This window comes from Janibacter sp. RAF52 (assembly GCF_052114035.1).
In the GTDB taxonomy this organism is placed as follows: Bacteria; Actinomycetota; Actinomycetes; order Actinomycetales; family Dermatophilaceae; genus Janibacter; species Janibacter hoylei.
The window spans coordinates 1-225801 of record NZ_JBFRDY010000003.1 but is presented as its reverse complement, the minus strand read 5'-3'; the positions used below and the strand labels follow the sequence as shown (position 1 = coordinate 225801).

The following is a 225801-nucleotide window of genomic DNA, read 5'->3' as shown; positions in this document are numbered from 1 at the left end:
GACCCGGCGGACTCGAGTCGGTGGCCCGGCTCGGCGAGCTCCAGGGTCGAGTTGTGCACCGCCCGGCCCACGCGTGCCCAGAGGAGGACCCAGGCGATCATGAGGAGGTCGGCGACGACCTGACCAAGACGTCGGGCCGGGAGATCCGCATACAGCTTCATGAGCCCATTAGACTCCTCGCCGTGGTCGCGACCACCCGTGGGCACAATGGGGTGCCCACGGCACGACCCCGACCCGAGAGAGGCCGACACCGACGGTGAGCCGCCCGACCCCCCTCCAGCGGGCCGTGCGCACCTGGCTCACCCAGCTCGACGTCGAGCGCGGGGTCTCCACCCACACGCTGAGCGCCTACGCGCGAGACGCCGGTCGCTATCTCGACCACCTTGCAGCGGCTGGTGTCACCGACCCGGGTGAGGTGACCGAGCAGCACGTCTCCGCCTTCCTCGCCGCACTGCGCACCGGCGACGCCGACCACCCGCCGCTCGCGGCCAGTTCCGCGGCTCGCACCCTCGTCGCCGTCCGCGGCCTGCACAAGTTCCTCGCGCTCGAGGGCCTCACCGACCACAACCCGGCCGAGGACGTGGCGCCGCCGTCACCCCCTTCGCGTCTGCCCAAGGCGATCCGACTCGACGAGGTGACCCGGCTCATCGACGCGGCCGGAGTCGGGGACGGCCCGGTACCCCTGCGGGACCGGGCGCTCCTCGAGCTGCTCTACGGCACCGGAGCTCGCATCTCCGAGGTCGTGGGCCTGGACATCGACGACCTCGACCTCGAGGTGGGCGCTGCGCGACTGCTCGGCAAGGGCGGCAAGGAGCGCATCGTCCCCATCGGCAGCTACGCCGTCGAGGCCGTCCAGGCCTGGCTGGTGCGAGGCCGCCCCGAGCTGGCGAGCGCCGGCCGCGCCGGCCCCGCCGTCTTCCTCAACCGCCGGGGCGCCCGGCTGTCCCGGCAGAGCGCGTGGGCCGTCATCACGACGGCGGCAGATCGGGCCGGGCTCTCCGGGCACGTCTCGCCACACACCCTGAGGCACTCCTTCGCCACCCACCTGCTGGAGGGCGGCGCCGACGTGCGCGTCGTGCAGGAGCTGCTCGGGCACGCCTCGGTGACGACGACGCAGATCTACACGATGGTCACCGTGCAGCAGCTGCGCGAGGTCTACGCGCAGGCCCACCCCCGAGCCCGCTGATAGGGTCATCGCTGATCAGCGAGAGGCTGACCGACCCACGACGATGGAGTGATCCGACTGTGGCATCAGAGGTGACGCCGCCGCTCGACCTCGAGCACGACCTGACCCAGTACGGTCCGACCGGCCGACCCATGCCCTCCTTCCCGGAGCCCGAGCCCCTGGCATCGCACGGCCCCGCCCGCATCATCGCGATGTGCAACCAGAAGGGCGGCGTCGGCAAGACGACGACCACCATCAACCTCGGCGCCGCTCTCGCGGAGGCCGGTCGACGGGTCCTGCTCGTCGACTTCGACCCGCAGGGTGCCCTCTCCGTGGGGCTGGGCGTGCCGACGCACACCCTCGACACGACGATCTACGACCTGCTCGTCTCCCGCGGCCACGAGATCACCGAGATCATCCAGCACACCTCCGTGCCGGGGCTCGACGTCGCCCCGGCCAACATCGACCTGTCCGCGGCCGAGGTCCAGCTCGTCGGCGAGGTCGCCCGAGAGCAGATCCTCGCCCGCGTGCTCCGGCCCGTCGTCGACGACTACGACGTCGTCCTCATCGACTGCCAGCCCTCTCTCGGCCTGCTGACCGTCAACGCCCTCACGGCCGCCCACGGCGTGATCATCCCGCTCGAGACCGAGTACTTCGCCATGCGAGGTGTCGCGCTGCTCGTCGAGACCATCGACAAGATCACCGATCGGCTCAACCCCGGCCTGACCGTCGACGGCATCCTCGCGACGATGTACGACGGCCGTACCCTGCACAGCCGCGAGGTCGTCGGCTCGGTCGTCGACCACTTCGGGGACAAGGTCTTCCACACCGTCATCTCCCGCACGGTGAAGTTCCCCGACGCCACGCTCGCGGCCGAGCCGATCACCACCTACGCCACCGGTCACTCGGGGGCCAACGCCTACCGGCAGCTGGCCCGCGAGCTGATCTCGCGCGGCGGCGCTCCCTGATACCCGTGGAGGCCCCACCGGCCACCACGGCCCCCGAGGCCACCGAGTCCCACGCGCCGGATCCCGACGTCGCCGTCCCCGGCGGTGTCATCACCAAGCGGGGTGCGGAGCAGGCCTTCACCGTCCACCTCGACAACTTCGAGGGGCCCTTCGACCTGCTCCTGGGACTGATCAGCAAGCACCAGCTGGACATCACCGAGATCGCGTTGGCCAAGGTCACCGACGAGTTCATGGTGCACCTGCGCGCGCTTCAGGCCAGCGAGCCGTCATGGGACCTGGGTCAGACGAGCGAGTTCCTCCTCGTCGCGGCCACGCTGCTCGACATCAAGGCATCGCGCCTGCTGCCCAACACGGGTGATGGTGACGAGGAGGACCTCGAGCTCATCGAGGCCCGTGACCTGCTTTTCGCCCGCCTGCTGCAGTACCGCGCCTTCAAGGACGTGGCCGCGCGCTTCGGCGAGACGCTCGCGACGACCGGCCGGATGACGCCACGCCAGGCCGGTCTCGAGCCCCACCTCGCCTCGCTCCTCCCGGAGCTGGTCATGAGCGTGACGCCCGAGCAGCTGGCCATGGTCGCCGCCCGGACGCTCGCCCCCAAGGAGCCCGAGACCGTCGGCCTGACCCACCTGCACGCACCCGCCGTCAGCGTCCGCGAGCAGGCGGCCCTCGTCGTCGACCGGCTGCGGTCGGAGGGCACGCTCTCCTTCCGCACGCTCGTGCAGGACGCGGACTCGACGCTCGTCGTCGTGGCCCGCTTCCTCGCGCTGCTCGAGCTCTTCCGCGACAAGCAGGTCGCGCTCGACCAGCCCGAGGCCCTCGGCGACCTCGAGGTCAGCTGGACCGGTAGCCAGGAGGGCACCGTGGACGTCGGTGCCGAGTTCGACGAAGGGGAGGCACCGCCCCCTTCGTCCGAGGAGGAGATGCCCGATGAGTGAGCCGACACCCTCACCCCCCGCCGCAACCGCCCCACCGGCGGGCGTGCCGGAGGGGGACGACGTGCAGGTCGCCTTCGACGTCGGAGACCTGCCCGGCGGCGCCCGCGGCGCCATCGAGGCCGTGCTGATGATCGTCGAGGAGCCCGTCACCGACCACGCGCTGTCGTCGGCTCTCGAGCTGCCCGTCGAGGAGATCCGAGCGCACCTCGGCGCCCTCGAGGAGGCCTACGCCGACGGCCGGCACGGCTTCACCGTGCGCAACGTGGGGGGAGGATGGCGCTTCTACAGCCACCACGCCTATGCCCCGGTCGTCGAGCGCTTCGTCCTGGACGGTCAGCAGTCCCGCCTGACAACCGCCTCCCTCGAGACCCTCGCCGTCATCGCCTACCGGCAGCCGATCTCGCGGGCGCGCATCGGCGCGATCCGCGGGGTCAACGTCGACGGTGTCGTGCGCACCCTCCTCACCCGCGGCCTCATCGTCGAGGTCACCAAGGACGAGGAGTCCAATGCGACGCTCTACGGGACGACCCCGTACTTCCTCGAGCGGATGGGTCTGAACACGCTCGACGACCTCCCGCCGATCGCCCCCTACCTGCCCGATGCCGCCGTGCTCGACGAACTCGTGAATGAGGCCCGCCCATGACTCCGCCCCAGAACCGTCGCCCCGGAGGACCGCAGGGTGCACCCCGCGGCAAGGGACCCAAGAAGCCGCCGCGACCCGGCCGACGCCCGCAGCCCGACCGCGGCACGAGCGGCCGCAGCCGGCAGGGACAGCCGCAGCTGGCCCCCGAGCCCCCGCAGGCACCCACGATCGACGTCCACGACCCCCAGGGCACCCGCCTGCAGAAGGTGCTCGCCGCGGCGGGCATCGGCTCCCGCCGCGCCTGCGAGCTGCTCATCAGCGAGGGGCGCGTCGAGGTCGACGGACAGATCGTGCGTGAGCTCGGCGTGCGCGTCGACCCGCTGCGCCAGACCGTCCACGTCGACGGCGAGCGGGTGCACCTCGACGAGTCGCGCGTCTACCTCGCCTTCAACAAGCCCACCGGTGTGGTCACGACCATGTCCGACGAGCTGGGCCGGGTGAGCATCGGCGACTACGTCGCCGGGCGACCCGAGCGGCTCTTCCACGTCGGGCGGCTGGACGCCGACACCGAGGGCCTGCTCATCCTCACCAACGACGGCGACCTCGCGCACCGCCTCCAGCACCCCGCCCACGGCGTGCTCAAGACCTACATCGCGGAGATCCCCGGCCCCGTGCCCAAGGACCTCGGCAAGCGGCTGCGCGACGGGGTCGAGCTCGAGGACGGCCCGGTGCGGGTCGACTCCTTCAAGGTCGTCGACTCCCGGCCGGGCAAGGCGATCGTCGAGGTCATCCTCCACGAGGGGCGCAAGCACATCGTCCGCCGCATGCTCGACCACGTGGGCCACCCGGTCCTCTCGCTCGTGCGGACCCAGGTCGGCCCGATCACGCTCGGCACGACGAAGTCGGGCCGGTGGCGCAACCTCAGCCGGCAGGAGATCAGCGACCTGTACAAGGCTGCCGGGCTGTGACCACGGCCGACGAGGCGAAGGGGGCAGCCACAGCACTCCCTCCGGTGCACGTCATCGGCACCGGGCTCATCGGGACGAGCATCGGGCTCGCCCTGACCGCGGTCGGGGTCGACGTCAGCCTCGAGGACCAGTCGGAGACCTCCGCCGCCCTGGCCCGCGACCTCGGCGCCGGCCGGATCAGCGGGGAGGTGGCCCCGGGGGTCGTGGTCGTCGCCGCGCCACCCGACGTCTCCCCGCGGCTGGTGCTCCGTGCCCTCGAGCGCTGGCCCGAAGCCGTGGTCACCGACGTCGCCTCGGTCAAGCAGGTGGTCCTCGCCGACGTCTCCCGTGCCGGCGTGCCCATCGACCGCTACGTCGGCAGCCACCCCATGGCCGGCCGCGAGCGCTCGGGGGCCATCAGCGCCCGCGGTGACCTCTTCACCGGGCGCGCCTGGGTGCTCTGCCCGCACCCGGGCAGCGACCCCGCCGCGACCGAGCTCGTCGCTGCGGTGGCCCGCGCGACGGGTGCCGCGGTCACGACGCTCAGCCCGGCCGAGCACGACGCTGCCGTGGCCGCGGTCTCCCACGTGCCCCAGGTGGCGGCGTCTCTCGTCGCCGCCCGCCTCGAGCACCTGAGTGACGAAGCCGTCGGCCTCGCCGGTCAGGGCGTGCGTGACGTCACGCGCATCGCGGCCAGCGACCCCGGGCTGTGGACCCAGATCCTCTCCGGCAATGCACTCGCGGTCGCCGACGTCCTGCGCTCCGTGCGGGACGACCTCGGTGAGCTCGTCGCCGCGCTCGAGGCCCTCGGCGCCGACGAGGACGACGTGGCCGATGCCCCGGGGGCGCGGGCCGTGTTGGCCCGCGCCATCGCCGACGGCAATGCCGGTCACGCCCGCATCCCCGGCAAGCACGGTGCGCCGCCCGCCACCTACGCCGTCGTCAGCGTGGTCGTCGACGACCGCCCCGGCGAGGTCGCCCGACTCCTCACCGACATCGGTGACGCGGGGGTCAACATGGAGGACCTGCGCCTCGACCACGGGCTGGGCCTGCCCTTCGGTCTGGCGGAGGTCTCCGTGCTCCCGGCCGCAGCCGGTCCGCTCACCGAGGCCCTCACGACGCGAGGGTGGCAGCTGCACTCCTGACGGGCGACTAGGCTGGGCCCTCGTGACCAGCCAGCCCGCCCCCTTCGTCATCGCCATCGACGGCCCCTCGGGCTCCGGCAAGTCCAGCGTCTCCCGTGCGGTCGCGACGCGGCTCGGTGCCGGCTACCTCGACACCGGCGCCATGTACCGGGCCCTCACGTGGTGGTGCCGGCACACCGAGGTCGACCTCGGTGACGCTGCGGCCATCACCGCAGCCGCCGTCGCTCTGCCGCTCGACATCGGTGACGACCCGCAGGCACCCAGCGTCACCGTCGACGGCACGGACGTCGCAGCGGACATCCGCACGAGCGAGATCTCCTCGCTGGTCTCGACCGTCGCCACGGTCCCGGACGTGCGCGTGGAGATGCAGCGTCGGCAGCGTGCGCTCATCGACGACATCGCCGCCCGGCACGGGGCCTGCGTCGCCGAAGGGCGGGACGTCACGACGGTCATCGCCCCGGAAGCCTCCGTGCGGATCCTGCTCACCGCCAGCGAGGAGGCGCGCCTGCGCCGTCGCTCGCTCGAGGTGCACGGCGCCACCGACGAGGCAGCCATCGCCGCGACCCGCGACCAGGTCGTCCGTCGCGACCGTGACGACTCGACCGTCTCGCAGTTCACCGAGGCGGCCGACGGCGTGACCGTCGTCGACACCTCGGACCTCGACTTCGCAGGATCGATCGACGCGGTGATGTCGCTCGTCGATGCCGCGCGCGGTCGCTGACCCGCCCCGACCACCAGCCGCCACCGGCCGGTGGCTGCGACAATGGGCGACACCACCAACTCCAGGAGCACCGTTGAACACCACCCCTGAACCCGCCGACCCCACCGGGACGGATGACGCGGCGCACGCCGAGGGCGTCGAGCGGGTGCTGCGTGCCGGGCTCGAGGACTTCGAGCTGACGGCTGAGGACCGGGCGATCATCGACGGCTTCCAGCCGGAGGCCGACGAGGTCGCGGCCGGACCGCTGCCGGTCGTCGCCATCGTCGGACGGCCCAATGTCGGCAAGTCGACCTTCGTCAACCGTGTGCTGCGCCGTCGTGAGGCCGTCGTCGAGGACACGCCCGGCGTGACCCGCGACCGGGTCGCCTACGACGCGGAGTGGTCGGGCCGCCGATTCACCCTGCTCGACACCGGTGGCTGGGAGATCGGCGCCCAAGGCATCCACCTGCGTGTCGCCGAGCAGGCCGAGGTCGCCATCGACATGGCCGACGTCGTCGTCTTCGTCGTCGACGCGGTCGTCGGTGCCACGGACGACGACGAGGCCGTCGTCAAGCTGCTGCGCGCGTCCGGCAAGCCGGTCGTGCTCGTCGCCAACAAGGTGGACGACCAGCGCTTCGAGCCGGACGCGGCCGCGCTGTGGAACCTCGGGCTCGGCGAGCCCCATCCGGTCTCCGCGCTGCACGGCCGGGGGAGCGGGGACGCGCTCGACGCCGTCCTCGACGTGCTGCCCGTGGTCTCCGCTCGTGGTGGCGCGGTGCCCGAAGGGGGTCCCCGCCGGGTCGCGCTCATCGGCCGCCCCAATGTCGGCAAGTCCAGCCTGCTCAACAAGCTTGCGGGCGAGGAGCGGGTCGTGGTGGACAACGTCGCCGGGACAACCCGCGACCCGGTCGACGAGCTCGTCGAGGTCGGTGGTCGGCAGTGGCGCTTCGTCGACACCGCCGGTATCCGTCGGCGGGTCCACCAGACCCGAGGCGCCGACTTCTACGCCTCGCTCCGCACGCAGGCCGCGCTCGAGAAGGCCGAGGTCGCCGTCGTGCTCATCGACACGCACGAGCCGATCACGGAGCAGGACCTGCGCATCATCAGCCAGGTCGTCGAGGCCGGTCGGGCGCTCGTCATCGGGTACAACAAGTGGGACCTGCTCGACGAGGAGCGACGCTTCTACCTCGAGCGCGAGATCGAGCGCGATCTCGTGCAGGTCACGTGGGCCCCGCGCGTGAACCTCTCGGCCCAGACCGGCCGCCACGTCGACCGGCTGACCCCCGCGCTCGACACGGCGCTGGAGTCGTGGGACCGCCGCGTGCCCACGTCGCGGCTCAACGCGGTGCTCGGCGAGATCGCCTCGTCGCACCCGCACCCGGTGCGCGGCGGCAAGCAGCCCCGCATCCTCTTCGCCACCCAGGCGTCCACCCGTCCGCCGCGCTTCGTCATCTTCGCCTCGGGCTTCATCGAGGCTGGCTACCGGCGCTTCCTCGAGCGGCGGCTGCGTGAGGAGTTCGGCCTCGAGGGCACGCCCATCGAGATCAGCGTGCGGGTGCGCGAGCGACGCGGCCGGCGCCGCTGAGGTGGTCGCGACGCCGCCTCGGCGGAGTCGTCAGACCGCACTGACCGGCAGCTGACGGCGGGCGCCCGCGCCGACCTTCTGCCGGGCCAGCGGCGCCCACGCCTGAACGGCGCAGAAGGGTGCGCACTGCTCTCCCTTCGTCCCCCGGGTGCCGACGTGGACACAGCACTGCGTCAGCCGCTCCTCGATCATCGTGTTGATGTCCATGAAGGGCTTGACGCTGATCCGCTTGACCCGCTCGCCCATGAGACGACGCAGTCGCTCGTGCTGACCCGGCAGTCGTGACGTGACGAGCGTCGTCAGGGTCGACAGGCCGAGGTCGCAGGTCTGGCAGACGGCCTTCCACAGGTCGCCGACCTGCGGGTGGGAGAGAGAGGTCTGCTCGCTCAGCAGGCCGAGCACGGCGTCCTTGACGACCGCGCGCATCTGCTCGGGGATGGCCTGGTCGGTGATCCGGTTGGCGAAGCTCTCCGGCGCGAGGTCGAGCCACTGCTTGAGCTGGTCGTGCCCGACGATGGCGGTGAGCGATCGCCAGGTGTCGGAGTCGTCCCGCAGCAGATAGCCGACCGACGCGCAGTGCGGGTGACTGCACGGCAGTGCCGTGAGGTCGCGCCACGTCACTAGTCCCTCCGTCTGGGGCCCCATCCGGGCCAGGACACCGGTGTGCGTCAGCCGGTCGGTGGCGTCGATCGCACCGGATCGGCCGGAGCCGAAGATCGGCTGGATCGAGACCCCGCAGACGAAGGGGGTCTCCAGCGAGCGGGTGATGACGTGCCCGATCTCGTCGTCGTTGACCCCGAGCTCGGCGGTCATCGTCAGGGTGGTGAAGACCCCGGCCTCGCTCAGGCGGGAGATCGCACGGTGCTTGTGGGCCCGCAGATCGCCGCCACGGTGGTGCAGCGAGGCCTCGGCGCTCGATCCGTCGTACTGGAGGTAGATCTCGACGCGCTGCCGGTGCCGGCGCAGCAGCGCGACGAGGGCGTCGTCGCGGGCGACGGTCAGACCGTTGGTGTTGATGAGGATCCGCACCACGGGCCGCGCGACGAGCTCGTCGAGGAGCCGCTCGAGGTCGGGGTAGAGCGTGGGCTCACCACCGGAGAGCATGAGCACGTCGAGCCGGCCGTCCTCCCGGGCGAGGCGGGCGTCGACATTGGCCAGCACCTCCTCGACGCTCGCGACGCCGGTGAGCGCAGGAGCGGAGTCGGCGAAGCACGTCGGGCAACGCAGGTTGCAGTGCTCGGTGACGTCCTCGAGGAGGATGCACGTGTGCTGGGTCTGCATCTCGGGCAGGCCGTCGAGGTAGGCCGCCGGTACCGGGTCGAAGTTGCCGGAGAGGTCGGGGACGTGCGACTTGGTGGGGGCGGTCCACTCCTCGAGGTAGGACAGGATCTGCGGGTCCTCGTCGTAGAGGGTGCGCACGAGCCCGTGGTCGGGGCAGCCCCGCTCAAGCCAGATGCGCCCGTCGCGCTCGGCGAGCCAGCCGCTGAGCCGGCGTACCTCGGTCAGGTCGGCGTCGGGCGACTCCTCGTGGCAGGTGGGGCAGAAGGCGTTGACGTAGCGATGGATCCGGTCGCCGCGCAGAGGACGACCCGGTCCGGCATCGGGCTGCGCGGCGGGGCGAGGCGTCACAGCAGGACCCCGCTCGAGTCGTTCTGGTACATCTGGGCGAAGCCGAAGACCAGGGCGGTGCAGACGCCGGCGCTCGAGATGAGCCACAGGCCGCCGGCCACCAGGCAGGCCACGCCCCAGCCGCGCAGGCGGTCCGGGATCATCAGCACGCAGCCAGCCAGGAGCAGGATCACCGGGGTGGCGATGACACCGAGGACCACCAGCCAGGCTCCGTCCCCGGCGGGCCCGGGCACGACGCTGCTGACACCCCAGGTGAGCAGCGCGATGACGACGGGTCCGAGGAGGCCGACGAGCGCGCCGATGCCGGCGCCCGCGCCCATGCCGAGCCCGGTGCGTGGGGGAGCGGGGTAGGGGCTACCCGATGGCGGGGGCTGGACCATGCTCGACTCCTTGGGGTTGACGGCGCACCGCGACGGCGCTGCGCCAGATGAGGAGGGGGAGGGTGGCCGCGAGGAAGAGCTGGGGCCGGGTCAGGCCCAGCCACGCCACCTCGTTGCCACGGACGGCCTCGACACCGAAGCGGAAGAGTGCGTACCCCGTGATGTAGAGGGTGAAGAGATCGGCCGCGTCGGCGAGCCGGTCCCGGCAGATCCAGATGGCGAGCAGAGCCAGCAGGTGGAAGGCGATCTCGTAGGCGAAGGACGGGTGGAGCCGGGTGCCGAGAGGGACACCCCAGGCTGCGGCGTCGGCGGTGGAGGTGACCGGGACCGCCCACGGCACGTCCGTGGCGGTCCCGGGTGGCTCGGTGAGCAGGCACCCCACGCGACCCACGGCCATGCCCGCAGCCACGGCGGGCGCGAAGAGGGCGCCCGTGCGCCACTGCATCCGCAGCAGCCGCTTGCCGACGAGCACCGCGACGTACGCGAAGGCGAGCCCGCCGAGGATGCTCCGGTTGCCGTAGAGCCAGTGCACCGCGAGCGGGTCGTTGGCGCTGGGCTGGAGGTGCTGGAGCCACGTGCCGAGGCGGGCGCCGACGGCGCCGAAGCCGACCGCGAGGGCGACGAGCGCCCAGATCCGCTCGTCGGACACCCCCCGGCGCCATTTCTCCAGGGCGAGGACTCCGCCGGCGGTCAGGACTCCGATACCGACCCACAGGTCGTGCGTCATGGACGGCGTCCACGACGTCGGGAGGCTCGGGTCCATGCCTCCTGATCCTGCCAGTTGACGTGGTGTGGTGGGCCGGAGCGAAGGGAGCGACCCGCCGGTGGACCCGATTCGGCCACGGCCGTGGGAGTGGGTTAAAGTGACGTTCGCTCCTGCGGGAGCGGCCACGGGCTGTGGCGCAGTTTGGTAGCGCACTTGACTGGGGGTCAAGGGGTCGCAGGTTCAAATCCTGTCAGCCCGACCAGCGGAAACGTTGGCATGAAGACGATCTCGGGCAACCGAGATCGTCTTCGGTTGTGCTGGAGTGTTGCCGTCCGCGTGTCGTCCTGCAGCTCACCCGGCCGAAGGGAGCACACCCCCCGGTTGCCGGGAGTCAGCCTCGGCGCCGACACCGAGCTTCAGGACGACACTCCGTCGGTGCGAGACAGAGCTGGTCATGTTGCCCGGAGACCGGGCAAGATGACCGCGCCCGCCGCAACTCCGAGGAGGATCGATGACCGTGAACCGCTTCGTCGTGGCGCTGACCGCCGCGAGCGTGACCTTGACCCTCCCCTTGGGCAGCGCGCAGGCGGCGAACGTGCAGGACCTGCCACAGCACTACAGCACCCCCGGGGCGCACCTGCGGGGCGGCCAGACGACGCTCGTCTCCAGATTCTGGGGATGGGGGCCCAGCGGGTCCTCGGACGTGGTGTACGTGGTCGGGGACAGCATGGCCGGCCAGATCGCCCACCCGGTACACCTGGCCTTTCCCTCGGTGAGGGTCAAGCCTCGAACGAAGGCCTCGACGCCCTTCCGTCTCCCCGCGACCGACGACAGCGAGTGGGCACGCTACTCGCGTGCCGTCCTGGACCAGATGGTGGCGGACGAGCGGGAGGGCAAGGACGTCGTCGCAGTGTTGTCGATGCAGAAGGGGACCGCCGCGCAGCGACGGACGACGATCCGCAAGCTCACGGCCTACGGCATCGAGGTCCGGCAGGTGACGTCCACGCCTCTGCCGACCGACGGCACGCGGCCCGGGCAGGACTGGACGATGAAGAGCACCGGTTCAGGCCGGTGGTGGACCGTGACCGCAGGGCGGGCGACGGGCACGACAACCGTGGACCTGCGCGGGATCGTCGCCAGACCGGCCACGGGCGGGCGCTACAAGGGGGTCGTCAACGGCTCGCCCGTCTACCGGGAGGGCAGCCACGTGACGGTCGCCTTCGCCGACCGCACGCTGACCTGGCATCTGGCGAGGAAGCTCGGCCTCTGACGTCGTCCCGGCGGAGCGTCAGGGCACGAGGTAGTCGCTGTCGCGTGCGTCGGTGATGGCCATCATCCCGGGCGCGTGCCCGATGGCGAAGGGGGGACGAGACTCCATGATCGCGGCCTGCGGGGTGACTCCGCAGGCCCAGAAGACCGGCACCTCCCCGTCGCGGGCGGGCACCGGCTCACCGAAGTCCGGCGCGGCCAGGTCGCGGATGCCGAGCGCGGCCGGGTCGCCGACGTGGACCGGCGCACCGTGGACGGCGGGGTATCGCGAGGTCACCCGGACCGCGGTCGCCACCTGGTCGGCCGGCATCGGCCGCATCGACACCACGAGCGGCCCGCCGATCGAGCCGGCGGAGCGGCACTCGCGGGTCGTGGCGTACATCGGGACGTTGCTGCCGACCTCGATGTGGCGCACCGGCGCACCGGCCTCGAGCAGGGCCGCCTCGAAGGTGAAGCTGCACCCGACGAGGAAGGCGACGAGGTCCTCCCGCCACACGTCGCGCACGTCGGTCACCTCGGCGACGAGCTCGCCGTGCTCGTAGACCCGGTACCCCGGCAGGTCCGTGCGCAGGTCGCCGTCGAAGATCGAGCAGCTCACCTCGCCGGGCTCGGTGACGTCGAGGACGGGGCACGGCTTGGGGTTGCGCTGGGCGAAGAGGAGCACGTCGTAGGCCTGCTCGCGGGGGACCGCGATGAGGTTGGCCTGCGTCCAGCCGGCGCTCCAGCCGGAGGTCGGGACGGACAGCCCTGCGCGAAACCGGGCGCGGGCCTCCTCGGGGGTCAGGGTTGCCGGGTCGAGGTCAGCCATGGTGGGTGCTCCCTTCGAGGACGAAGCGCAGGTGCTGCCCGGGTTGTGCCTGCGCGGCACGCCCGATATCGGCGGTGACGACGACCCCGATGACTGGATAGCCGCCCGTCACCGGGTGGTCGGCGAGGAAGAGGGTCGGCTGACCGGTGGGCGGCACCTGCAGGGCGCCGGGCACCATCCCTTCGCTCTTGAGCTCGCCCTCACGGGCCCGCTCCAGCCGCGGTCCGGACAGTCGCATGCCGACGCGGTCGCTCTCGGAGGTGACCTCGTAGGTGCCGCCGAGTAGGGCCTCCACGGCGCCGGGGGCGAACCAGTCGTCGCGGGGTCCGCGCACGATCCGCAGCCGCACCTCGCCGGTGGTCGGCGCCGCGACGGGCGCCACGTCGACGAGCGGCACGCCGGAGGGTGCCCCTCCCACGGGCAGCACGGTGCCGGGCAAGGGCACGGCCGGGCCCAGCCCGGCGAGGGTGTCGGTGGATCGTGAGCGCAGCACCGGCTCCACATCGATGCCACCGCGCACGGCGACGTAGCTGCGCAGGCCGGCCGTCGCCGCCCCCAGCCGAAGGGAGGCCCCGTCCGGGAGCCAGGTGACGGCTGCGTGTCCGACGGGCCGCCCGTCGATGGTCATGGGCGTCGTGGCACCGGTGACGACGACCCACATGCCCCCGCGCGCCCGCACCTCCAGCCCGCCGAAGGTCACCTCGAGGGCGGCCGTCGCCTCCGGGTTGCCCAGCAACCGGTTGGCGAGGCGCAGCGAGCCCGGGTCCGCGGCCCCGGAGCGGCCCACGCCGAGCCCGGCGAGCCCGACCCGGCCCAGGTCCTGGACCGTCGTCTGCGGCCCGGTCGCGACGACCTCCAGCGCCCGCGGGGCGCTCACGACGTCACCTCGACGTAGCGCACGGTGGTGCCGGGCACGAGCAGCGCGGGCGGCTCGCGCCCGATGTCCCACACCTCGAGCGCCGTGCGACCGATGAGCTGCCAGCCCCCCGGGGACTCCCGGGGGTAGACGCTGGCGAACTCGCCGGCGATGGCCACCGAGCCCGCCGGGACCCGGGTGCGCGGGTTGTCGCGGCGGGGGACCCGCAGCCGATCGTCGCCGCCGACCATGTAGCCGAAGCCCGGCGCGAAGCCGCAGAAGGCGACCGTCCACGGCGTTGCAGTGTGCGCCTCGACGACGCCTCGCTCACCCAGCCCGGTCAGGCGACCGACGTCGGCCAGGTCCTCCCCGTCGTAGACGACAGGGATCTCGACCTCACCGGCGGCGGCCCGGCTGTGGGTGCCCACGGTCAGGGTGGACACGGTGCGGGACAGACGCTCGACGTCGGTACGGGCCGGGTCGAGCGTCAGCAGGAGGGTCGCGGCGGCCGGCACCATGTCGACGACCCCGTCGGGCAGGTCCTCGTCGAGCTGGGCGTAGAGCGAGAGGACCTCCTCGAGGACACCTAGCTCGACGAGCAGCGCGGTGTCGCCGGCGGGCAGCAGCTTCATGCGGCCTCCCCGACGAAGGGGGTGAGCCGCACCCCGGCCTCCTCGAGACCGGCACGCACGCGCCGGGCGATCTCGACGGCACCGGGGCTGTCGCCGTGCACGCACAGCGACCCGGCTGGGGCCGGGACCACCGTCCCGTCGACGGCGACGACCTCTCCCTTCGTCGCGAGGCGGACGCACCGCTGCGCGATCTCGTCGGGGTCGTGGAGCACGGCGTGGGCCTCGCGCCGCGAGACCAGGGTGCCCTCGGGGGTGTAGGCCCGGTCGGCGAAGGCCTCGCCGACGGTCGTCAGACCGGCCTCGCCGGCGAGTCGCAACCAGGCCGAGCCGGGCAGGCCGAGGACCGGCAGCGTCGGGTCGTACTGCACGACGGCCGCGACGACCGCGGCGGCCTGCTCCTCGTGGTGGACGATGGCGTTGTAGAGCGCGCCGTGGGGCTTGACGTAGCGCACCCGCGTCCCGGCGACCTTGGCGAAGGCCTCGAGCGCGCCGATCTGGTAGAGCACGTCATCGGTCAGCTCGGCCGGCGCGATGTCGATGAAGCGCCGGCCGAAGCCGGCCAGGTCGCGGTAGCCGACCTGGGCCCCGATCGCGACGCCCCGCGCCGCCGCCCCCTCGCAGCTGTGCCGCAGGACGGTGGGGTCGCCGGCGTGGAAGCCGCACGCGACGTTGGCGCTCGTCACGACGTCGAGCATCGCGTCGTCGTCGCCGAGGGTCCAGCTGCCGAAGCTCTCGCCGAGGTCGGCATTGAGGTCGATCTGCATCATCTGCTCCTGTCGTCGTACGTCTCGGCCGGTCCTGCGGCTCACTGCTCCCAGAGGTCGAGGATCCCGCTGAAGGACTCGTAGCCGAGGTAGATCGTCAGCAGCCACACGGCGAGCCCGACGTAGGCCAGGACCTTGGGGTAGCGGTAACCGCCGAGCAGGCCGCGGCGCATGAGCGCCACCCAGATGAGGATGCCTACCTCGCGCACAACACGGTGATCGTCGACCATCTCGAGGCCGGGCGCCACGATGCGGCGGAGCAGGCCCTGGGCGAGTACCTCGACCAGGCCGAGGCCCAGCTGCTCAGCGCGCTGAGGGCCTCGGTCTGATCCAGCTCGTCAGCTGGCGGTGGCCCCCGCTGCGTGCGCGGCGCGACTGCGAACGGCGAGGAGACCACCCCCGACGAGCGCCGAGACGAGCGAACCCAGCAGCACGCCGATCTTGACGTGCTCGTCGGCGACGCTGGCCGCGCCGTAGGCGAGCTCGCCGACGAGGAGCGAGACGGTGAAGCCCACGCCGGCGACGAAACCCATGCCGATGATGTCCGGCCAGCGCAGGCTCTCGTCGAGCTCGAAGGCCGGCAGGCGACTCAGCGCGAAGGACGTCAAAGTGATGCCGACCGGCTTGCCGATGAAGAGGCCCGCGATGATGCCGAGGGTGATCGGGTCCTGCATGGCCGTGCGGAAGCCCTCGAGCCCGCCGACGGTGACGCCGGCCGAGAAGAAGGCGAAGACCGGCACGGCGACGAGGGTCGTGAAGACCCCCCACTGGTCGGCCAAGTAGGCCGTCAGGCCGTCGTAGACCGGCGTCCCGTCCTCGTCGGTCGAGCTCTGCACCCGAGCCCGCTGGGTGGCGACGACGGGGACGGTGAAACCGAGCAGCACGCCGGCGACCGTGGCGTGGATCCCCGATGCGTGGACGAGCGCCCAGGTCAGCACGCCGAGCGGCGCGAGCAGCCACCACGTGATGACGCCGCGCTGCACGAGCACCGCGAAGACCGCGAGGGGCACGAGGGCGAGCAGCAGCCACTGCAGGTGCAGGCCCTGCGTGTAGACCACGGCGATGATCGTGATGGCGATGAGGTCGTCGACGATCGCGAGGGTGAGCAGGAAGACGCGTAGCGCTGGGGGCAGGTAGCGCCCGACCACGGCCAGGACCGCGACCGCGAAGGCGATGTCGGTCGCGGTCGGGATGGCCCACCCGCGCATCGCGCCCTCCGAGTCGGACGAGACCGCGATGCCGGCGAAGATCAGGGCCGGCACGGCGACACCGCCGAAGGCAGCGGCGATGGGCAGGGCCGCCTGCCGCGGGTCGCGCAGCTTGCCCGCGACGAACTCCTCCTTGAGCTCCAGCCCGACGACGAAGAAGAAGATCGCGAGCAACCCGTCGGCGGCCCACTCGCCGATCGTCAGGTCGAGGTGCAGGGCGTGGGGGCCGATGGTGAAGTCACGGACCGAGGTGTAGAGGTCGGTGGCGGGGGAGTTGGCCAGGAGCAGGGCCACGACGGTGGCGGCGAGCAGGAGCGCGCCGCCGACGGCATCGCTCTGGGCGGTGGCGTGCACGCCGCGCCACAGCTCGTGGGGAGCCAGACGGCTCGTGGATCGGGGGGACTGGGACATGGGTGGGACCTGTCTGGTGGAGGAGAGGTGGGCTGCCTGTCGGCGCCCGTCGTCGCAGGGCGCCTCAGCCGCTCGGCGGAGGGCAGCCAGCGATCTCCCCGTGGGCATTGGTGCCCCACGTGCTGATCCAGCCGTTGGTCCCGGGGTGGCGCACCGTGCGCATGTGCGCACGCATCCGGGCCGCCTGGGCCAGCAGGCGGGGGCGCGTAGCGTCGCGCGACTCGGGACCGGTCACGGGGTGAGTCTATAGAGCGACGAAGGGAGGTGAGCGGCGGACTCGCCGCGGTCACCTCCCTTCGTGCTCGTGCCTCCGGTCAGCGACCGCAGGCGTCCAGCGCCGCGGACTCCTCGGCGATTGCCTCGGAGCCGTAGTCCTCCGGCTCCGACTCCGGGATGTCGCGCCCGTGCAGGGAGGCACCGGCGGTCTCCTTGACGAAGAGCATCGCGATCATGCCGATGACGCAGGCGCCCATCATGTAGGCCGCAGGGAACTCGAGGAAGCCGGTGCCCTCGACGGCGGCCTCGTTGACCGACGCCGCCGTGCCACCGAAGGCGGCCGTGAAGACGTTGTAGGTCACGGCGAAGCCGGCGAAGCGCACGTGCGCGGGGAACATCGCGGGGAAGGTCGCCGAGATCGTCGACAGCTGGGGGATGTACAGCAGACCCAGCACCGCGAAGCCGACCATCGCCCCGACGAAGCCGGTGCCCATGAGGAAGTACATCGGCAGCGCGAAGACGAAGAGGCCGATGAGCGAGAACCACCACATGGGGCGGCGTCCGACGATGTCGGAGAAGTGCCCGGCGAAGGGGATGACCATCATCATCAGCACCTCGCCGACGATGATGACGACGAGCGACTCGGTCTCACCCATACCGATCTTCGTGCCGAGGTAGGTCGGCATGTACGTCAGCAGCGTGTAGTTGACGACGTTGAGCGGGATGACCAGGCCGGCCATCGTCAGCATCGGCTTCCAGTACTCGACCATGAGGTCGCGCAGACCCCTGGTCGCGGAGTCCTCGCTCTCGCCGGCCTCGTCGAGCTCCTCGTAGACCGGGGTCTCGTCGAGCTTGGAGCGCAGGTAGAGGCCGATGGCACCGAGCGGGCCGGCGACGAAGAAGGGCAGACGCCAGCCCCAGTCCTCCATGGCGGCCTCACCGAGGACGAGCTGGAGGACGAGCACGATGCCGGCACCGAGGGCGAAGCCACCGAGCGTGCCGAACTCGAGGAAGCTGCCGTAGAGGCCGCGTCGCTTGTCCGGGGCGTACTCGGCCATGAAGGTCGCGGCGCCGCCGTACTCACCACCGGTCGAGAAGCCCTGGATCAGGCGCAGGATGATCAGCAGGATCGGCGCGCCGATGCCGATCGTCTCGTAGGTGGGCAGCAGACCGATGCAGAAGGTCGCGGCCGACATCATGATGATCGTCATCGCGAGGACGCCCTTGCGACCGAGCCGGTCTCCGAGCGGGCCCCAGAAGAAGCCGCCGAAGGGACGGGCGATGAAGGAGACGGCCAGCGTGGCGAGGGTCAGCAGCGTCTCGTGCTCGCCGGGGAAGAAGTGGTGCCCGATGTACGTCGCGACGACGGCGTAGGCGCCGTAGTCGTACCACTCGGTGGCATTGCCCATCGCGGAGGCGGCGACGGCCTTGCGGATCGTGGGACGGTCGGGCAGGTCCTCGAAGGCCACGCCCCCCGCGCCTTCGGACGCGGGGTCACCCGCGGTGTTCTGCGTGCTCATGGATCTCCTAGGGTTGATCTTTTTCCGCGCAGGCGCGGCTTGGCACGTTGCTCGACGTTACGGAGATCCACTTCCTGCCGCCATCCGAAACGCCGTGACCAGCGGGTGGAAGCGGTGTCTCAGGTTCCGGATTGCGGGTCCTTGCGACGCCACCTGAAGACCCGGCGGTGGATCGCGATCGGCGCGACGAGCGCGGTCGTCGTGGCGGTCGCGAGGGGGACGAGCACGAGGTAGAGGCCGCGCTGGAAGGAGTCCCGGCACCCGGCGAGTGCAGGATCCTCGAAGAAGGCCCTCCTGCAGGTCGACGGCGCGCACGGCCGTGCGCTCGAGGGGTGCCTGCCACGGAGCGTGGTCGGCGTGCGGTCCGGCTGTAGAGTCGTCCATGCTGCCCATCTACCCCATCGCAGGTGGATCATGCCGCCCGGTGCATGTCACGCGGGGCGGGGGTAGGAGCGTCTGACGTGACCACGAGAGGAGCACACCATGCCCGAGCGGACACCAGGCCCGAGCGTCAAGGACGACGAGCTCTACGAGGAGCTGCGCGACGACGGAGCGAGCAAGGAGAAGGCCGCCAGGATCGCCAACGCCGCGGCCAACAGCTCACGCTCCGAGGTCGGGCGCCGCGGCGGAGAGTCCGGGTCGTACGACGACTGGAGCGTCGACGAGCTGCGCGAGCGCGCCAGAGAGCTCGAGATCGAGGGGCGGTCGTCGATGGACAAGGCCGAACTCATCAACGCTCTGCGTCACCACTGATCCCGTCCTCGTCGGGAGAGCGCGAAGGGGGGCGGACCGCACCGGGTCCGCCCCCCTTCGCCCGGCCGTTGCCGGGGGAGTGCTCAGTCCTCGGTGAGGACCGGGTACACGCCGTTTTCGTCGTGGACCTCACGACCGGTGACCGGCGGGTTGAAGACGCACGCGCAGTGGATGTCCTCCTCGACGGTCACGGTGTGCTTGTCCGCGTCGTCGAGCATGTACATGACACCCGGCTCGAGGATGTACTCCTCGCCGGTGTCGCGGTCGAGGAGCGTGCCCTTGCCCTGGTAGACGTAGACCGCCTCGACGTGGTTGGCGTACCAGAACTCCGAGGACGTCCCGGCCTTGAGGATCGTGATGTGGAAGCTGAAGCCGACCTTGTCCTTGGCCAGCACCATCCGGCGGCTCTGCCAGTTGCCGTGAGTGACGTCGTACTCGGTGCCGTCCAGATCGTTGACGTTGAGGACCTTCATGCGGATCTCCTTGTCTCGTGGTGCAGTTCGGTGGGGCGAAGGGGGGTCAGGCGCCGGTGCGAGCCGGCGCGCCGAGGACCTCGCGGGCCGCGTCCTCGAGCTGGTCGAGACCCGCAGCCATCTCCTCCTCGGTGATGGTCAGCGGTGGCATGACCTTGACGACCTCGCTGGACGGACCGGAGGTCTCGACGAGCAGCTTGTGGGCGAAGGCCGCCTTGGCGATCTTCTCGGCGACCTCCTTGTCGGCGAAGGCGACACCGGAGAGGAGGCCGCGACCACGCAGCTCGCTGCCCTCGGCAAGGCCCGCGAGGACCTCGAGGCGCTCGCGCAGCTGGGCCGTGCGCTCGGCGACGTTGCGCTGCAGCGTGTCGTCGGTCCAGTAGGTGCGCAGCGCCGTGGTCGCGGTGACGAAGGCCGGGTTGTGGCCGCGGAAGGTGCCGTTGTGCTCGCCGGGCTCCCAGTCGTCGACCTCGGGCTTCATGAGCGTGAGCGCCATCGGCAGGCCGTAGCCGGAGATCGACTTGCTCAGCGTGATGATGTCGGGGTCGAGGCCGAAGGGCTCGAAGGAGAAGAAGGTGCCGGTACGGCCGCAGCCGGCCTGGACGTCGTCGATGATGAGCAGGACGCCGTGCTCCTTGCACAGGCCCTCGAGCTCCTTGAGCCACTCGCCCCGGGCCGCGTTGAGGCCGCCCTCGCCCTGGACGGTCTCGACGATGACCGCGGCGGGCAGGTTGTGACCAGAGCCGCTGTCGGCCCAGATGCGCTTGAGCCAGGCGAAGTCGGAGGTCTCGCCGACGATGTAGTCGTCGTAGGGGGCCGAGGTCGCGTGGTAGAGCGGCGTGCCGGCACCGGCCCGCTTGAAGGCATTGCCCGTCACGGCGAGCGAACCGAGCGTCATGCCGTGGAAGGCATTGGTGAAGGAGACGATCTCCTCGCGCCCGGTCACCTTGCGCGCGGTCTTCAGCGCCGTCTCGACGGCATTGGTGCCGGTCGGGCCGGGGAACTGGATCTTGTGGGTCATGCCGCGCGGCTCGAGGATGACCTCGGTGAAGGTCTCGAGGAAGTCGCGCTTGGCCTTGGTGTGCATGTCCATCGAGTGCGTCACGCCGTCACGGGTGACGTAGTCGAGGAGAGCCTGCTTGAGCACATCGTTGTTGTGCCCGTAGTTGAGTGCGCCTGCACCAGAGAAGAAGTCGGTGTAGACCTCGCCGTCCTCGGTGGTCTGGTGCACGCCCTTGGCCGTGTCGAAGATGACCGGCCAGTTGCGGCAGTAGGAGCGCACCTCGGACTCGCGCTGGGTGAAGATCTCGGTGGCGGGGTTGGTCATGTCAGGGATCCTTCCTCGAAGGGAGTGTGTGGGGAGCTGTCGTGGCGGCCGGGTCAGAACGGTCCGATGCGGTGCAGCACCTCCGGGTCGTGCCCTTCGTCGGGGAAGTGGGCCTTCACGAAGAGGTCGGTCTCCTCGTGCTGTGCGTCACGAATGCGGGCGAAGCGGGCGAAGAGGGCCCGGGAGGCCGCGTTGTCGTCCGTGATGGTCGTCTCGAGCATCGTCACGTCGGGGACCTGCTCGGCCAGGTGGTCGAGCATGCGGCCGGCCAGCCCGTGGCCTCGCTGGTCGGCGTCGACGGCGACCTGCCAGACCATGAGCGTCTCGGGGGAGTCGGGCCGGACGTAGCCGCTGACGAAGCCGACGACGGCACCGTCGCGCTCGGCGACGACGCTGGTCGCGGCGAAGTCGCGGGCCCACAGCAGGTAGGCGTACGACGAATTGAGGTCGAGCGTCTGCGAGTCACGGGCGACGCGCCACATGGCACCACCGTCCTCGACGGTCGGCCGTCGCAGGACGAAGGGGGAGTCGGTCGAGTGCGGGTCTGGGTCAGCGGTCACCTGTTGCAACCTAACGTGACCAGCCCACAGATCAAGTCAGCATGCCCCAAGGTGGGCGAATTCGCTTGTGCCACAAGAGGGTTCGTCGATTCGTGATCCCGACCACCCGGGACGAAGGGGGGAGTGGCCCCCGTCACCCGGTGGCCGCGGCGACCCGATCGACGGCCTCGGTGAGCAGCTCGGGAGAGGTCGCGAAGTTCAGCCGGGCGTGGCCCTCGCCGGCTCCGAAGGGGAGGCCCGACATGAGGGCGACCTTCGCCGTCGTCGCCAGGTGACGCGCCGGGTCCGGCCCGAGGTCGAGGGCCCGCAGGTCGAGCCAGGCGAGGTAGGTCGCCTCGACGGGTCGCCAAGTGGCTGCCGGCAGGCGCTCGGCGAGGAGGCGGGCGAGCAGGGCCCGGTTGGCATCGAGGTCGGCGATGAGGTCCGCGAGCCAGTCGCGGTCCTGCTCGAGGGCGACGGTGTGCAGGCGCACGGCCAGGTGGCTCGTGCCGTAGGGCAGCCCGTCCGGCAGGGCGGCGACGACGTCCCCGGCGGCGGACCCACTGACGATGCCGGCCGCCTTGACCCCGAGGAGATTCCACCCCTTCGCCGCGGAGAAGACGGCGAGCCACGACTGGGTCTCGGGCAGGGCCAGCGCAGGAGTCCAGGTCGCCCCCGGCAGGACGAGCGGAGCGTGCACCTCGTCGCACACGACTCCCACGCCGTGCCGGTCGGCGACCTGGGCCACCGCGCGGAGCTCATCCGGCGTCGGGACCGTGCCGGTGGGGTTGTGGGGGTTGGCGAGGAGGAGCGCGCCCCGCCCTTCGCGCCCCATCGCCTCGTCGAGCGCTGCAGGGTCGAGCCGGCCCGTCGGGCCGAGGGGCACGGTCACGAGGCGACGCTGCGACTCGAGCACGGTCGAGTGGAAGGGCGGGTATACGGGGACGGTGATGTACACGGGGTCGCCCGGTCTCGTCAGCGCGCACATGGCCGCCCGCATGCCCGTCATGACGTCGGCGACCGGGCGGGTCAGCGCCGGGTCGACCGCGGCCCCGTACTCGGTGTAGAAGGCGGCGACTGCCTCCATGTACGCGGCGTTGACGGGGTAACCGGTGTCACCGTCACGGGCGATCCGGCTCAGCTCCTCGACGACCGCGGGGGAGGGCATGACATCCATCTCGGCGATCCACAGCGGCAGCACGTCGGGGGCGTACTGCCGCCACTTGATGCTCGTGCGCCGGCGCAGGGTGGTCTCGTCGAGGGTGAGCAGGCGTGGTCCCATGCCTCCACTCTGGCACCCGGTGCACCGCCTACGCTGGACCGGAGGCCCGTGGCCGTCGACATGATCGGAAGGAGTGACACGTGCGCCCAGACCTACCCGACGAGGCACCGGAGACGCGGGTGGACTCCGACGACCTCGGCGAGGGCGAGGACGAGTACGCCGACGCATCCGGTGTCGCTCACCCGCCGCCACGCCGAGACGCCTCCATGACCCTGCTCACGTCGATGCTCGAGCGTCCACTCGACCCCGGGTACCAGGCCGCCGCCGACCGACGGGTCGCACGTGGGCTGCCGGCGAGCGCCGGGAGCAGGCGGTGGGTGCTCTTCAGCTGGCTCCTCGTCATCGGTCTGGTCGTCGGCATCAGCACGGCCGAGCTGCGCGGGCGCGACGGGGCACGCGCTGCTGCACGGGCGGACCTGATCCGCCAGATCGAGGACCGTCAGGCCAGCGTCGAGACCCGCGACACCCGTGCGCGAGCCCTCCAGCAGGAGGTCGACACGGCGACGGCCCAGCTCGACCCGGACCTCGTCGGGACCCAGCGCGAGGAGCTCGACGCCCTGCGGGTGGAGAGCGGCCTGGCCGCGGTGCAGGGGCCCGGTCTGCGGATCACCCTCGACGACGCCCCCGGCGCCCAGCGCAGCGCTGACGGCGACCCGCGGACGGGTACCGATGCCGAAGGGAGGGTCCAGTCCCGCGACATGCAGATCATCACCAACGGTCTCTGGGCCTCGGGGGCGGAGGCGATCACCGTCAACGGGCAGCGACTGACCTCCAGGACGGCCATCCGGTTCGCCGGCGAGGCGATCCTCGTCAACTTCCGACCGCTGACGCGGCCGTACACCATCGAGGCGATCGGCGACCCCACGCAGATGCAGACCCGCTTCGCCGAGGGCAGCGCCGGCTCGTACCTCACCGGCCTGCGCAACAACTACGGCATCCAGACCTCGCTGACCGCGCAGCAGGAGCTGGACCTGCCGAGCGCCGTCAACGTCAGCACCCGGCTGGCCGACGTCATCCCGCGCGGTGGCACGGTGCCCGAGGAGACCCCACTGAAGAAGGAGACCAAGTGATCCCCGCCCTGGGACTCGTGGCCGGGATCATCCTCGGTCTCGTCCTGCAGCCCGACGTGCCGATCTGGATGCAGCCCTATCTCCCGATCGCCGTCATCGCTGCGCTCGATGCCGTCTTCGGTGCCGTCCGGGCCACGCTCGACGGGATCTTCGACGACAAGGTCTTCGTCATCAGCTTCCTGTCCAATGTCGTCGTGGCTGCCTTCATCGTCTTCCTCGGTGACCAGCTGGGCGTCGGGTCGCAGCTGTCGACCGGCGTGGTCGTCGTCCTCGGTGTCCGGATCTTCTCCAACGTCGCCTCCATCCGGCGACACCTCTTCAAGGCATGACGGGCTCGCGGGACGAGGCCGACGAGTCGGCCCCGGAGCAGCTGTCGGTGAGCGCGTGGCGGCGGGTCTACCTCATGGCGCGGCCCCGAGCGACCCGGGCCAATGCCTTCGCCCTCCTGCTCGCCTGCCTGCTGGGATTCGCCATCGCCACGCAGGTCCGCCAGACGCAGGCCCAGGGGTTGGAGGACCTGCGCCAGGACGAGCTCGTGCGCATCCTCGACGACGTGACCCAGAACGGCGCACGGCTCGACGACGAGATCGCCGAGCTCGAGGCGACCCGTGACGGCTTGGCCGACAGCGACGCCACCTCGCCGGAGGCGATCGCCGCGGCACAGGAGCGTGCCGACACGCTCGGGATCCTTGCGGGCACCGAGCGCGCCACGGGTCCGGGGATCCGTCTGCACATCGAGGACGGCGACGGGCAGGTCGACGCGGCGGTCCTGCTCGACACCATCCAGGAGCTACGCGATGCCGGCGCCGAGGCCATGCAGATCGGTGACGTGCGCATCGTCGCCAGCACCTGGTTCAGGGACGCCGACGGTGGCGTCGAGGTCGACGGCACCACCGTGACCGGCCCCTTCGACATCATCGTCATCGGGGACCCGCAGACGATGAGCTCGGCGATGGAGATCCCGGGCGGCGTCTCGGAGTCGGTCCGCAGCAAGGGCGGCGACGTGACGATCACCGAGTACCAGTCGATCAACGTTGAGGCGTTGCACACCGATTCGTCACCTCGTTACGCTCAGCCCGTCCCGGAGCCGACCGACGGCTCGAACTGATCCGGGCTCGATGAGGAGAGAGATGAGCGACGCGACCTACCCCGAGGACCTGAGGTACACGAGCGACCACGAGTGGGTGCGCGACGCGGGGGAGGGCACGGTCCGGGTAGGCATCACCCACTACGCCCAAGAGGCACTGGGTGACGTCGTCTACGTGAGCCTCCCGGCGGTCGGCGACACGATCGAGCCCGGCGACTCCTGCGGTGAGGTCGAGTCGACGAAGTCGGTGAGCGACCTGTACGCACCGCTCGGCGGCACGGTGACGGCCGTCAACGAGGCGCTCGACGCGACGCCCGAGCTGGTCAACTCCGACCCCTACGAGCAGGGGTGGATGTACGAGCTCAAGCTCGCCGAGGGTGCGGACACCTCCGGTCTGCTCGACGCGGCCGGCTACCGGGCCGAGATCGGCTGACGTCTTTTGCACGACCGTGACCGGCCCGATGTCGGGCCGGTCACGTACGCTTGATCACGCACACGACAGGAGGAGCGCTGGATGAGCGGCAACGAGGCCAACAGGCCCGCACGGCAGGACCCGGCGACGCAGCAGTTCACGGGCGTCGACAGCGGACTGCCGGCGGAGATCCCCGACTCCGACTACCACCTCACGCGTGAGGAGCAGGCGACCGTCGACGCCCTGCACCCGGGCACCGCGCTCCTGATCGTCCTGCGCGGCCCCAACACCGGCGCGCGCTTCCTCCTCGACGACACCGAGGTGACGACCGGTCGCGGCCCAGAGAGCGACATCTTCCTCGACGACGTCACCGTCTCGCGCAAGCACGCGGTCTTCTCCCGCGAGGACCAGGGCTTCGGCGTGCGTGACGTGGGCTCGCTCAACGGCACCTACGTCAACAAGGAGCGCATCGACCAGACGAGTCTGCGCACCGGTGACGAGGTCCAGATCGGCAAGTTCCGCCTCGTGTACTACGCCAGCGCCGCCAGCTGACCGTTGACCGACGAGCGGCTCGGGATCGGTGCGCTCATCGCCCGGCTCCAGGGCGAGTTCCCCGACGTCACGATCAGCAAGGTGCGCTACCTCGAGAGCGAGGGCCTGCTCTCGCCGGAGCGGACCCCCTCGGGCTATCGCAAGTACACGGTGGCCGACGTCGAACGTCTCCGCTTCGTGCTGTCCGCACAGCGCGACCGCTTCTGGCCGCTGAAGGTCATCCGCGAGCGTTTGGACGCTCTCGACCGCGGTCTGGAGGTCGGGCACGACGGTGACGTCGCCCCGCCGCCACGTCCTCAGGCCGAGCGCCCCGACCGGCTGGCGGCACGCGCTGGGCAGCGGCCCCTGCGGTTGACCGCGATCGAGCTGCAGCACGCCGCGGACATCGACACCGGGACCTTCCGCGAGCTCGTCTCGTACGGCCTGCTCCCCAAGGGACGCGACCACTTCGACGCCGACGACCTCGGAGTGGCCCGGGCCTGCGGGTCCCTGGTCGCCGCAGGCGTCGACGTCCGACACCTGCGGCCCTTCAAGAGCGCCGCCGAGCGCGAGGTCAGCCTCGCCGACCACGTCCTCGGCCAGCAGGCCCTGCGCGACCGGGGTGCGGCGGCGGCGGGTCTCGACGACGCGACGGTCCGCCGGCAGGTCCTCGAGGACTGTCTGGAGCTGCACGTCGCCCTGGTGCGTCGAGGCCTTGACTCCACCCCGTGACCGGAGGGATACGGTAGGAGGGTGAAGCCGCTCGACGTCCTCGGTGTCCGGGTGGAGATGCCCACCTCCCAGCCGATCGTGCTCCTGCGGGAGCGCGACGGAGGTCGACACGTGCCGATCTGGATCGGCGCGGCGGAGGCCACCGCGATCGCCTACGCGCAGGAGGGCATCGAGCCGCCACGACCCCTGACCCACGACCTGCTCGTCGACGTCATCGCCGCGGTCGGTCGCGAGCTGACGACGGTGCGGATCGACGCGGTGCTGGAGGGCGTCTTCCACGCGACCCTCGTGCTCGACGACGGGACCGAGATCTCCTCCCGTACCTCCGACGGCGTGGCCCTGGCCCTGCGGACTGGCGCGCAGATCGTCGCCACGGACGCCGTCCTCGACGAGGTGGGCATCGAGTCCTCCGACGAGGAGGAGGACGAGGTCGCGAAGTTCAAGGAGTTCCTCGATGAGGTCTCACCCGAGGACTTCGAGGCACCCGACGAGGACCCTCCGGCGACCTGAGCGGACCGGGCCGCGACGAGATCGTTACCGACACGCGGGCGCCCCGCACGGCGCGGATGTTTGACGCCTCACGCCCCCCGCCGTAGCGTCGAAGACACACCGGTACGACACCGGTGTCATTCCCAACCGTCATCGGCTGGGACCGACGGCTAGGTGGGAGGGCGCAGTGGACGCCACGAGTGACGAGAGCAGGACCCCGGTCCGCGCCCAGGGCGTGCTCTTCGACGACGACCTGCCCGAGCTGTCCGAGGACATCGGCTACCGCGGGCCGGCTGCGTGCAGCGCCGCGGGCATCACGTACCGCCAGCTCGACTACTGGGCCCGGACCGGCCTCGTCGAGCCCTCCGTGCGAGGTGCGGCAGGCTCGGGGAGCCAGCGGCTCTACGGCTTCCGCGACATCCTCGTCCTCAAGGTCGTCAAGCGACTGCTCGACACGGGCGTCTCCCTCCAGCAGATCCGGGTGGCCATCAAGCACCTGCGCGAGCGCGGGGTCGAGGACCTCGCCCAGATCACCCTGATGAGCGACGGCGCGAGCGTCTACGAGTGCACCTCCGCTGACGAGGTCATCGACCTCGTCCAGGGAGGGCAGGGCGTCTTCGGCATCGCCGTCGGTCGCGTGTGGCGTGAGGTCGAGGGATCCCTGCTCGAGATCCCGAGCGAGCGCATGGGCGGCGACGACGCCGCCGACTCCGGCCCCACGGAGATCCCCGGCGACGAGCTGTCCGCCCGTCGCCGCGCCAAGCTCGCCTAGAGCGCGACGACCGGCGGCACGCTGATAGCCTGAGCGCGCTGCTCACCCCACGGGGGAGAGTCCTCGCGGATCACCGCGGGGCGCCGAAGGGGCAAACTCCCCGGAACCTCTCAGGCGCCAGGACCTCGTGGATCAGGCACCTCTGGAGCGTGCGCGACAGATGGGGAGGCTGACCATTGCACACCTGCGTCCAAGGGAGCCTCATGAGCGCCTCATCCCCCCTGTCCGAGTTCGTCGGCCGCCATGTCGGCCCGCGTGATGCCGATGTCACGCAGATGCTCGGACTGCTCGGCCAGCCCAGCCTCGACGCCCTCTGCGACGCGGCCGTGCCCGGGGCCATCCGCCAGACCCGCTCGCTGGACATCGAGGCCTCGCCGAGCGAACTCGCCGTCCTCGAGGAGCTGCGAGACCTCGCGGCGAAGAACTCGGTGCTCACGTCGATGATCGGTCTCGGCTACTACGGCACGATCACCCCGTCGGTGATCCAGCGCAATGTGCTCGAGAACCCCGCCTGGTACACCGCCTACACGCCGTACCAGCCGGAGATCAGCCAGGGCCGTCTCGAGGCCCTCCTCAACTTCCAGACGATGGTCGCCGACCTGACCGGTCTGCAGACGTCGGGGTCCTCCCTCCTCGACGAGGCCACCGCGGCTGCCGAGGCGATGACCGTCATGCGTCGCTCAAGCAAGGTCGCCAAGGACGCCGTGCTCGTCGTGGACACCAACACCTTCCCCCAGACGCAGGCCGTCATCACCACCCGCGCCCAGCCCCTTGGTCTGGATGTCGTGATCGCCGACCTCACGGCGGTGACCAGCGCCGACGCGCTGCGCGCTACGGCCGGTGACCGCGAGGTCTTCGGAGTCCTCGTGCAGTACCCCGGCGCCGACGGTCGGATCACCGACTGGCGTGCTCTGGCGGACGCCGCACACGAGGTGGGTGCACTCGTCACCGCCGCGGCCGACCTGCTTGCGCTCACCCTGCTCACCCCGCCGGGGGAGTGGGGCGCCGACGTCGCAGTCGGCACGACCCAGCGCTTCGGCGTCCCGATGGCCTTCGGCGGTCCGCACGCCGGCTACATGTCCGTGCGCGCTGGCCTCGAGCGGACGCTCCCCGGTCGACTCGTCGGCGTCTCCGTCGACGCCGCCGGCCGTCCCGCCTACCGCTTGGCGCTGCAGACGCGCGAGCAGCACATCCGGCGAGACAAGGCGACGAGCAACATCTGCACCGCGCAGGTGCTGCTCGCGGTCATGGCGTCGATGTACGCCGTCTACCACGGTCCTGACGGACTGCGGGCCATCGCCGAGCGGGTCCACGGGACGGCCGTGGGCCTCGCGGACCGGCTGCGGTCCGCCGGTGCCGATGTCGCCGAAGGTCCGTGGTTCGACACGCTGCGCGTGTCGGTGCCCGGCCGCGCCGACCACGTGGTGGCGGCCGCCCTTCGTGCCGGGGTCAACGTGTGGAGGGCAGACGCCGACACCGTGCTCGTCTCCGTCGACGAGACGACCGACCCCAGCGAGGTCGCTGCCGTGGCCTCGGCCTTCGGCGCGCAGGCCGGGGAGGTCGACCTGCACGAGGTCGACGCCTCGCACGCACCCCGAGTCTCGCCGGCCTGGCCGGAGCAGCTCGTGCGCACGAGCGAGTACCTGACGCACCCGGTCTTCCACGAGCACCGCAGCGAGACCGCGATGCTGCGCTATCTGCGCCGCCTGTCCGACCGCGACTTCGCGCTGGACCGGGGCATGATCCCGCTCGGCTCGTGCACGATGAAGCTCAACGCCACCACCGAGATGGCAGCCATCACCTGGCCCGAGTTCGCGTCGCTGCACCCCTTCGCCCCCGATGACCAGACGGTGGGGATCCGCCAGCTCGTGGGGCAGCTGAGCACCTGGCTCAGCGAGGTCACCGGGTACCACTCGGTCTCGCTCCAGCCCAATGCCGGCTCGCAGGGTGAGCTCGCCGGCCTGCTGGCCATCCGCGCGTACCACGCGGCCAACGGCCAGTCGGAGCGCCGCATCTGCCTCATCCCGGCCAGCGCCCACGGCACCAACGCCGCGTCGGCCGTCATGGCCGGCATGCAGGTCGTCGTCGTCAAGACCGCCGAGGGCGGCGACGTCGACATGGACGACCTGCGCGCCAAGGTCGACAAGCACCGTGACGATCTCGCGGCGATCATGGTGACGTACCCCAGCACCCATGGCGTCTTCGAGGACACGATCAGCGAGCTGTGCGCGCTCGTCCACGAGGCCGGCGGTCAGGTCTACGTCGACGGAGCCAACCTCAATGCCCTCGTCGGGCTCGCCCAGCCCGGCGACTTCGGTGCCGACGTCAGCCACCTCAACCTGCACAAGACCTTCTGCATCCCGCACGGCGGCGGCGGCCCCGGCGTGGGGCCGGTCGCGGTCCGCGAGCACCTGACTCCCTACCTGCCCAACCACCCGCTGGCACCTGCTGCCGGTCCGGAGACGGGCGTCGGTCCGATCAGCGCCGCGCCCTACGGCTCGGCCGGCATCCTGCCGATCTCCTGGGCCTATGTCCGCCTCATGGGCGGCGACGGCCTCGCACGGGCGACCCAGATCGCAGTCCTCAACGCCAACTACGTGGCGGCTCGGCTCGGTGAGCACTACCCGGTGCTCTACACCGGCCCCGGCGGCATCGTCGCCCACGAGTGCATCCTCGACCTGCGCGGCCTGACCAAGGAGACCGGCGTGACGGTCGACGACGTGGCCAAGCGCCTCATCGACTACGGCTTCCACGCCCCGACGATGAGCTTCCCGGTGGCCGGCACCCTCATGGTCGAGCCGACCGAGTCGGAAGACAAGGGCGAGATCGACCGTTTCTGCGACGCGATGATCGCCATTCGCGAGGAGATCGACGCGGTCGCCGCCAGCGGCGACGTCGAGTCCTCGGTGCTGCGCAATGCGCCGCACACCGCCGCGGAGCTGGCAGGGGAGTGGCCCCACTCCTATGACCGCTCCACGGCGGTCTTCCCCGTGGGCGTCGACGCGGCAGACAAGTACTGGCCGCCGGTCTCGCGCATCGACGGCGCCTACGGCGACCGCAACCTCGTCTGCTCCTGCCCCTCGCCCGAGGCCTTCGAGGACTGACCCCTCCACCCGAGCCCCCTTGCGCATCTCCCTGGGCAGATGCGCAAGGGGGTTCGCATTTCCCTAGGGAAATGCGGGGTGGGGTGCGTATTTCCCTAGGGAAATGCGCGAAGGGGGGTGGTGGCCGGGTCAGGCGACGCCGAGGACCCCGGTCACGCCGACGGTCGAGCCGTGCTGGGTCTTGTCGACCCGCACCTGGGTGGGGATGCGAGAACGCATCTCGCTGACGTGGCTGACGACGCCCACGCAGCGGCCGCCGTCCCGGAGCCCGTCGAGGACGTCGAGCACCTGCTCGAGGCTGTCCTGGTCGAGGCTGCCGAAACCTTCGTCGACGAAGAGTGTGCCGAGCTCGACCCCGCCGGACTCTTCCCGGATCGTGTCGGCCAGACCGAGAGCCAGGGCGAGGGAAGTCGTGAAGGACTCCCCGCCGGAGAGGGTCGCGGGGTGACGGTCCTGCCCCGTCCACAGGTCGCGCACGAGCAGGCCCAGACCACCGCGACGCTGGCCCCTGGCGGAGGAGTCGTCGTGGGCGAGCTCGTAGCGGCCGTCCGCCATGGCGGTCAGCCGGGCATTGGCCAGCTCGACGATCCGCTCGAGCCGCGCCGCGAGCACATAGGTGCTCAGACGCATCCGCTTGTCGTTGTCGCTGCTCGTCCCGGTGACGAGGTCGGCCACGCGCCGCACGAGCGCGGCCTCGTCCACCGCGGGACCGAGCACGCTGCACTCGTCGACGACGAGTCGGGCGACTCGCGTGACCTGCTGATGCACCGCCCCTGAGGTGGCCTGCCGACGTCGCGTCTCGTCGGCGTGCACTCGAGCAGCCCGGGCCGCTTGCTCCATCTCGGCGAGATCGACCTCGTCGGTCTGCAAGGCACCGCGGACCTCGTCGTCGTCGAGCGTGGCGCGGCAGGCGGCCAACTGCCGCTCGTGCGTGTCGACCTGCTCGGCGAGGGCAGCGAGCCGGTGGGTGGGCAGCGCCGAGGCCCGCGCCTCGTCGGCACCGGCGACGTCGTGCTCCTGCAAGGCGTCGGCGAGCCGTTCGCCGGCAGCCTCGAGGAGCTGCGTGGACCGGGCCACGTCGCGATCGGCGACCGCCAGCGCCTCGACGCCCTGCTCGACACGTCGGTGCCGCTCCTGGGTCGCCTCGACCCATCCGACGAGGCCAGAGATGCTGGAGCTGACGGTGCCGAGGTCGGCGGACCGCTGGAGATCCGGCTCGGCGGGCAGCGGGCCAGCCTCCTCGTCCGGGGCGCAGACACAGACCCGGGCGTGCTCGCGCAGATCACTGGCCAGGGCCTCGAGCAGCTCGTCGATCTCGTCGACGAGCTCCTGACGTCGCGCCCGCAGCGAGGCCAGCTCGCTCTCGTGCTCGACGAGGGTCTGGCGCGTGGTGGCCAGACCCTCGGTGCTCTGCGCGATCCGTTGCTCCACATCGGCCGCGCCCGACAGCTCGGTGGACAGGGCTGCGGCCTCGGCCGCGAGCTCGTCACGGACCCGGATCTCTGCCGCCGCATCGAGGTCGTGCGGGACGACACCGGGGTCGCCCGCCGTCGCCAGCCGGACGACCTCGGTGCGGGCGGCGTCGAGGCGGGAGCCCAGCTGCTCGCGCCGTCCGCGCGCGAGCTCGTGTGAGGCCTCTGCCTCGTCGGCCAGTGACTGGGCCTCCTCGATCTCCTCCGGAGTCACGACTCTGGCGGCGGATGCGGGAGCCGGGTGCTCGCACGACCCGCAGACAGCGCACGGGTCTCCGTCGGTGAGCAGTCCCGCGAGCTCACCGGCCATGTTGTCCAGCCGTGCTGCCACGAGCGCCTGGACGGCTCCCCGCAGGTCCTGGGCACGCTCCCGTGCGGCCTGGGCCGTGTCCGTGGCGGCGCGCAGCTCCTCCTCGAGCCGGCCAGCGAGCTGCCGGCTCCGCCTCAGCTCGTCGAGACGTGCGATCTCCGGCTCGACGAGTGCCGACCGACGACGCGCCGCGTGGATCCGCTCGAGTGCCGCAGCGTCCGACTCGGCCTGCTGCTGCACGGCTGCCACGGCCTCTGCCGCGCGCGCACACCGCCCGGTCACGGCCTCGATCCGCTGGTCGAGGACCGGGCCACTGGCCCACACCCTGCGTAGGTGACCTACCTGGGTGCCGGCTCGAGCGAGGGGCTCGGTGCCGATGACCAGACCAGCCCGTACCGCATCGACGTCGCGCCCGGCCAGCTCGTCAGTCAGGCTGAGCTCCACCGCAGCACGGGCCTCCTGCGCCGTGCTCGACGCCACCTCGGCCCGGGCGACCTCCTCGACGTGTGGCAGCACGGCCAGAGCTGCTCGCGCTCGGGCGAGAGCGACCCGCCGCTCGTCGTGGACGTCACCGACCGCCTCGAGACCGTCCAGCTGCGACCGGGCCGCCTCGCCCCGTCGCCGCAGCGCCGCCGTGTGCCGGGCCTCGTCGAGCCGGTCCCGGGTCGAGACCGCAGCGCGGTCGGCGGCGTCGAGACGGGTCAGCGCCTCCGCCGAGCGCTCGTCGAGGGCGGCCGACACCGCATCGAGGGCCGTCGGCAGCGACTCCAGCGCCAGCTCGGACCAGGGCATCTCCGGCTCGGGCAGGTCGGCATCGGCGGCCGAGAGCACGTCGACCAGGTGTGCCAGATGGGTGTCCAGACGTGCCCGGGCGGCCTTGATCACCCCGTCGCCGGCTTGACGTCGCTGGACCAGCTCTTCCTCGACAGCGGCGTAGTCGGAGATGTCGAAGAGCCGCTCAAGGACCTCGCGACGCTCCTCGTCGGTGGCGCGGAGGAAGGCCGCGAAGTCCCCCTGGGGCAGCATGACGACCCGCCGGAACTGCTCGAGACCCATGCCGAGCAGGTCGTCGAGCAGCTGGGCGCTCTCGTCGATGCGCGTGCTCAGGGTCCGCCACGTCGTGCCCTCCAGCTCTTCGAGGCGCACCCCGGCCGGGTCGGTCGTGGTGCCCGTGCCGCGTCGCTTGGGGCGCTCGTGCGCGGGGTGCCGCACGACGCGCAGTCGCCGACCAGCGACCGTGATCTCCAGCTCGACCTCCGTGCGCAGCTCGATCGGGGCGTGCTGGCTGCGCAGCGACGGGCCCCGTCGCTCGCCGGGCACACCGGCGTAGAGGGCGAAGCAGATGGCGTCGAGCAGGCTGGTCTTGCCGGAGCCGGTGGGCCCGTGGATGAGGAAGAGGCCACTGGCGCCCACGGCCTCGAGGTCGAGATCGATCGAGGCGGCGAAGGGACCGAAGGCCGTCGCCCGCAGCCGGTGGATCCTCATGCCACGCCTCGACGCCGACGGCGCGGGGCCGCGTACTCCTCCGCCCGGTGGCGGTCGCGGCGGCCCGCCTCCAGGGCAGCGGCGAGGACGTCGCGCTCGGCCTCGTCGGCCGGGACACCGTGGCGGACGTCGGCGACGAAGTCGCAGCACACGTCGAGCGGCTCGCGGTGCTGCAGACGAGCCGTGTAGGAGCGCACCGGGACGACCTGACCGCGGGGCTCGAAGGTCAGCTGCAGCAGGTGGGGGAAGCGCCGGCGCAGTCGCTCCAGCGCACCGACGGGGCGGACCGGGTCGGTGAGGACGACCTGCACCCAGGCCCGCTCGGCGGAGGCGTGCTGCTGGCTGGCGAGCACCTCGTCGAGGTCACCGCGGACGACGGCCAGCTCCCGCTGCACGGGTGCGGCCACCTGCTCCACCGACACGCCACCCTGCGGGTCGATCTCGACGAGGAGCGAACCCTTGGTGTGCCCGGCCTCGCTGAAGGACATCGCCACCGGTGAGCCGCTGTAGCGCACGTGGTCGGCGACCTGCTGGGGCCGGTGGAGGTGGCCGAGGGCACCGTAGGCGACCCCGTCGAAGGTGTCCGCCGGCACCATGGCGACGCCACCAGTCGTGATGTCGCGCTCGGAGTCACTCGCGGCGCCCCCGCTGGCGAAGCAGTGTGCCATGACCACCGTGCTCGGGCCACGCCCGGCAGCATCCGCCCGGACCCGCGCCATCGCGGCCCCGAGCACCGCGGTGTGGGTCCGCTCGCCGACCGCGAGCGACTCGGTGACCGACGTCGCGGTCGGCTCGAGGTAGGGGAGCGGGTAGACGGCGGTGTCGCCGACGAGCACCGGGCGGCCGACGTCGGCGACGTCGGAGCGGATGTGCAGCCCCGAGCGCTCGAGCAGCCCCGACGCGAAGCCGAGCCGGATGGCTGAGTCGTGGTTGCCGCTGGACAGGACGACGGTCGCACCGGCGTCGATGAGCCGGGTGAGGGCCTCGGACAGCAGCTGCACCGCATCGGGCGGCGGGAGTGCCCGGTCGTAGACATCGCCCGAGACGAGCACCGCCTCGACCGACTCCTCGCGGACGGTCTCCACGAGATGGTCCACGTAGTCCGCCTGTGCACCGAGCAGGCCCACGCCGTGGAAGGCGCGGCCCAGGTGCCAGTCGGAGGTGTGGATCAGCTTCATGAGCACCACGCTATGAGGCGTCACCGACAACGCGGCGGCGCGACACCCCCTTCGCCGGGGCGGGGCGGGGACGAAGGTGGTTGGGGCTGCCCCCCTGCGCAGCCCCAACCCCGGTCCACGGATCAGTCGGCAGCGAGCGCCGCGGCCGGCGCCACGGTCGCGGCCCTCGACGAGCAGCTGCGCCAGGTGCCCGAGGACGACGAGCGCCCAGGACGGCCCGGCGCGCGTGCGCCGCCAGGCGAGCGGCACCGCCTGGAGGGTCGCCACGCCGAAGAGGGCGAGCATCTCGAGGGCGCCCATCGGCAGTCCCGCGTACGAGACGGGGTGCGCGGCGGCGGTGAGCAGCCACAGCAGTGCCGCGAGCGCGAGGTCCACGAGCTCGACGTGGGCGGCCGGCCAGGAGCACAGCCGCTCGAGCCGGCTGCCGGCGTCGTCGGGAGCCGCAGGGAGGTTCACGGGCCGAGCCAAGGCAGGTGCCGGGGGCCAATGCATCAGCCCGTGGTCGGATCCTCGCCGTCGGGTGCGGTCGTGGGTAGATTCACGGGCAGGAGCAGCACCGGTGAGAGGCAGGGGCCATGGGCAAGGACGTCGCCGCGCAGAGCTACACCCGCGAAGAGCGCCAGCGCTACCGCGAAAAGGTCCGCCAGGACCTCGATGTCTTCGAGCGGATGCTCGCCGAGCGGGCCTTCGACGACGAGGTCCCGCTGACCGGCCTGGAGATCGAGCTCAACCTCATCGACGAGGACCAGCAGCCCGCCTTCGTCAACGACGAGGTGCTCGAGGCCATCGCCGACCCGGAGTACCAGACCGAGCTCGCGCAGTTCAACATCGAGCTCAACGTCGCACCGCGGCCCCTGCCCGGGGACTCCGCCCTGCAGCTCGAGGAGAGCCTGCGCGAGTCGCTCAACCGGGCCGAGGCCAAGGCGGAGGAGGCCGACGCACGGATCGTCGCCATCGGCATCCTGCCGACGATCCGTCCCGAGCACTTCGAGGGCGAGTGGATCAGCGACAACAACCGGTACACGGCGCTCAACGACTCGATCTTCGTCGCCCGCGGCGAGGACATCGTCCTCGACATCGAGGGCCCGACGGGGGAGCGGCTGCACACCTTCGCCGACTCCATCGCGCCCGAGTCCGCGTGCACATCGGTCCAGCTGCACCTGCAGGTCGGCCCCGGGGAGTTCGCCGACCACTGGAACGCCGCCCAGGTCATCTCTGCGCCGCAGATCGCGCTCGCGGCGAACTCGCCCTTCTTCTTCGGGCGGCGCCTGCACGCCGAGACCCGGATCGCGCTCTTCAGCCAGGCGACCGACACCAGGCCCATCGAGCTGAAGAACCAGGGCGTGCGCCCGCGCGTCTTCTTCGGCGAACGATGGATCACCTCGATCTTCGACCTCTTCGAGGAAAACGTGCGGTACTTCCCGGCGCTGCTCGCCGAGACGACCGACGAGGACCCCGTGGCCGTGCTCGACGCCGGCGGCACCCCTGAGCTCGGCGAGCTCAACCTCCACAACGGCACGGTGTACCGGTGGAACCGGCCCATCTACGACACCGGCTCGGGGCGACCGCACGTCCGCGTCGAGAACCGCGTGCTCCCCGCCGGCCCGACGATCATCGACACGCTGGCCAATGCGGCCTTCTACTACGGCTCCGTGCGGATGCTCGCCCGCGAGGACCGGCCGATCTGGACCCAGATGTCCTTCCCCGCCGCCCAGGCCAACTTCGAGGCCGCGGCCCGTGACGGACTCCGTGCCCGCCTCTACTGGCCCGGCCACGGCGAGCTGGGCGCCGACGAGCTCACCGTGCGCCACCTGCTGCCGCTGGCCCGCCGCGGGCTGCAGGACTGGGGCGTCTCGGATGCGGTCATCAGCCGGTACCTCGGCGTCATCGAGGGGCGGTGCACCAGCGGGGTCAACGGCGCGGTCTGGCAGACCGAGTGCGTCGCCCGTCTCGAGGAGGGCGGGCTGGACCGGTCAGCGGCGCTGGCCGAGATGACCCGGCTCTACGGGCAGCACATGCACACCAACGAGCCGGTGCACACCTGGCCGCTGCCCTGAGTCGGCGCTGCCGTCAGCAGTTCCAGCTGATGATGCAGGGGTCCTCGCGGTGGTGGCCCAGCACAGCCAGGTGGGCGGCATCGAGAGTGAGACCCGCCGCGAGTCGTGGAGTGGTGCGCAGCCAGACCGTCGCGAGCACTCGTGAGGTGTGCCCGTGCCCGACGAGGACGACGTCACCGTCAGCCAGCGTCGGCGTGACCCGTCGCAGCACCCGGGAGGCACGTGCCGCGACCTCCTCGACCGTCTCACCGGGCGTCGGACCCGGCACGACACCGTCCCGGAAGACGTCCCACGCCGTGCCCGTCTCCTCGCGGATCTCGGCGGTCGACCTCCCTTCGTACCCGCCGTAGTCCCACTCGCGCAGGTCGACGTCGGTCTGCGCCCGCAGACCGGCCAGCTCGGCCGTGTCGGCGGCACGCCGCAGGTCGGAGCAGAGGACGAGAGCGGGCTCGACGCCGTGGGCGCGCAGCCGCTCGCCGGCCTCCGCGGCCTGCGCCCTCCCGTGGTCGGTGAGCGGCAGGTCGGTGAGGCCCGTGTGCAGCCCGTCGCGGCTCCACTCCGTCTCACCGTGGCGCAGCAGGACGAGGCGGCCGGAGCGGGTGGCTGGCATGCGTGCAGCCTAGTGCGGCGATGTCTGCGAGGATCGGCACGCGGCCCATCCGGCCGCACCACGACGACATGCGGAGGTTGGGATGACGAGCGACGAGACCACGGGGGGTACCGGCCAGGGCCACCGCAGTGTCGAGCTGACGCGGCTGGAACTCGGCCGGTACGAGCTGCGCAATGCCCGTGGCGGCACGATCACCATCGGTGACGGCACCACCGACGACTTCACCCCCGTCGAGCTGCTGCTCGCCGCGCTCGCCGGCTGCAGCTCCGTGGACGTCGACCACATCACCTCCCGCCGGGCCGAGCCGGAGAGCTTCGTCGTCGTTGCCGAGGGCACCAAGGCCTCCTCACCCGAGCAGGGCAACCACATGACCGACCTCGAGGTGACCTTCCGGCTCGGCTTCCCGGAGGGCGAAGGGGGCGACGCCGCACGCGCGGCCTTCCCGCGGTCCGTGGCCCAGTCCCGTGATCGCCTGTGCACCGTCTCCCGCACCGTCCAGATCGGCACGCCGGTCGAGATGACCGCCGAAGACGCCTGAGGTCACATGCTCGGTGATGTCGACGTGGTCGTCATCGGTGGGGGACAGGCGGGTCTCGCCACGGCCTACCACCTGCGTCGCGCCGGAGTCGACCACGTCGTCCTCGACGCGCAGGACGAGCCGGGCGGTGCCTGGCAGAGCACCTGGCCCTCGCTGCGACTCTTCTCGCCGTCGGCCTACTCCTCGCTGCCGGGCTGGCCGATGCCGCCGCACCCGGACGCCTTCCCCCCGGTGGAGCACGTGCTGGCTTACCTGCGGGCCTACGAAGAGCGTTACGACCTCGACGTGCAGCGTCCGGTCGTCGTGAGCGACGTGATCGCCGACGACGACGGGCTGACCGTGCTCACCGACGTCGGGCAGATCCGGACCCGGTACGTCGTCAGTGCCACAGGCACGTGGGCGGCCCCCTTCGTCCCGACCGTCGAGGGGCGGACCGACTTCGCCGGGACCCAGCTGCACAGCGCCCACTACCGGGGTCCCGACGACTTCGCCGGGCAGCGGGTCGCGGTCGTCGGGGGCGGCAACTCGGGCGTGCAGATCACCGCCGACCTCGTCGACGTCGCCGAACGGGTGTCGCTGGTGTCGGCCCGACGGCTGCGTTTCCTGCCCGACGACGTCGACGGTCGGCACCTCTTCGACCGGACCACCGCGCGACTGCAGGCGGCCGGCGATGCCCGCGCCCAGACCGAGGCGATCATCGGGGAGATCGTCGCACTTCCCCGGGTCCGGGAGGCCCGGGCCCAGGGGGCCCTGCGGGTCCGGGCGATGTTCGACCGCATCGTCCCGTCGGGCGCCGTCATCGGGAGGGAGCTCCTCGACCTCGACGCGATCATCTGGTGCACCGGGTACCGGCCGGCCCTGCGGCACCTGCGCTCCCTGCGGCTGCGGACTTCGGACGGCTACCCGGAGGTCGTGGACAACCGGTCGACGAAGGATCGCCGGGTCTGCTTCGTCGGCTACGGCGACTGGACCGGGCCCGCCTCGGCCACCCTCATCGGGGTCGGGCGCACCGCCAAGTCCCTCGCGGCCTCCCTCGCCCGCGAGCTCGCCGACGAGACGCACCAGCCCTGAGACCGTCCGGGCGCACGGATGCCCGGTGGGCCTACGGTGGACCCATGGCCACCTTCGTCGAAGTCCACCCCGACAACCCCCAGCCCCGCACGGTCGCCCAGGTGGTCGAGCGGATCCGCGAGGGTGCCCTCGTCGCCTTCCCCACCGACTCGGGCTACGCCCTCGGAGGCCGGCTCGACGACCAAGCCGTCAAGGACCGCATCCGAGACATCCGCCGGCTCGACGACAAGCACCACTACACGCTGTTGTGCGCCGACTTCGCGCAGCTCGGGCAGCTCGTCCACGTCGACAACGCCGTCTTCCGCGCGGTGAAGTCCGCGACACCGGGGCCCTACACCTTCATCCTCCCGGCGACGAAGGACGTGCCCAAGCGGCTGCTGCACCCCAAGAAGAAGACCGTCGGCGTGCGCATCCCCGACCACCCGCTGTCGCAGGCTCTGCTCGCCGGGCTCGGCGACCCGATGCTCATCTCGACGCTCCTCCTGCCGGGGGAGACCCAGACGCCGACCTTCGGGTGGGACGTCAAGGAGGCTCTCGACCACCAGGTCAACATCGTCATCGACGCCGGCGAGGTGAGCACCGAGCCGACCACCGTCGTCGACCTCTCGTCCGGGGAGGCCGAGGTCGCCCGCCACGGGGCGGGCGACCTCGCGCCCTTCGAGTGAGGCGTCAGTCCGCTGCGCCGAGCACCTCGTCACGGGCCGCGACGAAGGCCCGCACGCACGTGCGCACGTCCTCCTCGCTGTGGGCGGCCGACAGCTGCACCCGGATGCGGGCCTGACCCTTCGGCACGACGGGGTAGGAGAAGGCGATGACGTAGACGCCGTGCCCGAGCATGGCGTCGGCGATCTGCGCCGCCTGTCGGGCGCCGTCCTCGCCGGGAAACATCACCGGCGTGATCGGGTGGTCGCCGGGCAGCAGGTCGAAGCCCGACTCGGTCATCAGCTCGCGAAACATGAGCGTGTTGCGCCGCAGCGTCGCCCGCGCATCGTCCGACCCCCGCGCGATCTCGATGGCGGTCAGCGAGCCGGCCGCCACGACCGGGGCCACGGCATTGGAAAACAGGTAGGGCCGCGAGCGCTGACGCAGCAGTGCGATGACCTCGGCGGGCCCGCTGACGTACCCACCGCTCGCCCCACCCAGGGCCTTGCCGAGCGTGCCGGTCAGCAGGTCGACGCGGTCGGCGACGCCACAGGCCTCGGGGGTGCCGCCACCACCCTCACCGACGAAGCCCACGGCGTGGGAGTCGTCGACGAGGACCATCGCGCCGTACTCGTCGGCCAGGTCGCAGATCTGCTCCAGCGGGGCGAGGTAGCCGTCCATCGAGAAGACGCCGTCGGTGACGATGACGGTGCGGCGGGCTCCCTTCGCCGCCTCGAGCTGGGCGCGCAGGTCGTCCATGTCCGCATTGGCGTAGCGGTAGCGGGCGGCCTTGCTCAGCCGGATCCCGTCGATGAGGGAGGCGTGGTTGAGGGCGTCGGAGATGATCGCGTCCTCGGCGCCGAAGAGGACCTCGAAGACGCCGCCGTTGGCGTCGAAGCAGCTCGAGTAGAGGATCGTGTCCTCCGTCCCGAACCAGTCGGACAGCGCCGCCTCGAGACGCGTGTGCAGCTCCTGGGTGCCGCAGATGAAGCGGACGCTCGCCATGCCGAAGCCCCACTCGTCGAGCGAGTCCGCGGCCGCCGCCCGCACCTGCGGGTGGTCCGCCAGCCCGAGGTAGTTGTTGGCGCAGAAGTTGATCGCCTCGGCGGTGGTCGTCGTGATGTGCGCCTGCTGGGCGCTCGTCAGGCGGCGCTCGTCCTTCCACAGACCCGCGTCACGGATCTCCTGCAGGGTGGCGGTCAGGTCGTCCTTGATCGTGTACATGCTCAGCTCCAGTCCATGATGACCTTGCCGCACTCTCCCGAGGCGGCCGTGGCGAAGGCTTCTTCCCACTGCTCCGCGGGGAAGCGGTGGGTGATGACGGAGGAGATGGCCTCCCGCAGCACCGGTGACGTCGAGAGCATCGAGCTCATCGTGTACCAGGTGTCGTACATCTCCCGGCCGTAGATCCCCTTGATGGTGATCATGTGCGTGATGACCTTGCCCCAGTCGACGGGGTAGGCGTCCCTGGGCAGGCCGAGCATCGCGATCCGCCCGCCGTGGTTGAGGTGGTCGATCATGTCGGCGACCGCCGGTGGGGCACCCGACATCTCGAGACCGACGTCGAACCCCTCCTTCATGCCGAGCTCTCGCATGGCCTGGCCGAGGTCGGAGCGGGCGGCGTTGACGAGCAGGTCGGCGCCAGCTCCCCTCGCGAGCTCGAGGCGGGCATCGGACAGGTCGGTGACGGCGATGTGCCGCGCCCCGACGTGCCGGGCGATGGCCACGGCCATGACGCCGATGGGGCCGGCACCGGTGACGACGACGTCCTCCCCGGCCAGGGGGAAGGAGAGAGTCGTGTGGACCGCGTTGCCGAGCGGGTCGAAGACCGCGCCGAGGTCGGGGTCGATGTCGTCGTGGTGGACCCAGACATTGGTCGCCGGGATGACGACCTGGTCGGCGAGGGCGCCGTCACGGTTGACGCCGACACCGATGGTGTTGATGCACAGGTGGCGACGCCCCGCGCGGCAGTTGCGACAGGTGCCGCAGACGATGTGGCCCTCGCCGGAGACCCGGTCGCCGACCCGCACGCTCGTCACGTTGCGACCGACCTCGTCGACCTCGCCGTAGAACTCGTGACCGATGATCTGGGGCGTGCTCGGCACCGCACCGGCGGCCCAGTCGTCCCAGCCGTGCAGGTGCAGGTCGGTCCCGCACAGGCCGGCACGCAGGACCCGGACGCGGACCTCGTCGTCACCGGCGTGGGGCTCAGGGACGTCGGTCAGCTCGAGGCCTGGGCCTCGGCGGGGTTTGACCAGTGCGCGCATCTGCTGTCCTGTCGACGGGTGGTGCGGGGTGACCGCGGTCACGACCCTAGACCCGAGCTGCCCTCCGGCCGCATCACGACGCGGGACGAAGGGGAGACCTCCCCGTGGTCGGGACGGTCGCGGGCCCCTACGGTGGAGGCACCATGACGACGCCCCAGCTGCCGCCCCCTTCGTACCCGCCGATGCCGCGATCGCACGGCAACGCGACCACGTCCCTGGTGCTGAGCATCATCGGCCTGACCATGGTCCCTGGTCTGGGCATCATCGGCTGGATCATGGGCTCGAAGGCCCTTGAGGAGATCGACGCCCACCCGGAGATGGGGTGGACCAACCGGGACCACGCGGTCATCGGGCGCCTCGTCGGCATCGTGGGCACAGCGCTCCTCGGCTTCATCGTGCTGCTCGTCGTCGGCTACGTCGTCTTCATCCTCGGCCTCGTCGCGATCATCGGCACGAGCCCCTGAGCCCGCTCAGGCGCGCTCGAGCAGGACGAGGACCTCGTGGTGGCGCGTCTGGGGAAACATGTCGAAGACGCGTGCCTGCCGCACCGTGTAGCCCGGGAGCGCTGCCAGGTCACCGGCGAGGCTCGCGGCATTGCAGCTGGAGTAGATGACGTGGTCCGGTCGGGCAGCCTCGATGGCGCCGCACAGGTCCGGCCCGATCCCGCGACGCGGCGGGTTGACGACGACGAGGTCGTGGTCGAGCGCGTCGAGGGCGCTCGCGTCACCCACCGTGAAGTCGACGTCGAGGCCGAGCTCGCCCGCCGACCGGCGCGCGCTGAGCACCGCATCGGGGGCGACCTCGATACCCGCGACGCGCCGCTGGCGACCGAGCGCCAGGGCAGCGTTGAGCGCGAAGCCACCCACACCGCAGTAGAGGTCGAGCACGCTGCCGGGGTCGATCAGCCCGACCCAGTCACGGGCCTGCCCGTAGAGCGCGGTCGTCACCGTCGTGTTGGTCTGGAAGAAGCTGCGCGGCCGCAGGTGGAAGACGATCTCGCCGACGCGCATCGGCAGGGTGTCGGCCGGGGTGAGCACGACCTCCTCCTCGCCCTCGAGGACCGCCTTGTGCTCCGGCTGCAGGTTGACCGACACCACCCGCAGGCCGGGGGCGGCCTTGCGCAGGAGGTCGAGCCCGCGCTCGACCCGACCCATCTGCCCGGGGGAGCGGAGCACGAAGCGCGCCATGAGCTCCCCGTCGGGCGAGCCGGTGACGATGAGGTGCTTGAGCTCGCCCTGACGTCCCGGGACGTCGAAGGGGGTCAGCCCGAGCTCGGCGACGGCCGGCAGCAGACCGTCGAGGGCTGCGGCGAGCCGGGGCTCGTAGAGCCCGCACTCCGGCAGCGAGACGCCCCGGCGGTCGGCGTCGAGGATGCCGAAGGTGGGTGCTCCCTTCGTCCCGCCCACCACGAGCTTGGCCTTGTTGCGGAAGGCGGACTCGGGGCCGACGACGGGAGCGTCCCAGACATCGTGCGGGACGATCTCGGCGAGGACCTCGCGCACGTGGGCGTCGAGGTCGGCCAGCTGTTGCTCGTAGGGCGTGCCCATGAGGGTGCACGATCGGCACTCCCCGGCGTCGTAGTGGCGGCAGCGCATGGTCACCATCCCGGCGGAGGTGACTCCACGACCTGCTGGTGCAGCCGGTAGCCGGCGCCGTCACCACCCTTGCCGTCGACGAAGGTGAGGTCGGCGCTCAGCACCTGCCCGTCGACCTGCACGTCCTCCGCCCGGACGACACGAGAGTCAGCGGTGCCCTCCATGAGCTCGCGTGCCGTGTCGGTGCTGCCGTCGGCGAGGACGCAGGACCGGTGCTGCAGGGTGTCGTCGGCCAGGTCGGTGACCACGGCGTAGGCCGCGACCCCGGCGTCGGGGGTCGAGCGGCTGATGAAGCTCACCGCGAGCGGGTCGTCGCCGATGCAGTCGAGCAGGGGCGCGAGCCTCGGGGACTCGGCGAGCCCCCCGGAGCCCACGTCGCCGAGGACGGCATCGGGATCTCCGGTGCGGTCGACGACGAAGGAGGCCCGCTCGTCACCGACGGACGCTCGCGCCCCGCGACCGCTCCCCGCTGGGCCGGTCCAGGTCGCGTCGTCCTCCGACGTCCAGCCCTGGGCCTCGAGGTAGTCGCGGACGCCGGGCGCCACAGGGCCCTCGACGACCTCGACCCGGTTGAGTTCCTGTCGTGTCCGCATGCCCCAGACCGCGTCGTCGGTGTAGGCCGTGACGAGGTCCTCGACGCCGTCACGGGAGGGGCCGGAGCCGGTGAGGTACTCGGGAGCGCCGACGTACATCAGGTCCCCGTCACCGCCGGGGCCCATCTCCTCGCGGATCCTCTCCGCGTCGCTGAAGAAGAGGACGAGCGGCTCCTCGCCCGACGGGGTGACCTCGAGGGCGTCCTCGAAGGCGCTGTCACCCACCCCCGGCAGGGAGTCGATGGCCGAGCAGCCGCCGGAGAGCAGGATGCCGACGGCAAGCAGGGGGGCCACGGCGCGACGGGTGTGCGTCATGCCTGCAGCCTAGCCAGCCGAGGACGCCCTCGAGACGGGATCCACACGAGGAGAGCGGTTCTCATCCGTCACGGAGGGCCGGACGTGGCTGATCGTCAAGTCGCTCTTCACCAAGCTGTCCGGCAAGATCCCGGCGCTGCAGCGCGCGGGCGCCGACGGCGCGAGCGTCGGCACGACCCTGGGCTCCATCGGGTCCCTCGTCGTCTGGATGCTCGGTCTCGTCGCGATCCTCCAGCTCCTCGGCCTGAGCCAGGTGCTCACCCTGATCCAGGGGATGGTCGACGGGGTCCTCGGCTTCCTGCCCAACCTCATCGGCGCCGGGATCGTCTTCTTCGTCGGTGCGCTCCTCGCCAAGGTCGTGCGTCAGCTCGTGCACACCGCGCTCGCGGCGATGCCCTTCGACCGGTGGCTCAAGAGTGCCGGCAGCAAGGCGAGCTCCCTCCCCGGCGCCCCGGCGACCTCGCCGGCCGGTCCGCCGCCCCCGCCGCCCGGTCAGCCGGCGGCTCCGCACCCGGGCCAGCCCCAGCCGCCGCACGGCTACGGCGGTTCCGCGGCACCGCAGGGGTCGGGTGCCTCGATCCCGAAGACGGTCGCCACGGTCGTCTACGCGCTCATCATGATCGTCGTCTCGATCGCCGCGCTGCAGATCCTCGGCATCCAGTCGGTCTCCCGACCCGCCGAGCAGATGCTCCAGTCGATCTTCGACGCCGTGCCGGTGATCATCGCGGCCGGGCTCATGCTCGCCCTCGGTGTCTTCATCGCCCGCTGCGTCGGTGACATCGTCGAGCAGGTCCTCGACGGCGTCGGCCTCGACCGGCAGATCGCCGAGCTGGACGTGCTCCCCGCGGACACCAAGGTCGTGCCCGTCGTCGCCAAGATCGCCCAGATCGCCATCGTGCTCTTCTTCGCGGTCATGGCCGCGCAGCTGCTCGACTCCCCGCAGATCACGGCCTTCCTCAGCGAGGTCCTCGGTCTCGGCGACAAGGTGATCTTCGGCGCGGCGATCATCGCGGCCGGGCTCTTCATCGCCAACCTCCTGGCGAAGCTGCTCACCGGTGTCGGCGCGACGATCGTCAAGGACGCGACGATCGTCCTCTTCGTCGCCATGGGCCTGAAGTACATGGGCATCGCCGACCCGATCATCGAGCTGGGCTTCGGCGCACTCGTCGTCGGTGGCGCCGCGGCTGCGGCGCTGGCCTTCGGCCTCGAAGGCCGCGACGCCGCGGCTCGCACCCTCGACCGGCTCTCGGACAAGGCGCAGGCCCCGTCCGAGCCGTCGTCGACGGGCGACCAGCAGGTCTGACCCACCGCACCACATGACGAAGGGTGGTACCCCCGGTCTCCGGGGTACCACCCTTCGTGCGTCCGGCTCAGTCGGCGCGCAGGATCTCGCCCGCCTGCTCCCGCATCTCGACCTTGCGGACCTTGCCCGTCACCGTCATCGGGAAGGCATCGGTCACGTGGACGTACCGCGGGATCTTGTAGTGGGCGAGCTTGCCGGCGGCGAACTCGCGCACGTCGTCCGCGGTGAGCGAGGCGACGCCCTCCCTGAGCACGACCCACGCCATGAGCTCCTCGCCGTAGCGCTCGTCGGGCACGCCGATGACCTGCACGTCGGCGATCGACGGGTGCGTGTAGAGGAACTCCTCGACCTCGCGCGGGTAGATGTTTTCGCCGCCCCGGATGACGAGGTCCTTGATCCGGCCGACGATCTCGACGTAGCCGTCCTCGTCCATCGTCGCCAGGTCTCCGGTGTGCATCCACCGGGCGACGTCGATCGCCTCGGCGGTCTTGTCCGGCTGCTGCCAGTAGCCGAGCATCACGCTGTAGCCGCGGGTGCACAGCTCACCGGTCTCACCACGCGGCAGGGTCACACCGGTCACCGGGTCGACGACCTTGGACTCGATGTGCGGCATCGACCGGCCGACCGTCTCCGTGCGGCGGGCCAGGTCGTCATCGGTGCGGGTCATCGTCGAGACGGGGGAGGTCTCCGTCATGCCGTAGCTGATGGCGACCTCCGCCATGTTCATCTCGGCGACGACGCGCTTCATCACCTCGACCGGGCAGGTCGACCCGGCCATGATCCCGGTGCGCAGGCTCGACAGGTCGTAGTCCGCGAAGTCGCGGAGCCCGAGCTCGGCGATGAACATCGTCGGCACGCCGTAGAGCGAGGTGCACCGCTCGTCGACGACCGCCCGGAGGGTGGCCGCCGGCTCGAAGGAGGGTGCCGGGATGACCATGCACGCCCCGTGCGAGGTGGCCGCCAGGTTGCCCATGACCATGCCGAAGCAGTGGTAGAAGGGCACGGGGATGCAGATCCGGTCGGCCTCGGTGTAGCGGATCAGCTCGCCGACGAAGTAGCCGTTGTTGAGGATGTTGTGGTGGCTGAGGGTGGCGCCCTTGGGGAAGCCGGTCGTGCCCGAGGTGTACTGGATGTTGATCGGGTCGTCGGGGGTGAGACCGGCGCCGCGCTCGGCGAGCTGGTCCTCGGTGACCGAGACGCCCCCGGCGACGAGCTCCTCCCACGAGGGGTCGCCGATGTAGACCACCTCTCGCAGGTCGGGCAGCTGACCCCGCACCTCCTCGACCATCGCCCGGTAGTCGGAGGTCTTGTGCTGCTGGGCGCTCACGAGCATCCGCAGGCCGGACTGCTGCGCGACGTAGGTCAGCTCGTGCGAGCGGTAGGCCGGGTTGATGTTGACGAGCACGGCACCGACCCGCGCCGTCGCATACTGCAGGATCGTCCACTCGGCGCAGTTGGGTGACCAGATGCCGACCCGGTCGCCGGCGGACACCCCCTTCGCCATGAGGCCACGCGCCACGGCGTCGACGTCCGTGAGCAGCTCGCGATAGGTCCATCTGCGGCCGCTCGGCACGTCCACGAGTGCCTCGCGGTCACCGTGGGTCGCCACGGTCCGCTCGAGGTTGCCCCCGATCGTGTCGCCGAGCAGGGGTGCGTCCGAGGTGCCGGAGGAGTACGAAGGGAGTGCGGGCTGGGTCATGGTCACCTTCCGTCGTCGCGTCGTTGCGATACCCGCGAAGCCTGCCACGCTCCCGGGTGCGATGCTGACCCGGTGAGCAGCGACCTGACGATCCGCGCGGCCACCGACGAGGACTGGTCGCAGATCTTCCCCTTCTGGGCCCGCATCGTCGACGACGGGCGGACCTACGCCTACCCGGAGGGGCTCACGTCCCCCCAGGCGCACGCGTTGTGGATGGAGGCGGCGCCCGGCCGGACCGTCGTCGCCGAGTCGGGTGACCGGGTCATCGGCTCGGCGAAGATGGGGCCCAACCGGCCCGGACGCGGGTCGCACATCGCCACCGCGTCCTTCATGGTCGACCCGGAGGCCGGGACCAGGGGAGTGGGCCGGGCGCTCGGCGAGCACGTCATCGGGTGGGCGCGCGAGCAGGCTTACGCCGGCATCCAGTTCAATGCCGTGGTCGAGACCAACGACCGTGCGGTGGGGCTGTGGCGCTCGCTCGGCTTCGCTGTCATCGGTACCGTCCCGGGGGCCTTCGACCACCCGGAGCACGGCCCCGTCGGGCTGCACGTGATGTTCCTCGACCTGGGGTAGTTGCCCTCCCCGATCCCTGAGGAGGTCGCGAAGCGACCGTCTCGAAGGGCCGCTCAGTCCGCGTCGCCGACGAGGACGGCCTCCCCTTCGGCCGGGCTGTGCGCAGCGGGCGTCTGCTCGCCGCGCAGGTAGCGCGAGCCGTAGACGAAGATGCCGACGCCGATGAGGACGGCCACCGTCGCCATCCAGTAGGGGGCGCTCATGCCGACCTCCTCGCCGAGTCGTCCGGCGGCCCACGGGGCCACGGCACCGCCGGCGAAGCGCACGAAGGAGTAGGCCGACGAGGCCACCGGTCGCTCGACGGGCGCCGAGCCCATGACGGCCTCCGTGATGAGGGTGTTGTTGACCCCGAGGAAGGCACCGGCGAGGACGACACCGATGACCAGCGCCGCCTTGGAGTCGACGAGCAGCGCCATCATCGCCAGGTCGAGGCCGAAGAGCGTCAGGGCGCCGATGATCGAGGGGATCGTGCCGAAGCGGCGCTGCAGCCACGGGGCGGTCTTGACCGAGGTGATGGCGAGGAGCACGCCCCAGCCGAAGAAGACCCACCCCACCTGCGAGGCGGTCATGTCGAGGGGGAAGGGGGTGAAGGCGAGCAGGGTGAAGAAGCCCATGTTGTAGAAGAGCGCGGTGAGGGCGACGGTGAGCAGACCCGGGTGACGCAGCGCCCTCAGCGGCGCGGCGAGCGAGGTCCTGTGGCCCGACGGGGGAGTGGGCGGCAGGAGGAAGGAGGTCACGACCACGGCCACGACCATGAGGACCGCGACCCCGAAGAATGGGGCCCGCCAGGAGATCGAGCCGAGCTGACCGCCGACGATCGGGCCGACGGCGATGCCCAGGCCCAGGGCGGCCTCGAAGAAGATCACCGCCTGGCCGACACTTCCGGCGGAGGCGACGACGATCGTCGACAGGGCCGTGGCGACGAAGAGCGCGTTGCCCAGGCCCCAGCCGGCGCGGAAGCCGACGATCGCCCCGATGCTGTCGGACATCCCGGCGAGCGCGGAGAAGACGATGATCAGGGTCAGGCCGGCGATGAGGGTGCGCTTGGCGCCGATGCGCGAGGAGATGAAGCCGGCGACGAGCATCGCCACGCCCATGATCGCCATGTAGCTGGTGAAGAGGAGCGAGGTCTCGCTCGGGGTGGCGCCGAGCTCGTCGGCGATCGGCTTGAGGATCGGGTCGACGAGGCCGATGCCCATGAAGGCGATGACGCACGCGAAGGCGACGGCCCACACGGCGCGCGGCTGCTTCCACATCGACGGGGTGGTCTCGGCGGGTACTGCGGGGGTTGTCACTGCTGACCTTCCTGCTGGGACGAGCTGGCCTCCAGCACCGCGCGCAGCACCGTGACGGCGGTCGCGAGGTCCTCGGGGGTCAGGGTGGGGTGCTCCCGGATGACCCGGGAGACGGTGGTGGCGCTGCGCTCGCGGACGACCGCGAGCGCGCGGCGTCCGGCGTCGGTGAGGGTGACCCTCGTGGCGCGGGCGTCGGACGGGTCGGGCTCCTTGGTGACCCAGCCGCGCTCGACGAGCGTCGCGACGGCCCCGGACATCGTCGGCTGGGAGGTGCGGTCGAGCTCGGCGAGTCGTCCGATGCCGGTGGGGCCGTGCTCGTCGACGAGCGACAGGACGCGGATGCCGGCGGGGGGAGTGCGGTGGATGTGCTGGCGCGAGGCGCGGACGAGACGGGCGGCATAGGTGACGAGGTCGCTCGCGGTCTGGTCGATGGAGTCGTCGGGCACGTCCCGCCACGTTACATAGGACTCCTATCTATCGCAAGTGGTCGTCCAGCGGAGGATCGGTGGGACTCAGCCGGTGGGGTCGTCGCTCCCGAGCGGGAAGCCGAGTCCAGCTCGGCGGCGAGGTCTCGCTCTCCCATCGCCCGGCCGCGATCGGTCACGTGCCGCGATGGCGCCGGCACTCGCATGACCGAGGACGCCCAGAGTGTGCAGCACGAGGAGGCCGTGCGGGGCCGGATGCGACATGTGGCCAGCATCTGCTTTGCTCAAGCAGACCCGCCTCGACCCCATCGTCTGGAGCACCCATGCCGCACGCCGCCGACAGCCACGACCTCATCCGGGTGCAGGGAGCGAGGGAAAACAACCTCAAGGACGTGAGCGTCGACCTGCCCAAGCGGCGGCTGACGGTCTTCACCGGGGTCTCGGGCTCGGGCAAGAGCTCGCTCGTCTTCGGGACGATCGCCTCCGAGTCGCGCCGGCTCATCGACGAGACCTACAGCGCCTTCCTCCAGGGCTTCATGCCCTCGCTGGCGCGGCCCGACGTCGACCACCTCGAGGGGCTGACGACGGCGATCATCGTCGACCAGGAGCGCATGGGGGCCAACCCGCGCTCGACGGTGGGCACGGCGACCGACGCCAACGCCATGCTCCGCATCCTTTACTCGCGGCTCGGCCAGCCGCACGTCGGCCCGCCGACTGCCTTCTCCTTCAACGTCCCCACGCGCAAGGCGAGCGGGTCGATGACGACCGACAAGGGGACCCACACCGAGCGCAAGACGGTCAAGCAGGCGGTCTACCTCGGCGGCATGTGCCCGCGCTGCGAGGGCATGGGGCAGGTGAGCGACATCGACCTCACGGCCCTCTACGACGACACCAAGACGCTCGAGGACGGGGCCCTGACCGTCCCCGGCTACTCGATGGACGGCTGGTACGGCCGCCTCTTCGCCGGCATGGGTCTGCCGATGGACACACCGATCAAGGACTTCACGAAGAAGCAGCTCGAGACGATGCTGTGGAGCGAACCGACGAAGATCAAGGTCGAGGGCGTCAACCTCACCTTCGAGGGGATCATCCCCAAGATCCAGAAGTCGATGCTCTCCAAGGACCCGGAGGCGATGCAGCCGCACGTGCGCCGTTTCGTCGAGCGGGCCGTGACCTTCCAGACCTGCCCGGAGTGCGAGGGCACTCGCCTGACGCCGGAGGCGCGCGCGTCGAAGATCGAGGGCAAGAGCATCGCCGACCTGTGCTCGATGCAGATCAACGACCTGGCGGCCTGGGTGCGCGAGCTCGACGAGCCTGGCTTCGGGCCGCTGCTCGCCGGCTTGCAGCACCTGCTCGACTCCTTCACCGAGATCGGCCTGGGCTACCTCTCCTTGGACCGTCCCGCCGGCACGCTGTCGGGCGGCGAGGCCCAGCGGGCCAAGATGATCCGCCACCTCGGCTCCTCGCTCACCGACGTCACCTATGTCTTCGACGAGCCGACGATCGGTCTGCACCCGCACGACATCGACCGGATGAACGACCTGCTCCTGCGGCTGCGAGACAAGGGCAACACCGTGCTCGTCGTCGAGCACAAGCCCGAGACGATCGCCATCGCCGACCACGCCGTCGACCTCGGCCCCATGGCGGGGTCGAAGGGGGGCGAGATCGTCTTCGAGGGCACCGTCGACGAGCTGCGGGCCAGCGACACCCTCACCGGGCGCCACCTCGACCACCGCGTCGCGCTCAAGGACGAGGTCCGCTCCGCCACGGGGGCGCTGGAGATCCGCGGGGCCAGCACCCACAACCTCCAGGACGTCGACGTCGACATCCCGACCGGGGTGCTCGTCGCGGTGACGGGCGTCGCCGGGTCGGGCAAGAGCTCGCTCATCCACTCGGGGCTCGACCACCGTGACGAGGTCGTCGTCGTCGACCAGTCGGCGGTCAAGGGCTCGCGCCGCAGCAACCCCGCGACGTACACGGGGCTGCTCGAGCCGGTGCGCAAGGCCTTCGCCAAGGCCAACGGGGTCAAGCCGGCGCTCTTCAGCTCCAACTCCGAGGGCGCCTGCCCGACGTGCAACGGCGCGGGCGTGATCTTCACCGAGCTCGGGGTCATGGCCACGGTCGAGTCACCGTGCGAGGACTGCGAGGGGCGCCGCTTCCAGGAGGCGGTGCTCGAGTACGAGCTCGCCGGCAAGAACATCGCGGACGTGCTCGAGATGTCGATGACCGAGGCGCAGGCCTTCTTCGCCAAGGATGGCCCGGCCTCCTTGCCGGCCGCGCACAGGATCCTCACTCGTCTCGTCGACGTGGGTCTGGGCTACCTCACCCTCGGCCAGCCGCTCACGGCCCTCTCCGGTGGCGAGCGCCAGCGGCTCAAGCTCGCCGTGCACATGGGCGACAAGGGCGAGGTCTACGTCCTCGACGAGCCGACGACCGGCCTGCACCTGGCCGACGTCGACAACCTGCTCGCGCTGCTCGACCGCCTCGTCGACTCGGGCAAGTCGGTCATCGTCATCGAGCACCACCAGGCCGTCATGGCCCACGCCGACTGGATCATCGACCTGGGGCCCGGCGCCGGTCACGACGGGGGCCGGGTGGTCTTCGAGGGGACGCCTGCCGACCTCGTGGCGAAGGGGGAGACCCTCACCGCCACGCACCTGGCGGCCTACGTGGGCCACGAGGGTTAGGTCGCGTGGCGGCCCCGTGGCACGACGACGGCAGCACCAACGCCCAGATCATCCGGGGGGTCACGTCTCCCGCGCACCCTGCTCGTGCTCACCGTGGGTGCCGCGATGGGCATCGCGGGCGCGCTCATGCAGGGGATCACCCGCAACCCGCTCGCCGACCCCGGGCTCCTCGGGGTCAACGCCGGGGCCTACGTCGCCATGGTCGTCGGCTTCTCGCTCGTCGCCGCCACGTCGACGCCAGCAGCATCCCCTTCGCCATGGCCGGAGCCCTGGTGGCCACGACCCTCGTCGACGTCGTCGGCGACCCGAAGGTCAGCTCGCTGTCCGTCGTCAAGGACGAGCGTGCGCTCGTGCTCGACGGGGAGGAGGTCAACGTGGCGCTCGCGCCTGGGTCAGCGCCAGCCGATCCGCCGGCGGCCCTGCTGCGCCTTGCGCATCCGGCGCTGGGTTCGCTCGCCCTGCCGCACGACGAAGGGCGTCAGGGCCAGCCCGAGAGCCGGGAAGAGGTCGCCGAACCGCACGACCGCCCCGCGCCACCCGGGCAGGGTGGTGACCAGCCGCGGCTCCTCGAGGACCTTGCCCACCGCGGACACGACCTCGTGGGGCTGCAGCAGCTTGCCGGAGAAGGAGAGCGCGGCGCCGGGGTCGTCGAGCTTGTCGTGGAGCATCGGCGTCCAGATGCCGTCGGGGCAGATGCACGAGATGTGCACGTCCTTGACCTTGGCTGCCCGCAGGTCGGCCATGGTGCTCAGGCTGAACCCCATGACGGCGTGCTTCGAGGCGGCGTAGACCCCCTCGCCGGGCACGGCGGTGAGGCCGGCGAGCGAGGCGATGTTGATGACCTGGCCACCGCCGTCGGCACGCATCGACTCGACGGCGGCCAGCGTGCCGTTCATCGTCCCGATCGCATTCACCTCGATCATCAGGCGGCGCTGCTGCTCGTCGTGCTCCCACGCGGGGCCGGTGAAGAGCACGCCGGCGTTGTTGACCCAGACGTCCAGTCGACGGCGACGGCGATGATCCGATCGCGCGCGGCACGCACGGCCGCGTCGTCACGGACGTCGAGCGCGAGAGCCGTCGCTCGCTCGCCGAGCTCGCGCGCCACCTGCTGCGCCGCCGCCTCGTCGAGGTCGGTGACGAGCACCCGGTAGCCCCGCTCCACGAGAAGGCCGGCGATCTGCCGCCCCAGGCCGCGGCCGGCGCCGGTGACGACGGCGCCGGCAGGCCATCGGTGCGTCTCGGCGCTCATCGCCGCGCCGCTCGGATCGTGCCGTGCTCGATGGGGCGGGCGACTGTCGTCGTGCCCGTCCGGGGATGGGTCGTCACAAGGTCTCCTGGGTCGGTGTGGTCGGAGCACACCCACGCGTCGTGCGCGCCTCGATCCACGATGGCACGTCCGCGCGTCTCCGGGGGACCGGATCCCACCGGGCCCGGCGCTCCCGGGGCGGGTCGGGTCGGGTCAGCGTCAGAGGATGACGCCGTCGGGGTCGTACGCCGCGCTCACCTGCGTGTGGCGGGTGGCGTTGTCGGCGAGGTAGTCACGGCGGGTCCGTCCGGACTCGAGATAGCCGATGTAGCCACCGACGCTGCGCCCACCGAGCCGCTCGTGCGCCAGCCCGATCCAGTCGTGCGCGGCGGCATAGCTGCTCGAGGTCGCGGACGAGGGGAGGCCGACGTACCACTGCACGCTCGCGGTGTGCGAGCGCCAGGGGAAGGGGGTGGCCCCCGTCGACGGGGAGCTCACCGCTCCGTCGAGCGGGTCGAGGATCGCGGCGGCGGCCAGCCCCCGCGAGCCGGCCGATCGCATGGCGGAGACGATGGCGTCGGCTGTCCCGGTCGTCATCCGGGCGATGATGTCGGACCCGGCCGCACACCGGGTCCGTGGCGTCGTCGAGCCACCGCCGAGGTACTTCACTGCCTCGAGGTGGGAGCGCGAGGTCGTGCTCGTCCGGGTCGGGGTGATGCCGATGCCCTGGCGCAGGGACGCGGCCCGGGCGTCCTGCCTGCCTGGTGGACAGACGCCGAAGATGCGCACCGACAGCGACGACCCGGAGACGTCGACGTGCGCATTGGCCCAGGTGTCCCTGGGCTGGGTGGCCAGCCATTCGGGCCAGCGGCGCAGCACGGTGGCGGCGGAGGACGCCGGGAAGGACAGCGAGAAGAAGCCCATCGAGGCGGCGGGGACCGTCCGATAGGTGAGCATGGTGACGAGCCCGACGCCGGAACCACCGCCCCGGAGCGCCCAGTACAGGTCCGACTCGAGCGAGGCGTCGACCTCGTGGATGCGGCCGCGGCCGTCGACGACCGTGGCGCCGACGAGGCGGTCGGCGGTCAGGCCGTAGCGGCGGCTGTCGACCCCGAGCCCCCCGGCCAGGGTGAGCCCTGCGGTCCCGACGGTGGGACAGGTGCCGGTGGGGATCGAGCGGCCTCGCTGGGCCAGTGCGGCGTGGACGGAGTACAGGCCGGCACCGGCGCCCACGATCGTCTGGGTGTCACCGGATCGGAGGACGACATTGCGCAGGCTCCGCGTGTCGACGACGAGCGACCCGGAGGTCGCCGACGCACCGACGTAGGAGTGCCCGCCGGAGCGACCGGTGACGCGGAGCCCGTGGTCACGGGCGAAGGTCACGCACGTGGCCACGTCACGAGTCGACAGGACGCGAGCCACGGCAGCCGGTCGGCGGAAGTCCCAGCGGGGGTCGAAGAGGGGGACCCGGCTGCTGTAGCTCGACGACCCCGGTCTGGCGATGCTGCCGCGCAGCGCCGAGTCGAGCTCGGCCCAGTCGCGTGGGCTCGGGCCGCTCGTCGTGGCGGCTCCGGCGCGGGCGGGTGCGGCGATGAGGGGGAGTGCTGCCCCCGCGCCGAGGACGGTGCGGCGTGTGATCTCCATGTCCCGGCAGACGTGTGCCCGACAGGGGTGGTTGGGCCGTATACCGAACCGTGATGTCACCACCCTCTCGGCGCGACCACGCACTGTCCACAGGTCCATCGCCGGCCCGCCGGTCGAGGGCTCGGGCGGAGAGGGTAGGAGCCACACCGACGACAGGGAGCAGACGTGATGGGCACGACGGCGGAGCGCACGACGGAGGTCAACCGGGTCGAGATCACCGGTCGGGTGAGCGGGCCACCGGCGAGCCGGACGCTGCCGAGCGGCGACGAGCTCGTGACGCTGCGGGTGGTCGTCGCGAGAGATGACGGGCAGCCGGTGGACACGATCGACTGCGCCTGCTGGTCGGCGTCGGCCAGGCGTGCGGCGGCACGCCTGGAGGACGGCACCCGCGTGCGGGTCGAAGGGAGTCTGCGGCGCCGCTTCTTCCGCACCCCGGCCGGAGCGGCCAGCCGCTACGAGGTCGAGGTCCGACGTCTCGTCAGGGACCGACGGTGAGTCAGGCCGGATGGCCCGTCGACCACCGCGACTCGCACGTCGAGCACATCGCAGCGGGTGAGCCAGCCCTTGACGAGCGGAAGCCTGACCGCCGCCGACGGTCGCCGGCGTCCACGGCGTCGATCAGCCGGCCGGTGAGCCCGGGCGCGACGTTGGCCACGACTCGCGCGCCCCGAGGTCCCCGACGGCGTCCTCATCCGCGACCTCGACGCCGCGCCCCGACGGGAGGTCCGTGCCGCGTGGCGAGCCAGTGCCCACGGCAGCCCCGCCGTACGCGCGGTCCTCTCGCTCTGGGCCGATCCGGATGATGGAGTGGGGCCATGATGACTGCACCCGGCCTGCGGGGCCTGAGCGCCTTCCCCCTCACACCCATCGCCCAGGACGCCGTCGACGAGGCGGCCTTCGTCGGCATCGTCGAGCGAGTCGCGACGGCGGGAGTCGACAGCATCACCGCCCTGGGCTCGACGGGCAGCTACGCCTACCTCGACCGCGCGGAGCGGCGGCGGGTCGTCGAACTCGCGGCTTCCGCCGCCGGCGGGGTCCCGGTCATCGCCGGCATCGGCCACGTCCGGACGCGCGAGGTGCTGCGGCACCTCGACGATGCCCAGACGGCCGGCGCCACAGGGGTGCTGCTCGCGCCGATGACCTACCAGGCCCTGACGGACGACGAGGTCTACGAGCTCTTCGCCGACGTCGATGCGGCGAGCTCCGTGCCCGTCGTCGTCTACGACAACCCCAGCACGACCCACGTGAACTTCGGCGACGAGCTGCACGGTCGGATCAGCGAGTTGACGCACGTCGCCGCGATCAAGATCCCGCCCGTGACCGGGGGAGTCGAGGCGACCAGGGCGCGGGTGGACTCCCTTCGCTCCCACCTCGCGCCCGAGGTGGCGATCGGCACCAGTGGCGACCAGGCGGCGGCCGATGCCCTCGTCGCCGGGTGCGATGCCTGGTACAGCGTCCTCGCGGGGACGCTGCCGGGGCCCTGCCGCGCGATCGTCGACGCCGTGACCGCCGACGACGCCGCACAGGCACAGCACCTGTCCCGCCAGCTCGACCCGCTGTGGCGCCTCTTCAGCGCCCACGGGAGCTACCGAGTGGTCTCGGCCCTCGCCGAGCAGCTGAGCCTCGTCCGCGGCCCCAACCTGCCGCGACCGGTGCTGCCGCTGGACGAAGGGGGTCGCGCCGACGTGCGGGCGGCGCTGACCTCCCTGCGTGAGCAGGGCCTGGTCGAGCCGTGATCCTGCCCCCGGTCCGCGACCCCCGCATGATCACCGTGCGGCGTGGCGGGACGCTCACCGACGAGCACCACCAGATGCTGGCCCTGTGGGCTGCGGACTGCGCCGAGCACGTGCTCCCGCACTTCGAGACAGCGGCCCCTGCGGACCGACGACCCCGCGAGGCGATCGCCGCAGCACGAGCCTGGGCGGCAGGGGAGATGCCGATGATGGCCGCGCGGGCGCTCGGAGGTCACGCCATGGGCGCTGCGCGACCGCTGACCGGAGCCGCGCGCTTCGCCGCCTACGCGGCCGGCCAGGCGGCCTGCGTGGGCCACGTCGCCGAGCACGACCTCGGGGCGGCCGCCTACGCGATCAAGGCCGCGCAGGCGGGGGCGCGCCGGCGCGGGGGAGCGGCCGGCAGGCGTACGGAGGCCGCCTGGCAGCGGGACCGGATCCCCGACGAGGTCCGAGCGCTCGTCCTGGAGGACATGGCCCGACGCAACGACCTCTGCTGGTCGGTCTTCGACGTGTCGGCCTGAGACACGACCACCGCTGAGCAGCGTTGCTCACGTGACGTGGACCCGGCACCGCGGTACCTTGATCGAGGAAGGGATGTGATCCAGATGACACCCGAGATCCACGACTTCGGCTCCGACGTCGAGACCCGACTGAGTGAGGTGGCGCGCAGTCACGGACGCACGATGGAGGCCGAGGCTGCTGTCGTCCTCACCGCCGTCATGCGGGGCCGTGCCCACGACCCCGACGCCGTCATGAAGCTCTACACCTCCGCCCGGCGCGTGGTCTCCAAGGAGGCCCTGGCCCCGCCGACGCAGGTCGACTTCACGCCCGACGGGTACTGATCGCCCGCGCGGCCTCCTTCGACGTCCTCGGCGCCGAATCGGTCGCCGCCGACGTCACGGGCTGGGGCTTCGGCTGGCTCGAGGGGCGGGCAACCGAGCAACGCCTCCATGGAGTTATGTCAGATTGCTCTGGTCCGAGCGCGCCGGCGCCGACTCTGCGCTGGACATCGACACCGGCGGGGGGAGAGGTGGTCGACGTCGTCGAGGACCGCGCACGGCCCGTCTGCGCGTGGAGTTCTCCGACACCAGCGCCATCGCGTGGATCCTGCGCACCTGCATGTGGTGGTCCCGGACCTCACGGTCGAGCGCCACGAGGCCACGCTGCGCCGGCTCGAAGAGCACGACGCCGAGGAGCCGGTAGAAGTAGACGACGCGGCAGCCGATGACTGCCGCGGCCCCGACGCTCATACCGGGCAGTCGCCGGTGGCGAGCGCGTCAGTGACAGGAGAGCTCTAGAGGCCCCCGGTGGACACGGGCGTGACGTCGACGACCTGGCCCATGTAGCTCCTGCGTGCTGATCGATGGGGTGAGCCGGAAACTACGGCTGGCCCCGTCGTCGGCAACGCCGATAATCCACATTATGTCATTTCGCAGTGCGAGGAGCGGCCGCCTCGCGCCGTGTGTCGTCGCCACCCACTTCCCCGCGAAGGAAGGTGATGTCCCCTGGCAGTGGCGCACCGTCACCGTGCTCCCGAAGGGCGCGCGCGGCATCGACTTCACCTGGTCGCGGACGCAGACCCACTCCCCGGTCTCCCTCCACGCGCTGCCCGGGACAGGCGAGGTCTTCGCGACAGCAGACGCCACAGCACCGGCGACCTGTCTCCCCTGGTCACCCGCTCTGGGCGCCCAGCTCGTGCCGGATCCGTCGGAGGTCCTCCATGAGCGAACCGATGAGGATCCACCTCATGCCCTGCGGCGCACTGGTGTCGAGCGGCTCGGTGAGCGCCGGAGCCGTGTCGTCGAGCCCACCGGCCGCGGTGGGTACCGCCAGGTGGAGCTTCATCCGGGTGTCGTGGGCCGCTCGCAGCAACTCCTCGGCGATGCCGGGGACGAGCGGTTCCTCGCGCACCCCTTCGTCGTAGTGGTCGACGTAGGCCCGCGTCATCCCCCGCACCTGGGTCCCGATCCGCGACAGCAGGTCGAGCGTCTCTCGCATCGCCTCGAGCTCACCGCGGTAGCGCGCCGCGCGCGGGTTGAGCGTGAGCGAGTCGGCGGCCGCCTCGATGGTCTCCAGGGCCTCGTCGCGAAGGGGGCTCAGCCTCCGCGCATCGACGATGAGCAGGATGCGCCCCGGCCGGGTCTTCTTCGACACGAGCGCATCGGCGAGGCGCTCCATCGCCTCGGCCGTCTCCACCCCGAGGAGGTCCAGGGCCGTCCGCGCCGGGGCCAACGCGACCGGCGGGACGAGGAGCAGGTGGATGACGATGCCGATGACCGCACCGATCATCGTCTCGACGATGCGGATGAAGGCGTAGTCGGGGGTCGATGCCCCGAGGGTGAGCACGAGCAAGGCGCTGATCGCGATCTGGATGCCCGAGCCCGTGGTCAGTCGCAGCGCCCACGACAGGCCGAAGGCGGCGGTCACCGCGAGCAGCACCACCCACGCCGACGTCCCCAGCACGACACCCATCCCGGTGGCCAAGAGGACCCCGGCCACGACGCCGACGCTGCGCTCCACCCCCTTCGCCAAGGACTGGTTGAGGCTGGGCTGGACGACGAGCATTGCCGCGATGGCTCCGAAGACCGGGGGCGGCCCGTCCGGGATGAGCAGGTCGCAGACGACCCACGCCACGATCGTGGCGAGCACGGTCTTGACGACCTGCAGCAGGGGGTCCCGTGCGGAGGCGCGCACGGCGGCGGTCAGACGCATGACCTCACGTTAGGCGGTCAGCGCCAGCCGTCTGCGGGCAGGCTGTCCACCGAGAACTCGTTGCCCTCCGGGTGGGCGGGCACGACGTGCCCCTCCTCGGGGCGCTGCCGACACCGTTGTGCGCCGCGCCGAGCTTCCAGGGCCAGCGCAACACTCGAGTCCTGCTCTGTCGCAGTGGCGCTGGTCAGGTCGAAGTGAGCACGGCCGAGCACTCGACGCACGTCGTCACGCCGGCGGAAGCAGATCGCGACGTCGCTCGGGCCCGCTGGGAAGAGAGCGGTGCCGGACTCCCCCACTCCCCTGCCGACAACTTCGACACCGCTGCTGCGTCCGGGTGAGACCCTGAGGTCATGAGCGAGCTGCGCGTGCCTCCAGGGCCCGGGGTCCCCGACGGGCTCGTCGTGCCCGCCGGCGAGCTCACCGAGCAGTTCAGCCGGGCCGGTGGACCCGGCGGTCAGGGGGTCAACACGACCGACTCCCGCGTCCAGCTCTCCCTCGACCTCGCCACGACGACATCGCTCACCGAGCGTCAGCGGGAGCGCGCTCTGGCCCGCCTGTCACCCCGGCTCGTGGGCACGACCCTCACGGTCGACGCCTCGGAGCACCGTGCGCAGCGACGCAACCGCAGCGCCGCACGTGAGCGGATGGCCGCGCTGCTGCGCGAGGCCCTGGCACCGCCTCCCCCTTCGCGTCGGGCCACGAAACCCACCCGCGGATCGCAGCGCCGCCGGCTCGCCGCCAAGTCGCGACGGGGCGAGATCAAGCGGGCTCGCTCGCGCCCGTCCGGCGACGACTGACGACACGCTGCGTCGACCCTCCGTTTGACACGACGCCTCGTTCGGTGTGATCTGGCTCACGGGACACACGCGCCGCACCCGCGGCGCGCCCGGGCGGGAAGGACCCCGATGTCCGTCGACACAGCCAACCCCGAAGGGTCGTCCGAGCTCAACGCCGACTCCGAGCTGAAGCAAGGTGTCAGCGGCCGCCTCCTCTACTTCTACGTGCTCGGTGACGTCCTCGGGTCCGGCATCTACGTCCTCATCGGACTCGTCGCCGGCGCGGTCGGCGGCGCCTTCTGGGCAGCCTTCGCCGTCGGTGTCACGGTCGCGACGATCACCGGGCTCGCCTATGCGGAGCTGGTGACGAAGTACCCGCAGGCGGCGGGTGCAGCGCTCTACGTCAACAAGGCCTTCAAGAACAAGACGCTGACCTTCTTCATCACCTTCTGCATGTTGTCCGCGAGCTATGCGGCGGCGGGCTCCCTCGCGACCGGATTCGCCCAGTACTTCGGCGAGGTGTGGGAGGCGGCGCCCGCGCTGGTCGTCGCCCTGGGCTTCATCGTCGCCCTGGCGATCATCAACTTCATCGGGATCACCGAGTCGGTCGTCGCCAACATGATCATGACCTTCGTCGAGGTCACCGGCCTGGTCATCGTGCTCGTCATCGGCGTCGTCGCGACGGCCCAGGGCAAGGTGGACTTCGGACGGATCACCGAGTTCTCGACCGACAGCAACCCTGCGCTCGGCCTGCTCGCCGGCGTCGCCCTCGCCTTCTTCGCGATGACCGGCTTCGAAAACGCGGCCAACCTCGCCGAGGAGACGCGCAACCCTCGCCGCGACTTCCCCCGAGCGCTCATCGGTGGCATGGCCACGGCCGGCGTCCTCTACGTCCTCATCGCCGTGACGGCCGCGATCACCGTCCCCATCCAGCAGCTCGCCGAGTCCGATGCCGCCCTGCTCGAGGTGGTCAAGACGGGGATCCTGCCGCTCTCCGTCGCCGTGCTGACGATCATCTTCGCGATCATCGCGATGGTGGCCATCACCAACACCTGCCTCGTCTGCCTCGTGACCGAGTCGCGCATCCTCTACGGCATGGCCCGCGAGGACGTGGTCCCGGCCCCCTTCGCCAAGGTGAGCAGCCGGCAGGTGCCCTGGCTGGCGATCCTCTTCTCCGTCATCGTCATCGCTGCGCTGCTCGTCTCGGGGGCTGACCTGGCCCAGCTGGCGAATGTCACCGTCGTCTTCACCCTGCTGATCTACGCCCTCGTCATCGTCTCGGCCGTCAAGCTGGATCGCCACGACCGCACCGACGAGACCTTCAGGGCGCCACGGGTCCTGCTCGGGATCGGTGTCGTCGCCAACTTCCTCATCCTCGGCTACGTCATCTACGACGACCCGGGATCGCTCCTGTACTGCGCGGCACTGCTTGGTGTCGGCGTCGTCCTCTTCATCGCTGAGCGAGTGCTCGGCGGCGGCACCCCCACGACCGATCTGGAGAGCTGACATGCACGTGCTCATCGCGACCGACGGTTCCCGCCAGTCCCTGCGGGCCGCCCGGCACTTCAAGTCCTTCGCCGACCCGAGCAAGGTCGAGCAGATCCTCGTCCTCGCCGTCACCCGGCCCCTGGCGAGCGTCTCCTTCGTCGACGAGATCTCCCCCGACGCCAAGGCGCCACGGGCCCTGACGGGCAGCTCCTTCAAGGCCGAGGCCGAGGCCGCCGTGGCCGTCATCGCCGCGGAGTTCGACGACTGGTCGGAGACCACGCAGGTGCGGACCCGGGTCCGTAGCGGGACACCGTCCACGGAGATCAACCGGGCGGCCAAGGTGTCCGGGATGGAGCTCATCGTCCTGGCGAGCGGCAGCCGCGGTCTGAGCGACACCATCCTCATCGGCAGCACCGCGCAGCGGGTCCAGGCGACCGCTCCGTGCCCGGTCCTCGTCGTGCGACCGGTCCCGCGCCCGCGGCGCAGCAGGAAGCGGTCCTGATCTGCGGACCGCGGTGGCCGTCGGGACCGGCAGGTCGCCTCGCACCCCCGCGGTCCTCCCCCTTCGGCCGAGGGGCCACGCGATAGGTTGCGGTCATGGACGACCCCCGCACCACGACCCGCATCGCCGTCCTCATCGACTGCGACAACGTCTCGGCCAAGCACATCGGCGCGGTGCTCGAGGAGCTCGCCACCTACGGCACGCCCACCGTCAAGCGCGCCTACGGCGACTGGACGACGACCCAGCTCGGCGGGTGGAAGCCCGAGCTGCACCGCAATGCGATCCAGCCGGTCCAGCAGTTCGCCTACACGACGGGCAAGAACTCGACCGACTCCGCGCTGATCATCGATGCCATGGACCTGCTGTGGCAGGGCAACGTCGAGGCCTTCGCCCTCGTCTCGTCCGACTCCGACTTCACCCGTCTGGCCACCCGGCTGCGGGAGTCGGGCAAGCGGGTCTACGGCCTCGGTCTGCGCAAGACCCCCGAGTCGCTGCGCCGGGCCGTCGACCAGTTCGTCTTCCTCGAGCTGCTCCAGGAGCAGGCCCGAGAGGACGAGGCCGACCCCGACGACAGCAGCCGGCCCGAGCCGAAGGGCGACTCCCCCGAGTCGAGCGTCAACCTCCAGTCGGCGCTCACCAAGGCGGTCAACGCCACCTCCGGTGACGACGGGTGGAGCACCCTGGGCACCGTCGGGCAGCACCTGAGCCGCGCCCACGCCGACTTCGACCCGCGCGCGTTCGGCCACCAGAAGCTGTCGACCCTCGTCGACGAGCAGCCGTACCTCGAGACCCGCGCGGAAGGTTCGCTGCGGCAGGTTCGCCTGCGGTCGCGCCGCAACTCCGGCCGCTCGAAGGGGGACTGACCCGCCGCGTCGGGCTGCGTCGCCGGTCACGGTGGCGTATACCCGCGCCCACTTCCGGCCTAGGATGTCGCCGGTCTGCTTGTCGTCAGGAGAGTCATTCGATGCGTCGTGCCACCCGTCGCCCCACCGCGACCGTCCGGGCCGTGCTCGCGCTGGGCTGCGCCACAGGTCTGGCCCTGGCGCCCTCGGCATCCGCCGAGCCCACCGACCCGGTGACCCCGTCGACGACGCCGGCCCCCTCCTCCTCCCCCTCCAGCACCGGCGGCACGAGCCCGAGCGTCGCGTGGACCGAGGACACGACCTCCCCGCAGGGTGACAACAACGACACCCCGCTCGGTGGCGAGGACCTCGACAGCCAGATCGCCGAGGCCGACGCCCTGGCGGCCGACCTGCTCAAGGACAACAAGGACATCGCCGCTGCGGTGAAGTCGCTCAGGTCCTACTCCAAGAAGGCCAACTCGCTGCTGCAGAAGAAGGCGAAGGCGCAGGAGGAGTACGACGACGCCAAGAGCGAGGCCGACCAGGCGCAGAAGGACCTCGACGCCTACAGGTCACGGCTGTCGAAGGGGCGCAAGGACCTGCGCAGTTGGGCCTTCGACACCTACACGCAGGGTGGTGGCTACACCGACACGATGACGATGTTTGGCACCATCACCGGCGGCTCGCAGACCTCGGGCAACTCGGCGGGTGACCTCTCCTACCTCACCGACGAGCGCATCCGCACCGTCGACCTCGTCCGTGAGGACACCGTCACGCAGACGTCCCTGACGAAGAAGAAGGACAAGGCCCTCGCTCGGGCCTCCGCGGCGAAGAAGCGCGCCGACCGGGCCAAGGCCCGCGCCGACAAGGTCCTCACGGAGCGCAAGACCGAGCTGGCCGCGCTGCGCCGCAAGCACGCCGACGAGCTGAAGAAGGCCGGCCCGATCGTCAACGCGCTCATCGGCCAGCCGGACTCCCGGGCCCAGGGCGCCAGCGACCGGCTGACGGGCGCGCTCGAGGACCTCGGGCAGGACATCAGCGAGTTCGAGGACGCCAAGCCCTGCTCGACCAACACCGAGACCTACCCCAACGGCCAAATCCCGCCGAGTGCCCTCTGCCCGCTGCTCGGCGCTCCGGGTGAGTCGCTGCGGCCCAAGGCGGCGGCGGCCTTCAACGCGATGAGCAAGGCCTACCAGCGCGACACGGGCAACCTGCTGTGCGTCACCGACAGCTACCGCTCGTACGCGGAGCAGGTCGTCACCAAGCAGAACCGCGGTGGCTGGGCCGCGGCCCCCGGCACGAGCAACCACGGTCTGGGCAAAGCGCTCGACCTGTGCGGCGGCATCAACAACTTCGGTCACCCGGCACACGCCTGGATGCAGCAGAACGCGCCGCTCTACGGCTGGTTCCACCCCTCGTGGGCCGCGGCCGGTGGCAGCCTCCCCGAGCCGTGGCACTGGGAGTTCGCCGGCTGATCAGCCGGCCTGTGACCCCACCTGTGCCTGCGGGGTCTTCACCGGGACGAGCACAGCCAGTCCCGCCGCGAGGACGAGGGCGATACCGAGGATGCCCCAGTACTGCGTGTTGTCCTGGCCCGTCACGAGCGACCCGATCCAGATGAAGAGGCCGAAGGCCGCCGGGGACAGGAAGGACACCACCCGCCCGGTCGTCGCGTAGAGACCGAAGATCTCACCGCCCTGCCCCTCGGGGATCACCCTGGCCAGGAAGCTGCGGGAGGCGGCCTGGGCCGGCCCGACGAAGGCCGTCATCGTCAGCCCGAGGGTCCAGAAGACCATCTTGCCCCCGTCGTGGAGGACGAAGATCGCCATCCCGATGGCGACGAGCGAGACGAGCGAGATGAGGATGACCCGCTTGGGTCCCAGGACGTCGTCGAGCAGACCGAAGAGCATCGTCGCGATGCCCGCCACGATGTTGGCGACCGCACCGAAGATGATGACCTCGCCGGCCGTCAGCTCGAAGGTCCCGGCGGCGAGCACCGCGCCGAAGGCGAAGACGCCGGCCAGGCCGTCGCGGAAGAGCGCGGAGGCACCGAGGAAGTAGACCGTGTGCCGGGACTGCCCCCACAGCCGGCGAAGGGAGGCCCACACGAGCTTGTAGGACGCAACCACGCCGACCCGCGGACCCGGCTCCTTGGGCGCGTCACGCAGCACCGCGAAGGTCGGCAGGGTGAAGAGCAGGATCCACAAACCGCAGACGAGCATCGAGACGCGGATGTCGATCGCGCCCTCGTCGCTCACGCCGAAGAGGCCCACCTCGGGCTGGATGAAGAGGAAGTACAGGAGCAGGAGCACGAGGATGCCGCCGAGGTAGCCCATCCCCCAGCCGAAGCCGGACACCCGGCCGACGTTGCGGGGCGAGGCCACCTGCTCGATCGAGGCGTTGTAGTTGACGCTGGCGATCTCGGAGACGATCGAGCCGGCGCCGAGGAGCACCAGACCGAGCACGAGGTAGCCGGGCTCGGGCATGACGAAGAAGAGCGAGGCCGACAGCGCCGCCAGCAGCCAGGTCTGCAGCCGCAGGTTGCGCACTCCCTTGCCCGAGCGGTCGGAGTTCTGCCCCAGCACGGGCGCGAGCAGGGCGACGAGCAGTCCGCTGACAACCGTCGAGACGGCCAGGGCCGTCGACGTGGTGTTGGTCGACCCGAAGCTCTCGCTCGTCAGGTAGACGGCAAAGACGAAGGTCGTGATGACCGTGTTGAAGGGCTGCGAGCCCCAGTCCCACATGGCCCAGCCGAGGATCCGTCGCCACCCGCCCTGGGGCTCGGCGCGCAGCGCGGTGGTCGGCCCCGGAGGCGTGGTCACATCAGTCACGAGGTGAGGCTATCTCGTCGATGTGCGCTCGGACGGTAGGACGCGCTATCCTGTGGGGTCGCCCCAGATCCTGCCCCGCACGACCCTGACGGTCCGGTGCGTGGCGGCGGGCTGGAGGGGCCACTGCACCGCAAGGACGCGTGTGGCAGGAACACGAGACGCACCCACGGCGTTGACACGACATGAGAGGTCTGTGCGCAGGGGCGCAGACATCGAGAGAGACACCAGGAGACAGCCACATGGCAGAGCGCACGCTGCGCGGTACGCGCATGGTCAGTTTCAGCATGGAGACGACGGACAACGTCGTGCCCAGCGACCGTCAGATCACGGCCTACGTCTGCGACGACGGCCACAAGACGGAGCTGCCCTTTTCGGTCGAGGCCGACATCCCCGGCACCTGGGAGTGCCGCTGCGGCAAGCTCGGCAAGCTCGTTGACGGCCCCGAGCCGGAGATCAAGCCGGCGAAGCACGTGCGCACCCACTGGGACATGCTGCTCGAGCGTCGCTCGATCCCCGAGCTCGAGGAACTCCTCGAGGAGCGTCTGGCGCTGCTGCGCGCCAAGCGTGGCGAGAAGCCGCGCAAGCGCTCCGCCTGACCCACGCGGATGACGAAGGGGGCCGCCGCACCGGATCGGTGCGGCGGCCCCCTTCGTCTGTGTCCCGCCTCAGTCGTCGACGATCTCGCCCTCGACGACGTCTCCGTCGTGGTCGCGGGTGCGCCGCACCCGCGCCTCCCCCGGAGCGACGTCGAGGCCGACTGCGAGCAGCTTGCGGGCGACGACGGCCTCCAGCCCGATGCGCGCGATCGGACGGGTGAAGGGCAGGACGAAGACCAGCCCGACGACGTCGGAGACGAAGCCCGGGAAGGTGAGCAGCAGCCCACCGACGAAGACGAGGATCGCGTCGGCGATCTCGCGGCTGGGCATCTGCCCGCTGCGCAGGGTCGTGCGCAGCGCGGTGGCCGTACGCCGTCCTTCGCGTCGGAGCAACCACGCACCGAGGGCCGAGAGGGCGATGACGAGCAGCAGGGTCGGCCAGAAGCCGATCCAGCGGCCGACCGCGATGAGCGCAGCGATCTCGACGATCGCCCACACGATCAGAGCGAGCGGGATCCACGCCACCCGACGGCGGCGGCGCGGCGTCGGCCCGTGGATCACAGCCGGTGCCAGGTGGGCTCGCGGTCGAGGAGACGGCGCACCTGGCCCTTGCGGTGCGCGATGCCCCAGCCGGTGATCCGGGCCATGGACTCGCGCACGACGTCGCCGTCCATCTTGGAGTCGCCGATCTCCCGCTCGATGAAGGTGATCGGGAACTCGACGACCTTGAGCCCAGCCCGGACGGTGCGCACCGTCAGATCGGTCTGGAAGACGTAGCCGGCGCTCTCGACCTCGTCGAGGCCGATCGTGCGCAGGGTGTCGGCGCGGTAGACGCGGTAGCCGGCGGTCGCGTCGTTGACCGGCATGCCCAGGATCAGCTTGATGTAGAGGTTGCCGGCCATGCTGATCGCCTTGCGGTCCAGCGGCCAGTTGACGATCTTGCCGCCGAGGACGTAGCGCGAACCGATGACGAGGTCGGCGTCGGCGGCCTCCGCCAGCATCTGCGGCAGGTGCTCGGGGCGGTGCGACCCGTCGGCATCCATCTCGACCACTGCGTCGTAGCCGTGCTCCAGTGCCCAGGCGAAGCCGGCGAGGTAGGCGGCGCCGAGCCCCTCCTTGCCCTTGCGGTGCAGCACCTTGACCTGGGGGTCGGCCGCGGCCATGGCGTCGGCCACGTCACCGGTGCCGTCCGGCGAGTTGTCGTCGAGGACGACGACGTCGGCACTCGGGACCGCGGCGCGGGTCCGCTCGACGATGCGCGGGAGGTTGTCGCGCTCGTTGTACGTGGGGATCAGCACGGCGACCCGCTCGATCGGCGGACGCTGCACGGGGGTGGAGTCAGGCACCTGCGGAGGCTTCCTCGGTCTGGTCGGACGGCTCGTCATCGGACGGGGGCTGGTCCTCGACCCTACCCTCGGGGCGGTGGCGCAGGCGCCACGCCACGGCGAGGGCGAGCAACAGGGCACTCCCCCACTCGACCCAGGGACCGAGCCGGTCGGAGATCGTTAGCCCGCTGCGCAGGACGACGTCCTCGACGGGCTGCGCCGCGGTGAAGAGGTCGGTCGTCGGGGTGGTGCTGCCGTCGGGGTGGACGAATCCGGAGACCCCGACGGTCGACACGTGGGCGACGCTGCGCCCGTGCTCGATGGCCCGGATCCGCGAGATCGCGTACTGCTGGGTCGACTCCGCGGTGTAGCCGAAGGTGGCGTTGTTGGTCTGCACCACGAGGAGGCTGGGGTCCCCCTTCGCGTCGGCCTCGCGCACGGCCGAGCGCATCAGACCGTCGTAGGCCACCTCGAAGCAGATCGTGGGCACCGCGGAGAAGTCACCCTCGCGGCCCGGGACGGTGAAGGCGGCATTGCGGTCTCCCTTGGCGAAGCCGACGCGCACGAGGTCCACCTTGTCGCTGAAGAGCCGGTAGAAGTCACGGTGCGGGACGTACTCGGCGAAGGGGACGGGGTGCTGCTTGACGTACCGCTCGGGCTCGCCGCCGCCGGGCCGGTAGTACAGCGAGGCATTGGAGACGGCCGGCGCCGGCTCGTCGATGATCGCCCCCATGATGAGCGGAGTGTCCGTGGCGTCGAGGGCACGCTGGACCTGCTCGGCGGCGTCGGCATTGCGCAGCGGGTCGATGTCGGAGGAGTTTTCCGGCCAGATGACCACGTCGAGGTCGTCGTGGCGGGCGGCCAGCGCCTCCGTCCCGGTGACGTGGTTGGCGAGGACCTGGCGCCGCTCCGCGTTGAAGTCCAGACCGGCGCGCGGCACGTTGCCCTGCACGAGGCCGACCCGGGCCGTCGCGTCACCGCTCGTGGGGATCGGGACGAGAGCGGTGCCGACGACGGCCACCACGGCGATGGCGAGCGCGACCACAGGCGGTCGCCGGGTGACGACCACGAGCACGAGCGGGACCGCGACGAGGGCGACGGCGGCAGTGACGAGCGGCGCCCCGCCGATCGCTGCCCAGCGGGCGAAGGGGGTCTCCGCCTGCGCGAAGGCGATGCGGGCCCACGGAAAGCCGCCGTAGGGCAGCGTGCCGCGCATCCACTCCTGCAGGACCCACAGCACGGGGACGAGGAGGGCGGCGATCAGCTGGTGCCCGGCCCGCAGCAGCGGGCGCTGCACCGCCGCGAGCACGGCCCCCATGAGGGCCACGTAGAGCGCCTCGAAGGTCGCCAGGGCGAACCACGGGAACTTGCCGACGAAGATCCCCGACCAGCTGAGGGTCGGGACGAAGCAGGCCAGGCCCGCGACGAGCCCGAGGAGGAAGCCGACCCGGGCCGTGACATCCCACAGCGCGATGCCGACGAGGGCGACGCCGACGATCGCGAGGTAGCCCAGGTCGTGGTCGGGGAAGGCCAGCCACAGGCACAGGCCGCCGACGAGGGCGAGCAGCAGCCGGACGGGCAGGCGGCTGAGGGTCACTCCCACGGTGTGGTGAGGACGATCGTCGTGCGCGTCGAGACGCCGCCCTCGCTGCGGACCCGCGCCAGGAGCTCCTCGAGGTCCTGGGGGGTGCCGACGCGGACCCGGAGCAGGTAGTTGGCATCGCCCGCCACCGAGTAGCAGGCGTCGATCTCGGGGATGTCGCGCAGCCGCTCGGGGATGTCGTCAGGGTCGCGGGGGTCGAGCGGGGCGACGGAGACGAAGGCCGTCAGCGGGGTGCCGAGCGCGGTCGGGTCGATCGTCGCGGCGTACCCGGTGATGACGCCGCGCTCCTCGAGGCGCCGCACCCGCTGGTGGACGGCTGAGGTGGAGAGCCCGACGGCCTTGCCCAGGTCGGTGTAACTCATCCGCCCGTCGCCGCGCAGGAGCTCGATGATGCGTCGGTCAGCGGCTTCCATGGGTAAACCATAGGTCAGGGACATAGGGTCGGGGCATGTCCGATCCAGCTGGTGACCGTCTGCTCCTGCTCGACTCCGCCTCGCTGTACTTCCGGGCCTTCTACGGGGTGCCCGCACGCACGCCCGGCCCGTCGGGGCTGCCGACCAACGCGATCGCCGGCTTCCTCGACATGATCGCCACCCTCGTCACCCGCTACCGCCCGAGCCACGTCGTCGCCTGCTGGGACGACGACTGGCGTCCGCAGTGGCGCGTCGACGCGATCCCGACGTACAAGGCCCACCGCGTCGCCGAGGACCCCGCCGAGGGCGAGGAGGTGCCCGACGAGCTGAGCCCCCAGGTACCCGTCATCGCCGAGGCGCTCGCAGCCATCGGCATCGCCCGGGTCGGCGCGGCGGGCTACGAGGCGGACGACGTCATCGGCACCTACGGCATGCGCTACCGCGGGGTCATGCCCGTCGACGTGGTCACCGGTGACCGCGACCTCTTCCAGCTCGTCGACGACGCCTCGGCCACCCGGGTCGTCTACACCGCACGCGGTGGGGTGCGCGACCCCGACCTCGTGACGCAGGCCTTCCTCCGGGAGAAGTACGCCGTGGCATCCGGCGACGCCTACGCCGACATGGCCGCCCTGCGAGGTGACACGAGCGACGGCCTGCCCGGAGTCAAGGGCATCGGGGACAAGACCGCGGCCGCGCTCATCGCCGACTTCGGCAGCCTGGCCGGGGTCCGCGAGGCCCTGGCCGCCGGCGACCCGCGGATCAAGGGCGCTCGACGGGCCAACCTCGAGGCCGCGAGCGACTACCTCGACGTCGCGCCGCTCGTCGTGCGCGTCGCGCACGACGTCCCAGTGGGCGACGGCGACATCCGCCTCCCCCGCGACATCGTCGATCCAGCCGCGATGAGCCGGCTCGCCGTCGAGCACGGTCTCACCTCCCCCTTCGACCGGGTGGCGACCGCCCTGCGCGGCTGACCCCACCCGCGACCACGGACTCCCGCATTTCCCTAGGGAAATGCGCACAGGCCCCGTATTTCCCTAGGGAAATGACCGCCAGCCTGGTGATTTGCCTAGGGAAATGCGGGGTGGGGACGGGGTCAGTCGAGGCGGTCGGCGGCGACAACCCCCCGCATCACCTTGTCGACGGCCGTGCGGGCCACGCCGCGCAGGTGCGGCTGCGGGGCCGCGTCTCCGATCTGGTCGAGCAGGTCGACGACCTGCTTGCACCGCCGGACGAAGTCGCCCGCGGTCAGGTCCGAGCCCGAGAGCACCTCGTCGAGGCGCCGGCCGCTGGCCCACCGGTGCACCGCCCACGCCAGCCCACCGTCCGGCTCGCCGGTCTGCTGCAGGGCGTGCGCGCCCTCGAGCTCCTCGAGCTCGCTCCAGCGGCGCACCATGTCCTGCCAGGCGTCGGCCACGCCGTCCGTGGGCATCCGCGGGAAGGCGTCGTGCTCGTCGCGTCGGGGCTCGTGCACGAGCATCGACACGACCGCCGCGAGCTCGGCCGGGTCCAGCCGCGTCCACGCGCCCCCGCGCAGGCACTCGGCGGTGAGCAGGTCCTTTTCGGTGTACAGCCGCCGAAGTCGGGTGCCGAGGTCGGTGACGCTCTCGCCGTCCTCACCGAGGTACCCCAGGCCGACGAGCACCGTGCAGATGCGCTCGAAGGTCTGCGCCACCGAGTTGGTGCGCAGCTCGACCTTGCGCTGCAGCGCGGAGGTCTCGCGCTTGAGCTTCCACCACCGCGCGGCCCAACGGGCGTGCTCCTCGCGCTCGGGGCACTGGTGGCAGGGGTGTGCCTTGAGCTCGCGGCGCAGCTGCTCGATCCGCTCGTCCTCCCCCTTCGCCGTCTCGACGGCCTCCCGCCGCACGCTCGGCGCGTCCTCGTGCGGCGCCTTGATCCGCAGCGTCGCCGCGAGGTCGGACCGCTGCTTGGCCGACTTGGGGTTGAATCCCTTCGGGATCGCCAGACGGCCGAAGGGGGCCAGCGGCCGGTCGAGGTCGGCGGCGGTGAGGCGTCGCACCTGCTTGCCCTCGGTGAGCACCGTCGGTGCGCTCGACTCCCCCTTGTACGAGCGTGGCGGGGCGATGACGACCGCCAGGCCGGCGCGTCGGCCGCCGAGCCGGACGATGTCACCGACCCGCAGCTCCTCGAGCGACACGGCGATCTCCGCCCGCCGGTTGGCACTGCGCTTGCGCGAGCCCTCCTTCTCGAGATCGGTGATGCGTCGCCGCAGCGCGGCGTACTCGCGGAAGTCACCGACGTGGCAGTGCATCGCCTCGGCGTAGGCCTGCAGCGACTCCTGCTGGTCACGGACCTGGGTCGCCAGCCCGACAACCGCCCGGTCTGCCTGGAACTGCGCGAAGGAGGTCTCGAGCACCTCCTTGGCCGTCTGCCGCCCCACCTGGGCGACGAGGTTGACCGCCATGTTGTACGTCGGGCGGAAGCTCGAGCGCAGCGGGTAGGTGCGGGTCTGGGCCAGCCCGGCCACAGCCATCGGGTCCATCCCCCGCGACCACACGACGAGTGCGTGCCCCTCGACGTCGATGCCGCGCCGGCCCGCGCGGCCGGTCAGCTGCGTGTACTCCGCCGGGGTGATCTCCACGTGTGACTCGCCGTTGAACTTCACCAGCTTTTCGAGCACGACCGTGCGCGCCGGCATGTTGATGCCCAGAGCCAGGGTCTCCGTGGCGAAGACCGCCCGGATGCGGCCGGCGGTGAAGAGCTCCTCGACGACCTCGCGGAAGAGCGGGAGCATCCCAGCGTGGTGGGCCGCGAAGCCTCGCGACAGCCCCTCGACGAACTGGTGGTAGCCGAGGACGTCGAGGTCCTCCCCCGCGAGCACCGCGGCCCGCTCCTCGACCGTGCGCCGGTTGCGCTCGCCCTCTCGCTCGGAGATCAGGCGCACGTCGTTGCCGAGCAGCTGCCCGACGGCGCCCTCGCACCCCGCCCGGCTGAAGATGAAGGTGATGGCCGGCAGCAGCCCGTCGCGGTCGAGCTCACGGATGACCTCGGTGCGCGACGCGGCGCCACCGAAGCGACCTCCCCCGCCACGCGGACCCGGCGCGGTGTGCCCACCCCGACCGCGCGCGTCGCGACGGTCCCGGCCACCGCGCCGGTCACGACCACCACGGCCGTGCCCACCTCGACCACCGCGACCGGATCCCCCTTCGTCACCGGTGGAGCGCAGCCGCGAGCGGATCGCGTCGAGCAGCTCGGGGTTGACCTTGGCCGGCGAACCCTCGGCGGCGCCGGCCTCGTCGACGAAGAGGTCGTGGACCTCGCGACCCACCTGCATGTGCTGCCACAGCGGGACGGGACGCACCTCGGAGACGATGACCTCGGTACCGCCGCGCACCTCGGCGAGCCAGTCACCGAACTCCTCGGCATTGCTCACCGTCGCCGACAGCGAGATCACCTGCACCGAGCGCGGCAGGTGGATGATGACCTCCTCCCACACGGCGCCGCGGAAGCGGTCGGCGAGGTAGTGCACCTCGTCCATGACGACGAAGGCGAGGGTGTCGAGGGTCGTCGACCCCGCGTAGATCATGTTGCGCAGGACCTCGGTCGTCATGACGACGATCGGTGCCTCGCCGTTGATCGAGGTGTCGCCGGTGAGCAGCCCGACGTTGTCGTGGCCGTGGCGGGCGGCGAGCTCGTGGTACTTCTGGTTGCTCAGCGCCTTGATCGGCGTCGTGTAGAAGGCCTTCTGCCCCCGGACCAGCGCCAGGTGGACAGCGAACTCGCCGACGATCGTCTTGCCCGCGCCGGTCGGCGCGGCGACGAGCACGCCGTGCCCGGCCTCCACGGCCTCGCAGGCATCGCGCTGGAAGGGGTCGAGCTCGAACCCCACCGAGTCGGCGAAGGTGGCCAGCTGGCCCCTGCTGCGACGGCGGGCGGCGGCATATCGGTCGGCGGGCGAGGACATGCCCCCACGCTATGCCAGCGGCGTCAGCGCAGCGGTGAGGCCTGGTCGTCCGGCAGGTCCGACCAGTCCGGCTCCTCGCCGGCCTCGACCCGCCGCTTGTCGATGAGCAGGCAGACCCCGAGCGCGATGAAGTACAGCAGGCACAGCGGGCCGGCGAGCAGGAACATCGTGAAGGGGTCCGGCGTCGGCGTGATCACCGCGGAGGCGATGAAGATCAGCAGGATCGCCACCCGCCAGGACTTCTTGAGCGTCTTGCCCGAGAGTACGCCGATGGCGCACAGACCGACGAGGAAGACCGGCAGCAGCCAGGCTAGGCCGAAGGCGAGGATGAAGCGGGTGATGAAGGTGAAGTAGTCGCTCGCCTGCTGGATGTTGCTCGACTTGTTGTCGTCCGGCGTGAAGCCGAAGAGGATGAGCAGCGCCTTGGGCAGGGTGACGTAGGCGAAGTAGCAGCCGCCGAGGAAGAGTGGCAGCGCCGTCGCGAAGACGCCGATCGACATCCGCTTCTCACGCTTGGTCAGCCCGGGCAGGATGAAGGCCCAGATCTGCCAGACCCAGATCGGGCTGGCGAGGATCACGCCGGTGAAGAGAGAGAGCCCGAGCTGGGTGGTGAAGGCCGAGGTCGCGTTGCCGAAGTTCAGCGTGACGACGCTGTCGGGGTTGGCCCTCTTGTACTCCGTGAAGGGCAGGGTGAGCTGCTCGTAGACCGTCGGGTAGATGATCCACGCGACGATCGCGCCGAGGACGATCGCCGCGGCCGAGACCATCAGCCGGTTGCGGAACTCGATGAGGTGCGCCTTGAGCGGCATCCGCCCCTCGGGGTCCTTGGGCGTGCGTGGGCTACGAGCCATGCGGGTTGAGGACGAAGGGGGGTGGCTCAGGCCACCGGGCCGGACTGGTTGTCCGTGCGGGGCTTGGCCTCGTCGATGACGGCGTTGCCGTCGGCGGTCGGGGTGCTGCCGCCGTCGCGGGCCTTCTTCGCCTCCTCGCGCTGACGGTCCTCTTCCTTCATCTCGTTGACCTCGGCCTTGAAGACGCGGGCGGACTTGCCGACGCTGCGCGCGGCGTCCGGGAGCTTCTTGAAGCCGAAGAGCAGCAGGATGACGAGCAGGACGAGAATGATCTCCATCGGTCCGATGCCGCTGAGCATGGAAACGCCTTTCGTAGCCGGTACTTCGTCAGTGTACGACCCGGTGAGGGGCCGTCGGGTGTCGCCTCACGACGCACCGTATGCGCTGAGGGCGTCGGCCACTGCATGTCCGACGACGGTGCGCAGGTCCGAGGGCGCGACGACCTGCGCCCCACCGCCCAGCCGCAGCACGAGACGGCGGAGGAATCCCTCGTTGCTCGTCGGGAGCGTGACGAGCAGATCTTCACCCGCCGTTTCGCGAGATGTCACCGGGTAGTACTCCGCGACCCAGTGGGCGGACGGCGCGAGGCGCAGGGTGACCGGCAGGTCGGCGTCACTGGCCTGGTAGGCGCCGGCGCTGAGGTCGCGACCGGTGATGCCCTCGGGCAGCCGGGCCGGCACGTCGAGCACCTCGAGGTCCTCGATCCGGTCGACGCGGAAGAGGCGCACGTCCTGCGCCCGGTGGCACCAGCCCTCGAGGTACCAGTGACCGTCGACGTGGGCCAGCCGCATCGGGTCGACATCGCGCTCGGTGCGCTCGTCGCGACTCGGGACGACGTAGGACAGGTGCACGCGGCGGCCGGCGGTCACGGCGTCGCGCAGGGCCGCTGTGGTGCGTCCGACCTCGGTGTCGTCCTCGACGACCACCACCCGGTCGACCCCGGGGATCGCCCCGGTCGCCTCCTCGAGCTTGGCCAGGGCACGCTCGACCGCGCTGGAGTCGCCGGCGCCGCTCGCGGCGAGCGAGCGCAGCCCGACGATCAGCGAGATCGCCTCGTCGACGGTGAGCCGGAGCGGGCGGGCGATGGCATCGGCATTGGTGACGAAGACGCGGCCGCCCTCGTAGCTCGCCTCGATCATCTCGTCGGGCATCTGCCCGTACCCGCACATGAAGAGCAGGTCGAGGTCCTTGGTCAGCTGCTCCTCGCTGATCCCCAGCCCGGCGGCCGCCGCGGAGATCTCGATCCCCTGGCGGCTCACGAGCCACGGGACCATCGTCAGCAGCCGCTGGACGCGGCTCGTCGCAGACTCGACACCCTGACGACTCATCGGGGGCTCCCTTCGTGCTGGGTGGCGACGGCCCGCAGCCGGGAGACGACGGCCTCGCGCAGCTCGGTGGGCTCCTCGACGACGACGTCGGCGCCGTGACTGGCGATCTCGTCGGCGAGCCAGCGCAGGTCACCGTGCTCGAGGCGCAGGCGGTCCCACTGCGGCTCGGCGTGCTCGACGCGCGCGGCGCGTCGGCGCAGCCCGTGGCCCGCGCCGACGCGCACGCGCAGCACCGCCGGCAGCGGCTGGGGCTCGCGGCCGTCGACGGCGGCGATCATGCGCACCGGGTCGACGTCGTCGGGCGGGGCGACGGTGATCGACTCGCGGGTGACCGTGACGGTCGAGGTGATCCGCGACAGGCGGAAGACGCGCGCAGCCTCTCGGTCGAGGTCGTGGCCGACGAGGTACCACCGACCGTGCCACGCGGTGAGGTACCAGGGCTCGACCCGGCGCGGGGCGGCTCCGCCGGTCCCGGGGCGGGCGTAGTCGAAGCGGACGGCGACCCCCGACAGCACGGCGTCCTTGAGGGGCTCGAAGGCCGGCTCCGCGCCACCGAGCCGCGGCTCGAGACCGGCGAAGGGGTCCTCCCCCACCTCGTCGTCGGCCGCGACCTTGCGCCAGGCCGTCGCGGCGGTGCCGGCCATCGTCGCGTGCGCCCAGGCGCGGCTCGCGAGCCCGACGACGGCGCGCTCGTCGGCGGTGAGCTCGACGGGCGGCAGGGCGTAGTCGCGCTGGTCGATGCGGTACCCCTGCTCGTCCTCGAAGGAGCCGATGTCCTCGGTGACGAGCGGGATGCCCATGGCGCGCAGGTCCTCCTTGTCGCGCTCGAACATCCGGTCGAAGGCCTCGTCGGACTCGACGAGCTGGTAGGCCTCGACCATGCGACGGATCCGCTGCTTGGGCAGCGGCATCCGCGACGAGAGCAGGCTCATCGTCAGGTTGAGCAGTCGCTCCGTCTTGGCCGCGGGGGTGTTGGGTGCCGCCACGTCGCTCCCTTCGTCACGCTGAGGCTAACCTGCCGCACATGATCCACTGGCGCAGCGGCGTGGTCCGCGAGGTGACCCGTGCCCGGCGCGGCGCGGTCCGGCTGCGCGTCGAGGTCGACGGGGCGGACGTCCCCGCGCTGGCCCTCACCGAGGCCGTCGGCTCTCCGGAGCCCGGCGACGAGGTGCTGCTCAACATCTCGGCCCTGCGCCGAGGTCTCGGGACGGGCGGCATGGCGCTCGTCGTCGCCGACGTCACCCGCCCGCCCGCCGACCCGGCAGACGGCCCCGGGCACATCGTCAAGGCGCGCTACACACCGCTGCAGCAGATGGTCCTGGCCCTCGAGGAGCAGGAGTCACCCCACCACGAGACGATGCGCGAGCACCCCGACATCGCCGGCGGCGACCTGCGCGGGCTGCCGGTCGTCGTGGCCGAGCTGCACTCGGCCCTGCCAGCCGTCCTCGCCGGCATCCGGTCGGTCGCGCCGCAGGCGCGGGTCGGGTACGTCATGACCGACTCGGCGGCTCTCCCCTTCGCCCTCTCCGACAGCGCGGCCCGGCTCGTCGAGGCCGGCTGGCTCGCGACGACGATCACGGCAGGGCAGGCCTACGGCGGGGAGCACGAGGCGATCACGGTGCACTCGGCGCTCCTCGCCGCCCGGCACGTCCTCGGATGCGACGTCGTCGTCGTCGCCCAAGGGCCGGGCAATGCCGGCTCGTCGACGACGTGGGGCTGGTCCGGGCTGTCCACCGGCGACGTGCTCAACGCGGTCCACGTCCTGCGCGGGCGGGGCGTCGTCGTGCCGCGGGTCTCCGGCAGCGACCCGCGCCCACGGCACGTCGGGCTCTCGCACCACACGGCCACCGTGGTCTCGCGGGCGCTGCTCGGTGGGGCCGACGTCGTCGTCGCGGACTCGACCGCGGCGCCCTGGCCGGATGTCCGTGAGCAGCTCGAGACGGCGATCAGCACGTCGGCCGGCGCGCCGCACCTGGTACCGCTGCCCCTCGACGGGATCGCCGAAGCGCTCGCCACGAGCCCGGTCCCGCTGACGAGCATGGGCCGGAGCGCGACGGAGGACGTCACCCCCTTCGTCACCGCGGCCCTGGCCGGCCAGCACGCCGCAGCCCTGCTCCCCTGAACTCCCGCATCTCCCTAGGGAAATGCGCACGCCAGCCGCATTTCCCTAGGTAAATGCGCGGCCCCCGGCGACACCTCCCTGAGGAGATGCGCCGGGGGCGGGTGGAGCAGGGGTGAGGTCGGGGTCAGCCGACCTTGACGAGGTCCACGACGAAGATCAGCGTCTCGCCACCCTTGATGGCAGCGCCGGCGCCGCGGTCGCCGTAGCCGAGGTGCGGCGGGATGGTGATCTTGCGGCGACCACCCTCCTTCATGCCGAGGAGGCCGTCGTCCCAGCCCTTGATGACCTGGCCGATGCCGGCGGTGAAGGCGAGCGGGGCGCCGCGGTTCCACGACGCGTCGAACTCCTCACCGGTCGAGTGGGCGACGCCGACGTAGTGCGCCTGGATGGGTGACCCGGGGGTCACCTCGGCACCGTCACCGACGGTGATGTCCTCGACGACGAGGTCGGTGGGCGCCTCGCCCTCGGGGAAGTCGATCTCGGGCTTGGTGGTGCTGGGGTCGAAGGGCATGTGGCTCTCCTTGTCGTGGGTGTGGCGGGGGTGGGGTCGGGTCAGGGTGCGCTGAGGATGTCGACGACGAAGACGAGGTCCTCGTTGGGCTTGATCGAGCCGTCCGGGGTGCCCTGCTCGCCGTAGCCCTCCTTGGACGGGACGACGACGAGCAGACGGTCGCCGACCTTGGAGCCCTCCACGGCCTTGTCCCAGCCGGGGATGACGCCCTGCTGACCGACGACGAAGGGGAAGGGCCCGCGGCCCTCCTTGAAGGAGCTGTCGAAGACCTCACCGCTCTTGAACTTCACGCCGGTGTAGCTGACGTACACTTGGTCGCCCTTCTTGACCGTCTTGCCGGTGCCCTCGATGAGCTTCTCGGTGACGAGCTTCTTCGGCTTGGGTGCGTCCTTGGGGATGGTGATGTCAGCGGGCGCGTCGGCCTTCCACTTCACGGTCGGCAGGGTCTTGTCCTTGGGCGTGACGGCCTTGCCCTTCGCCTCCTGCGGCATGATGCCGCGCACGTCGTAGACGAGGACGAGGTTGTCCTTGCCGTCGACGCCGTACTGGGGCATGCCCTGGTCGCCGAAGAGGTCCTTGGGCGGCATGACGGAGACGCCGTGGGCGCCGACCTTCTGCCCCTTGATCGACTTCACGAGGCCCGGCAGGGCGCCCTCGTTGCCGAGGGAGAGGACGATCGGGGCACTCGTGTACGTCTCGGAGCCCTCGATGGCCTTGCCGTCCTTGCCGGAAAACATGGCGAGGTCGACCTCGACGTAGGCGTCGTCCGGCAGGGTCTCGCCGGACCCCTCGTCGAGCACCTTGCGCGTCGTCTCGGTGACGCTCAGCGGCTTGTCCTCGATCGAGATCGACGGCGCCTTCTTGCCCTTGGCCTCCGTGATGTCGATGTCCTCGACCTTCTTGGTGTCCTCCGGCTTGGGGTCCGCGAGGGTCACCGGCGAGGACTCGGACGACGAGGCCGACGCGTCGGTCTTGCCGTCACTCGTCGCGTCGGTGTCGGAGTCACCGCCACAGGCACTGAGCGCGAGCACGGCGGCGGCGGACACCGCGGCAGCGGTGGTCAGTCGGGGGGACTTCGGCACGATCAACCTCGATGTGTGGGAAACGCGTTGGCCACGGCAGCCTAACCACCGAGTCTGGACACTGCCTGACTCAGGGGCCCGTCGGGGTGGGCCGCGACGCCAGCAGCTCGAGCAGCCGGTCGACCCGCTCGTCCACCGCGCGGAAGGGGTCCTTGCACAGCACGGTGCGCTGCGCCTCGTCGTTGATCTTCAGGTGCACCCAGTCGACGGTGACATCACGCCCGTGCTCGCGTGCCGTGCGGACGAAGTCGCCGCGCAGCCGTGCACGCGTCGTCTGCGGCGGTACGTCGACCGCCTCGCGGATCTGCTCGTCGGTGACGACGCGCGCGATCTTGCCCGCGCGCTGCAGCACGTGGTGGACGCCGCGGCGCGGGTTGATGTCGTGGTAGGCGAGGTCGAGCTGGGCCAGACGCGGGTCGTCGAGGTCGAGCCCGTGGCGGCTCGCGTAGGCGTCGAGCAGGCGGTACTTGATGACCCAGTCGATCTCGGTGCCGACGGCGGCCAGGTCGTCACGCTCGATCGCGTCGAGCGTGCGCTCCCAGAGGTCGAGCACCCGTGTGCTCACCTCGTCGTCGATGCCCTCGCGGGCCGCGTGCTCCGTGGCCCGGGCGAGGTACTCCCCCTGGATCTCGAGGGCACTCATCCGCCGCCCGTCGGCGAGCTTGACCGGGGTGCGTCCGGTCGGGTCGAGGCTGATGTCGCGGATCGCCCGGATCGGGTTGTCGAGCGCCATGTCCGGCAGGGCGACGCCCTCCTCGAGCATCCGCAGCACGAGGTGGGCGGCGCCCACCTTGAGCAGCGTGGTCGTCTCGGTCATCGCCGAGTCACCGACGATGACGTGCATCCGGCGGTAGTGCTCCGCGTCGGCGTGCGGCTCGTCGCGGGTGTTGATGATCGGCCGCGAGCGGGTCGTCGCCGACGACACCCCCTCCCAGATGTGGTCGGCTCGCTGACTGACCGAAAACCGCGCGCCGCGGGGCGAGGGCATGATCTTGCCGGTGCCGGCGATCAGCTGGCGGGTGATGAGGAAGGGCAGCAGCCCGTCGGTGACGGACGCGAAGTCCGAGGTGCGCTGCACGAGGAAGTTTTCGTGGCAGCCGTAGGAGTTGCCCGCGGAGTCGACGTTGTTCTTGAAGACGTAGATCTCCCCCGCGACGCCGTCCTCCTCGAGCCGAGCCTGGGCGTCGTCGACGAGGTCCTGCACGACGAGCTCACCGGCCCGGTCGTGGGCGATGAGCGTGGTCAGGTCGTCGCACTCGGCGGTCGCGTACTCCGGGTGGCTGCCGACGTCGAGGTAGAGACGGGAGCCGTTGGGCAGGAAGACATTGCTCGAGCGGCCCCAGGTGACCACCTTGCGGAAGAGGTAGCGCGCCACCTCGTCGGGTGTGAGCCGCCGCTGACCGTCCGAGACCGCCGTGATGCCGAACTCGGTCTCGATGCCGAAGATGCGCCTGTCCACGTCTGCAGGCTAACCGTCGCCGCGAAGGGAGCCACGCACCCGCCGGAAGCACCGCCGGGGACGGTGCCGCTCCAGCACTGCGGTCTCGAGGGCGTCGGTCGGCAGCAGCCCGCCGGCGTCGCCCCCTTCGGCCGAGCCGGAGAGGACCTCCACGGCGAGCCGGTGGGCGTCCTCGAGGTCCATGCCCGGCCGCCACTGCTCGTCGAGCAGCTCGTTGAGCCGGGCGCTGTCGCCGCCGACCGCGACCCAGCCGCGCTCGTCGGCGATGGATCCGTCGTAGGTGAGGCGGTAGATCCGGTCGTCGGCGACTGCGCGACCGACCTCGGCGACGACGATCTCGACCTCGTAGGGCTTCTGGTCCTGGGTGAAGACGGTGCCGAGCGTCTGCGCGTAGGCATTGGCCAGAGCACGGGCCGTGACGTCGGAGCGGTCGTAGGAGTAGCCCCGCAGGTCGGCGTAGCGGATGCCGGCGACCCGCAGGTTTTCGAACTCGTTGTACTTGCCGACCCCGACGAAGGCGATGCGGTCGTGGATCTCGCTGATCTTGTTGAGCGAGCGGCTGCTCGGGTTGTCGGCGACGAGGAGGATGCCCTCGTCGTAGCCGAGGACGACGACCGAGCGGCCGCGGGCGATGCCGGCACGGGCGAACTCCGCCCGGTCAGCCATGACCTGCTCCGGGGATACGTAGAAGGGTGGCTGCGTCATGCGCGGGCACCTCCCCCGTGACGGTCCGCGAGGACCTGCGTGACGACCTGCTCGCACTTCGCGTCGTCGACGAAGGAGACCCCCGACGCGTCGACGACCCCGACGACCGGCCAGATCCGGCGGTGGACGTCCGGGCCCCCCGTCGCGGAGTCGTCGTCGGCGGCGTCGTAGAGCACCTCGACCGCCACCCGCACCGCGGCAGCCCGGTCGAGGTCCGGGTGCCAGAGCTTCTTCAGGGCACCGCGGGCGAAGAGCGAGCCGGAGCCGACGCTGTGGTGCTCCTGCTCCTCGTAGCACCCGCCGGTGACGTCGTAGGAGAAGATGCGGCCCGCCCCCAACGCGGCGTCGTACCCGCCGAGCACCGGCAGGACGGACAGACCCTGCATGGCCAGGGCGAGGTTGCCGCGGAGCATCGCCGCGAGACGATTGGCCTTGCCCTCGACGGACATGACGACGCCCTCGACCTTTTCGTAGTGCTCGAGCTCGACCTGGAAGAGGCGCACCATTTCCAGGGACACGCCCGCCGTGCCGGCGATGCCGATGAGCGAGCTGTCGTCGGCCGCGTGGATCTTGCGCATGTCACGGTTGGCGATGAGGCTGCCCATGGTCGCGCGGCGGTCGCCGGCCATGACCAGACCGCCGCTGCAGGTCAGCGCGACGATCGTCGTGCCGTGCGGCGCGTCGACGACTCCCGCCGCTCCCGTCGCCCGGCCCCCGGGCAGCAGGCCCGGGTCGACCGCGGCGACGAAGTCCGTGAAGGAGGAGCTGCCGGCCGCGAGGTAGGCGGCCGGCAGTCGTCCGTCGACGGGGTCGCGGCTCACTGGCCGCCCTTCTGCACGAAGCCCTTGACGAACTCCTCGGCATTGGCCTCGAGGACACCGTCGATCTCGTCGAGCACGGAGTCGACCTCCTCGTCGCGCGCGGCGTTGGTCGCCGCGACCTGACCGAAGCCCGTGTCCGGCTCGACGTCGTCGCCGCCACCGCTCGACTGGGGACGGATCTGCTCCTGGGCCATCGTTGCTCCTTCGCTACGGGTCGTGCCCCGACCCTATGCCCCGAGGCCGGCGACGAGGGAGTCCACGTCACCGCCCGAGACGAGGGCCTCCGTGCCGTCCCGACCGAGGGCCAGCGGGTCGGGCATCGCCACGCGGACCACGTGCCCGGCTCGCGGCAGCCGCAGCACGAGGGCGTCCCAGGACGCGGAGACGACCTGCTCGCCGAAGGCCTCGACCACCCGCCCGCGCAACCACGCGCGGGTGTCGGCCGGTGGGGTCGAGACGGCCGCCTCGACCTCGGCGTCGGTCGTCAGCCGGGTGATCCGGCCCGCGGCCTCGAGCTTGTGGAAGATGCCCTTGTCCGGGCGCACGTCCGACCACTGGATGTCGATGGCGCGCAGCCGGTGGTCGTCCCACGCCAGACCGTCGCGGTCGCGGTAGCGCTGCAGGAGAGCGAGCTTGGCGACCCAGTCGATGTCGGCGGCGGCGTCGAGCGGGTCGCCGGCGAGCAGGCCGAGCAGCCGCTCCCAGTGGTCGAGGACCTCGTCGGTCGCCGGGTCGCTGCCCTCGCGATCGACGAAGGCGCGCGCCATCTCGAGGTACTCGGCGAGGATCTGCACCGCGGTGAGGTCGCGGCCGTCGCGCATCCGCACCGTCGCGCGGCAGGTCGGGTCGTGCGAGACCACCCGCAGCGCCTCGACGGGGTGGAGCACCTCGAGGTCGCGGTCCACGGCGCCGGCCTCGATGAGCCGCAGGACGAGCGAGGTCGCGCCGACCTTGACCAGACCCGCGACGTCGGCCTGGTTGGCGTCGCCGATGATGACGTGCAGCCGGCGCCAGCGGTCGGGGTCGGCGTGCGGCTCGTCGCGGGTGTTGATGATCGGCCGCTTGAAGGTCGTCTCGAGACCGACGGTCGCCTCGAAGAAGTCGCTGCGCGAGGAGATCTGGTAGCCAGCCCGCTCGCTCTCCTGGCCGATGCCGACCCTCCCGGCGCCGCAGAGCACCTGCCGGACGACGAAGAAGGGGGTCAGCTGCGCGACGATCCGCTCGAAGGGGGTGCTCCGCTCGACGAGGTAGTTTTCGTGCGTGCCGTAGGAGGCGCCCTTGCCGTCGGTGTTGTTCTTGTAGAGGTTGATGCCCGGCTCGCGTCCGGCCAGCCGGGCGACGACCTCGCGCATGACCAGCTCGCCCGCACGGTCCCAGATGAGCGCGTCGCGCGGCGAGGTCACCTCCGGCGAGGAGTACTCGGGGTGTGCGTGGTCGACGTAGAGGCGCGCGCCGTTGACGAGCACGACGTTGGCGAGGGTCGGGTCCTCGACGTCGGTGAGCTGGGAGGCGTCGGCGCGCGAGCGCGGCAGCTCGAAGCCGCGCGCGTCGACGAGCGGGTGCTCGTCGCTGTAGTCCCACGCCCCGTGACCGGAGCGCAGTCCGTGCGCCCGCGCATAGGTCGTGACGACCTCGCCGGACGCGGTCATCGGGTTGGCCCAGGGCTGCCCCGGCACCGCGATGCCGTACTCGGTCTCGATGCCCATGACCCGCCGCACGCTCATGGGCCCACCCTAGGTGCGGTCCCTCGCGAGCAGTCCGAAGACCCACGAATCGGAGACGACCCCGTCGACGACGCAGTCCTCCCGCAGTGTGCCCTCGAGGACGAAGCCCAGCTTGTGCAGGACTCGCCCGCAGGCGATGTTGCGCGTGTCCGCCATGGCCTCGACGCGGTTGAGGTCGAGGGTGGCGTACGCCCAGTCGAGCAGGGCCGCGCCGGCCTCGGTCGCGTGACCGTGACCCCAGGAGGCCTGCCCGAAACACAGGGTCAGCTCCGCGCTGCGGAAGGTCGGGTCCCAGCTGCTCACCCCGCACCACCCCAGCCGCTCACCGTCCTGCACCCTCTCGACCAGCACCCGCGCACCACTCCCTTCGGAGGCGGCGCTGCGGGACTGGTCGACGAACCTCTGGGCCATCGACGGATCCCTCCACGGCGGCTCGTCCCAGTAGCGCAGGACGAAGGGGGCGGACATCAGCTCCCAGAGGAAGCCTGCGTCCTCGTCCTCCAGGGGGCGCAGCCGCAGCCGCTCGGTCACCAGGGTCGGGGTCACCAGACTCATGACGGCCATGCTCGTGCAACGGGCCCCGGGGCACCACCGACTTTCGGGGCCAGATCCCTTCGAGACGGTCGCTGGGCGACCTCCTCAGGGATCGAGGGGCCAGGGTCGCTGGGCGAACTCCTCAGGGATCGAGGGCCAGGGTCGCTGGGCGACCTCCTCAGGGACCGGGGGGGGGAGGTCTCGCTGGGCGACCTCCTCAGGGACCGGGGGGGGGAGGTCTCGCTGGGCGACCTCCTCAGGGACCGGGGGAAGCGAATTTGCCTAGGGAGATGCGCACACCAGCCAGCCCGAGACCTCCTCAGGGGTCGGACGAGGAGGCCGCATGCTGGAATGGGGCGATGAGGACGACGTGGATGCCGTGGCGGACGCGGGTGCTGGGGTGGCTGACCCGCAAGGGCGTGCCCGCCGAGGAGATGACGGCCGCCCAGCTGTCGCGGATGCGCGCCAACATCCCGATGCGGGCCCCGTACACGTGGTTCTTCGGACGCCCCGAGCGCGGCGTGACCTCGCAGACCCGGCGGATCGCGGCCCGCGACGGCCACGAGCTGAAGATCCGGGTCCACCGCCCCGAGGCCGACGGGCCGCTCCCGCTGCTCATGCACTTCCACGGCGGCGGCTTCGTCCTCGGCCACATGGGCGTCTACGACCCGCTGTGCACGCGGATCGCCGCGCAGGCACGGGTCGTCGTCGTCACGGTCGGCTACCGGATGGCTCCCGAGCACCGCGCTCCCCTGGCGGCCCACGACTGCCTCGACGCCACCCGCTGGGCGATCGAGCACGCCGCCGAGATCGGCGCGCGCACCGATGCCGTCGGGGTGACCGGCGACAGCGCCGGTGGCAACCTCGCCGCCGGCATCGCCCAGACCCTGCGCGACGAGGGCTTCCCCGGACTGCGGCACCAGGCCCTCGTCTACCCCGCGCCGGACCTCACCGACCGCGAGACCGACGACCTGCAGCTGCTCAACCAGCGCTACCCGGTGCTCACCCCCGACATGATGCGGTCCTTCCGCAGCCTCTACCTCGGTGAGGAGGGCGACGACCGCGACCCCGTCATCTCCCCCGCTCTCGGTGACCTCACCGGTCTGCCGCCGGCGCTCGTGCAGACGGCTGAGGTCGACCCCCTTCGTCCCGACGGCGACGCCTACGCGCAGGCGCTGCGTGAGGCGGGGGTCGAGGTCCGCCACACGACCTACCGCGGCGCGCCCCACGGCTACCAGACCTTGCCCGGGCTCGCACCGGCCGCCCAGCCCGCTCTCGAAGAGCTCATCGGCGAGATCGCCCACCACCTGCACGAGGAGCACCCGTGAAGCGCCCCTACCCCGGCCTGCCCCCGCTCGTCGCGACCCTGACGACCTTCCTCGACAACATCGGTCGGGTCTCGATCGTCGACGCCACGCTCGACGACATCCGCGCAGCCCGAGCCAAGGTCTACCCGACCACTCCCCCCTTCTCGTGGATCACCGGGCGGGTGCCCTCGGGCGTGACGATCGACGAGAGCTCCGCGCCGGCCCGCGACGGGGCGAGCATCCCCCTGCGGTGGTACACGCCGGCCGGACGAAGGGAGGACCGCCCCCTCCTCGTCTACCTCCACGGCGGCGGCTGGGTCCAGGGGTCGACCCGGATGTACGACCCGCTGTGCGGCCACCTCGCGGCCGAGCTCGACGCGGTCGTCGTGAGCGTCGACTACCGGATGGCGCCCGACCACCGGGCGCCGACGGCCTCGTACGACGCGATCGACGTCGTGCGCTGGCTCCACGACCATGCCGACCACGGCGTCGACCGGGACCGGATCGGTCTGTGCGGCGACTCCGCCGGCGGCAACCTCTCCGCCATCGTCGCCCAGCAGCTGCGGGACCTGCGCACGAGTGCCGGCGAGCCGGTGATCCGCCACCAGGCGCTGATCTACCCTGCGACGGACCTGACGATGGCCTCGCCCTCGATCAGGGAGCACGCCGACGGGGCGATCCTCACCGAGGACAAGATCATCGCCTTCCGCACCCTCTACATCGGCGACGCGCAGGACGCGGTCGCCTACGCCGACCCGATCGTCTCGCCGCTCTTCGGCGACGTCACCGGGGTCGCCCCGGCCCTGGTGCAGACCGCCGACCTCGACCCGATCCGCGACGACGGCCTGCGCTACGCCGAGGCCCTGCGCGCCGTCGGCGTCGAGGTGCGCGTCACCAACTACCTCGGGCTGCCGCACGGCTTCGCGAGCTTCCCGGGGGTGGCCCGAGCCGGCGCGCAGAGCCGTCACGAGCTCGTCACCGAGATCCGACGGCACCTCGTCGGGGGTGACGGCCGTGCGTGAGCGGGACGAGCCCCTCACCGCCCCGCGGGGCCGGACCGCCCTCGCGGCCGGCGTCGACGTCCTCGTCGTCGCCGTCTTCACGCTCATCGGGCGGCGCACCCACGAGGAGCCGCTCGACCCCGCCGGCTGGTGGGACACGGCCTGGCCCTTCCTCGGCGGGCTGGCTCTCGGCTGGCTCGTCGTCGTCCTGTCGAGCCAGACCTGGCCGACCCGCTGGTGGCACGGCCTGACGGTCTGGATCGCCACGGTCTTCGGTGGGATGGCCCTGCGCGACATGGTCGGTCAGGGCACGGCCCTGCCCTTCGTCATCGTCGCGACGATCTTCCTCGGGGTCACCCTCGTGGGCTGGCGCCTCGTCCTGTGGGCGATCGATCGGCGCCGCCCCCCCCGCCCCGCAGGAGCGCCCGCGCAGCCAGCGTCGCGGCCGGGTGCCCACGCAGCACACCCGCGTCGGCGACCCGCTCGACCTCGAGTCGCTCGAGGGACCGCGCGACGAGACCCGCGGGCGCGGGCTCGTCGACCCGGCCGACCGCGACCGGGTCGTCGACGAGCTCGGGATCCGCCAGCCCCGCTCGCGCGAGGACCGCTGAGGGGACCGCCCCGGCCGTCAGAGGTACTGGCCGGTGCGCGAGCCGGTGTCGATCGAGCGCCCCGGTTCAGCGCCGCCGGACTTGCCGCCGATGAGGGTGCGGATGTAGACGATCCGCTCGCCCTTCTTGCCCGAGATCCGCGCCCAGTCGTCCGGGTTGGTCGTGTTGGGCAGATCCTCGTTTTCCTTGAACTCCGTAACGCAGGCGTCGAGCAGGTGCCCCACGCGCACGCCCTCGGTGCCGGTGCCGAGGAAGTCCTTGATCGCGGACTTCTTCGCGCGGTCGACGATGTTTTGGATCATCGCGCCCGAGTTGAAGTCCTTGAAGTAGAGGATCTCCTTGTCGCCGCCCTGGTAGGTCACCTCGAGGAACTGGTTGTCGTCGGACTCCGCGTACATGTGGTCCACGGCCGCCTCGATCATCCCGTCGACCGTCGCCTGCCGGTCGCCGTCGTGCTCCTCGAGGTCCTCCGGGTGCAGCGGCAGGTCCGCGGTGAGGTACTTGGTGAAGATGTCTCGCGCGCCCTCGGCGTCGGGGCGCTCGATCTTGATCTTCACATCGAGCCGCCCCGGCCGCAGGATCGCGGGGTCGATCATGTCCTCGCGGTTGGTCGCCCCGATGACGATGACGTTGTCCAGGCCCTCCACGCCGTCGATCTCGGCGAGCAGCTGCGGGACGATCGTCGTCTCGACGTCCGAGGAGACCCCCGAGCCACGGGTGCGGAAGAGGCTGTCCATCTCGTCGAAGAAGACGACGACGGGGGTGCCGTCGCTCGACTTCTCCCGGGCCCGGTGGAAGATCAGGCGGATGTGCCGCTCGGTCTCGCCGACGTACTTGTTGAGCAGCTCCGGGCCCTTGATGTTGAGGAAGTAGGCCGTCGCGCTCTCCTGACCGGTGCGCTCGGCCACCTTGCGGGCCAGCGAGGCCGCGACCGCCTTGGCGATCATCGTCTTGCCGTTGCCGGGAGGACCGTAGAGCAGGACCCCCTTCGGCGCCTTGAGCTGGTGCCGCTCGTAGAGGTCGGCATGCAGGTAGGGCAGCTCGACGGCATCGCGGATCGCCTCGATCTGCTCGCTCAGCCCCCCGATGTCGTCGTAGCCGAGGTCGGGGACCTCCTCGAGGACCAGGTCGGCAACCTCCGCCCGCGGGATCCGCTCGACCGCGATGTTGCTGCGCTGGTCGACGAGGACGGCGTCACCGACCCGCACCTGCTTGCCCGTGACCCGGGCGCCGCGGCGCACGACCCGCTCCTCGTCCTGGCGCATGAGGACGAGCAGCCGATCCTCGTCGAGCACCTCCTTGACGACGACCACCTCGCCGGCGACGTCCTCCGGGTGCACCGACACGATGTTCATCGCTTCGTTGAGCCGCACCTCGCGGCCGACCCCGAGCCCCCCCGACTCCACCGCCGGCGAGACCGCGACGTGCATCTTGCGGCCCCCGCTCAGCACGTCGGCGCTGCCGTCGTCGTGGACGTCGACGACCACCGCGTAGGACGAAGGGGGCTGGGCCAGGCGCTCGATCTCCTCACGCAGGGTGACGATCTGCTGGCGAGCATCCTTGAGGGTCCGCACGAGTCGTTCGTTCTGCGAGGCCACGCTCGCCATCTGCGACTGCTGGTGGGTGAGCTTGTCCTGCAGTGCCCGCACGTCCTGGGGGGTGGGCTCTGTCGTCATCTGTCGTGCTCCCTTCCCGCCGAGGTGACGGCGCTCTGGGTCCCAGTGTCCCCCTTCGCCTCACCGTGGGGTCGGGGGGACCACACCTCGGGCGAGCTTGCGCATCTTCTTCTCCGAGGCGACCCGCTCACCGAGGGCCTCCGACGTCCACTCGGCGTCGTCGGCGCCGGGCATCGGCTCGGGGGCCACGTCCGGCTGGCCGGACTCCTCCTGGGCCGCGTAGCCCTTGCCCGGGCGACGCTTGCGCATCGGCGGCGTCACGCCTGGGGCGAGGCGGCGGGTCGTGATGAGGAAGCCGGTGTGGCCGTGCATCCGGTGCTGCGGGCGCACGGCGAGACCCTCGAGGTGCCAGCCGCGCACGAGCGACTCCCAGGCCTCCGGCTCGGTGAAGGTGCCGAAGTCACGCATCGCCTCGGCGACCTTGCTCAGCTGGGTCGCGGTCGCGACGTAGCAGATGAGGACCCCGCCCGGAGTCAGCGCGTCGGCGACGACCTCGAGGCACTCCCACGGCGCGAGCATGTCGAGCACGACACGGTCGACGGAGCCCGGCTCGACCGCCGACGGCAGCGACTCGACGAGGTCGCCCACGGTGACGGACCACGCCGGGTGGTCCTCCCCGAAGAAGGCCTGCGCATTGGCCCTGGCGATCTCGGCGAAGTCCGCCCGCCGCTCGAAGGACAGCACCCGCCCCTCGTCGCCGACCGCGCGCAGCAGCGACATCGACAGCGCACCCGACCCCACACCGGCCTCGACGACCGTCGCCCCTGGGAAGACGTCGGCCATCTGGACGATCTGGCCCGCGTCCTTGGGGTAGACGACGGCGGCGCCGCGCGGCATCGACATGACGTAGTCGGACAGCAGCGGTCGCAGCGCGAGGTACTCGGTGCCCGCCGTGTTGGTGATCGTCGACCCGTCGGGCGCACCGATGAGGTCGTCGTGCTTGACGTGCCCGCGGTGGGTGTGGAACTGCTTGCCCGGCGTGAGCGTGATCGTGTGCAGGCGCCCCTTGGGGTCGGTCAGCTGCACGCGGTCACCTTCACGGAAGGGGCCGCGGCGGTAGGCGGATCCGGTGGCGGTCATGGTCGGCGAGTCTAGTTGCGTCCGAAGGCCGCGTTGACCCGCTCGACCCGCACGATGCCCCGCAGCGCTCCCCCTTCGGTCACCGCGACGACCCGGCCGCGCGACTCCTGGAAGGCGGTGACGAGGTCGACCGCTTCGTGTCCGGGGACGAGCTCGACGGCCCAGCCCTCCGGCGCCGCGACGGTCACGGCGGAGACCGGGGTGCGGTCGACGGCGTCAGGGGCGATCCCGCGCAGGGCGTCGTGGTCGATGACCCCGGCCGGCCGGCCCGCCTCGTCGACCACCACGGGCAGGGCACGAAGGGAGGTCAGCTCGCCCACCGGGGCGTCCCGGCGTATCGGTGCGGCCGGCTCGATCAGCGAGCGCACGTCGAGGCGGTTGATCTGCTGCAGCGCCCGGCCGTGGGCGATGGCGGAGGTCGCCCCGGTCCACAGGAAGCTCCCGACGAGCGCGGTCCACAGGACCGTCGTCAGCTGCGGTGAGCGGCCGGCCAGCAGGGGTACGCCGATGACGGCGACGACGATGACGACGACCAGACCGCGGCCCAAGACGCCGGCGACGACCCGGGCCCGCCCCTGGTCACGGGTCACCGCCCACACGCCGGCCTCGACGATTTGCCCGCCGTCGAGGGGCAGGCCCGGCAGCAGGTTGAGCACCGCGAGCGCGCCGTTGACGAAGGCGATGCCGCCGAGCACCAGTCCGGGGATGCCCGACCCGAGCACCGTCGAGGCGACGAGGCAGACGATGGCGATCACCGCATTGGTCAGCGGGCCGACCACGGCGATGGCCGCGGCCGTGGCCGGGGTCGAGCGCGCCGCCTCGAAGGCCGTGTGCCCGCCCCAGAGGTCGGCCACGACCCGGTGGACCGTGTGCCCGAAGGCGCGTGCGGTCACGGCGTGGGCCGCCTCGTGGGCGAGGACGCTCAGCAGGAGCGCGAGCGCGTAGACGACCGCGATGCCGTACCCGGTCACCGGGCCGTGCGCCTGCGCGCTGCCCGGCCCGACGATGAAGACGATGAGTCCACCCATGAGCAGCCAGGACCAGCCGAGGTACACGGGGACCGAGCCGATGGTGGCCAGACGGATGCCTCGGGGGTGCTCCTGGGGGGTCTCGGCCATGCCCAGACCCTAGGCGAGGAGACCGAATGGTGATAATGGCGGTTGCCCATCGAGCCTTCTGCGACAGGATCACCCGGTGACCGACACCGCCCTCCGCCCCGACGCCACACCCCAGCTCGAGGAGGCGCTCCGCGAGCGCGTCCTCATCATGGACGGCGCGATGGGCACGATGATCCAGCGCCAGGGCCTGTCCGAGGAGGACTTCCGCGGGGAGCGCTTCGCCGACTGGAGCAGCGACCTCAAGGGCAACAACGACCTGCTCGTGCTCACCCAACCGGAGCTGATCACCCAGCTGCACCGGGAGTACCTCGAGGCCGGCGCGGACCTCATCGAGACCAACACCTTCAACGCGCAGCGCATCTCTATGGCCGACTACGGCATGGAGGAGCTCTCCCGGGAGATGAACGTCGCGGCCGCGCGCCTGGCCCGCGCCGCTGCGGACGAGTACACGGCCAAGGACCCGACCCGACCGCGCTGGGTCATGGGTGCGCTCGGCCCGACGAACCGCACGGCGTCCATCTCCCCCGACGTCAACGACCCCGCGAAGCGCAACATCACCTTCGACGAGCTCGTCACGGCCTACCTCGAGCAGGCGGAAGGCCTCGTCGAGGGCGGTGTCGACCTGCTCATCATCGAGACGATCTTCGACACGCTCAACGCCAAGGCCGCGATCTTCGCGCTCGAGACGCTCTTCGAGCAGCACGGTCGCCGCTGGCCGGTCATCATCTCGGGGACGATCACCGATGCCTCGGGGCGCACGCTCACGGGGCAGACGACCGAGGCCTTCTGGAACTCGGTCCGGCACGCGCAGCCACTCGCCGTCGGGCTCAACTGCGCCCTCGGTGCCGAGGAGCTGCGGCAGTACATCGTGGAGATGGGCCGGGTCGCCGACACCTTCGTCTCGGCCTACCCGAATGCCGGGCTGCCCAATGCCTTCGGCGAGTACGACCAGGACCCCGCGCACATGGCCTCCCTCGTCGCGGAGTTCGCGACGAGCGGCTTGGTCAACCTGCTCGGTGGATGCTGCGGCTCGACCCCCGAGCACATCGCCGCCATCGCGGAGGGGGCGGCCGGCGCCAACCCGCACGTGCCGGCCGAGGTCGAGCCGGCACTGCGACTGTCGGGCCTGGAGCCCTTCAACGTCACCGCCGACTCCCTCTTCGTCAACGTCGGCGAGCGGACCAACGTCACCGGATCGGCGAAGTTCCGCAAGCTCATCGAGGCCGACGACTACCCGGCCGCCCTCGCCGTCGCGGCCCAGCAGGTCGAGAGCGGCGCGCAGGTCATCGACATCAACATGGACGAGGGCATGCTCGACGGCGTCGCCGCCATGGGCACCTTCGTCAACCTCGTCAGTTCCGAGCCGGACATCTCCCGCGTCCCGCTGATGATCGACTCCTCGAAGTGGGAGGTCATCGAGACCGGCCTGCAGCGCACCCAGGGCAAGGCGATCGTCAACTCCATCTCGATGAAGGAGGGGGTCGAGCCCTTCGTCGAGCAGGCCCGGCTGTGCCGCAAGTACGGGGCCGCGGTCGTCGTCATGGGCTTCGACGAGGAGGGCCAGGCCGACAACCTCGAGCGTCGCAAGGAGATCGCCCAGCGGGCCTACACGATCCTCACCGAGGAGGTCGGCTTCCCTGCCGAGGACATCGTCTTCGACCCCAACATCTTCGCGCTGGCCACGGGCATCGAGGAGCACGCTGCCTACGGCACCGACTTCATCGAGGCCACCCGCTGGATCAAGGACAACCTGCCGGGGGCGCTCGTCTCCGGCGGTGTCTCCAACGTCTCCTTCAGCTTCCGCGGCAACAACCCCGTCCGCGAGGCGATCCACGCCGTCTTCCTGTACCACTCGATCAACGCCGGCATGGACATGGGCATCGTCAACGCCGGGGCCCTCGTCCCCTACGACACGCTCGATCCGCAGCTGCGCGAGCGGATCGAGGACGTCGTGCTCAACCGGCGTCCCGACTCCACGGAGCGACTGCTCGAGATCGCCGAGCAGCACCGTGGCACCGGCGCCGTCGAGGAGACCGCGACCCAGGAGTGGCGCGAGCTGCCCCTGCGTGAGCGGATCACCCACTCCCTCGTCAAGGGCATCGACACCTGGGTCGTCGAGGACACCGAGGCCCTGCGCCTCGAGATCGACGCCGCCGGCGGTGCGCCGCTCGAGGTCATCGAGGGCCCCCTCATGGACGGCATGGGCGTCGTCGGCGACCTCTTCGGCGAGGGCAAGATGTTTCTCCCGCAGGTCGTCAAGTCGGCCCGCGTGATGAAGAAGGCCGTCGCCCACCTCATCCCCTTCATCGAGGCGGCGAAGAAGCCGGGCGACGAGAGCCGGTCCAAGGGCCTGATCGTCATGGCGACGGTCAAGGGCGACGTCCACGACATCGGCAAGAACATCGTCGGCGTCGTGCTGCAGTGCAACAACTACGAGGTCATCGACCTCGGGGTCATGGTGCCGACGCAAAAGATCCTCGACACGGCCAAGGAGCACGGGGCCGACGTCATCGGACTGTCCGGGCTGATCACCCCTTCGCTCGACGAGATGGTCGGGGTGGCCTCCGAGATGCAGCGTCAGGGCTTCGACATCCCGCTGCTCCTCGGTGGTGCGACGACCTCCCGGGCCCACACCGCGGTCAAGGTGGACCAGCAGTACGACGGGCCCGTCGTCTGGGTCAAGGACGCCTCGCGGTCGGTGCCCGTCGTCAGCCAGCTGCTCAGCGACACCGGGCGGACCAAGCTGCTCGACGAGATCGCTGCCGACTACGAGTCGCTGCGGCAGCGGCACGCGGCCAAGACCAACGACCGGCCGATGCTGAGCTACGACGAGGCCCGTGACGCGCGGACCCCGATCGACTGGAGCGTCGAGCACCCGCACCTCACCGGGGTCACGCCGACGCGGATGGTCTTTGCCGACTACGACCTCGCCGAGCTGCGCGAGTACTTCGACTGGCAGCCCTTCTTCAACGCGTGGGAGCTCAAGGGGTCCTTCCCCGACATCCTCAACAACCCGGCGACGGGCGAGGTGGCACGCAAGCTCTACGACGAGGCCCAGACGATGCTCGACCGCATCATCGAGGAGCGGTGGCTGACGGCGAAGGGGGTCATCGGCCTCTTCCCCGCCAATGCCGTCGGCGACGACATCGAGATCTACACCGACGAGTCGCGCATCGAGGTCGCCCACACGCTCCACATGCTGCGCCAGCAGGGCAAGCACCGGCCCGGGGTGCCCAACCGGAGCCTCGCGGACTTCGTCGCGCCTCGGGAGACCGGGGTGGCCGACTGGATCGGTGCCTTCGCGGTCACCGGTGGCATCGGCGTCGCGGAGCGGATCGCGCAGTTCAAGGCGGACAACGACGACTACAACGCGATCCTCCTCGAGGCGCTCGCCGACCGCTTCGCCGAGGCCTTCGCCGAGCGGCTGCACGAGCGGGTGCGCACGGAGTTCTGGGGCTACGCACCGCAGGAGTCCCTGGACAACACCGAGCTCATCAAGGAGGCCTACTCCGGCATCCGTCCGGCCCCGGGCTACCCCGCCTGCCCCGACCACACCGAGAAGCAGACCCTGTGGTCGCTGCTCGACGTCGACGAGATCGGCATCGAGCTCACCGAAGGGATGGCGATGTGGCCGGGCGCCGCGGTCTCGGGCTGGTACTTCGCGCACCCGGAGAGCCAGTACTTCGTCGTCGGACGCCTCGGTCGCGACCAAGTGGAGGACTACGCCGCGCGCAAGGGCTGGACGATGCGTGAGGCCGAGCGCTGGCTTGGCCCCAACCTCGGCTACTCGCCCGAGTGAGGGCCGCGCTCTCCCCCTCGCGGGCCGCCGACTTCAAGCAGTGCCCGCTGAAGTTTCGCCTGCGGACGATCGACCGCCTCGACGAGGCCCCGTCCCCGGCGGCGACCCGCGGGACCCTCGTCCACGCGGTCCTCGAGGAGGTCTTCGACCTGCCGGCGGCCGAGCGCACGCCGGAGGCAGCCCGCGCCCTCGTGCCGGGGTGCTGGGCGGCGCTCGTCGCCGAGCGCCCCGAGCTGGCCGACCTGATCACCGACGACCCGTCACTCTCCGAGGAGTCGTGGTTCGCTGCCGCCGAGCGCCTCGTCGACCGGTGGTTCACCCTCGAGGACCCGTCGAGACTGAGCCCTCTCAACGTGAGGTACAGGTCGAGACCCAGCTCGACGGACTGCTGCTGCGCGGCGTCATCGACCGGGTCGACATCGCGCCCACGGGTCAGGTCCGCATCGTCGACTACAAGACGGGCCGCACCCCGGCCGCGGGCTTCGAGGGCAAGGCGCTCTTCCAGATGAAGTTCTACGGCCTCGTCATGTGGCGACGGACCGGGCGGGTCCCCGACCTGCTGCAGCTCGTCTACCTCAAGGACGGCACGATCGTGCGCTATGAACCGGACGAGGCGGACCTGCTCGCGCTCGAGCGCAACGTCCGCGCCGTCTGGACCGCCATCGAGCAGGCCGTCGCCACGCGCGACTTCCGGCCGAGCCCGTCGAAGCTGTGCGGCTGGTGCGACTTCAAGCCGCTGTGCCCCGCCTTCGGCGGCACGCCGCCGGACCTGCCGGAGACGATCGAGATCGTCACGCCGGAGGCCGACCCGCCCCCTTCGCCCGCATCTGTCTAGGGCCGCGCGACCGCGCCCAGCGCGAGCGGCATGAGGTCGAAGGGGGTGACCCCGGTGAGCGTCGGGATCCGCACCGAGCCCGCGATGTCGGGCACCTCGACCACGTGAGGGACCGCGAGGGTCGGCACGTCGGCAGCAGCGGCCGACCGGACGCCCGTCGGCGAGTCCTCGATGGCGACGCAGGTCGCCGGCTCCACCCCCAGTCGCTCGGCCGCGGTCTCGTAGGGCTCCGGGTGGGGCTTGCCGTGGGTCACCTGGTCGCCGGAGACGACCAGGCCGAAGGAGCCGGGCTCCGTGGCGTCGACGACCGCACCGGCGAGATCGGCCCACGACATCGTCACCAGCGCCTGCGGGATGTCGAGCTCGCGACAGGCCGCGAGCAGCTCGCGGGCCCCGGGGCGCCACGGCACCTCGTCGGCGATCTGCTCGATCACCCGGGACTGCAGCCGGTGCACGACCTGCTCCGCGGGCAGGTCGACGGGCGAGTTGTCGATGATGAACTGCGCCGAGACCAGGAGCGGGTTGCCGACGAGCTGGAGCGCCAGCTCGTGGGTCCAGGTGCCGCCGAACTCCTCGACGAGCTCGTGCTCCGCGACGATCCAGTAGGGCTCGGTGTCGACGAGGGTCCCGTCCATGTCCCACAGGACCGCGGCGGGCAGGTCGCGGACGTCGGACCGCGTGGTGTCGGTGCTCACGAGGCCCCACCGTACGCGTCGTAGGCTGGTCGACGTGATCCAGATCGAGGAGCTGCCCGAACTGCACGACCCGGTGATGATCTGCGCCTTCGAGGGATGGAACGACGCGGGTGAGGCCGCCTCCCGCCTCGTCGGGCACCTCACCTCGCTGTGGGACGCCGAGATCGTCGCCGCGATCGACCCGGAGGACTACTACGACTTCCAGGTCAACCGCCCGCGGGTGACCAACCAGGGGCAGGGCCGGGGCATCCACTGGGACACCACGCGCATCATGCTGGCCTCCCCGGACAGCCTCGGTCGCGACGTCATCCTCGTCGTCGGCACCGAGCCCTCCTTCCGGTGGCGGGCCTACACCACCGAGATCCTCGACCTGGCGGCCTCGCACGGGGTGCGCACGGTCATCACCCTCGGCGCACTGCTCTCGGACGTGCCGCACTCCCGCCCGATCCCGGTGTCGTGCACGAGCGACGACGAGGCGACGGCCTACCGCTTCGACCTGGAGCCCGCCCGCTACGAAGGCCCCACCGGCATCACCGGTGTCGTCGCCGACGGCGCCCGTCAGGCCGAGATGGCCTCGATCGCCGTGTGGGCCGAGATCCCCCACTACGCCGCGCAGGTGCCCTGCCCCAAGGCGACCCTCGCGATGCTCGTGCGGCTCGAGGACCTGCTCGACACCGTCATCGACCACGACGACCTCGAGGACGAGGCCCAGGCCTGGGAGCGGGGCGTCGACGAGCTGGCCCGCACCGACGAGGACGTCGCCGACTACGTCTCCGCGCTGGAGAGCGCCCAGGACACGACCGAGCTGCCCGAGGCCAGCGGCGATGCGATCGCCAAGGAGTTCGAGCGGTACCTGCGCCGCCGTGGCGACGGCTCCCCCGGCAAGGGCTGACCGACGCTCCTCCCCCTTCGCCCGCCCCCACCCGCCGCATTTCCCTAGGCAAATACGGACCAACGGCCCCACCCGCCGCATTTCCCTAGGGAGATGCGGACTACAGCCCCATCCAGACGCATTTCCCTAGGCAAATCCCAGCTCAGGGCGACATTTCCCTGGGGAAATGCGGACCACAGTCCCTCGGCGGGGAGGTGGGTTCAGAGGCGGATGCCGAGCAGCGCGTCGATCGCGCGGGCCAGCTCGCCGGGTGCCGAGCGGATCTGCCCACCCTGCCCGAGCGACTGCTCCACCCAGGCGTCGACCGCGGCCAGGGCCTGCGGCGTGTCGAGGTCGTCGGCGATGGCGGCACGCACGGCGGCGACGGTGGCGGTCGCGTCGGGCCCGCCGTCGGTGGACAGGCCGGCCCGCCACCGCTCGAGGCGAGCCCTCGCCTCGTCGAGGTCGGCGTCCGTCCACTCCCACTCGCTGCGGTAGTGGTGCGCGAGGAGCACGAGTCGGATGGCCATTGGGTCGACGCCTTCGCCGCGCAGGGTCGACACGCGCACGAGATTGCCCTTGGACTTGCTCATCTTCTCGCCGTCGTAGGCGACCATCGCCTGGTGCGTCGTGTGAGAGGCAAAGGGTCGCTCCCCCGTGAGCGCCTCTGCCTGCACGACCGACATCTCGTGGTGCGGGAAGACGAGGTCGGTGCCGCCGCCCTGCACGTCGACGTGGTCGCCGAGGTGCGCCATGGCGATCGCCGTGCACTCGATGTGCCAGCCGGGGCGGCCAGGGCCGAGATCGCCTGCGTCCCAAGCCGGCTCGCCCGCGCGCTCACCCCGCCAGAGCATCGGGTCGAGGGGGTCACGCTTGCCGGCACGCTGCGGGTCGCCGCCGCGCTCGGCCGAGTAGCCGAGCATCGTCTCGCGGTCGAGATGGCTCAGCTCGCCGAGCCCGCCGGCCGCACCCAGGTCGAGGTAGATGTCGCGGACCCCGTCCTCGACGACCTCGTAGGTCACGCCGCGGGCGACGAGCTGCTGCACGGCCGCGATGATCTGCGGCATCGACTCCATGACGCCCATGAAGTGCTCCGGCGGGATGACCCCGAGCGCCGTCATGTCCTCGAGGAAGAGCGCGATCTGGTCCTGCCCGAGGTCGCGCCAGTCGACCCCGTCACGGGCGGCCCGCTCGAAGAGCGGGTCGTCGACGTCGGTGACGTTTTGCACGTACGTGACCTGACGGCCGCCGTCACGCAGCGCCCGGTTGACCAGGTCGAAGGTCACGTAGGTCGCGGCGTGCCCCATGTGCGTCGTGTCGTAGGGGGTGACGCCGCAGACGTAGAGCCGAGCGGGGTCCGTCGGCTCCACCGGTGCCACCTCGTCGCGGGCCACGTCGTGCAGGCGAAGGGAGATCGGCTCTCCGGGGACGACGGGTAGGTGGGGGGACGGCCAGGCTCTCACGCGCACAGCCTACGAGGTGCGGCTCACAGTGGTGGCCACGGGATCGAAGGCCACTCCCCCGACGGCTGTGGATGACGCCCTTCGCCCAGCAGGTCGGCGACCCGCTCGGCGAGGGCCGCCAGCTCGACGGGGGTGATGAGCGCGGTCAGCTCGGCCCGCACCTCGGCCCGGTCCAACGCCGCGTCGAGGCGGGAGAGCCGCTCCAGGTCAGCCGGCTGGATCGGGTCACCCGCCCACCCCCACAGGACCGTACGCAGCTTGGGGTCGGCGTGCAGACCGACGCCGTGGTCGATGCCCCAGAGGCGGCCGTCGTGCTCGAGGATGTGCCCACCCTTGCGGTCGGAGTTGTTGAGCACCGCGTCGAGGACAGCCATCGTGCGCAGGCGCGGGTCGTCCGGGTGGGAGACGAGCAGGGGCGCACCCTCGGCGTCCTCGCCCTCGAGCACGACGATGTTGCCGTCGGGCACGGCCTCGGGTGGCGTCACGGCCACCGGGGTCGGGCAGAGGCTCGTCGCGTCGCCGACCCACCGCTGCACCGCTCCGGGACCGACCGGTCCGTCACGCCACACGGTCTCGGGCACGAGGTCGAAGCCACCGAGCCGGTCGACGACCGAGGCCGCCACCTCACGGGCCGCGAGCGTCCCGTCGGGGAAGTCCCACAGCGGCCGCTCGCCATCGACGGGCTTGTACGCGACGAGCAGCGGCTCGTGGCCCGCCGCGCGGACCTCGGCGACGAGCACGACATTGCTCGCGAGCGGGTGCCGGCCGAGGATCGCGAGCTCACCGTCGACGAGCGAAGGGGGACCTGCCACCGTCAGCGCTTGTAGCCGTTGGCTCGGGGGCAGATGTGACCGTCCTCGTCGACCGGGCCACCGCAGAAGGGGCAGGCCGGACGGCCGGCGCGCACGACGGTCTCGCACCGCTGGGCGAAGGCCCGCGCCTGCGCCGAGGGCAACGAGACGCGCAGGCTGTTGAGCTGCGCCATGATGTCCTCCTCGACCTCGTCCGGGTCGTGGTCATGGGCCTCGATGACGACGACCTGCCGCTCGTCGTCCCACGAGAGGGCGAGGGCGCTGACCCGGAAGTCCTCGTAGATCGGGGTGTCGAGCGGTGCGTTGTCCGCCGCTTCCACGGCGGCCGCGACGGTCGCTGCGGCCCCGCCCACCTGGTCGAGCAGCTCGCCGATGCGCTCGGCGAGGATCTGAGCGTGCAGCTTTTCGAGGGAGACCTGCACGCGCCGGGACCCGTCGTTGGCCTGCAGGAAGAAAGTGCGTTGTCCGGGCGGTCCCACCGTCCCGAGGACGAAGCGCTCCGGCGGATCGAACTCGACGAGGCTCATGGCGTCGACCCTAGTCCTGCTCCGCCACCGACGGGCGCGTCCCCTGCTGGCGGGGTGTCCCCCTTCGGCCGGTGTGGGGTGAGGGCCGACCGGCCGGTGTCGTTGCTGCGCAGCAGCATGGGGCGGGTCGCGGTGTAGTGGACGACGGAGACCGACGCCGGGTCGACGTGCAGGCGCTGGAAGTCGTCGAGCGCCGTGGCCGTCGCGTCCGCGAGCACGGACTTGATGACGTCCCCGTGGCTCACGGCGGCCCACACGGCGTGCTCGCCGTGCTCGGCCGTGACGGCGGCATCGATCTCCCGGACCGCCGCGACGGCGCGGTCGGCCATCGACCGGATCGACTCCCCCGGGTGCTCCGGCCCGTCGGGGAAGGTGGCCAGGCTCGGCTGGTCCTGCACGACCCGCCACAGCGGCTCGCCCGCGAGCTCGGACAGGGGGCGACCGGTCCAGGCGCCGTAGTGGCACTCACCGAGCCCCTCGTGGACCTGGGCGGTGAGCCCGTGGGCCTCGAGCAGGGGCTGTGCGGTCTCCCGGCACCGCTGCAGCGGACTCGTCGCCACGTGGACGAAGGGGGTGCCCTCCAGCCGCGTCACGAGCGCGGCGGCCTGCTCCCGCCCGGTGTCGTCGAGGGCCACGCCGGGGGTCCACCCGGCGAGCACACCCGCGGTGTTGGCCGTGGACCGGCCGTGCCTGATGAGGATGCAGTACGCCACGCGCCTCACCCTAGGCGCAGGGCGGCGCCGCACCTGCAACGATGCGGGGGTGATCGTCGACCAGGCCCGGTACCACGACGGACGACGCCTGCCCTGTGGGGACATCAGCGAGACCCTGGACGACATCCGGGCCAGTGGCAGCTCGGACTTCCTGTGGATCGGGATGCGCGACCCATCGGACGAGACCTTCGAGCGGGTGTCCGAGGAGCTCGGGCTGCACCCCTTGGCCATCGAGGACTCCGTCACGGGCGACCAGCGACCCAAGATCGAGCGGTACGGCGACGGGCACTTCGTCGTCCTGCGGCCGCTGCGCTACGTCGAGGCGAGCTCGGACGTCGAGTCGGGTGAGATCATGGTCTTCATCGGCGCCGACCACATCGTCACGATCCGCAAGGGAGAGGCGAGTCCGCTGGCGGGCCTGCGCAGCCGGCTCGAGGCCGACGGCCACGATGCCCTGCGGCACGGGCCGTGGGGGGTCTTCCACGCGATCATCGACTTCGTCGTCGACCAGTACCTCGAAATCGAGGACGAGATCCAGCAGGACCTCGACGACATCGAGGCCGGGGTCTTTTCCCCCGACGGGTCGGTGTCGACCGCCGAGATCTACGCGCTCAAGCGCGAGGTCCTCGAGTTCAAGCGGGCCGCTCTGCCGCTGGCTCGACCACTGGCGCTGCTCGTCGGCACGGGGACGCCGGTGCCGACCGAGGAGCTGCGCCTGCGCTTCCGCGACGTCAACGACCACCTGTCGCTCGTCAACGACAACACCGAGTCCCAGGACCGGCTGCTGTCAGACGTGCTGAGCGCGCACCTGGCCCAGGTCGGCGTGCAGCAGAACCAGGACATGCGCAAGATCTCGGCCTGGGCCGCGATGCTCGCGCTCCCGACGATGATCGCCGGGATCTACGGGATGAACTTCGAGGGCATGCCGGAGCTGTCGGCCAGCGTGAGCGTCGGGGGTCACGAGATCCACTACGGCTACCCGCTGGCGCTGCTCGTCATGGTGCTGGCCTGCGTCGTGCTCCACCGGCTCTTCCGGCGCTCCGGCTGGCTGTGAGTCGGAGGCCGACTCAGCGCCGGGCGTCGTCCGCGTCGTAGTCCTCGTCGTCGAGGCCGGAGTAGGACTGCTCGTCCTCGTCGTCGTCGTAGTCGTCGGACTCGTCGTCATCGACCATGAACTGCTCGTCGACGACGACGAGAGGCGTCATCTCGCCGGTGGCGTCGTGCAGGGCGTCGTCGTAGGCCTCGAAGGCGTCGGCGAGATCCTCGTAGGCCGCCACGACGGTGGGGTCGTCCTCACCACGGCGCTGCGCCGAGGCCTCGAGGTGACGTTCGAAGGCGGCGATCAGCTGGTTCAGGGCGGGGCGCGGGTCGCTCATGGGCATGACGCTACCGCCCGTGGGCCACAATGGCACCGATGCCCGAGTACGAGTTCCGCACCATCCAGTTCCCGCGCGGCGCAGGCCGCGCCGCGATCCGCCAGGAGCTGGCCGACCACGCCGAGTACGGCCGCTGGGAGCTGCACCGCACCGTCGTGTACATCAGTGGTCGGCAGAAGGCCTGGTTGCGTCGCAAGATCATCCGCGTACCGCGCCCGCCGGCGCTGCCCTCACGTTGAGCGCACCGGCGCTGCGCTGACGCCGAGCGTCGCCGCCACGTCGGACCGTCAGCAGTCGCCGACGAGCCGCCACAGGACCTTGGCGCCGAACTCGAGCGACTCCAGCGGGACCCGCTCGTCGATGCCGTGGAACATCGGCGCGAAGTCGAGGTCGGCCGGCAGCCGCAGCGGCGCGAAACCGTACCCGACGATGCCCATCGTCGACAGCGCCTTGTTGTCCGTCCCCCCGGAGAGGCAGTAGGGCAGGATCGACGCCTCGGGGTCCTCGGCGAGCAGCGCCCCACGCATCCGCTCGACGAGGTCGCCGGCGAAGGGCGAGTCCAGCGAGATGTCCTTGTGGTCGACGACGACCTCGACGTGCTCGCCGGCGAGGTCGCGGATCGTGGCCATGAGGTCCTCCTCGTGGCCGGGGAGGAAGCGGCAGTCCAGCGCTGCCGTGGCGCTCTGCGGGACGACGTTGTGCTTGTACCCCGCGTCGAGCATCGTGACGTTGGCGGTGTCCTGCAGGGCTCCCCGGACGAAGCCTGCGGCTGGGCCGATCCGCTCGAGCAGCTCCTCGGCGTCCTCGTCGCTGTAGCCGACGCCGGTGATCTCGGACAGGCCGTCGAGCAGCCCCCGGACGCTGGCGATGAACTCGCGGGGCCACTTGTACGCGTCGATCCGGGCGATGGCCTCGGCGAGGTGGACGATCGGGTTGTCGGAGGTCGGGACCGACCCGTGGCCGGCCGTGCCGCGGGCCACGAGCTTGAGCCAGGCGATGCCCTTCTCCGCGGTCTGGAGCAGGTAGGCGCGGTGGGGCTCCCCCTGCGCGTCCTCGACGGTGACGCTGTACCCGCCGACCTCGCTGATCGCCTCCGTGACCCCCTCGAAGACCTCCGGGTGCTCGCGGACCATGAACTGGCTGCCGAGGACCCCGCCGGCCTCTTCGTCGGCGAAGAAGACGAAGAGCAGGTCACGCGGCGGCACCGTCCCGGTGCGGGCGAGGTGGCGGACGCAGGCGAGCATCATCGCGACCATGTCCTTCATGTCGACGGCGCCGCGTCCCCACAAGCAGCCGTCGCGCTCCTCCCCGGCGAAGGGAGGGACGCTCCAGTCCTCGGCATGGGCCGGCACGACGTCGAGGTGGCCGTGGATGCACAGCGCCCCGCGGTCGCGGTCGGCGCCGGCGATGCGCACGGCGACGGTCGTGCGGCCCGGGTCGGACTCGAAGACCTGCGGGTCCAGCCCCACCTCACGCAGCTGGGCGACGACGTAGTCCGCGGCCTCGCGCTCCCCCGGCCCGTCCTGGCCGGGGCCGTAGTTGCTCGTGTCGATGCGCAGCAGGTCGCGGCAGATGCGGACGACCTCGTGCTCGGGCGCGGTGGGGGCACCACCCGCGTGCGGGGGAATCTCGCTCATGCGGGCAGGCTACGCGGTACCCGGCGGACCTTGGCCGGTGTGGGTCCCGCGTCTGGCGCGGCAGGGTCCGGACCGGGGCTCGCGGTCGCGCGCAGAGCGTTGTCGGGGGTCGCTCATAGGGTCAACGGAATGTCAGAGCTGACGGCGCGCCACCACGATCCGGGAGTGCTTCCCGGGGTGCGTGATGCGGTGCGTGCGCTGCTGGTGATGGACGAGGGCACGACGTGGCAGCTGCCGGACGGTGACGTGTCGGAGGGGCTGGCCTTCCTGGGGCAGGCCCGCCAGCTGCTGGAGGTCGCCGAGGTCGCGCTCGTGCGCGAGGGCATCTGGCGCGGGTTGCCCGACCGAGCACTCGTGGTCGCCCACCGACTGGGTCGCTGCGGCCGACCGGCTGACCCTAGACCCCGAAGGTGCCGCGATCGTGGACGCCGCCGTGGCCGCGATCGGATCGTCCCCGTCATGCTCGGCACCGAGAGCGAACCCCTCGAGCTGGGCCGCGCGACCCGCTACTTCACCCTTGGCCAGCGCCGCCTCCTCGTCCTGCGCGACGGCGGGTGCACCTACCCCGGGTGCACCATGCCCGCCCAGTGGACCGACGCCCACCACCTGACCCACTGGTCCCGCGGTGGACACACCGACATCGCCAACGCCGCCCTGCTCTGCGAACGACACCACACCCATGTCCACGTCCCCGACCTGACCGCCACGGCCCGCGGCGTGACCTGGCACGTCTAGCGACCCCGCCCCGCCCCCGACCACCCCGGTCGGGGGTACAGGCGCGTCCTGAACATGGTTCACTGACGGGCGTGCACCTGACCCGCATCGGCCTCACCCCGCTCAAGGGCGCCCGCCACACCGACCTCGACCGGGTGCATCTCGACCCGACGGGACCGCGCGGCGACCGCCTCTACTGCCTGCTGGAGACCGGCCGCGACCGGGTGCTGCGCACCGTCGACAACCCGACGATGGTCCTCGTCACCGCCGCCTGGGACGGGGCGGACCTGACGGTGACCACCCCGGGCGAGGGCACGGTGACCGCCGCACCCCTCCCCACGGGCGAGGTCCGCACCTGCAGCTACTGGGACCGCGCAGCGCGGCTGGAGGTCATGACGTCACCGCACGCCGACCAGCTGTCGGCCCACCTCGGTCGGCACGTCCGGCTAGCGCGGATCCGCACGGCGGGCGAGGTCGTCTACGGCGGCTCGGTGACCCTCGTGACGACCGGCGCCCTGCGCCGCCTGGGCGAGGCTCAGGACTCCCGCTTCAGGGCCACCTTCACGGTCGCCGCCGAGCAGGACCCGGAGCCGGGGACATTCCTGCAGGTCGGTGGCGCGACCGTGCGCGTGCGCGGCCCGGTCCCCCGCTGCCGGGTCGTCGACATCAACCCGGACACCGCCGCCCTCGACACACGCCACCTCCACACGATCGCCGGGCAGGGGCGAGCGGAGCGCGACGTCCCCTTCGGGATCGATGCCGATGTCGTGACGCCCGGCGAGGCGCGCCTCGGGGACGCGGTCACCCCCGTGCCCAGTCCTGGGTGAGCGCCCCGGGCTCAGCGGGTCCGGGACACCACTCGCCGGACGACCCCGGGCACCCCTCGCCGGACGGGGACCGAACCCGGCCGGCCTTCGTCGGCACGCGTGCCGGACAGCCTTGGTGTCAGGAGGCCTCGGTCGTCCCCTCGTAGAGACCGATGTGGTTGCCGTCAGGGTCGGCGATCACGGCGAACCAGCTCGTCTTGCTGATCGGCGACTTGTCCATGACGACCGAGCCGCCCGACTGCGTCGCCCGGGCCAGGACCTCCTCGATCGAGTCGACCTCGACGTAGGAGCGCGGGTGCTCGAAGCCGTCGCCGCGTGGCGCGAGGCCGCCCCCGCTGATCTTGTTGGGCGCCTGCCACATGGGGTAGCCCTCGAAGCCGGGGATCTCGACGATCTGCCAGCCGAAGAGCCCACCGTAGAAGGCCGCTCCTGTTTGCGGGTCGCTGACCGGGATGTCGATGTGCGTGATGTCTCCGTGTGCCATGGACCAAGCATGGCGGCAGGGTGTGACAGCCACCACAGCCGTGAGGTGAACGGTCGAGTCACCCTCGGGCGACGCCACCACCTCGTCCACCGCGCCGGCAGCGAGGGCCTGCCCGCGGTGGCCGCGGTCATCGAGGCGATCACCGGCAGCCACACCTACCCGAGCGGGGCTACCGGCGAGTAGCATGCGCTCCATGCAGCCCGCACGGGCCGTCGACGCAGACGGCCACGACCCCTTCGCCGAGCCAACGACGCCCGTCCCCGCAGGGTGGATCGCCCGGCTCGGGCTCGCCGGGGTCGGGATGTGCGCCGGCTGGTTCGGCCCGATCCAGGTGCTCCTCGGGCTGCAGGCCGCCGCCCTGACACCCGACCACAAGGAGGCGACCCTCTCCCTCGTCACGGGCATCGGCGCCGCGGTGTCGACACTCGCCAACCCGCTCGCGGGAGCCTTCAGCGACCGCACGACATCGCGGCTGGGCCGACGCGTGCCGTGGCTCGTCGGCGGGACCGTCGTCGGCGCGCTCGGGCTCGTCGTCCTCGCCCTCGCCGACACGGTGCCCGTCATGGTGCTCGGCTGGTGCCTCGTCCAGGCCGGGCTCAACGGCACGCTCGCGGCGCTCACCGCAGCCGTGCCCGACCTCGTGCCGGTCGAGCAGCGCGGTCTCGTCAGCGGCGTCGTCGGCATGACCCAGACCCTCGGCATCGTCGTCGGCACCGGCGTGGCGACGCTCGTCGCCGGCACCACCGGCGCCTACCTCGTCCTGGCCGTGCTCGTCGTCGCCGCGGTCACCCCCTTCGTCCTGCGCTCGATGGATCGCCCGCTCCGCCGCGGCCACCTGCCGCCGACACGCGTCCCGGACTTCCTCCGGGGCTTCTGGATCTCGCCCCGGCAGCATCCCGACTTCGCGTGGGCCTGGGCCACCCGCTTCCTCGCGACGATCGCCAACTCGATCTGCACGATGTACCTGCTCTTCTTCCTCACCGACGCGGTGCGTGTCGACGACCCCGAGCTCGGCGTCCTCGTGCTCACCCTGCTCTACGCCGCCTGCCTCGTCGTCTCCGCGATCGTCGCCGGGATGTGGTCCGACCGTCTCGGCGTGCGCAAGCCCTTCGTCATGGTCTCCGGCCTCGTCATGTCGTCGGCCGCGGTCCTCCTCGCCCTCGTCCAGACGTGGCCGGCCGCGCTGGTCGGTGCGGTGATCCTCGGGGTGGGCTACGGCATCTACCTCGCCGTGGACTTCGCGCTCATCACCCAGGTCCTCCCCCGGGCCGGCGACCGGGCGCGCGACCTGGGGGTCATCAACATCGCCAACGCCCTGCCCCAGGTCCTCGCGCCCGCACTCGCCGGCCCGATCATCACGTGGTCGGCGAGGCACGGCACGCACGCCGACGGCTACCGCACCCTCTACCTCCTCGCGGCCACCATCGGTGTCGCCGCCGCCCTGCTCATCCGCAAGATCCGCTCCGTCGACTAGGTGAACCCGTGCCCCTGCCCCGTGACCTCGTGATCGGCACCTCGACCGCCAGCTACCAGATCGAAGGGGGTGTGACCGCCGGTGGTCGTGGCCGCAGCATCTGGGACGACTTCTGCGACCGGCCCGGCGCGATCGCCGACGGGTCGTCGGGTGCCGTCGCCTGCGACAGCTACCACCGTTGGGACGAGGACGTCGACCTGCTGCGCGGCCTTGGTGTCGATGCCTACCGCTTTTCGATCGCCTGGCCGCGCATCCAGCCGACGGGTGACGGCGCGGCCAACCCTGTCGGCCTCGACTTCTACGACCGGGCGGTCGACGCCCTGTGCGAGGCGGGGGTCGCTCCCTTCGCCACGCTCTACCACTGGGACCTGCCGTCGGCCCTCCAGGCGAAGGGGGGCTGGATGGCCCGCGAGACCGCCGAGCGTTTCGGCGACTACGCCGCGCTCGTGGCCGACCGGCTGGCCGACCGGGTCGCGATGTGGATGCCGGTCAACGAGCCGGTCGTCTCGACCCTCTTCGGACACGCGATCGGCATCCACGCACCCGGTGAGTCGCGTGGCTTCGAGGCTCTCGCCGCCGGTCACCACCTCCTCCTCGGGCACGGCCTGGCCACCCGGGCGCTGCGGGCCGCGGGGGCGCACGCTGTCGGGACCGCCAACAACCACACGCCCGTGCACGCGGTGGGCGATGCCGACGAGGACGTCGCCGCCGCCGCGCTCTACGACACGATCCACAACCGCGCCTTCGCCGAGCCGATCCTGCTCGGCGAGTACCCCAACGGCATGGGCGATGGCATGCCCGGTCCCGTCGCTGATGACCTGGCGGTCATCAGCGAGCCGCTCGACGCCTACGGCGTCAACTACTACAACCCCACCCTCGTCGGGGCACCCGGATCACCGGCGACCGTCGCCGCCCGGGCTGCGGCACCCCAGCTCGAGGCGCAGCTGAGCGTGCCGGAGGGCATCCCCTTCGACGTCGTGCCGATGGCGGTGGACGAGTACACGGCCTTCGGCTGGCCGGTCGCCCCCGAGGGACTGACCGAGGTGCTCGTCCAGCTGCGGGACCGCTACGGCGACCGCCTGCCACCCGTGCACGTCACCGAGTCGGGGTGCTCGACCGACGACGTCGTCGAGGACGGCACCGTCCACGACGAGGCGCGCATCCGCTACCTCGACCGGCACCTGGAGGCCGTCGCCGCCGCGATCGATGCGGGAGTCGACGTCCGGGGCTACTTCGTGTGGTCGCTGCTCGACAACTTCGAGTGGGCCGAGGGCTACACGCAGCGCTTCGGCCTCGTCCACGTCGGTGCCGACCAGGAGCGGGTCCCCAAGGACTCCTACGCCTGGCTGCGCGACCGCATCCGGACCCTGCGGTCCTCAGGCTGAGGCACGCCAGACGGGCAGGCCGGTGCCGCGCAGCTCACGCCCCTGACCGCTCGCGACGATGCCCCACATGCACAGCACGAGGTGCCAGAGGGAGACCAGGGCCCAGACCGTGATGATGAGGCCGAAGGGGAAGAAGCCCTCGATCCCGTCGGGGTCGTCGGCGGTGAGGTACCAGAGCAGCCCGAAGTGCGTGCCGACGAGGACGACGGTGAGGACGAGGTAGGTCAGACCCCAGTTGGCCGCATGGACCCCGTTGCGCGCGGCGAGCCCTCCCTTCGACCGCAGGGACAGGCCGACGGTGATCATGAGGACGCTCGCGAGCACGCTGCCGACGAAGGGCAGGCACATGAGGACGGCCAGTCCCATCGCCCAGGCGATCGTCCCGCGGCCGGGTCCCGGCGCGGGATGCTGGAACTGCTGGACCTGCGGGGGTGGCGGCAGCGGCGGGGACGTCATGCCCCCATCGTCTCGCACGGATCGTCCGGGGAGGCCGCCGGCACGCGACGCGAGACGGCACGGGACGCACGATGGCCCGCACCCCGGTCGAGGGTGCGGGCCATCGTGTCGACGACTCGTCAGGCGAGGGTGAGCACGAGGTGCTCGGTCTCCGGCTTGCGCGTGCTGCGCAGCCCGGCGACCGTCTCCTCACCATCGGTGTCGATGACGAAGTCGACCTTGGCCGGCAGGAGCACCGGCTTCTTGAACCACACGTGGCTCGTGCACGGGCCGCTGGTGCGCGGGCCGATGGCGCCCAGGACTCGGGCATAGGTCCACATCCCGTGGGCGATCGCCGATGGGAAGCCCATCGCCTTGGCCGTGAGCCCGCTCATGTGGATCGGGTTGATGTCGCCGGAGACGAGGCCGTAGGTGCGCCCGAGGTTGGCCGGGAGGCTCCACGTGGCGGCGGCCTGCCCGGTCGGGATCGCCGGGGGTTGGGCCCCCCGCTCGGCGTCGGCGTCACCCTTGCCGCGGGCGAGGTAGGTCGAGCGACCCTCCCAGACCCGCTCGCCCTCGACGTCCACCTCGGTGACGAGGTCGACGACCTTGCCCTTGGGGTGGGGCCGCAGGGCCTCGGCGTGCACGGTGATGTCGAGGGCCTCGTCGAAGCGGATCTCACGGTGGACCGTGATGACGTTTTCGACGTGCACCAGACCCATGAGCGGCAGGGGGAATCCCTTGCCGGACATCAGCTGCATCTGGAGCGGGAAGCCCACGACGTGCGGGTAGGTGTGCGGCAGGACGTCGCTGTTGTTGAAGCCGCAGATCCGCTGGTACTCCAGCAGGTCCGAGCGGTCGATCGCGTGCCCCTCCAGGCGCAGGGTGACGTCCGGCAGCGAGCTGCCGCCACCCTTGCCCGGCAGTGCCGCCTTGGCGTAGATAGGCCCGAGCGCCGGGATGCTCTTGACGGTCGTGACCGACATCAGGCGCCCAGGATCATCTGGCCGCAGACCCGCACGGTGTTGCCCGTGACGGCGCGGTTGGCGTCCCAGGAGAACCAGCCGATCGTCTCGGCCACGTCGACCGGCTGACCGCCCTGCGACAGGGAGTTGGTCAGGCGACCGATCTCGCGGGTGGCGAGCGGGATCTTGGCGGTCATCTCGGTCTCGATGAAGCCCGGGGCCACGGCGTTGACCGTGATGCCCTTGGCGAGGACCTGCGGGTCCTTGGCCAGGCTCGAGGTCATGCCGATGACGCCGGCCTTGCTCGCCGCGTAGTTGGCCTGACCGCGGTTGCCCGCGATGCCGGCGATCGAGGCGACGTTGACGATGTGCCCGCCCTCGTTGATGGCCGGGACGAGCGCCTCGTTCATCTTGAGGATCGACAGCAGGTTGACGTTGAGCACCGAGCCCCAACGGTCCGCGTCGGTGTTGACGAGGAGCTTGTCGCGGGTGATGCCGGCGTTGTGCACGACGATGTCGAAGCCGCCGTGCAGCGAGCGCGCGTGCTCGACGATCTTGGCGCCCGCGTCCTCGGCGGTGACGTCGACCTGGAGGGCCGAGCCCCCGAGCTTGTTGGCGACCGCGGAGAGCGGGCCACCGGCAGCCGGGATGTCGACGCACACCACGGTCGCGCCGTCGCGGGCGAGCACCTCGGCGATGGCCGCGCCGATGCCGCGAGCGGCACCGGTGACGACGGCGACCTTGCCGGCGAGCGGGGCGTCCCAGCTCTCGGGCACGTCGATGTCGGCGACGGCGTCACCGATGTGCACGACCTGCGCCGAGACGTAGGCCGAGCGGCCGGAGAGGAAGAAGCGGATCGTCGCCTCGACGTTGGCGTCGGCGCCCTCGGAGACGTAGACGAGGTTGGCCGTGCCACCCGCGCGCATCTCCTTGCCGACCGACCGGACGATGCCCTCGAGGGCGCGGCGGGCCGCGGCCTCGGCGACGTCCACGGTCTCCTCGACCGGGCGGCCGATGACGATGACGCGACCGGTCGGGGCCAGCGTCTTCAGCGCCGGGGCGAGGATGCCGCGCAGCGTCTCGAGGTCGGCCGGGGTGGCCGCCTGGGTCATGTCGACGACGACGCCCGCGACCGAGGTCGACGGGGAGGTCGCGATCTGGACGCCGTCGGCCGAGAGGGCCTCGGTGAGCAGCGCCGCGACGGGGGCGTCACCGTGACCGGCGAGCAGCACCGCGCCGTTGATGAGCGAGCCACCGGCCTTGTGACGACGCAGCGTCGTCGGGCGGGGCAGGCCGAGGGTGTTGGCGATCTGCTTGCCCAGGCCGGAGCTGACGAACTTGCCGTACTCGAATCCCATGTGATGTCTCCTAGGAGGTGTGTCGGTGGAAGGCTCAGGCGCCTTCGAGGATGGCCACGACGCCCTGCCCACCCGCGGCGCAGATGGAGATCAGGCCGCGGCTGCCCGGGCCCTTGGCGTGGAGCATCTTCGACAGCGCGGCGACGATGCGACCACCGGTGGCGGCGAAGGGGTGACCCGCGGCGAGCGAGGAGCCGTTGACGTTGAGCTTGTCGCGGTCGATCGACCCGAGCGGGGTGTCGCGACCGAGCTTCTCGCGGCAGAAGTCCTCGTCCTCCCAGGCCTTGAGGGTGGAGAGCACGGTCGCGGCGAAGGCCTCGTGGATCTCGTAGTAGTCGAAGTCCTGCAGCGTCAGGCCGTTGCGGTCGAGCATGCGCGGGATGGCGTAGGCCGGGGCCATGAGCAGACCCTCGGCACCGTGGACGTAGTCGACCGCCGCGGCCTGGCCGTCGACGAACCATGCGAGCGGGGTGAGGCCCTGCTCAGCGGCCCACTCCTCGGAGCCGAGGAGGACGACTGAGGCGCCATCAGTCAGGGGCGTGGAGTTGCCGGCGGTCATCGTCGCGTCGTCGCCCTTGCCGAAGACCGGCTTGAGCTTCGCGAGCTTTTCCATCGACGAGTCGGCCCGCATGTTCTGGTCCTTGGCCAGACCCATGAAGCTCGTGACGAGGTCGTCCTGGAAGCCTTCGTCGTAGGAGCGGGCCAGGTTGTGGTGGCTCTTCATCGCCAGCTCGTCCTGCGCCTCGCGGGTGATGCCCCACTTCTTGGCCGTGATGGCCATGTGGTCACCCATCGACAGGCCGGTGCGCGGCTCGACGTTGGCCGGGGTCGCGATGCCGAAGTCCGTCGGACGGATCTTGGTGAGGGCGAGGGCCTGCGCCTTGCCGCCCTTCGCGCGGTTGACCTTGAGCAGCTTCTTGCGCAGGGACTCGGTGACGGTGATCGGGGCGTCGGAGGCGGTGTCGACGCCACCGGCGATGCCGGACTCGATCTGGCCGAGCTTGATCTTGTTGGAGACGAGGATCGCGGTCTCGAGGCCGGTGCCGCAGGCCTGCTGCAGGTCGTAGGCGGAGCTCGTCGGGGCCAGCGCGGAGCCGAGGACGGCCTCACGGACGAGGTTGAAGTCGCGGGAGTGCTTGATGACGGCACCGCCGGCCACCTCGTCGATGTGCTTGCCGCCGAGGTTGTAGCGCGCGACGAGCCCGTCGAGGGCAGCGGTGAACATGTCCTGGTTGGACGCCTCGGCGTAGGCGCCGAACTGACGGGCGAAGGGGATGCGGTTGCCACCGAGGACGGCGGCGCGACGCGGCAGGTTGTTAGCCACCACAGGTCTCCTGGTCGTGAGTGTTGGAGTCGGGACGGTCCGGGCGGATGCCGGCGCCCCCGAGTGTGCACTTATACGATACGGACGGTAGCAGGTACTCGCAGTACCTGCTACCGTCCGTTCTGTGAGCACCACCACCGACGGCCGCAGCTCCCGCTGGGAGGCGCATCGACAGGAGCGACGACGCACGCTCGTCGAGTCCGCGATCCGCACGATCCGCGCGCGGGGCGCCTCCGTCGGCATGGACGAGCTCGCCTCGGAGGCAGGCACCTCCAAGACCGTCTTCTACCGCCACTTCAGCGACCGTCACGGCCTCTACCAAGCCGTCGCCGAGCGGGTCGACGAGCTGATCCTGCGCGACATCGGCAAGGTCCTGGGCGAAAACACCAAGCGCACGGGCCTGAGCGCCCTCGACGTCGACCCCCGCTCCGTCGTCCGCGCCGCCATCGACGCCTACCTCCAGCTCGTCGAGCGCGACCCCGAGCTCTACCGCTTCATCGTCTCCGCACCCATCGTCGTCTCCGACCGGTCCGGCAATGCGGCGGAGGCCGTCGCCACCGCCACCGGCAAGATCGCCGGCCAGATCAGCGACCTCATCTCCGCGGCGCTCGTCGACCGCGGCAACGACCCCGCCCCCGCCCGCCTGTGGGGCCACTCCCTCGTCGGGCTCGTGCGTGCCGGCGCCGATGCCTGGCTCGCCGGGCTCGCCGGTGACCTCACTCGCGGCGAGCTGACCGAGCGGCTCACCGACCTCGCCTGGTCGGGCACGAAGATCGCGTGGAAACGCCCCTCCTCCTGACGCCCGGCGTGAGTAGGGTCGGGCCATGTCGACCACCGAGGCACCGTCCGTCACCGCCCTCAGGGAGGTCCTGCGACTGCACACCGTCGCCTCGGACGACCCGGACCGGACAGACCCGGCCCCCTTCGTCGAGCTGCACGCGGTGCTCCGCCGGCACTTCCCGCGGGTGCACGAGGCCGGGGAGGTCGTCGACGTCCCTCCCCACGGGCTGCTGATCCGGGTCCCGGCCGACCCCGGCTCCCCGACCTGCGACGCCGACCCCGTGGTCCTCATGGCCCACATGGACGTCGTGCCCATCGGTGACGCGTCGCTGTGGACCCACCCGCCGTTGGCTGCCGAGGTCGTCGACGGCGTGATCTGGGGGCGCGGCACGCTCGACGACAAGGGCCAGCTCGTCGCGGTCATGGCAGCGGTCGAGTCCCTCCTCGCCGAGGGCCTGGCCCCGGCACGCGACGTGTGGCTCTCCTTCGGCAGCGACGAGGAGGTCATGGGCACGTGCGCGCTCGCCGCGGTCGAGCTGCTCCGCGAGCGCGGGGTGCGGCCGTGGTTCGTGCTCGACGAAGGGGGTGCCGTCGCCTCCGACGCCTTCCCCGGCGTGACCCGCCCCCTGGGCGTCGTCGGCGTGTCCGAAAAGGGGGTGCTCTCCCTTCGACTCACCGCCAGTGGCCGCGGCGGCCACGCCTCACGACCGGCGAAGGGGGGACCCGCCGCCCGCATCGCCGCGGCCATCACCCGACTGGAGCGCCACCCCTTCCCCGCGCACGTCTCCCCCGCGACGCTCGAGATGCTCGGGCGCCTGGTGCCGCACCTGCCGCGCGCACTGCGGCCGGTCGTGGCCCGCGCCGAGCGCGCCCCCTCGCTCCTCGCACGCGTCCTCGTGGCGGCGGGCCCCGAGGCCGCTGCCCTCGCGCGGACGACGGTCGCCGTGACGACGCTCAGCGGCTCGCCGGCGATCAACGTCAGCCCGACCTCCGTCGTCGCCGGGCTCAACCTGCGCATCGCCGTCGGCGAGACGACCGCGGCGGCGACCGAGCGCATCCGCCGCGTCGTCGGTCGGACCATCGATGTCGAGGTCGCCGAAGCGCACGAGCCGAGCCCGCTCTCCCCGACGGACGACCCCGCCTTCGCCCTGCTCGAGCGGACGGTGACGACGGTCTTCCCCGAGGCCGTCCCCGTGCCGTACGTCATGTACGCGGCGACCGATGCCCGGCACTTCACGACGATCTGCCCGCGCGTCTACCGCTTCGCCCCCTTCCGGATGAGCGCCGAGCAGCGCGAGTCGATCCACAGCTACGACGAACGTCTGGGCGTGCAGGACTTCCTCGACGGGGTGCGGTGGTACCGCACCCTGCTCGACGGTCTCACCCACGAGTCCGTCGCTGCGGCGGTGCCCGGATGAGCCCGGCCATCTGGCGGATCGTCGGCTTCCTCGCGGCGGTCGAGATCGCCTCCGGCGTCCTGCAGGGGTACTACACGCCGATCTACTCCGACATCGCCGACCACCTCGCGATCCCCGACGGCGACGTCAACTGGTTCGAGGCAGCCCAGCTCATCGTCGCGGCCCTCGCCGTACCCGTGCTCTCCCGCCTCGGCGACCTGCATGGTCACCGACGGGTGCTCGTCGTCGCGACGCTCATCACGGCCATCGGCGGCTGGCTCGTCGCACTCGCCCCGGGCTTCTGGACCTTCCTCGTCGGCTGGGCGATCCAGGGCGCCTACACCGTGTGGCTGCCGATGGAGATCGCCATCCTCCACGAGCGCACGCGCGACCGCCCCGACCAACCCGCCCTGGTGCGTCGAGGGGCCGCGCTGCTCGTGCTCGCCCTCGAGGTCGGCGTCATCGTCGGTGCGCTCGGGGCGGGCGCGCTCCAGCCCGTGATCGGGATGACCGGGTTGCTCGCCGTCCCGGCGGCGGCGACCACCCTGGCGCTCGTGGCGATCGTCCTCGGCGTGCGCGACGAGTCGGCGCCGGCCACCGGCCGGCTCGACCTCGCCGGCACCGCCCTGCTCTCGAGCGGGCTGCTCCTCGTGCTCGGCGGTCTGGTCGCCATCCGGCTGCAGGGTCTGACGAGCGGGCTCGCGTGGGCCCTCGTCATCGTGGGATGCCTCGTCATGTGGGCTTTCGTCCGCGTCGAGTCGCGGGCCGACTCGCCGCTCATCGACGTGCGGGCCCTGGCTGCGCCGGGCATGTGGCCGGTGCAGCTGGCCGCGGCCCTCTTCGGCATGAGCGTGCTGGGTGCGCAGATCCCCCTGTCGACCTTCGCCCGGACCGACCCGGCGGAGGTGGGCTACGGGCTCGGTGTCGACGCCGGTGCGATCGCCAACCTCATCGGCCTCTACGTCGCGTGCATGGCGGTCGGGGCGCTGCTCTCCCCCGTCGCGGCACGATGGGTGGGAGTCCGCTGGATGCTCGTCGGCGCCGCCGGGCTCGTCGCCCTCGGTTACGCGACCTTCCTGCCGCTCCACACCGCCCTGGCGCACACGATGCTCGCCATGGGGGTGGCCGGCCTGGGCTCGGGGGCCCTCGTCGCCGCCCTGCCGGCCGCAGCGGCCGCGGTCGCCGCCCACGGCGGCACCGCCGAGGCAGCGGGGCTGACCAATGCGACCAAGACCGTGGGCGGCTGCATCGCCTCGGCGATCTTCGCCGTCGCCCTCGCCTCCACCGGCAGCATCTCCGACCCGGCCGCGGGGCACGCCCCGATGTCGGGCTACCTCACCGTGTGGGGCGTGTGTGCCGGGTCGGCACTGCTCGCGGCGATCGCCCTCTCGCGACTGCCGGCGACCGATCGGGAACGTGAGCCCGTCGAGGTCTGAGTCGTCTCCGAGCGGGCAGCTCAGAGACAGCCCGCGCGCCCCGACACGCGGGACGTCTTCGACTCCGCAGGCGTGCGTCCCCTGTCCGATGCCCTACGTCAGGGCGACCCCGGGCCGAAGCGCCGGGTCGCAGCGCACGAGGTCGAGGGCGAAGTCGACGTACCACTGCGCGACCTGCTCGGGCGTGGAGTCCCCCCCGTGCCGGTACCACTGCGGGATGGCCGTGCACATCGTCACGACCGCGCGGGCGGCCTCGTGCGGCAGCGGCGTGGCGAAGGCCCCAGCCCGGCAGGCGGCCCGCACCTCGTCGTCGATGCGCGCCTGCTCCTCCCGACGGACCCGCGCGATGCGCGCCCGGGCCGGGCCGGCGAGGCTGCGCATCTCGGTCGCCCCGATGAAGCCGAGCTCGCGCCGGTGGCTGTGGAAGAGCGCCTGGCACTCGACGAGCAGGGCGAACCGGGTCCACGGGTCCTTCGCCTCGGCCTGCGCTGCGGAGGTGCGACGGGTCAGGTCGTCCATGGTGCGGTCGAGGAGTGACACGAGCAGCTGCTGCTTGGAGGAGGAGTAGTGGTACAGGCCGGCGACCGACAGCCCGGCGCGCTCGGCGACTCCCCGCATCGTCGAGCCGTGGTAGCCCAGCTCGAGGAAGCACGCGAGCGCGCCGCGCAGGGCGGGGTCGAGGTCGAGCGGCTCGAAGCGGCGCCAGTGCCCGGCCCCGGCGGCCTCCCCTTCGCCCGCGGTCACGCGCCACCGCTCGTCGCGGATCGGCTCGGCGACGCCCTGCAGCAGCCGCTCGGGCCGCACGCCGAGCACGTCGGCGAGTTGGACAGCACGCTCGGTGGAGGTCGCGACACGGCCGTTTTCGACGGCGCTGACGGTGCCGATGCTCACCCCGAGCTGGTCGGCGAGCTGACGCACGGTGAGGCCACGCCTCGTGCGCAGATCACGGACCGCGCGGCCCATGGCGACCCGGTGCAGCGACGGTTCCTCGGGCACGCCCACGGCCGGCTCCCTTCGTCCCAGATGTTCAGCGATACTGAACAAGATCGTCGTTGACACCCTAGAGGCCCTACCAGCACGGTAGGCACATCACGGATCGACCAAGTGATTGTTCAGACCGTTGTGCTCAAGGAGGAGCCATGACCGACGCTGCGCCCGACCTGACCGACCTGCTCAAGGACGCTCCCACCAACTGGGGCAAGTGGGGCCCCGAGGACGAGGTGGGCTCGCTCAACTACCTCGGCCCGGAGCAGGTGATCGCGGCGGCCGGCCTGATCCGCAGCGGCAAGGTCTTCCCGATCCAGCGACTCATCGGCGACCCGAAGGGGGATCCGGTGTGGCCGAGCCGCGAGCCGGCGACCCGCACGCAGATCTTCGACGAGTCCACCTGGGACGGCGACGACGCGCCGGTCTTCCCCGGCGGCCTGCACTACGCGGACGACAAGATCGAGGCCTTCCTCCAGGGGTCGACGCAGTACGACGCCCTCGGACACGTCTGGTACGGCGGCAAGCTGTGGAACGGCTACGACGCCCGCACCACCGTCGGCGGGATGGACAAGGCCAGCGTCCAGCCCATCGCCGAGCGCGGTGTCGTCGGCCGTGCGGTGCTGCTCGACATGGCCCGCTACCGCGGCAAGGGGAGCCTCGACTCCGCCGAGACCTACACCCACGAGGACCTGCTCGCGTGCGCCGCGCAGCAGGGCGTCGAACTGCGCAAGCGCGACATCATCCTCATCCGCACCAACTACCTCGCCCGCTTCCACGAGCTCGGCGCCGCCTTCTACGACGACTTCTGCGAGCCGGGCCTGATCTACAGCTCCGAGCTCGTCCAGTGGTTCGCCGACATGGAGATCCCCAACCTCGTCACCGACACCATCGCCAACGAGGTAACGACCGACCCCGAGACCGGCGTCGCGCTGACGCTGCACAACGCCCTGATGCGCAACCTCGGCATCGCCTTCACCGAGATCGTCGACCTCGAGGACCTCGCCGCCGACTGCGCCGCGGACGGCGCCTACGAGGTCTTCTACGCCGCGGCCCCGCTCAAGGTGCACCAGGGCTCCGGCTCGCCGGTCAACCCGATCGTCATCAAGTGAGGCGTGGATGAGCACCTACGACGACAAGCCCTGGCTGGGGCTCTACGGCGAGATGCCGGAGACGCTCGACCCGGAGCACACCTCTGCCCTGGAGATGTTTCGCGCCGGCGTGCAGACCGACCCCAACGGCGACGCCATCCGCTACTTCGACGGGGTGATCTCGCGGCGCGAGCTCGACGAGATGAGTGACGCCCTGGCCGTCGGGCTGCTCGCCGAGGGCTTCGCCGCAGGTGACCGGCTGGCGGTGTACCTGCAAAACATCCCGCAGTTCGTCATCGCAATGGTCGCCGCGTGGAAGGCGGGCGGGATGCTCGTGTCGATCAACCCGATGAGTCGCGAGCGCGAGCTGCGCTACCTGCTCGAGGACTCGGGCGCGCGCGTCCTGCTGTCGCAGGAGGGGCTCTACGACGAGGTCGCCCGCCACGTCGTGCCCGACTCCCCCGTGCAGCTGGTGCTCACCACGAGCGAGCTCGAGCACCAGACCGAGGCCGACGAGCGGCTCTTCGCCGGCAGCAGCCGGGCGCGGCACGAGGGGACGAGCGACCTCGCCGAGCTCATCGCGCGCCACCGCGGCGAGGTGCCACCACCGGTCAGCCCGAGCGCGGACGACATCGCCTTCCTCACCTACACGTCCGGCACGACCGGCCGCCCCAAGGGCGCGATGAACACGCACGGCAACGTCGTCTTCACCGCGATGGTCTACCGCGACTGCGCGATGTTTGCGCCCGGCGGGTCGGTCCTGGCCATCGCGCCGCTCTTCCACATCACCGGACTCATCGGGCACATCGCGCTGAGCCTGCTCGCGCCGATGCCGCTCGTGCTGGCCTACCGCTTCGAGCCGGGCGTCATGCTCGACACCCTCGAGCGCCACCGGCCGACGTGCACGATCGGGGCGATCACCGCGCTCAACGCACTGCTCGACCACCCCGACGTCACGCCGGAGCACTTCGCCTCGCTCGACACGGTCTACTCCGGTGGCGCGCCCATATCCCCGACGGCGGAGCGGCGCTTCCACGAGGTCACCGGCCGCCAGGTCCACAACGCCTACGGCCTGACCGAGACGACGAGCCCGATGACGCTCACCCCCTTCGGCGTGCAGTCGCCGATCGACCCGGCATCCGGCGCCCTGTCCGTCGGGGCACCGGTCCCGTCGACGATCGTGCGGATCCAGGACGACGAAGGGAGGGACCTGCCGCTCGGCGAGATCGGCGAGATCGTGGCCGAGGGCCCGCAGGTCGTCGCCGGCTACTGGGACAAGCCCGAGGAGACCCGGGCCTCGCTGCCCGGCGGTGCCCTGCACAGCGGCGACGTGGGCTTCATGAACGAGCAGGGCTGGATCTTCATCGTCGACCGCAAGAAGGACATGATCAACGCCTCGGGCTACAAGGTGTGGCCGCGCGAGGTCGAGGACGTCCTCGCCGAGCACCCGGCCGTCCGTGAGGCGGCCGTCGTCGGCGTGCCTGACGACAAGCGCGGCGAGACGGTCAAGGCCTTCATCTCCACCCGGGCGGGCGAACAGGTGGAGCCCGACGAGATCATCGCCTTCTGCAAGGAGCGCATGGCCGCCTACAAGTACCCGCGTCAGGTCGAGGTCCTCGACGAGCTGCCCAAGACGGTGACCGGCAAGATCCTGCGGCGTGAGCTGCGTGGCTGAGCCGACCACCGCCGTCGCCGGCGAGGACCTGCCGGGGCTCCCCCTTCGTCGGTTGGCGCCGTACCTCGCCCGGCACGTACCGGAGATCGGCGACGTCCCCCTCACGGCGTCGCTGATCTCCGGGGGACGGTCCAACCTCACCTACCTGCTCACCGACGGGCAGCGGCGCTGGGTGCTGCGTCGGCCCCCGCTCGGGGCAGCGCTCGAGACGGCGCACGACATGGGGCGGGAGCACCGGATGATCTCGGCGCTCCACCCCACCGCCGTCCCCGTCCCCCGCCCTGTGCACCTCGCGGGGCCGGAGGGCGAGGAGCTGCTCGGCACCCCCTTCTTCGTCATGGGCTTCGCCGAAGGGGAGGTCCTGCGTGATCGGGAGCAGCTCGCCGCGGTGCCGGAGCCGGGGCGGCTCGCCCGCCACCTCATGCGGTGCCTCGCCGACCTCCACGAGGTCGTCCCCGACGAGGTGGGGCTCGCCGGCCTCGGCCGGCCTGACGGCTACCTCTCCCGCCAGCTCGACACCTGGCTGCGTCAGGTCTCGGCCGTCGGCTCGCCGCTGCTGGGGGACTTCGAGGACGTCGCGCGGTGCCTGCGGCGGAGCCTACCCACGACCCAGCGCACCCGACTGGTGCACGGCGACTACCGGCTCGACAACGTCGTCGTCGGCCCCGACGACCAGATCGACGCCGTGCTCGACTGGGAGATGGCGACGAGGGGCGACCCCCTGGCCGACGTCGCCTCCACGCTCGTGTGGTGGGACGGCATGCGTGGGCTGGACTCCCCCGTGGCGGCCCACCCGGGCGACGTGCCCGGCTACCCGGACCGGCGCGAGCTCGTCGCGGCCTACGCCGAGGTCTCCACGCTCGACCTCTCCGGCCTCGACTGGTACGTCGGCTTCGCCCTGTACAAGGTCGCCGCGATCTTCGAGGGCATCCGGCACCGGCACGACGAGGGGCTCACGGTCGGTGAGGGATTCGAGCGGCTCGGCCCGCTCGTGCCCCACCTGCTCGACTCCGCCCGCGACGCCTGACCCGGCGGCTGCGCTGAGGTCTGCGTGACGCCCTTGGGGTCCGCGTGACGCGCTCGGCACCCGCCCCGGTGCCCGTGACGACCGTGCATCTGCGAGCATGCGGAGCATGAGCGCCGAGCAGACCAAGGACCCCGTCGCCGAGCAGATCCGATCCGTCCTCGACGGTCGGTGGGAGGCCATCCGGCAGCAGCTGCGCGCGGACCCGCGCTTCCCGGTCGCCGAGCCCGACCTGCGGCTCGACCTCGAGGCGCACCGGGCGCGCACCCTCGAGCTCGTCACCGCACTCACCGACAGCGAGCTCGTCCGGGCGACCCTGCCGGTCGACCTCGGTGGCACGGGTGACGTCGGGGCCTCGGTCACCGGGCTGGAGATGATCGGCCACGGCGACCTGTCGGTCTTCGTCAAGGCGGGCGTGCAGTTCGGTCTCTTCGGCGGGGCCATCGCCAACCTCGGCACCGAGCGCCACCACCGCGAGTACCTGCCCGGCATGGCCGACCTGTCGCTGCCCGGGTGCTTCGCGATGACCGAGACCGGCCACGGCTCCGACGTGCAGTCGATCCTCACCACCGCGACCTACGACCCCGCGACCGACGAGCTGGTCGTCCACTCCCCTTCGCCCGCCGCCCGCAAGGACTACATCGGTGGTGCCGCGCGCGATGCCCGGCTCGCAGCGGTCTTCGCCCAGCTCGTCGTCGGCGAGGAGCAGCACGGCGTGCACTGCGTCCTCGTCCCCCTGCGCGACGAGGCAGGTCATCCGATGCCCGGCGTGACGATCGGCGACTGCGGGGCCAAGCTCGGGCTCAAGGGGGTCGACAACGGCCGGCTGATGTTCGACCAGGTCCGTGTGCCGCGGGCCAACCTGCTCAACAAGTACGGCGACATCGACGACCAGGGCCGTTACTCCTCGCCCATCGAGAGCGTCAACCGGCGCTTCTTCACCATGCTGGGCACCCTCGTGCGCGGCCGGGTGACGGTCGCCGCCGGCGCGGGTGCGGCCACCCGCAGCGCCCTGACCCTCGCGGTGCGCTACGGACTGCAGCGCACGCAGTTCACCTACCCCGACGGCGAGCACGAGGTCGTCGTCATGGACTACCGGGCCCACCAGCGCAAGCTCCTGCCCCGGCTCGCGAAGTCCTACGCGCTGGCCCTCGCGCAAAACGCGCTGACCGGCAAGCTCGCCGACATCAACACCGGCGAGATCACCGACGAGTCGTCGCAGCGCGAGCTCGAGGCACGCGCCGCCGGCCTCAAGGCGATCACCACCGAGCACGCCAACGACACCATCCAGGCCTGCCGCGAGGCGTGCGGCGGGGCCGGCTACATGGCGCTCAACCGCTTCGCCGACCTCAAGGCCGACACCGACGTCTTCGCGACCTTCGAGGGCGACAACACGGTGCTGCTGCAGCTGCTCGCCAAGGGCATGCTCACCGACTACAAGAGCGACTTCCAGGAGCTCGACACCCGTGGCGCGATCCTCTTCGGGGCCCGGCAGGTGACGACCTCGGTCATCGAGCACACCATCGGCGGGTCGATCATCCAGCGGCTGATCTCCGGCGCGCCGGGCAAGGACGGCGACAACGCCCTCGAGGACCGCGGCGGTCAGCTCGCCTTCTTCGAGGACCGGGAGTCGCACCTCACCGAGACGCTCGCGATGCGCCTGCGTCGCGCCGGCGAGGAGGTCGCCGACTCCTTCCGCGTCTTCAACGAGGCGCAGGACCACCTGCTCGAGTCGGCCCGCGCGCACATCGACCGGATCGCGCTCGAGGCCTTCGTCACCGCGATCGAGGAGGCCCCCGACGGGCCCGGACGGGACCTGCTCAACCTCGTGTGCGACCTCTTCGTCTTCAGCACCGTCGAGGCCAACCGCGCGTGGTTCATCGAGCACGGCCGGCTGAGCGCCAGCCAGTCCAAGGCGGTCGTCGCCCGGGTCAACGAGCTGTGTGGCCAGCTGCGCCCCCACGCGGGGACGCTCATCTCCGGCTTCGGCATCCCCGACTCGTGGCTGACGACCGAGATGATGTCGGACCTGGCCAGCTTCTAGCGCGACCGGGGCCACGCCACGGCTGCGCCGCTCACCGCGCGGAGCAGCCGCGCCGCTCAGCGCCCGCGGGCGACGCGCCCTTCGTCCCAGACCGGGCCGTCGCTCTCGCGCACCCGACCGTCGGCCCCGTAGACGAGGAAGCGGTCGAAGCCGCGCGCGAACCACCGGTCGTGGGTCACCGCGAGGACCGTGCCCTCGAAGGCGGCCAGACCCTCCTCGAGCGCCTCCGCGGACTCGACGTCGAGGTTGTCGGTCGGCTCGTCGAGCAGGAGGAGCGTCGCCCCGGACAGCTCGAGCAGCAGGATCTGGAAGCGCGCCTGCTGCCCGCCGGACAGCGACTCGAAGGTCTGCTCCCCCGCGTGCGCGAGCTCGTAGCGGTCGAGGACCCGGCTGGCCGCCTCGCGGCCCAGGCCCGACCGGTGATCGTCGCCGCGGTGGAGGATCGCCAGCAGGGTGCGGCCGATGAGCTCGGGGTGCTCATGGGTCTGGACGAACCACCCCGGGCGCACCCGCGCTCCGAGCCTCGCCCGGCCGGTGTGCGCCACGGGCGCGATGACCGCCTCGCCGACCGGCAGGTTGTCCACCTCGGGGTCGCTGCCACCGGCGGCGAGCAGCCGCAGGAAGTGCGACTTGCCCGAGCCGTTGGAGCCGAGCACCGCGACCCGTTCGCCGTACCAGACCTCGAGGTCGAAGGGCTGCATGAGCCCGGTGAGCTCGAGCCGCTCGCAGACGACGGCGCGCTTGCCGGTGCGGCCGCCGTGCAGCCGCATCGTCACCTTCTGCTCGCGTGGCTGCTCGGTGGGTGGCCCGTCGGCCTCGAAGCGCTCCAGCCGGGTCCGCGCCGACTGGTAGCGGGTGGCCATGTCGGAGTTGTACTTGGCCTTTTGCTTGTACATGAGCACGAGCGCCTTGAGCTTGGCGTGCTCCTCGTCCCACCGCTTGCGCAGCTCCTCGAAGCGGGCGAAGCGCTCCTGCCGCGCCTCGTGGTAGGTCCCGAACCCACCGGGGTGGGTCCACACGCGGTTGCCCGCGCTGCCCAGCTCGACGGTGACGACGCGGGTGGCGGTGTTGGCGAGCAGCTCGCGGTCGTGACTGATGTAGAGGATCGTCTTGTCGCTGGCCCGGATCTGCTCCTCCATCCAGATCTTGCCGGGGACGTCGAGGTAGTTGTCCGGCTCGTCGAGGAGTAGCACCTCGTCGGGTCCGCGGAGCAGGTACTCGAGGACGAGCCGCTTCTGCTCGCCGCCGGAGAGGGTGCTCAGTTCCCGGTACTTGCACCGCTCGAAGGGCACGCCCAGCGCGGCCGTCGTGCACACGTCCCACACGACCTCCTGGTCGTAGCCACCGGCGTCCGCGTAGTCGGTGAGGGCCGTGGCGTAGCGCATCTGCGTGCGCTCGTCCTCGGTCTCCATGAGGGCTAGCTCGAGCCGGTCGACCTCCGCCGCCGCATCGCGGACCGGCTGCGGAGAGACCGACATGAGCAGGTCGGCGACGGTGGGCGCCTCCCCCAGGCCGGCGCCGACGTGCTGGCGCATCACACCGAGACCACCGGTGCGGGCGACGGATCCCGCGTGCGGGGTCAGCTCGCCGGTGACGATGCGCAGCAGCGTCGTCTTGCCGGCGCCGTTGGCCCCGACCAGCGCGACCTTGGCCCCCTCACCGACGCGGAAGGAGACCTCGTCGAGCAGCACCCGCCCGTCCGAGAGCTCGTACCTGACACCGGCGACGTCGACATGTCCCACGAAGGGGGATCCTCCCCGATCCGCCCGGTGTCACCAACCGCATTTCGGCCCCCACGCTCCCTGAGGAGCGAGGCCGTCTGCGGCCGGCCGTATCGAAGGGCCGGTCCCTGAGGAGCGAGGCCGGCTGCGGCCGGCCGTCTCGAAGGGCCGGTCCCTGAGGAGGCCGCCCGCGGCCGTCTCGAAGGGTCAGCGCACCTCGATGATGCGGTGCTCCTTGATCGACATGACGAGCGCGATGATCCAGCCGATGACGGTCCAGCCGAGGAGCAGGTTGACCCAGAAGACGGACCACGCGTTGCGGTTGCCGCGCACGGCCGCGATGGCCCACGGGAGCATGTAGCCGGCGGAGAGGATGGCGACGATGATCGCCACCGGGGCGCTGACGACTCGGGTCTTCTGGTCGGTGACGATGCGTGCCATGGCCCCAGCCTAGGCTCAGAGCCTGATCGTCCCCTCCACGAGCGTGGTGACCGCGCCGCCGACCCGCACCTCGCCGTCGTCAGCAGCCGTCAGAGACAGCACCCCCGCCCGACCGATGCACCCACCCTGCGTGACGCTCCAGCGGTGCGGGACCTGGCCTTCGCCCGCGAGCCACTGGGCGATGCCGGCGTTGAGGCTGCCGGTCACGGGGTCCTCGCCGACGCCGAGGCCCGGGACGAAGGCCCGCGTCTCGTAGAGGTGCTCGCCGCCGTCCTCGTGCCAGCCGATGACCCCGACCTTGGCGTCGGGGGCGCGCGACCAGTCCGGCTCAAGACTCCTCACCTGCTCGGCGGAGCGCAGCCGCACCGCGGCCCAGCCCGGGCCGTTGTCGACCCACTGGTGTCCGACGACGTCCGCGCGGGTGATCCCCAGAGCCGCGACGAGCCGGTCGAGATCGGCGTCGTCCAACGGCCCCGTGCGCACGAGCGGCGGTGCGGTGAAGGCGAGCTCGCTCCCGGCGCGGTGGACGTCGACGAGACCGGCGCCGCACTCCTGGACGACGCGGTCGGCCTGCCGTGGGGTGCCGCCGTGGGCCAGCCAGGCGTGCGCGGTCCCGAGCGTCGGGTGCCCAGCGAAGGGGAGCTCGCCGCCGGGGGTCATGATGCGCACCCGGTAGTCGGCCTCGGGCGTCGTCGGCGGGAGGACGAAGGTGGTCTCGGACAAATTGGTCCACCGCGCGACGTCCTGCAGCGCCGCATCGTCGAGCCCTTCGGCGTCAAGGACGACGGCGAGCGGGTTGCCGGCGTAGGGCCGGGAGCCGAAGACGTCGACCTGGGCGAAGGCACGGGAGCGGGGCATCGCGGTCCTCTCGTCGGGGTGGCCCCATCCTCCCCCGCCGGGTCCCGCCCGACATCATGGGGGCATGGCCGCCGACCCCGTGTACCTCGACCACAACGCGACGACGCCCATCGCCCGCCAGGTCGCCGAGGCGATGTGGCCGCACCTCACCGAGGACTTCGGCAACCCGTCGAGCGCCTCGGTGCAGGGTCGGCGAGCCCGGGCGGCACTCGACCGGGCCCGCGAGCAGGTCGCCGCCCTCGTCTGCGCGCACCCGGACGAGATCGTCTTCACCTCGGGCGGAACCGAGGCCAACAACATCGCGATCCGGGGCGCCGCTCGGCACCTCGCGACCCGGGTGGCCGTCACGTCGTGCGTCGAGCACCCGGCGACGGCCGCACCCCTGGCGCACCTGCGGGAGCACCACGGCTGGCGCGTGCACGAGCTGCCGGTCGACGGCGAGTGCCGGGTGCGCCTGGACGGGCTGCCCACCGGGGCCATCGGGCTCGGCACGCTGATCCTCGCGCACAACGAGACCGGTGCGCTCCAGCCCGTCGCCGACCTCGCCGAGCGGGTCCACGCCGCCGGTGGGCTGGTCCACGCCGACGCAGCCCAGGCGGTCGGCAAGGTGCCGGTCGACGTCGCGGACCTCGGCGTCGACCTGCTGTCGATCGCCGGGCACAAGCTCTACGGACCGAAGGGGGTCGGTGCCCTCTACGTGCGACGCGGCACCCGCGTCGCACCGGTCGTCCTCGGCGCCGGTCAGGAAGGGGGCCTGCGCCCGGGGACGGAAAATGTCGCGCTCATCGTCGGTCTCGGGGTCGCCGCCGACCTCGCCGCGGGCCTGCTCGTCGCCGAGGCCGATCGACAGATCGCCCTGCGAGAGACGTTGTGGCACCGCCTTGCCCGTGCCGTGCCGGGGCTGGTCCGCGTGTCGCCCGAGCAGGGCTGCCTGCCCAACACCCTCATGGTGGCGCTGCCCGGTCGCGTGGGAGCCGAGGTCCTCGAGATCCTCCCCGAGATCGCAGCGTCGACCGGCAGCGCCTGCCACGCGGGCGTGCACTCCCCGGGCGTCGCGCTGCTCGCCATGGGGCTCGACGCCGACACCGCCCTCGGGGCGCTGCGCCTGTCCCTCGGGCGGTCGACGAGCTCCGCCGACGTCGACCGCGCCGTGCCCGCCCTCGTCAGCGCGCTCACCGGGCGGCCGGCATGAGCTCGGCACCGGCCTGGCTGGGTCCGGTGGTGCGCTCGTACCAGATCACGCCTGCGGTCTACGACCTCGTGCTGCTCAGCGCCGTCCCCCTCGCGCTGCTCGTCGGGTCCGTGGTCTTCGGGGACCGGGACGAGCTGCCCATCCTGCTCGTGGCCACCGCCCTCGTCGGTCTCGTCGCCTTCGGGTGGATCGCGTGGTCGCTGTCCTCCTTCCTCCACCTGCACGCCCACGGGGTGCGGGTCGGCCGCCACCTCGGCACGGTGCGGGCGATCCCCTTCGGCTCGATCGACCCGGCCTCGATCGCCACGTACACCGACATCTCCTCCGCGATCGGGATGCGGCGGATGGTCCCGTCCCGGTGGCACGTCTTCCCGGCCTCGGGCGCCGCGGTCTCCTTCGTCGGGCCCTCACCGACGACCGAACGGGGGCCCGGCTACGTCCCGCCTCCGGTCCCCGGTGACGGGTTCGTCGTCTTCGCGTCGTCGCGGGCCCCGGAGATCGATGCTGAGCTGCGCCGGGCGCTCGTGGCCCATGGCGTGCCGGCAGAGCTCGCCTGGTGGTCCGGGCGTCAGGGACCCTTCCCGCTGAGCGGGCTGGCCGTCGCGGCGCGCTGCTCGATGCCCGGCTACCTGCCGACCTGGCGCCCCTGAGGTCGACTCAGGGGCCCACCGGTGCGAGCTGCCAGAGGGAGGTGACCTCGGCCCGGCGTGCCTCGTGCAGGGCGTCGCGGGCATCACTGGCGCGGCCGTGCCGCGGCACCGTGTCGAGGCGCTGGACCACCTGCAGCCCGGCGTCGGCGACCCAGCCGAGCAGGTCGTCGCGGCTGCGCAGGCCGAGGCGCTCGGCGATGTCGGAGATGACGAGCCAGCCCTGGCCGCCCGGCTCGAGGTGCGCGGACAGACCGGCGAGGAAGCGTCGCAGCATGTCGGACGCCGGGTCGTAGATGCCCACCTCGAGGTCCGAGGTGGGCTCGCCGGGCAGCCACGGCGGGTTGCACACGACGAGGTCGGCACGGCCCGGCGGGTAGAGGTCGGCCTCGACGACGCTGACCCGGTCGGCGACACCGAGCCGAGCGGTGTTGTCCGCGGCGCTGGCGACGGCGCGAGGGTTGATGTCCGTGGCGACGACCCGCTCCACGCCACGCTGGGCGAGGACCGCGGCGAGGACGCCGGTCCCCGCCCCCAGGTCGAAGGCCGTGCGCGGGACAGGGTCCGCCAGAGGGGCATGGGCGACGAGGTCGACGTACTCACCACGGACAGGTGAAAAGACGCCGTAGCCCGGGTGGACGGTGGCGCCGAGGGCCGGGACCTGCACCCCCTTCGTCTGCCACTGGTGGGCGCCGATGACACCGAGGAGCTCTTGCACGGCGACGACCATCGGCCCCTCGCCCACGCCGTAGGCCGCGCGGGCGGCCTCGCCCACGTCCGGCGCCCGGCGCAGGTCCAGCTCGCGGTCGGCGTCGAGCTCGACGACGAGGTGGGCGAGCAGGGTCGCGCGCTCGGTCCGCTCGGCGCGATGACGGGCGAAGGTCACTCGACCGCGCTGACGGCGCGCGGCGCGGCGCTCGATGCGGCGGTCCATGGCCTTCAGCAGCTGGCGGGCGTTGTGGTAGTCCCCACGCCACAGGATCGCGGTGCCGCGCGCGGCCAGCCGCATCGCGGAGTCGGCGGTCAGCGCGTCGTCGGCGACGACGACCTCGGTGGGGGCCGGGGCCCCGCTCTCGGAGTGCCACTCGGCCTGGTTGTCGGTGCCGTCCTCGACCCAGCGGATGGTGTCCATGGTGCGGCGAGTCTACGGCCGCCCTCGTCCGGGACCTGCGACGCCCTGGGGGACGACGAAGGCCCGAGACGCTGACTGTCGCAGCGCCTCGGGCCTTTGGTGTGGTGGAACTTGTCCAGCACTTGTCGTATCCGTCGCAACAGTTGTTGAGGATGCTCCACGGTGGGCAGACGCCCTAAGTCCAGGCCGGTGACAAAGCGACGTTGCGGAAGGCTCAGCAGAAGCATGTTCGGCTGTCCGCCCGGCGTCAGGCCGAACTGGTGGCCAAGCACCAGGCCGGTGTCCCGCAGCGTGAGCTGGCTGAGGAGTATGGGATCAACCGCCGGACAGTCAGGGATATCGTCGCCCGGCACGGAGGTCTCAGTCGCGGAAAGTTGACCAGCCAGCAGATCGACGATGCTGTCACTGCCTACCTGGGCGGTCAGTCACTGGCGACCATCGCCAAGCGATTGGGGGTCAGCGACCACACGGTGCGCAGTCGGCTGAAGGAGCGAGACGTAGTCCTGAGGGATCCGCATGGACGGAGCCGATGAACCGATTAACTGCCCGACAGCATCGCATCGGCGACCCGGTCCATTCCCCCTTCGACCAATCTCTGAAGTGTCTTCACATACAAGATGTTGGGGTCTAGGCGCCCTAGAGGCGCCACATCTTGCGGTCTGAGTTTCCGCCCAGTACTCTGGAACGGAGGAGTGACACGATTGTAACTTGCTTTAGGAAGGGTGGTGACGAAGCCGATGTCCGACATTCCGAATGAACTGGTCTGGGGCTTCCATGGCACCACCGCGTCCAAGGCGGTCGACATCGATCGAGATCGGTTGATGCCTAGCGAAAATGAGTGGGACTGGCTCGGGCACGGCATCTACTTCTGGGAGCGAGACTTCGAACGCGCGACCAGCTGGGCGAGCGACGAGGACCAGGTTGTCTACGCGGCTGTTATCGACCTCTCTCGGTGCCTCGACCTCACCCAGATCCAGTGGCGACAATTCGTTACAGAAGTGGGGCAGGCGGCACCTCCTGCCGTAGCTGACGGGCTGACGCAGAACGAGTGCAACCGGAGCTTGGACTGCTGGGTAATCAACCAAGTCGTTGAGCAGTGGCGCGGCGAGGATGGCACTCCTCGGTTCACGACCGTTCGCGGAGCATTCCAAGAGGGTGACCCGATTTACCGAGCAGGAACTGATCTGGCGAAGAAGTCTGCAATCAGGTCGCTTGACCACGTCCAGATTTGCGTGGTGGACGACTCGGCGATCCTGAACGTTCTCCGACTGCCGTACCCTACTGTGCTCGACTGAGATCAGAACCGTCTGCCATTTTGCTCAGGTCGTTCGCCTCGATTGCCGCGGCCATTGACCGCTCAGCTGACACCTGCATGACGTGCAACCGCTCGGCACGAGCCGCTGCACCAGCCATTGCGCGGCTGAAGTCCACCTGCTCCTGCAGGGTCTCGAAACCCGCGTCGCGGAGGCTCTCCGCAGCTCGAGGGGTCAGTTCCACATAAGTTCCGTTGTAAGCCTCAAACTTCTGACGTTCCATGCCCCTCCTTCCTATTCGCTGATAATGATTCTCATTTTAGCATGGTTGGCCGTTCCCGTGAAGGCCTCCCACTCTACAGCTACGCCGTCCACAGTACTCAGCCCTAGGAGCTCGCGGGTCTCCAACACGCCTGGCCGTCAGCCACACGACTACTCGCCTTTATCCAACCCCAGGATCCGCCGGAGGACGCGAGTCAGGTCAAGCGGCTGCCCGATCTCTACCTCCAGCTCTCCTGCGTACACGTCATTGTGGTCTCGAGCCGTAATCTGCCACGTGCCGGTTGCTGAGGTCAGTGAGCGATCTGTCGTGTAAAGCACCACCTCTTCGTCATCCGTGATGACGACACCCGTTGGGCGCACTTCGCCAACGGACACTTCTAGGTCAACTGACCCGGAGTTGTTCCAACTCGTTCGTGACATGACGACTGAGTTGAACCTAGGCGGAGGCATATATGTCGGGCCAGATCCAAGCAGTGGTGCGACCTCTCCCCATTTCCTTGGCGGACTAGGCAGATCAAGGTCATCGGGCCAGAGTCGCCCGCTGGGTTTCCATGCCGCCGACCCAGACACATCACCCTCGATGTGAATCTTCACTTCCACGTCATGAAAGAACGTCTTCTCATGATTTCTAACTTCAACTTCGACTGGGGTGGCCGCGCCGATCAGACGAAGTACCGCGTCAGGCCAAGCCTTGCGTGTGCGGTCAGCCCAGTCATCGATCGACTCGAGGAACTCGGCTTCGCTGCGCTTCTCCATCGTCAGCGATGATCTGAGGCTATAGGCGTTGGATATCGACCTGATTTGCTGACTGATCGCTTCGTCGAAGGATCCGCCGATAGCCCTCTCCGCCGTAGCTGATGGCTTCTCCTTCCTCAGCGGAGCTACGAGCTCGGCCCGCGTGCGGGAGATGTACTCCTCCAGGATCTCGTCTTGGTCAACAGTCGCTGGGTGAACGACCCCAACGATCCCCACCCCGAAGTTCACGCTCGGCGTCGACGCCATCCCTCGCTCGAGCAACTGCTGCAGTTCGCCGCTATTGGCTTCACGTGTCTCCCCGTCTGCACGCACAAAGACCGCGCCGTCCCGAAGGCCCCCGTCGCCACTCTTCCTGCATACGAACGGCGCCTGGCCCACTTCGGGCGGGTCGACGAGCAGGACGAGGACTTCATTCTTGCTGCTCTCGCAAGGAACCCGGACGAAGTCGTAGCGGGGACCATCTGCTCCGAGGAACGGTCGGACCGCCCTCTCGATGTCTAGCGCTTCGATGGGCGGAATGCCTGGCATCTGACCATCCGATGCGCCGATCACCATTACGCCGTACCCCTCGAAGGCTCTGTTCGCCTGATCTGGCATCCGGTTGGCTGCGCCAAGGATGAACTTGGCCAGTTTGGCCTGATCCTTCCTTGTTGTGAGGTCGAGCTGGCTCTTGATCTCTAAAAAATGGCGCTCCACCCGGTCATCGTTCGCGACGACTGCCTCGACCAGTGCGATGGCGGCTAGCTCGCCCTTCGGCGCACGGGTGGTGTCGACCGCAGGCATAAGTAGCTCCCCTCAGCAGAGTCCGTCATGTCAAAAAAACCACGCGGTGAGAATCTGAAGCGACGACGCGCAGCAGGCCCCCGAATCTGGCCGGGCAGCAACACGCACTTACCTACGCCGACTCGTCAAAAATGCGCCGCTGAGCCTCAAGGTAGCGGCGTAGGTCGACGACACGGCCAGTGTCCAGCGTGGTCGCGATACCTTCGAGTGCACCCAACTCGACTGCGTTTGCCTCCGCAAGCTTGCTAGTGTAGTCGGCAACAACTCCGACCAGGACGTCCCACTGTTCGATCGAAATGTCCACAGCGATGTTTCCCTCCGCGGCCTCCGCCTTGAGGGTATCGAGGGCACTGATCAACGAATCGATAACCGCAGCATCGACGGCTCCGTTGTCAACCGCCTCCAGGTACGACGACAAGGAATCGTTGAAGACGATCACACACTCAGGCGCTGCCACCTCGGGAATTCCCTTGCTCTTCTTCCCTGCCATCCAGCCCGCGGCCGCGCCGGCACCCGCGACCGCCACAACTACACCGAGGCCCACCGCAATGACCTTCGGATCTTTCAGGCTCTTGGCAAGAGTCGCGTTCATCGCGCTGTCGCCGTCAGAGAGGGTCCGAGAAACCTCACGAATGTGGGCAGTGATGTTGGTGCCGTTGCGAACAGCAGCGGTGCCAAGCAACCTGAGTTCGCCCGTCGCCAGACCCTTGGCAATATCAAAGGGCAAGTCATAGGTGATCTGAACGACGGGCACGAGACTCCTGAACTCCGAGACGAGGCTGTTGAACTAACTCTACCGGGGCGGGGCGACAACAGCGTGGGTTCAGGTAGGACCGCCATCACCAGCCCGTGCGGGTCTCGCACAGACGTCCCTCTCCGTCGATGAAGACTCCGCTGGCCCTCGCCCAAGACAGCGACGTTGGCAGGACCCCTAGCAACGTCGTGCCCGTCGGCAACCGCGCGGACGGGCAAGTGGACGACAGCGACGCTAGAACGGGGGCACGTCCAATGGCCCGGTGGGCACCGCAGGCTCGGGATCCGACTCGGAGGTCTTTTGCACGACGTACGTGAAGATCGTCCTTCCCGCGTTCAACGCAAGGAGCCCCTCTGGATCGCCCAAGAGATCATCATTCGGGTGCGCAGCGCTGGCGTTGTTGCGAATCGTATTCAGGGCATCCAGCGTCGCTGCCATTGAGAAAAGGACCTGACTGACATCGGTAGCTCGAGCGCCCGTGGGCTTGAGTTTCGGATGATGGGTCCGGAGTTCCTTCATAGCCTTCTGCAAGGTCACCGAGTCCGCAAGTTGGATGCCCGACGCAGCGCACAACGCCTTGACATGCCCGTGGAGCGCCGTGTGGATTCGATCGACAGCGCTAACGGGCCCCCCAGTGCGCAGCAGACTTTCGGCGTCGGACAGAGCACGACGGACGACATCACTGGTGCTCACCGCCTCGACCTTCGGATTCGCAACTGCAGGTTCTCCGTGGAGTTCGGCGATCCAAGCCTCGATCTGGGGCTTGAACTTGGAGCGTGCTTCCGGTCGGCTATCCACGGGAAAGCGCTCAAGGACGCCTCTCAGGATCCGCGCCTGTCGATCAGCCGACTGAGTCGAGAGGATCTCGATGAACCTCTCGCGCGTCGTGCCAGCAAGTTCATCTGGGAAGATGTCGTCAATGTCGCAATATTCGGGGTAGAACTCGGTGTGTGTCCGGTAGGAGAAGTCGCCAAGGTAACCGCCTTCGACACCGATGTATCGACTGACGACCTGCATCACTTGCTTCTTGGAGAGTGTCACTACTCAGTCCCCGCCTTCGACCCTGACGGCCTGTTGTCGACCCTGGACGTCATAGCCCTATTCCGCCCCCGGTCCAGCGCCCAAACCGAAGAACCGATCGAAAAACCGCGACAGCGCATCGACGACGACTTGCTTCTTGTGGCCATGCCCTCCCCCGGCGGAGAACCGGGACACCGGCGGCAGGATCTTGGTGATCGCGGTACCGCCCGTCCGCAGCTGTCCGTCGCGGAACGCCTCAACCACGAAAGCCCGCGTGGGTTCAGGCTTAAGTCCCTGTTCCTCAATGATCTCCGTCAGCTCGGCCTCGCGCCTGGCATCGACGTAGGCACGCCATTCGTCGTCGATCTCGCCGTTCAGGGTGACCCGTTCGACGAAGTCCATGATCAGGTCCTTCTTGCTCCGCAGAGACGGGCTGGAGTCGACAGCCCGCTGGATCTCCTGGACAGCCTCTACCTCCTTGTCAGAGCCATCCCCCCAGGCTTCCCGCCACTTCTCAACCAGCATCAGGATGTAGTCGACGTTGATCTCGACCTGCTTGATCAGCTCGATCTCGAAGACGACGTCGTCGTTGATCGACTCCTTCTCGGCCGCGTCGTCCTTGCGGAAGTCGGCGTAGAGGTTGAGGTAGATCGACCGGTAGTCCTGGCTCTGTCGCTCGGTCAGGATCTCGTTGCCCCCGAACTCGTCAAACGAGACGAGGATGTTCTGCAGTCGCAGGATCGCGCCGAACAGGGCGATGAACTCCTTCTGCGCCTCTTCGCCGACGATCGGCTGGCCCAGTGGGAACTTGGACAACAGGTCGTTGGCGCGATCTGAGTACTCGGCGTAGTAGTCGCCGTATGGCTTGAGGACGACAACTCCCTTGGCGTCCTTGTTGCCGAACAGCGCCATCGCATCGTTGGTCTCCTCCTCCAGGTCGCGGAAGGAGACGATGTTGCCGTAGGTCTTGACCGAGTTCAGAATGCGATTGGTGCGCGAGTACGCCTGGATCAGGCCGTGGGCACGCAGGTTCTTGTCGACGAACAGGGTGTTCATGGTTGTGGCGTCGAAGCCAGTCAGGAACATGTTGACCACGATCACCATGTCGATGTCGCGGTTCTTCATCCGCTGCGACAAGTCTTTGTAGTAGTTCTGGAACTTGTCGGCACTGGTGTCGTAGCTGGTGCCGAAGTACTGGTTGTAGTCCTTGATCGCCTCTTCAAGGAAGGAACGGGCATCGCCACCGAGACCTTCGGTGTCGAAAGCTTCGTCGTCGAGGATGCCGTCGTCCGATGCCTCGTTCGCGCCGTAGGAGAAGATGATGCCGATCTTGAGACGACGGTCCGAAGGCAGATCGTTCTGCTGCTTCTTGAACTCCAAGTAGTAGCGCTGGGCAGCTTCGATGGACGCGGTCGCGAACAGGGCGTTGAAGCCGCGCACACGTCGCTGCTCTTTGAGCTCTTCCGCCTTGCGACGGCTCTTGACGACGTCACCGACGTTGGTGACCACGGAGTGGGAGTAGCTCGACGACCGGCGGGTCTTCTGGTCGAAGTGCTCCAGGATGTACTTGACGATCTCAGCGAGCCGCCGCTGGTCGAGCAGTGCATTCTCGGAATCGATGGCCGAGACCTGCTTGTCCTCCGGAGCCCCAACCTTGACCGTGTTGATGTAGTCGATGCGGAACGGCAGGACGTTCTTGTCGGTGATGGCGTCGACGATCGTGTAGGTGTGCAGCTTGTCGCCGAAGGCTTGCTCAGTAGTCCTGAGTTTCGGGTTGCCGCCGCTGCTGGCGTTGGCCGAGAAGATCGGCGTGCCGGTGAACCCGAACAGGTTGTAGTGCTTGAACGCCCGGGTGATGTCGGTGTGCATGTCGCCGAACTGCGAGCGATGGCACTCATCGAAGATGATTACGGCGTGGCCCGAGAAGACCTCGTGTCCCTTGTTGCCCTTGATGAATGTCGAGAGCTTCTGGATCGTGGTGATGATGATCCGGGCATTCGGGTCTTCGAGCTGGCGCTTGAGCACCGAGGTCGAGGCGTTGGAGTTGGCCGCGCCCTTCTCGAACCGGTCGTACTCGCGCATGGTCTGGTAGTCGAGATCCTTGCGGTCGACTACGAACAGCACCTTGTCCACTGACGGCAGCTTGGACGCCAGCTGGGCTGTCTTGAATGAAGTCAGGGTCTTGCCTGAACCCGTGGTGTGCCAGACGTATCCGCCAGCCTCGACCGTTCCAAGGGTCTTGTAGTTGGTGGAGACGTCGATCTTCTGCAGGATCCGCTCGGTCGCGACGATCTGATACGGCCGCATCACCAGCAACAGGCGGTCCGCGGTCAGCACGCAGTACTTGGTCAGGACATTGAGCAGCGAGTGCTTGGCGAAGAAGGTCTTTACGAAGGCCGTCAGGTCGGTGATCGGCTTGTTCTGCGCATCGGCCCACCATGAGGTGAACTCGAAGCTGTTGGAGGTCTGGCGACCTCGCTTGCCTCCCTTTGCGCTGCTCTCCTTAACCACGGCGCTGCGCGTGCTGTTGGAGTAGTACTTGGTCAGCGTGCCGTTGCTAATGACGAACAGCTGCACGTATTCAAAGAGGCCAGAGCCGGCCCAAAAGCTGTCTCGTTGGTATCGGCTGATCTGGTTGAACGCCTCGCGCAGGTCGACTCCCCGACGCTTCAGCTCGATGTGAACCATCGGCAGGCCGTTGACCAAGACGGTCACGTCGTAGCGGTTGGTGTAGTTGGCGCCGCCCTCGCCCTTGCCGATCTCGTACTGGTTGATCACCTGGAGTCGGTTGTTGTGGATGTTGGCCTTGTCGAGCAGCCGGATGTTCTTGGTCGATCCGTCGTCGCGGGTCAGCAGCTGAACGTGGTCCTCTTGGATACGCACGGTCTTCTCGACGATGCCGTCGTTCTTGCCAGCGATCTTCTCGTTGAAGAACTGGTTCCACTCGTCGTTACTGAACGTGATGTCGTTGAGCACTTCCAGCTGGGTGCGCAGGTTGGCAACGATCTGAGCTTCCGAGGTGATCGGGAGGTACTCGTACGCCTGCGACTCCAGGAGGCGAATCATCTCCCGCTCGAGGTCGGCCTCCGACTGGTACCCAGCATCTTGCTTCTGATCAGGGATGTACTCGGCGACGACAGTGCTCTCGGCAGAGACGGCGATCGGATCGTATTTGCGTGCCGGTGACTCGGTCATGCCGGGTCCTCCTCGAAGGTCAAGAGCTTGTCGCGGTAGTACTCGTACTGCTTGCGGCGGGCGGCGAGCTCGGCTGGGAGACCGATGGTGATGTCGTTGACGAGGGCATCGAACTTGTCGAGGGTGTCGACGATGCGACGCTGCTCCTCGAGTGAGGGCATCGGAACTCGAACCTTCTTCAGCGCGTTGGCGTTGAACTGTGGTTGACCAGCCTTACTCACGAGAGAGTTGGCCTGGGTCCAATACGCCGCACTCTGCGCGTAGTGCCAGTAGTAGGCGGGCAGCATTTGGCTCTCCTTGAACCTGATCCGGATCAGGAACGACGCGTACACCGCAGGATCATCGACGTCCACGAGCATGGTTTTCCCATAGGTGGCGCCGGTACGCGCCATCAAGAGGTCTCCTGGACGAACGACGTACTCGGACGCGGCATCGCCAGCCGAGACGAACTTGGCCCCATCGACTGATAGCTTTCCCTGAGCATTGATATCAGTGATTCGAAGAAAGCGGTGCGTTCCTACATCCGCTGCCTTGTCGGTGAATCCGTACTTGAAATCCGCGATGTCGCCGAGGACTGCGGTCTTTATGTCTGTTCGCTGCTCGCCGAGGGCTGAGCCTCGATAGTAGGCGAGTTGGACGCGCCGAGCCTCCAGCTCCGCCTCCAGCTCCGCCTCCAGCTCCGCCTCCAGCTGAGTGAACTGATCCAATATTCTCACAATTTCGTGCTGGACATCGAGCGGGGGCACGGGAATTCGGTAACCGAGAATTGCGGGCTTGTTCCCGCGTGGCATCTTCGCACCCTTAGCGTGCTGCATGTTGTAGGTGAAGAATTCGTCGGATGACAACAAGTAGTAGAGGAACTCCGGCAGTAGGTCCGGTCGGAACTCATCTTTGATCCGGACCGCGAGCACGTCACCGCTGCACCCTCCGGCGTTCGTCGCAAGCCACACCTTCTTCAGATATGGGCGAATATTGCCCAACAGAACGTCTCCCGGTTCGTAGGCAGTCAGACGCGCAGTATTAGGTAGGTAACTGGCGTCAACCCTTCCACCCTTATCCGCAACGAGGTTATCTACTCCAACGAACGAAGTCTCGTCGAGGTACTCGGCATCGATTCGCGTAGGTGAGTATCCTGCGACCTCGGACATCAGGACGTGACGGGTGCCCTTCTGCGCCAACTTCGCCATTAGCTGATCTATCTGGCTCACAGCTGGGGCCTCACAGCGGCCCTGATCTCATACAGCGCATCCGATACGAGAGCGAGTCTCTGCGTGAAGTCGTTGAGAAATTCACCAGTCACTTCGAAGTACTTCCCCTTGGCGTCGACTCGTCGATGAAGGATCTGCTCCCCCAGCGAGTTAGTTATTGGATAGGAATGTACGAAGTCAGAGCGCTGAGTATTTAGAAGTTCAAACTCAGCAGCCGCCCGCGTCGCTGGATCAGATATCTCCGCCCCCTTCCACCGCTTGACAGCGCTTCGAAAAGTGTCGAGCACCTTTCCAGACATCTCATTGTTGAGATGGATTCGATCGATACCCGGATCTAGGTAGGAGATAACTTCGACCATGAAACTATTGATTGAGGCGAATCCGTAAAGAGCCACCCCAAGACGATAGAGATAGGCATCGTCCTCAGGGAGGGCAACGCGGGTATTCCGCCTGATCGCCTCGGTGTCGATGCTCATCCAGCACCTTCTAGGTCAGCCACAATCGCGTCGATGGACTTCCTCAGCTCCGCCTGGCGCTCAACGATCCGTGCGATCTCGGCGTTGAGTTCCGTGATGTCGACGGCCTCGCGGGTGTTCTCGGCCTCGACGTAGGACGAAACAGCGATGTTGTAGGCATTCTCAGCGATCTCTTCGGCCGACACCAGCTTGGTCACGTGGTCGGAATTCTCGCGCTTAGTGAAGGCGTCGAGGATCGCGTCCTGGTGGTCAATCAGCAACTTGTTTTTATTGCCTACGCGCTTGAACTTTGCCGACGCGTCGATGAACAGGACGTTGTTGTCAGCCTTGGACTTCTTGAGCACGATGATGCAGGTCGCGATCGTGGTGCCGAAGAACAGATCGGGCGGCAACTGGATCACTGCGTCGACGTAGTTGTTGTCGATCAGGTACTTGCGGATCTTCTGCTCGGCTCCCCCGCGGTAGAGCACCCCAGGGAACTCGACGATGGCAGCGGTGCCGTCGACCGCGAGCCAGTGGAGCATGTGCATCGTGAAGGCAAGGTCGGCCTTCGACTTCGGAGCCAGCACTCCAGCCGGAGCGAAACGCGGGTCGTTGATCAGCAGCGGGTTGGCGTCGCCGTCCCACTTGATCGAGTACGGAGGGTTGGAGACGATCGCTTCGAACGGCTCGTCGTCCCAGTGGGCCGGGTCGGTGAGCGTGTCGCCGTGGGCCAGGTCGAACTTCTCGTAGTTGATGTCGTGCAGGAACATGTTGATCCGCGCGAGGTTGTACGTCGTCAGATTGATCTCCTGACCGAAGAAGCCCTGACGGACGTTCTCCTTGCCGAGCACCTTGGCGAACTTGAGGAGCAACGATCCAGATCCAGCAGCCGGGTCGTAGACCTTGTTGACCTGAGTCTTGCCGACCAAGGTGATGCGAGCCAGCAGCTCGGAGACTTCCTGAGGCGTGTAGTACTCACCGCCAGACTTGCCGGCCTGGGAGGCATACATCTGCATCAGGTACTCGTAGGCATCGCCGAACAGGTCGATCGAGTTGTCTCCGAAGTTACCCAGAGGCAGATCGCCAATGGCGTCCAGCAGCTTGACCAACTTGGCGTTGCGCTTGGCCACGGTGTTGCCGAGCTTCGAGCTGTTGACGTCGAGGTCGTCGAAGAGTCCCTTCAGATCGTCCTCGCTGTCAGAACCGACAGCCGATCCTTCGATGTCCTTGAAGACGCCCTGAAGAGTCTCGTTGAGGTTTGGGTCGTTCGCTGCGCGGTTGCGCACGTTCTCGAACAGCTCGGACGGCAGGATGAAGAAGCCCTTCTCGGCCACGGTGTCCTTGCGTCCGAACTCAGCATCGGAGTCGGACAGCTTGGCGTAGTCAAAGTCAGCGTCCCCTGCGGCTCGCTCGAGACCGTTGAGGTAGACCGTCAGATTCTCGGAGATGAATCGGTAGAACAACATCCCCAGGACGTAGGACTTGAAGTCCCAACCATCAACGCTGCCCCGCAGGTCGTTGGCGATCCGCCAGATCATCTTGTGGAGCTCGGCGCGCTGAGCTTCCTTGGCTTGGTCCGCCATCAGGACAGCCCTCCGGTGAGGACACTCTGCTGCATCGACTGGTGACGGCGGTGGTTCATTCTGCCCCTCATTGTAGCAAATATCGAACGTATGTACGAGTGATCGGACGAGCGTTCGGCCCACTCAGCAGGCTCTGCCGTCGTCGCCGGACGCGCTGCGCTCATCCTGTCACTCGGCACCGACAGGCAGCGGGATTGAGGCTTGAGCGTCGCCGTCGACCCCACGTTCGAGTGGTCTTGCATCCGACGGCACCAATCGTTGTTGATTTCACACCACTACAAAGAGACATAATCCACCTCCGTTAATTTGTCCAATTTGAACTCGTCATAGTCGCTCGCTAAACAATTGCTGTTGAGTTTTCTCATCAACTGTCATTAAATGATGGGCGAAACCAACAGTTCAGTTGCCTCACTCCCCTGTTGGTTTCAACCTCGTCGATGCCATGCGGCTCAGAGATCACCACTCCCGGTGGTCGGCCGCACCACACCGAGGAGGTACGCCATGACTGGCGACACTCAGCCCGCAGCCACGGGCACCACGGGCGGCCAGACCCTCAGAACTCTGGCCGTCAGGATCACCGACGATCTGCGAGCCCAGCTGGACGTTCTTGCCCAGCTGACCGGTCGCAGCACCACCGAGGAGATCCGCCTGGCCATCGAGCACTGGATCGCGAAGTCCAAAAGCGACCCGAACCTGCTCAAGAAGGCCGAGGCAGTCCGCGCCGACATCGAACGAGATGCCGAGACGCGTCGCAACGCCATCGCTGCCATCTTCAACAGCGATGGCGACACCAAGGGCGAGGCGAAGCCTCCAGCCCGACGGTCGACTGGTTCGAGCAAGACCTCCCAGTAGACCGAACCCGGTGGGGCCCTGGGGACTGCTGCACCGATAGGTGACAGTGGGTAGTTACGCAGCCTGGTCGGCTGATGTGGTCATGGTTGTCTCGTATTCGATGGGCGTCAATCGGCCGAGGCGGTCTTGTCGTCGTCGGCGGTGGTAGGTGCGTTCGATCCAGGTGACAATCGCGATCCGCAACTCGTCGCGGGTGTCCCAGCGGCGTTGGTTGAGGACGTTCTTCTGCAGGAGCGCGAAGAAGGATTCCATGGCGGCGTTGTCGCCGCAGGCGCCGACTCGACCCATGGACCCGAGGAGCTGGTGGTGGCCCAGGCGGTGGACGTATCGGCGGCTTCGAAATTGCGAGCCTCGGTCGCTGTGCACGATGCACCCGGCCACGTCGGCGCCGTCAGCGGCGCGGCGTGCGACGGCTGAGTTCAGCGCGGTGACAGCCAGGTGCGACGTCATGCGTGAGTCGATGCTGTAGCCCACGATCCGCCCGGAGCAGGCGTCCTTGATCGCGCACAGGTACAGCTTGCCCTCGCCAGTCCAATGCTCAGTGATGTCGGTCAGCCACACCTGATTCGGTGCCGTCGTGCTGGTGAAGTCGTGGCGGACGCGGCCCGCCTCGCCCTCGACCGCGAGGCGGTCATCGTGCACCGGCGGTCCGGGCCTGGGCCGGGCTGAGCGCTTCTTGCCGAAGATCGACCACCATGCGTTCGCTGAGCAGATCCTCCACGCCGTACGGGCCGACATGCCTGCTCCGGCGTGGGCGGCTTCCTCGTGGAGGTACCGGTACCCGAACGCGGGGTCATCGCGGTGGGCGTCGAACAACGCGTTCGCGCGATGGGCCCAGGCCAGCTCGGCCTCGGTCACCGGACGAGCAAGCCACCGGTAGTACTGCGCTCGACACAACTTCAGTACCCGGCACGTCACCGACACAGGCACCCGGATCCGGGCGCTCTTGTCGGCCAGCTCGCGGACGAGCGGGAACATCATTTTGGGGGCAGGTTCGCCTGCGACAGGTACGCCGCCGCGCGCCGCAGGACCTCGTTCTCTTGCTCCAGCAACCGGTTACGGCGCTTGAGCTCACGAAGCTCGGCCACCTGCTCGCTTGTGATAGCCGACGCGTTCCCGTCCTCGACATCGGCACGCTTGAGCCAGTTCGTCAGGCACGACTCACTGATCCCGAAGTCAGCAGCGATCTGCTTCAACTGCTGACCCGGCTGACGATTCCTCGCGACCCGAACCACGTCATCGCGGAACTCTTTGGGGTAGGGCTTGGGCACGGTGTCCATCCTTCCAGCAGCGCCCCTCGACGCCACAGATCAGATGTCACCTATCGGTGCAGCAGTCCCCTGGACGACCGCTCAGCGTGTCATCCGGGGCCTCACCCACTTCTCCCTTCGTGGACGGAACTCTCCAGCCAATCCGGGCTGGAGAGCGGCACCCACGAAAGAGGTGATCACGATGTCCATGGGCATCCTTATCCCGTCTGACGAACGACGTCCGATTGCCCTTCAGGACTTCCAGTCCTTGGAGGACTACCAACTCGCGGTTGGTGGCTGGATCGAAGGTGTACCTGCTGGCGACGACGGAACGTCCTTCTTCGCCAACACCGAGGGCAAGCACGCTGGCCTTCCGGTCAACCGTCGAGCGAGCATCCACTGGCTGCTTCAGTTCCACGGACGGGCCACCCATGACCGACTCTTCGGAGATGTGGTCTTGGTCGGTCCTGCTGATGACGAGGGCGAGACCCAAGGCGTCCCCGAGTCGCTCCTGCTCCTCCTGTTTGAATCCTTGACCTACTCGGTCGAGGTAGAGCAACTAGGAGCGACTCGCTGGCGCTTGGTCCCTGAGCTCTTCGACGACTACTTCGTCGCCGGAGCCTGGGGTCTCGTCCTGAGTTATCAGCGACTGGATGTCATGCGTGTGCGTGTGATCGCGCACTCGTAGGTGCCATCGGGTCTGCCAACCCGAGCAACAGCATGCGGCCCCGCCGACTTCCTGTGTCGAGAGACTGTGGGAGGGAGCGGGGTCGCATGTTTCTTCCAACTTTGAGTGAACCATTAACAGACAGACAACTACTTTATAACTGCAAACTCACTTGCTGGATAGTAATTGGGCAGAGAGGGAGTTCCCGAACAGGTCCCGATGGTCTCGTTCCGCTGCGGCTGGCTCTCCAGCCTATACGCCAAGAAGTAGAGCGAGCCATAAGCGGATGCCGGGATACACCAACTAGTTGTGATCACGTAGTCATAGTTGAATCCGCCACTGATGGCAGGGTCTGTAGTCGTGGACGCCTTAGGGTCCTTCGGTAGCGAACTCAGATACTTAGGCACCAGCGCTGCCTCGAGAACGCTCCACGACCCGTCGGACGTGGTTGCCCACGCATTATTAATCTTCTTGGGTGAGGGGCATGAAGACGAGCAACCGCCAAACGGAAACTGCCCATGGTCCGCGTAATACATCTCGAGGGCCTTAGCGATCGTCTTGACATCCTGCAGTCGCTGAGAATCTCGAGCTCGCTCCTGAACACCGTTGTAGGCGACTATCGAGATAGTCGCCAGGATCGCGATAACTACGATGACGATCAACAGCTCGACGATGGTGAAGCCTCGGCTTGATTCTACGCTTGTCGTCGATTGGGGCTTGGTCATGTGTTGATGTTCCTGCTTATGCCTATTTGGTTCTTATTATAGCCCCCCCCCCATTCATTTTGGTGTTGTGGAATTGGCGACAACACGGGTCAATTGGTGATCCCGAATAACTCGGCGAACTTATCCTCCAGCATCAGTTCAGCCGCTCGCCCCGCCTGCTCATAGCTGTTCATCAGCTCCGTTCGAGCGATCACACGCGACCCGAGACGCAACTCTCCTAGCCAGCGCTGAGGATCGACGCCGTGGCAATAGACTGTAACGCTGAAGCGTAGTTCTAGGCTCAGACCATACGGAATGCGCGCTCCTGGCTTCACCTCGATATCACCGATGTGTGAGTGACGCTCCATCATCGGCGACATGAGACTTCCTCCCTTGGGGTCATCGGTTGCTGGGACCTTTCCGGGTCACCCGACTCGCTGTGCTGCCGTGAACTACCGGTCGGACGAGCCGTCGACTTCATCACGGGTCTGCGCGACGTTCGGTTCGCCCTTCTCGAATACCTCGTACTCCGGCTCTGTCAGTTCGAAACGGCCAGGATCGACGACGTCCGGCTCGGACTCTGGTTGCTCACTCATAGTTTCCTCTCAGGGGTGAAATGCGGTTAGGGCCGACAGAACCGACAAAGCAACCAGCGATGAGCCCAGGGCCCAGTACGCCCACTTGAGTCGTGTCATCCTTCGATTTGCTTCTTCGCGCGCATGGTCCAAAAACGACGGCTCCTCATCAGCTGTGGTGCGCAAAAGCGACTCTGTGATCTGGTGGACGTGCTCGACGGGACCGTCCGACTTTCGGTGTTGCCGCCATTGTTCGCGCAGGTCGTTGACGCTGGGTCCCTCAGTGGCTCGTGGGGCCAGGGACGAGATAGCCAAACCCACCGACGCCACGGCGAGGGCTAGCGTGATCAGGAACGCGATCGACTGGAGCCAACCTGGTGACTCCGGCATCGCCGATGAGGTGATCGCAAGGACAGCACCAGCGAATGCCATGACGGCGGTAGCCCGCTGCTGAGCGCTGTTGCTGCGGTCCGCGTGGATCCCATAGAGCCAGCGAGCTTGGTCAAGGATGTCCTGGCTTCCGGCGCGGACCTCGCCGTCAACCGGGCGTGGCCTGCTCTTCGTTTGCTCGTCCATCGCTACCCGGCCCTGCCACGGGCTTCATCGATGCGCCACTTCACCACGCTTACCGACTCCCCTTGACGAAGCCGCGTCAAAGCAGACTCGCCGTGAGGGAAGGCAACGAGCAGGTCCTCCGGCGTCATGCCGATCTGCCTGCACTGTTTGGCCACGGCCAGGTCGTTCTCGGTAAGCCCGGCGTTGAGCCACTGGCGCTTTTCTGCTGGGTCGATAAGCGCCAGCAGCCACGGGTCGGCCTCGCTGGAGATACCTCGCCCCGTGCGCGCCGGTTTGAGGACCGACGGGTCGACACCGAAGATCCGGGCAGCCTCATCAACCTCCGGACTATTTCGCGCCGTCCCTGACGGTGAGTGGCGAGCCGCTCCCCTACTGCGGGACGTACGCTGCTGTTGCGGCCCGAGGGGCCGATCGCTCCACGCCTGCCGGGCGAACGGGTTGTTGCCTGGAGTCGACCGCCTCTGGGCCCGAGGGGTCGGCGAATTGCCCGACATCACCCGCTTCATGCGCACAACCACCGGCGCCTCAAGAGTCGACGACGCCGACTTCACGAACTCGCCTTGCTCTGCGAGCTTCCGGATCAGGTCCTTGGACGAGATGCCGAGCTCCTTTGCCAACTCAAAGACACGAACCTTGGCCACTTGGACCTCCCTGTCAACGAGCGGCGCTAGCGACGAGGCTGGCGCCGACGGAATGACATCCGTGTAATGAGGATCTCATGAGGGGGTGACAACGTGAAGTTATGCACAGGCAGGCAAGGCCGCCCGAAGCCCCGCACGTCGCCCATGACTCAGGCGAGTCAGAGGGCCCGCTTGTCGGTGGCCTTCCCTAGAGTCAGGCCATGCCCTCGATCGTCGTCAGCGCCGCACGGTTTCGCAGCATGCTCGCGAACCGGCACATGACCGTGGAAGTCGCCGAGGAGCGCATCACTACCTCCGTAAACCTGAGGACTCTCGCCTCAGAGGACCAGCCAGTGGAGTTCAAGGACCTGGAGACACTTGGCAAGCTGTTCAAGCGGCCATGGTCCTGCCTACTCAGCGATGAGGAGGAGTTGCTCCCCCAGCCGAACCAAGACAACCGAACTCATGCCAACCAAAAGGCTCCCGCTTCGGCCGCGTTGCTGGAGGAGTACGAGGCAGCGGCAGACCTGCTCGAGGCTGCTAGTGATCTGTTCCCCGAGCTCGGCTACCAGGTGCCGGATGCGCGGATCACTCTCGAGACTCCCGCCGACCGAGCTGCCCAAGAAATCCGTTCGTTCCTGAGCGTCTCGGTCGACGCCCAACTGGAAGCCAGGGACGGATACGCCGCCCTGCGGCTCTGGGTCGAGTCCCTCCATCGCCGTGGTGTCTACGTTCTACAGCGCAAGCTCCGTGACGAGACCATCCGGGCGTTCAGCAGGGCTGAGGGCGATCAGGCCGTCGTCGTGGTTGACACCACTGATACCGCGTACGCGCGCAGCTTTTCGGTGCTTCATGAGTACTGCCATGTGATCCTCCGAAGCACAGGCATCTGTGACCTCGATGATCACCGCAGCGTCGAGCGTTACTGCAACGAGGTGACGGCTGCGGTCCTGCTGCCCGACGCGCTTCTGGACGACGAGCGTGTAGGGGTGCGCGAGGCAATTGCTGCAGGTCTGGATGACGAGCAACTGATCGGGCTGAGTCGCCACTTACGGGTCAGCCAGGCCGCTTTGCTCATCAGGCTGCGTGATCGAGGCTCGATTTCGCAGGGCCTCTACGACCAGCTGGAGGCGAGCCGCCAAGCCCGAAGGCACCAGGGAGGCACGAAGGGCGGGGGCAGCTACTACTCGACAGCGATCAACCGAGTGGGTCGACGGTTCGCCCGCAACGTGTTCGGAGCCGTCGACGACGGTGCCCTTACTCGTCAGGACGCCGGTGCCCTTCTTGGCGTCGGCGAACACTCTGTCGACCGCTTTCGGAGCGAACTGTTCGCAGGCGAGGCCGGTGCGCCGTGAGCACCCAAGGCGCGCTATTCGAGGATGAACCACCTCGGTACTGCCTCGACACCAACGTCGTCGTGAGCTTCCTCAAGGGAACTGACGACGAGTACTACGGAGTCGACATCTTCGGAGAACAGTGGGCTCTGATCGCGCGCCTGATTGCCAGCGGCGTCATCGTGTCGCCTCGACAGGTCGAACGAGAACTTGCCAAGTGGCAGACGTCTTCACCCACGATCCAGGCGTGGGTGAAAGACCACCACTACATGTTCAAAGACGTCGAGACTGTGGCCCAACTTCAGGTGGCAAAGCGAATCGTGGGCAACTACCCCGTCTACGGGAAGACTGAGAACTATCTCGGGGACCTCGAGGTGATGTCGCTGGCGGGAGCGATGGGGATTGCAGTGATCAGCCTCGAGAGCGAGGCGCAGGATCTGAGTCGGCGACGCCCAAAGATCCCGAACGTCTGCAAAGAGTTCGGGATCGATTGCGTATCGGTGACGGGGTTCCTACGTCGGGAGAAAACCTAAATTCGACCATATACGGGTCTACGCGCACAACGCGCATCTATATGCAGTGAGGTTGACGAACGCATCGAATAGCTAGCGTGCGCGAAGGTGTTAACCACCCAGCACCCAATTGTTGCCCCAGGCGCCCGAGGAGTAGGGAGTAGTCGCGCAGAGCGGCGCAGAGCTCCATCCGATGCCGTTTGCACTGACGATGCCCCCCGGAGAAATTCGGTAACGCTCCGAGGGGCGGTCGGGATGGTAGGCAAAGATGGCATATCCGCTTGCGTCGGCGCAGAGAAGCGCTCTAGAACCTACGGGACTGAAGGAGAACTTGACGCCAAGTCCTGACCACTCCGCCGAGGTGTTCGGATAGCGTCCGTGGATGGCGTTGAAAGTCTCGAACTTCTTGGCAGCGTTGTTCAAGTCAGTTCGAAGAGCTGAATCCCGGGCTCGATCTTGAACGCCGTTGTAGGCAACCACCGAAATGGCAGCCAAGATCGCGATCACCACGATGACGATCAACAGCTCGACGATCGTGAAGCCTCGGATTGATCCTACGTTTATCGTCGATTGGGGCTTGGTCATATGTTGATGTTCCTGCTTATGCCTATTTGGTTCTTATTATAAGCCCCACCCATTCAATTCCATGTTGTGGATTTGGCGACGCTTTGTCCGTCACCAATCCCATGCGATGCCGTTGTAGAGGCCGCCGTAGACATCACGGAAGTCGGCCCGGACGGATGAATTGCCACCTGCATCGAGCCGTGTCGCTTTGGTTGGGCCGCCAGGACGTTCAGCTGCCGTGAGGCCCTCAACCCGCCAGATCATCGATGGCAACGTCCCGATGAACACCACCTCGAACGACGCAACCCGCGTTGGCTCGTGGAAGGCCATCGTCTCTTCGGTCAAGACGTATGGCTCGTCCGGCTCAGGGTTCTTAATCCGGATACGCAGGTCGTAGGTGTGCCCGCGCGACATCGGTGTGTGATGCCAGAACTGGTGCAGGTAGCCGGTGCTGCCTTGAACCGTGCGCACTCGAAAGTCATCACCAATCACAGAGGGCGGACTGGCGTGGAGCGTCGCGAGCGTCAGGTACTCGACCCCATCGAAGAGCGCGAACAGCCGGTAGTGCTGCCGCGTCTCCATGTGCCGTCGGTCCCGCACAAGGGTCTGCACCCGGACGGCGTGCTGGACGAAGCCGTTGTGTGACTCCGGGATGCGGATCCCCGTCGGTGACTTCGGATACCAACCAGTGACGAGCTGAGTCAGGAGACGCTCTATGGCCGCCGCGTCCCGGTCTGCCACAGCCTCCCGCTTCAAGCCCAGTCGCTGCCCGAGCAGGTCGCGCCTCGCAGACAACGGCGCTACTCCCCCAGTTTCCTCGTCCATAGCGAAGATCCCCAGGAGTATCTGGGCGTCTTCGTCACGCAGTGAGTGGATCGCCGATTCCAGGCGCTCGCGCAGGACACACCCCGGCTCTGGCGAACCACCGAGAATCGCCTGCAGGTGCTCGCAGGTCGCGAACCGTTCGGGCGTGAAACCGGGCCCCTTGCGCAGGTACAGCAGCTCTTGGCGAACGTCTTCGGGGTCTTGACCAGCCATTCGTCGCCCTCCTGACTCCAACTTTCATCGGCCGCGACTCCAACTATGCCGGAGAGCATCGCGCCCCTGTTTCGCCGCTTCTAACTTCGAAATCAGATGAAGCACGGCCAGCCCCACAGCGGCTCGTCGAAGGCCTCATCAGCTCGATCCAGATGCGACAAGAACAAGGAGGGCAACATGCGACGCACCCAACGCTCCCTAGCAGCAATCGTGCTCAGCACCACGGTGCTCGGCACAGTCGCCTGCACCAGCGCACCCAAGAACTCGACCAACCACACCCGGACCCTGATCGACGCCTGCCAGGGACCGGTCAACGGTTACGTGGCCTTCGACGGGACGTCCTCCGGCGACAACGGCCCACTCGCCGGACCACGCTTGCGAGCCTTGAAGGTTGCGCTGACGCAGGTGGCTGCGTGCGGCGGTCGCACCAAGATCGTCGCCTTCTCCTCGTCGAGCGCCGCGACGACGACGCTGTTCGAAGGTCGCATCGAACTCAAGGGCGCGACCAACCAAGCCAAGGCCCGTCGGCTGGAGCCTGCCGTTGCCGAGATCTCTGAACAAGTCAGCACGGCGTATGCCAAGGCTGTCCCTTCGCTGGAGGGTGGTGGCTCCGACCCAGTCGCCCAGCTGAGACTGTTCGGCGAATGGATGGACCAGGTCGAGAACGGCGAGTTCCAGTTCCTGGCAATCACCGACGGCTTCCAGACCTCAGGCGTCAGCCTCAAGCAGATCACGGCAGATCCCGAGCGCGCCGCTGCATCGTTCGAGGCAACCGACCTGTCTGGCAGCACGGTGACGTTCGCCGGCATCGGTGAGCTCGCCGACTCTGCACCGCAGACCACCGTGGTCGATGCCCTGAAGGACTTCTACGAGGCGATCTGCCAGAACTCCGGGGCCGACAAGTGCCGGGTAATCAGCGAAGTCTCTGGGGTGACGTCATGACGACGACCCGGCCCATGGACGTCAGTAGCGACATCGAAGCCGTCGCTGACTCGCGTCGACTGCAAGCGATCGACTCAGCCCACGCCGTCGGCCGCCCAGACGCCTACGACGTCACCTACGCCGAACTCGAGTACGACGAGCTGGCAGCCGAACAGTTGGAGCTGTGGAAGGCGGAGGCGGATGCGGCCAGCCGCTCGCCCGAGGCAGGTCACAGTCAGACTCTCGTCGCCTCCACCGAAGTCCGGCGTCTGGTGAAGCGACAGCGAGCCGTGATGGCTCAATCGCGGCAAGCGCTACTGAATACCCGTCAGAACCTCCAGCCGTTCCGGAGACGAGAGCCGGGCGCCAAGAAGTGGTACCTGATCCGATGGGCGGCCCTACTAGGCGGCGACATCGCTGGCCAAGCGGGCGCTGCCCTCATGTATGGCGAGCACCCGATCACTGCGATCCCCCAAGCGGTGGCGACGGGCATGGCGGCGCTGACAGCCGGGCTGGTCGGCGGCGAGCTGCGCACGCTTCGGGATAGCGCGCGGCGTCACCAAGCGGTGCCGGAGCATCTGGAGCTGTGGGCACATCTCTTCACCCACCCAGACCCTGGTCGTCGACTGGCCCTATGCGCGCTGGGTATCGGAGCGATCGCCACCCTGACCATCGCGGGCGGAATCTTCTGGCTGCGAGCCATCACTGATGGGGCAGCCGCCGGAGCCACGTATGGACTGCTGGCCCTCGGCATCGCATTCGCCTCGGTCATCAACTGCTACTTCTACGCCGACGAGATCGCTGATGCCATCGACGGAGCGGAGGCCGACTACAAGAGAGAGCTGACGCGCTCGCATGACTTGAGCAACAAGCCCGAGGTTCAGGGGCACGCGTCGAGCGGTGCTCAGGCCATCTCGATCCGCGAGGAACATCTGGCGCGTGGGCGTGCCGCCGCCGCACGGATGAGGGCGTTGAAGTGGCGCATTCTTGGAAACAACCCAGGCGTCGCAGGGCACGGCAGCAGCCGTTCCTCGCGGGGCGGTGATCGCTCGTGATCACCCCTCAGATCCTGTCACCTACCCTGCTCGGCTCAGTCCAGGACGCTCCCGCCCCAGCCTCCATCCGGCTCGGCGATGTCGGCAAGTGCCCAGATCGGCCCACGCTGGTGATCGGCATCGTCGATGACTCGGGGTCGGTGACAGCGCCGGGCGGAGTCGACCCGATCTCAAACCGCTACGCAGAGCTGGCCCTAGCGATCCATGCAGTTGCCCAGAGGTGCCGCTGCAAGCAAGAGCTTGCGGCCATCGTGCACTTCGACTCTCCGGCAGGCGACACAGAGGCGGTACCGCTGACCAGAGAAGGGCTCACCGAGCTGGAAGGTGGGCTGGCAGTCCCGCCCGGTGCACGTGGCATCAGCGACATGCTGCCCGCAATCACGAAGGCCTCCGAGTTGGCAGCAGCGCACCCGGACCATCAGGCAGTCGTCATCGTCTTCAGCGACTTCCGTCTGACGGACAAGCGGCCGGACGCCCCGTTCGAGGCTCTTGCGAACTTCCCGGGCCGTGTCTACGGCTGTGTTCTAGGTGGAAGGGATGACCCGCTGCCAGGCATCGACGACCAGCTGGCTGTCGACACAGCGAGCCCCCCTGGGGCTATCGCCAGAGCGCTGTTGTCGGCGCTGACACATCACCGCGAGGACAGCCGGACCAAAGCCGAAGGGTCTCGGCGTCGTCGATTCCACAACGCAGTGAACGCAGTCCGACAACTGACCTGTCCAGGCCTCCCGACATCTGAAGTCGGTGGTCGTCTCGACCGGCAGGCCGCACGGCTCTCCCGGCGGCGCGGCCATGGCAAGAAGCCCCCGAATGCCGCTCAGTAGGACCCAGACCTCGCACGAGGTTCATCCAACCAATCGAAAGGAAGCATGACCATGACCAACATCGCCAAGCCCACGAAGTTCAAGACGGTACTGGCCGACCCACCCTGGGACGTCCAGCAGAAGGGCGCCCGCGGGGCCGAGCAGCACTACGACCTGATGACGCTAGACCGCATCAAGGGCATGCCGATCGCTGACCTCGTCGACGACAACGCCCACCTATGGCTCTGGGTCACCAACGCCACCCTGCGTGACGGATACGACGTCGCGGAGGCCTGGGGGTTCACCGTTCGCAGTCCCTTGACGTGGGTCAAGTTCCGGCTCGGTCTCGGCAACTACCTGCGCAACAGCACCGAGCACGTGCTCTTCGCAACGCGAGGCAAGGCTCCGGTACTCAACCGGTCACAGCCGACGTGGATCAACGCGCCCGTCGTGGAACACAGCCACAAGCCGGAAGAGCAGTTCGCGCTCATCGAAAGGGTCTCTCCCGGGCCGTACCTGGAGCTGTTCGCCCGGCGGCGACCGTCTTCCACAGCCGAATGGTCGGTCTGGGGCAACCAGATCCCCAGCGACGTTCAGGTGCCGGGCTATCCGGTTCCCAGCTACTCGGACCAAGCGGTGCTGTCGCTCAATGAGCCAACCGGTGGTGGCCTGCCTTGACCAGTCCAGAGACCAAGAAGAAGAGTGAGACGGCCATGAAGAACCCCGTCCAGAGCCTCTTCTCGGCCTGCCTGATGCTGCTGGGCTGCGTGATCGCCCTCGGCCTGGTGCTGGAGCTTCTGGCGCAGATCTGGCCGTGGTTGGTGGGTGTTGCGGCCATCGTCCTGATCGCCTGGATCGCCATCCAGTGGACCATCACCAAGAACCGCAGATGGTGAACGGAACCCGCCAAAGCACAAGCGAAATCAACAGTAAAGACCGCCGTTGTTGAATTTACAAAGCCTATTGACCTGCTGGGCGAAATCATCAATAACAAATGCAGACGCCTGTGGACTTCACCCATCAGAACTCGGAAAGGAGGAAACGCGATGAGTAAACGAGCAAAGCAAAAGCGATCCCGCCAAAACAACTTCAAAGTCGTTGTTCGTGGAGTGCGGCGCGACCAACCCGATCACCAACGCTTGATGCGAGCCACTCTCGATCACTACCAGTCGCTAAAGCAGTCCCCTGACGCAGCGACGTCCCGTACGCGTTCTCCTCTTGGAAAGGAGCCGTCATGAACACCCACGAACTTGTTTGGTCTCGAGTTCATCTCCCGCGACCACTAGATGAGGCAAAGGTCCTGACGCTGCTTCTGGCGCTGGCCGCCGACCGAAGGTCACCCGACCTTGTGTTCGAGCTTCGCGCGAATCACGAGGAGGTGGCGCACCTGATCGGCTGCCCGGCCAGAGCGATCCAAGGCGTTAAGCGAATGCTGCGCGACCACCTGCCAGGCATCACCTTGGTGGGAGCGGGACCGCGTGAACCGGTCACCGAGGCAGGCCGAATGATCCTGCGTCCCAAGCAAATGCCACTACGCACCGACAACCCCGATGACGTGTCACGAGCATTGCTCTCAGCCGTCAGCGCTCCCCTACGCCAAGGCGAGATCCAAGTCGTGCAGCTTGGCCTCGGCCGACGTCGACCACCACGAACTGTGCACCCCAAGGCCGTCAGTCCCGCAACGACGTGGTGGTCTCAACTTGTACACGGGCAAGCACCAGCCTCGACTGCCGAGCGTCGACAACTGAGCGTTCGTGCCGAAGACGCCGGGTTCGACGCCATCGTGCGAGTGGGCACTCGTGGCAGCGACCCGGCTCGGACAAGGAGGTTGACACTCGGTCTTCACAGCGCTCTGTTCACCGCTAAAGGAACGGGAGTCTGGATGGACTTCGTTCGTGAGCAACCCGAGGCAATCCACCGAGTGGCTCATCCCCGGAAGTGGCACGAGTTGGCGTGCGCCGAGCTGCTCGGTCTGCTGGGTTGGCCATTGGGCGACGACGAGTACCCGGGGGTTCCTGCACTTCACCCCAAGCCGCTACGCCCGGCCAATGCCGTCCATACGGGTGAACGAGTCTTCGCCCGATCTTTGGCAGCGGGCGACACCCGACTCGTCGGCGTGGCAGCAAAGGACGCTCTGCTCCACACGGTCGCGTACGGACCGACCAACTCCGGCAAGTCGACGGTCGCCCTAGCCAGCATCCTGGCCGACATCGTGGCCAACCGTCCGGTGGCCGTCCTGGACCCGAAGCGTCAGCTGATCGACGACATCCTCGGACGCATCCCGAAAGACCGTCTCGACGATGTGGTGATCCTCGATGTCTCGCGTGATCGCCCGATCGGTTTCAACCCCCTCGACGTAACCGGACGTGACCCTGACGTGGTCGTCGACGGGATCATGTCGGTGTTCGGCAGCTTGTTTCGAGATGGCTTCGGGCCCCGAACTCTGGATATCTTCTCGGGCACACTGCGCTCCTTGGCCCGTGCCGCCAAGGTCTCGGGGAGCCCAGCAACACTCGCCGACATCCCGCGACTTCTCAACGACACGGGCTATCGGCGGAGGGTACTGGCGCAGCTGCCGGACGATGACGGGCTGGCCGAGTTCTGGGGCTGGTACGAGTCACAGTCACCTGCCGCTCGACATGCAGCCGTCAGCGCTCCCCTGAACAAGTTGCGCCAGTTGCTACTTCGCCCGGCCCTGATGCGGATGCTCGATCAGCCCGAAGCGCGGTTCCGGCTTCGCGATATCTGGCGCGACAACGCCATCGTGCTGGTACCGCTCAACGAGGCCCTGATCGGCGCAGGTACGGCTGAGCTCCTCGGCTCCCTGATCGTGGCCGACCTGTGGCAAGCCATCCAAGAGCGAGCAGCCGAGCGCAACCCCGAGAGGCGACCGGGCTTCGTCTACGTCGACGAGGCACCCCGCTTCCTCCACCTACCGACGTCGATCGCAGACGCACTGGCACTCTCGCGCTCGATGGGCGTCGGCTGGTTCCTAGCCGCACAATTCGCTCGCCAGTTCCCCAAGGAAGTGCGCGCAGCCATCGACATGAACGCCCGCACCAAGATCGTCTTCGGCACCGAGTACGAGGACGCCAGCCACTTCGCTCGTGGCAGCAAGGACCTGACGTCGGAGGACTTCACTTCACTGGGACGGTTTCAGGCCTACGCCAATCTCGTGGCCAGCGGGCAACCATCGGGATGGTCGCTGGTCGAAACGCTGCCTCCAGTGAAGGCAACTACTCGGCCGGAGCGGGTCATAGCCCACGCTCACGCACGATGGGCAGCCCCGCGTCCCACCGTGCCGGTAGTTCCTTCCGAGGCCGCACACGCGCCACCTATGGCGCCAGCTGGCCCTCCAGGTGTCGGGCAAGCACCGGTAGGCCGACGCAGGAGGCGGTCATGATCGGCCAGGCCTTGGTGGCCAGCGGTGGCCGCCGGACGACGCCGGGCCTTTCGCCCGGCAGCGACCCGCAGAAAGCGGGTCAGTCCCATCCCGTAGGTGCGGATGGTCGCCGAGTAGCCGCCAACGATGGACACGGTGAGTCCACGCGGCACGATCGCCGGGACGGACATCGGCACGACCACGGCTGGAGAGCTGATGTCGACAGGGGTCAGCCATGAATCCGGCAGATGTCCTGACTCTGACCGAGCAGCTGACCGAACGTGACGTGGCCGTCCTGCGCACCCTGCGGGCGCACCGGCTGGCCACGACCACCCAACTGCAGCGGTGGCATTTTCCCGCCGGGCAGCCAGGCACCTTCGCCGACCGTAAGACCGCGCTACGAGTGAGTCAGCGCGTCCTGCGCCGGCTCGAGAAGCATCGGCTGGTCGCTCGCTTGTATCAACGGATCGGAGGGGTGCGGCGCGGATCGGACAGCATGGTGTGGCAGCTCGACGCACGAGGTGACCGGCTTCTGGCTGTCGTGGATGGCGACAAGCGGCGGCGGTACGTCGAGCCACGTAAGGCCTTCATCGCGCACAGCATCGCGGTCACCGAACTGGCCACCCAGCTGATCGAGGCGAAGGCGGACGGCAGGCTAGAAGCCGTTTCGCTGACCGGTGAGCCTTCCAACTGGAAACGGTTCAACGGACTGCACGGACGGATGGAAGTCCTCAAGCCAGACCTGCAAGCCGTGACCGCATACGGCGACTTTGAAGACCACTGGCTGCTCGAACTGGACCGGGCGACCGAACATCCAAGCGTCATCGTGCGCAAGGCGCAGATCTATGAGCGCTACGCCAACTCCGGCGCTTACCAAGCCGAGAACGATGTCTTCCCTGCCGTCCTCTGGGTCGTCCCGGACGAAGCCCGACAGCACGCCTTGCAGCGGGCGCTGCGGAGCGCACGCCACCTCAACGACGAAACCCATCGCATCGTCACCGAGGCCAAGTTCCTCCCGACCGTCTTGGCAGGCCGCGACCCCCAGATCAGCAATCAACCCCACCCAGTGGTGGACCCCCAACTCTTGAAAGGAGATGACCATGACCACTGATATCCCCGCTCTGTCACACGAGCACAACGAGCACACCGCCCGAAGGCTGATCGACCGCGCTATCGCAGCCACGCCCCTGGGCGACCCAGTTCCGAAGATGACCGCCCGCCTGATCGCGGCGGCCATCCACGGCGGGCCCGGGACGGCACTGGCAACCTTTGCCGCCACCGGCGTCCTCGATCAGCCAGGGGCGATCACCGAGCTGAACCGCACGTCGATGGACGATCTGCCTTCGCATTGGTGGTTCGCCCTGGATACCTACCTGCGCCGTCACAGCCAAGTCGAGGTGCGCCATGGGTAGCCATGACTTCGACCCCAACGGTTGGCAACCAGAACGACCCGAGCACGAGCGCCTCCCGGACGACGAGATCGACCTGACGGGTGCGATCGAGCAGCCAGCCAGCCTGCTCGAAGTCATCGGTGATGCCATCGTCGAGGCCGGAGAAGACAGCGAAGTACCCGACTGGGGCGCTCGCGTCATGGCCCGCTACTTGGCGAACATCATCGGTGGAGCCGATTCAGGGCTGCACCACTTCGCAGTCACCGCCAAGGGCAACCACGACAAGATGTTCGACGAACTCGGCGAACTGTGGGAGCAGTACTCCGATGACGAGTTCGTGGGCGAGATCATCAACCGCCTCGGCACGTACTTGGTCGCAGCGGAGCGCCAGCCACGCGGCTCGACGGAACCCACCGAAGCAGATGCGCCTAGCGACCTAGATCTGGCTCGAGAGGCCTTCTACCAGCTACCGGACGTTGTACGGGAGATCGCTGCCATCACCTTCGAGGATGCCTACTTCGCCTCGTTCGAGTCACTGGAGGCCGTGGCACGGCACGTCGCAGCCGACCATGAAGTCTGGGAACTACTGGAGACCACCGGCCTTGCCCATGTGGCAAGCCCCGACGATCGGCTCCTGCTGAGTCTTGCGCACCAGCGGTGGGACATCGTCAAATACAAAGGCCGCATCTACCTATTTGAGAAGTGACCCCAATCGAGAAGCAATTAAATAGAGTCGGAATTAGCATAAAGTGTTGTAAAATGCGCCATTTCGGTTGGATATTCTCAGAACATTAGGTAAAATGGGGAATGTAAACAGGAGATTTAATGTCATCTAACAAACGAGGCACAAAAACCGAACTTGGCGAGATGGTCGCAAAGCACCGCAAGGCCCAAGGATCATCTTCCCGCGACGTCGCTCGCAGGGCCGGCATCGACATTCACACAATGATCGGGCTAGAGCAAGGCTACTACGGCAACCCCACCCCGATCACGCTGCGCGGAGTTTCGACAGCCCTCAATATCCCAATTCTGGACTTGTTCCACGCCGCTGGATACGTCACCCCATACGACGTGCTCCATCTGGTCACAAACCCGGCAGTAGAACCGATCCTGGCAGCGCAGGACGCTAAAGAGGCACGCAGCCGCTATATCGAGGAACTCATCGACAAGCACGGCTTGGAATACACCGGTCCCGAGTACACGGACACCTTAAGAGACCAGTAGCACCCGCGAGCAGCGGGCAGAAAGGAAGCAGATCCATGACAACCACCTCACCCCCACCAGCAATCACGGATCTGCTCTCTCTGCTTCGATCGGTCGAGTCCGCGCCAGAGGTTCGCGACATGGCGTGGTCTGAGCACTGCACCCGCCAGCAAGCCGTGATCCTGCGACTGCAGAGTCGAGATGGCCGCTTCACCGACATCGCGGACTTGGCCACCGTCACCGGCATCCCGATCGACCTAGTACCGGACATCCCGGTGGCAGGTACGGCCTTCCCGACCAAGGACGGCTGGCGCATCCACTTGTCAGCAGCGCTGAACAAAGCGGCTCAGCTGCGAGTTGCCCTGCACGAACTCAAGCACGTGCTGGACCACCCGTTGCGGATCCACCCCTCACACCACGGCCTCCAAGACGCCGACTACGAACAGTTGGCCGACTACTTCGCCGACTGCGTGCTCGCGGAGGACCGGCCATGAACGCAGCCGCTATCGACCCGACCCAGACCCCGTCAATGAAGGAAGCGACCATGTTTACCGATGAGATGCCGAAGCGGACAGCGGTCAGCTACATCCGCGTGTCGACGACAGATCAGGCCACCCGCGGGGGTCTGGCAGAGGGGCTGTCCATTCCGGCCCAGCGCCAGGCCATCGCCGCCAAAGCCCAGAGCATCGATGCCTTGGTCATCCACGAGTTCGTCGAGGCGGGCGAATCTGGCAAGACCTCCAACCGCCCCGCCCTTCAACAGATGCTGGAGTTCCTGACGACCAACCGAGTCGACATGGTGATCGTCCACAAGATCGACCGCCTGGCCCGTAACCGAGCCGACGACGTCAAGATCAACCTCGCCATCCGCGAGACCGGGGCCCAACTGGTGTCGGTGGTCGAAAACGTCGACGAGACGCCGCAGGGACAACTCATCCACGGCATCTTCAGCTCCTTCGCCGAGTTCTACTCGCGCAACCTCGCCACCGAAGTCCTCAAGGGTATGGAGCAGAAGGTTCAGAACGGCGGCACACTGAGTCGCGCCCCGATGGGGTACCTGAACATAAGGACGATGGTCAACGGCGCTGAGTCGCGCACCGTCGAGATCGATCCGGATCGCGCCGACCACGTCCGCTGGGCCTTCGAGACGTATGCCAGCAATCCGGACATGACGTGCTCTCGGTTGGCAGAGCTACTGCAGGATCGTGGCCTGACCACGCGGGCGACTGCGAAGATCCCTGCCAAGGCGCCGAACCGCAACACCGTCTACGCGATGCTGACGAATCGGTACTACATCGGGTACGTCACCTTCCGCGGTGTCGAGTACCCAGGGATGCACGAGCCGCTGGTCGACGAGGCGACGTTCACGGCGGTACAGGAGCGCTTCGCTGCCAACAGGACGGGCAGCAACCGAGAGCGCAAACACCTCCACTACCTCGCGGGCAGCTTGCGTTGTCATCGCTGCAAGTCGCGAATGCAGTACAGCGTCAACACCGGACGCCATGGTGGGAAGTACGAGTACTACATGTGCTCCGGCCGGCACACCAAGGCCAACGACTGCGATCTGCCGTACATCGCCGTGCATCGCATCGAAGACGCCGTCGAGGGCTTGTGGTCGGGTGAACACGGCAAATGGACTGTGGCCGCTCTACCTGACCTTCGCAGCAGCCTGGCCGGGCATCTTCGTGCGCTGCAAGACGAGTCGAATCGCAGTATGTCCACCGTGAAGAGACAGATCGGGAAGATCAAGGACGAACGTTACAAGTGGGCCGAGATGGCGATGCAGGGTTCGGTGCCGAGCGACATCGCACGGGAGAAGCAAGAGCAGCTGGCGCGTCGACTGGCGGCCATGGAGGCCGAGCTCGCGGCTATGACGGCCGCGGGTGTCGACACCGAGCAGTCGCTGGACAGAGTGCTGGAACTACTGACCACACCGGGACGGACCTACTGCGACCTGGACTACGGCCTGCGCCGCACCTACAACCAAGCCTGGTTCACCTGGATCGATGTCGACGCCGAGTCAGAAGACCCGGACGACGCAATTCTCGTGTCCGGCGAGCCGACGCCGATCGCCGAAGCGCTCGATGCCAGCCGCGAACTTGTGATGGCCAAAAACGCAACGAGCGACGCTGACCCCGGAAGGCCCACGTCGCTCGGCGATACGTTCACGAAATATGTGCAGGGTTCGATTAGGAACCCTTTGGTGGACGTAAAGGGACTCGAACCCCTGACCTTTCGCGTGTGAAGCGAACGCTCTAACCAACTGAGCTATACGTCCGTGGTGCTCCCCGAGCCAGCGTCCCGGCCGGGCAACCTGAGCAGAGTACCCGGCCCTCTCCCTTCGGTGCCAATCGGTCCCGCGGCGTCCCTTCGAGACGGCCGCGGGGGGGCCTCCTCAGGGAACGGAGACGGCCGCGGGCCGGCCTCCTCAGGGAGCGATGCTGCCCGGCAGGGAGCGATGGTGGCCGGACCGCGCGATCAGGCCGGCTGGAGACCGGGCACCTGCAGGACGAGCTCTTCGACGGCGTCGGGCGTCCACCCGGGCACACCCGTGATGAGCAAGGCCAGGTAGAAGCACAACCAGCCGAAGGCCGCAGAGAGCAGCAGCATCGGGATCTTCGCCTTCCACGGCAGGGCCCTCGTGTACTGCTCGAAGGCCTTGACCTCGGCCTTGACGAACTGGGTCACGCGGCGGGCCCAGATGAACTCCGTGCTCCACACGAAGAGACCGATGAAGATCACCGCCCAGCCCGGCCCGACGAGCGGGACCATGGGGATGCCGGCGATGATGAGCAGCAGGCCGAGCGTCGCGATGACGGCCCGGTAGACCGGCCCGATGACCGGGTTGGTGCGCAGCGTCCGCCGCCACCGGATCGGGTCCTCGTGGGCGTCGATCCGCCCGTTCTCACCAAAGCGGTCGAGCAGCTCCTGGCGCACGATCGCGTGCTGCTCGTGCCGGATGTCCCGGAAGGAGCGACGGTTGCCCTGCCGGTCCCTGCCCCGCCCGGCGTCCTCGCCGGTGATGTCCACGTCCCCCATGGTGGTCTCCACGGCGCTCAGGGGTTGAGGTCCGCTGCGGACGCGGTCGCGAAGGCCTCACGCACCCGGGTGGTGAGCGGTCCAGGGGCCGGCAGCTCGCGGCCGTCGATCGCGTGGATCGGCTGGACGTCGCGCGTGCTGCTCGTGAGGAAGGCCTCATCGGCGGTCTCGAGCACGGTCATCGGCAGGGTCTCCTCGACGACGTCGATGCCCGCGGCACGGGCGTACTCGATCGTCAGCTCGCGGGTGATGCCCGCGAGGCAGGCGCTGTCGAGCGGCGGCGTGCGCAGCACCCCCTCGACGACGACGAAGATGTTGCTCCCGGTCCCCTCGCACAGCTCGTCACGGTCGTTGGCGAAGATCGCCTCGCTGCCGCCCTTCGCCTTGGCGTGGGCCAGCGCGATGACGTTGTCCGCGTAGGAGGTCGTCTTGAGCCCGGCGGTCGCGGCCCGCGAGTTGCGGGTCCACGGCACGGTCGCCACGGCCGTCGTGTCGGCATAGGGCGCCACCTCCGCCGCGGTGACGATGTAGCTCTGCCCCTGGTCACCCCGGTCGGAGCCGAGCGGCCCCGGCCCCCCGGTGATCGTGTACCGCAGCCGGCCGAAGCCGATCGTCGGTCCGGCAGCGAGCACCGCGTCGACACCCTGCTGCAGCCGTGCCCGGTCGACCGGCGGCAGGCCCAGCCCGGCCAGCGTGCGGTCCATCCGCGCCAGGTGACGGTCGGCGGCGAAGACCTGACCGTCGACGATCTTGCACGTCTCGAAGGCGCCGTCCCCCACGGTGATGCCGTGGTCCAGCGCGGCGAGTGCCGGCTGGTCCGTCCCCACGAGAGCGCCGTTGACCCAGACCCTGACCTCGTTGCTCATGTGACCACTCTTCCAGATGCCAGCCCGACGAGGACGTCGGCCTTGAGCTCGCACTCGGCCCACTCCCCTGCGGGATCGGATGCCCACGTGATCCCGGCTCCGGTGCCGAACCGCAGGCGACGGACCCCGTCGGGGTCCACCGTCGCGAAGAACGAGCGGATGCCCACGGCGAGTTCCCCGCGCGGACCGGCGGGGTGGTCCGCGTCGACCCAGCCGATCGCGCCGCAGTACGGTCCCCGCGGGGTCGTCTCGAGGTCGGCGATGGCGGTGAGCGCGCTCGACTTCGGCGCGCCGCTCACCGACCCCGGCGGGAAAGTCGCTGACAGCACGTCGGCCCACGTCATCCCGGAGCGCAGGGTCCCGACGACGTCGCTGACGAGGTGGACCAGGCCCGGGTGCGACTCCGGGGCGCACAGCCGCTCGACGGCGACCGTCCCGGGCTCGCAGACGTGCTGCAGGTCGTTGCGCACCAGGTCGACGATCATGACGTTTTCGGCGACGTCCTTGGTGAGCATCGCCTCGATCGTCGGTGCCGTGCCCTTGATCGGGCTCGAGACCAGTCGTGGGCCCTCACGGGTGAGGTAGCGCTCCGGCGAGGCGGTGACGACGTCGAGCCCGGCGGACGGCACGTGCACCACCCCGGCGAAGGGAGCGGGGTTGCCCCCCGCGAGCACCGCCGCGAGGTCGGGCAGGTGGGCCTCCTCCGGCAGCGGCGCCTCGAGGAGAGTCGTGAGGTTGACCTGGTAGACGGTGCCGGCGGCGATCCGCCGCCGGATCTCCTCGACCCCATCGACATAGCCCCCGCTGTCCAGGGTCGGGCGCCAGCCGGTGGTGCCCGGCCAGCGGCGCGCATCACCCGGAGGCACTCCCCCTTCGTGCCTGCGACCGAAGCGGACGGCCGTCAGCTCACCCTCGAAGGTGACGACGACGGCCCAGCAGCCGCGCTCGAGGTCGCTCGGGTCGTGGGTGACCTCGAGGGGGTCGGACCACGTCGTCGACCCGAAGTGCGCGAACTCCACCCGGTGAGGATAGGGGGTGTCAGCGGGCGTCGAGCCTGGCGATGTCGCGGACGCCGGCGGTACGGCGGAACGACATCTCGACGAGCTCGACGACCTCCTGCACGTCCGTGGCGTCGTCGAGGTCGAGCCCCACCCAGCCGCTCGAGCCGAGGTAGGCGGGGCGATAGCAGCGAGGGTCCTGCAGGAGGGCGCGAGCCTCCTCCTCGTCGGGCAGGACGACGAGCGAATGCTCGTGCTGCTCGTACGCGCCGTCGACCTTGATCGAGCCGCCGTAGTAGGCGAAGACCTTCGTCGTGAAGAAGGCCGGGTGACCGTGGCTGATCTTTTCGGCGGCACCGGGGAAGCCGAGGGCGATCTCGCGCACGCGCAGCAGCAGCGGGTCGTCGTCGTCGAACATCAGCGGGTGGGCCATGGACCGAGGCTACGCCCGCGGGATCCCGGCCGGCGGACCGGCAATCCGGCGGCAACCTTGACGTCACCTGTGGTGTTGCTGGACGGACCGCCGCTAGCGTGGGCGCGGACAGCTCCGGGGGGATCGCGGAGCAAGGGCCGTCCTCGGCGAGGACGGCCCTTCGCCGTGCCTGTCGCGAGATCGCCGTGCGAAGGGGACCGTGGTGAGGCAAGGTGGCGGGATGAGTCGACCGTCGACGGGTGGCGCCTGGTTGCGGAGCGTGCGGCTGGCCGCACGCCTGACCCAGGGCCAGCTGAGCACGGCCTCCGGGGTCAGCGTCCGGACCGTCCGCGGGCTCGAGCGCGGCGAGATCCTCACCCCGCAGCTCGCCACCCTCCAGCAGCTCGCGCTCGCGCTGCGTCTGGACCCGCAGGCCCAGGCCGAGTTCATGCACGCGTGGTCCACGCCCCGACCGGTCTGCCTCGACCAGCTCCTCGTGGACCCGAGCCGGCCCGAGCTCGAGCAGATCCAGCAGCTGACGCGCTCAGCCCTCGGCGCCTACCGCGTCATCAGCCAGGTGTGGCGCACCCGCGTCTCCGCGGACCGTCGCCTGACGCACACCGGCTGCCACAGCGGCATCGCCGCGGTGGCCGACGGGCTCGACCGGGTCTTCAACGTGCAGAGCGGTGACGCCGGGACCTCGGCGACCGACCTCGAGTTCACCCCGCTGCTCGGCTGCGAGCTCATCAGCCGGCGGGTCTTCCCCGAGAGCAATGTCGCCGTCTTCGAGGTCGGGCTGGGCCGCACGCTGGCGAAGGGCGAGACGCACGCCTACGCGTACGAGATCGTCGACCGGGGGCCGCGCGAGGGTCGCACCGACTCCGACGGCTTCGTCTGGGGCCCGCCGCACACGGCGCGCGCCGTCATCGTCTCCGTGGACTTCGAGGTGCCGCCCGCGACCGTGACGCGCATCGAGCGCGCGCCCGGCGCGGACTTCGTCGAGCTCGGCGAGGTCGAGCTGGACCCGCAGAACCGCGCCTCGCTCGTCCTCGAGGACGGCGGCCCCGGGGCCTTCGGCTTCGCCTGGACCTGGTGACCGTCCGCGCCGGTCGGGACGAGGTCACCGCAACGCGCGCAGGTGCTCCCCGGCGCGCGCGAAGAGCCGCTGCACGCCGTCGGTCGCCTCCGGGGTGTCGGGCAGGATCGCGAGCACGTGCATCGCCGACTCCTCACGCATGACCCACGCGGTGACATTGCTGTCCTGACCCCCTCGGGAGACGAGCACCGCGTCGGCGTCGCCCCAGGTCGCCGCGCCGGGCAGGTGGCGCAGGTCCATGTACGAGAGCATGAAGCGCTCCCCGACCTGGGAGAGCTTGGCCCCGATGGCCTGCTCGACGACGTCGTAGACCTTCATCGCCGGCAGGGCCGAGGCACCGCGCGCCTCGCGGAAGGACTGGCGCACCCGACCGGCCACCTCGACGAGGTCGCCCTCGGCCACGTCGACGTGCACGGGCATGACGTTGATGAACCACCCGGCGGCCAGCAGCCACTCCGGGGCGTCCCGCGTGTGCACCGGGTTGAGGAAGCGCAGGGTCTGCGCCCCGCCGAGCTCGCGCGCGGCGAGTCCGACCGCGGCGTAGACGAGCTGGGTCGTGCGCACGCCGAGCCGCTCGGCGGCGGCGTCGAGGCCGGCAGCCTCCTCCCCCGTGAGCAGCACCTCGTGGTAGCGCTCGAGCTCCGCGGGGTCGTCCGCGGTGGCGCCCACCGGGAGCGGAAATCGCCCGAGCTCCTCGTCGCCGGCGAACCAGAAGGCGGCCCAGGCGGCGAGCGCGGGGTGGGTCAGATCGACGTCCTCGTGACGCCGGCGCTCGACCTGCGCGAAGTCCATGAAGTCGCCGACCGGCGGCAGCTCGATCGCCTCGCCCCCGGTCTCCTCGCGGTACATCGCGTCGAGCTCGAAGAAGATGAGGAAGAAGGAGAAGCCGTCGGTGTAGCTGTGGTCGAGCCCGAGGTAGAGGATCGTCTCGTCGTCGGCGACGACGGCCCGGAAGCAGTACCCGATGCGACCGAGCGGGTTGCAGCCCGCCCGGAAGTCATCACTCACCCGGGCATTGGCCGCGTCGGCCGTGACGCTCCCTTCGGTCCGTGGCTCGAAGGAGATCTCCTCCGGCGCCAGGTCGACCCGTGCCCACCCCGTCGGACGCTGCTCGTCCCGGGTGAACCACCCACGCATGACGCCGTGCCGGCGCACCCACCGCGTGATGGTCCGCGCCAGCGCATCGGCATCGAGGCGGCCGGGGATCCGGTAGGTGAAGCCGAGCCAGATGTCGTCCTGGGCGCCGGTGCCGATCGTGTCGGAGCGCAGGTCGAGGTGCGCGGCCTGCATGTAGGAGGGCTCGCGGTCCCCGGGCGTCGCCGAGGCGATCGCGCGCTCCATGGCGGGCGTGGGGACGATGGTGAGGTACTCCCCACCGATCGTCTCGCGGTCGGTGATGCGCTGCATCTTGATCATGCGGTCAGCTCCTGCGGGGCGAAGGGGGCCGCCCTCTCGGCGTCGACGAGAGCGGTGAGACGAGCGGCGACGCCGTCGAGCCAGGTCCGGCTGCCCGGCGCCAGCGGCAGCCGGGTCACGAGGCTGACGCCCTCGGGCAGGATCGTCAGCCACAGGTGGGTCTGGCTGCTCGGTGGGACGTCGCCGAGCTGGATCCCGGCGCCGAGCGTCCGCCACCACTCGTGGCCGTCGACGCGCGAGCCGTCGATCGTCGAGATGACGACCTGGGGGCAGACCGGCACGTCGAGCAGGCGGTGGACGAGGCCGAGCGGGAGGGCCGCGGCGGGGGCGGACGCCCGCCACGCCTCCACGGCCGCGAGGACCCAGTCACGGGTGCTGGCACCCGTGGGCATCGACAGGGCGAAGGGAGCGACCCCCGCAAACCACCCCACCGACTCCTTCCACAGGGGCGATGGTCGCCCGTGCGTGGAGACCATGGCGTGCACCTCGTCCCCCATCGCCTGCATGAGCAGGGCCGTCCAGAGCATCCCCGTCGGGATGCCCTCGGCCGCGTAGGGCAGGTCGAGCCGCGCGGCGACCTCCCCGTCGCAGATGTCGTGGCGCACGAGGTCGTGGTCGTAGCGGCCGTCGGGCGCGATCCCGGAGGCGGCGGGGGCGCCGGGTACCGACCCGCCGGCCAGGAACTCGCGCCAGGGCAGCAGCCGGGCGTCGTCGTCACCCAGCCCGTCCGAGACGGCCCGCTCGAGCGCCGTCGTCTCGACGTGGCTCGGGGAGGTGCGCGGCTCGTGCACGCCGGCGACGATCGCGGTGTGCAGCCCCGCGATCGCGCCCACCCCGGCGTAGGCCGACAACCCGTCGAAGGTGATGTGGTCGAAGGCGGCGTGCAGGACGTGGCCGGCGTCGACCGCGACCGTGAAGAGCGCGAAGGCCGGCGCGGAGCCCGGTCGGCAGCGGGAGTGGAACTCGGTGGTGAGGAGCTCGCGCAGCGCCTGCGCGTCGTGCTCACCCAGGGGCGTCGCCACCACCTCCACCGCCTCGGGCGGGAGGGTCCGTCGGCGCTCGCTGCCGTCGGCGTCGAGGGTCAGTCGGCTGCGGAGGGACTCGTGCTGCCGGATCCACGCGGTGAGCGTGGCGGCGATGCTCGCCGGCGTCGCGTCCGGGAGCAGCACGGAGAGCCCGATCCACGCCGACCAGGGCGAGTCGCCGTCCGGGTCCTCGTTGAGGCGGCCGAGCTGGTCGAAGCTCGCCGGGCGCGGGTCGGGGGGTTGTTCGCTCCAGCGCTCGAGGGTCGTGGCGTCGAGCTCCCAGCAGATGACGTCACCACCCAGCAGCTCCTGGTCGGCCAGCGTGCAGGGGATCATGCGGCCTCCGTCGGGGTGGGTGAAGTGCGCTGCAAGAGTGGCAGCGGCGGAGGCAGGCCGCGACCGCTCCCGGTGTGATCTACCTCTCCCCCGGCGACGCCCGGGCACCCTTCCGCCACAACGGATCTGGGGTCGGGTGGAGATCATCGGGCGGCGACCGCGCAACCACCGCCACCTGCTGGCAGGCTGTCCCGGTGACCAGCCACCGTGACCGCCGGACCCTCCTGCACCGACTCGGCTCCGGCACGGCTCGGCGCCCCTGGGTCTTCGTCGGGTCCTGGGTGGCGCTCGTGGCGGCCTTCTTCGCCCTCGCGCTCGGTGGGGTCACGGGCGAGGGCCTCTTCGACCGGCTGCACAGCGGCGACATGACCACCCCCGGCGAGGCCCAGGAGGCCCGCGAGCTGCTCACCGACGCCGGTGGCGGGGAGCTCGCCAACGACACGCTCATGGTCTCGGGGTCGCCCGCCACCGACCCCTTCGTCCGTCGTGCCGTGGCAGAGCCGATCCGCCGCATCCACGAGATGGAGGGGGTCTCCTCCGTCGTCAACCCGCTCGTGCTCGACAAGGGGGTCAAGGACGCGCGCGCCGAGCCGCTCGTCGTCGACGAGCCGGGCAAGCGCTGGGGATTCCTCACGGTCGTCGAGTACGACAGCACCCTGAGCGACGAGGAGCTCGCGCGGGTGCGGCGCGATGTCGCGGTCCAGCTCGACGAGGTCGCTCTCGGGTCGCAGGGCACGAGCAGCCAGCGCGGGAGCGTCGCCGACCTCGTGGACGAGGTCGTCGGGCAGGTCGAGACCGACATGAAGGTCGGCGAGGGCCTGGCCCTGCCCATCTCCTTCGCCGTCATGGTCCTCGTCTTCGGCGGGTTCCTCGCGGCCGGCATCCCGATCGCCGGTGCCATCGCCTCCATCGGCGGGGCGCTCGCCTCCCTCTGGGGCTTCTCCCACGTCATCGACCTCGACGCGACGGTCGTCAACATCGTGAGCGTCCTCGGCCTGGGCCTGTGCATCGACTACGGGCTGCTCGTCGTCTCCCGCTTCCGCGAGGAGATGCGTGAACTGCTCGACGGGCAGCCGCTCGGCCCGGACTCCCGTCAGCTCGTCGTCGAGGCCACCGGGCGCACCGTCGACCGCGCCGGCCGCACCGTCGTCTTCTCCGCAGTGACGGTGGCCATCGCGCTGTCGGGCCTGCTCTTCTTCCCCTCGACCTTCATGCGGGCGGCCGGCGCCGCCGGCGTCTCGGTCGTCGTCCTGTGCCTGCTCGTCGCCGTCACCCTCGTCCCGGCCGTCTGCGCCCTCTCGGCCCGCCGGCTGCTGCGGGGCCGCACCGAGCGGTCGTCGGACACCGGCACCTTCGCCTCGCTCGCCGGGGGCGTGCAGCGCGCGCCGTGGCTCGTCGTCGGGCTCGTGCTCGCCGCGCTCGTCGCCATGGCGCTGCCCGCCACCCGCATGGAGGTCACCTCCTCGGGGATCGAGCTGCTCCCTGCGGACAACGAGCAGCGCACCTTCTTCGAGGACCTCGGGCGCGACTACCCCCTCCTCGCGTCGTCAGACCTGCGCGTGGTGACGACGGCGGACGCGGACGAAGTCCGGGCCTGGGCGAAGGGCGGTTCCCGAGACCTCCCCGGCGTCGAGTCAGCGGAGGTGGTCACCGTGGGCAAGATCGACGGTCAGACCGTCCGCAGCATCGACCTGCGGACGCAGGACGGTCCGCTCGGGCCGGGGACGCGCAACCTCGTGACCCACCTGCAGCAGGAGCGTCCCCCCTTCGACGCCCGGGTCGGTGGGCAGGCGGCCGACCTCGCCGACTTCACCGGCACGATCGCCGACTCGGCCCCCTTGGCCATCGGCACCGTCGTGCTCGCGACCTTCGTCCTGCTCTTCCTCATGACCGGGTCGGTCGTCGTCCCGATCAAGGCCCTCCTGATGAACATCGTCTCGCTCGGGGCCTCGCTCGGAGTGCTCGTCTGGGTCTTCCAGGACGGGCACCTCGAGGGCCTGCTCGGCTTCGACTCGGTCGGGGCGGTCGAGGTCTCGATCCCCGTCCTCGTCCTCGCCTTCGGCTTCGGGCTGTCGATGGACTACGAGGTCTTCCTGCTCTCGCGCATCGTCGAGCTGCACGAGCGCGGCTACCCGACCAACGAGGCCGTCCGGCTCGGCCTGCAGCGCTCAGGGAAGATCATCACGAGCGCGGCCCTGCTCATGTGCATCGTCTTCGCCGGCTTCGTGCTCGCGCGGGTGCTGGCGGTCAAGGAGACCGGCGTCGCGCTCGTGCTCGCGATCGTCATCGACGCGACCCTCGTGCGCATGCTGCTCGTCCCGGCGACCATGTCGGTCCTCGGCGAGTGGAACTGGTGGGCGCCGCGGTGGATGAAGCGCCTGCACGCGAGGTTCGGGATCACCGAGTAGCGCGTCGCGCCGCGGCGTCAGCCGGTCAGCGTCGGCGGGGCTCCGTGGGCGGCCACTCGCCGTCGTCGCTGCCGTCATCGGCGGCGAAGAGCAGGTTCTGCAGCTCGACCTGGACGTCCTCGACCCGCGGCACGTCGTGCAGCTCCATCCCCGCCTTGTCGGTCGCATCGGAGATGACGAGCGTGCCGCAGCCGAGGACGCGGTCGAGCGGCCCCTTCTCGATGGCCACGTCGTTGATCCGGTAGAGCGGGATGTCGCGGCCCTTCTTCGTCAGCAGGCCGTAGCGGTTGCTCACCCGGCGGTTGGTGAAGACGTAGCGCGTCGAGTTCCACCGCCACGCAGGCAGCAGGACACCGGGGACGGCGAGCACGAGGGCGATCACGGCGACGGCGAGCAGGATCCACGTGCTCTGGTCGCTGTCCCGGGTGAGCACCGCGACGGCGACGACCGCGGCGACGAGGACGACCAGGAGCAGGAGCGGCCCCACGAGGGCCTTCCCGTGGGTGCGCAGGTCGAGCCGGATCTCCTCGCCGTCGGCGAGGTGCTTGTCCTTGAGGGCCATGCCTGCATCCTGCCACCGTGGCGGGGCGGGGCCGCGCCAGCGGACCGGGCATGCTTCGGGAAACACGAAGTCCCTGGCCGCGCCAGCGGGCAGGGACTCTCGGTGGGCGATACTGGGTTTGAACCAGTGACCTCTTCCGTGTCAAGGAAGCGCGCTACCGCTGCGCCAATCGCCCGGGTGCATGCAGGTGACTGCATGGTCGAGGTGGAGACGGGATTTGAACCCGTGTAGACGGCTTTGCAGGCCGTTGCCTCGCCTCTCGGCCACTCCACCACCGAAGGTGGTTTTCAACCTTCTGAGCGGATGACCGGGCTCGAACCGGCGACCTCAACCTTGGCAAGGTTGCGCTCTACCAACTGAGCTACATCCGCACGCCCCGCCAGGTCGCGTTGTAACGCGGGGCACGAGGAGAAACATTAACCCATGGACGCCCAACTCTCCCAACCGGCTCACCCCGGCGTGCCGTGTCGCGGGTTGCCGGGCGCGAAGGGGGCGCCCGCCCGCCTCGGCGAGCGGGCAGGACATGTCCGAGGACGTGGAAGGCCCCGATCCGCTTGAGCAGATCGGGGCCTGTCCCGTGGGCGATACTGGGTTTGAACCAGTGACCTCTTCCGTGTCAAGGAAGCGCGCTACCGCTGCGCCAATCGCCCGTGGACGGCGCCACCGGGGTGGCGCTGTCAGAGCGGATGACCGGGCTCGAACCGGCGACCTCAACCTTGGCAAGGTTGCGCTCTACCAACTGAGCTACATCCGCACTCGCGGTCGGCATCGCTGCTGACCGCGCTGAGCGAGAGTAGCCCAGAGCGTGGCCAGATTCCAAACCGAAGGTGAAGGCTGCTGTCACCCCGTCCGCGGCTGGCCGTATCGTGCGGACATGCCGACGCACGAGGTCACCAACCAGGTCCCGCTCTACGGGGGTCACGACGTCTTCACGAGCGATCCGGTTGTCGCACAAGGTGTCGAGCGCTGGGTCCCCTCGGAGCACCTCGCCGGTGCCACGAGCGACCTGGCCGCGCTAGGCCGGCTCGCCGGGTCGGCGGGGGCCGCCGAACTGGCTGACCGCGCGCATCGCAACACCCCCCGCCTCGTGACGCACGACCGCTGGGGCCACCGCATCGACGAGGTCGAGTTCGACCCCGCCTGGCACGACCTCATGGGGCACGCGACGTCGGCCGGCCTCACGGCCGTGCCGTGGACGCGGCCGCAGGGCAGCGGCGCGCACGTCACCCGCGCCGCGGGCTTCCTCACGTGGAGCCAGGTCGAGCCGGGGCACATCTGCCCGATCACCATGACCAACGCGGCGGTCCCCGCCCTTCGCCACTCGCCCGAGCTCGCCGAGCGCTGGACCCCCAAGCTCGCCTCCCGCGACTACGACTTCGAGCTGCGCGAGGTCGGGACCAAGGCCGGGGCGATCGCCGGCATGGGGATGACGGAGAAGCAGGGCGGGTCGGACGTGCGGGCCAACTCCACGCTAGCCGTCCGCACCCCCGGCGGTCCGCTCACCGGCGACACCTACCGGCTCACCGGGCACAAATGGTTTTGCTCCGCCCCGATGAGCGATGTCTTCCTCGTCCTGGCCAAGACCGCCGAGGACGCGCCGCCGAGCTGCTTCCTGGTCCCGCGGGTCCTCGAGGACGGGACGCGCAACCCCTTCGCCCTGCAGCGGCTCAAGGACAAGCTCGGCGATCGCTCCAATGCCTCCTCCGAGATCGAGCTCGACGGGACGTGGGGATCGCTCGTCGGCGAGGAGGGTCGCGGGGTCCGCACGATCATCGACATGGTCTCGGCCACCCGGCTCGACTGCGTGCTCGGGTCGGCCGGCACGATGCGGGCGGCGCTGACGCGAGCGGTCCACCACACGCGCCACCGTCGTGCCTTCGGCGCGCTGCTCGTCGACCAGCCGCTCATGCGCAACGTCCTCACTGACCTGGCGCTCGAGTCGGAGGCGGCGTCCCTGCTCGGGATGCGCCTGGCCCACGCCGTCGACGAGGGCGAGACCGAGCTGACCCGCCTCGGCGTGGCCGTCGGCAAGTACTGGGTCTGCAAGCGGACCTCTCCCTTCGTCGCGGAGGCGCTGGAGTGCCTCGGGGGCAATGGCTACGTCGAGGAGAACGGCATGGCCCGGCTCTACCGGCAGGCGCCGCTCAACTCGATCTGGGAGGGCTCGGGCAATGTCAACGCGCTCGACGTGCTCCGCGCGATCGGTCGCGAGCCGGCGTCGCTCATGGCGCTGCTCAAGGAGGCCTCCGTCGCCCGCGGCCGGCTGACGACCCTCGACACGGCGCTCGACGAGGTGGAGCGCGACTGCGCCGGGCTCGGCGCACTCGACGGCGTCGAAGTCGCCACCGGCGCCCGCCGGCTCGTCGAGCGACTGGCCCTGACCCTCCAGGGCAGCCTCATGGTGCTGCACTCCCCCGCCGACCTGGCCGAGGCCTTCGTCGAGTCCCGGCTCGGCCGGGCGAAGGGAGAGAGCTTCGGCACCCTCGACACCGGCCTCGTGACGCTGGCGGGCGCCACCGCCGTCGACCGCGCCACGGCCACCGCCTGACCCGCACCTGCGCATTTCCCTAGGCAAATGTCAGCTCAGGCGGTCATTTCCCTAGGGAAATACGCACTCCCTCCGTATTTCCCTAGGGAAATACGGAGGGGGGCGGTCAGGACTTCTTGAGCCGGGCCAGCTCGGCGGCGACGTCGAAGTCGGCCTTCGGCCACTGCGGGTCGAGCTGCACGAGGTGCTCCTTGAGCAGCTGCATCACGGCCAGACGGGCAAACCACTTGCGGTCGGCCGGCACGACGTACCAGGGCGCGACATCGGTCGAGCACTTGTCGATGACGGCTTGGTAGGCCTCCTGGTAGGCGTCCCAGTGCTCGCGCTCGTCGATGTCGCCGGGGTTGAACTTCCAGTGCTTGTCGGGGCGCTCGAGCCGCTCGGTGAGCCGCTCCTTCTGCTCGTCCTTGCTGATGTGCAGCATGACCTTGATGATCGTCGTCTGCTTGTCGGCGACGCTCTCCTCGAAGGTGTTGATCTGCCCGTAGCGGCGGCTCCACTGGGCGCGTGGGACGAGGTCGTGGACGCGCACGATGAGCACGTCCTCGTAGTGGCTGCGGTCGAAGACGCCGATCATCCCCGGCTCGGGCAGCGCCTTGCGGATGCGCCAGAGGAAGGGGTGCTTCTTTTCCTCAGCCGTCGGCGCCTTGAAGCTCGTGATGTCGACACCCTGCGGGTCGACCGCGCCCACGACGTGGCGCATGATGCCGCCCTTGCCCGCCGTGTCCATGCCCTGCACGACGAGCAGCACGCTGCGCTGACCGCCGACGCGCGACTCGGCGAAGAGTCGCTCCTGCAGGTCCGACACCTCGCCGGCCAGGGCCGAGAGGGCCTCCTGACCGGCGGCCTTGTCCCCGTCGAAGCCCGGGGTGCTCCGCGTGTCGATCGACGCCAGGTCCGTCCCCGGCCCGGCGCGCAGCGCGTCGCCGAAAGGGGTCGCCGACCCCGAGGTCGCCTTCTTGCCCGACTTCTTGTCCTTGGCCATGCTGCGCATCATGTCAGCCGGGCGGGTCGTGCGGCAGACTTGAGCGCATGCGGGTTCTCATGGCCGACGACGCCCCCTTCGACGTGGTGCCGGGTGAGGAGCTCGACGAGTCGGGCACCGATCGGCTCTACGCCACGAGCGACCCGGTGCTCCGGCTCAACTTCGTGGCCACGCTCGACGGTGCGGCGACGGGCGCCGACGGCCTCTCCGGGTCGATCAACTCGGCCGCCGACCACCGTGGCTTCGCGGCCATGCGCCGGGCGGCCGATGTCCTGCTCGTCGGCGCGGGCACGGTCCGCGCGGAGGAGTACGGGCCGGCACGCACGCCGATGGTCGTCGTCTCCAGGAGCGGCCGTCGGCCGGAGACCGTCCGTGGCACGGACTCCGTGGTCCTCGCGACGACCCGGTCGTCGGGGGCCACCGAGGACGAGACCACCTGGGTCTGCGGCGACGCGGAGGTCGACCTGGGTGCGGTCGTCGAGCGGGCTCGCACCGCCTTCGGTCCGCACGTGCTCTGCGAAGGGGGACCCTCTCTCGCCGCAGACCTGGTCACGGAGGGCCTCGTCGACGAGCTCGCCCTGTCGTGGACGCCGCACCTCGTCGGTGGGCTCCGCACCGACCACCCGCGCATCCTCGACGGTGCCGCCGTCGACCGCACCCTGCGGTGCCGCCACCTGCTCGAGGAGGACGGCACCCTGCTCGGGCTGTGGCGCCTGGTCTGAGCGGCAGCTACCGGACGAAGTCCGCGACTGCCGCGTCCCACCGCCGCGGGTCGACATTCCACTCCTTGCAGTGGCGCGCCAACGACCAGGGCTCGAAGGTCACGAGGTCGGGCCGGGCCGCGGCCAGGGCCTCGCTCGGGCCCACGGGGACGAACTCGTCGTCGCGCGAGTGGATGAGCAGCATCGGGTGGGAGAGCTCGTCGGCCCGCTTGACCCAGTTGGTCCGGGCGACGTCGACGCTCTCGGAAACCCCGACGAGGCGCTTGGCCCAGTGCTGTCCCATGAGGGCGCTCCCCAGGTGGCCGACGGGCGCGGGGACGCGGTGCAGGGCCGCGTGGTGGCGCAGCACGTCGCCCCAGTCGACGACCGGCCCGTCGAGCACCGCGCGGGAGACCTCGGCGGCCAGCGGTGACCGGTCGAGGAACTGCAGGACGATCGCCCCACCCATCGACCAGCCGACGAGGACGATCTCCTGGGCGCCGCGGGCCAGCGCGAGGGCGATCGCGTCCTCGATGTCGCGCCACTCCGACAGACCGAGGTTGTAGCGGCCGTCGGGGCCGCGCGGGGCGTCTCCGTCGTTGCGATAGCTCGGGACGAGGCAGGTCAGGCCGGCGGCGTGCAGCGCCGGGATGGCACGCAGCGTCTCGTGCCGGCGCGCACCGCGCCCGTGGACGAGGACGGCCCAGCGCTCGCCGCTGCCACCGGGCACGACCCACGCGGGCATCGGCCCGAGCTCCGCGGGCACGACGACGTCCTGGGTCTCGAGGCCGAGGTCGGCCTGAGGGTCGCGGCCGTAGTAGTAGCCGTTGAAGCGGGCCGTCCCGGGTTGCAGCACGCCTTCGTCGACGCCGAGGAGCTCGCGACGCACCCGCTGCCGGCGGTGGTCGACCTCGAGGACCCCACCGATGCGGGCGTGGCCGCGACCGCCGTCCAGCCACAGTCCGTAGCGGCCGGGGACGAGCAGGTCGGGGGTGCCGGAGAGGGTCACGCTGTCGGAGTGGATGACGTGGATCCGGGTGTCGTCGGGGCGGACGAGGTCCGGGGTGAGCACCTTGCGCGCGAAGTACGTGCCCGCCCCGACCCACACGGAACCGGCGCCCATGAGGGCGGATCCCGCGGCGACCGCGCCGTAGGTCAGGGCCCGCTCGGCCACCGTCCGTTGAGTCACGGCGTCATCGTCTCAAATGTCGTGGCTCGCGGGCAGAATGTGGTGAGTGACACCACTTCCCGCTGACCTCGTGCTCGACCCGATGCTCGCCAAGGCCGTCACGGATGTGCCTGCGCCGGATGCCGTGGAGGGCGGCTACTCCTACGAGCCCAAGTGGGACGGCTTCCGGTGCATCGTGCGCAAGGAGGGCGACGACGTCGAGCTCGTCAGCCGCGGCAAGAAGCCGCTGACCCGCTACTTCCCCGAGCTGGTGGCAGCGATCGTCGAGCACCTGCCGGGCAGCGCCGTCGTCGACGGCGAGGTGGTCGTGCGCAGTGGCGAGCCGGGCGCCCAGCGCCTCGACTGGGAGGCCCTCGGGCAGCGCATCCATCCCGCCGAGTCGCGGATCACCAAGCTCTCGCAGGAGACGCCGGCCGAGTTCATCGCCTTCGACCTGCTCGCCGTCGGCGACGAGGACGTGACGGGCGCTCCCTTCGTCGAGCGGAGGGAGCGGCTCGAGACGCTCTTCGAGGGCATGGCGAAGGGAGCACCGCTGCACCTCACGCGGGTCACCCGCGATGCCACCGAGGCCCGCGACTGGTTCACCCGCTTCGAGGGCGCCGGGCTCGACGGGGTCGTCGCGAAGGCCCTCGCCTCGCCCTACTCCCCCGGCAAGCGCACGATGCTCAAGATCAAGCACAAGCGAACCGCCGAGGCCGTCGTCACCGGATATCGCGTGCACAAGTCCGGTCAGGGTGTCGGCTCGCTCCTGCTCGGGCTGTACCAGGACGGGCAACTCTTCAACGTCGGGGGCATCGCCGCCTTCACCGCGAAGCGTCGCCTCGAGCTCCTCGACGAGCTCGAGCCGCTCGTGCGTCGCGACGCCGACGGCAACGTCGAGCACGCCGAGACCGACCGGTCGCGCTTCAGCTCGAGCAAGGACGTGAGCTTCGTGCCCCTGCGGCCGGAGCGGGTCGTCGAGGTCGCCTTCGACCAGCTCGAGGGCTGGCGCTTCCGGCACACGGTGCAGTTCCTGCGCTGGCGCCCCGACCGTGACCCGGAGTCGTGCACGCTCGACCAGATCGACCGGGCCGCGGCCTACGACCTCGGTGAGGTGCTCGACTAGCCGTCGACGCGGTTGCCCTCCTCGTCCCAGTGCTCGGCGACCTTCTTGCTCGGCTGCACGCGGGGCGGTTCGCCGGGCATCTTCGGATAGTCGGGCGGGAAGTTCAGCTCGCCGCCGGGCAGGGTCTCCCACAGCTCCAGGAGCGGCTCGAGGGAGTGGGCCGTCTCGTCCATGTCGGCCCACGGGTCGCCGTCGGCGAGGTGGTCGAGCACCGTCGTGAGGTTGCACTCGGCCGGGTCGGTGACCTGCGCGAGCTGCTCCCACGTCATCGGCGTGCTCACCGGTGCACCCGGGCGGGCGCGCAGGCTCCACGCACCGGCGATGGTGCGGTCCCGGTTGTTCTGGTTGAAGTCGACGAAGATTCGCTCGCCGCGCTCCTCCTTCCACCAGGCCGTCGTCACCCCGTCGTCACGCCGCTCGAGCTCGCGACCGAAGCCGATCGCCGCGTGCCGCAGTTCCTCGAAGGACCAGCGCGGCTCGATGCGCACGTAGACGTGGATGCCGCGGTTGCCGCTCGTCTTCGGGTAGCCCCGCATGCCGAGGTCCTCGAGGAACTCGCGTGCGACTCCGGCGACGCGCTGCGCGTCGGCGAAGCTCGTGCCCGGCTGCGGGTCGAGGTCGATGCGCAGCTCGTCGGGGTGGTCGACGTCCGGTCGGCGCACCGGCCACGGGTGGAAGGTCAGCGTGCCCATCTGCGCCGCCCAGACTAGGGCCGCCGGCTCGGTCGGGCACAGCTCCTCGGCACCGCGCCCGCTCGGGAAGGTGATGCCCACGGTCTCGACCCATTCGGGTGCGCCCCGGGGCAGCCGCTTCTGGTAGAAGCCGTCGGCGTCCTTGTCACGCGGGCCGACCGCCAGCCGCATCCCCTCGCGCCAGCCGTCGGGCCAGCGCTCCATCGCCGTGGGCCGCTCGCCGATCTGCCGCATCATCGCCTCGCCGACCGCGGCGTAGTACTCGCACACCTGCAGTTTGGTGATCACCGGGGCGCGCTCGGTCGCCTCGTAGATGACCCGGTCGGGGCTGGAGACGCGGACCTCGCGGTCACCGGCGGGCACCATCACGGCGGGGGTCTTGGCCATGCGGTCAGCGTATGGGCTGCCACCGACGAAGGGGGGCGGCTCGGCTCCCTTCGTCCCGTCGGGTGATCGTCACGCGACGTTCACCGGCTCGCGCTGCGCGCGGTGCCGAGGCGACCTAGGTTGCTGGGAGCCACGCCCGTCCCTCCCAGGAGCCACCCATGCCCTCTCGTCGCCGCCGCGCCCTCGCGGCACTGACCGCCGCGCCTCTCGCCGTCGCCGGCCTCGCCGTCACCGCCCCGAGCGCCTCCGCCGCATCGCCAGACCTCGTCATCGCCGAGGCCTACGGAGGCGGCGGCAACTCCCGCGCCGTCTACCGCAGCGACTTCGTCGAGCTCGCCAACCGCGCGCAGGAGGACGTCGACCTCACCGGCTGGACCCTGCGCTACTACTCGGCGAGCGGCACCACGCCGCAGACGACTCCCCTGTCGGGCACGGTCGTCGCCGGCGGGCGCTACCTCGTCCAGCAGGCCGACGGCGCCAACTCCTCCCTGCCCGCGCTGCCGGCGCCCGACGCGACGGGCAGGGTCCCGATGTCCTCTTCCGGTGCCCGCGTCGAGGTCGTGCGCCCCGATGGTCAGGTCGCCGACCGGCTCGGCTGGGGCTCCGCCACGACGGCCGAAGGGGGCCCCGCCGACGCCACCGACAACGCCACCTCGGTGGCCCGCACGGACGTGTGCGTCGACACCGACAACAACGCCGCGGACTTCACGGTGGGCGCCCCGACCCCGCAGAACTCGTCGACCACCTCGGTCGTCTGCGCCCCCGACGACGGCGAGGAGCCGCCCGTCGACGAGCCCGAGACCATCGCCCAGATCCAGGGGCGCCACCACCTCTCCCCCTTCGACGGGTCCAAGGTCAACGACGTCGAGGGCGTCGTCACGGCCGTCTCGTCCTCCGGCTTCTGGCTGCAGAGCACGACGCCGGACGACGACGACGCGACCTCCGAGGCGGTCCTCGTCTACACGCGCTCGACGCCGACCGTCGCCGTCGGTGACACCGTGAGCGTCGACGGGGTCGTCGACGAGTTCCGCCCGGGCGGCTCCGGCGGGTGGGACAACCTCACGACGACCGAGATCGTCTCCCCCGTGGTCACCCAGACCGGCACCGGCGCCGTGCCCGAGGCGGTCGTCCTCGGTGAGGACCGCACCGCTCCCCAGCAGACGGTCGACGCCGAGGACCCCAAGAGCGTCGAGTACGCCGACGCGGCCTTCCGCCCCGACAGGGACGCCATCGACTTCTACGAGTCGATGGAGGGCATGCGGGTCGGCGTGCGCGACGCCCAGGTCGTCGGACCGACCGGCTACGAGATCCCCGTCGTCCCCGGGACCGGCGTCGAGGCGACCCGGTCGTCCGCCGGTGGTGTCGTCTACGGCGGCTACGACCAGCCCAATGCGATGCGAGTCCTCGTCGACGACGTGCTCCTGCCGAGCGGCTCGCTCCCCGACGCCGACGTCCGCGACCGGCTGCCGGGGCTCGTCGCCGGGCCGCTCGACTACTCCTTCGCCAACTTCAAGCTGCTCGCGACGCATGTCCCGACCGTCGAGGACGGCGGTCTCGAGCGCGAGGTGACGGGACGGCAGCACCCGCGCGAGCTGTCCGTGGCCTCCTTCAACGTCGAAAACCTGTCGCCGAGCAATGAGCAGAGCAAGTTCGACCGGCTCGCCGGCCAGATCGTCACCAACCTGCGCAGCCCCGACGTCATCGCCGTCGAGGAGGTCCAGGACAACAGCGGCCCGACCGACGACGGCACCGTCGACTCCTCGGCGACGACCGACCGGCTCATCGCCGCCATCGAGGCGCAGGGCGGCCCCCGCTACGAGGCCAACTGGGTCGACCCGCAGGACAAGGCCGACGGTGGTCAGCCGGGCGGCAACATCCGCAACGTGCTGCTCCACCGCACGGATCGCGACATCGACTTCATCGAGCGCAGCAGCGGCGCGGCCGACCGCGCGACCACGGTCGTCAAGGACAGGAAGGGCGCCCACCTCACCGAGTCGCCCGGCCGGATCGCACCCGCTTCGCAGGCCTTCGCCGACTCGCGCAAGCCTCTCATCGGTGAGTACCGCTTCCGTGGTGAGCGGGTCTTCGTCGCCGCCGTCCACTTCAGCTCGAAGGGGGGCGACGACCCGCTCTTCGGCCGCTGGCAGCAGCCGGTCCGCTCGAGCGAGGACGCCCGCCACGCCCAGGCACGAGAGGTCCGCGGCCTCGCCGACGACCTCCTGGCTGCCGACCCCGACGCCAAGCTCGTCGTCGCCGGTGACGTCAACGACTTCGAGTTCAGCCAGACGACGGACGTCCTCACCGACATCCTCGAGGGGTCCGGCACCCAGGCCCTCACCGACCTGCCGCGCACCCTGCCGGAGTCGGAGCGCTGGACCTACGTCTACGACGGCAACAGCCAGGTGCTCGACCACATCCTGCTCTCGCCCTCGCTCGCCACCCTCGAGGGCAAGGTCAACGGGCCGTGGCGCCCCGGGTACCCCGGCAAGGGTCACGGCAAGGGCAAGCGGCCGGCTTTCACCTACGACATCGTCCACACCAACTCCCCCTTCGCCGACCAGGACAGCGACCACGACCCGCAGGTCGTCCACCTCGACCTGAAGAAGTGAGCTGACCTCCCTTCGCCCACCGCGGCGTGCGACGGCCCCCGGATGATCTGCGGGGGCCGTTGCGTTGCATGATGAGCACACCGATCGACGAGGAGCCTGACGATGATGGAGTCCACCGGCCGCGACTACGCGGTGACCAAGAGCGACGAGCAGTGGCGCGAGGAGCTCTCGCCCGACGAGTTCTCCGTGCTGCGGGCCGCCGGGACCGAGCGGCCCTTCACCGGCGAGTACACCGACACCACGACCGAGGGCGTCTACGCCTGCCGCGCCTGCGGGTCCGAGCTCTTCACCTCCGAGACGAAGTTCGAGAGCCACTGCGGCTGGCCGAGCTTCTACACCCCGCTCGCCGAGGACCGGGTCGAGTACGTGCAGGACGACTCCCTGCCCGGCCGCCCGCGCGTCGAGGTCCGCTGCGCCAACTGCGGCAGCCACATGGGTCACGTCTTCGACGGCGAGGGCTACGAGACCCCGACCGACCAGCGCTACTGCATCAACTCGATCTCGATGACCCTGCGCCCCGCCCAGGGCTGAGGGGCTGGTACCTCACCCGCCCCACGATTTCCGGGTCACCCGATAATCCCCGGCTTCGCAAGAGTCTCGAACCCTTGCGAAGCCGGGGTTTGTCTTGCTCAGTGGTCACGCAGCGTTCGCGAGAGCCTCCGTGACGGCTCGCACGATTCGCTCGGGGTGGAAGAGATCTGCCCACACGACCCTGATGACGACATAGCCGCGTCGTCGGATCCGGTCCTCGCGCTTCTTTTCTCGGAAGAGCGCTTCCGGCCCGCCGTCGGTGTACTTCACCTTGCCGTCGAACTCGAGCAGGACGTTGGTGCCCTCGATGCCGAGGTCGACCCTGGCGATGAAGTCTCCGTCGACTTCCGCGATCCGCACTTGCGAGGTCACCGAGAACCCTGCGCCCAGCAAGATCACGCGAGTCACGCTCTCGCCCAACGACTCGGCGTCTTCGTCCGCCCACGCCAGGGCGCACCGCGCTCGCGAGCTGTGTGGCCACCGGGCGACGCGGGCAAAGGCCCGCTCGAGGTCGGCCCGCGTCACGGACTCTGCGTGCAGCGCGGCGTCGATGGAGGCAACTCCTGCGACGACTCCGTGGTCCATGCTCAGCTGCACGAGCGCGTCGGGTAGTGGCTGTCCCGGCCCCCACGGGGTCTTGGCCGGGGGGACGTGGGTAGGACGGAACCGCAGATGCCGTGTGCCGGCCTCTCGCATAATCGGACGGGCCCCGTCGACCGGCAGGAGCGGGACCTCGAACAACGGGATCCCGTGCGCGGCGACCGCCGTAGCCCCGGAGAGCATGGCGTCCGGGTAGAGGCGCAGTGCCGCCATCGCGATGAGGCGGCGGTCCTCCCCCTTCGTCCGTGGACCAGGGACCGTGTAGGCGCCTCGACACAGTCTCGCGATGACGCCTCGGCGAACTGCGGCGGTCAGGACCTCGTCCGTCACCCCGTGGCGCAACGCGTCCTGTCGCGTGAAGATGCCGTCGGGCATGGCGACGAGCTGGGCGAAGGGAGCACCGCTGACTTCTCTCATGCCACCAGCGTTGGCCGGCAGCCGCCGTAGCCCCGGAAGGACGATCGAACTTGTGGACCCCACCCCTCCAGGGAGCGAGGTTGTGGACGGAGCCACTCGACAAGACAAACCCCGGCTTCGCAAGGGTTTGGGACTCTTGCGAAGTCGGGGATTATCGGGTGACCCGGAAATCGTGAGGCAGGTGGGACCTCGCCCCGCGCCCAGGTCAGCGCAGGCCGGCGACGAGCGCCTCGACGCTCACCCGCGGGCCGGTGAAGAAGGGGATCTCCTCGCGCACGTGCAGGCGGGCCTTGGAGGCGCGCAGCTCACGCATGAGGTCGACGATGCGGTGCAGCTCGTCGGCCTCGAAGGCGAGGATCCACTCGTAGTCGCCGAGAGCGAAGGCCGGGATGGTGTTGGCCCGCACGTCCGGGTAGTCCTTGGCCATGGCGCCGTGCTCGGCGAGCATGAAGCGACGGTCCTTGTCATCGAGGACGTACCAGTCGTAGGACCGCACGAAGGGGTAGACGCACACGTAGTCGCGCGGCTCCTCCCCCGCCATGAAGGCCGGCACGTGGCTCCGGTTGAACTCCGCCTGCCGGTGCACCGCCGCGTTGGACCACACCGGGTCGAGGTGGGCGCCGAGTTCGGTGCGCAGCAGCCGCTTGTAGGCGTCCTGGAGCAGCTCGATGTCGTCGGCGTGCCACCACACGAGGATGTCGGCGTCGGCGCGCAGGCCGGCGACGTCGTAGACGCCGCGGATGCGCACGCCGCCCTCGGTGAGCTCGGCGAAGAGCGCCTCGACCTCCTGCGCGATCGCGTCGCGGTCGTCGTCGCCGACAGGGGTCACGAGCGCAAAGGCGGAAAACATCGCGTAGTGGACGCTGCTGTTGATCGCCTCGAGCTGCTCACGCGTGGGCTTGACGGGGGCGGGCCGGGTGGTCATCGAGGCTCCATTTCAGTGGTGGACGAAGGGGTCAGTGCGTCGAGGATCGTCGTGGCGGTCGTGGCCGCGCCGGTGAGCACCGCGCCGATGCCCACACCGTCGTAGGCGGCGCCGGTCACCTCGAGACCGGGCAGCTGCGCGACCGCGGAGCGCACCGCGGCGACCCGCCCAGTGTGCCCGAGGTCATACTGCGGCAGACCGCCGCCCCACCGCTGCACGTGCTGGTCGACGGGTGCGGGCAGCGGCGCGCCGACGGCGCTCGAGATCTCGGCGAGGGCGCCCCGGACGAGGTCGTCGTCGTCACGCTGGACGGAGGCGACCTCGCCGGCACGGCCAGCCGAGGCCCGCAGCAGCACGACATCGGTGCTCGCCTCCCGGACCCAGGCCCACTTCGACGCCGAAAAGGTGCTCGCCTTGATCGGTCGCCCGTCGACCGCCGGCACGAGGAAGCCGCTGCCCGGCAGGTCGGGCGTCTGGTCTGCCGGCAGCGCGACCGTCATCACCGCCATGGAGGCGTAGTCGATGCCGGCGAGCGCGGTGGCAGCCGTCGGGACGTGCCCGGCCAGCAGGCGGGAGGTCGGCGTGGCCGGGGTCGCGAGCACGACGACGTCGGCCTCGTGGGCGACCTCGGCGTTCGTCGCCCCGGCGATGACCCGCCACCCGGTGGGCGTGCGCTCCAGGCGCCGCACCATCGTCGAGTCGAGCAGCCGCGCCCCCGCGCCGACGAGCGCGTGGCGCAGTGCCTCGACGAGCGTGCCGATGCCCCCGCCCAGCCCCATGACCCGCGGCCGCGGTGTCGTCGTGGGCGTCGGCAGCAGCCCCGCCACGGCACGGTCCGCGGGCCCGCCCGCGGCCAGGGCCGCCCACAGCGCCGGCATCGTCGAGCGCAGCGAGAGCCGCTCCACCCGACCGGCGTAGACACCACCGAGCAGCGGCTCGACGACCCGGTCGACGACAGCGCGCCCCCACACCCGGCCGACCGCGTCGGCGACCGTCAGGTCCCCCTCGTCGAGGACGAAGGGAGCCGGCTGCGCGGCGCGGGCGGCCTCCCCTTCGTCGAGCAGGCCGGTGAGGTCGCTGCCCGGGCCGGGCACCCCCATGAAGGTGCGGCCGGGGACCGGCCAGCGCCGGCCGCGGGACCAGATGGCGGCGGGGACCGGCTCGGGGTGCACCACCTGCTCTGCCAGCCCGAGGTCGGTGAAGAGGTCACGGGCGGCGACGCTGCTGGCGACGACGGACTCCGCGCCGACGTCGACCATCACCCCACCGACGTCGTGCTGGCGCACCTTGCCGCCGAAGCGGTCGCCCCCGTCGAGCACGGTGATCTCGAGCCCGGGGTGACCCTGCAGCAGGTGGTGGGCGGTGGCGAGGCCGGCGAGCCCTCCCCCGACGACGACGACCCGGTGACCCATGGACCCAATTCTCCCACGAGGGAACCGATCGCCTCCCGCCGCCGTCAGACCCTTCGACGACGCCGGGAGGGGCCCGGCGCAGAGCAGGGAGTAAGGACCATGACCAGGACGCACATGAGGTGGGCCGCACTGCTCGCGGCCAGCGGGGTGGCCCTCGCCGGGTGCAGCGGCGGGGACCGCACGAGCAGCGACCACGCGCCGCAGACGCAGTCGACGACCGCTGCCTCCGAGCAGTCCGCCGGGGGCAGCGCCGAGCCGGGCTCGGCCCGGCAGGACTCCGACGACAGCAGCACGGACTCGAGCGGCAGCCAGGCGCCCACCGATGCCAAGGTCGCCCGGACCGTCAACCTCTCCATCACCGTCGACGACATCGACAAGGCCTCCGCCCAGGTGCGCTCGGCGGCACGCACGGCCGACGGCTACGTCTCCTCCGAGGACTCCCGCACCGCCACCTACCCCGGTGGACGCGCGTGGGCCGAGATCACCGTGACGGTCCCCGTGACGAAGCTGGACTCCACGACCACCGACCTGGCGGAGATCGGGGAGGTCACCAAGCGCAGCAGCAGCGCCGAGGACCTCACGACCCAGTACACCGACACCGCCGCGCGGGTGAAGACCAAGACCAAGGCCGTCGAGCGCCTGCGCAAGCTCATCGACAGCACCGAGGACCTCGACCAGATCGTCACCCTCGAGGACGAGCTCGCGACCCGCGAGGCCGATCTGGAGTCGATGACGAGTCAGCAGAAGGCCCTCGAGAAGCGCACGGCCACCGCCCCCATCACGGTCAGCCTGTCGACCGAGCGCCCCGAGGCCGACGACGAGCCCGAGGACGCGACCGGTTTCGTGGCCGGGCTCAAGGCGGGCTGGGGTGCCTTCACCGACTCGATGACGGTGGCGCTGACGGTGCTGGGCGCGGTCACTCCCTTCGCCGTCGTGCTCGCCGTGGTGCTGGCACCGCTCGGCTGGTGGCTGCGCCGCCGGCGCCGGACCGCGAGGGCGGCTACCGGGCGCTGACCTCGTGGACCAGCTCGACGACGCGGGTCAGGACGACCGGGTCGGTGTCGGGCAGGACCCCGTGGCCGAGGTTGAAGATGTGGCCGGGTGCGGCGCGTCCCTCGTCGAGGATGCGCCGCACCTCGCGCTCGACGACCTCCCACGGGGCGAAGAGCAACGCCGGGTCGAGGTTGCCCTGGACGGGCTGGTCGCCACCGACGCGGGCGATGGCGTCCGCGAGGTTGACGCGGTAGTCGACGCCGATGACCTCGGTGCCCGCACCGGCCATGTCGGTGAGCAACTCGCCCGTACCGACCCCGAAGTGGATGCGCGGGACCCCGGCGTCGGCGAGCGCGCCGAGCGTCGCGCGGCTGTGCGGCAGGACGTACTCGCGGTAGTCGGCGCGCGAGAGGAAGCCGGCCCAGCTGTCGAAGAGCTGGATCGCGCTCGCCCCCGCCTCCACCTGCACCTTGAGGAAGGCCGCGGAGATCTGCGACAGGCGGGTGCACAGGTCGTGCCACAGCTCGGGGTCGCCGTGCATGAGCGACTTGGTGAGCTCGTGGTTGCGGCTGGGACCCCCTTCGATGAGGTAGGACGCGAGGGTGAAGGGGGCGCCGGCGAAGCCGATGAGGGGCGTGCCCCCGAGCTCGAGGACGATCCGCCGGACCGACTCGGCGATGTCGGGGATCATGTCCGGCGTCAGCTCGGGGATGCGCTCGAGGTCCTCGCGGGAGGCGAAGGGCTCGTCGAGCACCGGGCCCACCCCAGGCTCGATGTCGATGTCGACCCCGGCCGCCTGGAGCGGCACGACGATGTCGGAGAAGAAGATGGCGCCGTCGACGCGGTGACGACGCACCGGCTGCAGGGTGATCTCGGTGACGAGGTCCGGCGTGCGACAGGCCTCGAGCATGTCCGTGCCACGACGGATCTCGCGGTACTCAGGGAGGGAGCGGCCGGCCTGCCGCATGAACCACACGGGGGTGTGCGGCACGGACTCACCGCGCGCGGCGCGGACGAGAGGACTGTGGGAGGGGTCGGCGGAGTTCGTCACGGCCGCATCCTCCCACGGGAGCATCGGCCGGCTTCGGCGTGCCCTCCCGCGCATATCACCCGCACGCACCTACTCTCGCTGGGTGGCCACCCGAGAGTTCTCCGAGGCGCAGTCTGCGGACTTCGCGCACGCCCTGCGCAGCCTGCACGAGGCGCGCCTGCGCCCCGAGGTGCGGCTGACCGAGGTCCCCGCTCCCTCCCGACTCGCCCCGCACTCCGTCGCGATGACGGCCGACATCGTCGACCCGAGCGACGACGAGGACATCGCCACGGGTCGCTTCGTCCTGCTGCACGACCCCTCGGAGCCCGAGCCGTGGTCCGGCGCCTGGCGGGTCGTGACCTTCGCCCGCGCCGAGCTCGAGGCCGAGGTGGCGAGCGACCCGATGCTCGGTGCCGTCGGCTGGTCGTGGCTGACCGATGCGCTCGAGTCGCACGGCATCGAGCCGATCAACCTCGCCGGGACGGTCACGCGCGTGGTGTCGGAGTCCTTCGGCGACCTCGACGACCGTGAGCCGGACGTCGACATGGAGATCCGCGCGTCGTGGACGCCCGCCGGCCCGGCCGTCGGGGTCCACCTCGAGGCCTGGGTCGACATGCTCGGCACCGTGGGTGGTCTGCCGCCCCTCCCCTCGGGGGTCGTGGCCCTGCCGGGGCGGCGCCGTTGAGCAGCACACCACCGGACGACACCGAGAGCGCACCGACCGCGGAGGAGCCCGCTCCCCTGCCCGTCCTGCGCGAGCCCGCGGACGGCGTGCCCGCCGTCATCACCGAGGAGTCCGAGCTCGACGCCTGCGCGGCAGCCATCGCCGAGGGGTACGGCCCGGTGGCGCTCGACGCCGAACGGGCCTCGGGCTACCGCTACGGCCAGGCCGCCTACCTCGTGCAGGTGCGCCGCGAGGGCGCGGGCACGTGGCTCATCGACCCCGTGGGCCTGCCCGACCTCACCCCCCTCGACCGGGCCATCGGCACCGGCGAGTGGATCCTCCACGCCGCGACGCAGGACCTGCCCTGCCTCGGCGACCTCGGGCTGCGACCCCGGCAGATCTTCGACACCGAGCTCGCGGCACGGCTGCTCGGCCTGCCTCGCGTCGGCCTCGCCGCCGTGATCGAGCACTACCTCGGCATCAGCCTGGCCAAGGAGCACTCGGCCGTCGACTGGTCCACCCGGCCGCTGCCCGAGCCGTGGCTGCGCTACGCCGCGCTCGACGTGGAGGTGCTCACCGAGGTGCGCAACCTCATGGGCATCGACCTGGCCGCGCAGGACAAGAGCGAGTGGGCTCGGCAGGAGTTCGAGGCGCTGCTGTCGTGGCGCCCCGCGGTCAAGGAGGACCCGTGGCGACGCACCTCCGGCCTGCACAAGATCCGCCAGCCGCGGGTCCTCGCGACGGTGCGTGAGCTCTGGTACGAGCGGGACCGGATCGCTCGCGACCGCGACACCTCGCCCGGCCGGGTCATCCCCGACACCGCACTCGTCGAGATCGCCCAGGCCAACCCGAGCGGACCGGGTGACCTGCCCCGCGGCCACCGGGCGATCCAGCGCAACCAGCGCGCCTGGCTCGACGCGGTCGCCCGCGCCCGCACGCTCCCCGACGCGGAGCTGCCGCCTGCGTCGGTCCGCTCGGACGGTCCCCCGCCCCAGCGGTCCTGGGCCAACCGTGACCCCCTCGCGGCCGAGCGGCTGACGCAGACCCGGGAGGCCCTCGGCGACTTCGCCGCCGAGCACACCATCCCCATCGAAAACGTCTGCTCCCCCGACCCCCTGCGCCGGGCCGTGTGGTCCCCGCCCGCCGAGCGCACCCCCGAGGCCTTCGCCGCGGCCCTCGCCGAGCACGGCGTGCGCCCCTGGCAGCGCGAGATCGTCGCCCCGATGCTCGCCGACGCCTTCGCCGCCCACCCCGACGCCTGACCTCCCTTCGAGACGGCCGCAGGCGGCCTCCTCAGGGAGCGGATGGGCGAGACGGCCGCAGGCGGCCTCCTCAGGGAGCGAGGGGGACGCCGCAGGCGGCCTCCTCAGAGAGCGGATGGGCGAGACGGCCGCAGGCGGCCTCCTCAGGGAGCGGGCCGGACGGGGAACGTGGGCGGGGTCACGCGAGGCGCATCTGTCGCAGGTGAGCAAGCGCTTAGTAGCCTCAGAGGTGTCGGGTGGAACCACCCGGCTGCTCCTGCACCACGACAGAGAGGCCCACCGTGCCCCGCACTTCACGTGAGGTCGTCTTCGTCGACGGCGTTCGCACGCCGTTCGGCAAGGCCGGGGAGAAGGGCATGTACGCCCAGACCCGCGCCGACGACCTGGTCATCAACTGCATCCGCGAGCTCATGCGCCGCCACCCCGAGCTGCCGCCGGAGCGGGTCGAAGAGGTCGCCATCGCCGCGACGACCCAGATCGGCGACCAGGGACTGACCCTGGGCCGCATGGCCTCGCTCCTCTCGGGCCTGCCCAACACCACCCCCGGCTACTCCGTCGACCGCATGTGCGCCGGCGCGATGACCGCGGTCACCAACATCGCCGGCGCCATCTCCTTCGGCTCCATCGACGTCGCCGTCGCCGGTGGCGTCGAGCACATGGGCCGTCACCCCATGGGTGAGGGCGTCGACCCCAACCCGCGCGTCGTCGCCGAAAAGCTCGTCGACCCCTCCGCGCTCGTCATGGGCAAGACGGCCGAAAACCTGCACGACCGCTACCCGACGCTCACCAAGGAGCGCTCGGACGAGTTCGCGGTCAACAGCCAGCGCAAGCTCGCCCAGGCCTACGAGGACGGCAAGATCCAGCCCGACCTCGTCCCGACCGCCACCCGTCACGCCGACAAGGGCTGGGGGCTGGCCACCGCCGACGAGCCGCCGCGCCCGCAGACGACGCTCGAGTCCCTCAAGGGCCTGAAGACCCCCTTCCGCCCGCACGGCAACGTCACCGCCGGCAATGCGGCCGGCCTCAACGACGGCGCGACGGCCTGCATCCTCGCGGCCGAGGAGACCGCGCACGAGCTCGGTCTGCCCGTCGGCATGCGCCTGGTCGAGTTCGCCTTCGTCGGCGTCGAGCCGGAGGTCATGGGTTACGGCCCGGTCCCCGCCGCCGAGAAGGCCCTGGCCAAGGCCGGCCTGACCATCGACGACATCGACCTCTTCGAGCTCAACGAGGCCTTCGCCGTGCAGGTGCTCGCCTTCCTCGAGCACTTCGGCATCGCCGACGACTCCGACAAGGTCAACCGCTACGGCGGTGCCATCGCGACCGGCCACCCGCTGGCCTCCTCCGGCGTGCGTCTGATGACCCAGCTGGCCCGCCAGTTCGCCGAGGACCCGAGCGTCCGCTACGGCATGACCGCCATGTGCATCGGCATCGGCATGGGTGGCGCCGTCATCTGGGAAAACCCGCACCACGCCGACTACGGCAAGGAGAACTGAGCATGAGCGAGCCCAAGCCCGAGGTCGTCACCCGCGCCCTCGTCCAGGACGTCCAGCTCCCCGCCGACGGCGGCACGCTGGCCCTCATCACGCTGGACAACGGCCACGACCACACCAAGCCCAACACCTTCGGCCTCGAGGGCATGGCCGGTCTGAGCGCCGCCGTCGAGACGCTGCAGCAGCGCGCGGAGGCCGGCGAGATCGTCGCCGTCGCCGTCACGGGCAAGCCCTTCATCTTCGCCGTCGGCGCCGACCTCTCCGGCGTCCCGGGCGTCGCCTCCCGTGAGCAGGCCCTCGAGATCGCCCGCGCCGGCCACGCCGCCTACGCGGCGGTCATGGACCTGCCGGTGCCGACCTTCGCCTTCGTCAACGGCGCGGCGATGGGCGGCGGCGTCGAGCTGTCGCTGGCCTGCGACTACCGCACGATGAGCAAGGCCGTGCCGGCCATCGCGCTGCCCGAGGTCTTCCTCGGTCTCGTGCCCGGCTGGGGCGGCTGCTACCTGCTCCCCCGCCTCGTCGGCCCGGAGAAGGCCCTCAAGGTCATCGTCGAGAACCCGCTCAACACCAACCGGATGCTGAACGGCCCGGCCGCGGCGAAGCTCGGCCTCGCCGACGCGCTCCTCGACGGGGCCGACTTCCTCGAGCAGTCGATCATCTGGGCGGCTGGAGTCCTCACCGGCGAGACGAAGGTCGAGCGCGAGCCGGTGAGCGACGACGCCGCCGTCTGGGAGGCCGCCGCCGCGGCCGCCACGCAGCTGGCCGACGCGAAGACCGCGGGGAAGTCCCCTTCGCCCTACCGGGCCATCGAGCTCGTCACGGCCGCGCGCACCGCTGAGCGCGACGCCGCCTTCGCCGCCGAGGACGAGGCCTTGGCTGACCTCCTCATGGGTGACGAGCTGCGCGCCGGCCTGTACTCCTTCGACCTCGTGCAGAAGCGCGCGAAGCGACCGGCGGGTGCCCCCGACAAGTCGCTGGCCCGCCCGGTCGGCAAGGTCGGCATCGTCGGCGCCGGTCTCATGGCCAGCCAGCTGGCGATGCTCTTCATCCGCTCGCTCAAGGTGCCGGTCATCATGACCGACCTCGACCAGGAGCGCGTGGACAAGGGCGTCGCCTACGTCCACGGCGAGATCGACAAGTCCCTCGCCAAGGGCAAGATCACGCAGGACAAGGCCAACCAGCTCAAGGCCCTCATCACCGGCTCCACGAGCAAGGAGGGCTTCGCCGACGCGGACTTCGTCATCGAGGCCGTCTTCGAGGAGCTGGGCGTCAAGAAGAAGGTCTGGGCCGAGGTCGAGCAGGTCGTCACGCCCGAGTGCGTGCTCGCCTCCAACACCTCGTCGCTGTCGATCACCGAGATGGCGTCAGACCTGGAGCACCCGGAGCGGGTCGTGGGCTTCCACTTCTTCAACCCGGTGGCCGTCATGCCGCTGCTCGAGATCATCCCGGGCGAGCGGACGGACGACGCGGCGCTCGCGACGGCCTTCGCCACCGGCAAGGGCCTGAAGAAGACCTGCATCCTCGTCAAGGACAGCCCCTCCTTCATCGCCAACCGACTGCTCGGCCGCTTCATGGGCGAGTTCTCCAAGATCGTCGACGAGGGCACTCCGGTCGAGGTCGCAAACGAGGGCATCGCGGGCCTGGCCCCCATGCCGCCGCTGGTCCTCGTCGGGCTCGTCGGCCCGGCGATCGCGCTGCACAACAGCGAGACGCTGCACCGTGAGCTCGGCGAGCGCTTCTACGTCTCGCCCAACCTCAAGGCGCTCGTCGAGGCCGGCAAGCGCTCCTACGACGACGAGGGTGTGGCCGAACTGCTCACCGCCCCCGAGTCGCCGGTCGAGCTCACCGCCCAGCAGGTCCGCGAGCGGGTCCTCGGCGTCCTCGCCGAGGAGGTGCGCACGATGCTCGACGACGGTGTCGCACAAGCCCCGATGGACATCGACCTCGCGATGATCACCGGCGCCGGCTTCCAGTTCTGGAACGGTGGCCTCACGCCGCTCCTGGACCGTGAGGGCGTCTCGGAGAAGGTCACCGGGCAGCGCTTCCTGCCGAAGGGTGTGGCCAGCGTCCCGGCCTGATGCGTTGGCAGCATGACGAGGCCTGACCGGCTTCCGGCATGTCGAAGGGGAGGTCCCGACGACGACCTTCGCTTCTCGTGGTCCTCGCAACTCCTGCGTCTAAGGAGTTGCGAGGACCACGGTCGTTCGACGTGACGAAGGGCCGAGGGGCCTGACGGTGACCAGCGACGCCGCGCCGTCCGGGTCGAGGGGTTGCTGCACGCGGTGAACGACCAGGCCGACCCCCGACGCGGTCCAGGCACAGTTCAAGCCGTGCGATGCTTACGCTGTCATGGGATGTGGTGATGAGGTCCAGATGGGCATCTCGACCTAGACGCTGTCACGAGGGGACGTCATGAGATGAGTGCGGATCCGGGTATGTCGAGCGTCGTCCCCCTCTCCCGCATCCCGAAGATCGTCGGGGTCGTCCAGGCGGGCGGTCAGGGCTCCCGGATGGACGTCCTCACGCGTGAGCGCGCCAAGCCCGCCCTCCCCTTCGCCGGCAGCTACCAGCTCGTCGACTTCGCACTGAGCAACTTCGGCAACAGCGGCATCCCTGACGTGTGGGTCTCGGTGCAGTACGAGGCGTCCTCGCTCGACCGCCACCTCGCCGGTGGGCGGCCCTGGGACCTCGACCGCACCCGCGGCGGCTACCGGCGGCTCGTGCCGGAGGAAGGGCAGGCCAGCGGGTCCGAGGGCTTCAGCACCGGCAACGCCGACGACCTGCTGAAGATCGGTGCCCAGCTGCGTGAGGCGGGCGCCGAGGTCGTCGTCGTGACGAGCGCCGACCAGGTCTACCGCCTCGACATGCGGGCCGTCGTCGCCCAGCACCTCGAGCGCGGGTCCGAGGCCACGATCGTCACCGTGGAGGTGCCGCTCGCGCAGGCCAAGCACAAGACGGTCGTCGACGTCGGCCGGGACGGCGTCGTGCAGGGGCTGACCGACAAGCCCACGGCCCCGCCACACGGGACGATCGCCGCCGAGATCTTCGTCTACGACGTCCAGGTGTTGCTGCGCACGCTCGACGCGATCCGGCACGAACGGGCGCAGGCCGACCCCGGGCTCACGGAGGGGATCGGCGACTTCCCCGACCGCCTGCTCCCGCGGCTTGTGGAGGGAGGGAAGACCCACGCGTACGCGCTCACGGGCTACTGGCGCGACCTCGGCCGCCCCTCCGCCTACCTCGCCGCGCACCGCGAGCTGCTGCGCGCACGAGTCGACGTCTTCGACGACCCGGCGTGGCCGATCCTCACCCGGTCGCCGGAGATGCCGCCGCCGATGATCCACGCGGGCAGCGTCGTCGAGGACTCGATGATCAGCCCCGGGTCGCACGTGCACGGCACCGTGCGCCGCAGCGTCGTCGGACCGGGCTGCGTCGTCGAGGCGGGTGCGGTCGTCGAGGACTCGGTGCTCATGCACCGGGTGCGGGTCGCGTCCGGTGCACAGGTCTTCGCCTCGGTCGTCGACGACTCGTGCCGGGTCGGCGAGGACGCGCAGGTCGGGGCCCAGCCGAAGCGCTGGCCGCCCTCGGACTCCGCCGTCGTGCTCGTCGGTCGTGAGTCGCACGTGGCGAAGGGGGTCGTCCTCGAGCCTGGAGCCCGCCTCGAGCCCGGCACCACTGCGAGCTGAACGAGCCCCCACTCCTTCGGCGTTCCTGAGTCGTGGACTCAGCCGTAGGGCAGGTGTCGTCACTGGCCCGTGCGCGGACCCTGGGACTCTTCGTGAAGCCTGTGCTCACGCGAGCAGTGAAGGGTTCACGGGGCGGCTCTAGGTAGACTCCCCGGATGCAAAAACCGGCAGCAGGTCGCCTAGGTCCCGGTCACATTGCACGCACTTTACGGACGGAGTCCGGATCGGCGATGTTTCTGGCGCTCGTGACCGTCATGGCGCTCGTCTGGGCGAACTCGCCGTTGTCTGAAAGCTATTTCGAACTGTGGCATCAGGAAGTCGGTTTCGATGTCGGTCCCGCCGGCATGCATATGAATCTGCACCATTGGATCAACGACGGCCTGATGGTGATCTTCTTTTTTGTTGTCGGATTGGAGGTTCGACAGGAGTTCGCGCACGGGTCTTTACGGGATCGCAGCCGTGCTGAACTCGCTGTGATGGCTGGAGTTGCAGGTGTCGCTCTTCCGGCTCTGGTCTACGTGCTTGTCGTCAGCGTGTCCGGCGGTAGCGGACTTGGCGGATGGGGTGCTGTCGTCGGCACCGATACAGCATTCATGCTGGGCGCACTCGCCATAGTGGGTCCACGGCTGTCTGGCCAGTTGCGTGTTTTTCTCCTCACCCTGACAGTGGTCGATGACTTCCTAGCGGTATCGATCATTGGAATTGTCTATAGCGATCAGATCAAGCTTGTCCCCTTGTCGATCGCTCTCGCCTGCCTCATAGGCTTGTGGGGACTCGGCCGCTCACGGCAGTGGAATGCCGCACCTTATGTGATCCTTGTGATTGTCATGTGGTTCGCCACCGTCTCTTCTGGGGTGCACGCCTCACTCGCCGGCATGCTCGCCGGTCTACTGATCCCCGCTTACCCCACGCGGCGCCACGAGGTAGTTGCCGCCCGCCAGTTCTTCCGTGACTTCTGGCAGTCGCCCAGCGCCGCGTCGGCGCGCAGTGTCAGCCGTGGCCTGGCGCGGGGGATCTCGGTGAACGAGAGAATGCATGAAGTCCTTCGCCGCCCCACTGCACTGCTTGTCGTGCCGATCTTCGCTCTCGCCAATGCCGGCGTCGACCTCAGGGGTGGACTCCTGGCAGATTCCTTCGGATCATCCGTGACCTGGGGGTCATTGCTGGCCTCGTAATCGGCAAGCTTGTCGGAATTGGCGTTGCCACTCTCCTCGCGGTCAGGATGGGCCTTGGTCGACTCCCGGAAGGAGTGGGTATGGGCAGCGTCTTCGGCGGTGCAGCACTTTCAGGCATCGGGTTCACCGTCTCTCTGCTCATCATCGGACTTGCTTTCGGCTCGACAACCGACCTCGGGCGACAGGCGACGCTTGGGGTGCTGGTGTCCCTGGTGCTCGCCGTCGCCCTGGGCTGGTTGATATTCAAGATCGCCGCTCAGCGGTGGGGCGAGGAAAGTGCAGATCTCCCCATGGTGCTCGACCCCGCAGTCGACCCCGAAGTTGACCACATCCGCGGCCCGGAGGACGCCAAGCTGACGCTGGTCGAATACATCGACTTCGAGTGCGAGTACTGTGCACACGCCACTGGCTCCTGGAAGATCTGAGGGGGCAGTTCGGTGACGATCTTCGTTACGTCGTGCGGCATCTTCCCCACCACCCACATGGGCCGCTGGCTGCAAAAGCATCTGAAGCAGCCGCGAACCAGGGCGAGTTCTGGCGGTGGCTCGACTTCGTATTCACCCATCAGGACGCGCTCGAGCGAGAGCACCTTATTGGTTACGCGGACGAACTCGGACTGGACGTCGATCGCTTCGTACAGGACATGGACAGCGAGGCTGTCGCAGAACGAGTCAACCGCGATCTCGTGAGCGCCCAGGACAGCGGAGCCCACGCCACTCCAACCTTCTTCGTCGAAGGTCGCCGCTTGCTGGGCGACTATGACGCCCGGACGTTGACTGCGGCACTCGAGTCCAGCAGGCGCGGCACACGAACCCAGGTGGCCTCTGTCTGAGATGGATCGGGACGACACCGCTGACTCGCTCTCTCGCGACCTCGGCGGCCGCGACGTGGTTGCCAGAGGTCAGTCGGAAGGCGTCGCAGGTACGACGCTGGCCCGGCTGCCAGTCTGCGGTTTCCGGTCGTGACGTGCCTGCAGTCGGGATAGCGTTGGTTCATGACCCCGCCCTCCACGCAGACTGATGAAAACTCAGCCTTCATTCAACCGGACGTTCGAGTGCGCGGCGCCCGCGAGCACAACCTCAAAAACATCGACCTGTCAATACCGCGTGACGCCATGGTGGTGTTCACTGGCGTCTCTGGCTCGGGCAAGTCCTCGCTGGCTTTCGGCACGCTATATGCGGAGTCCCAGCGACGTTATCTGGAATCGGTTGCACCGTATGCCAGGCGCCTCATCGACCAGGCGGGAGTCCCCGAGGTGGACTCCATCACCGGAATGCCGCCCGCCGTGGCATTGCAGCAACAACACGGCGGGCGCAGCACCCGGTCAACGGTCGGAAGCATCACGACACTCTCCAGCCTGGTTCGCATGCTGTACTCCCGCGCGGGTACATATCCGGATGGGCAGCCGATGCTCTATGCAGAGGACTTTTCGACCAATACTGTCGAGGGTGCTTGCCCGGAATGCCACGGAATCGGTCGGGTCTACGACGTGCCAGAGGACACGATGGTCCCCGATCCGACCCTGACGATCCGAGAGCGCGCCATCGCCTCGTACCCCACGGCGTGGCATGGGCACCAACTGAGAGACGTCCTCGTCGGGCTTGGTTACGACGTCGACGTGCCATGGAAGGACCTCCCGAAGAAAGACCGCGACTGGATCCTCTACACGGATGAAACGCCTTACGTTCCCGTCCACTCACGACTCACCCTTGCTGAAGCGCGTGAAGCCATGGACGCCGGAATCGAGCCCAGCTATTCCGGAACCTTCGTAGGAGCGCGTCGCTATGTGCTTGACACATTCGCGAATACGAAGAGCACGTCGATGAAACGCCGTGTTGCTCAGTTCCTCACATCGGTCCCGTGCCCCGCATGCCATGGCAAACGTTTGAAGCCGGAAGCGCTATCGGTGACATTTGAGCAGCTCGACATCGCCCAGTTCTCACAGCTGCCCTTGCATGAACTCTTGTCTGTCATCGAAGCCGCAGTCGTCGCGGCAGAAAGCGCAACTGACGGTGCCGGTGACGAGTCTCGCTCGTCGGGTGGGGCGGTCGAAAAACTGGCCGCAACCGTCCGCTTGGGGACCGGACTCGTCGATCGGATCCTTCCGATCATTGATCTCGGCCTGGGCTACCTGTCGTTGGATCGCACGTCCCCGACCCTCTCAGGCGGAGAACTTCAGCGTCTGCGACTGGCAACCCAGCTGACTTCCGAACTTTTCGGCGTCGTCTACGTGTTGGACGAACCTTCCGCCGGGCTCCATCCGCAAGATGTCAGTGCGCTGTTGGACGTCCTTCAGGGGCTCAAGAAGCGCGGTAACAGCCTCTTCATCGTCGAGCACTCCGTCGACGTGATGCGGCGTGCGGATTGGCTTGTGGACATCGGGCCCGCCGCAGGTGAACGAGGAGGGCGTGTCATCTACAGCGGCCCGACCGAAGGACTGGCTGACGTCGAGGAATCCGCCACCCGAGACTACCTCTTCGGCGGCAACGGGCTCCCCCTGCATGAGCCAAGGAAGCCACACGGGTGGTTGCGTCTCGAGAAGATCTCGCGCAACAACCTGCGGAGCATCTCCGTCAAGATCCCGTTGGGTGCACTCACAGCAGTCACAGGTGTGTCGGGGTCAGGCAAATCCAGTCTCGTCAGCCAAGTTCTCCCGACCCTGGTCAGCGAGCATCTCGGACGCCCCGTCACAACTGATGAGCCAGTGCCCGACGGCGATGACATGCTGCTTTCCGATGGCCCCCAGGAGCTCGAGGGTTCTGTCGCGGGTGACCTCACTGGAGTGCGCCGGGTGGTAACCATCGACCAGAAACCGATCGGGCGCACACCTCGGTCGAACGTCGCAACCTACACCGGCCTGTTTGACCACGTACGACGCCGATTCGCCGAGACCCCGGAATCTCGTGCACGCGGCTACAAACCCGGGAGATTCTCATTCAACGTCGCCGGCGGCCGTTGCCCCACCTGCGAGGGAGAGGGATCAGTCATGGTTGAGTTGCTCTTTCTCCCTTCCGTGTACACGGAATGCCCGGAATGTCATGGCACCCGCTACCAGTCGAGCACTCTCGAGATCCTCTGGCGCGGACGAAACATCGCGGAGATCCTCGCTTTGAGCGTTGAGGATGCCCACGAATTCTTCGAGGGAGAAGTCGACATCATGCGCTCCCTGACCGCGCTCCTCGATGTCGGACTCGGATACCTACGTCTCGGCCAATCCGCAACCGAGCTCTCTGGTGGCGAGGCCCAGCGAGTCAAGCTGGGCAGCGAGCTGCAGCGGGCTCAAAGCGGCGACACTCTCTACGTCCTCGATGAACCAACTTCCGGATTGCACTGCGCCGATACCGACCGGCTCGTAGCTCACCTGCAATCACTCGTGGACGCCGGGAACACCGTGGTCATGGTCGAGCTCGACATGCGAGTCATCGCACAGTCCGATCACGTCATCGATCTCGGGCCCGGTGCTGGGGGCGACGGCGGACAGGTCGTCGCGGCCGGCACTCCAGCGGAGGTCGCCGGTTCGTCCACGAGCGCTTCAGCACGTTATCTGGCCACTGCGCTCGAAGAGGCTGCGGCCGTCTCGAGGGTGGACACCGTCGTTGCCTGAGGCAGCTGCGCGTGTGATGACATCTCCCTCCGGTCTGTCGTGACGTCGGTGGCGACGAAGTGGTGGTGTGAGGTGAGTCGGGAAGGACCCCAACGATCCCGGCATCCCATGCCAGGACGACGGGATCCGCAGCAGGCGAAGGCGGCGATCGCGCTGACCGGCGACACGCGAGGACGACGACGGACGGCACCTATCTCATATATGGGTTACGGTGGTTGGTATGTCTGATGACTACCTCGCCCGAATCGGCACGACGATCAAGGAGGCGCGTCACCGCGCAGGCCTGTCCCAAGCCGACCTCGCCACCAAACTCGAGACGAGCCAGAGCGCCGTCGCGCGCATCGAGGCCGGGGGGCAGAACCTCACCCTCGACAACCTCGCGCGCATCAGCGAGGCGCTCGACACCGAGCTCGTCGCGCTCACCCGCACCTCGAGCAGCGGCGCTGTCCACCTGAAGATCGAGGGCGGTCGCACGCTCTCCGGCGCCATCGACGTCAAGACGAGCAAGAACGCCGCCGTCGCGCTGCTGTGCGCCTCGCTGCTCAACAAGGGCACGACCACCCTGCGCAACCTCGCGCGCATCGAGGAGGTCAACCGGATCCTCGAGGTGCTCGACTCCATCGGCGTCAAGACCCGCTGGCTGCCCGGCAGCGCCGACCTGGAGATCGTGCCCCCGGAGCGGATCAACCTCGACGGCATGGATGAGGAGGCCGCCCGCCGCACGCGCACGGTCATCATGTTCCTCGGCCCGCTGCTCCACGAGTTCGACAGCTTCCGGCTGCCCTACGCCGGTGGCTGCGATCTCGGCACGCGCACCGTCGAGCCGCACATGACCTCGTTGACCCACTTCGGTCTCGACGTCACCGCGACGCAGGGTTGGTACGAGGCCAAGGTCACCGACCAGGACTCGTCCGACCGCTCGATCATCCTCACCGAGCGCGGCGACACCGTCACCGAAAACGCGCTCATGGCCGCAGCCCGCCACCCGGGCCGGACCATCATCCGCAATGCCTCCCCCAACTACATGGTCCAGGACCTGTGCTTCTTCCTCGAAAAGCTCGGGGTCCAGGTCAAGGGCATCGGCACGACGACCCTCGAGGTCACCGGCCTGACCGAGATCGACGTCGACGTCGAGTACTCGCCGAGCGAGGACCCGATCGAGGCGATGAGTCTCATCGCGGCTGCCGTCGTCACCAAGTCGGAGATCACCATCCGCCGCTCCCCCATCGAATTCCTCGAGATCGAGCTGGCCACCCTCGCCGGCATGGGTATGCGGTACTCGTTGTCCCAGGAGTACCTCGCGGACAACGGCCGCACCCGTCTGGTCGACATCACGACCCACCCCGGGCCGCTCAAGGCGCCGATCGACAAGATCCACCCGATGCCCTTCCCCGGGCTCAACATCGACAACCTGCCCTTCTTCGCGCTCATCGCCGCCTGCGCCGAGGGCACGACGACGATCCACGACTGGGTCTACGACAACCGCGCCATCTACCTGACCGAGCTCAACAAGATCGGCGGCAAGGTGACGCTCATGGACCCGCACCGCGTGCTCGTCGAGGGCCCCAACCGGTGGCGTGCAAACGAGGTCACCTGCCCGCCGGCGCTGCGCCCTGGCGTCGTCGTGCTGCTCGCGATGCTCGCCGCGCCGGGCACCTCGTACCTGCGCAACGTCTACGTCATCCACCGCGGCTACGAGGACCTCGCCGAGCGCCTCAACGCGCTGGGCGCGAGCGTGCAGCCCTTCCGCGACATCGGCTGACGACCCGAGCGCACGAAGGGAGGGCCCCACAGGATCACCGGTGGGGCCCTCCCTTCGTCACAACGCCCGAGGAGATCGCGGTGAGCCCGTCAGAGGTGCGCGCGCAGTCGCTCGACGATCGGCTCGGGAGTCAGCCCGACGCTCTCGAGCACCTGGGCCCGCGAGGCGTGGGCGAGGAACTCCTTGGGCAGGCCGAAGCGGTGCACCGGGGCGGTGACCCCGGTCTCGTCGAGGACACGGGCGACTTCCGCACCGACGCCGCCGGAGACGTTGTTGTCCTCGATGACGGCGACCCGGCCGCTGCGACCGGCGAGCTCGACGAGGGCCGCGGGCACCGGCAGCACCCAGCGGGGGTCGACGACCAGAGTCGAGTGGCCTTCTGCCGCAAGCTTTTCGGCGACCGTCGTCGCCGTGCCGGCCATCGAGCCGACCGAGACGACGAGCACCTCGGGATCGACCGCCGGGTCGCCGGCGAGGACGTCGAGCCCGCCGACCGTCGCGACGGCTTCGAGCGGGTCGGCGACGCTGCCCTTAGGGAACCGGATGACCGTCGGGCCGTCCTCGACGTCGACGGCCTCGCGCAGGGCGACCCTGATCTGCTGCCCGTCGCGGGGTGCGGCCAGGCGCAGGCCGGGCACGATGCTCGCGAGCGACATGTCCCACATGCCGTGGTGGCTGGCGCCGTCGGGGCCGGTCACGCCGGAGCGGTCGAGGACGAAGGTCACGCCTGCCTTGTGCATGGCGCAGTCCATGAGCAGCTGGTCGAAGGCACGGTTGAGGAAGGTCGCGTAGATCGCCACGACCGGGTGCATGCCGGCGAAGGCGAGCCCGGCGGCCATCGTCGTCGCGTGCTGCTCGGCGATGCCGACGTCGAAGATCCGCTCGGGGTGCGCGTCGGCGAAGGGCTGCAGGCCCACGGGCATCATCATCGCCGCGGTGATCGCGACGACCTCGGGCCGCTCCCGGCCGAGCGCGAGCATCTCGTCGCCGAACTCGTCGGTCCAGGAGCGCCCGGAGATCTCCAGGGGCAGGCCGGTCTCGGGGTTGATCTTGCCGACGGCGTGGAACTGGTCGGCCACGTCGTTGCTCGCGTGGTCGTAGCCTCGCCCCTTCTGGGTGATGACGTGCACGAGCACGGGTCCGCCGAAGGCCTTGGCCCGGCGCAGCGCCTGCTCGACGCTCGCCTCGTCGTGCCCGTCGACCGGTCCGAGGTACTTGATGCCGAGGTCCTCGAACATCCCCTGCGGGGCCCAGAAGTCCTTGGCGCCCTTCTTCATCGAGTGGAAGGCCTGGTAGGCGGCCCGACCGACGACGGGCGTGCGGTTGAGCTTGTCCTTGCCCCAGTCGAGCACCTGCTCGTACTGACGGTTGGTGCGCAGCATCGCGAGGTGGTCGGCGAGCCCGCCGATCGTCGGCGCGTAGGAGCGCTCGTTGTCGTTGACGATGATGACGAGAGGCAGGTCCTTGTCGGCGGCGATGTTGTTGAGCGCCTCCCAGGCCATGCCGCCGGTCAGGGCGCCGTCGCCGATGACGGCGACCGCGTGCCGCTCCTCGCCGCGCAGGCGGTAGCCCTTGGCGATGCCCTCGGCCCACGACAGGGAGGTTGACGCGTGGCTGTTTTCGACGACGTCGTGCTCGGACTCGGCGCGGCTCGGGTACCCGGAGAGGCCGCCTCGGGTGCGCAGCGCGCTGAAGTCATGTCGCCCGGTGAGCAGCTTGTGCACGTAGGACTGGTGGCCGGTGTCGAAGACGACCGTGTCACTCGGGCTGTCGAAGACGCGGTGCAGCGCGATCGTCAGCTCGACGACCCCGAGGTTGGGCCCGAGGTGTCCGCCGCTGCGGGAGACCTCGGCGACGAGGAAGGCTCGGATCTCCTCCGCGAGGGTCTCGAGCTGCTCTGCGGGCAGGCGCTTGAGGTCGGCGGGTGAGGTGATCGTCTCGAGGACTGCCACGCTGGGCTTCCTTCCAAGGGTCGGGGACCGCACGAGTCTACGTCCGCAGCACTGGGAAGTGGCTGTGACCTGCCCAGCCTGTCACCACGTCGGACGAAGGGGGTCACAGCCGGTCGACGAAGACGCTCCCGTCGAGCGCCTCCCGGATGAGCAGGATGCTCCGCTGCGCGGACCGCAGCCGCAGGCCCTCGTGCTCGAGCGCCACGAGCAGGGCGTCGATCGTACCCTCGGGCAGCGACTCCGCCAGGTCGACGCGCACCGTCCGGTATGCCTGCCGCATCGCGTCGACCTGCGCCGCGACGTGCAGGTCGGCGAGCCAGGCCAGCGCGGCCGGGTGCCGACGCAGCACCGCATGCCCGCGGTAGTCGGGCGGGCACAGGTCGAGCAGCCACGAGACCGCCGCTGGCTGCCACCCCCGCACCGCGGGTGGTGGCACGCGGTCCGGCCACCCAGGGGGCCCCCCCTTCGCCCCGGCCGCAGCGGTCCGCGCCCCCGGCGACCCGGGCAGCGCCGTCCGCACCGGCGGACGCGAGGTCTGGTCGAACATGTGTTCGAGTGTACGTCGCCGCAGCGACGGCCCACCACCCCGCGCATCTCCCTAGGGAAATGCGAACGACAGGGACGGCACGACGAAGGGGGCCGCCCACCGGATGGTGGACGACCCCCTTCGTCGACGGCTCCGGTCAGCCGACGAGCGACCGCAGCACGTACTGCAGGATGCCGCCGTTGCGGTAGTAGTCCGCCTCGCCGGGGGTGTCGATGCGCACGACCGCGTCGAACTCAACGGCCTCCCCGCCGTCCTTGGTCGCCGTGACCTTGACCGTCTTGGGCGTCGAGCCGTTGTTGAGCTCGGTGATGCCCGCGATGTCGAAGGTCTCGGTGCCGTCCAGGCCGAGCGAGTCGGCGCTCTGCCCCTCGGGGAACTGGAGCGGGATGACGCCCATGCCGATGAGGTTGGAGCGGTGGATGCGCTCGTAGGACTGCGCGATGACGGCGCGGACGCCGAGCAGGCGCGTGCCCTTGGCCGCCCAGTCACGCGACGAGCCGGAGCCGTACTCCTTGCCCGCGAGGACGACGAGCGGGACGCCGGCCTCGATGTACTTCTCCGAAGCCTCGAAGATCGTCGTCTGGCTGCCGTCGCCGAGGAAGTCGCGGGTGAAGCCACCCTCGACACCGTCGAGCAGCTGGTTCTTCAGACGGATGTTGGCGAAGGTGCCGCGGATCATCACCTCGTGGTTGCCACGGCGCGAGCCGTACGAGTTGAAGTCCTTGCGCTCGACGCCGTGCTCGGCGAGGTAGACACCCGCCGGGCTGTCGGCCTTGATCGCGCCGGCCGGGCTGATGTGGTCGGTCGTGACCGAGTCACCGAGCTTGGCCAGGACGCGCGCACCGGAGATGTCCTCGACGGCGTCGAGGTCCATCTTCATGCCCTCGAAGTACGGGGGCTTGCGCACGTAGGTCGACTCGTCGGCCCACTCGAAGGTGTTGCCCTCGGGGGTCTCGAGCGAGGTCCAGCGCTCGTCACCGGCGAAGACGTCCGCGTACTTCTCGGTGAACATCTCCTGCGTGACCGCGGTGTCGATCGTGCTCTGCACGTCGGCCGGGTTGGGCCAGATGTCCTTGAGGAAGACGTCGTTGCCGTCGGCGTCCTGACCGAGGGCCTCGGTCTCGAAGTCGAAGTCCATCGTGCCGGCGAGCGCGTAGGCGATGACGAGCGGCGGCGACGCGAGGTAGTTCATCTTCACGTCGGGGTTGATGCGCCCCTCGAAGTTGCGGTTGCCGGACAGGACCGAGGTGACGGCGAGGTCGTTGGCGTTGACCGCCTGCGAGACCTCCTCGATGATCGGGCCGGAGTTGCCGATGCAGGTCGTGCAGCCGTAGCCGACGAGGTGGTAGCCGAGCTTCTCGAGGTAGGGCCACATGCCGGCCTTCTCGTAGTACTCGGTGACGACCTTGGAGCCGGGCGCCATCGACGTCTTGACCCAGGGCTTGACCTGCAGGCCGCGCTCGACCGCGTTCTTGGCGAGCATCGCGGCGGCCATCATGACCGACGGGTTGGACGTGTTGGTGCAGCTGGTGATCGAGGCGATGACGACGTGGCCGTGGTCGATCTCGACCTCGGCGCCGTCGATGACGGCCTTCGCCGGGTTGGAGGCCCGGTCACCGTTGGTGCGCGGCTCGGAGTGCGAGGGGCGCCCGGCGCTCTCGGACGCCTCGAGCGCGTCGTGGCTCGGGGCGTCGGAGGCCGGGAAGGTGCTGGCGAGCTCGGTGTCGACCGAGGACTTCTCGATGCCGTTGCCGTCGACGACGTAGTTCTTCAGGTCGCCGCGGAACTGCTCCTTGGCCTTGCTGACCTCGATGCGGTCCTGCGGGCGCTTCGGGCCGGCGATCGAGGGGACGACCGTCGACAGGTCGAGCTCGAGGTACTCGGAGAAGCGGGGCTCGACAGCCGGGTCGAGCCACATGCCCTGCGTCTTGGCGTAGGCCTCGACGAGCGCGACCTGCTGCTCGGAGCGGCCGGTGAGGCGCAGGTAGTCGAGGGTGACGTCGTCGATGGGGAACATCGCGGCGGTCGAGCCGAACTCGGGGCTCATGTTGCCGATGGTCGCGCGGTTGGCCAGCGGCACCTGGGCAACGCCCCCGCCGTAGAACTCGACGAACTTACCGACGACGCCGTGGTCGCGCAGCATCTCGGTGATCGTCAGGACGACGTCGGTCGCGGTGGCACCGGCCGGGATCGAGCCGGAGAGCTTGAAGCCGACGACGCGCGGGATGAGCATGGAGACGGGCTGGCCGAGCATGGCCGCCTCGGCCTCGATGCCGCCGACGCCCCAGCCCAGGACGCCCAGGCCGTTTTCCATCGTCGTGTGCGAGTCGGTGCCGACGCAGGTGTCGGGGTAGGCGACGCCGTCGCGGGTCATCGTGACGCGGGCCAGGTGCTCGATGTTGACCTGGTGGACGATGCCGGTGCCCGGGGGGACGACCTTGAAGTCGTCGAAGGCCGTCTGGCCCCAGCGCAGGAACTGGTAGCGCTCGTTGTTGCGCTCGTACTCGAAGTCGACGTTGCGGGCGAAGGCGTCCGCGGTGCCGAAGACGTCGATCTGGACCGAGTGGTCGATGACGAGCTCGGCCGGCGCGAGCGGGTTGATCTTCGTCGGGTCGCCACCGAGCTCGGCGACGGCCTCGCGCATCGTGGCGAGGTCGACGACGCAGGGGACGCCGGTGAAGTCCTGCATGATCACGCGGGCGGGCGTGAACTGGATCTCGGTGTCGGGCTGGGCGTTCTCGTCCCAGGAGCCGAGCGCGTTGATGTGGTCGGCGGTGACGTTTTCGCCGTCCTCGGTGCGCAGCTGGTTCTCCAGCAGGACCTTGAGGCTGTAGGGCAGGTTCTTCGAGCCCTCGACCTTGTCGATCCGGTAGATCTCGTAGGACTCGTCACCGACGGTGAGCGTGTCCTTGGCGTTGAAGGTGTTCGAGCTGGCCACAGTCGACTCCTCTGTCGTAGTTATCTTGACGTCAAGATAAAACTATCACAGCGCCCCGGGCACGGACCCACGGGCGCGCTCACCGCCACTCTTCCCCACGGCGGCGCCCCGTGTCACGAGGTGGCGGCCTCCCCCTTCGGCTCGAAGGTCGCCACGCACTCGACGTGGTGCGTCATCGGGAAGGCGTCGAAGGCTCGCAGGGCGGTGAGCTCGTAGCCGAGCTCGGCGAGGTAGGCGGTGTCCCGGGCGAGCGCCGCCGGGTCGCAGGCGACGTAGACGAGACGACGCGGGCGAAGGGAGGTCAGCGCGGCGACGACGCCGCGGCCGGCCCCCGTCCGGGGCGGGTCGAGGACGACGACGTGCGCGCTCGGCGGCAGCAGGTCCGAGCGCGCCGGACGACGCGGCCCGCGGCGCCGGCCCTGGCGCGGCACGCCGAGCAGGTCGTCGACGCGGCCGGGCACGACGAGTGCCCACGGGTGGGCTGCGAGGTTGTCCCGCAGGTGCTGGGTCGCCCGGCGGTCGGACTCGACGGCGATGAGCTGCCCGGTGGCACCGACGGCCTCGGCGAGCGGCACCGACAGCAGGCCCACGCCGCTGTAGAGGTCGAGCACGCGCTCCCCCGGCCGCACGTCGGCCGCCTCGAGCATCGCCGCGACGAAGGCGTGCGGAGCATCGCGGTGGACCTGCCAGAAGCCGCGGGCGTCGACGGTCATCGAGCGCTCCCCCGCCGGCGTGCGGACGACCTCGGTCACCTCGATCGGCGGGGTCGGCGCGTCCTGCGGCACCTCGACGACGACGGTGTCGCTCTCGCCCGAGGGCACGACGACGTCGACCGCGCGGATGCCCTCGAGCTCGCCGACCGACTCGGCGCGGGTCTCGCGCAGGGCCTCGTCGACGTCGGGGACGGCGATCGGGCACCCGTCGACCTCCACGACGTCGTGGCTGCGGTGCCGGCGCAGACCGATGCGGCCCTCGACCACCGCAAACTCCACGCGAGTGCGGTAGCGCAGCCCGTCGGCGTCGTCGAGCGGCTCGACGACGACCTCGCGCTCGATGCCCGCGAGGCGCTGGAGCTGCTCGGCGACCACGGCGGCCTTGAGCTCGCGCTGGTGCCCGGTGGCGACGTGCTGGAAGTCGCAGCCGCCGCACCCGCCGGGGCCGGCCGCCGCGCAGCGCGAGGTGACGCGGTGGGGCGAGGCCTCGAGCACGCTGACGGCGTCGGCGCGCAGGAAGCGGTCTCCGGGACCCCCTTCGGTGATCCGGGCACGCACCCGCTCCCCCGGCAGACCGTGCCGCACGAAGAGGACCCGACCGTCGTAGCGGGCCACGCAGTGCCCACCGTGGGCGATCGCCCCGACCTCCACCTCAACCTCGTCGCCGGTCGTCAGGTCGTCAGCTGCCGGTGCCGTCATGATCCACCTCGTCGTACGTCGCCCGCGACCGGGCCGTCCATGCGTTCCTCGGCGCCCGCCGAGCTGGCCAGCTGCCAGGGCACCGAGGACACCATGACACCCGGCGTGAAGATCAGCCGGCTGCGCAGCCGCAGCGCCGACTGGTTGTGCAGTGCCTGCTCCCACCAGTGGCCGAGCACGTACTGCGGGATGTACACGACCACGAGATCACGCGGGTTGCCCGAGCGGATCGACTTCACGTACTCGACGACCGGGCGGGTGATCTCGCGGTAGGGCGAGTCCAGGGCCTTGAGCGGCACCGGGATCGCCCGCCGGTCCCACTCCGCCTGCAGCGCGCGGGTGGCGTCGTGGTCGACGTCGACGGTCACCGCCTCCAGGCGCGAAGGGCGGGTGGCCGATGCGTAGGCGAGCGCCCGGAGCGTCGGCCGGTGGATCGTCGAGACGAGGACGATCGCGTGGACCCGCGACGGGAGGAGCTGGTGCTGGGTGTCGTCCTCGGCGACCGACAGCTCGTCGCGCACGTGCCGGTAGTGCCGGCTGATCGCCCCCATGAGGACGAAGAGCCCCGCCATGGCGGCCATGGCGAAGCCGGCGCCGTGGGTGAACTTCGTGAGGACGACGACGACGAGCACGGTGCCCGACATCGCCGCGCCCACGGCGTTGATCGCTCGGCGCCGCATCATGGCCCGCTGCTCGCGGCGGTCCTTCTCCACGGCCAGGTGCCTGTTCCAGTGCCGCACCATGCCGATCTGGCTCAACGTGAAGGAGACGAAGACCCCGACGATGTAGAGCTGGATGAGCTTGGTGACCTGTGCGTCGTAGATGGCGATGAGCAGCCCCGCCGCGGCGGCGAGCAGGAGGATGCCGTTGCTGAAGGCGAGCCGGTCACCGCGCGTGTGCAGCTGACGCGGCAGGTAGCCGTCGCGGGCGAGGATCGAGCCGAGGACCGGGAAGCCGTTGAAGGCCGTGTTGGCCGCGAGCACGAGGATCAGGCCCGTGACGATCGAGACGATGACGACCCCGGCGGGGAAGCCGTCGAAGACCGACTGGGCGACCTGCGCCATGACGGTGTGCTGGACGTACTCCTCGCCGACGGGCTGACCGTCACGCAGCAGCTGGGTCGCGGGGTCCTCGGCGACCTTGACCCCGGTCCACGAGGCCAGGGCGATCATCGACACGAGCATCGTGATGGCGATGCCACCCATGAGGAGCAGGGTCGTCGCGGCATTGGTGCTCTTGGGCTTGCGGAAGGCGGGCACGCCGTTGCTGATCGCCTCGACACCCGTGAGCGCCGCGCACCCGGACGAGAAGGCACGCAGCAGGAGGAAGGCCATCGCCAGGGTGCCGAGCTGCTCCATCCCCGGCTCGGGGGCCAGCTGCAGCGGTCCGCTCTCCGCCTGTGGCAGCGTGCCGGTCGTGCGCCGCACGACCCCGACGAGCCCCATGGCGATCACCGACAGCATGAAGAGGTAGGTCGGGATGGCGAAGGCCTTGCCCGACTCCCGGACACCCCGCAGGTTGATCCCGGTGAGGGCGGCGATGAGCACGAGGGCCGCGAGCACCTCGTGGCCGCGGATCCACGGCAGCGCCGCGGCGGCGTTCTGCACTCCCGACGAGATGGAGACCGCGACGGTGAGCACGTAGTCGACGAGCAGCGCGCTCGCGACGGTCAGGCCCGCCTTGCGCCCGAGGTTGGTGCTCGCGACCTCGTAGTCGCCTCCGCCGGAGGGGTAGGCGTGGACGTTTTGTCGATAGCTCGCGACGACGACGGCCATGACGGCGACGACCCCGAGGGCCACGGGCCACGAGTGGGTCATCGCCAGGGCGCCACCGGCGAGGCCGAGGGTCAGCAGGATCTCGTCGGGCGCGTAGGCGACGGAGCTGAGCGCGTCGCTGGCGAAGACGGGGAGAGCGAGCTTCTTGGGGAGCAGGGTCTCGCCGAGATGATCACTGCGCATCGCGCGGCCGACGAGGACGCGCTTGATGAGTCGTCCGGAAGACACCACGCGAGTGTAGGCCCGCGCACGGAGGGGTACCGTCATGCCGTGCACTTCGTCATCATGGGCTGCGGCCGCGTCGGTGCCTCGCTCGCACGCTCGCTCGAGCGCATCGGGCACGACGTCGCCGTCGTCGACCAGGACCCGGCCGCCTTCCGCCGCCTCGGCAGCGAGTTCAGCGGCCGTCGCGTCGCCGGTGTCGGCTTCGACCGGGACACGCTGCTGCAGGCCGGCATCGAGGGCGCCTACGCCTTCGCCGCCGTCTCGAGCGGCGACAACTCCAACATCCTCGCGGCGCGGGTCGCCCGCGAGACCTTCGGCGTCGAGCACGTCGTCGCGCGCATCTACGACCCGGACCGCGCGCAGGTCTACCAGCGCCTCGGCATCCCCACCGTCGCCACCGTCCGCTGGACCGCCGACCAGGTGCTGCGCCGCATGCTCCCCCAGGGCCAGGCGTCGGAGATGGCCGACGCCTCCGGGCGCCTGGTCGTCGCCGAGATCCAGGTCTCCCCCGCGTGGGTCGGCCGCCGGCTGTCGACGATCGAGGAGGCGACCGGTGCCCGTGTCGCCTACATCACCCGCCTCGGCGAGGGCACCCTGCCGGGGCCCGACACCGTCCACCAGGAGGGCGACCTCGTGCACCTCGTCATCCGTCGCGAGAGCGTCCACGACGTCGAGCGGATCCTCGACGGCAACCCCCCGCAGGAGGGCTGAGCCATGCGCGTCGTCATCGTCGGGGCCGGGTCCGTCGGCCGGTCCATCGCCCAGGAGCTGCTGCAGAACGAGCACTCCGTCCTGCTCATCGACAAGGACGCCAACGAGTCACGGGTGTCCAAGGTCGAGGCGGCCAGCTGGCTCTCCGGCGACGCCTGCGAGATCTCCACGCTGCAGGAGGCGGAGATCCACACGAGCGACGTCGTCGTGTGCGCCACCGGCGACGACAAGGCCAACCTCGTCGTCTCCCTCCTGGCCAAGACCGAGTTCGGCGTCCCCCGCACGGTCGCCCGGGTCAACAACCCCAAGAACGAGTGGATGTTCGACGAGTCGTGGGGTGTCGACGTCGCCGTGTCGACGCCACGCCTGATGACCGCTCTCGTCGAGGAGGCGGTGAGCGTCGGCGACCTCGTGCGGATCTTCGACTTCCAGCAGGGCAATGCCTCCATGGCCGAGATCACGCTGCCGGCGGACAACCCCAACGTCGGCCGGCGCGTCGGCGACATCACCTTCCCCGTCGACACCCTGCTCGTCGGCATCATCCGCGACGGCCGGCCCATCGGCCCGACGCCGGACGACTCCCTCGAGGCGCACGACGAGCTGCTCCTGCTGACGACTTCGCAGGCCGAGCCCGAGCTCGAGGCGATGATGCGCCCCGGCGGCCGGTCCCGCCGCCGCGCCTGAGGGAGCGAAGGGGGCGTCAGCCCCGCTGGACGTCCACCGGCTGCACGAGGTCGTCGTCCGGGTCGATCGGGGTGTGCCCCTTGAGGAGCATCGCCCCCATGACGGCGACCGCCCCCGCCCACAGCGGCCACCCGAGCACGACCTTGCTGATCGTCAGACCGGCGACGTTGTCGGTGAGGTAGAGCGGGCCCATGATGGCGACGCGGATCGCGTAGACCGCGACGAGGACGAGGGTCAACCGGCTGCACACCTTGACGGCGGCCGCATTGCGCCGCCAGCGGAAGGGGTCACCCGCGGCGACGGCCTGCTGGTCCGCGAGACCGACCATGATCCCGACGGCCGGCCAGCGCAGCACCACCGAGAGCAGGGAGCCGACGAGGTAGGCGCAGGAGGTGAGGATGCCGGGGAGGAAGGCGTCCTCCGCGTCACCGGACCTCAGGGCGAAGAAGGCCGCCAGGCCGGTCGCGAGGACCGAGCCGAGGACGAACTGCAGGGTCTGGCGCTGCACGAGCCGGGCGACGGCGAAGACGACTGTCAGCCCCGCGGCGGCGCCCAGCGACAGGGTGCGGTCGCGGGTGGCCGACCAGACGATGACGAAGAGGAGCATCGGCAGGGCGGCCTCGAGGGAGCCACGCAGGCCACCGAGCGCCTCACCGAGCCGGTGCCGGATGAGCGCCTCGACGGTGGGGTGGACGGGGGCGGAGATGCCCTGGGGCTCAGCCATGCTGCGGCAGCAGCTCGTAGGCCGGGTTGTAGATCGTCGGCGTGCCCGTGGGCCGGCAGATCAGCCCGGTCGCCTTGACGTAGGCACCGGGGTCGATGCCGTGGATGCTGCGCCGACCGAGCCACACGAGCTGGACCGTGCTCGAGCCGTCGTAGACCTCGGCGACGAGGGCGGGCACGGTGGCGCGCGGTCGCAGGGTCACGGCGCGGACCGTGCCGGCGACGGTGACGACCTGCCGGTCGACGTCCTCGGTGATCGGGCGGCAGCCGTGGGCGGTGGCGGCCTCGCGCAGTTCGCCTGCGGCGAGGTCGTCGTCGGAGCGACCAAGGTCGACCAGCCGGCGCAGCAGGCTGGGCATCAGCGCACCTCGGTGATCTCGGGGCCTCGCTCGAAGGGCTTGAGGTCGTCGCCGTCGGGCTCCGCGACGGCCGCCTCCGACTCGTCGCCCGCGGGAGTCGCCCCCTTCGCCGCGGTGGGCATGTGGAGCGGCAGCATCTCCCGTGGGGCGCGCGGCTCGTCGCCACGGACGACGAGGACGGTGCGCAGCACGTCGTCGAAGACCTCGCGGGCCGCCTCGTCGACGGCGGCCGAGCCGGAGTAGACGGCACGGAGGAACCAGCGCGGTCCCTCGACACCGGCGAAGACCGCCGGGGCGAAGACGGTGCGGCCCTGCGGACCGGGCTGGGCCAGCCGGCTGCGCAGCTCGTCGCCGAAGGGGCCGCTGGCGGTCTCGACCGTCCCGCCGTTGGCCGTGATCATCTCGGCGATCTCACCGCGGATGTCCTCCCAGATGCCCGCGGACCGGGGCGCGGCGAAGACCTGGAGCTGCACGGCGCCGTGGTCGTCGGCGATCTGGACGGCGTTGACCTCGTTGGTCTTCTGGTCGACCTCGAGCCGCAGGTCCGTCGACGGGCCGGGCACGAGGCGAAGGGCGCCCATGTCGAGGTGGTCCGTGGTGCTCGTGGCGACGGAGATGTCGCGAGGTCCGGTCGCGGTGGCGGTGTCCGCGCTGTCGGTGCCCTCGGTCGCCTCGGCGTCCGACGTCGCCACGTCCTGCTCGGTGCCCCGCGCCGCGGAGTCGGTCTTCTTCTTGCGCCCGAACATCATGCACGTCCTGTCGTCGACGGGGGGCCGAAGCCACCGCTGGATCCGTGTCCAGTCTCACCCCGATGGCTGGGTGGAAGCGAATCGACGGGCTCGAAGCTCCCTTCGCCGACCTCTTGGAGCACGAGCTGGGCGACCCGGTCCCCCACGTGGACGGTGAAGCTGTCGGTGGGGTCGAGGTTGACGAGGTTGACGAGGATCTCCCCGCGGTAGCCCGAGTCGACCGTCCCCGGCGCGTTGACGACCGAGATGCCGTGCCGCGCGGCGAGGCCGGAGCGCGGGTGGACGAGGCCGACCCAGCCGTGCGGGATGGCCATCGCGACACCCGTCGGCACGAGGTGTCGCTCACCGGGCGCGAGCGTCAGCTCAGCGACCGAGGCGAGGTCGGCGCCGGCGTCACCGTGCTTGGCATACGCGGGCACCACGGCGTGCCGGTGCAGCAGCTGCACCGGGACCGCGATCTGACGTGCGTCAGCCACGGCTCACGCGGCGCACTCGGTGCAGACCGGTCCGTTCTTGCCGTCCGTCGCCAGCTGGCTGCGGTGGTGGACGAGGAAGCAGCTGGTGCAGGTGAACTCGTCGGCCTGGCGCGGGACCACGCGGACGGACATCTCCTCACCGGAGAGGTCCGCACCGGGCAGCTCGAAGCCTTCGGCCATCTCCGTCTCGTCGACGTCGACATTGGCGGAGGTCGCGTCGCCGCGACGGGACTTCAGCTCCTCGATGGAGTCCTCGGACAGGTCGTCGTCCGTCTTGCGAGGGGCGTCGTAGTCGGTCGCCATCTCTCCTGATTTCTGTGATGTGACACGGGCAGTGGGGGTGGTTCGCCGTCGTCAACGCAGCAGGTGCTGAATTTGTGCCCGGCGCGCCGGATTGTGCCCCATCCGCTGGCTGTGCGCCACCTCACCTGCTGCTAGTCGAGACCCTCGGCTCCCACGGTCCCGACGGCGCGGTCGAGGACCTCCCCGAGCGCCGCCCTGAGGCGGGGCGGCCCGGCCAGGGTCATGGTCGCGCGGGGCACCCCGCCGGCGAGGTCGGTGACCTCCGCGCCCGCCTCCGTCGCGACGAGCCATCCGGCGGCCATGTCCCACGGGTTGAGACCCCGCTCGTAGTAGACGTCGAGGCTCCCCTCGGCCACCCGGCACAGGTCGAGCGCCGCGCTGCCGAAGCGTCGGATGTCCCTCACGCGGGGCAGCACGTGGGTGAGCACCTCGGCCTGCCAGGCCCGGCGACCCACGTCGTATCCGAAGCCGGTGCCGCACAGCGCGGTGGCCAGGTCCGTCTCGGCCACGGCCAGGCGCACCGGCGCGTCGTCGCCGACGGCGCGCCACGCACCGCCACCGGACCATGCTGTGTACCGCTCCCCCGTCACCGGGTTGACGACCGCTCCGGCCACGGGCTGCCACGCACCGTCGGTCGTCGGGTCACCGACGACGGCGGCGACGGACACCGAGTACGCGGGCACGTCGTAGAGGTAGTTGACCGTGCCGTCGATCGGGTCGACGACCCAGGTGATGCCGGACGTCCCTGCGCGATCGCCGCGCTCCTCGCCGGCGAAGGCGTCGTCCGGGCGCAGCTCGCCGAGCCGGCGCAGCAGCAGGTCCTGGCTGCGCTGGTCCATGACGGTGACGACGTCGGTCGCCGACGTCTTGGTCTCAGCGACCTCGAGGTCACGCGGGCGCTCCTGCGTGATGAGGTCGCCGGCCTCGAGGGCCACCGTCAGGGCGATGACCGCCAGGGCCGCGGGGTCGGTCGTGGGGGTCGGCACGGTCAGTCCTGCCCGCACAGCGCGGGGCGGGACTCGCGCAGGTTGGGGCAGCAGCCCGCCGGGCACACGGCTGGGTGCGAGTCGAGGTCGCGCCAGGTCGCCCGCACGGGCTCCTCGCCGCGGGCCTGCGCGGCCCGCTCGAGCATGACGTCGACGAGTCCGCCGACGAAGGCGGGGTCTGCACCCGGCGTCGCCACGCGCGTCATCGCCAGGCCCAGCTCCGCGGCCGTCGCCGCCGCCTCGACGTCGAGGTCGTGGACGACCTCCATGTGGTCGGAGACGAAGCCGATCGGCACGACGACGACGTGGCGGACCCCCTCGTCGGCGAGCTCGCGCATCCGGTCGTTGACGTCCGGCTCGAGCCACGGGGTGCGGGGCGAGCCGGACCGGGAGCAGAAGGCCAGCCCCGCTGCCAGGTCGGTGCCGAGCACCGTGTCGACCTCGGCGGTGATCGCGGCGGCGGTCTCGGCCTGGTCGGCCGAGTAGGCCCGCCCGTCGCCGTCGCCGGGTCCCGAGGTCTCGTCCATCGCGTCGGGGATGGAGTGGGTGACGTAGAGCAGAGCCACCGCGTCGGCCCCCACTGCGGCGACCGCCTCACGTGCCGCGGCAAGGGTGTCGCGGGCGAAGGTCGCGGCGAAGCCGGGGTGCTCGCCGAAGGGCCGGACCTTGTCGACGACCAGGCCCTCCCTCCCTTCGACGGCGTCGGCCAGCCCCTCGCGGTACTGCCGGCACGAGGAGTAGCTGCGCCACGCGCTCGTCGGCACGACGAGGACCCGCCGGGCACCGCCGGCGGTGAGCTCGTCGAGGGCCTCGTCGACGAAGGGGGTCGAGTTGCGGTTGCCGAGGACGACCGGCAGCGGGCACTCGCGGGCCGTGAGCTCCGCCGCGAGGTCCGCGACGAGGCGACGGTTGAGCGCCGGCAGCGGGCTGACCCCGCCGACCCGCTCGTAGTGGGCGCCGACCTCGACGAGCCGCTCGTCGGGCACCCCGCGGCCGGCGGTGACGCGACGCAGGAAGGGCAGGACCTCGTCGGGCCCTTCCGGCCCACCGAAGGACTGGACGAGCACCGCGTCGTACGGGCGAAGGGGGTGGTCGGTCATCGTCTCGGACATGGACACAAGGTATCCCCGCGGCGTGTGCGTCCACGGATCGGGCCGGGCAGGTGGCAGAGTCGTCAGGGAGCACGATGGACGAGAGGGATAGTTGATGCGCGACCTGCGACTCATCGGGGTGCACGACGACGGCGAGCACCTGCTGGTGACGGACGACTCCGGTGAGGAGTACCGGCTTCGGATCGACGAGCCCCTGCGCGCCGCCGCCCGCCGGGACCGCCCGCGCCTCGGACAGCTGCAGATCGCCATCGACAACAACGTCCGGCCGCGCGAGGTGCAGGCGATGATCCGCGCCGGCGCGTCCGCCGACGAGGTCGCGGCCCGCACCGGCTGGGACCTCGACAAGATCGCGCGCTTCGAGGGACCGGTGCTCGCCGAGCGCGAGCACGTCGCGACCCGGGCGCAGGCCGTGCGGATGCGCGGCACGAACCAGGCCGGCTCCCCCGAGACCCTCGCCCAGCGCGCCACGATCCGGCTCACCGGCCGCGGTGTCGAGCCGTCGTCGGTCGTCTGGGACGCCTGCCGTGACGGCGAGGGCCAGTGGACGGTGTCGGCGGTCTTCACCGCCGGCGGGCGCGAGCGCACGGCGACGTGGTGGTTCGACCTCGCGGGCATGAGCGTGGTCGCCAAGAACGACGAGGCCAAGTGGCTCTCCGAGGCCGACACCCCGGCCGGTCCTGTGCCGACGACGGTGCACCGCCCCACGGCCGTCTTCGACGTCGAGGTCGAGGAGACCAAGGTCGAGCGGGCCCAGCGGGCCAACACCGACGACCTCATCAACTCCATGCGTGAGCACTCCGGCGCCAAGAGCCGCCGCCGCGGTGGTCGGCGCAAGACCCGCGCCGCCGCCGAGACCGCCCCCGCCGAGGACGCGCTGCCCATCGACGAGCTGCCCCCGCCGGCCGGGGGCACGCACCCGCGCGACGAGGAGTCGCCGGAGCGCGCCGCAGCGGCCGCTCGAGAGGAGTCGACCGCGGATACCACCGCCGAGCAGGCGGCAGCTGCCGACGAGGCGAAGGGCAGTACCCGGCCTGCCGAGGACGACGCCCCGGCGCCCACCGCTGATGCCGACACGGGGGCGGACGAGGCTCCCGAGGACGAGACCACGGTGGACGAGCCCGTGGACGAGGAGACGGCCTCGGAGCCCGACGTGTCCGACGAGGACGACGCGGACCACGCCGACACCGAGCAGGACGAGGCCGACCAGACTTCCGAGGCGGACTCCGGCAGCAAGAGCCGTGGCCGCAAGGGCCGCGCGCGGGTCCCGAGCTGGGACGACGTGATGTTTGGGACCACCCGGGACTGACGGCAGGACGGCTGAGTCGCTTCCCTGCGGGCGGTCTCGCGCACGGACCGGTCTCGTGACCAGCGCGGTCAGTCGTGCGGCGTCACCGGACAGGCGTCGAGGTCGAAGGGCAGCACGTCCGCGGACTGCGCCGCGGCCCGAGCGGCCTGCGAGCTCATCCGCCGCATGTGGTGGCGTCGGCAGAGCACCTCGTACTCGACCTCGGCGACGTGGTCGGGGTCGGCGGTGTCTCCGACGACGACCTGCTCCCCCTCGACGACCATGACGCCGTCGACGACGCGGGCATTGTGCGTCGCACGCCGTCCGCACCAGCACAGCGCCGACACCTGCAGCACCTGGGTGCGGTCGGCGAGCTCGATGAGCCGACGGCTACCCGGGAAGAGCTCGGTGCGGAAGTCGCTCGTGATGCCGAAGGCGAAGACCTCGATGTCGAGCTCGTCGACGATGCGCGCGAGCTGCTCCACCTGCCCGGGCGTGTAGAACTGCGCCTCGTCGCAGATCAGGTAGTCGACCCGGCCACCCGCGGTGAGGTGGGCGACGACCGCCTCCCAGATGTCGAGGTCGGTGGCGACCTCGATCGCCGGGGTCTCCAGGCCGAGACGTGAGGAGAGCACCGCCTCGCCCGAGCGGTCGAGCCGGGTGAAGATCAGCCCCGCACGCCCGCGAGCGCGGTGGTTGTGGTCCATCTGCAGGGCGAGCGTGGACTTGCCGCAGTCCATCGTCCCGGCGAAGAAGCTCAGCTCCGCCACGTCACTGCTCCTGCGGCGAGAGGACGAGCCAGGGCACCGCGACCTCGTCGGCGGTGATCGAGCCGTGCACCCCGAGCAGCGAGCGCAGCTCGGGCCGGTGGCGGCGGGAGTCGACGACGGCGACGGGCCCGGTCATCGCGGCGATGACGTCGCCGATGCGCGGGCGCACGCTCGCACTCACGGTGCCGAACCAGCCGGCCTCGATCGCCTCCTCGGTCGTGACGACGAGGGCGTCCTCCCCCAGTCGCGCGCGCCACGTGTCGACGACGTCGTCGCGGGCGCCGGGCCGCACGTGCAGCTGGACGCAGCGCGGTTCCCCCGAGACGTGACGGACACCGGCATCGAGATCGGCGTCGGTGGCGATGTCGGGTCGGGCCTCGAGCGGCACGTCGACCATGCCGTGGTCGGCGGTGATGTGCAGCGCCGTGTCGCGCGGCAGCGATGAGGCGAGCCGGGCCAGCTCGGCGTCGACGGACTCGAGCTCGGCGACCCACTCGTGGGAATCGCAGCCGTGGACGTGGCCGACCTTGTCGATGTCGCCCCAGTAGAGGTAGACCAGCCCGCGCGGCTGGGCCCGCACGGCGCGCAGCGTCGCGTCGACCCGCTGGGCGAGGCTCGAGGCGGCGACGAAGGAGCCTCCGCGCAGCGCCGCCTCGGTCAGGCCCGACCCGTCGAAGAAGCCCGGCCCGATCCGGGTGACGCCGACGCCGGCCTCCACAGCGCCCTCGAAGACCGTCGGGGCGGGCTGCCAGCGTCGCGGCGCGGGCCCGTCCTCCCACGACAGCTCGTTGAAGACGCTGTCGGTGTCCGGGTCATAGGCCTCGTAGCCGACGAGCCCGTGGGCGCCGGCGAGCGTGCCGGTGCCGAAGGTGCCCATCGAGGTCGCCGTCGTCGACGGGAAGCCGCAGTCGATGGTGCGGGCCGCGTCGGCGTCCTGGAGGAGCTGCCGCAGGAAGGGCGCGTGCCCGCCCCGACGGGCGAGCAGCTGGGCCCCGAGTCCGTCGACGAGGACGACGACGGCCCTGCGGGCGGGACGAAGGGGGCGGTCCCCTCCCTTCGTCAGGCCGGGGACGCCCAGGCTCGTCGCGACGGCCGGCAGCACGCGGTCGAGCCGCGGCGTGGCGGGCAGGAGGGGCGAGTGGTGGTGCGTCATGCGGGCGGGCGGTGCCCGATGCTCGCCGACAGGTCGCGGGCGAACTCGATGGCGCGATCGAGCGCCTCACGGCCTTCGGCCTGCGCGCTGATCCGCAGGGCGATGTCGTCGCTCGTGATGGTGCCGTCGTAGCCGTGGTCGCCGCCCTCGCAGTCCGGGTCGTTGCACTGCGCGGGCAGCAGGTCGACGCGGCTGACCGCGCCCCAGCCGACGGTGAGCGTGACCTCGCTGCCGAGGGACCCGGGCACATAGCTCGAGGGGTCACCGACGACGTGGGTCAGCATGACGCCGCGCACCGAGGGGAGCGGGATGCACTCGGTCGTGGCCGTGGCGATCTCGTGGGCCCCGGAGAAGTGGTCCGGGAAGTCGTCGGCGTGGGCGACGACGAGCCGGGTGCCGGTGCGGGCGAAGACCGTGATGTGCCGCCGCACGGCGTCCTGGTCGAAGGTCGTCTCCTGGTGCACGAGGTGACCGTGCACGTCCTCGGACCCGACGGCGGCCTTGATGACGTCGGCGACGAGGGCCGGGTAGTAGCCCGCGCGCTCGATGTCGGCCATGAGGGCGTCCGGGAGCGAGATCGCCGTGAGATCAGCAGGTGCGGGCATGTGGGCCATTGTGCCCCAGCGTCAGGTGAGGCTCCGCGCGCCGGTGTCGATCCGGCGACGGGTCACCGGCGCGATCATGACGTCGGCGCCGAGCACCGTGGCGCCTTCGGTGTGGGCGACGACGGGGTTGAGCTCGACCGACGACAGCTCGAGGAAGTCGTCGGACATGATCGACAGCCGCCCGAGGATGTCCTCGAGCGCCGCCCGGTCGACCGGCGCCGCGCCGTCGTGCCCCATGAGCAGCGGGGCGAGCTTGAGGTCCTCGACGAGCTCGCGCACGTCGACGTCGGTGAGCGGCGGGATCCGGTAGGCGATGTCGTCGAGCAGGGTCGTCGGCGCGCCCGCGATGCTGAAGGAGACGACCGGCCCGAAGAGGGGGTCCTCCAGCGTCGAGAGCACCGTCGAGACCCCCGGCCGGGCCATCCGCTGCACGACGAAGTAGTTGGCATCCATCGGCGCCAGCCGCCGGTCCAGGGCCTCGAAGGCCGAGCGCACCGCGTGCGCGTCGTGCAGGTCGACGCGGATGCCCTCGAGGAGGGCCTGCCCACGCACCAGCGGGGAGAGTGACTTGACGACGACCGGGTAGCCGACCTCCTCCGCGATGGCGACGGCCTCGTCGACGTCGGCCACCTCGAAGCGGGGCCACACGTCGATGCCGTAGGCGGCGAGCAGCTCACGGGACTCGTCGCTCGTCAGGGCCCGGCCCTCCGGGTCCTCCTCGAGCACCCGGTCGAGCAGCGCCCGCGCAGCCCACCGGTCGATACCATCGCGCACGACGGTCTCGCCCTTGTCCTTGTCGCGCCACTGCCCGTAGTCCGTCGCCAGGGCCAGTGCGCGGATGGCCTCCTCGGGCATCGGGTAGAGCGGCACCGCCTGGCGCGGGGTGTCGTCGGCGACCTCGCCGGTCTCGTGGAGGAAGGCGGCGTCACCCCCTTCGTCGACGCCGCGCAGACCGAGCAGCGTCGCCACGCACGGCTTGTCGGATCGGGAGGCGGCGTGCCGCAGGGCGTCGACGACCTCCTGGTCCAGGGCACCGACGGGCGGGATGAAGCAGACGATGACGGAGTCGACGTCGGGGTCACCGAAGGCGGCGTCGACCGCTCTCTGGAACTCGCGCGCCGAGGCCTCGGTCGGGATGGCGACCGGACCGTGCACGACCTCGAGGCCGCGCTCGGTGGCGTTGTCGGCGCAGAGCGCGGCCAGCTGGCTGGAGTTGCCGACGATGGCCACGCGGCGCCCCGCCGGCAGCGGCTGGTGGACGAGCAGCTGCGCGACGTCAAACATCTGGTGGACGTTTTCGCAGTGGATGACCCCGGCCTGCTGCAGCATCGAGCCGAAGACGTGCGGCTTGACCTTGGGCTTGCGGACCTTGTGCCCGGGGGGCACGCCGTAGGTCGCCGACGCCGGCTTGACGACGATGACCGGCTTGTTGGAGGCGAGGTGACGTGCCACGCGGGAAAACTTGCGCGGGTTGCCCATCGACTCGAGATAGAGCCCCACCGCGTGGGTGCGCTCGTCGTCGACCCAGTACTGCATGAGGTCGTTGCCGGAGACGTCGACCCGGTTGCCCGCGGAGGCGAAGACCGAGATGCCGAGGTTGCGTCGCGCCGCCGAGTCGAGGTTGGCGATCGCGAGCGCGCCACTCTGCGAAAACAGGCCGAGGTGGCCCGGGCGCGGGATGACCGGGGTCAGGGTCGCGTTGAGACTCACCGCGGGGTCGTTGTTGATCAGGCCGAAGGAGTTGGGTCCGAGCACCCGCATGCCGTGGGTCCGGGCGAGCCGGAGCACCTCCTGCTGCCGCGCGGCCCCGGCCTCGTCGACCTCGGCGAAGCCCGAGGAGATGATGAGCAGGGTCTTGACCCCCACCGCGGCGCATTCGAGGACGACCTGGGTCACCCGCTCGGCGGGCACCGCGATGACGGCGAGCTCCACTCCCCCCTCGATCTCCCCGACCGTGCGCACGGCCGTCAGGCCGAGGATCTCCCCCGCGTCCGGGTTGACCGCGTGGATCTGACCGGTGAAGCCGCCGTCGAGGACCTGCTTGAGCACCTGGTGGCCGATGGCCCGCTCACGCCGGCTGGCGCCGATGACCGCCACCGAGGTCGGGTGGAGCATGGCCCGCACGCTCTGCGACTCGGCGCGGTGCTCGCGGGCGAAGCGCACCGACAACGACTCGGCAGTGGGCTCGATGGCGAAGTGGAGGGTGACGACCCCGTCCTCGAGGCGGCGGCTCACCTGGTAGCCGGCCTCGGAGAAGACGGAGAGCATCTTGCGGTTGTGCGGCAGCACCTCCGCCTCGAACTCGGTGATGTCGCCGGCGTGGGCGATGGCCGCGAGGTGCTCGAGCAGCACCGACCCGATGCCCTTGCCGTGGTAGTGGTCGGAGATGTTGAAGGCGACCTCGGCACTGTGCGGGCTCACCCGGTCGTAGCGCCCGATGCCGATGATGTCGTCGCCGATCGTCGCGACCAAGGCCATCCGGTCGTGGTAGTCGACCTCGGTGAAGCGCTTGATGTCGCGGTCGCTCAGGGTGCGCATCGGCGCGAAGAAGCGCAGGTAGATCGACTCGTCGGACTGGCGCGAGTGGAATTGCCGGATGCCGTCGGCATCGGACGGCTTGATCGGCCGCAGTCTGCAGACCGAGCCGTCCCGCAGGACGACGTCGGCCTCCGCCAGCACCGGGTACCCCGGTGGGAGCTCCGTCATGTCCCCAATCCTGCCACGGGCCCCTCGTGCCGCGCCCGCGGCAGGTCACGTGTGTCGGTCCCGGCCCGACAGCGGCGAAGGGGGAAGATGGGTGGGCTCATCAGCACCAGCCCACGAGGAGTCACCGCCCGCATGGCCCGCCGTCCTGCCGCCTCCCCACCCGTCGACGCGCCCGAGCGGATCGTCGACATCGACGTCGCGGACGAGATGCGCAATGCCTTCCTCGAGTACAGCTACTCGGTGATCCACGCCCGGGCCCTGCCCGATGCGCGCGACGGCCTCAAGCCCGTCCACCGCCGCATCCTCTACTCGATGAGCGAGATGGGCCTGCGCCCCGAGCGCGGCCACGTGAAGTCCTCGCGCGTCGTCGGCGAGGTCATGGGCAAGTACCACCCGCACGGAGACTCGGCGATCTACGACGCCCTCGTGCGCCTGGCCCAGCCCTTCTCCATGCGGCTTCCGCTCGTCGACGGCCACGGCAACTTCGGCTCGCTCGACGACGGGCCGGCGGCGAGCCGGTACACCGAGGCACGGATGGCGCCCGCCGCACTGCTCATGGTCACGGGCCTGGACGAGGACACCGTCCCCTTCGTGCCCAACTACGACGACCAGCTCACGCAGCCGGACGTCCTCCCTTCGGCCTACCCCAACCTCCTCGTCAACGGCACGACGGGCATCGCGGTCGGCATGGCCACCAACATGCCGCCGCACAACCTCGTCGAGGTCATCGGCGCCGCCCGCCACCTGCTGACCCACCCGGACGCCAGCCTCGACGACCTGATGAAGTTCGTCCCCGGCCCCGACCTGCCCGGCGGCGGGCGGATCGTCGGGCTCGGCGGGATCCGCGACGCCTACCTCACCGGGCGCGGCAGCTTCCGCACGCGGGCGACCACGCGGATCGACAAGGTCTCGCCGCGCCGGCAGGGCATCATCGTCACCGAGCTGCCCTACCTCGTCGGCCCCGAAAAGGTCATCGAGAAGATCAAGGACGCGGTGCAGTCGAAGAAGCTGCAGGGCATCGCCGACGTCAAGGACCTCACCGACCGCGAGTCCGGCATGCAGCTGGTCATCGAGATCAAGAACGGCTTCAACCCCGAGGCCGTCCTCGACAAGCTGTACAAGCTGACCCCGATGGAGGACTCCTTCTCCATCAACAACGTCGCGCTCGTCGACGGCCGACCGCGGACCATGGGGCTCAAGGAGCTGCTCACGGTCTACGTCGACTTCCGGCGCGACGTCGTGCGGCGGCGCAGCGAGTACCGCCTCGCCAAGCGGCGCGAGCGGCTGCACCTCGTCGAGGGCCTGCTCATCGCGATCCTCGACATCGACGAGGTCATCCAGGTCATCCGCAGCAGCGACGACGCGGCGATCGCCCGCACCCGCCTGCAGGAGGTCTTCGACCTCTCGGAGGTCCAGGCGACCTTCATCCTCGACCTGCAGCTGCGCCGGCTCACGAAGTTTTCCCGGATCGAGCTCGAAAAGGAGCAGAGCGAGCTGCTCGAGCAGATCGCGGCCCTCGAGGAGATCCTCGGCGACGACAAGGTCCTGACCAAGCTCATCTCGAGCGAGCTGGCCGAGGTCGCCAAGAAGCACGGCGACCCCCGGCGCACGGTCCTGCTCGAGTCCGCTGGGCAGCCGGCCGCGGCGTCCACGCCGCTCGAGGTCGCCGACGACCCCTGCTGGGTGCTGCTCTCGAGCACCGGTCTGCTGGCTCGCACGAGTGATGCCGAGCCGCTCTCGCGCGACGGGGGTCGGGCCAAGCACGACGCGATCGTCGCCGCCGTGCGCACGACCGCACGCGGCGAGCTGGCCGTCGTCACCTCCGCGGGGCGCGTGGTGCGTCTGGGCGCACTCGAGCTGCCGACGCTGCCGCCGTCCAACGGCGCGCCCACGCTGTCGGGCGGGGCTCCTCTCGCGGCCTACGTCGACCTCGCCGCCGACGAGGTGCCCCTGACCCTGATGAGCCTGTCCCCCGACTCACCCGGCCTGGCCCTCGGCACGGCTCGGGGCGTCGTCAAGCGGGTGACGACCGACTACCCCAAGGGCAGCTCGTGGGAGGCGATCTCGCTCAAGGACGGCGACCGGGTCGTCGGGGCCGTCGAGCTGACGACCGGCGAGGAGCAGCTCGTCTTCGTCACCGACCAGGCGAGCCTGCTGCACTTCTCTGCCGGTGATGTGCGCCCGCAGGGCCGCAGCGGTGGTGGCATCGCCGGCATCCGTCTCGGCGACGACGCCAAGGTGGTCTTCTTCGGTGCCGTCGACCTCAACCGCGACAACATCGTCGTCACCGTCTCGGGCTCCTCCGACGCGCTGCCGGGCACTGATGCCGGGTCGTGGAAGGTCACCAGCTTCGACGAGTACCCCGGCAAGGGCCGCGCCACCGCCGGCGTGCGCGCGCACCGCTTCCTCAAGGGTGAGGACGGCCTGCTGTTCGCCTGGGTGGGCCGAGCCGGCGCCCGCGCCGCCCAGCCCAACGGGGTCGCGATCACGCTGCCCGAGGCCGATGGCCGCCGTGACGGCTCCGGCTCCCCCGGCCCCGCGGTGATCGGCGGCATCGGCTCGCTCTGACCACCCCACCCGCTCATTTCCCTAGGGAAATCACCACCCTCACCCACATTTCCCTAGGCAAATCACCACCCTCACCCACATTTCCCTAGGGAAATACGCACCCCCGCCCGCATTTGCCGAGGGAGATGCGCATGACGAAGGGGGCGGCACCGGTGATCTTCGGTTCACATGGTCCTCGCAACACCTCGATCTGAGGAGTTGCGAGGACCATGGTCGTTTCGAGGGGAAGACGCTCGCCTGTTGTGGTCACGCCGGCGGTTATCGCGCGGGTCGTGGCGGTGTTCGACGAGTCAGGCTCTGTGGGCG

215 protein-coding genes, 7 tRNA genes, 5 pseudogenes and 1 riboswitch (1 of these 228 only partly in view) are annotated in these 225801 nt (G+C 69.9%); of the genes and pseudogenes, 104 read left to right on the top strand and 123 right to left on the bottom strand.

Annotated elements, in window-relative coordinates; all coding sequences use genetic code 11:
• Positions 1-161: the 5' end (the start) of a hypothetical protein gene (locus AB4Y78_RS05610; RefSeq protein WP_441713219.1), read on the bottom strand. The gene continues 478 nt to the left of window position 1, outside the view; only the first 161 of its 639 coding nucleotides appear in the window; its start codon is at positions 159-161; its stop codon lies off the left edge, out of view.
• 95 nt (positions 162-256) lie between these two features.
• Here AB4Y78_RS05610 and AB4Y78_RS05605 point away from each other — a divergent pair, with 95 nt between their 5' ends.
• From AB4Y78_RS05605 to der, 8 genes are all read left to right on the top strand, one after another.
• Entirely contained in the window at positions 257-1186 is a 930-nt protein-coding gene (locus AB4Y78_RS05605) for a site-specific tyrosine recombinase XerD (protein ID WP_387357023.1), read from the top strand.
• A 131-nt stretch (positions 1187-1317) separates the two neighbouring features.
• Positions 1318-2133 carry a ParA family protein gene (locus AB4Y78_RS05600; protein WP_441736973.1) on the top strand — a complete coding sequence of 272 codons (816 nt, stop codon included), beginning with the start codon at positions 1318-1320 and terminating at the stop codon, positions 2131-2133.
• A 5-nt stretch (positions 2134-2138) separates the two neighbouring features.
• Entirely contained in the window at positions 2139-3068 is a 930-nt protein-coding gene (locus tag AB4Y78_RS05595; protein ID WP_259910481.1) for a segregation and condensation protein A, read from the top strand.
• Complete coding sequence (gene scpB / locus AB4Y78_RS05590) at positions 3061-3711, top strand: SMC-Scp complex subunit ScpB (RefSeq protein WP_441713217.1); 651 nt, start codon at positions 3061-3063, stop codon at positions 3709-3711. The genes AB4Y78_RS05595 and scpB overlap by 8 nt, the downstream gene beginning before the upstream one ends.
• Entirely contained in the window at positions 3708-4619 is a 912-nt protein-coding gene (locus tag AB4Y78_RS05585; RefSeq protein ID WP_387357017.1) for a pseudouridine synthase, read from the top strand. The genes scpB and AB4Y78_RS05585 overlap by 4 nt, the downstream gene beginning before the upstream one ends.
• Entirely contained in the window at positions 4616-5743 is a 1128-nt protein-coding gene (locus AB4Y78_RS05580; protein ID WP_441713216.1) for a prephenate dehydrogenase, read from the top strand. The genes AB4Y78_RS05585 and AB4Y78_RS05580 overlap by 4 nt, the downstream gene beginning before the upstream one ends.
• Before the next feature lie 22 nt (positions 5744-5765).
• On the top strand, positions 5766-6464 hold the full coding sequence (cmk, locus tag AB4Y78_RS05575) for a (d)CMP kinase (protein ID WP_306514498.1): 699 nt from the start codon (positions 5766-5768) through the stop codon (positions 6462-6464).
• Positions 6465-6537: 73 nt separating this feature from the next.
• Complete coding sequence (gene der / locus AB4Y78_RS05570) at positions 6538-8028, top strand: ribosome biogenesis GTPase Der (protein WP_441713215.1); 1491 nt, start codon at positions 6538-6540, stop codon at positions 8026-8028.
• A gap of 30 nt (positions 8029-8058) precedes the next feature.
• On the opposite strand, the gene AB4Y78_RS05565 is transcribed toward der, so the two are convergent.
• Genes AB4Y78_RS05565 through AB4Y78_RS05555 form a run of 3 tightly spaced genes read right to left on the bottom strand, consistent with a single transcriptional unit; the run spans position 8059 to position 10800 of the window.
• Complete coding sequence (locus AB4Y78_RS05565; RefSeq protein WP_265229479.1) at positions 8059-9657, bottom strand: radical SAM protein; 1599 nt, start codon at positions 9655-9657, stop codon at positions 8059-8061.
• On the bottom strand, positions 9654-10037 hold the full coding sequence (locus AB4Y78_RS05560; protein WP_128277080.1) for a hypothetical protein: 384 nt from the start codon (positions 10035-10037) through the stop codon (positions 9654-9656). The genes AB4Y78_RS05565 and AB4Y78_RS05560 overlap by 4 nt, the downstream gene beginning before the upstream one ends.
• Entirely contained in the window at positions 10012-10800 is a 789-nt protein-coding gene (locus tag AB4Y78_RS05555) for a prolipoprotein diacylglyceryl transferase (RefSeq protein WP_441713214.1), read from the bottom strand. The genes AB4Y78_RS05560 and AB4Y78_RS05555 overlap by 26 nt, the downstream gene beginning before the upstream one ends.
• A 128-nt stretch (positions 10801-10928) precedes the next feature.
• Here AB4Y78_RS05555 and AB4Y78_RS05550 point away from each other — a divergent pair.
• Both AB4Y78_RS05550 and AB4Y78_RS05545 read left to right on the top strand, forming a co-directional pair.
• A tRNA-Pro gene (locus AB4Y78_RS05550) sits at positions 10929-11005 on the top strand.
• 249 nt (positions 11006-11254) lie between these two features.
• Positions 11255-12013, top strand: coding sequence for a hypothetical protein (locus AB4Y78_RS05545; RefSeq protein WP_441713213.1), 759 nt, complete (start codon positions 11255-11257; stop codon positions 12011-12013).
• A gap of 18 nt (positions 12014-12031) precedes the next feature.
• On the opposite strand, the gene AB4Y78_RS05540 is transcribed toward AB4Y78_RS05545, so the two are convergent.
• The 9 genes from AB4Y78_RS05540 to AB4Y78_RS05500 form a co-directional block, all read right to left on the bottom strand.
• The gene (locus tag AB4Y78_RS05540) at positions 12032-12820 is read right to left on the bottom strand and encodes a putative hydro-lyase (RefSeq protein ID WP_441713212.1); all 789 of its coding nucleotides are present in this window, start codon (positions 12818-12820) and stop codon (positions 12032-12034) included.
• The gene (locus tag AB4Y78_RS05535; RefSeq protein WP_265229457.1) at positions 12813-13697 is read right to left on the bottom strand and encodes a biotin-dependent carboxyltransferase family protein; all 885 of its coding nucleotides are present in this window, start codon (positions 13695-13697) and stop codon (positions 12813-12815) included. Before AB4Y78_RS05535 ends, AB4Y78_RS05540 begins: the two co-directional genes overlap by 8 nt.
• Positions 13694-14308, bottom strand: coding sequence for a 5-oxoprolinase subunit B family protein (locus AB4Y78_RS05530; protein ID WP_259910512.1), 615 nt, complete (start codon positions 14306-14308; stop codon positions 13694-13696). The genes AB4Y78_RS05535 and AB4Y78_RS05530 overlap by 4 nt, the downstream gene beginning before the upstream one ends.
• A complete protein-coding gene (locus tag AB4Y78_RS05525) occupies positions 14305-15075 on the bottom strand; it encodes a LamB/YcsF family protein (protein ID WP_387355626.1) in 771 nt (256 codons plus the stop codon). The genes AB4Y78_RS05530 and AB4Y78_RS05525 overlap by 4 nt, the downstream gene beginning before the upstream one ends.
• Before the next feature lie 38 nt (positions 15076-15113).
• Entirely contained in the window at positions 15114-15254 is a 141-nt protein-coding gene (locus AB4Y78_RS05520) for a hypothetical protein (RefSeq protein ID WP_265229454.1), read from the bottom strand.
• A gap of 156 nt (positions 15255-15410) precedes the next feature.
• Positions 15411-16691, bottom strand: a complete 1281-nt coding sequence (gene nhaA, locus AB4Y78_RS05515; RefSeq protein WP_441713211.1) for a Na+/H+ antiporter NhaA — start codon at positions 16689-16691, stop codon at positions 15411-15413.
• A gap of 64 nt (positions 16692-16755) precedes the next feature.
• Positions 16756-16926: a hypothetical protein gene (locus tag AB4Y78_RS05510; RefSeq protein ID WP_306513230.1), complete on the bottom strand. Its 171-nt coding sequence runs from the start codon at positions 16924-16926 to the stop codon at positions 16756-16758.
• Between the two features lie 79 nt (positions 16927-17005).
• The gene (locus tag AB4Y78_RS05505; protein WP_441713210.1) at positions 17006-18427 is read right to left on the bottom strand and encodes an MFS transporter; all 1422 of its coding nucleotides are present in this window, start codon (positions 18425-18427) and stop codon (positions 17006-17008) included.
• A 119-nt stretch (positions 18428-18546) separates the two neighbouring features.
• Positions 18547-18843, bottom strand: coding sequence for a DUF6328 family protein (locus tag AB4Y78_RS05500; RefSeq protein ID WP_441713209.1), 297 nt, complete (start codon positions 18841-18843; stop codon positions 18547-18549).
• 67 nt (positions 18844-18910) lie between these two features.
• On the opposite strand from AB4Y78_RS05500, the gene AB4Y78_RS05495 reads away from it, so the two are divergent.
• Positions 18911-19180 (top strand): DUF7218 family protein, encoded by a 270-nt coding sequence (locus AB4Y78_RS05495; RefSeq protein WP_007926580.1) that lies wholly within the window; start codon positions 18911-18913, stop codon positions 19178-19180.
• An 83-nt stretch (positions 19181-19263) separates the two neighbouring features.
• On the opposite strand, the gene AB4Y78_RS05490 is transcribed toward AB4Y78_RS05495, so the two are convergent.
• The 4 genes from AB4Y78_RS05490 to AB4Y78_RS05475 all read right to left on the bottom strand — a co-directional run bounded on the left by AB4Y78_RS05490 (position 19264) and on the right by AB4Y78_RS05475 (position 22801).
• Positions 19264-19653: an ectoine synthase gene (locus AB4Y78_RS05490; RefSeq protein WP_007926581.1), complete on the bottom strand. Its 390-nt coding sequence runs from the start codon at positions 19651-19653 to the stop codon at positions 19264-19266.
• Positions 19654-19699: 46 nt separating this feature from the next.
• Positions 19700-20980, bottom strand: a complete 1281-nt coding sequence (gene ectB / locus AB4Y78_RS05485; protein WP_441713208.1) for a diaminobutyrate--2-oxoglutarate transaminase — start codon at positions 20978-20980, stop codon at positions 19700-19702.
• Positions 20981-21033: 53 nt separating this feature from the next.
• Entirely contained in the window at positions 21034-21540 is a 507-nt protein-coding gene (gene ectA / locus AB4Y78_RS05480) for a diaminobutyrate acetyltransferase (RefSeq protein ID WP_007926585.1), read from the bottom strand.
• A gap of 133 nt (positions 21541-21673) precedes the next feature.
• The gene (locus tag AB4Y78_RS05475) at positions 21674-22801 is read right to left on the bottom strand and encodes a MalY/PatB family protein (protein WP_441713207.1); all 1128 of its coding nucleotides are present in this window, start codon (positions 22799-22801) and stop codon (positions 21674-21676) included.
• An 80-nt stretch (positions 22802-22881) separates the two neighbouring features.
• Here AB4Y78_RS05475 and AB4Y78_RS05470 point away from each other — a divergent pair, with 80 nt between their 5' ends.
• The 9 genes from AB4Y78_RS05470 to gcvP all read left to right on the top strand — a co-directional run bounded on the left by AB4Y78_RS05470 (position 22882) and on the right by gcvP (position 30998).
• Positions 22882-23871 carry a DUF881 domain-containing protein gene (locus AB4Y78_RS05470; protein ID WP_128277091.1) on the top strand — a complete coding sequence of 330 codons (990 nt, stop codon included), beginning with the start codon at positions 22882-22884 and terminating at the stop codon, positions 23869-23871.
• A complete protein-coding gene (locus AB4Y78_RS05465) occupies positions 23868-24200 on the top strand; it encodes a small basic family protein (protein WP_007926593.1) in 333 nt (110 codons plus the stop codon). The genes AB4Y78_RS05470 and AB4Y78_RS05465 overlap by 4 nt, the downstream gene beginning before the upstream one ends.
• Positions 24197-24979: a DUF881 domain-containing protein gene (locus AB4Y78_RS05460; RefSeq protein ID WP_259910601.1), complete on the top strand. Its 783-nt coding sequence runs from the start codon at positions 24197-24199 to the stop codon at positions 24977-24979. The genes AB4Y78_RS05465 and AB4Y78_RS05460 overlap by 4 nt, the downstream gene beginning before the upstream one ends.
• A 22-nt stretch (positions 24980-25001) precedes the next feature.
• On the top strand, positions 25002-25391 hold the full coding sequence (gcvH, locus tag AB4Y78_RS05455) for a glycine cleavage system protein GcvH (RefSeq protein ID WP_007926598.1): 390 nt from the start codon (positions 25002-25004) through the stop codon (positions 25389-25391).
• Positions 25392-25472: 81 nt separating this feature from the next.
• A complete protein-coding gene (locus tag AB4Y78_RS05450; protein WP_007926600.1) occupies positions 25473-25922 on the top strand; it encodes an FHA domain-containing protein in 450 nt (149 codons plus the stop codon).
• 3 nt (positions 25923-25925) lie between these two features.
• The gene (ftsR, locus tag AB4Y78_RS05445) at positions 25926-26633 is read left to right on the top strand and encodes a transcriptional regulator FtsR (protein WP_441713204.1); all 708 of its coding nucleotides are present in this window, start codon (positions 25926-25928) and stop codon (positions 26631-26633) included.
• Positions 26634-26654: 21 nt separating this feature from the next.
• Complete coding sequence (locus tag AB4Y78_RS05440; protein WP_441713203.1) at positions 26655-27143, top strand: bifunctional nuclease family protein; 489 nt, start codon at positions 26655-26657, stop codon at positions 27141-27143.
• Between the two features lie 166 nt (positions 27144-27309).
• A complete protein-coding gene (locus tag AB4Y78_RS05435) occupies positions 27310-27894 on the top strand; it encodes a MerR family transcriptional regulator (protein ID WP_007926617.1) in 585 nt (194 codons plus the stop codon).
• Between the two features lie 42 nt (positions 27895-27936).
• Positions 27937-28030: riboswitch (glycine riboswitch) on the top strand.
• A gap of 67 nt (positions 28031-28097) precedes the next feature.
• A complete protein-coding gene (gcvP, locus tag AB4Y78_RS05430) occupies positions 28098-30998 on the top strand; it encodes an aminomethyl-transferring glycine dehydrogenase (RefSeq protein ID WP_441713202.1) in 2901 nt (966 codons plus the stop codon).
• 129 nt (positions 30999-31127) lie between these two features.
• Here the strand turns inward: gcvP and AB4Y78_RS05425 are convergent, their stop codons facing one another.
• Together AB4Y78_RS05425 and AB4Y78_RS05420 are read right to left on the bottom strand one after the other, a co-directional pair.
• Positions 31128-34265 (bottom strand): AAA family ATPase, encoded by a 3138-nt coding sequence (locus AB4Y78_RS05425; RefSeq protein ID WP_441713201.1) that lies wholly within the window; start codon positions 34263-34265, stop codon positions 31128-31130.
• Entirely contained in the window at positions 34262-35899 is a 1638-nt protein-coding gene (locus tag AB4Y78_RS05420) for an exonuclease SbcCD subunit D (RefSeq protein WP_441713200.1), read from the bottom strand. The genes AB4Y78_RS05425 and AB4Y78_RS05420 overlap by 4 nt, the downstream gene beginning before the upstream one ends.
• A 119-nt stretch (positions 35900-36018) precedes the next feature.
• On the opposite strand from AB4Y78_RS05420, the gene AB4Y78_RS05415 reads away from it, so the two are divergent.
• A complete protein-coding gene (locus tag AB4Y78_RS05415) occupies positions 36019-37500 on the top strand; it encodes a glutamate--cysteine ligase (protein ID WP_441713199.1) in 1482 nt (493 codons plus the stop codon).
• Positions 37501-37513: 13 nt separating this feature from the next.
• Here AB4Y78_RS05415 and AB4Y78_RS05410 read toward each other — a convergent pair whose 3' ends face one another.
• Positions 37514-38110, bottom strand: coding sequence for a histidine phosphatase family protein (locus AB4Y78_RS05410; RefSeq protein ID WP_441713198.1), 597 nt, complete (start codon positions 38108-38110; stop codon positions 37514-37516).
• A gap of 82 nt (positions 38111-38192) precedes the next feature.
• Here AB4Y78_RS05410 and AB4Y78_RS05405 point away from each other — a divergent pair, with 82 nt between their 5' ends.
• The 3 genes from AB4Y78_RS05405 to AB4Y78_RS05395 are packed head-to-tail and all read left to right on the top strand — an operon-like array spanning position 38193 to position 40384.
• The gene (locus AB4Y78_RS05405; RefSeq protein ID WP_007928963.1) at positions 38193-38648 is read left to right on the top strand and encodes an OsmC family protein; all 456 of its coding nucleotides are present in this window, start codon (positions 38193-38195) and stop codon (positions 38646-38648) included.
• A 6-nt stretch (positions 38649-38654) separates the two neighbouring features.
• On the top strand, positions 38655-39719 hold the full coding sequence (locus AB4Y78_RS05400; protein ID WP_441713196.1) for an ArsO family NAD(P)H-dependent flavin-containing monooxygenase: 1065 nt from the start codon (positions 38655-38657) through the stop codon (positions 39717-39719).
• Positions 39720-39763: 44 nt separating this feature from the next.
• Positions 39764-40384: an L-threonylcarbamoyladenylate synthase gene (locus AB4Y78_RS05395; protein WP_441713194.1), complete on the top strand. Its 621-nt coding sequence runs from the start codon at positions 39764-39766 to the stop codon at positions 40382-40384.
• A gap of 4 nt (positions 40385-40388) precedes the next feature.
• On the opposite strand, the gene AB4Y78_RS05390 is transcribed toward AB4Y78_RS05395, so the two are convergent.
• Positions 40389-41585, bottom strand: a complete 1197-nt coding sequence (locus tag AB4Y78_RS05390) for a glycine C-acetyltransferase (RefSeq protein WP_441736925.1) — start codon at positions 41583-41585, stop codon at positions 40389-40391.
• 2 nt (positions 41586-41587) lie between these two features.
• Entirely contained in the window at positions 41588-42628 is a 1041-nt protein-coding gene (gene tdh, locus AB4Y78_RS05385) for an L-threonine 3-dehydrogenase (protein ID WP_441713266.1), read from the bottom strand.
• 143 nt (positions 42629-42771) lie between these two features.
• On the opposite strand from tdh, the gene AB4Y78_RS05380 reads away from it, so the two are divergent.
• The gene (locus tag AB4Y78_RS05380) at positions 42772-43092 is read left to right on the top strand and encodes a DUF4190 domain-containing protein (protein ID WP_128277096.1); all 321 of its coding nucleotides are present in this window, start codon (positions 42772-42774) and stop codon (positions 43090-43092) included.
• A 6-nt stretch (positions 43093-43098) separates the two neighbouring features.
• On the opposite strand, the gene AB4Y78_RS05375 is transcribed toward AB4Y78_RS05380, so the two are convergent.
• Both AB4Y78_RS05375 and AB4Y78_RS05370 read right to left on the bottom strand, forming a co-directional pair.
• Positions 43099-44223: a methyltransferase domain-containing protein gene (locus AB4Y78_RS05375; protein WP_441736922.1), complete on the bottom strand. Its 1125-nt coding sequence runs from the start codon at positions 44221-44223 to the stop codon at positions 43099-43101.
• Between the two features lie 2 nt (positions 44224-44225).
• A complete protein-coding gene (locus AB4Y78_RS05370) occupies positions 44226-45131 on the bottom strand; it encodes a hypothetical protein (RefSeq protein ID WP_441713190.1) in 906 nt (301 codons plus the stop codon).
• An 88-nt stretch (positions 45132-45219) separates the two neighbouring features.
• On the opposite strand from AB4Y78_RS05370, the gene AB4Y78_RS05365 reads away from it, so the two are divergent.
• Positions 45220-46434, top strand: a complete 1215-nt coding sequence (locus AB4Y78_RS05365; protein ID WP_441713265.1) for a mechanosensitive ion channel — start codon at positions 45220-45222, stop codon at positions 46432-46434.
• 67 nt (positions 46435-46501) lie between these two features.
• Here the strand turns inward: AB4Y78_RS05365 and AB4Y78_RS05360 are convergent, their stop codons facing one another.
• Positions 46502-48133 carry an AMP-binding protein gene (locus AB4Y78_RS05360; protein ID WP_259910568.1) on the bottom strand — a complete coding sequence of 544 codons (1632 nt, stop codon included), beginning with the start codon at positions 48131-48133 and terminating at the stop codon, positions 46502-46504.
• A gap of 72 nt (positions 48134-48205) precedes the next feature.
• On the opposite strand from AB4Y78_RS05360, the gene AB4Y78_RS05355 reads away from it, so the two are divergent.
• Positions 48206-48706, top strand: a complete 501-nt coding sequence (locus AB4Y78_RS05355) for a GNAT family N-acetyltransferase (RefSeq protein ID WP_441713189.1) — start codon at positions 48206-48208, stop codon at positions 48704-48706.
• Positions 48707-48759: 53 nt separating this feature from the next.
• On the opposite strand, the gene AB4Y78_RS05350 is transcribed toward AB4Y78_RS05355, so the two are convergent.
• Together AB4Y78_RS05350 and AB4Y78_RS05345 are read right to left on the bottom strand one after the other, a co-directional pair.
• A complete protein-coding gene (locus AB4Y78_RS05350) occupies positions 48760-49962 on the bottom strand; it encodes an MFS transporter (protein WP_441713264.1) in 1203 nt (400 codons plus the stop codon).
• Between the two features lie 35 nt (positions 49963-49997).
• The gene (locus AB4Y78_RS05345) at positions 49998-50447 is read right to left on the bottom strand and encodes a MarR family winged helix-turn-helix transcriptional regulator (protein ID WP_007928975.1); all 450 of its coding nucleotides are present in this window, start codon (positions 50445-50447) and stop codon (positions 49998-50000) included.
• 302 nt (positions 50448-50749) lie between these two features.
• On the opposite strand from AB4Y78_RS05345, the gene AB4Y78_RS05340 reads away from it, so the two are divergent.
• Positions 50750-53113 carry an ATP-binding cassette domain-containing protein gene (locus tag AB4Y78_RS05340; RefSeq protein WP_441713188.1) on the top strand — a complete coding sequence of 788 codons (2364 nt, stop codon included), beginning with the start codon at positions 50750-50752 and terminating at the stop codon, positions 53111-53113.
• Between the two features lie 72 nt (positions 53114-53185).
• A pseudogene (locus tag AB4Y78_RS05335) lies at positions 53186-53335 on the top strand (iron chelate uptake ABC transporter family permease subunit); the annotation flags it as partial.
• A gap of 170 nt (positions 53336-53505) precedes the next feature.
• Here the strand turns inward: AB4Y78_RS05335 and AB4Y78_RS05330 are convergent.
• The 3 genes from AB4Y78_RS05330 to AB4Y78_RS05320 form a co-directional block, all read right to left on the bottom strand.
• Positions 53506-54087 (bottom strand): SDR family NAD(P)-dependent oxidoreductase, encoded by a 582-nt coding sequence (locus tag AB4Y78_RS05330; protein ID WP_441713187.1) that lies wholly within the window; start codon positions 54085-54087, stop codon positions 53506-53508.
• Entirely contained in the window at positions 54036-54362 is a 327-nt protein-coding gene (locus AB4Y78_RS05325; RefSeq protein WP_441713186.1) for an SDR family NAD(P)-dependent oxidoreductase, read from the bottom strand. The genes AB4Y78_RS05330 and AB4Y78_RS05325 overlap by 52 nt, the downstream gene beginning before the upstream one ends.
• Positions 54363-54578: 216 nt before the next feature.
• Positions 54579-56003, bottom strand: a complete 1425-nt coding sequence (locus AB4Y78_RS05320; RefSeq protein WP_441713185.1) for an FAD-binding oxidoreductase — start codon at positions 56001-56003, stop codon at positions 54579-54581.
• Between the two features lie 168 nt (positions 56004-56171).
• On the opposite strand from AB4Y78_RS05320, the gene AB4Y78_RS05315 reads away from it, so the two are divergent.
• From AB4Y78_RS05315 to AB4Y78_RS05300, 4 genes are all read left to right on the top strand, one after another.
• Positions 56172-56498 (top strand): single-stranded DNA-binding protein, encoded by a 327-nt coding sequence (locus AB4Y78_RS05315; RefSeq protein WP_128277170.1) that lies wholly within the window; start codon positions 56172-56174, stop codon positions 56496-56498.
• Positions 56499-56818: 320 nt separating this feature from the next.
• A complete protein-coding gene (locus AB4Y78_RS05310; protein WP_441713184.1) occupies positions 56819-57739 on the top strand; it encodes a dihydrodipicolinate synthase family protein in 921 nt (306 codons plus the stop codon).
• A complete protein-coding gene (locus tag AB4Y78_RS05305) occupies positions 57736-58257 on the top strand; it encodes a putative immunity protein (RefSeq protein WP_441713183.1) in 522 nt (173 codons plus the stop codon). Before AB4Y78_RS05310 ends, AB4Y78_RS05305 begins: the two co-directional genes overlap by 4 nt.
• Before the next feature lie 75 nt (positions 58258-58332).
• Positions 58333-58578 carry a hypothetical protein gene (locus AB4Y78_RS05300; RefSeq protein ID WP_259921232.1) on the top strand — a complete coding sequence of 82 codons (246 nt, stop codon included), beginning with the start codon at positions 58333-58335 and terminating at the stop codon, positions 58576-58578.
• Positions 58579-58692: 114 nt separating this feature from the next.
• Here AB4Y78_RS05300 and AB4Y78_RS05295 read toward each other — a convergent pair whose 3' ends face one another.
• The 3 genes from AB4Y78_RS05295 to AB4Y78_RS05285 all read right to left on the bottom strand — a co-directional run bounded on the left by AB4Y78_RS05295 (position 58693) and on the right by AB4Y78_RS05285 (position 60876).
• Positions 58693-58986: a hypothetical protein gene (locus tag AB4Y78_RS05295; RefSeq protein ID WP_259921230.1), complete on the bottom strand. Its 294-nt coding sequence runs from the start codon at positions 58984-58986 to the stop codon at positions 58693-58695.
• 421 nt (positions 58987-59407) lie between these two features.
• Positions 59408-60448 (bottom strand): FUSC family protein, encoded by a 1041-nt coding sequence (locus AB4Y78_RS05290; RefSeq protein ID WP_306511938.1) that lies wholly within the window; start codon positions 60446-60448, stop codon positions 59408-59410.
• A 17-nt stretch (positions 60449-60465) separates the two neighbouring features.
• A complete protein-coding gene (locus AB4Y78_RS05285) occupies positions 60466-60876 on the bottom strand; it encodes a VOC family protein (protein WP_441713263.1) in 411 nt (136 codons plus the stop codon).
• Here AB4Y78_RS05285 and arfB point away from each other — a divergent pair.
• The 5 genes from arfB to AB4Y78_RS05260 all read left to right on the top strand — a co-directional run bounded on the left by arfB (position 60799) and on the right by AB4Y78_RS05260 (position 65531).
• Positions 60799-61245 (top strand): alternative ribosome rescue aminoacyl-tRNA hydrolase ArfB, encoded by a 447-nt coding sequence (gene arfB / locus AB4Y78_RS05280; protein WP_259910542.1) that lies wholly within the window; start codon positions 60799-60801, stop codon positions 61243-61245. The genes AB4Y78_RS05285 and arfB overlap by 78 nt on opposite strands.
• Before the next feature lie 108 nt (positions 61246-61353).
• Positions 61354-62730: an APC family permease gene (locus AB4Y78_RS05275; protein ID WP_007924281.1), complete on the top strand. Its 1377-nt coding sequence runs from the start codon at positions 61354-61356 to the stop codon at positions 62728-62730.
• A 1-nt stretch (position 62731) separates the two neighbouring features.
• Positions 62732-63214 carry a universal stress protein gene (locus tag AB4Y78_RS05270; protein WP_128277098.1) on the top strand — a complete coding sequence of 161 codons (483 nt, stop codon included), beginning with the start codon at positions 62732-62734 and terminating at the stop codon, positions 63212-63214.
• Positions 63215-63309: 95 nt separating this feature from the next.
• Positions 63310-64077, top strand: coding sequence for an NYN domain-containing protein (locus tag AB4Y78_RS05265; protein ID WP_441713182.1), 768 nt, complete (start codon positions 63310-63312; stop codon positions 64075-64077).
• A 101-nt stretch (positions 64078-64178) separates the two neighbouring features.
• Complete coding sequence (locus tag AB4Y78_RS05260; RefSeq protein ID WP_441713181.1) at positions 64179-65531, top strand: D-alanyl-D-alanine carboxypeptidase family protein; 1353 nt, start codon at positions 64179-64181, stop codon at positions 65529-65531.
• On the opposite strand, the gene AB4Y78_RS05255 is transcribed toward AB4Y78_RS05260, so the two are convergent.
• A complete protein-coding gene (locus AB4Y78_RS05255) occupies positions 65532-66887 on the bottom strand; it encodes an MFS transporter (protein WP_441713180.1) in 1356 nt (451 codons plus the stop codon). It lies immediately after the preceding gene.
• Between the two features lie 239 nt (positions 66888-67126).
• Here AB4Y78_RS05255 and AB4Y78_RS05250 point away from each other — a divergent pair, with 239 nt between their 5' ends.
• The gene (locus AB4Y78_RS05250) at positions 67127-67483 is read left to right on the top strand and encodes an RNA polymerase-binding protein RbpA (protein ID WP_007924267.1); all 357 of its coding nucleotides are present in this window, start codon (positions 67127-67129) and stop codon (positions 67481-67483) included.
• A 69-nt stretch (positions 67484-67552) separates the two neighbouring features.
• On the opposite strand, the gene AB4Y78_RS05245 is transcribed toward AB4Y78_RS05250, so the two are convergent.
• Genes AB4Y78_RS05245 through AB4Y78_RS05230 form a run of 4 tightly spaced genes read right to left on the bottom strand, consistent with a single transcriptional unit; the run spans position 67553 to position 70824 of the window.
• On the bottom strand, positions 67553-68044 hold the full coding sequence (locus AB4Y78_RS05245; RefSeq protein WP_265229424.1) for an FxsA family protein: 492 nt from the start codon (positions 68042-68044) through the stop codon (positions 67553-67555).
• Positions 68041-68829 carry a polyprenol monophosphomannose synthase gene (locus AB4Y78_RS05240; protein WP_259908979.1) on the bottom strand — a complete coding sequence of 263 codons (789 nt, stop codon included), beginning with the start codon at positions 68827-68829 and terminating at the stop codon, positions 68041-68043. Before AB4Y78_RS05240 ends, AB4Y78_RS05245 begins: the two co-directional genes overlap by 4 nt.
• Entirely contained in the window at positions 68822-70405 is a 1584-nt protein-coding gene (gene lnt, locus AB4Y78_RS05235; RefSeq protein WP_441736918.1) for an apolipoprotein N-acyltransferase, read from the bottom strand. Before lnt ends, AB4Y78_RS05240 begins: the two co-directional genes overlap by 8 nt.
• Positions 70402-70824 carry an Lrp/AsnC family transcriptional regulator gene (locus AB4Y78_RS05230; RefSeq protein ID WP_007924259.1) on the bottom strand — a complete coding sequence of 141 codons (423 nt, stop codon included), beginning with the start codon at positions 70822-70824 and terminating at the stop codon, positions 70402-70404. The genes lnt and AB4Y78_RS05230 overlap by 4 nt, the downstream gene beginning before the upstream one ends.
• 35 nt (positions 70825-70859) lie before the next feature.
• Between AB4Y78_RS05230 and AB4Y78_RS05225 the strand changes: the two genes are divergently transcribed.
• Positions 70860-71795: a 5'-3' exonuclease gene (locus tag AB4Y78_RS05225; RefSeq protein WP_007924257.1), complete on the top strand. Its 936-nt coding sequence runs from the start codon at positions 70860-70862 to the stop codon at positions 71793-71795.
• A 122-nt stretch (positions 71796-71917) separates the two neighbouring features.
• On the opposite strand, the gene AB4Y78_RS05220 is transcribed toward AB4Y78_RS05225, so the two are convergent.
• From AB4Y78_RS05220 to AB4Y78_RS05200, 5 genes are all read right to left on the bottom strand, one after another.
• Complete coding sequence (locus AB4Y78_RS05220; protein ID WP_441713177.1) at positions 71918-74746, bottom strand: DEAD/DEAH box helicase; 2829 nt, start codon at positions 74744-74746, stop codon at positions 71918-71920.
• Positions 74747-74769: 23 nt separating this feature from the next.
• Positions 74770-75597 carry a twin-arginine translocase subunit TatC gene (tatC, locus tag AB4Y78_RS05215; protein WP_259908975.1) on the bottom strand — a complete coding sequence of 276 codons (828 nt, stop codon included), beginning with the start codon at positions 75595-75597 and terminating at the stop codon, positions 74770-74772.
• 26 nt (positions 75598-75623) lie between these two features.
• Entirely contained in the window at positions 75624-75896 is a 273-nt protein-coding gene (gene tatA, locus AB4Y78_RS05210; protein WP_441736915.1) for a Sec-independent protein translocase subunit TatA, read from the bottom strand.
• A gap of 66 nt (positions 75897-75962) precedes the next feature.
• Positions 75963-76925 (bottom strand): helix-turn-helix transcriptional regulator, encoded by a 963-nt coding sequence (locus AB4Y78_RS05205; RefSeq protein WP_282071355.1) that lies wholly within the window; start codon positions 76923-76925, stop codon positions 75963-75965.
• Positions 76922-77911, bottom strand: coding sequence for a helix-turn-helix transcriptional regulator (locus AB4Y78_RS05200; RefSeq protein ID WP_265229421.1), 990 nt, complete (start codon positions 77909-77911; stop codon positions 76922-76924). Before AB4Y78_RS05200 ends, AB4Y78_RS05205 begins: the two co-directional genes overlap by 4 nt.
• A 38-nt stretch (positions 77912-77949) precedes the next feature.
• Here AB4Y78_RS05200 and AB4Y78_RS05195 point away from each other — a divergent pair, with 38 nt between their 5' ends.
• A complete protein-coding gene (locus AB4Y78_RS05195; protein WP_441713175.1) occupies positions 77950-79047 on the top strand; it encodes a DUF3866 family protein in 1098 nt (365 codons plus the stop codon).
• Between the two features lie 124 nt (positions 79048-79171).
• On the opposite strand, the gene AB4Y78_RS05190 is transcribed toward AB4Y78_RS05195, so the two are convergent.
• From AB4Y78_RS05190 to AB4Y78_RS05155, 8 genes are all read right to left on the bottom strand, one after another.
• Positions 79172-79558 carry an FKBP-type peptidyl-prolyl cis-trans isomerase gene (locus AB4Y78_RS05190; protein WP_007924242.1) on the bottom strand — a complete coding sequence of 129 codons (387 nt, stop codon included), beginning with the start codon at positions 79556-79558 and terminating at the stop codon, positions 79172-79174.
• A gap of 41 nt (positions 79559-79599) precedes the next feature.
• Positions 79600-80640, bottom strand: coding sequence for an FKBP-type peptidyl-prolyl cis-trans isomerase (locus AB4Y78_RS05185; protein ID WP_282071350.1), 1041 nt, complete (start codon positions 80638-80640; stop codon positions 79600-79602).
• 70 nt (positions 80641-80710) lie between these two features.
• Complete coding sequence (pafA, locus tag AB4Y78_RS05180) at positions 80711-82099, bottom strand: Pup--protein ligase (protein WP_441713174.1); 1389 nt, start codon at positions 82097-82099, stop codon at positions 80711-80713.
• A gap of 9 nt (positions 82100-82108) precedes the next feature.
• Positions 82109-82804, bottom strand: coding sequence for a proteasome subunit alpha (gene prcA / locus AB4Y78_RS05175; protein WP_441713173.1), 696 nt, complete (start codon positions 82802-82804; stop codon positions 82109-82111).
• Positions 82801-83625, bottom strand: coding sequence for a proteasome subunit beta (prcB, locus tag AB4Y78_RS05170; protein WP_441713172.1), 825 nt, complete (start codon positions 83623-83625; stop codon positions 82801-82803). Before prcB ends, prcA begins: the two co-directional genes overlap by 4 nt.
• Complete coding sequence (locus AB4Y78_RS05165; RefSeq protein WP_007924235.1) at positions 83622-83819, bottom strand: ubiquitin-like protein Pup; 198 nt, start codon at positions 83817-83819, stop codon at positions 83622-83624. The genes prcB and AB4Y78_RS05165 overlap by 4 nt, the downstream gene beginning before the upstream one ends.
• Before the next feature lie 33 nt (positions 83820-83852).
• Positions 83853-85349, bottom strand: coding sequence for a depupylase/deamidase Dop (gene dop, locus AB4Y78_RS05160; RefSeq protein ID WP_441713171.1), 1497 nt, complete (start codon positions 85347-85349; stop codon positions 83853-83855).
• A 9-nt stretch (positions 85350-85358) separates the two neighbouring features.
• On the bottom strand, positions 85359-85904 hold the full coding sequence (locus AB4Y78_RS05155; protein WP_441713170.1) for a GNAT family N-acetyltransferase: 546 nt from the start codon (positions 85902-85904) through the stop codon (positions 85359-85361).
• A 338-nt stretch (positions 85905-86242) separates the two neighbouring features.
• Between AB4Y78_RS05155 and AB4Y78_RS05150 the strand changes: the two genes are divergently transcribed.
• From AB4Y78_RS05150 to AB4Y78_RS05135, 4 genes and pseudogenes are all read left to right on the top strand, one after another.
• Positions 86243-87211, top strand: coding sequence for an alpha/beta hydrolase (locus tag AB4Y78_RS05150; protein WP_259908962.1), 969 nt, complete (start codon positions 86243-86245; stop codon positions 87209-87211).
• Positions 87208-88212 (top strand): alpha/beta hydrolase, encoded by a 1005-nt coding sequence (locus tag AB4Y78_RS05145; protein WP_441713169.1) that lies wholly within the window; start codon positions 87208-87210, stop codon positions 88210-88212. Before AB4Y78_RS05150 ends, AB4Y78_RS05145 begins: the two co-directional genes overlap by 4 nt.
• Positions 88196-88558: pseudogene (locus AB4Y78_RS05140) on the top strand (DUF3054 domain-containing protein); the annotation flags it as partial. The gene AB4Y78_RS05145 and the pseudogene AB4Y78_RS05140, both read left to right, overlap by 17 nt.
• An 82-nt stretch (positions 88559-88640) precedes the next feature.
• Positions 88641-88802 carry a hypothetical protein gene (locus AB4Y78_RS05135; protein WP_441713168.1) on the top strand — a complete coding sequence of 54 codons (162 nt, stop codon included), beginning with the start codon at positions 88641-88643 and terminating at the stop codon, positions 88800-88802.
• Between the two features lie 17 nt (positions 88803-88819).
• Here AB4Y78_RS05135 and arc read toward each other — a convergent pair whose 3' ends face one another.
• From arc to AB4Y78_RS05120, 3 genes are read right to left on the bottom strand one after another with little or no spacing between them, the layout of a single operon-like run.
• Positions 88820-90478: a proteasome ATPase gene (arc, locus tag AB4Y78_RS05130; RefSeq protein ID WP_441713167.1), complete on the bottom strand. Its 1659-nt coding sequence runs from the start codon at positions 90476-90478 to the stop codon at positions 88820-88822.
• A gap of 60 nt (positions 90479-90538) precedes the next feature.
• The gene (locus AB4Y78_RS05125; protein ID WP_040880507.1) at positions 90539-91558 is read right to left on the bottom strand and encodes a tRNA (adenine-N1)-methyltransferase; all 1020 of its coding nucleotides are present in this window, start codon (positions 91556-91558) and stop codon (positions 90539-90541) included.
• 11 nt (positions 91559-91569) lie between these two features.
• Positions 91570-92676, bottom strand: a complete 1107-nt coding sequence (locus tag AB4Y78_RS05120) for a site-2 protease family protein (protein ID WP_441713166.1) — start codon at positions 92674-92676, stop codon at positions 91570-91572.
• Positions 92677-92752: 76 nt separating this feature from the next.
• On the opposite strand from AB4Y78_RS05120, the gene metH reads away from it, so the two are divergent.
• From metH to AB4Y78_RS05105, 3 genes and pseudogenes are all read left to right on the top strand, one after another.
• On the top strand, positions 92753-96475 hold the full coding sequence (gene metH / locus AB4Y78_RS05115) for a methionine synthase (protein ID WP_441713165.1): 3723 nt from the start codon (positions 92753-92755) through the stop codon (positions 96473-96475).
• Positions 96472-96726, top strand: a pseudogene (locus AB4Y78_RS05110) (RecB family exonuclease); the annotation flags it as partial. The gene metH and the pseudogene AB4Y78_RS05110, both read left to right, overlap by 4 nt.
• A gap of 59 nt (positions 96727-96785) precedes the next feature.
• Positions 96786-97310 carry a RecB family exonuclease gene (locus AB4Y78_RS05105; RefSeq protein WP_441713164.1) on the top strand — a complete coding sequence of 175 codons (525 nt, stop codon included), beginning with the start codon at positions 96786-96788 and terminating at the stop codon, positions 97308-97310.
• On the opposite strand, the gene AB4Y78_RS05100 is transcribed toward AB4Y78_RS05105, so the two are convergent.
• Positions 97307-98005, bottom strand: coding sequence for an HAD family hydrolase (locus AB4Y78_RS05100; RefSeq protein WP_441713163.1), 699 nt, complete (start codon positions 98003-98005; stop codon positions 97307-97309). The two genes, AB4Y78_RS05105 and AB4Y78_RS05100, sit on opposite strands and share 4 nt — an antisense overlap.
• A 34-nt stretch (positions 98006-98039) precedes the next feature.
• Here AB4Y78_RS05100 and AB4Y78_RS05095 point away from each other — a divergent pair, with 34 nt between their 5' ends.
• Positions 98040-98897, top strand: a complete 858-nt coding sequence (locus tag AB4Y78_RS05095; RefSeq protein ID WP_441713162.1) for a PAC2 family protein — start codon at positions 98040-98042, stop codon at positions 98895-98897.
• A gap of 200 nt (positions 98898-99097) precedes the next feature.
• On the opposite strand, the gene mshC is transcribed toward AB4Y78_RS05095, so the two are convergent.
• Genes mshC through AB4Y78_RS05075 form a run of 4 tightly spaced genes read right to left on the bottom strand, consistent with a single transcriptional unit; the run spans position 99098 to position 102391 of the window.
• The gene (mshC, locus tag AB4Y78_RS05090; RefSeq protein WP_441713160.1) at positions 99098-100339 is read right to left on the bottom strand and encodes a cysteine--1-D-myo-inosityl 2-amino-2-deoxy-alpha-D-glucopyranoside ligase; all 1242 of its coding nucleotides are present in this window, start codon (positions 100337-100339) and stop codon (positions 99098-99100) included.
• 23 nt (positions 100340-100362) lie between these two features.
• On the bottom strand, positions 100363-101151 hold the full coding sequence (locus tag AB4Y78_RS05085) for an SCO1664 family protein (protein ID WP_441713159.1): 789 nt from the start codon (positions 101149-101151) through the stop codon (positions 100363-100365).
• Positions 101152-101153: 2 nt separating this feature from the next.
• Complete coding sequence (locus AB4Y78_RS05080; protein WP_441713158.1) at positions 101154-101678, bottom strand: DUF3090 family protein; 525 nt, start codon at positions 101676-101678, stop codon at positions 101154-101156.
• Positions 101675-102391, bottom strand: a complete 717-nt coding sequence (locus AB4Y78_RS05075; RefSeq protein ID WP_306511888.1) for an MSMEG_4193 family putative phosphomutase — start codon at positions 102389-102391, stop codon at positions 101675-101677. The genes AB4Y78_RS05080 and AB4Y78_RS05075 overlap by 4 nt, the downstream gene beginning before the upstream one ends.
• 49 nt (positions 102392-102440) lie before the next feature.
• On the opposite strand from AB4Y78_RS05075, the gene AB4Y78_RS05070 reads away from it, so the two are divergent.
• Positions 102441-103445, top strand: a complete 1005-nt coding sequence (locus AB4Y78_RS05070; RefSeq protein WP_007924218.1) for a magnesium and cobalt transport protein CorA — start codon at positions 102441-102443, stop codon at positions 103443-103445.
• 13 nt (positions 103446-103458) lie between these two features.
• Here AB4Y78_RS05070 and AB4Y78_RS05065 read toward each other — a convergent pair whose 3' ends face one another.
• Positions 103459-103767 (bottom strand): primosomal protein, encoded by a 309-nt coding sequence (locus tag AB4Y78_RS05065; protein ID WP_306511886.1) that lies wholly within the window; start codon positions 103765-103767, stop codon positions 103459-103461.
• 38 nt (positions 103768-103805) lie between these two features.
• On the opposite strand from AB4Y78_RS05065, the gene AB4Y78_RS05060 reads away from it, so the two are divergent.
• The gene (locus AB4Y78_RS05060) at positions 103806-104006 is read left to right on the top strand and encodes a DUF5703 family protein (protein WP_202865232.1); all 201 of its coding nucleotides are present in this window, start codon (positions 103806-103808) and stop codon (positions 104004-104006) included.
• A 48-nt stretch (positions 104007-104054) separates the two neighbouring features.
• Here AB4Y78_RS05060 and AB4Y78_RS05055 read toward each other — a convergent pair whose 3' ends face one another.
• A complete protein-coding gene (locus AB4Y78_RS05055) occupies positions 104055-105404 on the bottom strand; it encodes a M20/M25/M40 family metallo-hydrolase (RefSeq protein ID WP_441713157.1) in 1350 nt (449 codons plus the stop codon).
• Between the two features lie 129 nt (positions 105405-105533).
• On the opposite strand from AB4Y78_RS05055, the gene AB4Y78_RS05050 reads away from it, so the two are divergent.
• Positions 105534-106139: an HNH endonuclease signature motif containing protein gene (locus AB4Y78_RS05050; protein ID WP_441713156.1), complete on the top strand. Its 606-nt coding sequence runs from the start codon at positions 105534-105536 to the stop codon at positions 106137-106139.
• Positions 106140-106210: 71 nt separating this feature from the next.
• Entirely contained in the window at positions 106211-106945 is a 735-nt protein-coding gene (locus AB4Y78_RS05045; protein WP_387355669.1) for an MOSC domain-containing protein, read from the top strand.
• A 118-nt stretch (positions 106946-107063) separates the two neighbouring features.
• Here the strand turns inward: AB4Y78_RS05045 and AB4Y78_RS05040 are convergent, their stop codons facing one another.
• Positions 107064-107429 (bottom strand): VOC family protein, encoded by a 366-nt coding sequence (locus tag AB4Y78_RS05040; protein ID WP_441713155.1) that lies wholly within the window; start codon positions 107427-107429, stop codon positions 107064-107066.
• Between the two features lie 45 nt (positions 107430-107474).
• Here AB4Y78_RS05040 and AB4Y78_RS05035 point away from each other — a divergent pair, with 45 nt between their 5' ends.
• From AB4Y78_RS05035 to AB4Y78_RS05025, 3 genes are read left to right on the top strand one after another with little or no spacing between them, the layout of a single operon-like run.
• Entirely contained in the window at positions 107475-107612 is a 138-nt protein-coding gene (locus AB4Y78_RS05035; protein ID WP_156811703.1) for a hypothetical protein, read from the top strand.
• 10 nt (positions 107613-107622) lie between these two features.
• Complete coding sequence (locus AB4Y78_RS05030) at positions 107623-108903, top strand: MFS transporter (RefSeq protein WP_441713154.1); 1281 nt, start codon at positions 107623-107625, stop codon at positions 108901-108903.
• 8 nt (positions 108904-108911) lie between these two features.
• Positions 108912-110288: a GH1 family beta-glucosidase gene (locus tag AB4Y78_RS05025; RefSeq protein WP_259908948.1), complete on the top strand. Its 1377-nt coding sequence runs from the start codon at positions 108912-108914 to the stop codon at positions 110286-110288.
• Here the strand turns inward: AB4Y78_RS05025 and AB4Y78_RS05020 are convergent.
• From AB4Y78_RS05020 to AB4Y78_RS05005, 4 genes are all read right to left on the bottom strand, one after another.
• A complete protein-coding gene (locus AB4Y78_RS05020; RefSeq protein ID WP_259908947.1) occupies positions 110280-110744 on the bottom strand; it encodes a hypothetical protein in 465 nt (154 codons plus the stop codon). The genes AB4Y78_RS05025 and AB4Y78_RS05020 overlap by 9 nt on opposite strands.
• A gap of 119 nt (positions 110745-110863) precedes the next feature.
• Positions 110864-111709, bottom strand: coding sequence for a MaoC/PaaZ C-terminal domain-containing protein (locus AB4Y78_RS05015; RefSeq protein ID WP_259908946.1), 846 nt, complete (start codon positions 111707-111709; stop codon positions 110864-110866).
• The gene (locus AB4Y78_RS05010; protein ID WP_441736911.1) at positions 111709-113046 is read right to left on the bottom strand and encodes a 3-oxoacyl-ACP reductase; all 1338 of its coding nucleotides are present in this window, start codon (positions 113044-113046) and stop codon (positions 111709-111711) included. The genes AB4Y78_RS05015 and AB4Y78_RS05010 overlap by 1 nt, the downstream gene beginning before the upstream one ends.
• Positions 113047-113080: 34 nt before the next feature.
• Positions 113081-114370, bottom strand: coding sequence for an acetyl-CoA C-acetyltransferase (locus AB4Y78_RS05005; protein WP_441713151.1), 1290 nt, complete (start codon positions 114368-114370; stop codon positions 113081-113083).
• A gap of 124 nt (positions 114371-114494) precedes the next feature.
• Here AB4Y78_RS05005 and AB4Y78_RS05000 point away from each other — a divergent pair, with 124 nt between their 5' ends.
• From AB4Y78_RS05000 to AB4Y78_RS04990, 3 genes are read left to right on the top strand one after another with little or no spacing between them, the layout of a single operon-like run.
• Entirely contained in the window at positions 114495-115169 is a 675-nt protein-coding gene (locus tag AB4Y78_RS05000) for a TetR/AcrR family transcriptional regulator (RefSeq protein ID WP_259908943.1), read from the top strand.
• Positions 115170-115194: 25 nt separating this feature from the next.
• Complete coding sequence (locus tag AB4Y78_RS04995; protein WP_441713150.1) at positions 115195-116568, top strand: M20/M25/M40 family metallo-hydrolase; 1374 nt, start codon at positions 115195-115197, stop codon at positions 116566-116568.
• The gene (locus tag AB4Y78_RS04990; RefSeq protein ID WP_441713149.1) at positions 116565-117983 is read left to right on the top strand and encodes an MFS transporter; all 1419 of its coding nucleotides are present in this window, start codon (positions 116565-116567) and stop codon (positions 117981-117983) included. The genes AB4Y78_RS04995 and AB4Y78_RS04990 overlap by 4 nt, the downstream gene beginning before the upstream one ends.
• A gap of 93 nt (positions 117984-118076) precedes the next feature.
• Here AB4Y78_RS04990 and AB4Y78_RS04985 read toward each other — a convergent pair whose 3' ends face one another.
• Entirely contained in the window at positions 118077-118985 is a 909-nt protein-coding gene (locus AB4Y78_RS04985; RefSeq protein ID WP_441713148.1) for a helix-turn-helix domain-containing protein, read from the bottom strand.
• 137 nt (positions 118986-119122) lie between these two features.
• On the opposite strand from AB4Y78_RS04985, the gene AB4Y78_RS04980 reads away from it, so the two are divergent.
• The 4 genes from AB4Y78_RS04980 to AB4Y78_RS04965 all read left to right on the top strand — a co-directional run bounded on the left by AB4Y78_RS04980 (position 119123) and on the right by AB4Y78_RS04965 (position 124801).
• Complete coding sequence (locus AB4Y78_RS04980) at positions 119123-120079, top strand: cyclase family protein (RefSeq protein ID WP_259908939.1); 957 nt, start codon at positions 119123-119125, stop codon at positions 120077-120079.
• 7 nt (positions 120080-120086) lie between these two features.
• Entirely contained in the window at positions 120087-121733 is a 1647-nt protein-coding gene (locus tag AB4Y78_RS04975) for an AMP-binding protein (RefSeq protein WP_441713147.1), read from the top strand.
• A complete protein-coding gene (locus tag AB4Y78_RS04970) occupies positions 121726-122760 on the top strand; it encodes a phosphotransferase family protein (RefSeq protein ID WP_259920809.1) in 1035 nt (344 codons plus the stop codon). Before AB4Y78_RS04975 ends, AB4Y78_RS04970 begins: the two co-directional genes overlap by 8 nt.
• A gap of 106 nt (positions 122761-122866) precedes the next feature.
• Positions 122867-124801 carry an acyl-CoA dehydrogenase family protein gene (locus tag AB4Y78_RS04965; protein WP_441713145.1) on the top strand — a complete coding sequence of 645 codons (1935 nt, stop codon included), beginning with the start codon at positions 122867-122869 and terminating at the stop codon, positions 124799-124801.
• 56 nt (positions 124802-124857) lie between these two features.
• Here AB4Y78_RS04965 and AB4Y78_RS04960 read toward each other — a convergent pair whose 3' ends face one another.
• The 3 genes from AB4Y78_RS04960 to AB4Y78_RS04950 all read right to left on the bottom strand — a co-directional run bounded on the left by AB4Y78_RS04960 (position 124858) and on the right by AB4Y78_RS04950 (position 127821).
• The gene (locus AB4Y78_RS04960) at positions 124858-126543 is read right to left on the bottom strand and encodes an ABC-F family ATP-binding cassette domain-containing protein (RefSeq protein ID WP_441713144.1); all 1686 of its coding nucleotides are present in this window, start codon (positions 126541-126543) and stop codon (positions 124858-124860) included.
• 186 nt (positions 126544-126729) lie between these two features.
• On the bottom strand, positions 126730-126963 hold the full coding sequence (locus AB4Y78_RS04955) for a superinfection immunity protein (protein ID WP_441713143.1): 234 nt from the start codon (positions 126961-126963) through the stop codon (positions 126730-126732).
• 15 nt (positions 126964-126978) lie between these two features.
• Positions 126979-127821, bottom strand: a complete 843-nt coding sequence (locus AB4Y78_RS04950; RefSeq protein ID WP_441713142.1) for a PhzF family phenazine biosynthesis protein — start codon at positions 127819-127821, stop codon at positions 126979-126981.
• A 64-nt stretch (positions 127822-127885) separates the two neighbouring features.
• Here AB4Y78_RS04950 and AB4Y78_RS04945 point away from each other — a divergent pair, with 64 nt between their 5' ends.
• Both AB4Y78_RS04945 and AB4Y78_RS04940 read left to right on the top strand, forming a co-directional pair.
• Positions 127886-129013: a cysteine desulfurase family protein gene (locus tag AB4Y78_RS04945; protein ID WP_441736907.1), complete on the top strand. Its 1128-nt coding sequence runs from the start codon at positions 127886-127888 to the stop codon at positions 129011-129013.
• Positions 129010-129663: a hypothetical protein gene (locus AB4Y78_RS04940; RefSeq protein ID WP_387355687.1), complete on the top strand. Its 654-nt coding sequence runs from the start codon at positions 129010-129012 to the stop codon at positions 129661-129663. Before AB4Y78_RS04945 ends, AB4Y78_RS04940 begins: the two co-directional genes overlap by 4 nt.
• 7 nt (positions 129664-129670) lie before the next feature.
• Here the strand turns inward: AB4Y78_RS04940 and AB4Y78_RS04935 are convergent, their stop codons facing one another.
• Positions 129671-130792: a methyltransferase gene (locus tag AB4Y78_RS04935; RefSeq protein WP_441713140.1), complete on the bottom strand. Its 1122-nt coding sequence runs from the start codon at positions 130790-130792 to the stop codon at positions 129671-129673.
• Between the two features lie 203 nt (positions 130793-130995).
• Here AB4Y78_RS04935 and AB4Y78_RS04930 point away from each other — a divergent pair, with 203 nt between their 5' ends.
• Positions 130996-131325: a helix-turn-helix domain-containing protein gene (locus AB4Y78_RS04930; RefSeq protein WP_441713139.1), complete on the top strand. Its 330-nt coding sequence runs from the start codon at positions 130996-130998 to the stop codon at positions 131323-131325.
• 192 nt (positions 131326-131517) lie between these two features.
• Entirely contained in the window at positions 131518-132087 is a 570-nt protein-coding gene (locus tag AB4Y78_RS04925) for a hypothetical protein (RefSeq protein WP_441713138.1), read from the top strand.
• Here AB4Y78_RS04925 and AB4Y78_RS04920 read toward each other — a convergent pair.
• The 8 genes from AB4Y78_RS04920 to AB4Y78_RS04885 all read right to left on the bottom strand — a co-directional run bounded on the left by AB4Y78_RS04920 (position 132071) and on the right by AB4Y78_RS04885 (position 142084).
• Positions 132071-132328, bottom strand: a complete 258-nt coding sequence (locus AB4Y78_RS04920) for a hypothetical protein (RefSeq protein WP_441713137.1) — start codon at positions 132326-132328, stop codon at positions 132071-132073. The two genes, AB4Y78_RS04925 and AB4Y78_RS04920, sit on opposite strands and share 17 nt — an antisense overlap.
• A 149-nt stretch (positions 132329-132477) precedes the next feature.
• On the bottom strand, positions 132478-133866 hold the full coding sequence (locus AB4Y78_RS04915) for a hypothetical protein (RefSeq protein WP_441736904.1): 1389 nt from the start codon (positions 133864-133866) through the stop codon (positions 132478-132480).
• Positions 133867-133978: 112 nt separating this feature from the next.
• Positions 133979-134620: a hypothetical protein gene (locus AB4Y78_RS04910; protein WP_441713135.1), complete on the bottom strand. Its 642-nt coding sequence runs from the start codon at positions 134618-134620 to the stop codon at positions 133979-133981.
• 234 nt (positions 134621-134854) lie between these two features.
• Positions 134855-135661 (bottom strand): abortive infection family protein, encoded by an 807-nt coding sequence (locus tag AB4Y78_RS04905; protein ID WP_441713134.1) that lies wholly within the window; start codon positions 135659-135661, stop codon positions 134855-134857.
• Between the two features lie 57 nt (positions 135662-135718).
• The gene (locus AB4Y78_RS04900) at positions 135719-138835 is read right to left on the bottom strand and encodes a type I restriction endonuclease subunit R (RefSeq protein WP_441713133.1); all 3117 of its coding nucleotides are present in this window, start codon (positions 138833-138835) and stop codon (positions 135719-135721) included.
• A complete protein-coding gene (locus AB4Y78_RS04895) occupies positions 138832-140043 on the bottom strand; it encodes a restriction endonuclease subunit S (RefSeq protein WP_441736901.1) in 1212 nt (403 codons plus the stop codon). Before AB4Y78_RS04895 ends, AB4Y78_RS04900 begins: the two co-directional genes overlap by 4 nt.
• Positions 140040-140519 carry a hypothetical protein gene (locus AB4Y78_RS04890; RefSeq protein ID WP_441713131.1) on the bottom strand — a complete coding sequence of 160 codons (480 nt, stop codon included), beginning with the start codon at positions 140517-140519 and terminating at the stop codon, positions 140040-140042. The genes AB4Y78_RS04895 and AB4Y78_RS04890 overlap by 4 nt, the downstream gene beginning before the upstream one ends.
• The gene (locus tag AB4Y78_RS04885) at positions 140516-142084 is read right to left on the bottom strand and encodes a type I restriction-modification system subunit M (RefSeq protein ID WP_441736898.1); all 1569 of its coding nucleotides are present in this window, start codon (positions 142082-142084) and stop codon (positions 140516-140518) included. Before AB4Y78_RS04885 ends, AB4Y78_RS04890 begins: the two co-directional genes overlap by 4 nt.
• 501 nt (positions 142085-142585) lie before the next feature.
• Here AB4Y78_RS04885 and AB4Y78_RS04880 point away from each other — a divergent pair.
• On the top strand, positions 142586-142936 hold the full coding sequence (locus AB4Y78_RS04880) for a ribbon-helix-helix protein, CopG family (protein ID WP_441713129.1): 351 nt from the start codon (positions 142586-142588) through the stop codon (positions 142934-142936).
• 54 nt (positions 142937-142990) lie between these two features.
• On the opposite strand, the gene AB4Y78_RS04875 is transcribed toward AB4Y78_RS04880, so the two are convergent.
• Positions 142991-144207, bottom strand: a protein-coding gene (locus AB4Y78_RS04875; RefSeq protein WP_441713128.1) for an IS3 family transposase whose coding sequence is annotated in 2 segments (ribosomal slippage) — positions 142991-143932 and positions 143935-144207 — 1215 coding nt in all. Because the reading frame shifts where the segments join, the coding sequence is not laid out codon by codon here.
• Between the two features lie 181 nt (positions 144208-144388).
• Here AB4Y78_RS04875 and AB4Y78_RS04870 point away from each other — a divergent pair.
• Positions 144389-144874, top strand: a complete 486-nt coding sequence (locus AB4Y78_RS04870; protein WP_441713127.1) for a DUF3846 domain-containing protein — start codon at positions 144389-144391, stop codon at positions 144872-144874.
• Positions 144875-145002: 128 nt separating this feature from the next.
• On the opposite strand, the gene AB4Y78_RS04865 is transcribed toward AB4Y78_RS04870, so the two are convergent.
• From AB4Y78_RS04865 to AB4Y78_RS04845, 5 genes and pseudogenes are all read right to left on the bottom strand, one after another.
• Complete coding sequence (locus tag AB4Y78_RS04865; protein ID WP_441713126.1) at positions 145003-145578, bottom strand: prepilin-type N-terminal cleavage/methylation domain-containing protein; 576 nt, start codon at positions 145576-145578, stop codon at positions 145003-145005.
• Positions 145579-145667: 89 nt separating this feature from the next.
• Positions 145668-145937, bottom strand: a complete 270-nt coding sequence (locus AB4Y78_RS04860) for a hypothetical protein (protein ID WP_441713125.1) — start codon at positions 145935-145937, stop codon at positions 145668-145670.
• A gap of 72 nt (positions 145938-146009) precedes the next feature.
• Complete coding sequence (locus AB4Y78_RS04855; RefSeq protein ID WP_441713124.1) at positions 146010-146153, bottom strand: hypothetical protein; 144 nt, start codon at positions 146151-146153, stop codon at positions 146010-146012.
• 9 nt (positions 146154-146162) lie between these two features.
• Positions 146163-146708, bottom strand: a complete 546-nt coding sequence (locus AB4Y78_RS04850; RefSeq protein ID WP_441713123.1) for a hypothetical protein — start codon at positions 146706-146708, stop codon at positions 146163-146165.
• A 508-nt stretch (positions 146709-147216) separates the two neighbouring features.
• Positions 147217-147349: pseudogene (locus AB4Y78_RS04845) on the bottom strand (translation initiation factor IF-2 N-terminal domain-containing protein); the annotation flags it as partial.
• A 200-nt stretch (positions 147350-147549) separates the two neighbouring features.
• Between AB4Y78_RS04845 and AB4Y78_RS04840 the strand changes: the two are divergent.
• Together AB4Y78_RS04840 and AB4Y78_RS04835 are read left to right on the top strand one after the other, a co-directional pair.
• Entirely contained in the window at positions 147550-148683 is a 1134-nt protein-coding gene (locus tag AB4Y78_RS04840; protein WP_441713122.1) for an ImmA/IrrE family metallo-endopeptidase, read from the top strand.
• Entirely contained in the window at positions 148680-149195 is a 516-nt protein-coding gene (locus tag AB4Y78_RS04835) for a DUF4411 family protein (RefSeq protein ID WP_441713121.1), read from the top strand. Before AB4Y78_RS04840 ends, AB4Y78_RS04835 begins: the two co-directional genes overlap by 4 nt.
• A 90-nt stretch (positions 149196-149285) precedes the next feature.
• On the opposite strand, the gene AB4Y78_RS04830 is transcribed toward AB4Y78_RS04835, so the two are convergent.
• Together AB4Y78_RS04830 and AB4Y78_RS04825 are read right to left on the bottom strand one after the other, a co-directional pair.
• On the bottom strand, positions 149286-149759 hold the full coding sequence (locus AB4Y78_RS04830; protein WP_441713120.1) for a type IV pilin protein: 474 nt from the start codon (positions 149757-149759) through the stop codon (positions 149286-149288).
• A 90-nt stretch (positions 149760-149849) separates the two neighbouring features.
• Complete coding sequence (locus tag AB4Y78_RS04825) at positions 149850-150776, bottom strand: hypothetical protein (RefSeq protein ID WP_441713119.1); 927 nt, start codon at positions 150774-150776, stop codon at positions 149850-149852.
• A gap of 177 nt (positions 150777-150953) precedes the next feature.
• Between AB4Y78_RS04825 and AB4Y78_RS04820 the strand changes: the two genes are divergently transcribed.
• The 12 genes from AB4Y78_RS04820 to AB4Y78_RS04765 all read left to right on the top strand — a co-directional run bounded on the left by AB4Y78_RS04820 (position 150954) and on the right by AB4Y78_RS04765 (position 161776).
• Positions 150954-151718 carry a hypothetical protein gene (locus tag AB4Y78_RS04820; RefSeq protein ID WP_441713118.1) on the top strand — a complete coding sequence of 255 codons (765 nt, stop codon included), beginning with the start codon at positions 150954-150956 and terminating at the stop codon, positions 151716-151718.
• Positions 151715-152752, top strand: a complete 1038-nt coding sequence (locus AB4Y78_RS04815) for a hypothetical protein (protein ID WP_441713117.1) — start codon at positions 151715-151717, stop codon at positions 152750-152752. The genes AB4Y78_RS04820 and AB4Y78_RS04815 overlap by 4 nt, the downstream gene beginning before the upstream one ends.
• Before the next feature lie 110 nt (positions 152753-152862).
• Positions 152863-153576: a vWA domain-containing protein gene (locus AB4Y78_RS04810; RefSeq protein ID WP_441713116.1), complete on the top strand. Its 714-nt coding sequence runs from the start codon at positions 152863-152865 to the stop codon at positions 153574-153576.
• A gap of 51 nt (positions 153577-153627) precedes the next feature.
• Positions 153628-154233, top strand: a complete 606-nt coding sequence (locus AB4Y78_RS04805) for an MT-A70 family methyltransferase (protein ID WP_441713115.1) — start codon at positions 153628-153630, stop codon at positions 154231-154233.
• 35 nt (positions 154234-154268) lie between these two features.
• Complete coding sequence (locus AB4Y78_RS04800) at positions 154269-154451, top strand: hypothetical protein (protein ID WP_441713114.1); 183 nt, start codon at positions 154269-154271, stop codon at positions 154449-154451.
• 338 nt (positions 154452-154789) lie between these two features.
• Entirely contained in the window at positions 154790-156958 is a 2169-nt protein-coding gene (locus tag AB4Y78_RS04795; protein WP_441713113.1) for a type IV secretory system conjugative DNA transfer family protein, read from the top strand.
• A gap of 214 nt (positions 156959-157172) precedes the next feature.
• Entirely contained in the window at positions 157173-158048 is an 876-nt protein-coding gene (locus AB4Y78_RS04790) for a replication-relaxation family protein (protein WP_441713112.1), read from the top strand.
• A complete protein-coding gene (locus AB4Y78_RS04785; RefSeq protein WP_441713111.1) occupies positions 158038-158349 on the top strand; it encodes a hypothetical protein in 312 nt (103 codons plus the stop codon). Before AB4Y78_RS04790 ends, AB4Y78_RS04785 begins: the two co-directional genes overlap by 11 nt.
• On the top strand, positions 158342-159034 hold the full coding sequence (locus tag AB4Y78_RS04780; protein ID WP_441713110.1) for a hypothetical protein: 693 nt from the start codon (positions 158342-158344) through the stop codon (positions 159032-159034). The genes AB4Y78_RS04785 and AB4Y78_RS04780 overlap by 8 nt, the downstream gene beginning before the upstream one ends.
• Positions 159035-159153: 119 nt before the next feature.
• Positions 159154-159552, top strand: coding sequence for a helix-turn-helix domain-containing protein (locus tag AB4Y78_RS04775; protein WP_441713109.1), 399 nt, complete (start codon positions 159154-159156; stop codon positions 159550-159552).
• Positions 159553-159671: 119 nt separating this feature from the next.
• Positions 159672-160025, top strand: a complete 354-nt coding sequence (locus AB4Y78_RS04770; protein ID WP_441713108.1) for an ImmA/IrrE family metallo-endopeptidase — start codon at positions 159672-159674, stop codon at positions 160023-160025.
• Complete coding sequence (locus AB4Y78_RS04765; RefSeq protein ID WP_441713262.1) at positions 160022-161776, top strand: recombinase family protein; 1755 nt, start codon at positions 160022-160024, stop codon at positions 161774-161776. The genes AB4Y78_RS04770 and AB4Y78_RS04765 overlap by 4 nt, the downstream gene beginning before the upstream one ends.
• Here AB4Y78_RS04765 and AB4Y78_RS04760 read toward each other — a convergent pair.
• The 5 genes from AB4Y78_RS04760 to AB4Y78_RS04740 all read right to left on the bottom strand — a co-directional run bounded on the left by AB4Y78_RS04760 (position 161733) and on the right by AB4Y78_RS04740 (position 164867).
• A tRNA-Val gene (locus tag AB4Y78_RS04760) sits at positions 161733-161809 on the bottom strand. The two genes, AB4Y78_RS04765 and AB4Y78_RS04760, sit on opposite strands and share 44 nt — an antisense overlap.
• A 200-nt stretch (positions 161810-162009) precedes the next feature.
• Positions 162010-162561: a PGPGW domain-containing protein gene (locus AB4Y78_RS04755; protein ID WP_441713107.1), complete on the bottom strand. Its 552-nt coding sequence runs from the start codon at positions 162559-162561 to the stop codon at positions 162010-162012.
• A gap of 26 nt (positions 162562-162587) precedes the next feature.
• Positions 162588-163436 (bottom strand): aminotransferase class IV, encoded by an 849-nt coding sequence (locus AB4Y78_RS04750; protein ID WP_441713106.1) that lies wholly within the window; start codon positions 163434-163436, stop codon positions 162588-162590.
• Positions 163433-164455 carry a chorismate-binding protein gene (locus tag AB4Y78_RS04745; RefSeq protein WP_441713105.1) on the bottom strand — a complete coding sequence of 341 codons (1023 nt, stop codon included), beginning with the start codon at positions 164453-164455 and terminating at the stop codon, positions 163433-163435. Before AB4Y78_RS04745 ends, AB4Y78_RS04750 begins: the two co-directional genes overlap by 4 nt.
• 19 nt (positions 164456-164474) lie before the next feature.
• Positions 164475-164867 (bottom strand): MmcQ/YjbR family DNA-binding protein, encoded by a 393-nt coding sequence (locus tag AB4Y78_RS04740; protein ID WP_441713104.1) that lies wholly within the window; start codon positions 164865-164867, stop codon positions 164475-164477.
• A 220-nt stretch (positions 164868-165087) separates the two neighbouring features.
• Here AB4Y78_RS04740 and AB4Y78_RS04735 point away from each other — a divergent pair, with 220 nt between their 5' ends.
• Positions 165088-165942: a helix-turn-helix domain-containing protein gene (locus AB4Y78_RS04735; RefSeq protein ID WP_441713103.1), complete on the top strand. Its 855-nt coding sequence runs from the start codon at positions 165088-165090 to the stop codon at positions 165940-165942.
• A gap of 24 nt (positions 165943-165966) precedes the next feature.
• Here AB4Y78_RS04735 and AB4Y78_RS04730 read toward each other — a convergent pair whose 3' ends face one another.
• Both AB4Y78_RS04730 and AB4Y78_RS04725 read right to left on the bottom strand, forming a co-directional pair.
• On the bottom strand, positions 165967-167358 hold the full coding sequence (locus tag AB4Y78_RS04730) for a condensation domain-containing protein (RefSeq protein WP_441736895.1): 1392 nt from the start codon (positions 167356-167358) through the stop codon (positions 165967-165969).
• Positions 167355-168719 (bottom strand): condensation domain-containing protein, encoded by a 1365-nt coding sequence (locus AB4Y78_RS04725; RefSeq protein ID WP_441713101.1) that lies wholly within the window; start codon positions 168717-168719, stop codon positions 167355-167357. The genes AB4Y78_RS04730 and AB4Y78_RS04725 overlap by 4 nt, the downstream gene beginning before the upstream one ends.
• Before the next feature lie 194 nt (positions 168720-168913).
• Between AB4Y78_RS04725 and AB4Y78_RS04720 the strand changes: the two genes are divergently transcribed.
• Positions 168914-171127 carry an MMPL family transporter gene (locus tag AB4Y78_RS04720; RefSeq protein WP_441713100.1) on the top strand — a complete coding sequence of 738 codons (2214 nt, stop codon included), beginning with the start codon at positions 168914-168916 and terminating at the stop codon, positions 171125-171127.
• A gap of 25 nt (positions 171128-171152) precedes the next feature.
• Here the strand turns inward: AB4Y78_RS04720 and AB4Y78_RS04715 are convergent, their stop codons facing one another.
• From AB4Y78_RS04715 to AB4Y78_RS04690, 6 genes are all read right to left on the bottom strand, one after another.
• The gene (locus AB4Y78_RS04715; protein ID WP_306512931.1) at positions 171153-171689 is read right to left on the bottom strand and encodes a PH domain-containing protein; all 537 of its coding nucleotides are present in this window, start codon (positions 171687-171689) and stop codon (positions 171153-171155) included.
• A gap of 103 nt (positions 171690-171792) precedes the next feature.
• Positions 171793-171864 (bottom strand) — tRNA-Val (locus AB4Y78_RS04710).
• 27 nt (positions 171865-171891) lie between these two features.
• Positions 171892-171962, bottom strand: a tRNA-Cys gene (locus tag AB4Y78_RS04705).
• 25 nt (positions 171963-171987) lie between these two features.
• Positions 171988-172060: transfer RNA gene (locus AB4Y78_RS04700), tRNA-Gly, on the bottom strand.
• Between the two features lie 207 nt (positions 172061-172267).
• A tRNA-Val gene (locus AB4Y78_RS04695) sits at positions 172268-172339 on the bottom strand.
• 31 nt (positions 172340-172370) lie between these two features.
• Positions 172371-172443 (bottom strand) — tRNA-Gly (locus AB4Y78_RS04690).
• 120 nt (positions 172444-172563) lie between these two features.
• Here AB4Y78_RS04690 and AB4Y78_RS04685 point away from each other — a divergent pair.
• On the top strand, positions 172564-174237 hold the full coding sequence (locus AB4Y78_RS04685; protein WP_441713099.1) for an acyl-CoA dehydrogenase family protein: 1674 nt from the start codon (positions 172564-172566) through the stop codon (positions 174235-174237).
• Positions 174238-174343: 106 nt separating this feature from the next.
• Here the strand turns inward: AB4Y78_RS04685 and AB4Y78_RS04680 are convergent, their stop codons facing one another.
• Complete coding sequence (locus tag AB4Y78_RS04680; RefSeq protein WP_441713098.1) at positions 174344-175222, bottom strand: polyphosphate kinase 2 family protein; 879 nt, start codon at positions 175220-175222, stop codon at positions 174344-174346.
• A 47-nt stretch (positions 175223-175269) separates the two neighbouring features.
• Between AB4Y78_RS04680 and AB4Y78_RS04675 the strand changes: the two genes are divergently transcribed.
• Positions 175270-175944 (top strand): dihydrofolate reductase family protein, encoded by a 675-nt coding sequence (locus AB4Y78_RS04675; protein WP_441713097.1) that lies wholly within the window; start codon positions 175270-175272, stop codon positions 175942-175944.
• A gap of 7 nt (positions 175945-175951) precedes the next feature.
• Here the strand turns inward: AB4Y78_RS04675 and AB4Y78_RS04670 are convergent, their stop codons facing one another.
• Positions 175952-177097: an alpha/beta hydrolase family protein gene (locus tag AB4Y78_RS04670; RefSeq protein WP_007925066.1), complete on the bottom strand. Its 1146-nt coding sequence runs from the start codon at positions 177095-177097 to the stop codon at positions 175952-175954.
• 61 nt (positions 177098-177158) lie between these two features.
• On the opposite strand from AB4Y78_RS04670, the gene AB4Y78_RS04665 reads away from it, so the two are divergent.
• Positions 177159-178217: an ATP-dependent DNA ligase gene (locus AB4Y78_RS04665; protein ID WP_441713096.1), complete on the top strand. Its 1059-nt coding sequence runs from the start codon at positions 177159-177161 to the stop codon at positions 178215-178217.
• Here the strand turns inward: AB4Y78_RS04665 and AB4Y78_RS04660 are convergent.
• Positions 178214-179296 (bottom strand): DNA polymerase domain-containing protein, encoded by a 1083-nt coding sequence (locus AB4Y78_RS04660; protein ID WP_441713095.1) that lies wholly within the window; start codon positions 179294-179296, stop codon positions 178214-178216. The two genes, AB4Y78_RS04665 and AB4Y78_RS04660, sit on opposite strands and share 4 nt — an antisense overlap.
• 158 nt (positions 179297-179454) lie before the next feature.
• Here AB4Y78_RS04660 and AB4Y78_RS04655 point away from each other — a divergent pair, with 158 nt between their 5' ends.
• Together AB4Y78_RS04655 and msrB are read left to right on the top strand one after the other, a co-directional pair.
• Positions 179455-181905 carry a lamin tail domain-containing protein gene (locus AB4Y78_RS04655; protein WP_441713094.1) on the top strand — a complete coding sequence of 817 codons (2451 nt, stop codon included), beginning with the start codon at positions 179455-179457 and terminating at the stop codon, positions 181903-181905.
• A gap of 105 nt (positions 181906-182010) precedes the next feature.
• Complete coding sequence (gene msrB, locus AB4Y78_RS04650) at positions 182011-182436, top strand: peptide-methionine (R)-S-oxide reductase MsrB (RefSeq protein ID WP_441713261.1); 426 nt, start codon at positions 182011-182013, stop codon at positions 182434-182436.
• Positions 182437-182541: 105 nt separating this feature from the next.
• On the opposite strand, the gene AB4Y78_RS04645 is transcribed toward msrB, so the two are convergent.
• The 3 genes from AB4Y78_RS04645 to hemG all read right to left on the bottom strand — a co-directional run bounded on the left by AB4Y78_RS04645 (position 182542) and on the right by hemG (position 185790).
• Positions 182542-183453, bottom strand: coding sequence for a type IV toxin-antitoxin system AbiEi family antitoxin domain-containing protein (locus AB4Y78_RS04645; RefSeq protein ID WP_441713093.1), 912 nt, complete (start codon positions 183451-183453; stop codon positions 182542-182544).
• Positions 183454-183658: 205 nt separating this feature from the next.
• A complete protein-coding gene (gene hemQ / locus AB4Y78_RS04640; RefSeq protein ID WP_265229375.1) occupies positions 183659-184378 on the bottom strand; it encodes a hydrogen peroxide-dependent heme synthase in 720 nt (239 codons plus the stop codon).
• Positions 184375-185790, bottom strand: a complete 1416-nt coding sequence (hemG, locus tag AB4Y78_RS04635) for a protoporphyrinogen oxidase (RefSeq protein WP_441736892.1) — start codon at positions 185788-185790, stop codon at positions 184375-184377. The genes hemQ and hemG overlap by 4 nt, the downstream gene beginning before the upstream one ends.
• A 99-nt stretch (positions 185791-185889) precedes the next feature.
• On the opposite strand from hemG, the gene AB4Y78_RS04630 reads away from it, so the two are divergent.
• The gene (locus AB4Y78_RS04630) at positions 185890-186804 is read left to right on the top strand and encodes a DUF4349 domain-containing protein (RefSeq protein ID WP_441715062.1); all 915 of its coding nucleotides are present in this window, start codon (positions 185890-185892) and stop codon (positions 186802-186804) included.
• Here AB4Y78_RS04630 and hemE read toward each other — a convergent pair.
• Entirely contained in the window at positions 186791-187858 is a 1068-nt protein-coding gene (hemE, locus tag AB4Y78_RS04625) for a uroporphyrinogen decarboxylase (RefSeq protein WP_282071252.1), read from the bottom strand. The genes AB4Y78_RS04630 and hemE overlap by 14 nt on opposite strands.
• A 58-nt stretch (positions 187859-187916) precedes the next feature.
• Here hemE and AB4Y78_RS04620 point away from each other — a divergent pair, with 58 nt between their 5' ends.
• From AB4Y78_RS04620 to AB4Y78_RS04580, 9 genes and pseudogenes are all read left to right on the top strand, one after another.
• The gene (locus AB4Y78_RS04620) at positions 187917-188498 is read left to right on the top strand and encodes a DUF3000 domain-containing protein (RefSeq protein WP_007925433.1); all 582 of its coding nucleotides are present in this window, start codon (positions 187917-187919) and stop codon (positions 188496-188498) included.
• On the top strand, positions 188495-189739 hold the full coding sequence (locus AB4Y78_RS04615) for an HRDC domain-containing protein (protein WP_128277120.1): 1245 nt from the start codon (positions 188495-188497) through the stop codon (positions 189737-189739). Before AB4Y78_RS04620 ends, AB4Y78_RS04615 begins: the two co-directional genes overlap by 4 nt.
• A 281-nt stretch (positions 189740-190020) precedes the next feature.
• A complete protein-coding gene (locus tag AB4Y78_RS04610; RefSeq protein ID WP_040880764.1) occupies positions 190021-191232 on the top strand; it encodes a thiolase family protein in 1212 nt (403 codons plus the stop codon).
• Between the two features lie 2 nt (positions 191233-191234).
• Complete coding sequence (locus AB4Y78_RS04605; RefSeq protein ID WP_007925446.1) at positions 191235-193307, top strand: 3-hydroxyacyl-CoA dehydrogenase NAD-binding domain-containing protein; 2073 nt, start codon at positions 191235-191237, stop codon at positions 193305-193307.
• Between the two features lie 339 nt (positions 193308-193646).
• Complete coding sequence (locus AB4Y78_RS04600) at positions 193647-194915, top strand: glucose-1-phosphate adenylyltransferase family protein (RefSeq protein ID WP_083853632.1); 1269 nt, start codon at positions 193647-193649, stop codon at positions 194913-194915.
• A 155-nt stretch (positions 194916-195070) separates the two neighbouring features.
• Positions 195071-196515 (top strand): annotated as a pseudogene (gene nhaA, locus AB4Y78_RS04595) (Na+/H+ antiporter NhaA).
• A 32-nt stretch (positions 196516-196547) separates the two neighbouring features.
• Positions 196548-196922, top strand: a complete 375-nt coding sequence (locus tag AB4Y78_RS04590; RefSeq protein WP_441715059.1) for a DsbA family protein — start codon at positions 196548-196550, stop codon at positions 196920-196922.
• Positions 196923-197084: 162 nt separating this feature from the next.
• Positions 197085-199694 carry an excinuclease ABC subunit UvrA gene (locus tag AB4Y78_RS04585; protein ID WP_040880765.1) on the top strand — a complete coding sequence of 870 codons (2610 nt, stop codon included), beginning with the start codon at positions 197085-197087 and terminating at the stop codon, positions 199692-199694.
• Positions 199695-199914: 220 nt separating this feature from the next.
• The gene (locus tag AB4Y78_RS04580) at positions 199915-201456 is read left to right on the top strand and encodes a helix-turn-helix domain-containing protein (protein ID WP_007925452.1); all 1542 of its coding nucleotides are present in this window, start codon (positions 199915-199917) and stop codon (positions 201454-201456) included.
• Positions 201457-201545: 89 nt separating this feature from the next.
• Here AB4Y78_RS04580 and dxs read toward each other — a convergent pair whose 3' ends face one another.
• The 5 genes from dxs to AB4Y78_RS04555 all read right to left on the bottom strand — a co-directional run bounded on the left by dxs (position 201546) and on the right by AB4Y78_RS04555 (position 210347).
• Positions 201546-203408 carry a 1-deoxy-D-xylulose-5-phosphate synthase gene (dxs, locus tag AB4Y78_RS04575; RefSeq protein WP_007925453.1) on the bottom strand — a complete coding sequence of 621 codons (1863 nt, stop codon included), beginning with the start codon at positions 203406-203408 and terminating at the stop codon, positions 201546-201548.
• Between the two features lie 103 nt (positions 203409-203511).
• Positions 203512-203955, bottom strand: a complete 444-nt coding sequence (locus tag AB4Y78_RS04570) for a hypothetical protein (protein ID WP_282071242.1) — start codon at positions 203953-203955, stop codon at positions 203512-203514.
• Between the two features lie 136 nt (positions 203956-204091).
• Positions 204092-206893, bottom strand: coding sequence for an aconitate hydratase (locus tag AB4Y78_RS04565; protein WP_441715054.1), 2802 nt, complete (start codon positions 206891-206893; stop codon positions 204092-204094).
• Between the two features lie 113 nt (positions 206894-207006).
• Positions 207007-208305: a class I SAM-dependent RNA methyltransferase gene (locus AB4Y78_RS04560; RefSeq protein WP_441715053.1), complete on the bottom strand. Its 1299-nt coding sequence runs from the start codon at positions 208303-208305 to the stop codon at positions 207007-207009.
• Positions 208302-210347: an APC family permease gene (locus AB4Y78_RS04555; RefSeq protein ID WP_441715051.1), complete on the bottom strand. Its 2046-nt coding sequence runs from the start codon at positions 210345-210347 to the stop codon at positions 208302-208304. The genes AB4Y78_RS04560 and AB4Y78_RS04555 overlap by 4 nt, the downstream gene beginning before the upstream one ends.
• A gap of 3 nt (positions 210348-210350) precedes the next feature.
• On the opposite strand from AB4Y78_RS04555, the gene AB4Y78_RS04550 reads away from it, so the two are divergent.
• Together AB4Y78_RS04550 and AB4Y78_RS04545 are read left to right on the top strand one after the other, a co-directional pair.
• Positions 210351-211016 carry a potassium channel family protein gene (locus AB4Y78_RS04550; RefSeq protein ID WP_441715049.1) on the top strand — a complete coding sequence of 222 codons (666 nt, stop codon included), beginning with the start codon at positions 210351-210353 and terminating at the stop codon, positions 211014-211016.
• Between the two features lie 3 nt (positions 211017-211019).
• On the top strand, positions 211020-211700 hold the full coding sequence (locus tag AB4Y78_RS04545) for a potassium channel family protein (RefSeq protein WP_441715047.1): 681 nt from the start codon (positions 211020-211022) through the stop codon (positions 211698-211700).
• A gap of 16 nt (positions 211701-211716) precedes the next feature.
• Here the strand turns inward: AB4Y78_RS04545 and AB4Y78_RS04540 are convergent, their stop codons facing one another.
• The 7 genes from AB4Y78_RS04540 to AB4Y78_RS04510 form a co-directional block, all read right to left on the bottom strand.
• Positions 211717-212424: a DUF3159 domain-containing protein gene (locus tag AB4Y78_RS04540; RefSeq protein WP_441715045.1), complete on the bottom strand. Its 708-nt coding sequence runs from the start codon at positions 212422-212424 to the stop codon at positions 211717-211719.
• Positions 212417-212782, bottom strand: coding sequence for an OB-fold nucleic acid binding domain-containing protein (locus AB4Y78_RS04535; RefSeq protein WP_128277121.1), 366 nt, complete (start codon positions 212780-212782; stop codon positions 212417-212419). Before AB4Y78_RS04535 ends, AB4Y78_RS04540 begins: the two co-directional genes overlap by 8 nt.
• Positions 212782-213531, bottom strand: a complete 750-nt coding sequence (locus AB4Y78_RS04530; protein WP_441736888.1) for a DUF3710 domain-containing protein — start codon at positions 213529-213531, stop codon at positions 212782-212784. The genes AB4Y78_RS04535 and AB4Y78_RS04530 overlap by 1 nt, the downstream gene beginning before the upstream one ends.
• Positions 213528-214007, bottom strand: coding sequence for a dUTP diphosphatase (gene dut, locus AB4Y78_RS04525; RefSeq protein ID WP_441715042.1), 480 nt, complete (start codon positions 214005-214007; stop codon positions 213528-213530). Before dut ends, AB4Y78_RS04530 begins: the two co-directional genes overlap by 4 nt.
• 3 nt (positions 214008-214010) lie before the next feature.
• Entirely contained in the window at positions 214011-214310 is a 300-nt protein-coding gene (locus tag AB4Y78_RS04520) for a DUF4193 domain-containing protein (RefSeq protein WP_007925474.1), read from the bottom strand.
• A 131-nt stretch (positions 214311-214441) separates the two neighbouring features.
• Positions 214442-215296 (bottom strand): inositol monophosphatase family protein, encoded by an 855-nt coding sequence (locus AB4Y78_RS04515; protein WP_306513185.1) that lies wholly within the window; start codon positions 215294-215296, stop codon positions 214442-214444.
• 2 nt (positions 215297-215298) lie between these two features.
• Entirely contained in the window at positions 215299-216408 is a 1110-nt protein-coding gene (locus tag AB4Y78_RS04510) for a ferrochelatase (protein ID WP_282071231.1), read from the bottom strand.
• A 94-nt stretch (positions 216409-216502) separates the two neighbouring features.
• On the opposite strand from AB4Y78_RS04510, the gene sepH reads away from it, so the two are divergent.
• Positions 216503-217714: a septation protein SepH gene (gene sepH / locus AB4Y78_RS04505; protein WP_282071229.1), complete on the top strand. Its 1212-nt coding sequence runs from the start codon at positions 216503-216505 to the stop codon at positions 217712-217714.
• Positions 217715-217782: 68 nt separating this feature from the next.
• Here sepH and AB4Y78_RS04500 read toward each other — a convergent pair whose 3' ends face one another.
• The 4 genes from AB4Y78_RS04500 to AB4Y78_RS04485 are packed head-to-tail and all read right to left on the bottom strand — an operon-like array spanning position 217783 to position 222927.
• Positions 217783-218463: a thymidine kinase gene (locus AB4Y78_RS04500; RefSeq protein ID WP_306513189.1), complete on the bottom strand. Its 681-nt coding sequence runs from the start codon at positions 218461-218463 to the stop codon at positions 217783-217785.
• A 1-nt stretch (position 218464) separates the two neighbouring features.
• Positions 218465-219616, bottom strand: a complete 1152-nt coding sequence (locus tag AB4Y78_RS04495) for an alkaline phosphatase family protein (protein WP_282071226.1) — start codon at positions 219614-219616, stop codon at positions 218465-218467.
• On the bottom strand, positions 219613-220230 hold the full coding sequence (locus AB4Y78_RS04490) for a DUF5998 family protein (RefSeq protein WP_007925487.1): 618 nt from the start codon (positions 220228-220230) through the stop codon (positions 219613-219615). The genes AB4Y78_RS04495 and AB4Y78_RS04490 overlap by 4 nt, the downstream gene beginning before the upstream one ends.
• Before the next feature lie 12 nt (positions 220231-220242).
• The gene (locus AB4Y78_RS04485; protein WP_282071222.1) at positions 220243-222927 is read right to left on the bottom strand and encodes a bifunctional acetate--CoA ligase family protein/GNAT family N-acetyltransferase; all 2685 of its coding nucleotides are present in this window, start codon (positions 222925-222927) and stop codon (positions 220243-220245) included.
• 132 nt (positions 222928-223059) lie between these two features.
• On the opposite strand from AB4Y78_RS04485, the gene AB4Y78_RS04480 reads away from it, so the two are divergent.
• Positions 223060-225495, top strand: a complete 2436-nt coding sequence (locus AB4Y78_RS04480) for a DNA gyrase/topoisomerase IV subunit A (protein WP_441736886.1) — start codon at positions 223060-223062, stop codon at positions 225493-225495.
• Positions 225496-225801: the final 306 nt, after the last annotated feature.

Coding starts and splice junctions, on each gene's coding strand:
- AB4Y78_RS05600 (WP_441736973.1), top strand. CDS start 1,318: ATGCCCTCCTTCCCGGAGCCCGAGCCCCTGGCATCGCACGGCCCCGCC.
- scpB (WP_441713217.1), top strand. CDS start 3,061: ATGAGTGAGCCGACACCCTCACCCCCCGCCGCAACCGCCCCACCGGCG.
- AB4Y78_RS05585 (WP_387357017.1), top strand. CDS start 3,708: ATGACTCCGCCCCAGAACCGTCGCCCCGGAGGACCGCAGGGTGCACCC.
- AB4Y78_RS05560 (WP_128277080.1), bottom strand. CDS start 10,037: ATGGTCCAGCCCCCGCCATCGGGTAGCCCCTACCCCGCTCCCCCACGC.
- AB4Y78_RS05555 (WP_441713214.1), bottom strand. CDS start 10,800: ATGGACCCGAGCCTCCCGACGTCGTGGACGCCGTCCATGACGCACGAC.
- AB4Y78_RS05545 (WP_441713213.1), top strand. CDS start 11,255: ATGACCGTGAACCGCTTCGTCGTGGCGCTGACCGCCGCGAGCGTGACC.
- AB4Y78_RS05540 (WP_441713212.1), bottom strand. CDS start 12,820: ATGGCTGACCTCGACCCGGCAACCCTGACCCCCGAGGAGGCCCGCGCC.
- AB4Y78_RS05530 (WP_259910512.1), bottom strand. CDS start 14,308: ATGAAGCTGCTGCCCGCCGGCGACACCGCGCTGCTCGTCGAGCTAGGT.
- AB4Y78_RS05525 (WP_387355626.1), bottom strand. CDS start 15,075: ATGATGCAGATCGACCTCAATGCCGACCTCGGCGAGAGCTTCGGCAGC.
- nhaA (WP_441713211.1), bottom strand. CDS start 16,691: ATGTCCCAGTCCCCCCGATCCACGAGCCGTCTGGCTCCCCACGAGCTG.
- AB4Y78_RS05505 (WP_441713210.1), bottom strand. CDS start 18,427: ATGAGCACGCAGAACACCGCGGGTGACCCCGCGTCCGAAGGCGCGGGG.
- AB4Y78_RS05500 (WP_441713209.1), bottom strand. CDS start 18,843: ATGATCCACCTGCGATGGGGTAGATGGGCAGCATGGACGACTCTACAG.
- AB4Y78_RS05495 (WP_007926580.1), top strand. CDS start 18,911: ATGCCCGAGCGGACACCAGGCCCGAGCGTCAAGGACGACGAGCTCTAC.
- AB4Y78_RS05490 (WP_007926581.1), bottom strand. CDS start 19,653: ATGAAGGTCCTCAACGTCAACGATCTGGACGGCACCGAGTACGACGTC.
- ectB (WP_441713208.1), bottom strand. CDS start 20,980: ATGACCAACCCCGCCACCGAGATCTTCACCCAGCGCGAGTCCGAGGTG.
- AB4Y78_RS05475 (WP_441713207.1), bottom strand. CDS start 22,801: ATGGGACCACGCCTGCTCACCCTCGACGAGACCACCCTGCGCCGGCGC.
- AB4Y78_RS05460 (WP_259910601.1), top strand. CDS start 24,197: ATGACGGGCTCGCGGGACGAGGCCGACGAGTCGGCCCCGGAGCAGCTG.
- gcvH (WP_007926598.1), top strand. CDS start 25,002: ATGAGCGACGCGACCTACCCCGAGGACCTGAGGTACACGAGCGACCAC.
- AB4Y78_RS05450 (WP_007926600.1), top strand. CDS start 25,473: ATGAGCGGCAACGAGGCCAACAGGCCCGCACGGCAGGACCCGGCGACG.
- gcvP (WP_441713202.1), top strand. CDS start 28,098: ATGAGCGCCTCATCCCCCCTGTCCGAGTTCGTCGGCCGCCATGTCGGC.
- AB4Y78_RS05425 (WP_441713201.1), bottom strand. CDS start 34,265: ATGAGGATCCACCGGCTGCGGGCGACGGCCTTCGGTCCCTTCGCCGCC.
- AB4Y78_RS05415 (WP_441713199.1), top strand. CDS start 36,019: ATGGGCAAGGACGTCGCCGCGCAGAGCTACACCCGCGAAGAGCGCCAG.
- AB4Y78_RS05410 (WP_441713198.1), bottom strand. CDS start 38,110: ATGCCAGCCACCCGCTCCGGCCGCCTCGTCCTGCTGCGCCACGGTGAG.
- AB4Y78_RS05405 (WP_007928963.1), top strand. CDS start 38,193: ATGACGAGCGACGAGACCACGGGGGGTACCGGCCAGGGCCACCGCAGT.
- AB4Y78_RS05400 (WP_441713196.1), top strand. CDS start 38,655: ATGCTCGGTGATGTCGACGTGGTCGTCATCGGTGGGGGACAGGCGGGT.
- AB4Y78_RS05395 (WP_441713194.1), top strand. CDS start 39,764: ATGGCCACCTTCGTCGAAGTCCACCCCGACAACCCCCAGCCCCGCACG.
- AB4Y78_RS05390 (WP_441736925.1), bottom strand. CDS start 41,585: ATGTACACGATCAAGGACGACCTGACCGCCACCCTGCAGGAGATCCGT.
- tdh (WP_441713266.1), bottom strand. CDS start 42,628: ATGCGCGCACTGGTCAAACCCCGCCGAGGCCCAGGCCTCGAGCTGACC.
- AB4Y78_RS05380 (WP_128277096.1), top strand. CDS start 42,772: ATGACGACGCCCCAGCTGCCGCCCCCTTCGTACCCGCCGATGCCGCGA.
- AB4Y78_RS05375 (WP_441736922.1), bottom strand. CDS start 44,223: ATGCGCTGCCGCCACTACGACGCCGGGGAGTGCCGATCGTGCACCCTC.
- AB4Y78_RS05370 (WP_441713190.1), bottom strand. CDS start 45,131: ATGACGCACACCCGTCGCGCCGTGGCCCCCCTGCTTGCCGTCGGCATC.
- AB4Y78_RS05360 (WP_259910568.1), bottom strand. CDS start 48,133: ATGACCCAGCCCGCACTCCCTTCGTACTCCTCCGGCACCTCGGACGCA.
- AB4Y78_RS05350 (WP_441713264.1), bottom strand. CDS start 49,962: ATGTGGAAGCAGCCGCGCGCCGTGTGGGCCGTCGCCTTCGCGTGCGTC.
- AB4Y78_RS05340 (WP_441713188.1), top strand. CDS start 50,750: ATGCCGCACGCCGCCGACAGCCACGACCTCATCCGGGTGCAGGGAGCG.
- AB4Y78_RS05325 (WP_441713186.1), bottom strand. CDS start 54,362: ATGAGCGCCGAGACGCACCGATGGCCTGCCGGCGCCGTCGTCACCGGC.
- AB4Y78_RS05320 (WP_441713185.1), bottom strand. CDS start 56,003: ATGGAGATCACACGCCGCACCGTCCTCGGCGCGGGGGCAGCACTCCCC.
- AB4Y78_RS05315 (WP_128277170.1), top strand. CDS start 56,172: ATGGGCACGACGGCGGAGCGCACGACGGAGGTCAACCGGGTCGAGATC.
- AB4Y78_RS05310 (WP_441713184.1), top strand. CDS start 56,819: ATGATGACTGCACCCGGCCTGCGGGGCCTGAGCGCCTTCCCCCTCACA.
- AB4Y78_RS05295 (WP_259921230.1), bottom strand. CDS start 58,986: ATGAGCGTCGGGGCCGCGGCAGTCATCGGCTGCCGCGTCGTCTACTTC.
- AB4Y78_RS05290 (WP_306511938.1), bottom strand. CDS start 60,448: ATGCGTCTGACCGCCGCCGTGCGCGCCTCCGCACGGGACCCCCTGCTG.
- arfB (WP_259910542.1), top strand. CDS start 60,799: ATGAGCGAGCTGCGCGTGCCTCCAGGGCCCGGGGTCCCCGACGGGCTC.
- AB4Y78_RS05275 (WP_007924281.1), top strand. CDS start 61,354: ATGTCCGTCGACACAGCCAACCCCGAAGGGTCGTCCGAGCTCAACGCC.
- AB4Y78_RS05270 (WP_128277098.1), top strand. CDS start 62,732: ATGCACGTGCTCATCGCGACCGACGGTTCCCGCCAGTCCCTGCGGGCC.
- AB4Y78_RS05265 (WP_441713182.1), top strand. CDS start 63,310: ATGGACGACCCCCGCACCACGACCCGCATCGCCGTCCTCATCGACTGC.
- AB4Y78_RS05260 (WP_441713181.1), top strand. CDS start 64,179: ATGCGTCGTGCCACCCGTCGCCCCACCGCGACCGTCCGGGCCGTGCTC.
- AB4Y78_RS05250 (WP_007924267.1), top strand. CDS start 67,127: ATGGCAGAGCGCACGCTGCGCGGTACGCGCATGGTCAGTTTCAGCATG.
- AB4Y78_RS05230 (WP_007924259.1), bottom strand. CDS start 70,824: ATGGAAGCCGCTGACCGACGCATCATCGAGCTCCTGCGCGGCGACGGG.
- AB4Y78_RS05225 (WP_007924257.1), top strand. CDS start 70,860: ATGTCCGATCCAGCTGGTGACCGTCTGCTCCTGCTCGACTCCGCCTCG.
- AB4Y78_RS05220 (WP_441713177.1), bottom strand. CDS start 74,746: ATGTCCTCGCCCGCCGACCGATATGCCGCCGCCCGCCGTCGCAGCAGG.
- tatC (WP_259908975.1), bottom strand. CDS start 75,597: ATGGCTCGTAGCCCACGCACGCCCAAGGACCCCGAGGGGCGGATGCCG.
- tatA (WP_441736915.1), bottom strand. CDS start 75,896: ATGCTCAGCGGCATCGGACCGATGGAGATCATTCTCGTCCTGCTCGTC.
- AB4Y78_RS05205 (WP_282071355.1), bottom strand. CDS start 76,925: ATGAGTCGTCAGGGTGTCGAGTCTGCGACGAGCCGCGTCCAGCGGCTG.
- AB4Y78_RS05195 (WP_441713175.1), top strand. CDS start 77,950: ATGATCCACTGGCGCAGCGGCGTGGTCCGCGAGGTGACCCGTGCCCGG.
- AB4Y78_RS05190 (WP_007924242.1), bottom strand. CDS start 79,558: ATGCCCTTCGACCCCAGCACCACCAAGCCCGAGATCGACTTCCCCGAG.
- prcA (WP_441713173.1), bottom strand. CDS start 82,804: ATGACGCAGCCACCCTTCTACGTATCCCCGGAGCAGGTCATGGCTGAC.
- AB4Y78_RS05165 (WP_007924235.1), bottom strand. CDS start 83,819: ATGGCCCAGGAGCAGATCCGTCCCCAGTCGAGCGGTGGCGGCGACGAC.
- dop (WP_441713171.1), bottom strand. CDS start 85,349: ATGAGCGTGCGGCGGGTCATGGGCATCGAGACCGAGTACGGCATCGCG.
- AB4Y78_RS05155 (WP_441713170.1), bottom strand. CDS start 85,904: ATGAGTCTGGTGACCCCGACCCTGGTGACCGAGCGGCTGCGGCTGCGC.
- AB4Y78_RS05150 (WP_259908962.1), top strand. CDS start 86,243: ATGAGGACGACGTGGATGCCGTGGCGGACGCGGGTGCTGGGGTGGCTG.
- arc (WP_441713167.1), bottom strand. CDS start 90,478: ATGACGACAGAGCCCACCCCCCAGGACGTGCGGGCACTGCAGGACAAG.
- AB4Y78_RS05125 (WP_040880507.1), bottom strand. CDS start 91,558: ATGACCGCCACCGGATCCGCCTACCGCCGCGGCCCCTTCCGTGAAGGT.
- AB4Y78_RS05120 (WP_441713166.1), bottom strand. CDS start 92,676: ATGGCCGAGACCCCCCAGGAGCACCCCCGAGGCATCCGTCTGGCCACC.
- AB4Y78_RS05080 (WP_441713158.1), bottom strand. CDS start 101,678: ATGAGCCTCGTCGAGTTCGATCCGCCGGAGCGCTTCGTCCTCGGGACG.
- AB4Y78_RS05065 (WP_306511886.1), bottom strand. CDS start 103,767: ATGAGCGACCCGCGCCCCGCCCTGAACCAGCTGATCGCCGCCTTCGAA.
- AB4Y78_RS05060 (WP_202865232.1), top strand. CDS start 103,806: ATGCCCGAGTACGAGTTCCGCACCATCCAGTTCCCGCGCGGCGCAGGC.
- AB4Y78_RS05055 (WP_441713157.1), bottom strand. CDS start 105,404: ATGAGCGAGATTCCCCCGCACGCGGGTGGTGCCCCCACCGCGCCCGAG.
- AB4Y78_RS05050 (WP_441713156.1), top strand. CDS start 105,534: ATGTCAGAGCTGACGGCGCGCCACCACGATCCGGGAGTGCTTCCCGGG.
- AB4Y78_RS05040 (WP_441713155.1), bottom strand. CDS start 107,429: ATGGCACACGGAGACATCACGCACATCGACATCCCGGTCAGCGACCCG.
- AB4Y78_RS05030 (WP_441713154.1), top strand. CDS start 107,623: ATGCAGCCCGCACGGGCCGTCGACGCAGACGGCCACGACCCCTTCGCC.
- AB4Y78_RS05020 (WP_259908947.1), bottom strand. CDS start 110,744: ATGACGTCCCCGCCGCTGCCGCCACCCCCGCAGGTCCAGCAGTTCCAG.
- AB4Y78_RS05015 (WP_259908946.1), bottom strand. CDS start 111,709: ATGTCGGTCACGACCGTCAAGAGCATCCCGGCGCTCGGGCCTATCTAC.
- AB4Y78_RS05010 (WP_441736911.1), bottom strand. CDS start 113,046: ATGGGATTCGAGTACGGCAAGTTCGTCAGCTCCGGCCTGGGCAAGCAG.
- AB4Y78_RS04995 (WP_441713150.1), top strand. CDS start 115,195: ATGTCGACCACCGAGGCACCGTCCGTCACCGCCCTCAGGGAGGTCCTG.
- AB4Y78_RS04990 (WP_441713149.1), top strand. CDS start 116,565: ATGAGCCCGGCCATCTGGCGGATCGTCGGCTTCCTCGCGGCGGTCGAG.
- AB4Y78_RS04980 (WP_259908939.1), top strand. CDS start 119,123: ATGACCGACGCTGCGCCCGACCTGACCGACCTGCTCAAGGACGCTCCC.
- AB4Y78_RS04975 (WP_441713147.1), top strand. CDS start 120,087: ATGAGCACCTACGACGACAAGCCCTGGCTGGGGCTCTACGGCGAGATG.
- AB4Y78_RS04965 (WP_441713145.1), top strand. CDS start 122,867: ATGAGCGCCGAGCAGACCAAGGACCCCGTCGCCGAGCAGATCCGATCC.
- AB4Y78_RS04955 (WP_441713143.1), bottom strand. CDS start 126,963: ATGGCACGCATCGTCACCGACCAGAAGACCCGAGTCGTCAGCGCCCCG.
- AB4Y78_RS04950 (WP_441713142.1), bottom strand. CDS start 127,821: ATGCCCCGCTCCCGTGCCTTCGCCCAGGTCGACGTCTTCGGCTCCCGG.
- AB4Y78_RS04945 (WP_441736907.1), top strand. CDS start 127,886: ATGGCCGCCGACCCCGTGTACCTCGACCACAACGCGACGACGCCCATC.
- AB4Y78_RS04940 (WP_387355687.1), top strand. CDS start 129,010: ATGAGCTCGGCACCGGCCTGGCTGGGTCCGGTGGTGCGCTCGTACCAG.
- AB4Y78_RS04935 (WP_441713140.1), bottom strand. CDS start 130,792: ATGGACACCATCCGCTGGGTCGAGGACGGCACCGACAACCAGGCCGAG.
- AB4Y78_RS04920 (WP_441713137.1), bottom strand. CDS start 132,328: ATGGAACGTCAGAAGTTTGAGGCTTACAACGGAACTTATGTGGAACTG.
- AB4Y78_RS04915 (WP_441736904.1), bottom strand. CDS start 133,866: ATGCCTGCGGTCGACACCACCCGTGCGCCGAAGGGCGAGCTAGCCGCC.
- AB4Y78_RS04900 (WP_441713133.1), bottom strand. CDS start 138,835: ATGACCGAGTCACCGGCACGCAAATACGATCCGATCGCCGTCTCTGCC.
- AB4Y78_RS04890 (WP_441713131.1), bottom strand. CDS start 140,519: ATGAGCATCGACACCGAGGCGATCAGGCGGAATACCCGCGTTGCCCTC.
- AB4Y78_RS04885 (WP_441736898.1), bottom strand. CDS start 142,084: ATGGCGGACCAAGCCAAGGAAGCTCAGCGCGCCGAGCTCCACAAGATG.
- AB4Y78_RS04880 (WP_441713129.1), top strand. CDS start 142,586: ATGACTGGCGACACTCAGCCCGCAGCCACGGGCACCACGGGCGGCCAG.
- AB4Y78_RS04870 (WP_441713127.1), top strand. CDS start 144,389: ATGTCCATGGGCATCCTTATCCCGTCTGACGAACGACGTCCGATTGCC.
- AB4Y78_RS04865 (WP_441713126.1), bottom strand. CDS start 145,578: ATGACCAAGCCCCAATCGACGACAAGCGTAGAATCAAGCCGAGGCTTC.
- AB4Y78_RS04860 (WP_441713125.1), bottom strand. CDS start 145,937: ATGTCGCCGATGATGGAGCGTCACTCACACATCGGTGATATCGAGGTG.
- AB4Y78_RS04855 (WP_441713124.1), bottom strand. CDS start 146,153: ATGAGTGAGCAACCAGAGTCCGAGCCGGACGTCGTCGATCCTGGCCGT.
- AB4Y78_RS04850 (WP_441713123.1), bottom strand. CDS start 146,708: ATGGACGAGCAAACGAAGAGCAGGCCACGCCCGGTTGACGGCGAGGTC.
- AB4Y78_RS04840 (WP_441713122.1), top strand. CDS start 147,550: ATGCCCTCGATCGTCGTCAGCGCCGCACGGTTTCGCAGCATGCTCGCG.
- AB4Y78_RS04830 (WP_441713120.1), bottom strand. CDS start 149,759: ATGACCAAGCCCCAATCGACGATAAACGTAGGATCAATCCGAGGCTTC.
- AB4Y78_RS04825 (WP_441713119.1), bottom strand. CDS start 150,776: ATGGCTGGTCAAGACCCCGAAGACGTTCGCCAAGAGCTGCTGTACCTG.
- AB4Y78_RS04820 (WP_441713118.1), top strand. CDS start 150,954: ATGCGACGCACCCAACGCTCCCTAGCAGCAATCGTGCTCAGCACCACG.
- AB4Y78_RS04815 (WP_441713117.1), top strand. CDS start 151,715: ATGACGACGACCCGGCCCATGGACGTCAGTAGCGACATCGAAGCCGTC.
- AB4Y78_RS04805 (WP_441713115.1), top strand. CDS start 153,628: ATGACCAACATCGCCAAGCCCACGAAGTTCAAGACGGTACTGGCCGAC.
- AB4Y78_RS04800 (WP_441713114.1), top strand. CDS start 154,269: ATGAAGAACCCCGTCCAGAGCCTCTTCTCGGCCTGCCTGATGCTGCTG.
- AB4Y78_RS04795 (WP_441713113.1), top strand. CDS start 154,790: ATGAACACCCACGAACTTGTTTGGTCTCGAGTTCATCTCCCGCGACCA.
- AB4Y78_RS04790 (WP_441713112.1), top strand. CDS start 157,173: ATGAATCCGGCAGATGTCCTGACTCTGACCGAGCAGCTGACCGAACGT.
- AB4Y78_RS04785 (WP_441713111.1), top strand. CDS start 158,038: ATGACCACTGATATCCCCGCTCTGTCACACGAGCACAACGAGCACACC.
- AB4Y78_RS04780 (WP_441713110.1), top strand. CDS start 158,342: ATGGGTAGCCATGACTTCGACCCCAACGGTTGGCAACCAGAACGACCC.
- AB4Y78_RS04775 (WP_441713109.1), top strand. CDS start 159,154: ATGTCATCTAACAAACGAGGCACAAAAACCGAACTTGGCGAGATGGTC.
- AB4Y78_RS04770 (WP_441713108.1), top strand. CDS start 159,672: ATGGCGTGGTCTGAGCACTGCACCCGCCAGCAAGCCGTGATCCTGCGA.
- AB4Y78_RS04765 (WP_441713262.1), top strand. CDS start 160,022: ATGAACGCAGCCGCTATCGACCCGACCCAGACCCCGTCAATGAAGGAA.
- AB4Y78_RS04750 (WP_441713106.1), bottom strand. CDS start 163,436: ATGAGCAACGAGGTCAGGGTCTGGGTCAACGGCGCTCTCGTGGGGACG.
- AB4Y78_RS04740 (WP_441713104.1), bottom strand. CDS start 164,867: ATGGCCCACCCGCTGATGTTCGACGACGACGACCCGCTGCTGCTGCGC.
- AB4Y78_RS04735 (WP_441713103.1), top strand. CDS start 165,088: ATGAGTCGACCGTCGACGGGTGGCGCCTGGTTGCGGAGCGTGCGGCTG.
- AB4Y78_RS04730 (WP_441736895.1), bottom strand. CDS start 167,358: ATGATCAAGATGCAGCGCATCACCGACCGCGAGACGATCGGTGGGGAG.
- AB4Y78_RS04725 (WP_441713101.1), bottom strand. CDS start 168,719: ATGATCCCCTGCACGCTGGCCGACCAGGAGCTGCTGGGTGGTGACGTC.
- AB4Y78_RS04715 (WP_306512931.1), bottom strand. CDS start 171,689: ATGGCCCTCAAGGACAAGCACCTCGCCGACGGCGAGGAGATCCGGCTC.
- AB4Y78_RS04685 (WP_441713099.1), top strand. CDS start 172,564: ATGCCGACGCACGAGGTCACCAACCAGGTCCCGCTCTACGGGGGTCAC.
- AB4Y78_RS04680 (WP_441713098.1), bottom strand. CDS start 175,222: ATGGCCAAGGACAAGAAGTCGGGCAAGAAGGCGACCTCGGGGTCGGCG.
- AB4Y78_RS04675 (WP_441713097.1), top strand. CDS start 175,270: ATGCGGGTTCTCATGGCCGACGACGCCCCCTTCGACGTGGTGCCGGGT.
- AB4Y78_RS04660 (WP_441713095.1), bottom strand. CDS start 179,296: ATGGCCAAGACCCCCGCCGTGATGGTGCCCGCCGGTGACCGCGAGGTC.
- AB4Y78_RS04655 (WP_441713094.1), top strand. CDS start 179,455: ATGCCCTCTCGTCGCCGCCGCGCCCTCGCGGCACTGACCGCCGCGCCT.
- msrB (WP_441713261.1), top strand. CDS start 182,011: ATGGAGTCCACCGGCCGCGACTACGCGGTGACCAAGAGCGACGAGCAG.
- AB4Y78_RS04645 (WP_441713093.1), bottom strand. CDS start 183,453: ATGAGAGAAGTCAGCGGTGCTCCCTTCGCCCAGCTCGTCGCCATGCCC.
- hemQ (WP_265229375.1), bottom strand. CDS start 184,378: ATGACCACCCGGCCCGCCCCCGTCAAGCCCACGCGTGAGCAGCTCGAG.
- hemG (WP_441736892.1), bottom strand. CDS start 185,790: ATGGGTCACCGGGTCGTCGTCGTCGGGGGAGGGCTCGCCGGCCTCGCC.
- AB4Y78_RS04630 (WP_441715062.1), top strand. CDS start 185,890: ATGACCAGGACGCACATGAGGTGGGCCGCACTGCTCGCGGCCAGCGGG.
- hemE (WP_282071252.1), bottom strand. CDS start 187,858: ATGCTCCCGTGGGAGGATGCGGCCGTGACGAACTCCGCCGACCCCTCC.
- AB4Y78_RS04605 (WP_007925446.1), top strand. CDS start 191,235: ATGAGCGAGCCCAAGCCCGAGGTCGTCACCCGCGCCCTCGTCCAGGAC.
- AB4Y78_RS04600 (WP_083853632.1), top strand. CDS start 193,647: ATGAGTGCGGATCCGGGTATGTCGAGCGTCGTCCCCCTCTCCCGCATC.
- AB4Y78_RS04585 (WP_040880765.1), top strand. CDS start 197,085: ATGACCCCGCCCTCCACGCAGACTGATGAAAACTCAGCCTTCATTCAA.
- AB4Y78_RS04580 (WP_007925452.1), top strand. CDS start 199,915: ATGTCTGATGACTACCTCGCCCGAATCGGCACGACGATCAAGGAGGCG.
- AB4Y78_RS04570 (WP_282071242.1), bottom strand. CDS start 203,955: ATGTTCGACCAGACCTCGCGTCCGCCGGTGCGGACGGCGCTGCCCGGG.
- AB4Y78_RS04560 (WP_441715053.1), bottom strand. CDS start 208,305: ATGACGGCACCGGCAGCTGACGACCTGACGACCGGCGACGAGGTTGAG.
- AB4Y78_RS04555 (WP_441715051.1), bottom strand. CDS start 210,347: ATGACGGTACCCCTCCGTGCGCGGGCCTACACTCGCGTGGTGTCTTCC.
- AB4Y78_RS04545 (WP_441715047.1), top strand. CDS start 211,020: ATGCGCGTCGTCATCGTCGGGGCCGGGTCCGTCGGCCGGTCCATCGCC.
- AB4Y78_RS04540 (WP_441715045.1), bottom strand. CDS start 212,424: ATGGCTGAGCCCCAGGGCATCTCCGCCCCCGTCCACCCCACCGTCGAG.
- AB4Y78_RS04535 (WP_128277121.1), bottom strand. CDS start 212,782: ATGCCCAGCCTGCTGCGCCGGCTGGTCGACCTTGGTCGCTCCGACGAC.
- AB4Y78_RS04530 (WP_441736888.1), bottom strand. CDS start 213,531: ATGATGTTCGGGCGCAAGAAGAAGACCGACTCCGCGGCGCGGGGCACC.
- AB4Y78_RS04520 (WP_007925474.1), bottom strand. CDS start 214,310: ATGGCGACCGACTACGACGCCCCTCGCAAGACGGACGACGACCTGTCC.
- AB4Y78_RS04510 (WP_282071231.1), bottom strand. CDS start 216,408: ATGTCCGAGACGATGACCGACCACCCCCTTCGCCCGTACGACGCGGTG.
- sepH (WP_282071229.1), top strand. CDS start 216,503: ATGCGCGACCTGCGACTCATCGGGGTGCACGACGACGGCGAGCACCTG.
- AB4Y78_RS04495 (WP_282071226.1), bottom strand. CDS start 219,616: ATGACGCACCACCACTCGCCCCTCCTGCCCGCCACGCCGCGGCTCGAC.
- AB4Y78_RS04490 (WP_007925487.1), bottom strand. CDS start 220,230: ATGGCCCACATGCCCGCACCTGCTGATCTCACGGCGATCTCGCTCCCG.
- AB4Y78_RS04485 (WP_282071222.1), bottom strand. CDS start 222,927: ATGACGGAGCTCCCACCGGGGTACCCGGTGCTGGCGGAGGCCGACGTC.
- AB4Y78_RS04480 (WP_441736886.1), top strand. CDS start 223,060: ATGGCCCGCCGTCCTGCCGCCTCCCCACCCGTCGACGCGCCCGAGCGG.